The sequence below is a fragment of the Jeotgalibacillus campisalis genome (genome assembly GCF_000829515.1).
GTDB classification, from domain to species: Bacteria; Bacillota; Bacilli; order Bacillales; family Jeotgalibacillaceae; genus Jeotgalibacillus; species Jeotgalibacillus campisalis.
In genome coordinates, this window is the sequence record NZ_JXRR01000001.1 from 114,997 (window position 1) to 345,682 (window position 230,686).

General features: G+C 42.0%; 206 protein-coding genes, 1 pseudogene, 4 riboswitches and 2 other annotated features (2 of these 213 running past the window's edge). Of the genes and pseudogenes, 64 read left to right on the forward strand and 143 right to left on the reverse strand.

Features of this window, described 5'->3' with window-relative positions:
- The 3 genes in view from arsA to KR50_RS00555 are tightly spaced (at most 48 nt apart) and all read left to right on the forward strand, a layout consistent with a single transcriptional unit that may run on beyond the window.
- On the forward strand, positions 1 to 976 hold the 3' portion of the coding sequence (arsA, locus tag KR50_RS00545) for an arsenical pump-driving ATPase (RefSeq protein ID WP_052476616.1). Its footprint begins 743 nt before the window's first position; 976 of the gene's 1,719 nt are visible here — the last part of the coding sequence; the start codon falls outside the window, past its left edge; its stop codon occupies positions 974 to 976.
- 48 nt (positions 977 to 1,024) lie between these two features.
- Positions 1,025 to 1,453: a protein-tyrosine phosphatase family protein gene (locus KR50_RS00550; RefSeq protein ID WP_041053561.1), complete on the forward strand. Its 429-nt coding sequence runs from the start codon at positions 1,025 to 1,027 to the stop codon at positions 1,451 to 1,453.
- Positions 1,454 to 1,467: 14 nt separating this feature from the next.
- Positions 1,468 to 1,755 (forward strand): hypothetical protein, encoded by a 288-nt coding sequence (locus KR50_RS00555; RefSeq protein ID WP_041053563.1) that lies wholly within the window; start codon positions 1,468 to 1,470, stop codon positions 1,753 to 1,755.
- A gap of 654 nt (positions 1,756 to 2,409) precedes the next feature.
- Here KR50_RS00555 and KR50_RS00560 read toward each other — a convergent pair.
- Together KR50_RS00560 and KR50_RS00565 are read right to left on the reverse strand one after the other, a co-directional pair.
- On the reverse strand, positions 2,410 to 3,153 hold the full coding sequence (locus KR50_RS00560; RefSeq protein ID WP_408606135.1) for a permease: 744 nt from the start codon (positions 3,151 to 3,153) through the stop codon (positions 2,410 to 2,412).
- 173 nt (positions 3,154 to 3,326) lie between these two features.
- Positions 3,327 to 3,647 (reverse strand): ArsR/SmtB family transcription factor, encoded by a 321-nt coding sequence (locus KR50_RS00565; RefSeq protein ID WP_052476704.1) that lies wholly within the window; start codon positions 3,645 to 3,647, stop codon positions 3,327 to 3,329.
- Positions 3,648 to 3,831: 184 nt separating this feature from the next.
- On the opposite strand from KR50_RS00565, the gene KR50_RS00570 reads away from it, so the two are divergent.
- Positions 3,832 to 4,638 carry an alpha/beta fold hydrolase gene (locus tag KR50_RS00570; RefSeq protein WP_041053566.1) on the forward strand — a complete coding sequence of 269 codons (807 nt, stop codon included), beginning with the start codon at positions 3,832 to 3,834 and terminating at the stop codon, positions 4,636 to 4,638.
- 47 nt (positions 4,639 to 4,685) lie between these two features.
- Here KR50_RS00570 and KR50_RS00575 read toward each other — a convergent pair whose 3' ends face one another.
- The 3 genes from KR50_RS00575 to KR50_RS00585 form a co-directional block, all read right to left on the reverse strand.
- Entirely contained in the window at positions 4,686 to 5,651 is a 966-nt protein-coding gene (locus tag KR50_RS00575) for an ATP-grasp domain-containing protein (protein ID WP_041053569.1), read from the reverse strand.
- A gap of 22 nt (positions 5,652 to 5,673) precedes the next feature.
- A complete protein-coding gene (locus tag KR50_RS00580; RefSeq protein ID WP_041053572.1) occupies positions 5,674 to 6,735 on the reverse strand; it encodes an LLM class flavin-dependent oxidoreductase in 1,062 nt (353 codons plus the stop codon).
- A 130-nt stretch (positions 6,736 to 6,865) separates the two neighbouring features.
- Positions 6,866 to 6,973: riboswitch (SAM riboswitch) on the reverse strand.
- 155 nt (positions 6,974 to 7,128) lie between these two features.
- A complete protein-coding gene (locus KR50_RS00585; RefSeq protein ID WP_041053573.1) occupies positions 7,129 to 8,388 on the reverse strand; it encodes a hemolysin family protein in 1,260 nt (419 codons plus the stop codon).
- Positions 8,389 to 9,098: 710 nt separating this feature from the next.
- Between KR50_RS00585 and KR50_RS00590 the strand changes: the two genes are divergently transcribed.
- Positions 9,099 to 10,502 carry a dipeptidase gene (locus tag KR50_RS00590; RefSeq protein ID WP_041053574.1) on the forward strand — a complete coding sequence of 468 codons (1,404 nt, stop codon included), beginning with the start codon at positions 9,099 to 9,101 and terminating at the stop codon, positions 10,500 to 10,502.
- A 153-nt stretch (positions 10,503 to 10,655) separates the two neighbouring features.
- Here the strand turns inward: KR50_RS00590 and KR50_RS00595 are convergent, their stop codons facing one another.
- On the reverse strand, positions 10,656 to 10,868 hold the full coding sequence (locus KR50_RS00595) for a hypothetical protein (protein ID WP_041053577.1): 213 nt from the start codon (positions 10,866 to 10,868) through the stop codon (positions 10,656 to 10,658).
- Between the two features lie 437 nt (positions 10,869 to 11,305).
- Here KR50_RS00595 and KR50_RS00600 point away from each other — a divergent pair, with 437 nt between their 5' ends.
- The 3 genes from KR50_RS00600 (at position 11,306) to KR50_RS00610 (ending at position 12,770) form a co-directional block, all read left to right on the forward strand.
- Positions 11,306 to 11,530 (forward strand): YuzF family protein, encoded by a 225-nt coding sequence (locus tag KR50_RS00600; protein ID WP_052476619.1) that lies wholly within the window; start codon positions 11,306 to 11,308, stop codon positions 11,528 to 11,530.
- Between the two features lie 77 nt (positions 11,531 to 11,607).
- Entirely contained in the window at positions 11,608 to 12,498 is an 891-nt protein-coding gene (locus tag KR50_RS00605; RefSeq protein WP_041053578.1) for a manganese catalase family protein, read from the forward strand.
- A gap of 77 nt (positions 12,499 to 12,575) precedes the next feature.
- Positions 12,576 to 12,770, forward strand: coding sequence for a YwbE family protein (locus KR50_RS00610; protein ID WP_041053580.1), 195 nt, complete (start codon positions 12,576 to 12,578; stop codon positions 12,768 to 12,770).
- A gap of 318 nt (positions 12,771 to 13,088) precedes the next feature.
- On the opposite strand, the gene KR50_RS00615 is transcribed toward KR50_RS00610, so the two are convergent.
- From KR50_RS00615 to KR50_RS00625, 3 genes are all read right to left on the reverse strand, one after another.
- The gene (locus KR50_RS00615) at positions 13,089 to 15,353 is read right to left on the reverse strand and encodes a helicase C-terminal domain-containing protein (RefSeq protein WP_041053582.1); all 2,265 of its coding nucleotides are present in this window, start codon (positions 15,351 to 15,353) and stop codon (positions 13,089 to 13,091) included.
- A gap of 461 nt (positions 15,354 to 15,814) precedes the next feature.
- Positions 15,815 to 16,999 carry a class I SAM-dependent rRNA methyltransferase gene (locus KR50_RS00620; RefSeq protein ID WP_041053584.1) on the reverse strand — a complete coding sequence of 395 codons (1,185 nt, stop codon included), beginning with the start codon at positions 16,997 to 16,999 and terminating at the stop codon, positions 15,815 to 15,817.
- 126 nt (positions 17,000 to 17,125) lie between these two features.
- Positions 17,126 to 17,569, reverse strand: coding sequence for an SRPBCC family protein (locus KR50_RS00625; RefSeq protein WP_041053585.1), 444 nt, complete (start codon positions 17,567 to 17,569; stop codon positions 17,126 to 17,128).
- Positions 17,570 to 17,773: 204 nt separating this feature from the next.
- On the opposite strand from KR50_RS00625, the gene KR50_RS00630 reads away from it, so the two are divergent.
- Positions 17,774 to 18,586: an SGNH/GDSL hydrolase family protein gene (locus tag KR50_RS00630; RefSeq protein ID WP_041053587.1), complete on the forward strand. Its 813-nt coding sequence runs from the start codon at positions 17,774 to 17,776 to the stop codon at positions 18,584 to 18,586.
- A 247-nt stretch (positions 18,587 to 18,833) separates the two neighbouring features.
- On the opposite strand, the gene KR50_RS00635 is transcribed toward KR50_RS00630, so the two are convergent.
- From KR50_RS00635 to KR50_RS00665, 7 genes are all read right to left on the reverse strand, one after another.
- On the reverse strand, positions 18,834 to 19,142 hold the full coding sequence (locus KR50_RS00635) for a hypothetical protein (RefSeq protein ID WP_041053589.1): 309 nt from the start codon (positions 19,140 to 19,142) through the stop codon (positions 18,834 to 18,836).
- A gap of 20 nt (positions 19,143 to 19,162) precedes the next feature.
- Positions 19,163 to 20,107, reverse strand: a complete 945-nt coding sequence (msrB, locus tag KR50_RS00640; RefSeq protein ID WP_041053590.1) for a peptide-methionine (R)-S-oxide reductase MsrB — start codon at positions 20,105 to 20,107, stop codon at positions 19,163 to 19,165.
- A gap of 80 nt (positions 20,108 to 20,187) precedes the next feature.
- Positions 20,188 to 21,897 carry an arginine--tRNA ligase gene (gene argS / locus KR50_RS00645; protein WP_041053593.1) on the reverse strand — a complete coding sequence of 570 codons (1,710 nt, stop codon included), beginning with the start codon at positions 21,895 to 21,897 and terminating at the stop codon, positions 20,188 to 20,190.
- A gap of 44 nt (positions 21,898 to 21,941) precedes the next feature.
- Positions 21,942 to 22,167: a binding site (T-box leader), on the reverse strand.
- A 107-nt stretch (positions 22,168 to 22,274) separates the two neighbouring features.
- Positions 22,275 to 22,982 (reverse strand): hypothetical protein, encoded by a 708-nt coding sequence (locus KR50_RS00650; RefSeq protein WP_156969428.1) that lies wholly within the window; start codon positions 22,980 to 22,982, stop codon positions 22,275 to 22,277.
- A gap of 308 nt (positions 22,983 to 23,290) precedes the next feature.
- A complete protein-coding gene (locus tag KR50_RS00655) occupies positions 23,291 to 23,683 on the reverse strand; it encodes a response regulator (protein ID WP_041054416.1) in 393 nt (130 codons plus the stop codon).
- A 250-nt stretch (positions 23,684 to 23,933) separates the two neighbouring features.
- Positions 23,934 to 24,308 (reverse strand): VOC family protein, encoded by a 375-nt coding sequence (locus KR50_RS00660; protein WP_041053600.1) that lies wholly within the window; start codon positions 24,306 to 24,308, stop codon positions 23,934 to 23,936.
- A gap of 313 nt (positions 24,309 to 24,621) precedes the next feature.
- Complete coding sequence (locus tag KR50_RS00665) at positions 24,622 to 25,395, reverse strand: helix-turn-helix transcriptional regulator (protein ID WP_041053602.1); 774 nt, start codon at positions 25,393 to 25,395, stop codon at positions 24,622 to 24,624.
- Positions 25,396 to 25,840: 445 nt separating this feature from the next.
- Between KR50_RS00665 and KR50_RS00670 the strand changes: the two genes are divergently transcribed.
- Entirely contained in the window at positions 25,841 to 27,184 is a 1,344-nt protein-coding gene (locus KR50_RS00670; protein ID WP_041053605.1) for an MFS transporter, read from the forward strand.
- Between the two features lie 472 nt (positions 27,185 to 27,656).
- Here KR50_RS00670 and KR50_RS00675 read toward each other — a convergent pair whose 3' ends face one another.
- From KR50_RS00675 to KR50_RS00685, 3 genes are all read right to left on the reverse strand, one after another.
- Positions 27,657 to 28,184 (reverse strand): DUF2867 domain-containing protein, encoded by a 528-nt coding sequence (locus tag KR50_RS00675; protein WP_052476622.1) that lies wholly within the window; start codon positions 28,182 to 28,184, stop codon positions 27,657 to 27,659.
- A 182-nt stretch (positions 28,185 to 28,366) separates the two neighbouring features.
- Positions 28,367 to 29,233, reverse strand: a complete 867-nt coding sequence (locus KR50_RS00680) for an RNA polymerase sigma-70 factor (protein ID WP_041053607.1) — start codon at positions 29,231 to 29,233, stop codon at positions 28,367 to 28,369.
- 17 nt (positions 29,234 to 29,250) lie between these two features.
- Positions 29,251 to 30,414, reverse strand: a complete 1,164-nt coding sequence (locus KR50_RS00685; protein ID WP_041053608.1) for an NAD(P)/FAD-dependent oxidoreductase — start codon at positions 30,412 to 30,414, stop codon at positions 29,251 to 29,253.
- Between the two features lie 886 nt (positions 30,415 to 31,300).
- On the opposite strand from KR50_RS00685, the gene argC reads away from it, so the two are divergent.
- From argC to argF, 7 genes are all read left to right on the forward strand, one after another.
- Positions 31,301 to 32,332 (forward strand): N-acetyl-gamma-glutamyl-phosphate reductase, encoded by a 1,032-nt coding sequence (argC, locus tag KR50_RS00690; RefSeq protein WP_041053611.1) that lies wholly within the window; start codon positions 31,301 to 31,303, stop codon positions 32,330 to 32,332.
- 17 nt (positions 32,333 to 32,349) lie between these two features.
- Positions 32,350 to 33,576, forward strand: a complete 1,227-nt coding sequence (gene argJ, locus KR50_RS00695) for a bifunctional ornithine acetyltransferase/N-acetylglutamate synthase (RefSeq protein ID WP_041053614.1) — start codon at positions 32,350 to 32,352, stop codon at positions 33,574 to 33,576.
- Complete coding sequence (argB, locus tag KR50_RS00700) at positions 33,539 to 34,321, forward strand: acetylglutamate kinase (RefSeq protein WP_041053617.1); 783 nt, start codon at positions 33,539 to 33,541, stop codon at positions 34,319 to 34,321. The genes argJ and argB overlap by 38 nt, the downstream gene beginning before the upstream one ends.
- Positions 34,318 to 35,472 carry an acetylornithine transaminase gene (locus tag KR50_RS00705; protein ID WP_041053620.1) on the forward strand — a complete coding sequence of 385 codons (1,155 nt, stop codon included), beginning with the start codon at positions 34,318 to 34,320 and terminating at the stop codon, positions 35,470 to 35,472. Before argB ends, KR50_RS00705 begins: the two co-directional genes overlap by 4 nt.
- Before the next feature lie 76 nt (positions 35,473 to 35,548).
- Complete coding sequence (locus KR50_RS00710; RefSeq protein ID WP_041053623.1) at positions 35,549 to 36,610, forward strand: carbamoyl phosphate synthase small subunit; 1,062 nt, start codon at positions 35,549 to 35,551, stop codon at positions 36,608 to 36,610.
- Positions 36,603 to 39,698 carry a carbamoyl phosphate synthase large subunit gene (locus tag KR50_RS00715; RefSeq protein WP_041053625.1) on the forward strand — a complete coding sequence of 1,032 codons (3,096 nt, stop codon included), beginning with the start codon at positions 36,603 to 36,605 and terminating at the stop codon, positions 39,696 to 39,698. The genes KR50_RS00710 and KR50_RS00715 overlap by 8 nt, the downstream gene beginning before the upstream one ends.
- Positions 39,695 to 40,645 (forward strand): ornithine carbamoyltransferase, encoded by a 951-nt coding sequence (gene argF / locus KR50_RS00720; protein WP_052476625.1) that lies wholly within the window; start codon positions 39,695 to 39,697, stop codon positions 40,643 to 40,645. Before KR50_RS00715 ends, argF begins: the two co-directional genes overlap by 4 nt.
- A 173-nt stretch (positions 40,646 to 40,818) precedes the next feature.
- Here argF and KR50_RS00725 read toward each other — a convergent pair whose 3' ends face one another.
- Entirely contained in the window at positions 40,819 to 41,571 is a 753-nt protein-coding gene (locus KR50_RS00725; protein WP_041053626.1) for an SDR family oxidoreductase, read from the reverse strand.
- Between the two features lie 203 nt (positions 41,572 to 41,774).
- On the opposite strand from KR50_RS00725, the gene KR50_RS00730 reads away from it, so the two are divergent.
- The 3 genes from KR50_RS00730 (at position 41,775) to KR50_RS18130 (ending at position 44,167) form a co-directional block, all read left to right on the forward strand.
- On the forward strand, positions 41,775 to 42,164 hold the full coding sequence (locus KR50_RS00730; protein WP_052476627.1) for a DUF2500 domain-containing protein: 390 nt from the start codon (positions 41,775 to 41,777) through the stop codon (positions 42,162 to 42,164).
- Between the two features lie 63 nt (positions 42,165 to 42,227).
- Positions 42,228 to 42,704, forward strand: a complete 477-nt coding sequence (locus KR50_RS00735) for a hypothetical protein (protein ID WP_041053627.1) — start codon at positions 42,228 to 42,230, stop codon at positions 42,702 to 42,704.
- A 129-nt stretch (positions 42,705 to 42,833) separates the two neighbouring features.
- Positions 42,834 to 44,167, forward strand: a protein-coding gene (locus KR50_RS18130) for an IS3 family transposase (RefSeq protein ID WP_232304221.1) whose coding sequence is annotated in 2 segments (ribosomal slippage) — positions 42,834 to 43,224 and positions 43,224 to 44,167 — 1,335 coding nt in all. Because the reading frame shifts where the segments join, the coding sequence is not laid out codon by codon here.
- A 61-nt stretch (positions 44,168 to 44,228) separates the two neighbouring features.
- Here KR50_RS18130 and KR50_RS17890 read toward each other — a convergent pair.
- From KR50_RS17890 to KR50_RS00765, 3 genes are all read right to left on the reverse strand, one after another.
- Positions 44,229 to 45,257: a general stress protein gene (locus KR50_RS17890; RefSeq protein ID WP_052476629.1), complete on the reverse strand. Its 1,029-nt coding sequence runs from the start codon at positions 45,255 to 45,257 to the stop codon at positions 44,229 to 44,231.
- 395 nt (positions 45,258 to 45,652) lie between these two features.
- Complete coding sequence (locus tag KR50_RS00760; protein WP_041053631.1) at positions 45,653 to 46,480, reverse strand: aldo/keto reductase; 828 nt, start codon at positions 46,478 to 46,480, stop codon at positions 45,653 to 45,655.
- A gap of 124 nt (positions 46,481 to 46,604) precedes the next feature.
- Complete coding sequence (locus tag KR50_RS00765; protein ID WP_041053632.1) at positions 46,605 to 47,348, reverse strand: Cof-type HAD-IIB family hydrolase; 744 nt, start codon at positions 47,346 to 47,348, stop codon at positions 46,605 to 46,607.
- Between the two features lie 240 nt (positions 47,349 to 47,588).
- Here KR50_RS00765 and KR50_RS00770 point away from each other — a divergent pair, with 240 nt between their 5' ends.
- From KR50_RS00770 to KR50_RS00810, 9 genes are all read left to right on the forward strand, one after another.
- A complete protein-coding gene (locus tag KR50_RS00770; protein ID WP_041053634.1) occupies positions 47,589 to 48,071 on the forward strand; it encodes a hypothetical protein in 483 nt (160 codons plus the stop codon).
- A 322-nt stretch (positions 48,072 to 48,393) separates the two neighbouring features.
- Positions 48,394 to 49,380 carry a LacI family DNA-binding transcriptional regulator gene (locus tag KR50_RS00775; RefSeq protein ID WP_041053635.1) on the forward strand — a complete coding sequence of 329 codons (987 nt, stop codon included), beginning with the start codon at positions 48,394 to 48,396 and terminating at the stop codon, positions 49,378 to 49,380.
- 19 nt (positions 49,381 to 49,399) lie between these two features.
- Positions 49,400 to 50,713, forward strand: coding sequence for an ABC transporter substrate-binding protein (locus tag KR50_RS00780; RefSeq protein ID WP_041053638.1), 1,314 nt, complete (start codon positions 49,400 to 49,402; stop codon positions 50,711 to 50,713).
- Positions 50,714 to 51,364: 651 nt separating this feature from the next.
- Complete coding sequence (locus tag KR50_RS00785) at positions 51,365 to 52,639, forward strand: carbohydrate ABC transporter permease (RefSeq protein WP_052476706.1); 1,275 nt, start codon at positions 51,365 to 51,367, stop codon at positions 52,637 to 52,639.
- A 12-nt stretch (positions 52,640 to 52,651) separates the two neighbouring features.
- Positions 52,652 to 53,473 carry a carbohydrate ABC transporter permease gene (locus KR50_RS00790; RefSeq protein WP_041053642.1) on the forward strand — a complete coding sequence of 274 codons (822 nt, stop codon included), beginning with the start codon at positions 52,652 to 52,654 and terminating at the stop codon, positions 53,471 to 53,473.
- Positions 53,474 to 53,487: 14 nt separating this feature from the next.
- Positions 53,488 to 54,216 (forward strand): ThuA domain-containing protein, encoded by a 729-nt coding sequence (locus tag KR50_RS00795; RefSeq protein ID WP_041053645.1) that lies wholly within the window; start codon positions 53,488 to 53,490, stop codon positions 54,214 to 54,216.
- 2 nt (positions 54,217 to 54,218) lie between these two features.
- Positions 54,219 to 55,241, forward strand: a complete 1,023-nt coding sequence (locus KR50_RS00800) for a Gfo/Idh/MocA family protein (RefSeq protein WP_041053647.1) — start codon at positions 54,219 to 54,221, stop codon at positions 55,239 to 55,241.
- Between the two features lie 8 nt (positions 55,242 to 55,249).
- The gene (locus tag KR50_RS00805; protein ID WP_041053649.1) at positions 55,250 to 56,290 is read left to right on the forward strand and encodes a Gfo/Idh/MocA family protein; all 1,041 of its coding nucleotides are present in this window, start codon (positions 55,250 to 55,252) and stop codon (positions 56,288 to 56,290) included.
- A 19-nt stretch (positions 56,291 to 56,309) separates the two neighbouring features.
- Positions 56,310 to 57,278 carry a sugar phosphate isomerase/epimerase family protein gene (locus KR50_RS00810; protein ID WP_041053651.1) on the forward strand — a complete coding sequence of 323 codons (969 nt, stop codon included), beginning with the start codon at positions 56,310 to 56,312 and terminating at the stop codon, positions 57,276 to 57,278.
- Positions 57,279 to 58,055: 777 nt separating this feature from the next.
- Here KR50_RS00810 and amyS read toward each other — a convergent pair.
- The 7 genes from amyS to murQ form a co-directional block, all read right to left on the reverse strand.
- Entirely contained in the window at positions 58,056 to 59,600 is a 1,545-nt protein-coding gene (gene amyS / locus KR50_RS00820) for an alpha-amylase (RefSeq protein WP_052476631.1), read from the reverse strand.
- A 212-nt stretch (positions 59,601 to 59,812) separates the two neighbouring features.
- Positions 59,813 to 61,117 carry a (Fe-S)-binding protein gene (locus KR50_RS00825; protein ID WP_041054423.1) on the reverse strand — a complete coding sequence of 435 codons (1,305 nt, stop codon included), beginning with the start codon at positions 61,115 to 61,117 and terminating at the stop codon, positions 59,813 to 59,815.
- Between the two features lie 5 nt (positions 61,118 to 61,122).
- Complete coding sequence (gene glcD, locus KR50_RS00830; protein WP_041053654.1) at positions 61,123 to 62,532, reverse strand: glycolate oxidase subunit GlcD; 1,410 nt, start codon at positions 62,530 to 62,532, stop codon at positions 61,123 to 61,125.
- A gap of 65 nt (positions 62,533 to 62,597) precedes the next feature.
- Positions 62,598 to 63,458, reverse strand: coding sequence for a MurR/RpiR family transcriptional regulator (locus tag KR50_RS00835; protein ID WP_041053656.1), 861 nt, complete (start codon positions 63,456 to 63,458; stop codon positions 62,598 to 62,600).
- 48 nt (positions 63,459 to 63,506) lie between these two features.
- Complete coding sequence (locus tag KR50_RS00840; RefSeq protein ID WP_052476634.1) at positions 63,507 to 64,616, reverse strand: DUF871 domain-containing protein; 1,110 nt, start codon at positions 64,614 to 64,616, stop codon at positions 63,507 to 63,509.
- Positions 64,617 to 64,703: 87 nt separating this feature from the next.
- Positions 64,704 to 66,071: a PTS transporter subunit EIIC gene (locus KR50_RS00845; protein WP_041053658.1), complete on the reverse strand. Its 1,368-nt coding sequence runs from the start codon at positions 66,069 to 66,071 to the stop codon at positions 64,704 to 64,706.
- A gap of 18 nt (positions 66,072 to 66,089) precedes the next feature.
- Complete coding sequence (murQ, locus tag KR50_RS00850; protein ID WP_041053659.1) at positions 66,090 to 66,986, reverse strand: N-acetylmuramic acid 6-phosphate etherase; 897 nt, start codon at positions 66,984 to 66,986, stop codon at positions 66,090 to 66,092.
- 170 nt (positions 66,987 to 67,156) lie between these two features.
- Here murQ and nagA point away from each other — a divergent pair, with 170 nt between their 5' ends.
- Positions 67,157 to 68,338 (forward strand): N-acetylglucosamine-6-phosphate deacetylase, encoded by a 1,182-nt coding sequence (gene nagA / locus KR50_RS00855; protein WP_041053660.1) that lies wholly within the window; start codon positions 67,157 to 67,159, stop codon positions 68,336 to 68,338.
- Positions 68,329 to 69,078: a glucosamine-6-phosphate deaminase gene (gene nagB / locus KR50_RS00860; RefSeq protein WP_041054426.1), complete on the forward strand. Its 750-nt coding sequence runs from the start codon at positions 68,329 to 68,331 to the stop codon at positions 69,076 to 69,078. The genes nagA and nagB overlap by 10 nt, the downstream gene beginning before the upstream one ends.
- A gap of 61 nt (positions 69,079 to 69,139) precedes the next feature.
- Here nagB and KR50_RS00865 read toward each other — a convergent pair whose 3' ends face one another.
- The 15 genes and pseudogenes from KR50_RS00865 to KR50_RS00935 form a co-directional block, all read right to left on the reverse strand.
- Positions 69,140 to 69,583 carry a threonine/serine exporter family protein gene (locus KR50_RS00865; RefSeq protein ID WP_041053661.1) on the reverse strand — a complete coding sequence of 148 codons (444 nt, stop codon included), beginning with the start codon at positions 69,581 to 69,583 and terminating at the stop codon, positions 69,140 to 69,142.
- Positions 69,584 to 69,694: 111 nt separating this feature from the next.
- Positions 69,695 to 70,474 (reverse strand): threonine/serine exporter family protein, encoded by a 780-nt coding sequence (locus KR50_RS00870; RefSeq protein ID WP_052476636.1) that lies wholly within the window; start codon positions 70,472 to 70,474, stop codon positions 69,695 to 69,697.
- A gap of 150 nt (positions 70,475 to 70,624) precedes the next feature.
- A complete protein-coding gene (locus KR50_RS00875; RefSeq protein ID WP_041053666.1) occupies positions 70,625 to 71,164 on the reverse strand; it encodes an isoprenylcysteine carboxyl methyltransferase family protein in 540 nt (179 codons plus the stop codon).
- A gap of 5 nt (positions 71,165 to 71,169) precedes the next feature.
- A complete protein-coding gene (locus KR50_RS00880) occupies positions 71,170 to 72,252 on the reverse strand; it encodes a type III polyketide synthase (RefSeq protein WP_041053672.1) in 1,083 nt (360 codons plus the stop codon).
- 198 nt (positions 72,253 to 72,450) lie between these two features.
- Positions 72,451 to 73,449 carry an acrylyl-CoA reductase family protein gene (locus KR50_RS00885; RefSeq protein WP_041053675.1) on the reverse strand — a complete coding sequence of 333 codons (999 nt, stop codon included), beginning with the start codon at positions 73,447 to 73,449 and terminating at the stop codon, positions 72,451 to 72,453.
- Positions 73,450 to 73,465: 16 nt separating this feature from the next.
- Positions 73,466 to 74,077 carry a DNA-3-methyladenine glycosylase gene (locus KR50_RS00890; RefSeq protein ID WP_041053679.1) on the reverse strand — a complete coding sequence of 204 codons (612 nt, stop codon included), beginning with the start codon at positions 74,075 to 74,077 and terminating at the stop codon, positions 73,466 to 73,468.
- Between the two features lie 287 nt (positions 74,078 to 74,364).
- A complete protein-coding gene (locus KR50_RS00895; RefSeq protein WP_041053681.1) occupies positions 74,365 to 74,565 on the reverse strand; it encodes a cold-shock protein in 201 nt (66 codons plus the stop codon).
- Positions 74,566 to 75,142: 577 nt separating this feature from the next.
- Positions 75,143 to 75,698: pseudogene (locus KR50_RS00900) on the reverse strand (ATP-binding cassette domain-containing protein); the annotation flags it as partial.
- 27 nt (positions 75,699 to 75,725) lie between these two features.
- On the reverse strand, positions 75,726 to 76,655 hold the full coding sequence (locus tag KR50_RS00905; RefSeq protein ID WP_041053682.1) for a C40 family peptidase: 930 nt from the start codon (positions 76,653 to 76,655) through the stop codon (positions 75,726 to 75,728).
- 17 nt (positions 76,656 to 76,672) lie between these two features.
- Positions 76,673 to 77,770, reverse strand: coding sequence for a dipeptide epimerase (locus tag KR50_RS00910; protein ID WP_041053685.1), 1,098 nt, complete (start codon positions 77,768 to 77,770; stop codon positions 76,673 to 76,675).
- A gap of 2 nt (positions 77,771 to 77,772) precedes the next feature.
- Complete coding sequence (locus KR50_RS00915) at positions 77,773 to 78,696, reverse strand: S66 peptidase family protein (protein WP_041053688.1); 924 nt, start codon at positions 78,694 to 78,696, stop codon at positions 77,773 to 77,775.
- A gap of 407 nt (positions 78,697 to 79,103) precedes the next feature.
- On the reverse strand, positions 79,104 to 80,096 hold the full coding sequence (locus KR50_RS00920) for a LacI family DNA-binding transcriptional regulator (RefSeq protein ID WP_041053691.1): 993 nt from the start codon (positions 80,094 to 80,096) through the stop codon (positions 79,104 to 79,106).
- A gap of 102 nt (positions 80,097 to 80,198) precedes the next feature.
- On the reverse strand, positions 80,199 to 81,278 hold the full coding sequence (locus KR50_RS00925) for a Gfo/Idh/MocA family protein (RefSeq protein ID WP_041053695.1): 1,080 nt from the start codon (positions 81,276 to 81,278) through the stop codon (positions 80,199 to 80,201).
- A 4-nt stretch (positions 81,279 to 81,282) separates the two neighbouring features.
- Positions 81,283 to 82,035 carry a sugar phosphate isomerase/epimerase family protein gene (locus KR50_RS00930; protein ID WP_052476640.1) on the reverse strand — a complete coding sequence of 251 codons (753 nt, stop codon included), beginning with the start codon at positions 82,033 to 82,035 and terminating at the stop codon, positions 81,283 to 81,285.
- 14 nt (positions 82,036 to 82,049) lie between these two features.
- Positions 82,050 to 83,078: a Gfo/Idh/MocA family protein gene (locus tag KR50_RS00935; protein WP_041053697.1), complete on the reverse strand. Its 1,029-nt coding sequence runs from the start codon at positions 83,076 to 83,078 to the stop codon at positions 82,050 to 82,052.
- Between the two features lie 269 nt (positions 83,079 to 83,347).
- On the opposite strand from KR50_RS00935, the gene KR50_RS00940 reads away from it, so the two are divergent.
- From KR50_RS00940 to KR50_RS00955, 4 genes are all read left to right on the forward strand, one after another.
- Complete coding sequence (locus tag KR50_RS00940) at positions 83,348 to 85,522, forward strand: beta-propeller domain-containing protein (RefSeq protein ID WP_041053700.1); 2,175 nt, start codon at positions 83,348 to 83,350, stop codon at positions 85,520 to 85,522.
- A gap of 82 nt (positions 85,523 to 85,604) precedes the next feature.
- Positions 85,605 to 85,856: a binding site (T-box leader), on the forward strand.
- Between the two features lie 169 nt (positions 85,857 to 86,025).
- The gene (locus KR50_RS00945) at positions 86,026 to 87,258 is read left to right on the forward strand and encodes an MFS transporter (RefSeq protein ID WP_041053703.1); all 1,233 of its coding nucleotides are present in this window, start codon (positions 86,026 to 86,028) and stop codon (positions 87,256 to 87,258) included.
- Positions 87,259 to 87,361: 103 nt separating this feature from the next.
- Positions 87,362 to 88,168 (forward strand): Cof-type HAD-IIB family hydrolase, encoded by an 807-nt coding sequence (locus KR50_RS00950; RefSeq protein ID WP_041053705.1) that lies wholly within the window; start codon positions 87,362 to 87,364, stop codon positions 88,166 to 88,168.
- Between the two features lie 38 nt (positions 88,169 to 88,206).
- Complete coding sequence (locus tag KR50_RS00955; protein WP_041053708.1) at positions 88,207 to 88,908, forward strand: pseudouridine synthase; 702 nt, start codon at positions 88,207 to 88,209, stop codon at positions 88,906 to 88,908.
- Positions 88,909 to 88,977: 69 nt separating this feature from the next.
- Here the strand turns inward: KR50_RS00955 and KR50_RS00960 are convergent, their stop codons facing one another.
- Positions 88,978 to 89,346, reverse strand: coding sequence for a YidH family protein (locus KR50_RS00960; protein WP_041053710.1), 369 nt, complete (start codon positions 89,344 to 89,346; stop codon positions 88,978 to 88,980).
- Between the two features lie 667 nt (positions 89,347 to 90,013).
- Between KR50_RS00960 and KR50_RS00965 the strand changes: the two genes are divergently transcribed.
- The gene (locus KR50_RS00965; RefSeq protein ID WP_041053713.1) at positions 90,014 to 90,253 is read left to right on the forward strand and encodes a hypothetical protein; all 240 of its coding nucleotides are present in this window, start codon (positions 90,014 to 90,016) and stop codon (positions 90,251 to 90,253) included.
- Positions 90,254 to 90,446: 193 nt separating this feature from the next.
- On the opposite strand, the gene KR50_RS00970 is transcribed toward KR50_RS00965, so the two are convergent.
- The 11 genes from KR50_RS00970 to KR50_RS01020 form a co-directional block, all read right to left on the reverse strand.
- Entirely contained in the window at positions 90,447 to 91,166 is a 720-nt protein-coding gene (locus KR50_RS00970) for a YebC/PmpR family DNA-binding transcriptional regulator (RefSeq protein WP_041053716.1), read from the reverse strand.
- Between the two features lie 388 nt (positions 91,167 to 91,554).
- Positions 91,555 to 93,057, reverse strand: coding sequence for a histidine ammonia-lyase (gene hutH, locus KR50_RS00975; RefSeq protein WP_041053719.1), 1,503 nt, complete (start codon positions 93,055 to 93,057; stop codon positions 91,555 to 91,557).
- Positions 93,058 to 93,060: 3 nt separating this feature from the next.
- Positions 93,061 to 94,065 carry an agmatinase family protein gene (locus tag KR50_RS00980; RefSeq protein ID WP_232304222.1) on the reverse strand — a complete coding sequence of 335 codons (1,005 nt, stop codon included), beginning with the start codon at positions 94,063 to 94,065 and terminating at the stop codon, positions 93,061 to 93,063.
- The gene (gene hutI / locus KR50_RS00985) at positions 94,065 to 95,318 is read right to left on the reverse strand and encodes an imidazolonepropionase (RefSeq protein WP_041053722.1); all 1,254 of its coding nucleotides are present in this window, start codon (positions 95,316 to 95,318) and stop codon (positions 94,065 to 94,067) included. The genes KR50_RS00980 and hutI overlap by 1 nt, the downstream gene beginning before the upstream one ends.
- Positions 95,319 to 95,347: 29 nt before the next feature.
- Positions 95,348 to 97,012, reverse strand: coding sequence for a urocanate hydratase (gene hutU, locus KR50_RS00990; RefSeq protein ID WP_041053725.1), 1,665 nt, complete (start codon positions 97,010 to 97,012; stop codon positions 95,348 to 95,350).
- A 421-nt stretch (positions 97,013 to 97,433) separates the two neighbouring features.
- On the reverse strand, positions 97,434 to 99,251 hold the full coding sequence (locus KR50_RS00995; protein WP_041053728.1) for an LTA synthase family protein: 1,818 nt from the start codon (positions 99,249 to 99,251) through the stop codon (positions 97,434 to 97,436).
- Positions 99,245 to 100,849, reverse strand: a complete 1,605-nt coding sequence (locus KR50_RS01000) for an aminotransferase class V-fold PLP-dependent enzyme (protein ID WP_041053731.1) — start codon at positions 100,847 to 100,849, stop codon at positions 99,245 to 99,247. Before KR50_RS01000 ends, KR50_RS00995 begins: the two co-directional genes overlap by 7 nt.
- A gap of 36 nt (positions 100,850 to 100,885) precedes the next feature.
- Entirely contained in the window at positions 100,886 to 101,443 is a 558-nt protein-coding gene (locus KR50_RS01005) for a glycerol-3-phosphate acyltransferase (RefSeq protein WP_052476643.1), read from the reverse strand.
- Positions 101,444 to 101,807: 364 nt separating this feature from the next.
- The gene (locus tag KR50_RS01010) at positions 101,808 to 102,593 is read right to left on the reverse strand and encodes a glucose-1-dehydrogenase (protein WP_041053734.1); all 786 of its coding nucleotides are present in this window, start codon (positions 102,591 to 102,593) and stop codon (positions 101,808 to 101,810) included.
- A 12-nt stretch (positions 102,594 to 102,605) separates the two neighbouring features.
- A complete protein-coding gene (locus tag KR50_RS01015) occupies positions 102,606 to 103,463 on the reverse strand; it encodes a GRP family sugar transporter (RefSeq protein WP_041053736.1) in 858 nt (285 codons plus the stop codon).
- 286 nt (positions 103,464 to 103,749) lie between these two features.
- The gene (locus KR50_RS01020; RefSeq protein ID WP_041053738.1) at positions 103,750 to 104,520 is read right to left on the reverse strand and encodes a hypothetical protein; all 771 of its coding nucleotides are present in this window, start codon (positions 104,518 to 104,520) and stop codon (positions 103,750 to 103,752) included.
- 247 nt (positions 104,521 to 104,767) lie between these two features.
- Between KR50_RS01020 and KR50_RS01025 the strand changes: the two genes are divergently transcribed.
- Both KR50_RS01025 and KR50_RS01030 read left to right on the forward strand, forming a co-directional pair.
- Positions 104,768 to 105,274, forward strand: a complete 507-nt coding sequence (locus KR50_RS01025; RefSeq protein WP_041053741.1) for a cupin domain-containing protein — start codon at positions 104,768 to 104,770, stop codon at positions 105,272 to 105,274.
- A gap of 217 nt (positions 105,275 to 105,491) precedes the next feature.
- Entirely contained in the window at positions 105,492 to 106,637 is a 1,146-nt protein-coding gene (locus tag KR50_RS01030) for a CAP domain-containing protein (RefSeq protein ID WP_332307470.1), read from the forward strand.
- Positions 106,638 to 107,391: 754 nt separating this feature from the next.
- On the opposite strand, the gene KR50_RS01040 is transcribed toward KR50_RS01030, so the two are convergent.
- The 15 genes from KR50_RS01040 to KR50_RS01110 form a co-directional block, all read right to left on the reverse strand.
- A complete protein-coding gene (locus KR50_RS01040; protein WP_041054434.1) occupies positions 107,392 to 109,815 on the reverse strand; it encodes a beta-galactosidase in 2,424 nt (807 codons plus the stop codon).
- Positions 109,816 to 109,911: 96 nt separating this feature from the next.
- Positions 109,912 to 111,123, reverse strand: coding sequence for a glucoamylase family protein (locus KR50_RS01045; protein ID WP_041053747.1), 1,212 nt, complete (start codon positions 111,121 to 111,123; stop codon positions 109,912 to 109,914).
- Positions 111,124 to 111,142: 19 nt separating this feature from the next.
- On the reverse strand, positions 111,143 to 112,093 hold the full coding sequence (locus KR50_RS01050; RefSeq protein WP_041053749.1) for a carbohydrate ABC transporter permease: 951 nt from the start codon (positions 112,091 to 112,093) through the stop codon (positions 111,143 to 111,145).
- 13 nt (positions 112,094 to 112,106) lie between these two features.
- The gene (locus KR50_RS01055) at positions 112,107 to 112,976 is read right to left on the reverse strand and encodes a carbohydrate ABC transporter permease (RefSeq protein ID WP_041053750.1); all 870 of its coding nucleotides are present in this window, start codon (positions 112,974 to 112,976) and stop codon (positions 112,107 to 112,109) included.
- A 4-nt stretch (positions 112,977 to 112,980) separates the two neighbouring features.
- The gene (locus KR50_RS01060; protein ID WP_041053752.1) at positions 112,981 to 115,227 is read right to left on the reverse strand and encodes a DUF5696 domain-containing protein; all 2,247 of its coding nucleotides are present in this window, start codon (positions 115,225 to 115,227) and stop codon (positions 112,981 to 112,983) included.
- Positions 115,220 to 117,217 carry a YIP1 family protein gene (locus tag KR50_RS01065; RefSeq protein WP_041053753.1) on the reverse strand — a complete coding sequence of 666 codons (1,998 nt, stop codon included), beginning with the start codon at positions 117,215 to 117,217 and terminating at the stop codon, positions 115,220 to 115,222. Before KR50_RS01065 ends, KR50_RS01060 begins: the two co-directional genes overlap by 8 nt.
- Positions 117,218 to 117,238: 21 nt before the next feature.
- Complete coding sequence (locus KR50_RS01070; RefSeq protein ID WP_041053755.1) at positions 117,239 to 118,126, reverse strand: carbohydrate ABC transporter permease; 888 nt, start codon at positions 118,124 to 118,126, stop codon at positions 117,239 to 117,241.
- Between the two features lie 3 nt (positions 118,127 to 118,129).
- On the reverse strand, positions 118,130 to 119,035 hold the full coding sequence (locus KR50_RS01075) for a carbohydrate ABC transporter permease (protein ID WP_041053758.1): 906 nt from the start codon (positions 119,033 to 119,035) through the stop codon (positions 118,130 to 118,132).
- Entirely contained in the window at positions 119,032 to 121,968 is a 2,937-nt protein-coding gene (locus tag KR50_RS01080; protein WP_041053760.1) for an extracellular solute-binding protein, read from the reverse strand. Before KR50_RS01080 ends, KR50_RS01075 begins: the two co-directional genes overlap by 4 nt.
- A 34-nt stretch (positions 121,969 to 122,002) precedes the next feature.
- Positions 122,003 to 123,364 carry an ABC transporter substrate-binding protein gene (locus KR50_RS01085; RefSeq protein ID WP_052476644.1) on the reverse strand — a complete coding sequence of 454 codons (1,362 nt, stop codon included), beginning with the start codon at positions 123,362 to 123,364 and terminating at the stop codon, positions 122,003 to 122,005.
- Between the two features lie 143 nt (positions 123,365 to 123,507).
- Entirely contained in the window at positions 123,508 to 124,479 is a 972-nt protein-coding gene (locus tag KR50_RS01090) for a LacI family DNA-binding transcriptional regulator (protein WP_041053762.1), read from the reverse strand.
- Between the two features lie 306 nt (positions 124,480 to 124,785).
- Complete coding sequence (locus KR50_RS01095) at positions 124,786 to 125,772, reverse strand: LacI family DNA-binding transcriptional regulator (protein WP_041053765.1); 987 nt, start codon at positions 125,770 to 125,772, stop codon at positions 124,786 to 124,788.
- A 93-nt stretch (positions 125,773 to 125,865) separates the two neighbouring features.
- Positions 125,866 to 126,696, reverse strand: coding sequence for a carbohydrate ABC transporter permease (locus KR50_RS01100; protein WP_041053767.1), 831 nt, complete (start codon positions 126,694 to 126,696; stop codon positions 125,866 to 125,868).
- A 37-nt stretch (positions 126,697 to 126,733) separates the two neighbouring features.
- Positions 126,734 to 127,633 (reverse strand): carbohydrate ABC transporter permease, encoded by a 900-nt coding sequence (locus KR50_RS01105; protein ID WP_041053773.1) that lies wholly within the window; start codon positions 127,631 to 127,633, stop codon positions 126,734 to 126,736.
- A 154-nt stretch (positions 127,634 to 127,787) separates the two neighbouring features.
- A complete protein-coding gene (locus KR50_RS01110; RefSeq protein ID WP_041053775.1) occupies positions 127,788 to 129,011 on the reverse strand; it encodes a sugar ABC transporter substrate-binding protein in 1,224 nt (407 codons plus the stop codon).
- A gap of 391 nt (positions 129,012 to 129,402) precedes the next feature.
- Here KR50_RS01110 and bglX point away from each other — a divergent pair, with 391 nt between their 5' ends.
- Complete coding sequence (bglX, locus tag KR50_RS01115) at positions 129,403 to 131,589, forward strand: beta-glucosidase BglX (protein ID WP_041053777.1); 2,187 nt, start codon at positions 129,403 to 129,405, stop codon at positions 131,587 to 131,589.
- A complete protein-coding gene (locus tag KR50_RS01120; RefSeq protein WP_052476646.1) occupies positions 131,586 to 134,897 on the forward strand; it encodes a GH36-type glycosyl hydrolase domain-containing protein in 3,312 nt (1,103 codons plus the stop codon). Before bglX ends, KR50_RS01120 begins: the two co-directional genes overlap by 4 nt.
- Positions 134,898 to 135,263: 366 nt before the next feature.
- Here the strand turns inward: KR50_RS01120 and KR50_RS01125 are convergent, their stop codons facing one another.
- The 3 genes from KR50_RS01125 to KR50_RS01135 all read right to left on the reverse strand — a co-directional run bounded on the left by KR50_RS01125 (position 135,264) and on the right by KR50_RS01135 (position 137,370).
- Positions 135,264 to 135,764 carry a hypothetical protein gene (locus tag KR50_RS01125; protein ID WP_232304223.1) on the reverse strand — a complete coding sequence of 167 codons (501 nt, stop codon included), beginning with the start codon at positions 135,762 to 135,764 and terminating at the stop codon, positions 135,264 to 135,266.
- Between the two features lie 61 nt (positions 135,765 to 135,825).
- On the reverse strand, positions 135,826 to 136,059 hold the full coding sequence (locus KR50_RS01130; protein WP_041053782.1) for a hypothetical protein: 234 nt from the start codon (positions 136,057 to 136,059) through the stop codon (positions 135,826 to 135,828).
- A 798-nt stretch (positions 136,060 to 136,857) separates the two neighbouring features.
- The gene (locus tag KR50_RS01135) at positions 136,858 to 137,370 is read right to left on the reverse strand and encodes a hypothetical protein (RefSeq protein WP_052476648.1); all 513 of its coding nucleotides are present in this window, start codon (positions 137,368 to 137,370) and stop codon (positions 136,858 to 136,860) included.
- Between the two features lie 123 nt (positions 137,371 to 137,493).
- Between KR50_RS01135 and KR50_RS18795 the strand changes: the two genes are divergently transcribed.
- Positions 137,494 to 137,625, forward strand: a complete 132-nt coding sequence (locus KR50_RS18795; RefSeq protein WP_269746036.1) for a hypothetical protein — start codon at positions 137,494 to 137,496, stop codon at positions 137,623 to 137,625.
- 44 nt (positions 137,626 to 137,669) lie between these two features.
- Here the strand turns inward: KR50_RS18795 and KR50_RS01140 are convergent, their stop codons facing one another.
- The 3 genes from KR50_RS01140 to KR50_RS01150 all read right to left on the reverse strand — a co-directional run bounded on the left by KR50_RS01140 (position 137,670) and on the right by KR50_RS01150 (position 140,553).
- On the reverse strand, positions 137,670 to 139,292 hold the full coding sequence (locus tag KR50_RS01140; RefSeq protein WP_041053785.1) for a hypothetical protein: 1,623 nt from the start codon (positions 139,290 to 139,292) through the stop codon (positions 137,670 to 137,672).
- Positions 139,289 to 140,077 (reverse strand): ABC transporter ATP-binding protein, encoded by a 789-nt coding sequence (locus KR50_RS01145; RefSeq protein ID WP_041053787.1) that lies wholly within the window; start codon positions 140,075 to 140,077, stop codon positions 139,289 to 139,291. The genes KR50_RS01140 and KR50_RS01145 overlap by 4 nt, the downstream gene beginning before the upstream one ends.
- Positions 140,078 to 140,169: 92 nt before the next feature.
- Complete coding sequence (locus tag KR50_RS01150) at positions 140,170 to 140,553, reverse strand: PH domain-containing protein (RefSeq protein ID WP_041053791.1); 384 nt, start codon at positions 140,551 to 140,553, stop codon at positions 140,170 to 140,172.
- Positions 140,554 to 140,709: 156 nt separating this feature from the next.
- Here KR50_RS01150 and KR50_RS01155 point away from each other — a divergent pair, with 156 nt between their 5' ends.
- Complete coding sequence (locus tag KR50_RS01155; RefSeq protein WP_041053793.1) at positions 140,710 to 141,480, forward strand: SDR family oxidoreductase; 771 nt, start codon at positions 140,710 to 140,712, stop codon at positions 141,478 to 141,480.
- A 3-nt stretch (positions 141,481 to 141,483) separates the two neighbouring features.
- On the opposite strand, the gene KR50_RS01160 is transcribed toward KR50_RS01155, so the two are convergent.
- Positions 141,484 to 142,743 (reverse strand): M48 family metallopeptidase, encoded by a 1,260-nt coding sequence (locus KR50_RS01160; protein WP_156969429.1) that lies wholly within the window; start codon positions 142,741 to 142,743, stop codon positions 141,484 to 141,486.
- 238 nt (positions 142,744 to 142,981) lie between these two features.
- On the opposite strand from KR50_RS01160, the gene KR50_RS01165 reads away from it, so the two are divergent.
- Genes KR50_RS01165 through KR50_RS01175 form a run of 3 tightly spaced genes read left to right on the forward strand, consistent with a single transcriptional unit; the run spans position 142,982 to position 145,980 of the window.
- Positions 142,982 to 144,718 (forward strand): carbon starvation CstA family protein, encoded by a 1,737-nt coding sequence (locus KR50_RS01165; protein ID WP_041053796.1) that lies wholly within the window; start codon positions 142,982 to 142,984, stop codon positions 144,716 to 144,718.
- Between the two features lie 35 nt (positions 144,719 to 144,753).
- Positions 144,754 to 145,014 (forward strand): cory-CC-star protein, encoded by a 261-nt coding sequence (locus tag KR50_RS01170; protein WP_408606136.1) that lies wholly within the window; start codon positions 144,754 to 144,756, stop codon positions 145,012 to 145,014.
- Positions 145,015 to 145,050: 36 nt separating this feature from the next.
- Positions 145,051 to 145,980 carry an ArsA family ATPase gene (locus KR50_RS01175; RefSeq protein ID WP_041053799.1) on the forward strand — a complete coding sequence of 310 codons (930 nt, stop codon included), beginning with the start codon at positions 145,051 to 145,053 and terminating at the stop codon, positions 145,978 to 145,980.
- Positions 145,981 to 146,257: 277 nt separating this feature from the next.
- Here KR50_RS01175 and KR50_RS01180 read toward each other — a convergent pair whose 3' ends face one another.
- From KR50_RS01180 to pxpB, 8 genes are all read right to left on the reverse strand, one after another.
- The gene (locus tag KR50_RS01180; RefSeq protein ID WP_232304224.1) at positions 146,258 to 147,169 is read right to left on the reverse strand and encodes a glycine betaine ABC transporter substrate-binding protein; all 912 of its coding nucleotides are present in this window, start codon (positions 147,167 to 147,169) and stop codon (positions 146,258 to 146,260) included.
- 22 nt (positions 147,170 to 147,191) lie between these two features.
- The gene (locus KR50_RS01185) at positions 147,192 to 147,929 is read right to left on the reverse strand and encodes an ABC transporter permease (protein WP_041053802.1); all 738 of its coding nucleotides are present in this window, start codon (positions 147,927 to 147,929) and stop codon (positions 147,192 to 147,194) included.
- 4 nt (positions 147,930 to 147,933) lie between these two features.
- Positions 147,934 to 148,926, reverse strand: a complete 993-nt coding sequence (locus tag KR50_RS01190; RefSeq protein WP_041053804.1) for an ABC transporter ATP-binding protein — start codon at positions 148,924 to 148,926, stop codon at positions 147,934 to 147,936.
- Positions 148,927 to 148,944: 18 nt separating this feature from the next.
- Positions 148,945 to 149,598: an ABC transporter permease gene (locus KR50_RS01195; RefSeq protein WP_041053806.1), complete on the reverse strand. Its 654-nt coding sequence runs from the start codon at positions 149,596 to 149,598 to the stop codon at positions 148,945 to 148,947.
- 192 nt (positions 149,599 to 149,790) lie between these two features.
- Positions 149,791 to 150,978 carry an NRAMP family divalent metal transporter gene (locus KR50_RS01200; RefSeq protein ID WP_198134217.1) on the reverse strand — a complete coding sequence of 396 codons (1,188 nt, stop codon included), beginning with the start codon at positions 150,976 to 150,978 and terminating at the stop codon, positions 149,791 to 149,793.
- Between the two features lie 29 nt (positions 150,979 to 151,007).
- Entirely contained in the window at positions 151,008 to 151,769 is a 762-nt protein-coding gene (locus KR50_RS01205; RefSeq protein WP_041053810.1) for a LamB/YcsF family protein, read from the reverse strand.
- A 109-nt stretch (positions 151,770 to 151,878) separates the two neighbouring features.
- Positions 151,879 to 152,880 (reverse strand): 5-oxoprolinase subunit C family protein, encoded by a 1,002-nt coding sequence (locus KR50_RS01210; protein WP_041053811.1) that lies wholly within the window; start codon positions 152,878 to 152,880, stop codon positions 151,879 to 151,881.
- Complete coding sequence (pxpB, locus tag KR50_RS01215) at positions 152,877 to 153,581, reverse strand: 5-oxoprolinase subunit PxpB (protein ID WP_041053812.1); 705 nt, start codon at positions 153,579 to 153,581, stop codon at positions 152,877 to 152,879. Before pxpB ends, KR50_RS01210 begins: the two co-directional genes overlap by 4 nt.
- 231 nt (positions 153,582 to 153,812) lie before the next feature.
- Here pxpB and KR50_RS01220 point away from each other — a divergent pair, with 231 nt between their 5' ends.
- Positions 153,813 to 154,319 (forward strand): hypothetical protein, encoded by a 507-nt coding sequence (locus KR50_RS01220; RefSeq protein WP_041053813.1) that lies wholly within the window; start codon positions 153,813 to 153,815, stop codon positions 154,317 to 154,319.
- A gap of 85 nt (positions 154,320 to 154,404) precedes the next feature.
- Here KR50_RS01220 and KR50_RS18135 read toward each other — a convergent pair whose 3' ends face one another.
- Complete coding sequence (locus KR50_RS18135) at positions 154,405 to 154,965, reverse strand: VanZ family protein (RefSeq protein WP_084215449.1); 561 nt, start codon at positions 154,963 to 154,965, stop codon at positions 154,405 to 154,407.
- A gap of 205 nt (positions 154,966 to 155,170) precedes the next feature.
- Here KR50_RS18135 and KR50_RS18365 point away from each other — a divergent pair, with 205 nt between their 5' ends.
- Entirely contained in the window at positions 155,171 to 155,308 is a 138-nt protein-coding gene (locus KR50_RS18365; RefSeq protein WP_156969430.1) for a hypothetical protein, read from the forward strand.
- 42 nt (positions 155,309 to 155,350) lie between these two features.
- Here the strand turns inward: KR50_RS18365 and KR50_RS01230 are convergent, their stop codons facing one another.
- Entirely contained in the window at positions 155,351 to 156,127 is a 777-nt protein-coding gene (locus KR50_RS01230) for a 3-hydroxybutyrate dehydrogenase (protein ID WP_041053816.1), read from the reverse strand.
- 40 nt (positions 156,128 to 156,167) lie between these two features.
- Positions 156,168 to 157,487 (reverse strand): GntP family permease, encoded by a 1,320-nt coding sequence (locus tag KR50_RS01235; protein WP_041053819.1) that lies wholly within the window; start codon positions 157,485 to 157,487, stop codon positions 156,168 to 156,170.
- A gap of 454 nt (positions 157,488 to 157,941) precedes the next feature.
- On the opposite strand from KR50_RS01235, the gene KR50_RS01240 reads away from it, so the two are divergent.
- Both KR50_RS01240 and KR50_RS01245 read left to right on the forward strand, forming a co-directional pair.
- On the forward strand, positions 157,942 to 158,823 hold the full coding sequence (locus KR50_RS01240; RefSeq protein WP_041053822.1) for a LysR family transcriptional regulator: 882 nt from the start codon (positions 157,942 to 157,944) through the stop codon (positions 158,821 to 158,823).
- A 140-nt stretch (positions 158,824 to 158,963) separates the two neighbouring features.
- The gene (locus KR50_RS01245; protein WP_041053825.1) at positions 158,964 to 159,560 is read left to right on the forward strand and encodes a hypothetical protein; all 597 of its coding nucleotides are present in this window, start codon (positions 158,964 to 158,966) and stop codon (positions 159,558 to 159,560) included.
- Between the two features lie 51 nt (positions 159,561 to 159,611).
- Here the strand turns inward: KR50_RS01245 and KR50_RS01250 are convergent, their stop codons facing one another.
- Positions 159,612 to 159,908 carry a hypothetical protein gene (locus KR50_RS01250; protein WP_041053826.1) on the reverse strand — a complete coding sequence of 99 codons (297 nt, stop codon included), beginning with the start codon at positions 159,906 to 159,908 and terminating at the stop codon, positions 159,612 to 159,614.
- Positions 159,909 to 160,050: 142 nt separating this feature from the next.
- Between KR50_RS01250 and KR50_RS01255 the strand changes: the two genes are divergently transcribed.
- From KR50_RS01255 to KR50_RS01265, 3 genes are all read left to right on the forward strand, one after another.
- Positions 160,051 to 160,332, forward strand: coding sequence for a hypothetical protein (locus KR50_RS01255; RefSeq protein WP_041053831.1), 282 nt, complete (start codon positions 160,051 to 160,053; stop codon positions 160,330 to 160,332).
- Between the two features lie 334 nt (positions 160,333 to 160,666).
- Positions 160,667 to 163,546 carry a type I pullulanase gene (pulA, locus tag KR50_RS01260; protein ID WP_052476713.1) on the forward strand — a complete coding sequence of 960 codons (2,880 nt, stop codon included), beginning with the start codon at positions 160,667 to 160,669 and terminating at the stop codon, positions 163,544 to 163,546.
- Between the two features lie 210 nt (positions 163,547 to 163,756).
- Positions 163,757 to 164,713 carry an L-lactate dehydrogenase gene (locus tag KR50_RS01265; protein WP_041053833.1) on the forward strand — a complete coding sequence of 319 codons (957 nt, stop codon included), beginning with the start codon at positions 163,757 to 163,759 and terminating at the stop codon, positions 164,711 to 164,713.
- Positions 164,714 to 164,941: 228 nt separating this feature from the next.
- On the opposite strand, the gene KR50_RS01270 is transcribed toward KR50_RS01265, so the two are convergent.
- Both KR50_RS01270 and KR50_RS01275 read right to left on the reverse strand, forming a co-directional pair.
- Positions 164,942 to 166,660, reverse strand: coding sequence for an ABC transporter ATP-binding protein (locus KR50_RS01270; protein WP_041053835.1), 1,719 nt, complete (start codon positions 166,658 to 166,660; stop codon positions 164,942 to 164,944).
- A gap of 105 nt (positions 166,661 to 166,765) precedes the next feature.
- Positions 166,766 to 167,704 (reverse strand): arsenic resistance protein, encoded by a 939-nt coding sequence (locus KR50_RS01275; protein ID WP_041053838.1) that lies wholly within the window; start codon positions 167,702 to 167,704, stop codon positions 166,766 to 166,768.
- Positions 167,705 to 167,896: 192 nt separating this feature from the next.
- Between KR50_RS01275 and KR50_RS01280 the strand changes: the two genes are divergently transcribed.
- The gene (locus KR50_RS01280) at positions 167,897 to 169,354 is read left to right on the forward strand and encodes an alpha-amylase (protein ID WP_041053841.1); all 1,458 of its coding nucleotides are present in this window, start codon (positions 167,897 to 167,899) and stop codon (positions 169,352 to 169,354) included.
- A gap of 207 nt (positions 169,355 to 169,561) precedes the next feature.
- On the opposite strand, the gene KR50_RS01285 is transcribed toward KR50_RS01280, so the two are convergent.
- Positions 169,562 to 170,917 (reverse strand): aspartate kinase, encoded by a 1,356-nt coding sequence (locus KR50_RS01285; RefSeq protein ID WP_041053844.1) that lies wholly within the window; start codon positions 170,915 to 170,917, stop codon positions 169,562 to 169,564.
- Positions 170,918 to 171,103: 186 nt separating this feature from the next.
- On the opposite strand from KR50_RS01285, the gene KR50_RS01290 reads away from it, so the two are divergent.
- Positions 171,104 to 171,895, forward strand: coding sequence for an NAD-dependent epimerase/dehydratase family protein (locus KR50_RS01290; protein ID WP_052476650.1), 792 nt, complete (start codon positions 171,104 to 171,106; stop codon positions 171,893 to 171,895).
- Positions 171,896 to 171,954: 59 nt separating this feature from the next.
- On the opposite strand, the gene KR50_RS01295 is transcribed toward KR50_RS01290, so the two are convergent.
- Positions 171,955 to 173,163, reverse strand: coding sequence for a hypothetical protein (locus KR50_RS01295; RefSeq protein WP_041053847.1), 1,209 nt, complete (start codon positions 173,161 to 173,163; stop codon positions 171,955 to 171,957).
- A 39-nt stretch (positions 173,164 to 173,202) separates the two neighbouring features.
- Positions 173,203 to 173,433, reverse strand: a complete 231-nt coding sequence (locus KR50_RS01300; protein WP_041053850.1) for an excisionase family DNA-binding protein — start codon at positions 173,431 to 173,433, stop codon at positions 173,203 to 173,205.
- Between the two features lie 496 nt (positions 173,434 to 173,929).
- On the opposite strand from KR50_RS01300, the gene KR50_RS01305 reads away from it, so the two are divergent.
- From KR50_RS01305 to KR50_RS01315, 3 genes are all read left to right on the forward strand, one after another.
- Positions 173,930 to 174,907, forward strand: a complete 978-nt coding sequence (locus KR50_RS01305; RefSeq protein WP_041053853.1) for a zinc-binding dehydrogenase — start codon at positions 173,930 to 173,932, stop codon at positions 174,905 to 174,907.
- A 154-nt stretch (positions 174,908 to 175,061) separates the two neighbouring features.
- Positions 175,062 to 175,346 (forward strand): hypothetical protein, encoded by a 285-nt coding sequence (locus KR50_RS01310; RefSeq protein WP_041053855.1) that lies wholly within the window; start codon positions 175,062 to 175,064, stop codon positions 175,344 to 175,346.
- Between the two features lie 4 nt (positions 175,347 to 175,350).
- Positions 175,351 to 176,007: an HAD family hydrolase gene (locus tag KR50_RS01315; RefSeq protein WP_041053858.1), complete on the forward strand. Its 657-nt coding sequence runs from the start codon at positions 175,351 to 175,353 to the stop codon at positions 176,005 to 176,007.
- Positions 176,008 to 176,084: 77 nt separating this feature from the next.
- Here KR50_RS01315 and KR50_RS01320 read toward each other — a convergent pair whose 3' ends face one another.
- Positions 176,085 to 177,284 carry an NAD(P)/FAD-dependent oxidoreductase gene (locus tag KR50_RS01320; protein ID WP_041053860.1) on the reverse strand — a complete coding sequence of 400 codons (1,200 nt, stop codon included), beginning with the start codon at positions 177,282 to 177,284 and terminating at the stop codon, positions 176,085 to 176,087.
- 465 nt (positions 177,285 to 177,749) lie between these two features.
- On the opposite strand from KR50_RS01320, the gene KR50_RS01325 reads away from it, so the two are divergent.
- Both KR50_RS01325 and KR50_RS01330 read left to right on the forward strand, forming a co-directional pair.
- Entirely contained in the window at positions 177,750 to 179,381 is a 1,632-nt protein-coding gene (locus KR50_RS01325; protein WP_041053863.1) for a sensor domain-containing diguanylate cyclase, read from the forward strand.
- A gap of 223 nt (positions 179,382 to 179,604) precedes the next feature.
- Positions 179,605 to 180,618, forward strand: a complete 1,014-nt coding sequence (locus tag KR50_RS01330; protein ID WP_041054453.1) for an LLM class flavin-dependent oxidoreductase — start codon at positions 179,605 to 179,607, stop codon at positions 180,616 to 180,618.
- A 59-nt stretch (positions 180,619 to 180,677) separates the two neighbouring features.
- Here the strand turns inward: KR50_RS01330 and tlp are convergent, their stop codons facing one another.
- Positions 180,678 to 180,893 carry a small acid-soluble spore protein Tlp gene (gene tlp / locus KR50_RS01335; protein ID WP_041053866.1) on the reverse strand — a complete coding sequence of 72 codons (216 nt, stop codon included), beginning with the start codon at positions 180,891 to 180,893 and terminating at the stop codon, positions 180,678 to 180,680.
- A 146-nt stretch (positions 180,894 to 181,039) separates the two neighbouring features.
- Here tlp and rluF point away from each other — a divergent pair, with 146 nt between their 5' ends.
- Complete coding sequence (gene rluF, locus KR50_RS01340; RefSeq protein ID WP_041053868.1) at positions 181,040 to 181,747, forward strand: 23S rRNA pseudouridine(2604) synthase RluF; 708 nt, start codon at positions 181,040 to 181,042, stop codon at positions 181,745 to 181,747.
- 299 nt (positions 181,748 to 182,046) lie between these two features.
- Here the strand turns inward: rluF and purU are convergent, their stop codons facing one another.
- From purU to KR50_RS01360, 4 genes are all read right to left on the reverse strand, one after another.
- Complete coding sequence (purU, locus tag KR50_RS01345; RefSeq protein ID WP_041053870.1) at positions 182,047 to 182,946, reverse strand: formyltetrahydrofolate deformylase; 900 nt, start codon at positions 182,944 to 182,946, stop codon at positions 182,047 to 182,049.
- A gap of 178 nt (positions 182,947 to 183,124) precedes the next feature.
- Positions 183,125 to 184,405 (reverse strand): isocitrate lyase, encoded by a 1,281-nt coding sequence (gene aceA, locus KR50_RS01350; RefSeq protein WP_041053874.1) that lies wholly within the window; start codon positions 184,403 to 184,405, stop codon positions 183,125 to 183,127.
- A 76-nt stretch (positions 184,406 to 184,481) separates the two neighbouring features.
- On the reverse strand, positions 184,482 to 184,781 hold the full coding sequence (locus KR50_RS01355; RefSeq protein WP_052476652.1) for a hypothetical protein: 300 nt from the start codon (positions 184,779 to 184,781) through the stop codon (positions 184,482 to 184,484).
- Positions 184,782 to 184,954: 173 nt separating this feature from the next.
- Positions 184,955 to 187,123, reverse strand: coding sequence for a malate synthase G (locus tag KR50_RS01360; protein WP_041053876.1), 2,169 nt, complete (start codon positions 187,121 to 187,123; stop codon positions 184,955 to 184,957).
- Between the two features lie 195 nt (positions 187,124 to 187,318).
- Between KR50_RS01360 and KR50_RS01365 the strand changes: the two genes are divergently transcribed.
- Positions 187,319 to 187,870, forward strand: a complete 552-nt coding sequence (locus tag KR50_RS01365; RefSeq protein ID WP_041053879.1) for a biotin transporter BioY — start codon at positions 187,319 to 187,321, stop codon at positions 187,868 to 187,870.
- 28 nt (positions 187,871 to 187,898) lie between these two features.
- Here KR50_RS01365 and KR50_RS01370 read toward each other — a convergent pair whose 3' ends face one another.
- From KR50_RS01370 to KR50_RS18380, 32 genes are all read right to left on the reverse strand, one after another.
- Positions 187,899 to 188,894 (reverse strand): metallophosphoesterase, encoded by a 996-nt coding sequence (locus KR50_RS01370; protein ID WP_041053882.1) that lies wholly within the window; start codon positions 188,892 to 188,894, stop codon positions 187,899 to 187,901.
- Positions 188,895 to 188,930: 36 nt separating this feature from the next.
- Positions 188,931 to 190,724 carry an ABC transporter ATP-binding protein gene (locus tag KR50_RS01375; protein WP_041053885.1) on the reverse strand — a complete coding sequence of 598 codons (1,794 nt, stop codon included), beginning with the start codon at positions 190,722 to 190,724 and terminating at the stop codon, positions 188,931 to 188,933.
- 10 nt (positions 190,725 to 190,734) lie between these two features.
- Complete coding sequence (locus KR50_RS01380; protein WP_041053887.1) at positions 190,735 to 191,910, reverse strand: nucleotidyltransferase domain-containing protein; 1,176 nt, start codon at positions 191,908 to 191,910, stop codon at positions 190,735 to 190,737.
- The gene (locus tag KR50_RS01385) at positions 191,910 to 192,416 is read right to left on the reverse strand and encodes a lasso peptide biosynthesis B2 protein (RefSeq protein WP_052476654.1); all 507 of its coding nucleotides are present in this window, start codon (positions 192,414 to 192,416) and stop codon (positions 191,910 to 191,912) included. The genes KR50_RS01380 and KR50_RS01385 overlap by 1 nt, the downstream gene beginning before the upstream one ends.
- Positions 192,413 to 192,712 (reverse strand): lasso peptide biosynthesis PqqD family chaperone, encoded by a 300-nt coding sequence (locus KR50_RS01390; RefSeq protein ID WP_041053889.1) that lies wholly within the window; start codon positions 192,710 to 192,712, stop codon positions 192,413 to 192,415. Before KR50_RS01390 ends, KR50_RS01385 begins: the two co-directional genes overlap by 4 nt.
- Entirely contained in the window at positions 192,709 to 193,638 is a 930-nt protein-coding gene (locus KR50_RS01395; protein ID WP_041053892.1) for an ATP-binding cassette domain-containing protein, read from the reverse strand. Before KR50_RS01395 ends, KR50_RS01390 begins: the two co-directional genes overlap by 4 nt.
- A 145-nt stretch (positions 193,639 to 193,783) precedes the next feature.
- A complete protein-coding gene (locus tag KR50_RS18370) occupies positions 193,784 to 193,915 on the reverse strand; it encodes a paeninodin family lasso peptide (RefSeq protein WP_156969431.1) in 132 nt (43 codons plus the stop codon).
- Positions 193,916 to 193,929: 14 nt separating this feature from the next.
- Positions 193,930 to 195,873 (reverse strand): asparagine synthase-related protein, encoded by a 1,944-nt coding sequence (locus KR50_RS01400; RefSeq protein ID WP_041053894.1) that lies wholly within the window; start codon positions 195,871 to 195,873, stop codon positions 193,930 to 193,932.
- 204 nt (positions 195,874 to 196,077) lie between these two features.
- A complete protein-coding gene (locus KR50_RS01405; protein WP_232304227.1) occupies positions 196,078 to 197,847 on the reverse strand; it encodes an ABC transporter ATP-binding protein in 1,770 nt (589 codons plus the stop codon).
- 22 nt (positions 197,848 to 197,869) lie between these two features.
- Positions 197,870 to 199,075 carry a glycoside hydrolase family 88 protein gene (locus KR50_RS01410; protein ID WP_041053902.1) on the reverse strand — a complete coding sequence of 402 codons (1,206 nt, stop codon included), beginning with the start codon at positions 199,073 to 199,075 and terminating at the stop codon, positions 197,870 to 197,872.
- 16 nt (positions 199,076 to 199,091) lie between these two features.
- Positions 199,092 to 200,282, reverse strand: coding sequence for a glycosyltransferase (locus tag KR50_RS01415; RefSeq protein ID WP_041053904.1), 1,191 nt, complete (start codon positions 200,280 to 200,282; stop codon positions 199,092 to 199,094).
- Between the two features lie 11 nt (positions 200,283 to 200,293).
- Positions 200,294 to 201,481, reverse strand: coding sequence for a glycosyltransferase (locus tag KR50_RS01420; protein WP_041053905.1), 1,188 nt, complete (start codon positions 201,479 to 201,481; stop codon positions 200,294 to 200,296).
- Positions 201,482 to 201,489: 8 nt separating this feature from the next.
- Entirely contained in the window at positions 201,490 to 202,650 is a 1,161-nt protein-coding gene (locus KR50_RS01425) for a polysaccharide pyruvyl transferase family protein (RefSeq protein ID WP_041053909.1), read from the reverse strand.
- Positions 202,647 to 203,690 carry a glycosyltransferase gene (locus tag KR50_RS01430; RefSeq protein ID WP_041053910.1) on the reverse strand — a complete coding sequence of 348 codons (1,044 nt, stop codon included), beginning with the start codon at positions 203,688 to 203,690 and terminating at the stop codon, positions 202,647 to 202,649. Before KR50_RS01430 ends, KR50_RS01425 begins: the two co-directional genes overlap by 4 nt.
- The gene (locus KR50_RS01435; protein WP_052476656.1) at positions 203,691 to 204,926 is read right to left on the reverse strand and encodes a glycosyltransferase; all 1,236 of its coding nucleotides are present in this window, start codon (positions 204,924 to 204,926) and stop codon (positions 203,691 to 203,693) included. It abuts the gene before it with no gap.
- Positions 204,923 to 205,666, reverse strand: coding sequence for a glycosyltransferase family 32 protein (locus KR50_RS01440; protein ID WP_041054461.1), 744 nt, complete (start codon positions 205,664 to 205,666; stop codon positions 204,923 to 204,925). Before KR50_RS01440 ends, KR50_RS01435 begins: the two co-directional genes overlap by 4 nt.
- A 53-nt stretch (positions 205,667 to 205,719) precedes the next feature.
- Positions 205,720 to 206,058, reverse strand: coding sequence for a helix-turn-helix domain-containing protein (locus KR50_RS01445; RefSeq protein ID WP_041053913.1), 339 nt, complete (start codon positions 206,056 to 206,058; stop codon positions 205,720 to 205,722).
- Between the two features lie 24 nt (positions 206,059 to 206,082).
- Positions 206,083 to 207,219: a DegT/DnrJ/EryC1/StrS family aminotransferase gene (locus KR50_RS01450; protein WP_052476716.1), complete on the reverse strand. Its 1,137-nt coding sequence runs from the start codon at positions 207,217 to 207,219 to the stop codon at positions 206,083 to 206,085.
- A 51-nt stretch (positions 207,220 to 207,270) separates the two neighbouring features.
- Positions 207,271 to 207,927 (reverse strand): acetyltransferase, encoded by a 657-nt coding sequence (locus tag KR50_RS01455; RefSeq protein WP_041053919.1) that lies wholly within the window; start codon positions 207,925 to 207,927, stop codon positions 207,271 to 207,273.
- Complete coding sequence (locus KR50_RS01460; protein WP_408606137.1) at positions 207,917 to 208,516, reverse strand: sugar transferase; 600 nt, start codon at positions 208,514 to 208,516, stop codon at positions 207,917 to 207,919. The genes KR50_RS01455 and KR50_RS01460 overlap by 11 nt, the downstream gene beginning before the upstream one ends.
- A gap of 18 nt (positions 208,517 to 208,534) precedes the next feature.
- A complete protein-coding gene (locus KR50_RS18375; RefSeq protein WP_156969432.1) occupies positions 208,535 to 208,699 on the reverse strand; it encodes a hypothetical protein in 165 nt (54 codons plus the stop codon).
- A gap of 22 nt (positions 208,700 to 208,721) precedes the next feature.
- Positions 208,722 to 209,771, reverse strand: coding sequence for a UDP-glucose 4-epimerase GalE (galE, locus tag KR50_RS01465; protein ID WP_041053924.1), 1,050 nt, complete (start codon positions 209,769 to 209,771; stop codon positions 208,722 to 208,724).
- Between the two features lie 77 nt (positions 209,772 to 209,848).
- Entirely contained in the window at positions 209,849 to 210,922 is a 1,074-nt protein-coding gene (locus tag KR50_RS01470) for an EpsG family protein (protein WP_041053926.1), read from the reverse strand.
- Between the two features lie 21 nt (positions 210,923 to 210,943).
- Entirely contained in the window at positions 210,944 to 211,831 is an 888-nt protein-coding gene (locus tag KR50_RS01475) for a glycosyltransferase family 2 protein (protein ID WP_041053929.1), read from the reverse strand.
- Positions 211,828 to 212,946 carry a glycosyltransferase family 1 protein gene (locus tag KR50_RS01480; protein ID WP_041053931.1) on the reverse strand — a complete coding sequence of 373 codons (1,119 nt, stop codon included), beginning with the start codon at positions 212,944 to 212,946 and terminating at the stop codon, positions 211,828 to 211,830. Before KR50_RS01480 ends, KR50_RS01475 begins: the two co-directional genes overlap by 4 nt.
- Complete coding sequence (locus KR50_RS01485; RefSeq protein WP_041053932.1) at positions 212,931 to 214,082, reverse strand: glycosyltransferase family 4 protein; 1,152 nt, start codon at positions 214,080 to 214,082, stop codon at positions 212,931 to 212,933. The genes KR50_RS01480 and KR50_RS01485 overlap by 16 nt, the downstream gene beginning before the upstream one ends.
- A gap of 18 nt (positions 214,083 to 214,100) precedes the next feature.
- Entirely contained in the window at positions 214,101 to 214,979 is an 879-nt protein-coding gene (galU, locus tag KR50_RS01490) for a UTP--glucose-1-phosphate uridylyltransferase GalU (protein WP_041053933.1), read from the reverse strand.
- A gap of 14 nt (positions 214,980 to 214,993) precedes the next feature.
- On the reverse strand, positions 214,994 to 216,826 hold the full coding sequence (locus KR50_RS01495; RefSeq protein WP_041053935.1) for a polysaccharide biosynthesis protein: 1,833 nt from the start codon (positions 216,824 to 216,826) through the stop codon (positions 214,994 to 214,996).
- 289 nt (positions 216,827 to 217,115) lie between these two features.
- Complete coding sequence (locus KR50_RS01500; RefSeq protein WP_052476658.1) at positions 217,116 to 217,775, reverse strand: CpsD/CapB family tyrosine-protein kinase; 660 nt, start codon at positions 217,773 to 217,775, stop codon at positions 217,116 to 217,118.
- Positions 217,738 to 218,469 (reverse strand): YveK family protein, encoded by a 732-nt coding sequence (locus KR50_RS01505; RefSeq protein ID WP_041053936.1) that lies wholly within the window; start codon positions 218,467 to 218,469, stop codon positions 217,738 to 217,740. Before KR50_RS01505 ends, KR50_RS01500 begins: the two co-directional genes overlap by 38 nt.
- A gap of 163 nt (positions 218,470 to 218,632) precedes the next feature.
- Positions 218,633 to 219,292, reverse strand: a complete 660-nt coding sequence (locus KR50_RS01510; RefSeq protein WP_041053937.1) for a hypothetical protein — start codon at positions 219,290 to 219,292, stop codon at positions 218,633 to 218,635.
- A 95-nt stretch (positions 219,293 to 219,387) separates the two neighbouring features.
- A complete protein-coding gene (locus KR50_RS18380) occupies positions 219,388 to 219,519 on the reverse strand; it encodes a paeninodin family lasso peptide (protein WP_156969433.1) in 132 nt (43 codons plus the stop codon).
- Between the two features lie 262 nt (positions 219,520 to 219,781).
- Here KR50_RS18380 and KR50_RS01515 point away from each other — a divergent pair, with 262 nt between their 5' ends.
- Positions 219,782 to 220,714 carry an aldo/keto reductase gene (locus tag KR50_RS01515; protein ID WP_041053940.1) on the forward strand — a complete coding sequence of 311 codons (933 nt, stop codon included), beginning with the start codon at positions 219,782 to 219,784 and terminating at the stop codon, positions 220,712 to 220,714.
- Between the two features lie 247 nt (positions 220,715 to 220,961).
- Here KR50_RS01515 and KR50_RS01520 read toward each other — a convergent pair whose 3' ends face one another.
- The 6 genes from KR50_RS01520 to thiW all read right to left on the reverse strand — a co-directional run bounded on the left by KR50_RS01520 (position 220,962) and on the right by thiW (position 226,162).
- Positions 220,962 to 222,452, reverse strand: coding sequence for a BCCT family transporter (locus tag KR50_RS01520; RefSeq protein WP_041053942.1), 1,491 nt, complete (start codon positions 222,450 to 222,452; stop codon positions 220,962 to 220,964).
- Positions 222,453 to 222,642: 190 nt separating this feature from the next.
- Complete coding sequence (thiE, locus tag KR50_RS01525) at positions 222,643 to 223,266, reverse strand: thiamine phosphate synthase (RefSeq protein ID WP_041053945.1); 624 nt, start codon at positions 223,264 to 223,266, stop codon at positions 222,643 to 222,645.
- A complete protein-coding gene (gene thiM, locus KR50_RS01530) occupies positions 223,263 to 224,039 on the reverse strand; it encodes a hydroxyethylthiazole kinase (RefSeq protein ID WP_041053948.1) in 777 nt (258 codons plus the stop codon). The genes thiE and thiM overlap by 4 nt, the downstream gene beginning before the upstream one ends.
- Positions 224,017 to 224,841 carry a bifunctional hydroxymethylpyrimidine kinase/phosphomethylpyrimidine kinase gene (gene thiD, locus KR50_RS01535; protein ID WP_041053951.1) on the reverse strand — a complete coding sequence of 275 codons (825 nt, stop codon included), beginning with the start codon at positions 224,839 to 224,841 and terminating at the stop codon, positions 224,017 to 224,019. The genes thiM and thiD overlap by 23 nt, the downstream gene beginning before the upstream one ends.
- Positions 224,834 to 225,526 carry a thiaminase II gene (gene tenA / locus KR50_RS01540; RefSeq protein WP_041053952.1) on the reverse strand — a complete coding sequence of 231 codons (693 nt, stop codon included), beginning with the start codon at positions 225,524 to 225,526 and terminating at the stop codon, positions 224,834 to 224,836. Before tenA ends, thiD begins: the two co-directional genes overlap by 8 nt.
- 52 nt (positions 225,527 to 225,578) lie before the next feature.
- Positions 225,579 to 225,670, reverse strand: a riboswitch (TPP riboswitch).
- Positions 225,671 to 225,673: 3 nt separating this feature from the next.
- The gene (thiW, locus tag KR50_RS01545) at positions 225,674 to 226,162 is read right to left on the reverse strand and encodes an energy coupling factor transporter S component ThiW (RefSeq protein WP_041053955.1); all 489 of its coding nucleotides are present in this window, start codon (positions 226,160 to 226,162) and stop codon (positions 225,674 to 225,676) included.
- Between the two features lie 82 nt (positions 226,163 to 226,244).
- A riboswitch (TPP riboswitch) is annotated at positions 226,245 to 226,355 on the reverse strand.
- A gap of 228 nt (positions 226,356 to 226,583) precedes the next feature.
- Here thiW and KR50_RS01550 point away from each other — a divergent pair.
- Complete coding sequence (locus KR50_RS01550) at positions 226,584 to 227,240, forward strand: VC0807 family protein (protein ID WP_041053958.1); 657 nt, start codon at positions 226,584 to 226,586, stop codon at positions 227,238 to 227,240.
- A gap of 20 nt (positions 227,241 to 227,260) precedes the next feature.
- Here the strand turns inward: KR50_RS01550 and KR50_RS01555 are convergent, their stop codons facing one another.
- The 3 genes from KR50_RS01555 to KR50_RS01565 are packed head-to-tail and all read right to left on the reverse strand — an operon-like array spanning position 227,261 to position 230,081.
- Complete coding sequence (locus KR50_RS01555; protein ID WP_041053960.1) at positions 227,261 to 227,479, reverse strand: hypothetical protein; 219 nt, start codon at positions 227,477 to 227,479, stop codon at positions 227,261 to 227,263.
- 44 nt (positions 227,480 to 227,523) lie between these two features.
- The gene (locus KR50_RS01560) at positions 227,524 to 228,282 is read right to left on the reverse strand and encodes an AAA family ATPase (protein ID WP_041053962.1); all 759 of its coding nucleotides are present in this window, start codon (positions 228,280 to 228,282) and stop codon (positions 227,524 to 227,526) included.
- 17 nt (positions 228,283 to 228,299) lie between these two features.
- Positions 228,300 to 230,081 carry a S9 family peptidase gene (locus KR50_RS01565; RefSeq protein ID WP_041054464.1) on the reverse strand — a complete coding sequence of 594 codons (1,782 nt, stop codon included), beginning with the start codon at positions 230,079 to 230,081 and terminating at the stop codon, positions 228,300 to 228,302.
- A gap of 170 nt (positions 230,082 to 230,251) precedes the next feature.
- Positions 230,252 to 230,384, forward strand: a riboswitch (FMN riboswitch).
- Between the two features lie 240 nt (positions 230,385 to 230,624).
- Here KR50_RS01565 and KR50_RS01570 point away from each other — a divergent pair.
- On the forward strand, positions 230,625 to 230,686 hold the beginning of the coding sequence (locus KR50_RS01570; protein WP_041053966.1) for an ECF transporter S component. The gene runs 511 nt beyond the window's last position; only the first 62 of its 573 coding nucleotides appear in the window; its start codon is at positions 230,625 to 230,627; the stop codon falls past the right edge of the window.

Consider the following 230,686-nt stretch of genomic DNA (forward strand, 5'->3'; position numbering starts at 1 on the left):
AGATGACGCTGTGGCCAAAGCGTTCTATAATCGGCAGCAGGACGCGGTGAGCAAGATTGATGAAAATTCATCTAAATCCATTTCCATACTCCCTTTTGTTTCCCATTCGTTGACGGGTATTGAATCACTGCGGACATGGTTTTCATTGCAACAGGAAGAACTTGGCTTACAAAATGAAACACCATCTTTACCTGCTCCTGTTCATTCAATTGATGATTATGTTGACTCTTTAATTGCAAAAAATCAACGCGTCATTATGACAATGGGAAAAGGCGGTGTGGGTAAAACATCAATGGCTGCGAGCATTGCAGCAAAACTTTCTGAAAAGGGTCATTCTGTCCATTTAACGACAACAGATCCCGCCGATCATCTTTCTGGCGTAGTAGCAAATGCCGCTAATTTACATGTCAGCAGCATTGATCCTAAAAAAGAAGTGGAGCGCTACACGAACCAGGTGTTGACCGAGGCTGCTGAACTTTCTGATTCAGAGCGTGAGTATTTAGAAGAAGATCTGCGTTCACCTTGTACAGAAGAAATAGCAGTTTTTCAAGCTTTTGCTTCCATCGTTGCTCAATCAGTGCATGACTTTGTCGTAATCGATACCGCTCCTACCGGGCATACCCTGCTCTTGTTAGATGCAGCGCAATCCTATCATAAAGAAGTAGAACGCATGAACGGCCAAAAAACGCCGGACAGTATTAAACAGCTTCTTCCTACCTTACGCGATCCGCTTCAAACGAGCATTGCGATTGTGACATTAGCAGAAGCAACCCCTGTCCTTGAAGCGTCCCGTCTGCAAGAAGATCTAAAACGAGCCAGAATTGTCCCTTCATGGTGGCTGATTAACCAATCTCTATTTGCAGCCGATTCCAAAGAGCCTGTTTTGGCTAACAGGGCAACCGAAGAAATAAAATGGATCGACACTGTTCAAAGAAAATTAGCCAATGAAACCGTTCTGATTCCATGGCATATTTAACAACAAAGCTATAGCCCATTCCATTTTACAAAAGAGAGGATTTTATAAATGACAAAAAACTACCAGCCGCTTTTAGATCAGCACATTTGGATTGGCGGAGCAAATGACGCAGTTGAAGCAAACACAAATGAACAAATTGACATCATCTTTGACCTTCGTTCTGAAAATCAGGAAACCAACACCCCTGCCAACAGAGTGCATTTGCCGATTACGGATGATGCAGCTCACCAGGATGAGTCGGTAAAACAGGCAGTAGAAAAAGTAAAAGAAGCAGTCGATGAAAAGAAAAAAGTCTACTTCCATTGCAGCGGCGGCAAAAACCGAACCGGTACACTTGCAGCTGCCTTACTGTTAGAATATAAAAAAGCCTCTACTGTAGATGACGCGGTAGAAAAAGCAAAGGCCATTCGCCCTGCGATTTCCCCCAAGCCCGAAATGATAGACGTTCTAAGACGTCTCTACCCAACTAACGCATAAAGGAGCGATTTTATATGATCATCACCGATACAGCGCGAGAAGCATTCCAACAACTATTTCAACAGCACGAAGCAGAAAACGTACGTGTTTACTTTGCAGGGCAGGGCTGCGGCGCCCCTCAACTCGGACTCGCACTCGATGCACCTGAAGAAAATGACATCATCCAAAACGTCAACAGCATCTCAGTCGCCATCGACCCCCAAGTCCTTATCCTGGCAGAAAACATCACACTCGACGTCCAAGACACCCCAGAAGGACGCGGAATCGTCATGACCGGTCTGCCGGAAAACGACTGCTGTTAACCAGAAATGCGAAAGCGGGCGCTTTGGGGCGACAAGCACAAGCGAAGTGCTGACAAAAGGCGGCAATTTGCCTTTGGTCAGTGCTGCGCTTGTGACCTCGAGCCCCAGCCCGCTGCAGCTGGACAACCCGAAATGCGGAAGCGGGCGCTTTGGGGCGACAAGCATAAGACGCGGGGAGCGAGTGGACGCCCTTTGTCCACTTGATTCCCGTGACTTATGACCTCGAGCCCCAGCCCGCTGCAGCTAGACAACCCGAAATGCGGAAGGCGCTCGCCCAGCTGCGACAAGCATAAGACGCGGCAAGCGAGTGGACGCCCTTTATCCACTTGATTGCTGTGACTTATGACCTCGAGCAGCTAGCGCCTGGAGCTGGACATCCCGAAATGCGGAAGCGGGCGCTTTGGGGCGACAAGCACAAGCGAAGTGCTGACAAAAGGCGGCAATTTGCCTTTGGTCAGTGCTGCGCTTGTGACCTCGAGCCCCAGCCCGCTGCAGCTAGACATCTCGAAATGCGGAAGGCGCTCGTTCAGCGCCTTCCATTTTTATTTCTTCTCCTCTTCTTTCTCAACAATTTTCACCTGACAGCAATCCTTTTTCTTAGCCGGCTTAAAAAAAGCAAGTAATTTTTTCATCAATGAAATTCACTCCTTTCATCTAAAGTAAGTAAAATACAAAACCTGACACTGTGGACATGGTTAATACAGATGCAATAAAAATTAAAACAAGCTGCATTTTAAAAATCGATTTTAATAAAACAACTTCAGGAAGGCTCGCACCTGCTGAACTGATCATAAGTGCCATAATGGGTCCAAGCGCCATTCCTTTAGCCAGCAGAACTTGAGAGATTGGAATCATGCTCGACAGCCTTATATAAAGGGGAATTCCTACAATTGCAGCGATAGGAATCAGCCACCAGGCATCATGCCCTAAATGAGTGGCAATCATCTCTGTTGGCACGAGCCCATGGATGCCTGCGCCAATGGCAGCACCAATCAACAAAAACGGAAACACCGTTTTCATGACTTTTTTTGTTTCGGTTACAGACCCTTTAAAGTCCCATTTCATCTGCTTTTTCGGTCTGTCCCCCTCCATTACCACTTCCTTCACATATCGTTCAAATTTGAATTTCTCCAGCGCAAATCCAATTCCTATGGAAAATACCGTTGTAACCGCCACATATATGGCGGTAACCTTCCAACCTAAAATAACACCCATTACCGTTAAAATGGTTGGATCTAAAACGGGAGAAGCAAATAAAAAAATCATCGTCAGTCCAAATGGCACTTTGTTTTTAAGCATATTAACCACGACCGGAATTGTTGAACAGGAACAAAAAGGCGTAACAAAAGCAAAAAATACTGCCAAAATCGCTCCTTTTATTTTCGTCCCCTTGCGCAAACTAGTTTCCACCTTCGAATAAGGAATCCACGCCTGTAAAAAATGAATAATGCGGTTAACTCAAGTGCAATCCAAAAAAATGACTTCACTGTTTCTATCCCGCTTCCCCCTTTTAAAACAAAATAATTTGATCTATAGATCAAAAAAAATTGATGTTTAAGCCGGATAAATGCTTAGCATTTATCTTCATTACGGAATAGACAACAAAGTTGATCAGAAAGAACTCCATTTAATTCTTCATCATTAATCGAATAGTAATTCCATGTCCCCTTTTTCTCAACGGTCACAAATTGGGCATCAAGCAACTGTTTAAGATGGTAGGAAAGTTTCGACTGCGGCATGTCAATCATCTCCGCCAGATCACACACACAAACTGAATCATGCTTCTGAACTAAATGGAGAATGTACAGCCGTTTTTCATCTGCGAGGGCCTTGAATTTTTTTTCAAACAACTGAAAGGTTGCTGCATCCGGCTTTAATACACTATCTCTTATCAACTCTTTTCCTCCTTTTAAATCAATTTTATTTGATATATACATTCTATTCTTCGTTTTGGACTCTGTCAATTAATTAATCAAAAAAACTTGTTCTATAAGTGTAATGGTAAAAATGACTATTTTTATTTAAAGTGGGTATATCATAACTATCTCGAAATCAAGGTTTTAAGGAGGAATTTATATGGGACACTTTATTGAAGTGGAAACTGGCGTAAAATTATTTGTTGAAGACATTGGCGAAGGACAGCCTGTTGTTTTTCTTCACGGCTGGCCGGTAAACCATAAAATGTTTGAATACCAGTCTACTGAGCTCGTAAAGCAAGGCTATCGTTTTATCGGGATCGATTTGAGGGGGTATGGTCAATCAGATCGCCCTGCTTCCGGATATGATTATGATCGAAAAGCAGATGATGTTAAAGCTGTAGTTGAACATCTGCAGCTTGAAAACATTGTACTTGCAGGTTTTTCTATGGGTGGTCCAATTGCTGCACGTTACATGAACCGGCACAAGGAGTTTAAGGTCAGCAAATTAATGCTTCTTGCCCCTGCTGCTCCCAGATTCACGAAAACGGATCATTTCCCTTACGGCATCGAAGCATCAGAAATTGACGGCATGATCGCAAGCATCCAGGAGGATCGCCCTGCTTTCCTTGCTGAGTTCGGCAAACAGTTTTTCCATCAGGAGCCTTCAGATCCTTTCAAGCAATGGTTCGGATCATTAGGCCTCGAAGCCTCGGCTCATGGTACGATTCAATCTGCACTAGCTTTGCGTGATGAAGACGGCCTTGAGGATCTTCCAGGCATTACGGTGCCCACACTCTTACTCCATGGCACTGAAGATGAAATCTGTCCACTTGATTTTTCTCTCTATCTTGCAGAGCACCTGGCTGATGCAGAACTGATAAAAATAGAAAACAGCGGTCACGGCTTTGTCTTTGAAGAAAAAGAAAAAACCAACAATGAGATGATCAGGTTTTTAAAAAGATAGCGCAAAAAAGCTCTCCTTGAAGGAGAGCTTTTTTGCGATAGAGGATATTAACTTCTGCTCAGCGCCGGAATATGGCCCAGTTTGTTGAGCTCTTGTTCTAAAAATACTGCAAGCTCAAGCATACCGTATTTGCCGTATTTAGCCTCGGCATCTGCATTGTAGTTTGTATTCGTGTTTATATCGTACGTATAAATAATTCCGTTTTCATCGCGAATAAATTCAATTCCCGCTACAGCGATTTGATTGTCTAAGAGAAATTTTTCATAGGCTGCGATAATTGGGTCCTGGAAATTCTCCACGATCTGAAATTTCGCTTTTTCCTCTTCTTCTCCACCATCTGCAGGGCAGAATTGATCTCCCAGCTGGCAGGCATCTGCAGGACAAAGTTCAAATCCTTCAGAGGTATCGACTTGAACGGCATACACAAATTTCCCTCCTACAAATTCACAACGGGTAATATACGGTTCAGGCGATTGAATGTATTGCTGAATCAACGTAATTCCATCGACGGGCTCTTCAAAGTCATCCCCTTCAATGTACTGCTTTAAGCTGTCGATAGAATGAAACAACTGCACACCCAGCCCTTTGCCAGCACGGTTATGCTTCGTGATGAAGGATTTCTCCCCCATTTTTTCTGCCGCTTCTATAATCTGTTTTTTACCGGCTGCCGCGATTGTTTTAGGTGTTTGAATGCCAACACCGTGAAGTGCTGTGTACTGGTTTACTTTGCTTACTTCAAGCCGCAGGGCACGCGTGCCATTAAATACTTTTCTTCCGTGCCGTTCAAGCCATGCTAAAACGGTTTCGGTGAATTCAGGTGCATAGCGGTTTCCTCTTGTATGAGAAGATGCACTCATCCGGCTGTAAAATACGCCTTCAGGCGGTTCTTCCGTTAAATCAACGAGCCCTTCATTTAAATGCCATACTTCATAAGGCAAATAAAGCTCATCTAAACGTTTCGTTAAGTGAATGGTCCACTCATCATTTTCATGCAATACGTAAATTTTACTCATTTCAAATCCTCCTGACTCATTCTTAGCGCTGTTCTAATTGAGCTAACTTTCTACGTTTTTCTTCTACTAATGGCATAACTTTTTCAGAAAAACGTTCCATTTCTTCAAGTTGCGGCGAAAATTGAAGCAGAAGCAAATCCAGCCCTGCCTGCTCAAATGCCACAATTCGGTCTGCAATTTGTTCAGGTGTACCGATTAAATTGGGACGCAGCCCTCTATTCGATACGGAATAATCCATCAGTTCAATTTGCTGTTCAAGCTGCGATTTACTGACAAAGTCATTATAGCCGGCATAGCCGCTGACGTCCTTCACATCCGTAATCCGTGCCATTTCCTCCTGCACTTCTGCTTCTGTATCGCGGCATACGATATAAGCTGCCATTCCAAAGGATTGAAACGGATTTTTTTCAGCCGCTGCCCTGCGTTGCTTCATATCTGCAATCTTTGTTTCTATTTCTTCCAAAGTCCCCCCATGCATTACATAGGCATCGCAGTGCTCCACAATCGTTTCTTTTCCGCGCGGACTTTCACCGCCGGCATATAAAATAGGATTCGGCCGCTGAACCGGTTTCGGCTCCAGCTTTGTATTTTCAATCTCATAAAATTTCCCTTTATAGCTGAATGTGTCTTCTGTCCATAGACCCTTCATTACTTCGAGAAACTCTTCCGTACGATCATAGCGCTCATCATGCTCGGTAAAGACGCCTCCATATTGCCTAGCTTCTTCTGCCCACCACGCAGAAACAACGTTGAGGGTAAAACGCCCATTGGAAATATGATCAATATTGGCTGCCATTTTCGCTGCAACAGCCGGGTTGTGGAACCCCGGACGGATCGCAGTCATAATTTCCATTTTGTCCGTTACAGCAGCCAGTCCGGCAGCTGTTGACCAAGCTTCAAGAGAATCGCGTTCCGGTCCCTTTATGTCGTTCAAATATAATTCCGCAATTAAGGTTGTATCGAAGCCAAGTTTTTCTCCTGCCTGTACTACTTTTTTTGCGTAATCAAATGTAGGCGGCATCTGTTCTTCTTCCACGTTGCGAAGCCATCCGCCAAAAATCGGCAGCCAAAATCCATATTTCATCCCGTATACACTCCCTTATACATGCTAAACTCGTAAAATCTTTATTTATCACTTTATGGCGGTAATCTGTCTTTAGTGAAATACAAAAAAACTTCATCCGGCAGGAAGAAGTTTTTTAACGTCTGCTTCTATCCTATCTTTCAGGAGATTTCTCCTGCTGGATGTAGCACCTTTCTGACATGACGTCAGCGGTTGCCGGGCTTCATAGGGCCAATCCCTCCGCCTCTCTTGATAAGAGTATATTCACTTTATTACGTTAATCCTATAACATTACTTGGTTATTCGTCAAGTCTTTCGAAACTCTAAATTTGTTTCGAGTCTGAAAAAAGTCAAACAAAAAACGGCTTCATCATTCGCCGTTTTTCATCCGATTCTTCTGGTCTCATACACGGGCTATAAGTCTGTTTTTTCCTCACTGCCTTCAACCATTCGTTTATCAATTTTCACTTTGGTTATCTTGTTTTTTTCCATTTGCATAACGGTGAACCTAAGATGCTGATAATCGAATTCTTCTCCCTCTTCTGGAAGATGGCCAAATTCTTTCAGGACAAATCCTGCCAGTACATCCTGTTCTTCAGGAAGTTTCAGCTTGAATACATCGTTTAAGCGGTGGATTGCCAGTTTTCCGTGGCAGATAATATGTTTGTCTGTCAGTTCATCAATCCAGACCTCTTCTTCATCATCATTTTCATCGGAGATTTCCTGACCAATCATTGCCTCGATAATATCTTCATGTGTAATGATGCCAAGTGTTCCGCCATATTCATCTAATACAATGGCAAAATGCTTCTTCGCTTGAAGCATGCGCTTAAAAATTCGTTCTATAGAGGTTGACTCTACTGTAAATAAAGGATCATCATCTATGAATTCACTAAATGGAAGATCCGGATTCATTGACCATTCGATTACTTGCTTTGAATGAAAAACACCAATGATATTATCCATATTTTCTTTATATACAGGATAGCGTGTATACGGATTATCCACTACATAATTCCTTGCTTCTTCATACGTAAAATCAGACGGCATTCCTACAATATCTACACGCGGTGTCTTCATTGCATCGCCGACATCCTTATGTTGAAAGTCCAGCACACCCTTAATGCGCAGAGATTCATCATTCAAAAAGGTGCCTTCTGTAGAAGCGATATCCACCATAGTCCGCAATTCTTCCTTAGTAATCGTCGCTTCCTTTATATGACCTTTTGAAAGGATGCGGATCACAATATTGGTCAGCTGTGACAGTAAAAACGTGATAGGACTTAGGATCACCATTAAAAAGCGAATCACCGGGCTTACGATGAACGCAATTCGGTCAGCGAACGTTGCGGCAATCGTTTTTGGAATGACCTCAGCAAAAATAATGATGGTAACAGTCAAAATCCCTGTCGCAATACCTATTGAAAAACCATATCTTAATGCCACAATGGTGACTAGCGTTGGCATCATAATGTTTGCAATATTATTTCCTATCAGAATAGTGGTAATCATCTTGTCCGGCTTTGATACAGTATTTAATAATTTCTCAGCAGCTATTTCGCCTTTTTCTGCCCGGGTCTGCACCTTCATTTTATTAACGGCGGTAAGTGCTGTTTCACTGCCTGAAAGAAAGAATGATACAAAGAGCAAAAGAGCTATGGCTATAAATTCCAACGAGATTCCTCCTGATTAACTTCAACAATTTATTATGTAATAGCGTATACTAATCCAGGCATAATTTCCACTCGCAGTTTTTAAAGGGTCAGATTTTTTAAATAGGCAGCACTTTTGATAATGGCATGTGTAAAATAAAGGAAGGTTACTTAAATGGAGAAATTGATTGGAAGAGTCATACAGTGGAGACTGAAAGCTAAGGTTATGTAAATGATTGGTTTTATGAGAGCTACTTTTACATAATACCTAAAACAACGAAAGCCCTACCTCTCTTTCGTCCTTACGGCTCCTCGACCGTGCCAGTGTGAATCAGACATTACTTGGGTATGGATGGATCCATACATAAGTTCATTATCTGGATGTTGGTCTGAAAGGGTTCATGCAACGTGAACCGATAAGAAGTAAAACATGGAATGGTCCTTTGATACGCAGAAAATAGTGGATGCCTGTTCAAGTGCAGGGTTACACTCCGGCATTCTTTGAGGGTTATAATCTATTTTGGTGTCAAACGATTTTTACTGCTCAGTTAGTCCGCTTCATAATACGGATATAGTCAATCAGGCCTTAAAGTCCAGACCTATATAAAAATTCATAGCGAGCAAGCTGGTGAGGACAGCTGCTCATTCTTTTCACTCCCATAAAACAATCATTCTTCATAATATACTATATATCTACTTCTGTCAAGGAAACCTGGATTAAGAGGAACCAACATGGCGAATGATTTATCTGCATACTTCTTAACCAATCACGAACGACATCTAAACGAACTTTCTGAGTGGCTGTCGATCCCAAGCATCAGTTCCTTATCCGCACATAAAAAAGATACTGTCAAGGGAGCGGAATGGATTGTCCGTGAGCTGAAAAGAATCGGAATGGAAAAGGTTGAGGTTTACCCTACTCAAGGCCACCCAGTCGTTTATGCAGAACGGCTGCACGCTAAAGAAAAGCCGACTGTGCTTGTCTACGGACATTATGACGTACAACCCGTTGATCCGCTGCACCTCTGGGAATCCGACCCATTTAAACCTGCTATACGTGATAATAAAATCTACGCCAGAGGAGCTACAGATGATAAAGGACAGACTTTTATGCACTTGAAGGTCGTTGAAGCTTTATTAAAAGAGCATGGAGAGCTCCCTGTTAATATTAAGTTTTTAATCGAAGGCGAAGAAGAAATCGGCAGTATTAATCTTCCTGAATTTGTTGAAAAAAACCAGGAGCTTTTATTTACGGACGTAATCGTCATATCGGATACCGGGATGCAGGAAAAAGGGCAGCCTGCCTTATGCTACGGTCTTCGGGGTCTTGCGGGTTTGCAAATAGATGTAAAAGGGGCAAAAGGGGATCTTCATTCAGGACAATTTGGCGGAGCGGTGCAAAACGCCCTGCACGCCCTCGTTCATTTACTGGATTCATTTCGTAATGAAGATGGTGTGATTCAGGTCGAACGCTTTTACGATAAAGTTAAAGACTTAGAGGATGAAGAAAAAAAAGTCCATGATTCACTTCAATTCAGTGATAAAGAGTTAAAAAAAGAGCTTGAAGTAAACGATTTAGCAGGAGAAAAAGGATTTTCCACCCTTGAGCGGATGTGGGTAAGACCAACCCTCGAAATTAATGGAATGTGGGGCGGTTATCAAGGAGAAGGCCTTAAAACTGTATTGCCTAATGAAGCGCATGCCAAGATCACTTGCCGGCTGGTACCAGACCAGGATCCTGATGAAATCATTCGGCTATTAACCGCTCATATAGAAGCCCATACTCCTGCAGGCGTGACGGTCGCTGTGACTGTATATGATAAGGGTGCTCCTTATGTGGCGCCTTACGATCATCCAGCGATCCAGGCGGCTGGACGTTCATATGAGAAAATTTACGATGTGCCTGTCCAGTATATACGCAGAGGCGGAACGATCCCCATCGTCGCAGAATTTGATCAGATTCTAAAAAAACCGGTTGTCCTTATGGGCTTCGGACTGCCGGGAGAAAACTTCCATGCACCAAATGAACATTTTCATCTTGAAAATTTTGATTACGGTTTAAGAGTCATCACTGATTATTTACAGGAGCTGCCTAAAGCACTTGAAAAAAGCAACGATTTAACTCAAAAATTATAGTGGTCTTACCCTAAAACTAAAACAAAAAGCCGCTCCCCATTCTGCCTTAATAGAACGAGGGGCGGCTATTTGTCATTAAAATCCACTCTATGAAATGTTCAATTCTCATCTGTCCGTCAAAATACAGCGCGGACTCAAGAAATTTTATTCTTATTACGTTCTCATTAGCCTGCTGGTCGCAATTATTCGGTACAGATCACTAACTGGTTTATTTTCCCGTTCCCAGTCCCCGGTTATAATACCTGGTATTTCAAATGTCTTTTCCATTTTAATCATCAGATCTGCGTATAAGTCATCCAACTGGTCACCAGTTTGAGTTTGTGTTTGAAGTGTTTCAAATTCGTTCAATAATGATTCAATAGACATGCTTATTGTTCCTTTCCTTCTTTTCCTGTTTAGCGTGAAGCAGTACTAATTTGCACCTTGTAACTATTCCCCTATAGCATTCCATTCGAAACCACTGGCGGCACATTTACTTTCCCACTATCTTTATCGAGGTGACGAAAGCTCAATGATGTCGCCCCAAGTGTTTTTCCCGCGCTCTTTTATGCGTTCGCCAAGCTCACAAAATAAGTATGCAGCTGTCAAGGCATCTCCTGTCGCTGTATGCCTGTCATACCTGTTCCTTTTCATTTACGACCACAAGGTGGCGGAGATCCGGCTGCTGCTGAAAATCGATTCTATTAAGGAACTTCCATTTATTCCTTAGACTGTTTTATGTGGTAAAATTATTCTTCATTAATGTCACATTCTCATTTTTCATTCATATAGTAGGAGTAATTGCTATGTAAGGGGTGTTTAAAATGAATGGACAGTCACCACAATCAATTCAATTCACTACGCTTTATGATCCATACGTCTATCAAACATTAAGTACGATTATTGGAACAAATATTGTCGTTCAGACCACTCAGAATTCCGTGCAAGGAAAGCTTACGACTGTAATGCCAGACCATATCGTTGTAGAAATTAATCAAACACCTTTCTTTATCCGCACGCAGCAAATCATCTGGGTTTCTCCTTCTTAAAAAAACCCCTCTTTTTCATATCCTCTGCTAGGTGAACATACACATAGCAGGAGGAATATGCAAAGGAGGGTTTTATTGTGTTCAAGCGAGTAAATAAACTGCTGATTGAGCTGCCAGCTCCTGAATACGGAGACGCCAATGCGGCTGCTGCTGTACAGGAATTGCTGGGTGGAAAATTCGGAGAAATGTCTACACTTAATAATTATATGTACCAATCCTTTAACTTCAGACAAAAAGGAAAACTGAAACCCTTTTATGATATTGTGGCGAGCATTACAGCAGAGGAATTTGGCCATGTAGAGCTTGTCAGCAACACGATTAACCTTCTGCAAAAAGGATCCTCCTTCACAGCTGAACCGGATCTGACACCTCTCCAAAACGGCAAAGATATGCGCAATACCTATGCCTTTATTGCCACAGCTCAGACATCTCTGGCAGGAGATTCGATGGGGAATCCATGGAGAGGTGATTATGTTTTTTCAAGCGGAAACCTTGTATTAGACCTAATGCATAACTTTTTTCTTGAAATCGGTGCCCGTACACATAAGATGAGGGTTTACGAAATGACTGATCACCCGACAGCGAGGGAAATGATCGGCTATCTTTTGGTTCGCGGCGGGGTTCACGTCCTTGCTTACGCTAAAGCGCTTGAAATTGCGACAGGCGTGGATTTGACCAAAATGCTTCCAATACCGAGCCTGGATAACCGGGTATTTGATCATGCGAGAAAATACGAAGATCAAGGTGTGGGAAATGTTTTATTTACATGGAGTGATGGGGACTACCAGGATATACGTGCCATATGGAAGGGAACAAACCCAAGCAACGGACAGCCGCTGGTCGTACAGGAAGGCACCCCGGAAGGAGCACCTATTCCAGATCTTGACGATCTGCCAGAAGAATTTGCCCCGGGAATTGGCAAGGATGAATACGAGCAAATCTTAAAAAGACTAAGAGCAAATATGTAGCTGCCTGCCCTTGAAATACCTGCTTCCAATGAACTGTGGTATCATTAAACAAACGTTTAATGGAGAGTGGGAAAGTCATGAATGGACAGCAGCGAAGCACGATTACACCGGGGATTGAAGTTGACATTGTCCTGAAGCAGGATCAGCGTTCGGGAAAGTTAACGAGAGGGATTGTGAAGGATTTACTTACTAAATCTCCCTCTCACCCCCATGGCATAAAAGTTCGTTTAACAGACGGCCAGGTTGGACGAGTTAAAAATATTATTACCTAAGAGCCAACAGAAACATAATTAAAACAAAGCTACATTTTTTTAAGTGGACAGGTCAAAAAGAAGCATGGACAGAACTGTGAAAGATGTTTAATTTGAGTTCTTTTTAATAGTTAATTTGAGGTGAACGGAGCGGAAGGTGGCGACTGCAGGATATGACGGCAAGCTGGGACTTTACAGGGCAAGGCCCTGAAAAGTCTCAAGCTCCCGTCCCTGCGGAATGCGTCCGCCTGAAGCGCAGCGAACCGGTTTGAAGAGGTTGAGACATATTGTCCCGACCCCTTTTTGCTTTTTTACAAGTGAAAACGTAAAGTCCCTGCATCAAGTTGAAATTCTCCATTCAAGCGGTAATAGCTCCTGATATAGAGGGGATTGAAAACGGTCATCAATCAGCAGCAGAATTCCCTCATCTTCCTCAGTCCGTATTAACCGTCCGCCTGCCTGCAAAACTTTGTTTATCCCTGGATAGACATAAGCATAATGATAGCCATTTAAGTCTTGGCTTTGAAAAAAGTTCTTCATTTGATTCCGCTCAGGATTAATTTGAGGAATCCCTGCACCTATGACTGCCACTCCTTTTAACTGGTCTCCAGGAAGGTCCACTCCCTCTGAAAAAACACCTCCCATTACAGCAAAAGCCAATACACGTTTTTCTCCCGCGAAAGCAGCTAGAAACTGCTCCCGTTGCTGTTCATCCATCATTTTTGACTGAACGAGTAAATCAGCTTCATTGTGATTAAATAATGAAGAAAAACGTTCCACAGCCATTTCCATATACTGATAGGATGGGAAATAAGCGATGAAATTCCCTTCTGCATCTTCGAACCCTTTGTGTAATGCCCCTAGAATCGAATCAAGCGTGCGTTCGCGATCACGATACTTTGTAGAAATCGCATAGGTGCGCACCTCAATCTGTTCTTTTTTAAAAGGGCTGGGAATGGCCAATCCATAATCGTTTTCATCTCCCCCAAGCATGCTTTTCACATACTGTGCTGGAGCAAATGTAGCAGAGAAAAACACTGTTCCGCGATAGCTTTTCGTTGATTCTTTCACAAAAAGAGAAGGATCCATGCAGACAATTTTAATCCAGATGTTACTGCCTTTTTTTTCAATCAGAAAATAAAATCGTTCATCCATCGATTCAATGACATGAAGCATTCGTTGAGCGGCAAAATATAAATCAATCGTATCTTTCTCTGTTTCTCCTTCTTGAATCCTTTCCTCCGCTGCTTCATAAAAAGCTAGCAGATCCTCCGTCCATTCACGGGGAGATTCCTTTAGAATATGAAAATTTTGTTCACCGCACAATTTCTTAAGATCAAGGCAGGTCTTATTTATCTTTTTTGCTGCTTTTTTCACTGAAGGAGATCCGTCCATTTTACTTAGCGCAAGAAAAGTGGATTTTTGGATCATGGCAGAATACATCTCACGCGCCCGGTCAACCAAATTATGAGCTTCGTCTACTAATAAAACCGTTGAACGCTTTTGTTCCCCCATCAATCGCTTTCTTGCCACTCTGGGGTCAAAGACGTAATTATAATCACCAATCATTGCATCTGTCAGGTACGAAAGATCCATTGAGAATTCAAATGGGCAGACACGATGCTTTAACGCATAGCGCTCCACAACAGACCGGTTGATCATATATTCATTTCCCAACATGTCCAGTACGGCCTCATTAATCCGGTCAAAATGTCCGTCCGCGAACTCACAGTATTCCTTTTGACATATCGTTTTTTCCTTAAAGCAAATCTTATCTTTTGCGGTTAGGGATACAGCTGACAGCTTCAGTCCTTTTTCATGCATATCAGCCAGCGCTTCTTCTGCAGCAGCCCGAGTAATGGTTTTTGCTGTAGAGTAAATAAGCTGATTCGCCTTGCCTTCCCCTATTGTTTTAATCGCTGGAAACAAGGTTGAGATGGTTTTCCCAATTCCGGTAGGTGCCTGTGCAAACAATTTGCCTTTTTCGCTGATTGTTTGATAAACAGCACCAGCAAACTTCCTTTGCCCCTCACGAAAATGGCTGTAAGGAAAGCTCAACTCCTGGATGGACTCGTTTCGTTTTTCTTGAAGGTCATTGATCAATTCAGCGAACGGAGCATAGACACGCACCATTTGCTCCACTTGTTCTTTTAAGAAAAAGGCTGAGTAATGTTGAAGAAATCGCTTTTCTTCTTTTGTTACGTTTTGCACGTATGTGACCTGAATTCCGATTTCATCAAGTCCTTCTTTCTCAGTAACCATCCATGCATATACCATCCCTTGTGCTAGATGAACGGCAGAAGGTTCTGAAATGGTATGGAGGAGACGGGAGGTCGATTTAATTTCGTCAATCACCGGCTTTTCTTCTAGTAAAAGCAGACCGTCGCATCGTCCTTCAAGCTGGTACGTTTGTCCATCGAGCTCTATTTTACCTTCTAAAGAAACTTCCTTCTGATCCTGTTCCTTGTACTTTTTTTGAACAGCCTGATGGTTTCTTGTCCCTTCTATCATGGCCGTTGAGCTGCCGATTCTGGCATCAATACTCCCGCTTCTATGCACATATTCAGCAAGCCGTCTTGCAGAAATCCTCGTTACTTCCGCCATGGCAACCCTTCCTGTTCTATTTAGCATTCGGTATTGCTTTTGATCCAGCTATGAGCGCTAGGCCCTCGAGGTTGTAAGCACGGTGCAAATCCGCCCAAAACCAGGCGGATTATTCACCGCGTCTTACACTTGTCGGGCCTGGACGAGCGCTTTGCACTTTTTATTGAATCCAGTTCCAAGCGCTAGGCCCTCGAGGTTGTAAGGCACGGTGCAAATCCGCCCAAAACCAGGCGGATTGTTCACCGCGTCTTACACTTGTCCGGCCTGGACGAGCGCTTTGCACTTTTTATTGAATCCAGTTCCAAGCGCTAGGCCCTCGAGGTTGTAAGCACGGTGCAAATCCGCCCAAAACCAGGCGGATTATTCACCGCGTCTTACACTTGTCGGGCCTGGACGAGCGCTTTGCACTTTTTATTTTAAAAAGCTGCTCACTTTGTGATGTGAGCAGCTGTTCGTCGTCCTTACTTTCTTTTTACAACGAGCACCTTCAGGTAATCTCCTTCAGGAAAAGAAGAAGAAACCGTAAAGTCCTCAGGCAGAGTGAAGGTTTCAATGATTTCATACTTTAATCCTTTTTCCTTGAATGCTTCATCAATAAAACGCTGAAATTTCTTCATATTAAATGAAGCTGCATTGGTGGAGGCGACAATGATTCCTTTGTCTTCCGTAATATCAATGGCTTGCTTCATCAGGTTTTTGTAGTCTTTTGCCGCACTGAATATATTTTTCTTCGAGCGTGCGAAGCTTGGCGGGTCCATGACAACAAGATCGAATTTGATTTCATTTTTCACAGCGTAATTAAAATAGCGGAACACATCTCGCACCAAGATATCTTGAGCTTCATAGTCAATGCCGTTCATGCTGAACTGTTCAATTGTCTTAGCTACACTGCGATTAGCTAAATCCACACTGGTTGTTTTTACGGCGCCGCCCAATGAAGCAAATACTGAAAATGCCCCTGTATAGGAAAAGGTGTTTAAAACATTTTTCCCTTCTGAATACTTGTCCCGTATTGCTTTTCTAACATCACGCTGATCAAGAAACACTCCAACCATCGCGCCATCATTTAAATGAACAGCAAATTGAGCACCATTTTCTTTAACGATAAGAGGAAAAGACGGGCGTTCACCTTTTACAAAATCATCATCTTCTACATACTGACCCTTTGTATCAAACCGTTTTTTCTCATAGATGCTCTTGAACGTGACCAATTCTTCAAACGCTTGTAAAATTTCTTCGCGCAGCAAATAAATCCCTTCACTGTACCATGTAAATAAATAATGATTATCGAAATAGTCGATCGTCAGCCCGCCGATTCCGTCGCCTTCGCCATTAAAGACGCGAAACGCGGTTGTTTGGGTTTTATTAAACCATTTTTTCCTTCTTCCAAGCGCTGCGCGGATTCTATTAACAAAAAGACGGTAGCCGATTTCTTCCTCCGCATCCCATGTGATCAACCAGCCGATGCCTTTGTTTTGTTTTCCGATATATCCTCTGGCAATAAATTGATTTCGATCGTCAACTGCTGTGAGAATTTCGCCTTCCTGCCCAACTTGATCTGGACTTTCAAGCATTTCAGCTGTCAGCAGTGGATAGCCGTTTTTTACTTTATCTGCAAATTTATTTTTGATTCTAACTTTCGTCATGTATCTTACTCTCCTCAGTTGCTTCGAATGATCTTTAAAGGATCTTCTGCACTCTCTTCATCATAACGGAGGTGGTTGGCACACACAAATATTCTTTTAACAGATTGAGTTTATCCCACCCCTCTGTTAAACCGTTTCTGCTTCAATAAATTTCTTTAACTTCTGCAAATGAAACAATTCCTCTTTTGAGATCATACGTACAATCATTCCTCTAAACAAACTTCTGGCAAAACCGGATGTTTTCACCTTTCCATCAAAAGTGACAAACGTTCCGTCCCCCTGTTGTGTAAAGGTATAGCGAAATTCAATTTCAACTCCATTTTGACTGCTTGATACTGCATATGAGGCATTTGGCACATGCTCGATTACTTCCAGGACAGATTGTACCCGTCTTCCTCCAAGGTTTCGTATTTCATTATATTTTGTTCCTTTGCCAACTGGACCATCTGTTATTTTTGCCACTTCTTCCACCTGATCCATTATCTGAGGTGATTGCTCCATGTTTGTTGTGATGGTAAAAACCTCTTCAAGCGGGCGTTCTATTAGGATTGTTTGATTTAGTGCCCCCATATAAATTCCCCTCCGTTAACATCTTTTTATTTTATTCTTACCATAGTATCGTTCTTCTCTTTCTTGAAAAAGCTATTAACAGTGATGATAAATGGGCCTGGATTCCAACTCCTGACCTATTGAATATACATTACATTTTCGTTACAATTATAAGTATAATATTTCATTTTAGTTTCTAAAACTGGAAAGGATGTTTCCTCCCAAATGAAGAAAATGTTTCAAATCATACTTGCTTCTGCTATTTTACTTGTCCTAATGGGCATGGTTCGCAGTGAATATCGATATAATCAGGTGCAAATTCAGCAAACGATGGAACGGATTGACCCTTCACACAATGAAGATATCTCCTACCTTGAATTTTTAACGTATCGTGTTATGAAAAATGGTTCAGCACGAGTAGCTACTTTAGGCAGCAGCGTTACTAAAGGTGTAGGTGCAAGCTCTCCCGACTTTTCCTGGCGCGCACTGATGCAGCAGGAAATTCGCGGTGCCAGCCGCCCGCTTCGCCATGTAACTGTTTCAAATCACGGGCATTCCGGCTATACCTCGGTCATGCTGCTAAATCACGACGTTCTATCTAAGGTGTATAGCACCCGCCCTGACTTAATTATCCTGGAAACATCGGTGATTAACAATTACCGGCGTTCTGTTACCCTTGATGATACCAAAAAATCGATTGAGCAGCTGTACCGCACGTTTAAAAAAGAACTGCCCGGTGTAGAAATATTATTCATATCACCAAATCCTATTTTAAAAGAAAATTTGGATCCAAGCGGGTTAAATCAATTGGGCCATACATTTGAAGAATATGTAGATTTTACTCAGGAAATCATTCTCGCCAATGGATGGAATTATTTTGACACCCATGGCCATATGCTTGCTCAGATGGATGCAGGAAACATTAAAAAGGAAGATATTCTTAATGACATGATCCATCCGAATGATCTCGGTTACAGCATTTGGCATCAGGAAATTTATTATAATGCACTTGCGCAGCCAAACTTTGGGCAAAAATAACGAAAAAAAAGACCGGGGTAAAAATAAGGCAGTGTATATGATTAATATGTGGTGATCGGAGCGGATGGTGGCGACTCCTGCAAGAGATAACGGTGCTTGAGCCTTTACAGGGAAAGGCCCTGAAAAGGCTCAAGCAACCGCCCCTGCGGAAAGCATCTACCTAAAGCGAAGTGAACCGTCAAAGGCTTGAGACAGACATTTGTCCCAGGCTTTTTTTGTTCTTATAAGTTATGTTCCAACCTGTAATTCACAGTACATTCGCAACAAGGAACGTAATTAAAATAGGAGCGATCCACAAAATTGGGATCGTATTAATAAGAATCATCTTCTTTAGTTTACGTTTACGGTAAGCAGACCAGCTCAACACGATAACCGCAAGGAGAACAACCGGATAGGCACCAGCAATATATTCTGCTGCAGCTGAAAGAAATGGCGACTGGCTTTGCTCAGACCTGATAACAGTCAGGCCGAAAAACGTGAACCAAATTGGCAAAAACAAGACATAAAATAACTGACTTGCCCAAATCAAAATAATAAGACTGCGATTTTTCATCATTCATTAACCCTCTGTATTTTTTATTTTCTTACAGCAAATAAGAGAAGAAAGTCTCCGTACCCCTCTTTCTCAAGCTCCTTTTTTGGGATAAACCTTAAAGCAGCTGAGTTGATGCAATACCTCAGCCCAGATCCCGGACCATCTTCAAACACATGCCCCAAATGAGAATCAGCTTCACGGCTCCTTATTTCTTTGCGGGTATGACGGGTGGAAACATCCCACACTTCCCTCACCATGGAATCAGTAATAGGTTTTGTAAAGGATGGCCATCCGCATCCCGCATCATATTGATTCCGGGAGCTAAAGAGCGGTTCGCCTGAAACAATATCGACATATATTCCTTCATCCGTATTGTCCCAGTATTCGTTCTCATAGGGAGGCTCTGTGCCGTTTTCCTGTGTCACATAAAACTGCCTGGCTGTAAGTGTTTCTTTTAAGTGAGACCGGTCTTTGGGCCAATACGTGCGGGCAAAATCTTCTCGACCGGATCCTTTATAATATAAGGCATATCGAAAAGGGTTCTTCTGGTCAAAATCCTGATGAAATTCCTCTGCCGGATAAAAAGGGGGTGCCTCTTTTATTTGCGTTACAAGCGGTTTTTGAAAACGCCTGCTTGCCTCTAATTCTTTCAGTGAGGCTTGGGCCATTTTTTTCTGCTCAGCTGTATACGTGAAAATGATAGACTGGTACGCCGTTCCCCTGTCACTAAATTGTCCTTGACCATCTGTTGGATCTGTCAGCGTCCAATAGATACTGAGAAGTTCTTCATAAGAAATAATCGAAGGATCGAACAGCACATGGACCGCTTCGACATGACCAGTTTCTCCCGTTCTAACAGCAGAATAAACTGCCTCTACTTCGCTGCCGCCAGTATATCCAGAGATAATTTTCACAATTCCTTCTCTTTCATCAAAAGGGCGCACCATGCACCAAAAACATCCTCCAGCAAACATGGCCTGTTCCATAGTTTTCCCTCCTGCTGCATACCAATTTCCTTCATCATATAATCTTTTTCACATCCAACCAACTAAACAGCCTGCTGGCACTACATCTCTTCAGGCGCCTGAATTCCCAACAGTCTTAGACTTTCTTTTAACACAATTGTTATGGACTCTAATAGCAGCAGCCGTTGTGCTTTCACTTCTTCATCTAATTCGTTTAATATATGAGTGTGCGCATAGTACTGATTAAAAAGCTGGGCCAGATCGATCGCATATTTTGCGATTTTAGACGGATCCCATTCTGCAAACGCCTCCTCAATGACTTCTTCAAATGCACTGATTTTCATTACAATAGCACGCTCTTCCTCTCCAAACGAAGCAGGAGCAACCTTACTATTACTGAATGAGCTATCTTTTACTGCTGCTTTTCGAAGAATTGAACATGCTCTTGCATGGGCGTATTGCACGTATGGCCCTGTCTCACCCTCAAATCTCAGCATATCCTTCAGTTCAAAGTGAACGTCATTTTGCCGAAACACTTTTAAATCGTGAAACATGATGGCACCAATTCCCACTGCTTCTGCTACCTGCTGTTTTTCCTTCAAATTCGGATTCTTTTCTTCAATTGCTTCAGCTGCAAGTGCGGTGGATTGTTCGAGTACTTTTTCTAGTAAGACAATCTTCCCTTTTCTAGTAGACATTTTTTTGCCGTCCTTTAACATCATGCCAAATGAAATATGCACCAGATCCTCTGCCCACAAAATATTAAGTTTTTTCAAAATCGCTTTCAGCTGTTTAAAATGAAGCGACTGCTCATTTCCAACAACGTACAGGGACTTTTCAAAAGAATATTCTCTTTTCCGATAAAAAGCTGCGGCCAAATCTCTTGTTGCATATAATGTGGCACCGTCTCTTTTTTGAATCAGACAAGGCGGCAGTCCTTCATCATCCAGACGCACGACTCTTGCCCCTTCTGACTCTTCAATCAGGCCTTCGTCTTCGAGCATAGCAATTACATCATTCATTTTATCGTTATAGAAGGCTTCTCCATTGAAAGAATCAAACGAAATATTTAACTTTTCATACACTGCTGAAAACGCCTCAAGTGAAACTTTCCGAAACCATTCCCACAGCCTAACAGCCTCCTCGTCTCCATCCTCAAGCCGCTTAAACCATACACGTGCTTCATCGTCTAATGACGGGTTGAGCTCGGCTTGTTCATGAAAGTATACGTATAATTTGTGCAGCTCTGCGATTGGGGATGTTTTCACTTGCTCTTCGCTTCCCCATTTTTGATACGCTGTAATCAGTTTGCCAAACTGTGTTCCCCAGTCGCCGATATGGTTAATCCGAATCACTTTATAGCCCAATTTTTCTGTCACATTAGCGAGCGCATTTCCAATTACGGTAGAACGCAGATGCCCCATTGAAAAAGGCTTGGCGATATTCGGAGACGATAAATCGATTGAGATGGATTTCCCTTTACCAAGATCTTTTTGCCCATAACCCGCTCTTTTATCAATGACTTCCTTGAGCACTTTCGCTGAATAAAGTGGTAGGTCAAGATAAAAGTTTAAATAGCCTCCAACAGCTTCTGTTCGCTCTACCTCTTTTAACTTAAATGTCTGTGCTATTTCAGCGGCGATTAGATTCGGTGCTTTCTTGAATTCTTTAGCCAGCCGAAAGCATGGAAAGGCAAAATCCCCCATGGTTGAAAATTTAGGCTTCTCGATCCAGCTTTCTATTTCAATTTGTGAAAAATCGACACCTGCTGCTATCTTTATTTGTTCAGCGATTCTTGATTTCATGGTCAATCCTCCTTTTTATTAATCAAAAAAAGCATTCGCCTCCTGCTAATGCAGGAGACGAATGCTGATTATCCGCGGTACCACTCCAATTGAATACTCAAGAATGGAGTATTCCAACTTATGCTGTTAACGGACGCATGGATCCGGTTTTGCCTACTCCATTCAACAAAACATCTCACAGATGCGCTTTCAGGATTCATGACTGCACCGGACTCCCACCTCCTCCGGCTCGCTAAAGCACTGCATGCCCTTACTTCTTCTGCTCATCGACTTCAACCTTATTGTTGACTAATTATACAAAGACGCTTCAAAAAACTCAAGTAGTCTTTTTCCATATTTCAACTGGTCTTCACTTTACCATACTAAAGGGGGACTTCCATCCTTCACTTCATTCCATGTAATTTGTACCCCATCCAATAACAAACCATAGCAGAGAGCAGTGTTTTTTCGTTTAATGTAAGTGATTCATTCACTTTTACCAGTTCGTAGCCTGCACTATTTTGAAACTGAGCTGAAAGGGCATAGTCGAAATATCCGAATCGGTAAGAGGCGATAAAGCGCCCATCTGTATCTACCAGATGGAAATCTCCTGCTATAGAAGACATACTTACCTCCACCCATACACTTCCATCCGGTTTTTTTAAGACTCCCTTGTTTTTCCCAGTCGAATTTACACGCTGTTCTTCATAGAATCCTGCTGGCTCACCATAGCGATTATTTACTTCAAGGGTGACCTTTCCTTTTATGGGTACCTTTTGAATACCTGCGACCGGCTCATCCCGCGAGTCAAAAATACCTTTTGTGGAAGTGAAAAACCCTTCTGCCCAAGCGATGAAAACAGTCACACCTCTTAGCCAGCGAGGCAAATTGACCGATTTATAGACCCCTATGTATTCTCCTCTATTATTGAGGATCATCACTTCAGCGCCACCCGCTCCTTCTTTCATAAAGATCCATTCCGATTCCTTCAGCATGTCTTTTTGCTCCGTTTTTTCGGCTTCTTTTCTGCGCTCATTGTTTTTGTACTGAGAGGAAAAGTAGAAATATGGAGCGAGTAATGCCATCAGAATAGGAAGAGCCGCATTCAACATCAAAGATAACCCCAGGATATAGGAAGCCGCGAAAAGTATTATCCCTCCACCTAATCCACTAATAAGGGAAATCCGTACAAGCCTCTTGCTTATTTCTTTCACTTTAATCACCTCTATTTGTCTCTTCTTGTTTCTACGATCGAGATGATCAATGGTTTCTTCATTTTGAAATACGAATGCGAAAACTATTTTATATTACATGATTTTGAAATATATTTTACCCATGTGTTTAAGAGTTGTATCATGGTGGTATACACGAAATATATGAAAAACCTCCCGCCACAGCCATGACGGAAGGTTAAACTACTTCACTTTTTGTCGATTTTTGGATAAGCACTCGCCAATTGAGTTTGTAATGTAGCTGTCAGTGTTTTTCGAGTAAACGGCTTGGCAGCTGCATTTCTTTTCGAATCTTTTTTAAGGCCTGCAATTTCTAAATTCATAATGAGCTCGTTCTCGGTTTCATCAAGATAAATTACAGGGCATTGTGAATACTCTCTTATTTGCCGGTACCAATAGTATCCATCAAAAAAAGGAAGATTAACATTTAAAAGAACCAAATCCGGTTTTTCTTCGATAAAACGCTCCAGAATCCGTTCAAAATCAGTCACTGGAATCGGTTCGTATCCGATCACTTTTACTTGTTCTGTCAAATCTGTTCGAAGGTCAGCGTTGTCTTCAACAATCATTATCTTTTGCATGAACATTCCTCCTTACCCAATCTTACCCCCATTGAGCACCCTTCAAAGGAACAGGAAACTCTACTACTAGCCTTTTATCTCTCTATTTAATCCTATGCTTCATTTATTGGTCAGTTGTTCCTACTGCACAAATCGATCTATTCATTGTCTCATAGTAGCTTGCTAATGTAAAAAAATAAGCAGCTGCTCCGTTTTCAAAACGTCTATATCCGAAAAAATCCCTATTGATTAAGAGGCTCTTTTTTTGCTATTACAAAGCATGATATTCAAGGAATTCAATTCGATTCCCAAACGGATCTTCAACAAATAAACGGTCCCGTCCAGCGATTGGCTCTTCTTCATCAATCGTATAGGAAGCGCCTTCTAGATGAATACGCAAATCATTAAGCCCCGTCACCACAAGAGCAGGGTGTGCTTTTTTGGGTGCTGAGAAGGGCTCCAATGATCCAATATGGATCTCCTGCGGACCGCATGCAAACCAGCACCCCCCACGACCGCGCAAATTTTCCGGCTTGGGTATTTCCCTAAGACCTAAAACGCCGGAATAAAAATCCCTTGCTTTTTCTTCATGGCCTTCAGGTGCAACTAATTGAACATGGTCGATCCCCTGAAATGAAAAGCTCATCTTCACACCTCATTTTCCATTTATTTTAATTCCAAATATTTTTGAATAAATGAAGCCGGATGTTCTTTTACCTTGTATGGAAACAAGCCTTTTATTGTATGAATATACAACAACCCATAACTCTGAAGGCTGGACTTGTAAGAGACATCTAAAATTTCAGTCAGAAAAAATTGTTTTTCATGGTCACTGATTCGGTTTTCGTACAGTATTAGCTCGTGAGTGTGCTCGGTGATAAGCTGCTCTTCCCATTCAATTTTTCTTGAGATGGTTATATAGCCGTGAGAGGCAATTTTATCGATGAAGGACCCCTCCTTTAGAATGATTCCTGATATGGTTCTTTCACTTCCCGCTGCAGAGATAATCTAAACTGCTTTGGCGTCAACCCCATTTGATCTTTAAACACTTTGGTAAAATAGCTTTGATTGCAAAAAGAAAATTGGTCTGCTATTTCCGCAATCTCTTTAGTAGAGAATTGCAAATAGTACTTTGCTTCCACTACTTTTCGTTGATTGCTGAATTGTTTGACCGTCATGCCTGCTTGCTGCTTGAACAGTTTCGCAAGGTAGCTTGGGCTTATTCTGATTTCTTTTGCAACGGCTTCAACCTCAATGGGTTCTTCAAGATGATGATTAATATATTCTGCTGCCTGACAGACAACTGGATGGCTGAAAAAAGGGTTTACTCTTTCGCTAATCATATCAATAAAGCTTTCAACAAGCCAATGTCCGCCCTCCACCATTTCTTCTTCAGTATGCCAGGAATAAATTAATTCAATGCTTGCTGAACTGAAACAAAAGATCTTCACTGGCGAAATGCCGAATTTTCGTATTTCGTTGGCAAACAATGCTACTTGAGTTAAATAAAAACGCGGCAATGCAGTTTCAATCGCCTCGGGGGCACGCCTGTGCAAAACTTCCTGCAGCCTGGCCATTATTTTTTGAGCTTCATGAAGTTGATTGCTCATAATATGATCCATCAGTTCTTCCTGGAGCTGATAGAAGTATTGGATCCCATCATGGTCCTGGCAATGCTCCATATCACGCATATAGTAACTGGCAAAGCGCTCCTCATATGTACGTTCTTTCATACAGACCCTCCTCTTAGGTCAAGAACTGCAATGAATTATTATCTATTATATTAATTTATTTTACATGTTTTGTAAACTTATTCCACTATTATGTAAAGGCTTTCTATTTGTAGAAGGTTCTGAATATGTTTAAATCTGAGACAGATAGAATAAGGGTTGATATACTAATCTTTTACTCTGCATGTTTATACTTTTTAACCACCCTATGGTTTTGCGATATTTTAATATTCTATATAACTAACGATTGTTGCGTTCTTTCCTAAGCTTTCCTTCTCTTCCTTCCATAGGTTTATTCATTCATACTAATTTATATGAAAATAAAGTGTTGATTGCCACTTCTTCTTTAAGGAAGCGCCTCTTACTTATGTCTTAAACAAAAAGCATTATCAGCAGACTCAATTCATTTCGGGGAACTGGTATGTATACATGAAAGGAGATTTACAGGATGAACCATTCTAAATTGGAATCTCCTGATTACCAAAGAACAATTTTCGTTCTCAGTATTGCCGTCTGGCTCACGGTGATGAACACCACCATGTTTAATGTTGCGCTCCCTGATGTTCTGGCTGAGTTTTCACTTGCACCGTCTCAAGGCGCATGGATTGTTTCCGGTTATTCAATCGTGCTTGCGATCTTTACAATTGCATACACTCGACTCTCAGACTATATTCCGATTCGAATTCTATTAACGATCGGCATCATGATTTTTGGATGCTCTTCCATTTTCGGCTTTTTTGCAGACACCTTTGGATGGCTGTTAGCTGCAAGAGTCGGGCAGGCTGCAGGCGCCGCTGCGATTCCGGGACTTTCCATGGTGTTCGCAGGGCGATTTGTTCCGATTCATCGCAGAGGCCGCGCAATGGCTATGATCGCTTCTGCGTCCTCCCTCGGCTTTGGTTTAGGTCCTGTTGTCGGAGGCACCATAACTGATATTCTAGATTGGAATTTCTTATTTATCGTGACGGTTTTTGTGATGGCTGTCATTCCGTTTTTGTTTATTTTGCTGCCTAAACAGGAAACGAGAAAGGCATCCTTTGATTTACTTGGAGGACTCTTAACCGGAGGCGCTGTTACCTCCTTTTTGCTTTTTGTCTCTACCTTTCAGTTTCTATTTCTAGGTTCATTTGTCATTCTTGCTCTCTTGCTCGCGTGGAGAATTACTCATACAGATATCCCCTTTATCCAACCGGAACTATTATCAAATCGCAGCTACCGTTTAATTGTATACCTAAGTTATATTGGGTTCACGCTGCACTTTGCTTTACTAGTATTGATGCCGCTGATGATCGGCCAGGTGTTTAATCTTTCAGCTACAATGGTAGGACTGATCATCTTTCCGGGTGCCATGCTATCTGCTGTCGCCGCGATTTATGTTGGAAGACTGATTGACGAATATGGAAATATTCGTGTCATGCTGCTCTCACAGATCCTGCTTTTGATCTCTGCGCTGATTTTTACATTCCTTTCTCCTTACAGTGTCTATATGATTATGATTGGGTATATGTTTACGAGTTTCGGTTTTTCAAGTCTATCGTCCAGCACGACCAATGAAATTTCTCGTATACTCCCAAAAGATCAAGTAGCCACTGGCATTGGAATGAAACAGCTCAGTCAATTTGTAGGAAGTGCCTCAGGCGCCGTCCTTGGGACAACCATTCTTGAATGGAGAAATGCTACCTATTCCGTTGCATCGTTTCAGTGGGCTTATGCTTCTTTAATCATTTTAATGACTCTTTCTACTGTTTTGTTTTTCATTTATCGGAAACGTGCGCAGTCACTTATTTCTTAACTGCACATGTCCATTAAGTAAATGATAATGGAAGAAGGTATCTAAAACCTTTGTAAAATGTGACGGGTTCGCTTCTAGGAGGACGCTTTCCGCAGGCAGTCGCCACCTTCCTCTTTGCTCACATCGTACTAATTATAGAATATGCTTTCTTACTTTTTAAATTAGGCTATGTTCAATAGTAATGTTGTTTTATCATGTTAAAAGAGCCTGGGACAAAAAAGTCTCAAGCTCTACGACCGGTTCACTGCGCTTCAGTCGGACGCTTTCCGCAGGGACGGCGCTGAGCCTTTTCAGAGCCTTGCTCTGTAAAGACTCAGCTTGCCGTCATGTCCTGCAGGAGTCGCCGCCTTCCGCTCTGCTCACCTACTACTGTTAATAAATAGATCCTCTTTTTTAACCTTTTTGAGTTTTTCCCAACCTCTTTTCGTTTTATTAACGCCTTGTTAAACTAACAGCACTCGTTAGTTTAAGTTCAAATTTTCACAATATGTCTCTTACGCACAAAATTCTTCAACATTGCAGGTACGATTACTTTGTGAACTTTTCTCACAATAAAAAAGTACAATTTTCCCATCCAATTATGAAAATATACTACCGTCGAAACAGTTAAGTAATTTAATCCATTCACTTCTTCTACTAAAATGGACACACGAAAATTCAAATGGCGATCATCTTCACCTAGTAATATCTCATGTAAACTACAATTCAATATACGCAATAGTCCTATTCTACTTACCTGTTCTAATTTTATATTTTCCACTTCAGACAGACTAGATGTCTTTAACCCAATAAAACTGACTACTCGGTCACGCACTTTCATTAAGTGAGAAACCCAAGAGGGGACAGTAGTCAAAAACTTGCTGGCTATAAATTTTACATCATGAGCTGATTCACCAGGAAGTAAAATTTTATATGCATCTGAATAATGTATATAAGATAAGGATTCGTTTGCTATAGAATTTTTAGGAACTGACACCTTTTCAACAATGTATTTCCCCATATTATCACCCTTCATAAAAAATTTAACGATAAAGGTCGGGTTTTATAACATAAATTTGTTAGTTAAACCAATCTAGCTCTTTAGTTCAACTTGTTTAGTTTTAAATCATGCTCTGTAAATATGAAGGGGAAAAATACTACATAGGAGCAATCTTTCTCTAAATTGCAGCAAACTCAGTGAGCTTATAGGTATACATGTTGTAGTTTTTCTGGATTCCTCACAATATAGATTCCATCAATTTGATCGTTTTTTACATGGAAACAAATAACCGTTTTGACATGATCAACTCCCCTTACCAAGAGTCCAGTTTCCCCATTTACATTAACAATTTTTACAACGGTTTGTTTCTTATCGTTATGTGACAGTAAGTTTCTGATAAAACGGATGACTACATCTTTGGAATATACTGGCTTTAAGGCAGCATATACTTTTCCGCCACCATCAGAATATAACGTAACATCCTGACGCAATAATTCTTCAATCTTCTGTATGTTTCCCTGATCTAATGCTAACACGAATGTTTTTATAATTTTATCTATTTTCGGATCATTCGGTGCTTCCACCTCTTCTTTTATCATTGGAAATTTATTCTTTACCCGGCTGAATACTTTTCTGCAATTAGATTCACTGCGATTCAAAATTTGCGAAATTGTCGAATAATCATAATCTAGCACTTCCCTAAGGATGAAAACAGCTCTCTCTACGGGTTTCAGTTTTTCCAGCAGCAGCAGAATGGCAAATGATATCGCTTCTCCGTTCATCACATCAATAATAGGATCGTTATCGTTTAAAATCAATGGTTCTGGGAGCCAGGGACCAATATAAACCTCACGTTTATGCGCGGCAGATTTTAAATGATCAATACATTTGTTTGTAACCATTTTACAAAGGTAAGCCTTCTTATTTTCCACATGCTCAATCGTTTTTTCTCCTGCCTGCAAGTACACATCATGAACAATATCTTCTGCATCAGAAACAGTGCCGAGCATCCGGTAAGCAATCGAAAATAAAAGTGGCTGAAACTGAGAATAGAGTTTCTGTAGCTCCATACCGTTATCTCCTTCCTTTAGTGAGTAATACTGGCTACATTCCATGTATATTCTCTTATCTTTTCTGCCAATTTACCTGAAAGTACAAAATCAACTCCCCATTTTTGCGCCCATACAAAACCATCGTTCGGACCGAGTCCTATACAAAGAAAATCAGGGTAGGTTTGATGGGAGTTTGCTTGAAATCCCTGAATATGTGCCTTCATAATTTTAGAAAGTCGATGAGCCTGGGAAATAGCTTCTTTGCAGCTCATTGCTGCAGCATGCCCACTTATAGGGTCAATCACATGAACACAGTCTCCAATGGCATAAATATTCTCACTCTCTACTAAGCGATACCATGAATCCACTTTTATTTTTCCTTGTTCTGTAAGAGAGAGACCTAAATCGAAAAGGCTAGGATGAGGCTTTAATCCAACTGTCCAAACACACACATCCGCTTCAAGTTCGGATTTGTCAGAGAAAACAACTTTACCGTCCGAGAATTTTTCCGCCTTTTTATTGTGCAATATATGAATATCCTGTCTCATAAGCCTGTTCTCAAGCCGTTCACTGATTTTCGCTGGAGCTTCCTCTAATAATCTCTGTTTATTATTAATAAGTAATATTTCAATTCTCTTCTGCCTATTCCCTTCTTTCTTAGTTTCATTTTTCAACCATGACCCCACTTCAGCAGCGGTTTCGATTCCTGTAACCCCACTTCCTACTATTGCCAATCGAAGTTTACTCTCTGGTGATTCCATCATCCCCAACAAATGCTGCCGAATACATTGGGCATTTTGTAAATCATTGAGCGTTATTCCTCCACATTCTGAATTCACTTCACGCAGTACACTGCCCATGGCAAGCACCAAACGGTCAAAATCCAGATGGATCAATGTCCCATCCTTCCTGTTAATGTGAACGGTTTGCTCTTTAGGATAAACTGCTGTTAACTCCCCCTGAATAAACTCAATATCAGAGCCGCAATAATGCTTTAGAGGAACATGTAAATTCGACAAATTCTCATTAACAATCCCCTTAAATAATTTAACCTTCTTAAAATGGAAAGTATTAGTATCAACCAAGATAATCCTAATGCTTCTCTTTAGCTCCTCATGAAACTCTTTCTTAAGTGCTTCGATAAGGTTGATTCCAGCATACCCGCCACCTATGACCACGATTGTTTTCTCATTTTTCATTTTAATTCTCCTTTTCATCGTCCTAATCACATGACGATTAAAGAAACCTATTTGTGACAGATGGGACCACCAAAAAGATATCAAATAGCTGTATTCTACTTTTCGTCACTACACCGTTTTGTTCGGGTCAACATATCGATAATTATCTCTGTTGTTTAACTAGTCGAGTAGAAGCAACCGTGCTAAAACAATATCAAGATTTATGTTTTTATTTCTTACCCTGTTTAAAAAGAATAGGTTCATTGCAGTGGAAGGCGGTGACTCCTGCGTGATGCAGCGGGAAGGGTGAGACGGGGCAGATGCAAAAGCATCAAACCGGCTCACCTCCCGCCACGCGGAAAGCATCCGTCTGAAACGGAAATGAACCGGTCCCCCTCTTTACAACACACAAGAGTAACATCGTTTTAAATATTCATTCAAAACGATAGATTAGGTTATTTTCTTTTGATGTTACTGTAAAAGGACAGGTTCATTGCAGTGGAAGGCGGTGACTCCTGCGTGATGCAGCGGGAAGGGTGAGACGGGGAAGATGCAAAAGCATTAAACCGGCTCACCTCCCGCCACGCGGAAAGCATCCGCCTGAAACGGAAATGAACCGGTCCCCCTCTTTACAACACACAAGAGTAACATCGTTTTAAATATTCATTCAAAAGGATAGGTTCATTGCAGTGGAAGGCGGTGACTCCTGCGTGATGCAGCGGGAAGGGTGAGACGGAGCAGATGCGAAGCAGCAAACCGGCTCACCTCCCGCCACGCGGAAAGCATCCGTCTGAAACGGAAATGAACCGGTTCATTTTTTATAATTTTATATTTTTTATAAAAATACTGTTGCATTTATTTTTATACATACTATAATGTGTCTATCTTATTTTTTCGGGGTGATGTTTTGAAGGCAGGAATTATAGGCGCTTCTGGATACGGAGGGCTTGAACTCATTAGACTTTTACACGGGCATAGTGAAGTGGAATCACTTGACCTGTTTACATCGTCTGATGAAGGAATTATATTTTCTCATAAATATGCACATTTGATGAATATTCATGACACACCTCTTCATAGAATTGATCTTGACCATTTAGCCTCCCTTGACGTTGTGTTTACGAGCACGCCAAGCGGTGTATCAAGCAAATTACTGCCTTCCCTGATTGGTAAAGGACCAAGATTGATTGATTTATCAGGGGATTTCCGGCTGCCAGAAAAAGAATATGAGCAGTGGTACAAGAAAGAAGCCGCTCCGGTTGATGCCCTGAAACAGAGCGTTTACGGATTAACGGAGTGGAACCGGGCTCAAATAAAGGAGGCTGCCCTGGTCGCAAATCCAGGCTGTTATCCAACCGCCGTTTTACTTTCTCTGCTGCCCGCTGTTAAGAACAAACTGATTGATGCCAGCAGCCTGATCATTGACGCAAAAAGCGGGGTATCTGGAGCAGGAAATAAACCTTCTCAACTCACTCATTTTAGTGAAACGAATGAAAATCTATCAATCTACAAGGTTAATCAGCATCAGCATATCCCTGAAATCGAACAGGGACTAGAATTTTTTTCCATAAAACAACAACCGATTACCTTCAGCACACATCTTGTTCCCATGACACGGGGCATTTTATCCGCTGCATATGCCCCTTTATCTGAAGGGGTTACCGAAAAACAGCTGATTGAGTGCTATAAAGAAACGTATCAGGACGAACCATTCGTGCGATTTTCTTCTCATGGTGACAAGCTTGGCACAAACCAGGTGTACGGATCAAATTACTGTGACATTCAACTTCACTTAGATCCAAGAACAAACAGGGTGACGATCGTTTCTGTTATTGACAATCTGGTAAAAGGTGCCGCTGGACAGGCGATTCAAAATATGAACCTTCAATTTGGGTTCAATGAAAAAACCGGATTGGACGTAGTACCATTATTTATTTAGCTTAAAGGAGGACTAAGATGACAACTGTTTATCCATCGATCAAACGTATTTCAGGAAACAACATCGCTTCTCCTCTTGGTTACCGCGCAGCAGGACTTCATTGCGGCATCAAGCATAAAAAAAATGATCTTGCTCTTTTAGTAAGTGACGTACCGGCCCATGCAGCCGGTGTGTATACCACGAATGCAGTTCAGGCCGCCCCTTTAATCGTTACTAAAGAAGCCATCGATCAGTCAGGCATGCTTCAGGCAATGATTGTCAACTCAGGAAATGCCAACGCCTGTACAGGCAAACAAGGCTTTGTGGATGCTAAGACCATGCAGCAGATGACTGCCGAAAAATTAGGAATTGCTCCTCATCTGGTTGGAGTGGCTTCTACTGGAGTCATTGGAGAAAAAATGCCAATGAATTGCATTAAAACCGGAATTCCTCGCCTGGAGCCGGCACCAGGATTAAAAGGCTCAATCGAATTTTCTCAATCCATTTTAACGACAGATACAGTTTCTAAAAACACAGCTTATAAAGTGGACATTGACGGGAAGTCCATTACGATTGCAGGAACTGCTAAAGGCTCCGGAATGATTCATCCTAATATGGCTACAATGCTCGGCTTCGTTACAACAGATGCAGCGATTGAATCCTACCACCTTCATCATGCTCTTACTTCTGTCGTAGACCGCACTTTTAACTCAATTACTGTAGATGGAGATACGTCGACAAATGATATGGTCATCGTAATGGCGAACGGGCTGGCCCAAAATGATGCACTTTCCCCCGCTCACCCTGACTGGAAAGTATTTGTTCAAACCCTTCTTTGTGTCTGTGAGGATCTCGGGAAGATGATAGCAAAGGATGGCGAAGGTGCAACAAAATTAATTGAGGTGGAAGTAATGGGCGCCGTCTCTGATGCAGAAGCACGCTCGATCGCCAAAAGCGTCGTTGGATCACCTTTAGTTAAAACGGCTGTTTTCGGCTGCGATGCCAATTGGGGACGGATCCTTGCGGCTGTCGGATACAGCGGCGCCACTCTTGATCCTAATGCAATTATGATTAAAATCGGCGATGCAACAGTAGTTGAAGATGGGGAACCTGTTGCTTTCTCAGAGGAAGAGCTTCTTGAATACTTAAAACAGCCTGAAATTAAATTAAAAGTGGATGTCCACCAGGGAGATGGACATGGACTTGCATGGGGGTGCGATTTAACGTATGACTACGTTCAAATCAATGCCAGTTACCGAACATAAACCTGTTTTAGTCATAAAGCTCGGTGGCAGCCTGCTCCAAAAGCTGACCTCGGCATTTTATAAAGAACTTGCACAAAAAACGCAAAGTGGACAGCGGGTTGTCATTGTTCATGGAGGCGGCCCTGCAATTAATAAGCAGCTTGAAGAAAGAAGCGTTTCAACGACTAGTGTAAATGGGCTGCGCGTCACCTCTCCTCAAGCAATGGAGATCGTTCAGAGCACCCTTGCCGGACTTGTGAACCCTTCCCTTGTTCATGAATTAACATCCGCCGGAATAAGGGCAGTCGGGCTTAACGGCTTTGATGATCAAATGCTTACTTGTACGTATCTGGATCAGGATGTGTATGGATGCGTCGGAGAAATTCAAACTGTGCAAACAGAGCTTATTCAAACTTTAATGCAGGGAGGCTTTGTTCCTGTACTGTCCTGCATCGGCCGAACAAAAGAAGGAATGGCACTGAATGTTAATGCTGACACAGTGGCTGCAAAAACAGCTCTTGCACTGCAAGCTGAAGCACTGCTTTTGGTAACAGACACTGAAGGCATTAAGCTCGACGGGAAAACCCAAAACCTGCTGACACCTGAAGCAATTAAACAAAGCATTTCATCTGGTGATATTTATGGTGGAATGATTCCAAAAGTCCATGCGGCATTCGATTGTCTCGAAGCAGGAGTTGCTTCTGTACATATTGTCGGTGAATCACTGCAAGGTACACAAATCTCACAGGAGGTGAAAGTCCATTGAGCTCTTTATTTCATAATTATGCAAGACGCCCTCTGTCTATTGTAAAAGGACAGGGTACAGTCGTTGAAGATGATTCGGGCAAATCCTATCTTGATTTCACAAGCGGAATAGCGGTAACAAACCTTGGCCATTCCCATCCGGCGATTATCGATGTTCTTCATCGTCAAAGTGAAAAACTTTGGCATATCTCAAATTTATTTGACAGTCCTGAGCAGGAAAAGCTTGCGGACGCGCTCGTATCAGACTCCCCTCTGTCTCATGCGTTTTTTTGCAACAGTGGAACAGAAGCGAATGAAGCTGCCATTAAACTTGCCAGAAAGCATACGAAAAAAAGTGTCATCATCACATGTGAGCAATCCTTTCACGGACGTACATTTGGCGCCATGTCTGCAACGGGACAGGAAAAAATAAAACAAGGCTTCGGCCCCCTTCTTGAATCGTTTCGGCATGTTCCTTTTAACCAACTAGATGCGCTCGAAGAAGCCGTAGACGAAACTGTGGCGGCCATCATGATTGAGGTAATCCAGGGTGAAGGCGGTGTTCACGTTATTAACAAAGCCTTTGCAGAAAAAGTTCAATCGATTTGTCATGACAAGGACATTTTACTAATTATTGATGAAGTTCAAACAGGCATCAGCCGCACCGGAAGCCGCTATGCTTTTGAGCAATTTGAGTTAGAGCCCGATATCGTCACACTTGCAAAGGGACTAGGAAATGGATTCCCTATTGGCGCAATGCTTGGTTCAGCTAAGCTTTTTGACTCTTTTGGTCCTGGTACGCACGGGACGACTTTTGGCGGCAATCCACTTGCTGTCAGTGTAGCGCAAAAAGTAACTGAGTTAGCTTTTGATCCATCATTTATACAACAGGTTAACGACAAAGGGACCCTTCTGAAGGAGCTGGTGTCTCCTCTTTTAAATAATAGCTCTGTAAAAGAAATCAGAGGCACAGGCCTTCTTCTCGGAATCGAATTGACCAGCGAAGTTTCTTCGATTGTAAAGCAGGCTGAGCAAGCGGGATTGCTGCTTGTTCCAGCAGGATCTCACGTGATCCGTCTGCTCCCTCCCCTCACTGTAACGAGGGAAGAGCTAATAAGCGCTTCAACTATTTTAAACGATCTTATTTTATCAAAAGTTTCGATCGACTCCTGAATAAGGAGTACTTTTTTACACTCTAATGAATATTATTACATTTATATCTATATTTATGCAATGGAGGTTAGCGATCATGAAGGGTAATATATCTTTATCAAACGGGCAATCGTTTACAGGTACTTGGAAAGGATCCATAAAAGATATACAAGGAGAAATCGTTTTTTATACAGGGATGACCGGATATGAGGAAGTCCTCACTGACCCTTCATACCACGGACAGATCATCGTGTTTTCCTACCCGCTGCTGGGTCAATATGGAATTCAGTCTGCCAACCTTGAATCTGCTGACATTCAAGTGGCAGGGATCATAGCAGCAGAGGTGTATGAGGGAGAGCTTGAAAAAGGAATGTCTTTACTCGAATTTGCTGCTTTGCAGGGAGTTCCGCTTATGACAGGTGTTGACACCCGTTCGCTTATCCAGGTCATTCGGGAAGACGGTACGATGCAAGCCGTTATGAGCCTTGAAGGCAAGCCCCTTCCAGCCTGGGAGCCGATCAAAACATTCCTGGTGCCGAATGTGACAGCCTCCTCCATTCAAACAATTGGAAACGGTGCGCTTCATATTGGATTAATCGATTTTGGCTATAAAAAATCAATCCTGCAGGCACTCCTGAATCGGGGCTGCAAGGTGACCATTTTTCCTTATACAACATCAACAGCCGATCTTGACTCTTACGGCGTCGAGGCTCTTTTATTTTCCAATGGTCCTGGTGATCCCTCTTCTCTTGAAGCATTTATACCGGTTTACAAGCAATGGGCTGAGCGCTACCCTTCTCTCGGAATCTGCCTTGGACACCAGCTTTTGGCCCTTGCCTTTGGAGCAGAAACGACTAAGCTGCCATTTGGTCATCGAGGTGCAAATCATCCTATCAGAAATACCAAGAACGGCAACGTCAGCATGAGCTCTCAAAATCACAGCTATGTAGTTGAAAGTAGGAATTTGCCTCAAACTCTCGGGATATTGTATCAAAACGTGAACGATTTAAGTATTGAAGGACTCTGCCATCATCAGCTGCCTTTGATGACTGTGCAATTTCATCCGGAAGCATCGCCGGGACCTGCTGAGCACCACGAAGTATTTGAGACGTTTTTCAGCTTGATTCACACAGAAAAGAAGGTGTCATTAAATGCCTAAGCAAGAGTCGATAAAAAAAGTACTCGTCATTGGGTCCGGCGCCATTGTCATCGGCCAAGCAGCAGAATTTGATTATTCGGGAACGCAGGCTTGTACAGCGTTGAAGGAAGAAGGCATATACGTCGTATTAGTAAATAATAACCCAGCAACGATCATGACAGATCGTACAACTGCAGACAAAGTTTACTTTGAACCGCTGACAGCTGACAGCCTTACTTCGATCATTGAACAAGAACGGCCTGATGGACTTCTTGCAACAGTCGGCGGTCAGACGGGGCTAAACCTTGCTATGGAATTGACCGATCAAGGCATCCTATCCAAATTTAACGTGCGGCTTCTTGGGACCGAAATTGAATCCATTAAACAGGCGGAAGATCGTGAAGCGTTTCGTTCTCTTATGAACAAATTGCAGGAGCCGGTTCCTGAGAGTGACATTATTTACACTGTTGAACAGGCACTGCATTTTGCAGGCTCAGTCGGGTATCCCGTCATCGTTCGTCCTGCTTATACACTTGGCGGATTTGGCGGAGGAATCGCTGAAACAAAAGAAGCATTTATTGATCTTGTGACACAAGGATTGAGCGCCAGCCCGATTAAGCAATGTCTTATTGAAAAAAGCATTGGCGGCTACAAGGAAGTGGAATATGAGGTTATGCGAGATGCATCAGGCACCTGCATTACGATCTGCAATATGGAAAATCTAGATCCTGTAGGAATTCATACCGGTGACTCTATTGTAGTCGCACCGAGTCAGACGCTGCATGATAAAGAGTATCATAGCTTAAGAACGGCATCGATAAAAATCATTGATGCACTCGGCATTGTTGGCGGCTGTAATATCCAGTTCGCTCTTCACCCAAAGACGTCTGAGTACTTTTTAATTGAGGTAAATCCTCGTGTAAGCCGTTCGTCTGCTTTAGCATCCAAGGCAACGGGTTATCCCATTGCGCGGCTCGCAGCGAAACTTGCAATTGGTTATCATCTGGATGAGCTCAAAAATCCGGTTACCGGAACGACATTTGCAAGTTTTGAACCGGCACTAGACTATGTCACAGTCAAGATTCCTCGCTGGCCTTTTGATCAGTTTCCTCAAGCAAATCGTACGCTTGGCACACAAATGAAAGCGACTGGTGAAGTCATGGCCATCGAACGGAATATGGAGGCTGCGTTTCAAAAAGCCGTCCGGTCACTTGACATCAAGCTTGAGGGATTTCTAATGCCCTCTCTTGCACTCTGCAGTGATGAAGAACTGGATCACTTGCTTGTGAAAGCAGATGATAGAAGACTGTTTGTCATGCTTGAGCTTTTTGCCCGAGGAGCATCGATTAAAGACCTTCATTCGAAAACGGATATTTCTCCTTACTTTTTAACGGTGTTAAAAAAAATCGTAACTGTGAAAGAAGAATTAAAAGAATTCACCTGGACTGAGATAACGAAAGACCGTCTTCAGTGGGCTAAAAAACACGGATTTAGTGATGCAGATCTTTCCGCGTTATGGCGTGTTCCTGCTTCTTTGATTCGAGGTCAGCGTAAAAAATGGGGGCTAATTCCTTCTTATCGCATGGTAGATACATGCGCAGCTGAATTCGAAGCGAGAACCAATTATTTTTACTCCACCTGGAGCGGCACATCCGATTACCGGAGCAACAAAGGGAAAAAAGTGGCCGTAATTGGCTCAGGTCCTATCCGCATCGGTCAGGGGATTGAGTTTGACTACTGCTGCGTTCATAGCGTTATGGCCCTTCAAAAGCTCGGATATGAAGCAGTAATGATCAATAATAACCCTGAAACCGTCAGCACGGATTACGAGGTGGCAGACGCCCTTTATTTTGAACCGCTGACAACTGAAGACATTTTGAATGTACTGGACTTTGAAGGCATTGACCAGGTAATCGTTCAGTTTGGCGGCCAGACTTCGATTAATGTTGCAGCCTCCCTTGAAGAAGCAGGGATTACAATTTTAGGCTCGAGTTCTGACGTTCTTGATCAAATGGAGGATCGGGACCGTTTTTATTCTTTTTTAGAGTCGATTCACCTCCCTGTTATTCCAGGCTATACGGCCAATCAGCCCGCTGAAATCTGGCAGGCAGTCGCCTCCATCGGCTTTCCGCTTTTATTAAGACCGTCGTATGTGATCGGAGGAAGCGGCATGATCAAGCTCAATAGCGAACAGGAACTCGATGATTATTTAGCTGCTTCTGTAATTGAATACCCGGTATTGGTGGACCGTTTCATTGAAGGAAAAGAAGTAGAGGTAGACGTTCTGTCTGATGGGAATAATGCGTGGATTGCGGCTGTCTTTGAACATATTGAAGGAACGGGGGTTCATTCCGGAGACAGTATTTCCATTACGCCTCCCCTTAACCTACCTGCTAAAATGCTCGATCATGTATGCCATGTTTCCAAACATATTGCGAGAAAGCTTGATTTCAAAGGACTTTTTAACATTCAATTTGTCTGTCAAAAGGACGGTTTATATGTGATTGAAATAAACCCGAGAGCTTCCCGAACCGCTCCAATCAGCAGTAAAGTCACAGATGTGCCGCTTGTTCAACATGCGACTGCATTGATGCTTGGCAAAACGTTTGACGAACTGAATATTTTAGCTGATTTTAACGGTCAGCGTAAATTCACCGTTAAAGCACCTGTTTTTTCACACGTGAAACTGCCGAATCTTTCACCGGCGCTGTCCCCTGTTATGACATCAACTGGTGAAGTGATCGCTTCTCATTCTGATCCTGCTATTGCCCTCCACCAGGCGCTTGTTGGTGCGAGTCAGCAGCTCGCTGATCTTTGGTCAGAAAATGGGAGTTTGTTTGTAGAAGCTTCTTCCTTGCCGCTTATTGATCAAAAAGCTTGGGAACTGCATGGATTCACAGTCTATTCATCTCAATCCCTTTCATTTGAAAAATGGATGAAAAAAGACAATAAAAAGGCTTATATCAATCTATATCCTGATGGTGATGCGCTTCACGCAAAAAAAGCTGCCATTCACCGTCTGCATGCATGGACACGTCTTGAAACCGTCGAAGCGTTTCTCGGAACTCTCGGCCAATCCACCTTCACTCAGAAAGGAGTGCTGACATGAATTACTCAACCCGTCCCTTGATTCCGACGATTGCACAAAAGAACCTGCAATCGCTGAAAGATTATACAGCTAGCGAACTACTCGATCTGCTTCATTTTGCAATAGAATTAAAAAAACCTGAAAATAAGTATCTTCCCCTTCTAGAAGGAAAAGTTCTTGGAATGATTTTCGAAAAATCCTCTACCAGAACCCGCGTCTCTTTTGAAGCCGGGATGCTGCAGCTTGGCGGACATGCCATGTACTTAAGCACTCGTGATATCCAGATGGGAAGAGGCGAAACGGTTGCTGATACAGCTCGCGTTTTGTCAGGGTATCTGGATGGCATTATGATTCGAACCTTTCATCAGACAACAGTAGAAGAACTGGCACAGGCAAGCTTGGTTCCTGTCATTAATGGCTTAACAGATGATTATCATCCCTGTCAGATTTTAGCTGACCTGTTGACGATCTATGAGCACTTCGGGACGTTTAAAGGAAAAAAACTGACCTATATTGGAGACGGCAATAATGTGGCTCATTCCCTTATGATTGGAGCTGCTAAAGTAGGCATGGACTGCACCATCGCGGCTCCGGCAAAATACTTCCCTAAAGCTGCTATGGTTGAACTGGCTCAATCCTTTGCAGCTTTCAGCGGTGCAAAAATAGAAATTACAGAAGATCCCCTAAAAGCTGTTAAAGAGAGCGATATTCTTTACACAGACGTGTGGGCAAGTATGGGGCAGGAAAAAGAGGCATTAGCGCGCATGCAGCACTTCGCTCCTTATCAGGTAAATGAAAAATTGGCCGCCTATGCTAACCCGGACTATCTCTTTATGCATTGTCTTCCTGCTCATCGGGAAGAAGAAGTCACCACCTCTATACTTGAAGGACCTCATTCGGTCGTCTTCCAGCAAGCAGAAAATCGTCTGCATGCCCAAAAAGCATTGCTTGCTGCTCTGATGAAATAAGTATGCTGAAGTACAACTGATTGAATGATTCCTCTCAAAGAGACCGGGACCATCAGCCTTATCATAACTCTTAAAACGAAGAATAGCGGGTACTCTCATCTATCGAGGGTACCCACTATTCTTCGTCTGCTTGATTTTATATTAAATGTGATGATATCAAAACCTTCAAGCCTCTAAATTCCAAATGTATTGCCCCCGTTAACCGAGAGCGATTGTCCTGTAATGAATTTTGAGTCAGAGGACGCGAGAAAAACGACCGCATTCGCAATGTCCTCTCCTTCCCCCGTTTTTCTCAATGGGACGGATGCGGCATAGCCGCTTGGATCGACTCCTTCATGTCTTTCTACTGGAATAAAACCAGGATTAATTAGATTAACCCCAATGCCGTGCGGACCAAGTTCGCTTGCCCAAGAACGGGTCATGCCAAGCTGAGCAGATTTAGCTGTTACATAGCTTGAAAAATCGGGATTGCCAAGCTGGATGACTTCACTGCCTATTAGGATAATCCTTCCTTCCTTTTTCTTTTTCATCTCAGGAAGAACCGCTTTAGTCAGCAGCAGCGGCGCCTTTACGAAGAAATCGAGCTGATCCAGATAATCCTGCCAGCTGCTTTCTTCTATTGAAAGCTCCGGTTGTGGGCCGGTTGCATTATTAACCAGAATATCGATGCTGCCTCCCGCTATTTTCTCTGCCTCCTGAACCAAATTTTGCACCGCTTCTTCATTGGTGATATCCCCCTTAAGTTCAAAGGCAGCTCCTCCCTTTGCTTTAATTTGTTCAACCGTATTTTGAGCGGCTGTTTGGTTATTCGCATAATTGACGATCACCGCAGCGCCTGATAAAGCCAGCGCTTCGCTTATGTATTTACCAAGTCCCCTTGATCCACCCGTAACAAGGGCGATTTTTCCATCTAAACGATTATTCATTTCTTCCTCCCCCTTCGCTTTCTATATCACCGAAAATGTGAAGTCATCTCAGCGCAAAAACTAACTTTAAATTTTTAGTTTTTTATATCTTATCACAGATCATTTAGCATCAATCTTCTTATTTCATTCATTAAATAAAACGATTAAGATTATCCGTTATGTTTTGTATACTGTTTGTAGAATAAAAAAAAGGAGGTCAAGTGATGAATACCATGCTTCAATTTTCTTCTTCCCCATCAAACTTTATGCTTACAGGAGTACCTATATTTATTGCCATTGTATTTATTATTGTGTTTGGGATCATTATATATACTTCAATAAAGGGTGTTTCTGTCTGGTCAAGCAATAATCGAGCGCCCCGCGTACAGGAGGAAGCGCTGGTTCTCTCGAAAAGAACAGAGAACCGCTCAGTTGGAGGTAACCAGCATCCGCGTACGACTTCGTATTACTACATTACTTTTGAGTTCATAAACGGGACGAGAAAAGAGTTCGAGGTTAAAGGAAATGAATTTGGCCTCTTAGCAGAAGGAGATAAAGGCTCTCTCGACTATCAAGGCACCCGTTTTCATAAATTTATGAGAGAATCTTCTTAAAGTAGGACATAGTAAATTATGATATAATAAGTATAGAAAAAAATTGAGTTTACCGGAGGCACTATGCTTACATTTGAAGAAAAAATAGCTATATTTGAATCGTACCCTGAATTGACCCGAAATGATGTATCTCTTGGACGCGTGAACTTTCTTTTTGAGGAAAGCAAAAGAGACAAATCCATTGTCGGCTATCATCTTCATCCCAATGGAAATGGCTTTATTTTTGGAGGTTTTGTAAAGGGATATAAAAAAAATGAAAAAGGCATGATCAATATACGTGAATTTCCTGAAGAAGACATTCGTCTTGTAATTGAAAAATCGATTCATTCCCTTTCTCAAGAACCCCATGAAGATTTGGCTGATTTTGAGCCTGCTGTAGAAGAAAAATGGATGAACCGTAATCTGCAAACGCTGATGTTAACGAAGGAAGAGGATATGTGGAGTGTGTATGCGGGTAAAAACCTGGATGGAATCTTCCCTTCATATAACGAAGCGGCTTCCTATTTAGAAGAAGAGGGTTTTACAAAGAAAATGTATTGATCTTTGAGAAACGCAAAAAAAAGCTTGCAGGGAAATCTAATCTGTAACCTGTGTAGTAGACACTTTAAAAAAAGCGTCTACTACACAGGTTTTTTATGTACAATGAATTAATTAGAACGGGGGGAGTACATGAGTAAGAAGATTTTTTCTTCAAAAGAAATCCAACTATTATCTATAAATCCTTATGTGAAATCAATTAGCCCGAAGGGAATTACTTATAGTGAAGAGTTTAAGGAGCTTTTTATAGCTCAATACGAAAAGGGGAAATTTCCGAGTGATATATTCAGGGAGTATGGATTAGATCCGGAGGTTGTCGGTGAAAGACGGATTAATTCAGCTAGTAAAAGATGGCGAGAAGCATACCGTAAAAACGGCGCTATGGGGCTCCGTGATACAAGACCAGGAAACTCAGGGAGACCAAGTGATAGAGAGCTTTCTATTGAAGAAAAATATAAAAAGTTACAGGCTGAGCTTAATCTTGTGAAAGCAGAAAATGAACTATTAAAAAAGATACGATTAGAAGAAAGGAGGATGAAAAAGAAATAACCCTAACAGCCGAACAGAAATTCACCCTAATTCAATCTGTCATCGATAAATACAACTTAACAAGAATGGTATCTCACCTGTGTAAAATAGCTGGTGTCTCGCGTCAGGGCTATTATAATTACTTTTCACCGAAACAAGTTCAAAGAAGAAGAGATCGGGAGAAAAAAGATAACTCCCTTAGGGAGTTGGTTTTAAAAGCCTATCATTTTAAGAACCGTAAAAAAGGGGCTCGCCAGATTAAGATGGTATTGGCAGGTCAGTTTGGCGTTGTCTTCAACCTTAAGAGAATAAGAAGAATTATGAAGAAATACAGAATCGAGAGTCCTTTTAGGAGAGCAAATCCTTATAAGCGCATCATGAAAGCGACTCAGGAGCACAAGGTCGTTAAAAACATTCTTAACAGGGAGTTTAAACAGGGTATCCCTTACAAGGTCCTCCTTACAGATATCACCTATCTTTATTATGGAAAAGGTAAAAGAGCATATCTCTCCACCATTCTTGATGCATCAACTAATGAAGTCTTAGCTCATCAGGTCTCTGATCGAGTAACCATTGATATTGCGACAGATACACTTAAGAAATTAAAGAAAAACAGGCGCATTAAACTGGTGAAAGGCGCCTATATACATTCTGATCAGGGAAGTCATTATACCAGCCCTATTTTTCAAAAATTAGTGAAGAAATTTAGATTGGATCAATCCATGTCCAGGAGAGGAAACTGTTGGGACAATGCTCCGCAGGAATCGTTCTTTGGGCATTTTAAGGACCTCGCTCATTTTGAGTCATGTGAAACATTAGAAGAACTTAAACAGGAAGTGAAAGCTGCCATCCACTATTATAATCACTATAGATATCAATGGAATATGAAAAAGATGACCCCTGTCCAATACAGAGATCATCTTCTTAAAGTGGCCTAGCTTTTTTAAAATGTCCTTTACAAAGGGTACGGATTAATCCCCTGCAAGCTTTTTTCTTTTCTTATAATCGATCTTTTCCTCTGAATACACGTTCTTCTTCAAGTAAACGACGGTCGTCTACTGAGTTTTCCCGGCTTTTATTTGTTAGCAGCGGGTCTGCTTTATCACGATCTTTATTTCCATTATTATCGTTTGCGTTGACGTCGTGGTTATGCTGATTTCTTTCATCGTCTCCAGCATCTTCTACGTTCTGTCCGCCCCACAGTCGATTTTCATCATCTTCATATTTTTCTGCATTTCTATTGTCTACTTCAGTGTTGCCGACATTGACAGTGTCTTCACCTTTGTTTGAATACGTGCCCGATGTTCCTGGTGAACGGTCTTTCCACTCCCCATTGTCAACGGATTCATTTTGTGCTGTGCATCCTTCCTGATCCGGACGGATATCATTCCTTGGTGTTCCTGAGTCAACAGCATCAGAAGAGGTTTCGTTGTACATAGGATTGCTGCCGTTGTCACTGCCGCTTGTTGTGCCGCCAAATTTTTCTTTATCTCTGCTTGAAGGCTCATAGTTTTTGCCGTTATCGCTGCCCGGCTCAGTATGAGTAGATTCATTTGTAAAATTCGTTCCCTTTACTTTACGGTCTTGTTCAAGCCCAGTAGGCGGAGCGATGTTTTCATCCACGTAGTTGGAATTGTCCGACCCGGTAGACTGAATCCCTTCGCGTTCATCTGAATCTGCATAAGCAGTTGATGATGAATCTCCGTAATGTCTATCTGCATAAAGAAGAATAGAGCCGTTATTTACATCATCGTAGTAGCGCTCAGCATCTTCACGTTCCATGCCCATTCTGTTGAACGCTTCTCTTACAGGAGAATCTCCTGTAACAAATGCTTTAAATTTGTCCATCCAGTTGCCCTCGGATGATTCGAGATCCACGTCTGTACGACCTCTTACTAAGGAAAGTTCATCTTTATCTCTTGCCATTACATACATATCTTCTTCAGAATAACCCTGCACTTTCAATTCTTCAATTTTATCCAATACCTCTTGTTCTGATCTGAATGTTTCAACATAGTTTGCTGACATTTCAATTCCTCCTAGTCATAGTAAAACTTTGTTGCATTTGTTTTCAGTTTTTGAGGTGGTTATCCGGTTAGCCTTTTTAGACCGTACAGCGCACCAATGAATAAATATAGTTAATTGTTGTTTTCGTGCTATAGCATACTTATGATTTACCCGTCTATCTTTTTTTAAAACTGTTTGGAGCAGGCTCTGGAATGAAATCCTTCTAATGGACTATTTTTATTTCTTCCAAATTTGTACATGGCTAAAATGTTATAGGTGTATAAGAAGTTTTTCCAGGAATCGACATGAACTCCTGTTATCCATTCTTGCTGTCTGACAAAGAGGGTAACCCGTTTTTTCTTTTTCATAAATGGAAAAACCCCCAATGAGGTTAAACTCATTGGGGGTTTCATCCGTTATTCTTTATCCATATCGTTTGGGTGAGGACCTTTTCGTTCGTTGCGATCCAGATTATTGATACTCTTCATTTCATCTTCCGTCAATTCAAAGTCAAACACATCGAAGTTTGATTCAATCCGCGAAGGCGTAACAGACTTCGGAATTACAATTGAATTGCTTTGAATATGCCAGCGAATAACTACTTGAGCCGGCTCTTTGCCATACTTTTCAGCAATGTTGCGGATCGTATCGTCTTCTAATACAGCTCCGCCCTGCATGATTGGGCTCCATGATTCTAAAAAGATTTCATTTTTCGCACAAAATTCTTTTAGCTCATGCTGACCAAGGTACGGGTGGCATTCAACTTGATTTACTGCAGGTTTAACCGTGCATTCGTCAAGCAACCGCTGCAAATGGTCAACTTCAAAGTTACAAACACCAATGGCTTTAACTTTTCCGTCTTCATAGAGCTTTTCCATCGCCTTGTATGTATCTACATACCGGTCTTTTCCAGGCATCGGCCAGTGAATTAGATATAAATCAACGTAATCAAGACCCAGTTTTTCAAGGCTTTCATCTAAAGCCTTAATCGTCGTATCGTAGCCTTGATCCGCATTCCATACTTTTGTTGTAACGAAAAGATCTTCACGCGCGATACCAGACGCCTTAATGCCTTCGCCTACTCCAACTTCGTTTTTGTAAATGGCTGCTGTATCGATTGAACGATACCCTACTTCAATTGCTTTTTGCACAGCATCTGCAGCTTCCTTGCCATCTTCCACCTGCCAAACACCAAGTCCGATTTGCGGCATTTCAACACCATTGTTAAGCGTAATTGTATTCACAGTAAAACTCCTTTCGGTAATCGAAATAGTTACTAGCTTAGTATAGTCGTGTCTTTAAACTAAATCTATTATTATGCACTTACTCATTTCAAATACCCTTTAATAGGAACAAAAAACCTATAGATTAAAGAACAAACTTTTTAATAGCTTTCGCGACTCCGTCTTGTTCATTCGTCTCAGTTATCCAGTCCGCTTCCTGTTTGACCTTCTGCTGAGCATTGCCCATCGCCACTCCCACACCTGCTTCTTTGATCATAGCGAGATCGTTTAAGCTGTCACCTACTGTCATAACCTCGTCCATCGTGATATTAAGGAGATCACATACTTTTCGGATCGCAGCGGCTTTATTGATGCCCGCAGCATTTACCTCTATATTGGTTTCACTGGAATTTGTGACTTCCAAAAATTCATTCGTTGCAAGCTCTTCCCGAATACTTTCCCGGACAGCATCATCCTCAATATCAAATCCGAACTTCAGCCACTCATGCTCATCAAGCGTTTGTGGAAACGAAGTCGTTTTATTCCATACTCCGCCAACCGTTGAGGACCAATAATGCGTTTCATGCTGTTGAGCAAGCCTGTACATCTGATCAATATGCTCGACATCAATCATCGTCCGATCAATTAAATTTAAATCCGCATCCCATATTTCGCTTCCATTCACCGTAATTAAGTAGGAGGCAAGCTCAAGCGACTCCACGATTTCCTGGCAATTTATTAAAGGTCGCCCGGTGCTGACCATAACCTTGACTCCTTTTTGCTGAGCTTCTTTAATCGTTTTACGTGTGTAGTCTGACACCGTGTGGTCATTCTTCAATAACGTGCCGTCCATATCCAATGCAATTAGTTTTATATTTTTTGACTCCATTATTCTGTTTCGTCTCCTTCCGGCTTCTCGATTTCCTGATTGTAGTATAGCGCGTGTGACCAGTAAAATCGAATGGTCTACATTATTGGTAATGATGGACAATTGAACGCCCCGCAAACATTCCATTACGTATGAGTTGTGTTGCTATTTAAAGATAAAGCTTATTCAAAGAAGGAAATTTCACTCTTTTTGTCAAATATCTCTATATAGAACTGGCTGCTATAATCTGGAGGAATTCGTATGCGTTTAAAGAAAAAAATAAAATATGTGTTGTATGCCCTTGTTACGGGGGTTCTGATTCTCTTATTTAACTTGTTTTTTCAGGTACCTGACCATCAAACGAGATCGGTAAAAAAATACTTAGAAACGAACGTTGCGTGGAACAATCAGGGCGGAGTCATTACGGATGGCTATAAAATTTACGGCGGCAAAGACGGAGAGCTGTACGTATGGTACACATTTGAAGAATGGAACCGAGAAAAACAGCAAATTGATTCAGGTGCTTCCCTTCCCCTGGTAATCTTACTTGACGAAGAAAACAAAGCTGCAGGTCACAAAAGACCAGCGGACGGAGCTTCTTATGAAGAAAGCGTAAAGGATCTATTCCCTTTTTACGTTCGTGCAAGAATGAATCACGATACTGCTCCCGCCTCTATTCGGCAAATGATTTCCGCCCAGCAGGAAAAACTGCCTCCTGAGGAGGAGGAAAATACGGAAGAATAAATAAATTGGTGGATTTTTATACATGTTTGTTCTCCCATCTTATAGATACTAGAGAAAAATGGTTGTGTCTTGTGCATAATCATTTTTCTTTTTTGTTAAAACGATGGAAATTGAGGCGCATTAATGCCGCTCCCCTCCTGCCACACGAAAACATCTGCTAAATAATGAAATAAACCCTCTCTCTTTACAAGTCTATTAATTAATTAAATTATTAGAATTTTTCAAATAGACTATTGATTTTGTCATCTTCCTGTAATATGCTTTACTTATGAAAACGATTTCACATCATTTATTGGAGGTGTTCCTATAGGAGGGTGAGTACGTGTACACGATTAAAGATGTTGCGTCAAAAGCTGGATTATCACAAGCGACCGTTTCAAGGGTTATCAATAATCATCCCTACGTCAGCGAAGAGAAAAAGCGCGCAGTTCAACAGGCCATGGCTGAACTTGGGTATGTGCCTAATTCATCTGCACAAAGACTCCGAAACCTGAAGACAAAGAAAATTGCTGTTCTTGTATCAAGAATTGTCAACCCATTTTTCAGCCAATTGGTTGATGCAATGGAAAAAAGAGCAGCCATTTCTGGCTTTCAAGTCATTCTTTGCAATACGAGAATTGATAGAGAAAAAGAACTTGAATATTTTCAGCTGCTAAAATCAAAACAAGTAGATGGGATTATCATGGCATCCGTTGAAAATACCTGGGAGGTTATAGAGCCTTTTACCAAGTATGGACCCATTATCTATTGTAATGAATATGATCCTGCAGCGAGGGTTACCAGAGTCCGCCTTGATCAAATTGAAGGCGGTTATATCGGTACAAAGCATCTGCTCGACAAAGGACACCAAAAAATTGCCTACTGTCAGGGGAACGACAGCAGTGTTTCAACCAATCGCCGCATAGGTTTTTTGAAAGCGGTTACAGAAGCTGGAATTACTCCTGAGCCTGCGTGGATGTTTAAAAACATCTTTACAATTGAGGACGGACGAGAGATTTTCAGAAAGCTTCACGCCTTGTCTTGTACACCTACTGCTGTTTTTACAGGCAGTGACGAAGTGGCAGCGGGTATTATTAAAGAAGCCCAGCAGCATTCCTGGAGAGTTCCGGAGGATCTGGCGGTTATAGGCTTTGACGATCAGCCGATTGCTGCATTGCTGGACCCGCAAATTACAACCATTAATCAATTCACTACAGATATTGGGATTACTGCCATGAACGTCATGTTAGAGATAATTCATAACCCGTCAGTTAATAAGCCACAGGACATCCTATTGCCAATACGATTAATAGAAAGACAATCAACATAACCATCAAGGGGGTATTTACATGAAACTTTGGAATAAAAAAATAGCTGGTGTAACCGTTCTGTCTATGAGTTTACTTTTAGCGGCATGCAGCGGGGATGACGATGAAGCAGCAAACGATACACCGGATAATGGATCTGACGGAGATACGGAATCAGGTGAGCAGGTTGAAATCACATACGCAGCCGGAGTTGACGTAACCGGAGCCACTCCAGCAATAATTGAAGCATTTGAAGAGGCGAACCCAAATATTAAAATAAACTTCCGTGAAATGCCTGCTGACACAGGCGCTTCACATGACACGTACGTAACCTCCTTCAGCTCACAGGAAACGGAAATTGATGTGTTTGATGCAGACGTAATTTGGCCGGCAGAATTTGCGCAGGCTCAATATGCTCTTGATCTTGATCGTTTTATTGAGGCAGACGGCATTAACATGGACGACTTCTTCCCTGGTACGGTCGCTTCAGGAAACTTTAACGGCCGCCAGTATGCGATGCCAAAATATACAGATGCCGGGCTGCTATATTACCGCACCGACATTGTTGAAACCCCTCCCGAAACATGGGACGAACTATTTGAGATGGCAGGCGAGCTAAACGGTGAAGGCGGCACGGAATTCGGCTACCTTATGCAGGCAAATCAATATGAGGGCATGATTACAAATGCCATAGAATTTATTGCTGCTTACGGCGGACAAGTAGTAGATGAAAATAATGAAGTCGTAGTAGACAGCCCGGAAACAATTGCAGGAATTACGAAAATGGTTGAGTTCGCTAACGCTGACTTTGTACCAAGCAATATCTTAAGCTTCCAGGAAACAGAAACGAACAATTCATGGGTTGGCGGAGATGCCGTTTTTGCCCGCAACTGGCCTTATATGCAGGCAACTTCAAACGATGAAGAAGCATCTGAAGTAGCCGGAAACGTCGGCTTTGCTGTATTGCCTGCTGGAGATGCCGGTAACGCAGCAACACTCGGCGGCTGGATGAGCATGATCAACCGCTACAGTGAACACCCTAAAGAAGCATGGGAATTTGTAAAATTCATGTCAGGACCTGAAGGACAAAAAATTAGTGCTGTAGAAGGCGGACGTGCCCCTACTTTAGAAGCACTTTACGAAGACCCTGAAGTTCAAGACGCAGCAGCCCTATTCTCAAATGAAGAATTCGTAGCTACTCTTCAAAACGCTGTACCGCGTCCTGTATCACCAATCTACCCGCAGATCACAGACATCATGCAGGTAGAACTATCCAAAGCCCTGACACAAGACATCACACCTGAAGAAGCAGCAGCCAACATGCAAGAAAAAATAGAAGCTGCAATGGCAGAATAAAAGCGGAAGCAGGCGTTTAGGGGCGACAAGCATAAGACGCGGTGGCCAAGCAGACGTGCCCTTTGTCTGCTGGGACAGCGTGACTTATGACCTCGAGCCCCTGCCTGCTGCAGCTGGATAAAATAAAAGCGGAAGGCGCTCGTTCAGCTCCGACAAGCATAAGGCGCGTTGGCCAAGCAGGCATGCCTTTCGCCTGCTGGGACAGCGTGACTTATGACCTCGAGGAGCTAGCGCCTGCAGCTGGATAACACTAAAAGCGGAAACGGGCGTTAAGCTCCGACAGACGTAAGACGCTCCTCCAAACAGGTGCTCTTTACCTGTATGGAGGAGCGGCTTACGATCCGAGGAGCTGCCCGTTGGAGCTAGATACCAATAAAAGCGGAAGCAGGCGTTTAGGGGCGACAAGCATAAGACGACCTGCACAAATAGGCGCCCTTTGCCTATTGGGCAGTGCGGCTTATGACCTCGAGCCACTGCCTGCTGCAGCTAGCTATGAATAAAAGCGGAAGGCGCTCGTTCAGCTCCGACCAAGAAACACACGACAACTTAACAAAGGGGAGGTGAAACTTGTTCACCTCCCCTTTCTATTAAACGAAAAAGCGGGTGATAGATTTGAAATTTCAGTTGAATGAAAAGCAGCTAGGATATGCCATGGTAGCACCTGCCCTTATCCTTGTTATTCTTGTTACTCTGTGGCCGGTTGCCCAATCGTTTTATAATAGTTTATTTGATTACCGTCTTACCGATCCTTCTCGTTCAGAACGATTTACTCAATCAAATATTGACCTTGAAAGATACGCAACTGAATACTTTTATATCTCTCGTGATTTAGAGGATTTATCCGCTCAAGCGCCTGATGAAGAAGCTGCTCAAACTGTCAATGACATTCAGACAGAGATTGAAGCATTTCACAGCGATCTTTTGGCGATGGATGGTTTAGAGGAGCAATATGCAGAAGTGGATGAATTAATCGCTTCTTTTACAGCTATTTCAGACAGAGATTTAAAGTATGCAAGAGTCGATAATGACTGGGCTGAAGAATACAAAGACTTTTTAGCCTCCTCAAATGAAGATCTAGTTGCTTTATCAGAGGATGCTTCTGAAGAAGCATTTTCCAATACTGCCGGAAACGTGGCTGGAACAGTTGATACGATTAACAGTGCGGTGATCGAATCAAACTTCATTGGGTTTAGCAATTACAGCCGCTATCTTCAAGACTCCCGCATGTGGCAGTCCCTGCTAAACACCTTTATTTTTACCATAGCGTCTGTTTCAGTAGAGCTGGTTCTTGGTTTAGCCATTGCCTTGCTGATTAACCGAGTATTTATTGGGCGGGGTGTTGTCAGAGCCTCTGTCTTGATTCCATGGGCCATCCCAACCGCCGTAGCGGCCATGATGTGGGGCTTTTTGTATGATGGACAAACCGGGATTGTTGCTCACTATTTTGAACAATTCGGTTTAATCAATGACGCATCTGTACTTCTTTCTACCGCAAACGGAGGCATGTTTTCCGTCATTTTTGCAGATGTATGGAAAACGACACCTTACATGGCACTTCTACTGCTTGCCGGCCTTCAAACGATTCCCGGTTCATTATATGAAGCAGCAGAAGTAGATGGTGCAGGAAAATGGCAGCAGTTTTGGAAAGTAACACTGCCTCTATTAAAATCAGCTATCTTAGTTGCATTGCTTTTCCGTACACTTGATGCTTTCCGAGTATTTGATCTAATCTATGTTTTAACAGGAGGCGGACCAGCTAACTCTACTGAGTCCATCTCGATCTATGCTTACATCACCCTCTTCTCTCAGCAAAACTTCGGAGCAGGGTCCGTGTTATCAGTTATTGTCTTCTTATGTGTCGCTTTAATTTCAATTCTGTTTATAAAATTCATCGGGTCTGATCTATTTGAAGGAAGATCTCGATAAGGAGGAATCAAGATGAACAAACGTGCTGGTATAGGATTTTACATTTTTCTCGTCGTGTTTGTATTTTTTGTGATGTTCCCTTTCATCTGGGTTTTCCTCACATCGATCAAACCGCCGGGTGAAATTTTCAACAACTTTAATTGGTTTACAGCAAATCCGTCACTTGACTCATATGAAAATGCGATAAGCAGACGTCCTTTGTTCCGGTACATGTTAAACAGCTTTGTTGTATCCACTTTAACGACGATTATTGCAATTGGATTTGCTTCAATCGCAGCTTATGCATTAACTCGCTTGCCAATTAAATTCAAAGGGCTTATCCTCGGTATTATACTCGCAGCTTCTATGTTTCCGCAGATTGCGATTATTTCACCAATCTATAACTTTGTATCTGACATGGGTCTAAGAAACAGCTACATGGGGCTTGTCATCCCTTATATTACAATCAGCTTGCCGCTCTCGATCTGGATTCTAGCAACATTCTTTAAAAAGATTCCGTGGGAGCTCGAAGAATCTGCTAAACTGGATGGAGCAACACCTTTTCAAACATTTCGCAAAATTATCTTTCCTCTTGCAGCACCAGGCGTCTTTACGACTGGCATACTGGTCTTCATCGCTGCCTGGAACGAATATTTGTTTGCGCTTACGATCAATACCGCGGACAGCTGGCGGACGGTTCCCGTTGGAATCTCTTTCTATCAGAGCCAATTTACCATTCCTTGGGGAGATATTTCAGCTGCCACTGTTATTGTGACCATTCCTATTGTTATACTGGTATTGATTTTCCAAAGAAGAATTGTAGCTGGACTTACTTCCGGCTCAGTTAAAGAATAAAAGGAGTGTAAAAAATGAATGTAACGGTTTGGAACGAGTATCGTCATGAAAAAAATAATGAAGAAGTAACAAAAATTTATCCTGATGGGATTCATCAAGTACTTGCTTCTGCACTTACTGAACATGGATATGACGTGAAAACGGCAACATTAGATGAGCCTGAACACGGTTTAACAGAAGAAGTATTAAATAATACAGATGTTCTCCTCTGGTGGGGCCACGTGGCTCACGATGAAGTGGATGATGCGATTGTTGAAAAAGTTCAAAAAAGAGTTTGGGAAGGAATGGGACTTGTGGTCCTCCACTCCGCTCATTTCTCAAAGATTTTCAAAACCTTGATGGGCACAGGCTGCGATCTTAAATGGCGTGAAGCTCAGGAAAAAGAACGTCTTTGGGTTGTAGATCCGAGCCATCCGATTGCAGAAGGCATCGGCGAATATATTGAACTCGAAGAAGAAGAAATGTACGGTGAGCATTTTGATATTCCTGCTCCTGATGAGCTGGTGTTCCTAAGCTGGTTTGAGGGTGGAGAAGTATTCCGAAGCGGCGCAACGTTCAAACGCGGAAACGGCAAAATCTTCTACTTCCGTCCAGGACATGAAACACACCCTACTTATTACAACAAACAAATACAAAAAGTTATCGCGAACGGCGTGAAATGGGCTGCTCCTACTACGCGTGAATATCCTGTTTACGGGAATGCTAAGCCATTAGAAAAGCTCGAAGGCTACAAGGAGGACTAAGAATGACCAAGTTAAAAATTGGAGTTGTTGGCGCAGGAAGCATTGCCAAGAAACGGCATCTTCTGGAATATGCTGACAATGACCAGGTAGAAGTTGTCGCGATCTGCGATATTAATGAAAAACGCGCAAAAGAAATGGCAGAGAAGTTTGGTATTTCAAAGGTGTACACAAATTATCACGAGTTATTAAAAGAAGAACTCGATGCTGTCAGCGTCTGTACACCAAACTATTTGCACGCACCTGTTTCTGTTGCTGCACTAAAAGCAGGAAAGCATGTTCTTTGCGAAAAGCCAATGGCGACGAGTCAGGAAGAAGCAGAACAAATGATTGCTGTAGCTGAAAAAAGCGGAAAAATGCTTATGATCGGCCACAATCAGCGTTTCGTTGAATCTCATAAGCAGGCCAGAGAATGGATTGCTGAAGGAAAGCTTGGAAAAATATTCAGTTTTAGAACTGCATTTGGCCACCCCGGCCCTGAAGCATGGAGTGCGGACGGCGCTTCTAGCTGGTTCTTTAAAAAGGAAGAAGCATTTATTGGGGCAATGGGTGACCTTGGCGTTCACAAAACAGATCTCATTCGCTATATTTTAGGTGAAGAAATGACGGAAGTAGCCGCAATGGTTGAAACCAGCTCAAAAAAAGCGGATGTGGATGACAATGCCGTGCTTTTATTAAAAACAGAAAGCGGGATCATCGGCACACTAGCAGCAAGCTGGTCCTACAAGGGAAAAGAAGATAACTCCACCGTTATTTACGCAGAAAACGGAGTTCTTCGCCTGGAAGATGATGAGACTTATTCGGTTGTATTCCATAAACACGATGGAACGAAAGAACAGCTCAGCCTTGGTCAGATTCAATCGAATGAAGAGGATGCTCAGGTTTCTACCGGCGTAATCGATCATTTTGTTGAATCAATCCTAACCGGTAATGCCCCATTGGTTACAGGATATGAGGGCATGAAATCGCTGCAGGTCATTTTAGCTGCTATTCAATCCAATGAAACAAAACAAATCGTAAAACTATAGGTGATAAGATGGAAAAATTACGAATGGGCTTTATTGGGGCTGGAGGAATTGCCGTTTCACGGCACCTTCCCGCCTTTCAATTGTTAAACGACCATGTTGAAATCACGGCAGTCTGTGATGTAAACGAAGAAAGAGCGCAAACGGTTGCCAACGATCATTCCATATCTTTTTACACGACAAAGTATGAAGAAGTTTTTCAGCATGTTGACGCAGTAACCATTTGCACCCCAAATAAGTTTCACGCTGAAATCTCTATTGCCGCCCTTAATGCAGGGGTTCACGTGCTATGTGAAAAGCCTATGGCTCTCACTTCTCAGGAATGTGAGGAAATGATTGAAGCATCTAAAAAGGCAGATAAGATATTGATGATCGCTTACCATTACCGGTACTCGAAAGAAGCCCGGGCAGCTAAGCGCTTTATTGATGAAGGTGAAATCGGACGCCCTCTTGTTTCTCGTGCTCAAGCTATTCGCCGACGCAAAGTTCCCGGCTGGGGTGTTTTTACAAACAAAGAACTGCAAGGCGGCGGAAGCCTGATTGATTTCGGCTGTCATTTCCTTGACTTAGCCCTTCATTTAATGGAATTTCCAGAAATTGCAGAAGTATCAGGGGCTACATACAATGAACTCAGCAGACAAGCAGATATCGTCAACCAATGGGGTACCTTTGATCCTTCAACATTTGAAGTCGACGATCACGCAACGGCGTTTATTAAATTTAAAGACGGAGCTACCCTTCTTTTTGAAACATCCTGGGCAGCAAACCTGGCAGACGATCAGGAAACCGTCAGTGTATCCGGTACAAACGGCGGACTTGATGTATACCCGTTAAAGCTGTATCAATCAAAATACGGAATGCTTCTTGACCAAAGTGCTTATTGGATTTCCGATGACGAAAACCCAGGCATTCCGCAAGCGGCCAACTTTGTTGAGAGCTGCCGAGGACGCCAGACACCACTTGTAAAGCCTGAAGAAGCAATGATGGTATCCAAAATCATTGAAGCCATTTATAAAAGCAGCGAAACAGGAAAAGCGATTTCGTTCAATTAAATCGAAGGAGGAATAAAACATGAAATTAGGTGTATTTACTGTTCTATTTGCTCAAAAATCATTTGAAGACATGCTTGATTACGTAAAAGATTCCGGGCTGGATGCAGTTGAAATTGGAACGGGCGGCTACCCTGGCACGAATCATTGTCCAATTGACGATTTACTGGAAGATGAAGGAAAACGAAATCAGTATTTAGATGCTGTTATTTCCCGTGGACTAACGATCAGTGCATTCAGCTGCCACGGAAATCCTGTAAGTCCTGATCCTGCTTTTGCGAAAGAAAGCGATGAAGCACTACGAAAAAGCATTAAACTTGCTCAGCTTATGGGCGTACCCGTCGTCAATACGTTTTCCGGAACACCTGGTGCAGACGAACAGTCACGCCACCCTAACTGGCCGGTGGCTCCATGGCCAAATGAATACGGCGACGTTTTAGAATGGCAATGGGAACATAAGCTGATTCCATACTGGAGAGAAATTGGCGAAATCGCCAAAGATGCGGATGTTAAAATTGGCCTTGAACTTCATGGCGGTTTCTCTGTCCACACTCCGCACACGATGCTAAAGCTTCGTGAAGCAACAAATGAGTACATTGGAGCAAACCTTGACCCAAGTCACTTATGGTGGCAAGGAATCGACCCAGTGGGCGCCATCAAAATTCTTGGCCGGGAAAATGCCATCCATCATTTCCATGCCAAAGACACCTACATCGACCAAGACAACGTAAACATGTACGGCTTAACCGACATGCAGCCCTACAGCAACATCCAAACACGCGCATGGAACTTCCGCTCAGTCGGCATGGGACACTCTGCAGAAATCTGGGGCAACATCATCAGCGCCCTGCGCACATACGGCTACGACCACGTCGTCAGCATCGAACACGAAGACCCAATCATGAGCATCGAAGAAGGATTCCAACGCGCCGTCACCACCCTAAAATCAGTCAACATCAAAGAACAACCAGCAGAAATGTGGTGGCTATAACTAAAAGCGGAAGGCGCTCGTTCAGCTCCGACAAGCATAAGACGCGGTGGCCTGGCAGGCATGCACTTCGCCTGCTGGGACAGCGTGACTTATGACTCGAGGAGCTAGCGCCTGGAGCTGGATAACACTAAAAGCGGAAACGGGCGTTTAGCTCCGACAGACGTAAGACGATCTGCCAAGCAGGCGCTTTTTGCCTGCATGGCGGAGCGGCTTACGATCCGAGGAGCTGCCCGTTGGAGCTGGATAACACTAAAAGCGCAAGGCGCTCGTCCAGCTCCGACAAGCATAAGACGCGGTGGCCTGGCAGGCATGCACGTCGCCTGCTGGGACAGCGTGACTTATGACTCGAGGAGCTAGCGCCTGGAGCTGGATACCGAAGTAAAAGCGGAAGCAGGCGTTTAGGGGCGACAAGCATAAGACGACACGCACTAATAGGCGCACTTTGCCTATTGGGCAGGGTGGCTTATGACTCGAGCCCCTGCCTGCTGCAGCTAGATACCAATAAAAGCGGAAGGCGCTCGTTCAGCTCCGACAAGCATAAGACGCGGTGGCTTAGCAGGCATGTACTTCGCCTGCTGGGACAGCGTGACTTATGACTCGAGGAGCTAGCGCCTGCAGCTGGATAACACTAAAAGCGGAAGGCGCTCGTTCAGCTCCATCCATAAAGCATCAGGAAAAGCACTGGTAGAGCCATTCTGCCAGTGCTTTTTTCATGTCTATTAGTCTCCGTTATTTATCTATTCATCTAAGCATTTTCTCTTCTTGCTGAACTTATACTCACTCACCATAAATCGAAACCGAGCCGCCATTTACAAAGAATTGCCCCCACCCGTCGCTATTAATTGTGACAGCGTTTGAAGAATTCCCTGTTTTATCTCTCCAGGTTTCGCCTGCATTCCGCTTTCCAACATACATCCACTTATTTCCCCCTGGACCATCAGACAGAATGGTTGCCAGTCCTGATTTAGAACGGTCCGTTACCCCTTCTCTTGTCCAACCGATTACGTCCTGATGATTTAAGTAGTCATGCTGGGTTCCATAGGCCATGTCCTTCCTTGCTTTCAATATCGGAGTTAATTTAGAAGACAAATTTGGTATTTCACGATTACTTGATCCCTTTGTTCCGTAGAAATCACCATAAAACAAATTAGGGTATCCCTGCTCCCTCGTCATAATCATGGCATAGGCAAGCGGTTTGAACCAAGCATCCACTGTTGATTCCAGGGACTGACCCGGCTGTGAATCATGATTGTCTACAATCGTTACAGCTAAAGTCGGGTGCTGCTGAACGACTGACCCATTAAAGATCGTGCGCATATCAAAATTCCCGCCGCTGTTTGCTGCACGCTGAAAATTATAGTGCAGCGGTACATCAAAAACAGAGTGTGAATAGCCTGTTTTTGCTAAGTAATTGTTAATGGCGCCGAGATCATTTTGCCAGTATTCCGCTACTGTGAAAAGCTCCTTGCCTGTTGTTCTCCTGACATCCGCAAGCCATTCCTGAATATAATCATGTTTGATATGTTTTACTGCATCCAAACGGAAGCCATCCAGATTTAAACTTTGTACATACCACTTGCCCCAGTTTTTCAATTCTGCTTTGACCTCTGGGTGATCAAAGTCGACATCTGCATACATGAGGTAATCGTAATTTCCAAACTCGTTTGATACTTCTGTATCCCATGACTTTCCAGAGCCTCTGAATTTATAAATCCTGTTCAAACTTCTGGATTGATCCCAATCTGTCCCATCAAAATGGTACCATCGCCATTTGAAAGCTGAATGCAGATTATTTCTTCCAGCAAAATTAAAGCCTGTCCATGCCGAGATTGTGTACTCTCCTGATGTTTCCTGTGAACGATTATTAGGATTCACTTCCACAGCCTGGACAGACTCCGTAAAATCAGCGCCGCCCTTATGGTTCATCACGACATCACCATAGGTTCCTATGCCTTGATTTTTCAGTGTGTTAATGGCTGTCTGAAGCTGTCCGCGTGTGCCATATTTAGTTCTGACTGTCCCTTTTTGATTAAACTCTCCTAAGTCATATAAATCATATGCTCCGTACCCAACATCGTTTTGCGACGTCCCCTTATAGGCAGGAGGAATCCAAACTGTTGTGACTCCAAGGTTTTTTAGATTTGATGCATCATTCGTAAGTCGATTCCAATGAAGTCCATCATTTGGCAGATACCATTCAAAATATTGCATCATGGTCCCGTTCTGTGGTGTTGCAGCATTGCCAGTCAGCTGGCTGGGAAAAATCGTACATGCAAGTAGTACAGCTATCAGCCATCTGGTCACCCTTTGCCATCCCTTCATCTTTTCATCCCCTTGTTCAATTGTTGCACGCTAATGAAAACGCTTGCACAAGTTGATTATCTAACATACTTTTCCAAAAAGAAAGCAGTCAATTTAAAAAGGCTATTTGGACCTACTGATTTTAGAATATACTAGTCTAATAGATTGGTTTTACTATTTTTTCAGAAAAAAATCCGGCTCTCTTTATCTCAAGAAGAGCCGGGTGAAGTGAGTTATGAGAGTGCCTCCAAAAGAAAATCTGCTAAATGTACTGCTTCTACTTTACCTGCTAATCCGCTCCGCTCAATACCCACCTTCATCTGCAGCAGGCAGCCGGGATTTGCCGTCACGATAACACCGGGATTGGTCGTTATGGCTTTTTCCATTTTGTCATCAACTATTTTTAGGGACATGTCCGGCTGAACGATGGTATAAATACCGGCTGAACCACAGCACCCTGAAGCATCTGGCATTTCGCGATACTCCACTCCCTCAACCTGCCTGAGCAGCTGTCTTGGTTCATGGAAAACATTCATGCCATTTCGCAGGTGACAGGAATCCTGATACGTAACCACGGTTGAGGGATAGACTAAATTTACTTTGTCCTCTAATCCCTTTTCAATTAAAACTGTGGAAAAATCACGCACGCGAGAAGCAAAGTAATGAGCTCGAGTCTGCCAGCCACCCCTATCTTTTAATAAATGGTCATAGCCGGCCAAATAAGCTCCGCAGCCCCCTGCATTTAAAACAATATAATCCGCTTCCATAGATTCGAAGGCTGAGATATTCCGTTTTGCCATTTCGATTGCTTGATCTTTCTCCCCTGCATGCCCGTGAAGCGCTCCGCAGCAGCCCTGATCGCTCGGAATATGGACTTCACAGCCTGCCATTTGAAGAAGTTTGATTGTTGCCCGGTTGGTTTCATTAAACATCGTGTCCATCAGGCATCCAGCAAAAAATGCGACCGTTGCTGTTTTGTTACCGACTGCTTCAAAAACTTTCTGCTCGTATTGGCGCTTTTTCTCTTTTTGAACAGGTGGGAGAACTCGTTCCATTTCCTGCATTCCTTTTGGAAACAGCTTTAAAAACCCGACCTTTCGCACACCTTTTTGCAATCCGGATCGCTGATAAAAGCCAACAAGGTTAACGACCCGGTTCATTTGCTTATTTTTAGGAAACAGCTCGTGAAAGACCGTGTGACGTACTGCTTTTTGCGTTGCGGAATAAGCGGTATGCTCCTGCAAAATTGCCCGTGATTCTTCAAGTAAATGACCATATTGCACGCCTGCTGGGCAGACAGGTTCGCAAGCTCTGCAGCCAAGGCAAACATCAAGGGAGTTTCGCATTTCTTCGTCTGCTTCGATCATCCCGTCACGCACCGCCTTCATCATAGCAATCCTTCCTCTTGGGGAATGAATTTCCTGCTCTCCGGATTGAATATAAGTCGGGCAGCTCGGCAGACAAAATCCGCAGCGCATGCAGTTCATTAATTCGTTTTCATCCACGCGCTCGACAAAAGCTTTTTTGATTTCCTGCATCACAGTCACGATTTCACCACCAATCGTTTGCGTGTATCTTTTCCAAAAATTTTATTGGGGTTCATTATATTGTTTGAATCAAACGTTTGTTTAACGGCTCTCATTATTTCAATTCCCGCTGAACCAACCTTCCATTCTAAATAAGGAGCCTTCATCTCGCCGACGCCGTGTTCTCCGGTAATGGTCCCCCCAAGTGACACTGCCTTTTCAAAAATAGCTTCAAACGCAAGCTCGACTCTTTCCATTTCTTCCTTGTCTCTTGCATCCGTTAAACAGGTCGGGTGAAGATTGCCATCACCTGCATGACCAAATGTACAAATGGTCAAGTTGAAACGTAGGGCTGTCTCATTAATGGCATGGACCATCTCCGCTACTTTGGATCGGGGGACCGTTGCATCTTCCAATATCGTTGTCGGCTTTAAGCGTGCCAAAGCAGAAAGAGCGGTTCTCCTTGCTGTGCGCAAGTTCTCGGCTTGTAGTGGCGTTTTAGCCGCTTCAACTGAAATTGCTCCTCTTTCCTGGCAGATGACTTGCATCTTTTTCATATCTTTTGAGACCGCTGCTTCTTCGCCGTCCTGTTCAATTAACAGCACAGCTTCCGCGTTTAAAGGAAGCCCTACCTTAGCAAAATTTTCGACTGCTTTAATCGTCGGTTTATCCATGAATTCGAGCGTAGCGGGAATAATATGATGCGCAATGATTGATGAAACGGCTTCTGCTGCACGCTCCATTGAGTCAAATACAGCCAGCATCGTCTGCTTTGATTCCGGAATAGGGATAAGCTTGAGCGTAGCTTCCGTGACAATGCCAAGTGTTCCTTCTGAACCCACCATCAGCTTGGTCAGGTCATAGCCCGCCACATCCTTTGCCAGCTTTCCTCCCGTTTTTATAATGGATCCGTTTGGCAGAACCACTTCAAGACCGAGTACATAATCTTTGGTTACACCATATTTTAAGCCCCGCAGACCGCCTGAATTTTCATTAATATTTCCCCCTATTGTGGAAATTTTCATGGAAGAGGGATCGGGCGGGTAAAACAGCCCCCGCTCCTCCACTGCATCGATCAGGGATTTGGTAATCACACCCGGCTGCACGGTTGCGGTCAGGTTTTCTTCATCGATTTCGAGTATGCTTTTCATGCGGGTAAAAAGCAGTACCAGCCCGCCTGAAGTGGGACAGGTTCCGCCGCATAAATTTGTTCCGGAACCTCTTGGAATAATAGGAACTCTGTTTTCATTGCACATTTTCACAATCGCTGCCACTTCTTCTGTTGAACCCGGAACGGCAATCGCATCCGGCATAGACTGATAGCCAGGCGTCGCATCATACGAATACACTAATCGGGAGGCAGACGAGGACTGGACATGCTCTTTGCCAATCAACTGCTTAAGCTGCTCCAAAATTTCAGGTTTCATGGTTCTCCGCCTTTCATTGAAAGAGCTTTAATTTTATCTAACTGTTTATGAACTGTTTTTTTAATCTACTTTTTTAAATGCTGAACGGCTTCATGTGTGTCCACAATTCTCTCAAACACCTCTTGACCCCGTTTTGAGCATAGACCAATGTATAGAGCATCAATAACGGCCATTTGAGCAATCCGCGCTGTCATCGTTCCAATGCGCAAGTTGTGTTCTTCCTCCGACATCGTCAAAACAAGATCAGCGAGCCTGCGTGCAGGGGATGCACCGTTTTGAGTCAGTAAAATGCATGTAACACCGCGTTTTTTAGCGATGGTCAATAGATCCACTACCTCTTTTGTTTTCCCTGATGTTGAAACGACAAAGACTACATCTTTATTTGTGGCATTGGCGGTCATGGTCATTTGCAAATGGCTGTCATCAGACCTGAAGACATTGACATTGATTCGCAGCAGCTTTTGAGTAAAATCCCTCACTACGACAGACGATCCCCCTACTCCATAAGCAAAAATCCGCTCTGCCTGATCCAATTGATCAATTGCCTTTGATACTGATTTTACTGAAAGCATTTTTTCTGTATTTTGAAGTGCCTGGATTGTATTAAACATGACCTTTTGAATAATAAGCTTCGGGTCATCTTCAAGCTGAAACGGTGAATCCACGATTTCCGGAATTCCGTCTCCTTTGGTGTGAAGCTCTTTTGCCAATTCAAGCTTCATGACTTTGAAGCTTTGAATGCCGATTCGTTTACAAAACCGCATAACGGCGGCTTCACTGCTTTGACTTGCAGCAGCTAATTCTTTTGTCGTCATTTCCATCACCTGCGCCGGATTTCCTAGCACATAGTTTGCGACCGACTTTTCAGCTTTTGTGAACGATTCAAGGTTTCGTTCAATTTGTTTTAACACCGAAAAAATTGACATCTCTTCCTCCTGTGTGAACCAACTGCGTTCATCCCGTAGTACCTATCATTATATAGAGGAAAAGGAACTTTCTCCATTTCCCGGGTTATCACCAACAGGGATCAGCTTAAACTCCTGGCCGGGGCCAATAAACGGGATTAGCGGGATATCTTTGGCTATGATCTGACCAGCTGTATTTACCCCTTCATGACTTGGCAATGAGGTTCTCGCGATTTGCAGTTCGCCCTGATAGCGGCCGTAGTGTTCATTATCGATCGTAATGGCCCCGATCGTTCGTTCATTCGGCTGATCAGCTTTAATCCTGTCATTTTGGATCTGGAAAAAAGGTCTGGCACCTTCAGAACGGATCACGTCTCTCGCAGGGTCAAACCGATTTCTATGCTCAAGTGCAAGAAGACGTTGAGATAGAACATCATTCGTATATGGCTTGTAGCGCAGGCGAATCACACCTTGCTGATACGCTGTCAGTTGCTCAAACGTTTGTGTGCTAATTTCCGGATCTCCTATGAGAATTTCATCTACTGGATGCTGATGCTTTAAAGATAAATAGGCGGCAAAAGAAGACATTCTCCTATGTTTTTCAAGAGTGGGCAACCCTTTGTGAAGAGGGCCTCTCAAGCGTTTATCCCCCGGAATAAAGGCGGCTGTTTTGAAGCCGTTTTGCTTAAACCACTGATTCTGCTGATCAAACCAAGTTGAACACAGTCCCGTTTCTGGACGAGGGTAATAATTATGCCATACCTCTGATTGTTCTTTGTTGAGTCCCAGTGCTGTAAGCTCGTCCATCCAAATCTGCGTGATCGTACTGGCATTTAACGCTACAGTCATCACATTTGAGATCGCTGCAATCGTTTGAGAATCGATGCCGTAATCTACCCGTATCCCCTCTACACCCCAGTCTTTTAAAACCCCAGCCTCTTTCCACGTTAAACCAAGGGCCTCCATGGAATGACCGGACATATCAACATATAGTCTCATCCCTCTTTCCTGCACTTGATCGGCCAGGGTTTTTAACGCATTCTTATATAACGCCGCGTCATCTTCGGGAATATGCAGAGACGTGAAGATTGTTTTTCCTCCTGCTTTTTGAATAAGATCCAGATACGTTTGCTGTTCCCTTTCCGTTTGCTGTCCGAGAAAAACAGATGCGCCAATCATGTTCACTCCTCCTTTTGATAAAACATTTTCAAGCCTAACAATGAACGGGCAAGAGTCTCCTCTTACCCGCACCAGTTTTAAAAAAGTTTAGTTATCCAAATTGTCAGCCATCGATTCTTTAAATCCAAATAGATAGGTAAAGATGAAACCAAACGTATAGGCAATAACCAGACCTAAGAAATAAAGCAGAAATTTATTATCGTCAATTAAAGGAATTAAAGATAAACCAGACACTCCAATGCCGCGGGCTGCCGTATCCATTAGAGCTTGAAATGCTCCTCCGACAGCTGCTCCCATGCAGGCTGTGATGAATGGACGCCCCAGAGGAAGAGTGACCCCGTATAACAATGGCTCACCAATTCCTAAAAACCCTACAGGTAAAGCACCTTTAATCGTCGTTCGAAGTCTAGTATTTTTCGTTTTCACAAAAACAGCGATGGCAGCACCAACCTGCCCGGCTCCTCCCATTGCGAGAATGGTTAAAATCGGCGTGATTCCGATGCTATTGATAAATTCCATGTGAATCGGTGTAAGACCATGATGCAGTCCCACCATTACAAGCGGCAGGAAGAACCCTGCTAAAACAGCTCCTGCGACGACGCCTCCAATATCAAGGATGAAATTAATTCCATCTGTAATGCCTACCGAGAGCCATCCTCCTACCGGCTGGATGACTAACAGCGTTGTAAAACCAACGACAAGGACAGCAATTAGCGGTGTTAAAATAATATCGATTGAATTTGGTACAAATCTTCTAGCAAATCTTTCGACAACCGCCATAAACCATGCCGCTAAAATGACGGCGATCAGTCCACCCCGTCCAGGCACCAGTTCTTCACCAAAGAGGGTGATAGTGGCTAAAGCTGGGTTGATAATAATAATCCCTGCAATTGCACCAAGAGCTGGTGTTCCGCCAAATTCCTTCGCTGTATTCCAACCGACTAAAATGCCTAAGAATGCAAAGACTCCTCCGCCTAATAAAAGCAAAATGGCGATGATCGTATTAGTCGGATCAACTCCTGCGTTAACCGCAAAGTTAGCACCTCCATTAATAATCCCGGAGGCAACTAGGGCAGGAATCAGCGGGATGAAAATATTCCCGATTCTTCTTAGTCCATTTTTTATCGGCGTACTGTTTTTCTTTTTTAATGCCGCCTGCCGATCCTTTGCTGTTAAACCTGGATCTGCTGAAACCTCTCCAACTTTTAAGCCGGTTTCTTTGCTGATTTCATCGGCTACTTTATTTACCGTTCCTGGCCCTACGACTATTTGAAGCGTATCATCTTCAACTACGCCCATGACCCCTGGAACCTGTTTAAGTTCTTTTATATTAACAAGTGATTCATCCTTCATATTTAACCTGATTCTCGTCATACAGTGGTTAAGCTGAATGATATTATCTCTTCCCCCGACTTTCTCCATGATCGAATGTGCAAGCTGCTGTTCCTTCTTCACCCAAAGTCCCCCTTTTTATCAACTCAATTTAATCGCTTTACGAACAAATCCTTCTGCTTCTTTTAAACGCCGTGCCGCTTCTTCAACTGTTACTTCTGCAAGAATCATCACAATGGCTGTTTTGACATTCTGATGAGATTTCCCATAGAAGGCAGCGGCTGTTTCTTCGTCCACCCCTGTGGCCTGTACAATCATATTTTTGGCTCTGTGTTCTAATTTCCTGTTTGTTGCTTTCACATCCACCATCAGGTTTTGATAGACTTTGCCAAGACCGATCATCACAGATGTCGAAATCATATTCAGCACCAGCTTTTGAGCCGTCCCTGCTTTAAGTCTAGTAGAACCCGTTAAAATTTCAGGCCCGGTTTGAATTTCTATTGGGATACCAGCTTTTTGACTAATCTCAGCGTTCGTATTACACGAAATACTGGCTGTAGCTGCTCCTTTAGAAGAAGCATAGACAAGCCCGGCTTTTACATATGGCGTTCGTCCGCTTGCCGCAATGCCAATCACTACATCCTTGTCTGAAAGATCAATCGCGTCAAGATCTTTTGCCGCAAGTGTTTCTGAATCCTCGGCTCCTTCAACCGCTTCAAGCAGCGCCTCTTCTCCTCCTGCAATAATGCCAACCACAAGAGAGGAATCCACCCCGAAAGTCGGCGGACATTCCGCTGCATCAAGAACCCCTAAACGTCCGCTGGTCCCTGCACCCAAATAAATCATTCTTCCTCCAGCTTTTATTTGTTCAATTGTTTTTAAAACCAGTTGTTCAATGGAAGGAATGACTTCTTTTACAGCTTCCGGAACGGTTTTGTCTTCTTCATTCATCGCACGTAAAATGTCATGGATACTCATGGCATCTAATTGTTCGGTCTGCTTGTTTCTCTGTTCAGTAGATAATTTATTTAATTTCATCTCAATCTCACCTTCTAATTGTTTGAATTATGTATCAGTATGCGCTTACAGAAACAAAAAATCAATATAAATTTAAAATAAAATGAAATTTAATTTCAAAAACTATTTGTATTCTTCTTCAGTACCCGCTACACTACAACTATCGAATAAGAGAAACAGGAGGCGAAGCAATGTCTCAATCCACGATCATTAAGAATGTTGAAATTTTTCAGGGTGAGGGCCGTTCTTTCCGGGGTGATATTGGGATCACAGATGGAAAAATCCAAGCTGTTGCATCCCACATAGAGGATCAGGAAGCAAAGGTAATCGATTGTTTGGAGCAAGCATGGACTGCTATCCCCGGCTTTATTGATCTTCATCTTCACGGAGCAGTTGGTTTTGATTTCATGGACGCTGAGCAAAAAGCAATTGAGTCCATTTCAAAAGCGCTTCCAAAAGAAGGAACGACCAGTTATTTAGGAACGACCATGACCCAGTCCCCTTCGGCCATTTCAAAAGCGCTTATTTCAGCACGTCAATATATGAACACCCCTAATATGTACGGCCAGGCTGAGATGCTCGGTATTCATTTAGAAGGACCTTTTATCGCTTCATCAAAAGCAGGAGCTCAGCCGTCCGAGTGGATAACGGCTCCTGATATCAGGCAATTTGACCAGTGGCAAAAAGAAAGCGGGCATTCCATACGGGTAACGACAGTGGCACCTGAGACGCCACATGGACAAGCGTTTATTGAGCATGTAACCGGGCAGGGAACGGTTGCTTCAATCGGGCATTCTGACGCGACTTTCGAGGATGTGCGGGAGGCTGTGCAAAACGGAGCCCGGCATGTAACTCATCTCTATAACCAGATGAGCCCCCTCCACCATAGAAAACCAGGTGTCGTTGGGGCAGCCTTGCTGCTTGATAATCTATCAGTCGAACTAATCGTCGATTTTATTCATACTGCACCCGAAGCGATTGAGTTGGCATACCGGCAGAAAGGCCCTGAAAAAACCATTTTGATTACAGATTCGATGAGAGCAAAGGGGCTTCAGGATGGTAAGTACGATTTAGGCGGACAAGAGGTTTTTGTGAAAGAAAAGGAAGCACGTTTAGTGGACGGTACGCTTGCTGGAAGCATTTTGACGATGCAGGATGCGGTGTTGAATATGAAGAAACTTACCAATCTAACTATCGGGGAACTAGCGGCCATTACTTCTCAAAATGCCGCGAAACAAATTGGGGTATGGGATCGAAAAGGCAGTATTGAAATCGGCAAGGATGCTGATATCGTGCTAATTAATGAACAGTATGAGGTTATGATCACTCTCTGCCGCGGGGAGGTTTGTTTCCAAAAGGAGGAATCGCTTTGAATCTGATCGTTGTCAACCACTATGAAGAATTAAGTCAAAAAGCAGCTGAGATAATTGAACAGCTGATACAGTCTCATCCTGCCTCCATTTTGGGCCTCGCAACAGGAAGTACGCCGATTGGACTTTATCAGGAGCTGATCAAGCGATATCAGCAAGGGGCAATTTCTTTTGAGAAAGTCCGGACCATTAATCTCGATGAATATATCGGCCTTGCAGAAGATCACCCTCAAAGCTATCATGCTTTCATGAAAAAGCATTTATTTGATGAAATTGCGATTCCAAAGGAGCAGACGCATCTGCCAAATGGCAATGCATCGTTTCTGGATGAAGAGTGTCTGCGATACGAAAGATTAATTGAAAAGATTGGTCCTGCTGATGTGCAGCTTCTTGGGATTGGATCAAATGGTCATATCGGTTTTAACGAACCGGGAAGCTCCTTTTCTAGCGAAACACATGTCATCAAATTAGCCCAGTCCACCAGAGAAGCGAATGCCCGTTTCTTTCATTCGGTTGATGAGGTTCCCTCCCATGCTATAACGATGGGTATTGCTTCGATCTTAAAAAGCAAGAAAATACTTCTTCTCGCATCCGGCCCTTCAAAGACAGCAGCTTTAAGGAGATTGCTGCAACAAAAAAAGGAAGAAGCTTTTCCGGCATCCGTGCTATGCAGCCATCCTCATGTTACCTTGATTGCTGACCGGGAAGCATGGGCAGATCTGCCTCAACCTGAAACTATTTAAAACAAAAAACAGCTCAATGCACAGCAATTCCTGCATTGAGCTGTTTTATTTAATCAAACATTCATCCTATTCTTTTTAATCGGCTTTGACGCAGCAGTTGATTAATGACCTCTGACAGCACAATGCCCATTGCAATTGAGCCGGATACCATAAAGGCTTTAGCTGCCAAAGAAACGGCCATATTATAGTCATTTGTCACAAAATACCGCATCGAATCGTACGCCATCCCCCCTGGTACAAGAGGGATGATTCCCGCAACGATATAAATAATAACCGGCGCTTTATACATCTTTGCGTAGACCTGACTCACTACTGCAATTAAAAAAGCAGCTGCAACGGTTGCAGGAACGATGTCAATTCCCTCGGTACTCAGGATAAAATAAACGATCCACCCAAGCATCCCGACAAAGCCGCATTTGATTAATGATTCTTTTGGGGCATTAAAAATCACCGCAAATGCCGCAGCCGCAATAAAACTCGTAATAAGCTGGACAACAATGGTCATGTGCCTTCTTCCTTTCTATCAGGCTAATAAAGCCAGTGTTGATCGCTGGACACTTCTTACGGGAGGAACCTTAACCTACACCCCTCACCAAAAGCCGTTTTGACAGCTCTTTTATAAAAAAGTCACCACTACAGCAATACCCGACCCAATTGCAAAAGCGGTTAAAAATGCTTCTGCCCCTTTTGCTAAACCGGATATGAGATGACCTGCAATTAAGTCGCGAACAGCATTCGTAATAAGAAGACCCGGCACGAGCGGCATAACCGATCCAATAATGATTTTATCCGGCTGCAGCCCAAAACCAAGTTGAACAAAAAGCAATGCCAGGACACCGATGATAAGAGAAGCCATGAACTCTGCGAAAAATTTAATCGAGATCAGTTCTTGAAAATATCCAACGCTCGCAAAGCCAATGCCGCCTGCAATCACCGCAGGAAGGAAATCGACCCAGCCACCTTGAAACATCATTAAAAAACAGCCGCTGGAAATGGAGGCAGCCGCAATTCTTGTTTTAAGTGAATACGTTTCATCTGATGCATAAATTCTTTTTAAAATGCGGTAAGCCTGCGGAACATCCAGTTCTCCTTTCGCAATTCTCCTCGATGTGCTATTAACCAGCATGACCTTTTTTAAATCGGTTGTCCGATTGGAAATCCTCATGAGCTTTGTTTTTGTCGGTTCATCTGTTTCAATTGAAAACATGATGCCAGTCGGTGTCACATAGCTATGAGATTCCTTTATGCCATAGGAGGCTGCTATCCGCATCATTGTGTCTTCAACCCGATAGGTTTCCGCTCCGCTTTCAAGCATAATTTTACCAGCCAGTAAGCTGACGTCCATGATGTCATATTGCTCTTCTAAGTATTGTTCAATGTCCAATTCGTGGTCCATTTGATCGCTCCGAACGTTATATTTGCCCATCACAAGTGCGAGCGCATGAATTTGGTTTAAGTGTATCATGAGTGTTCATCGTTCAGAAAGCTTAACCTCACTCTCACAAAAAAAACTGAGTCTGCATACGACTCAGTTTACCCGGCGGAATTACCCTGGATCCGACTGCTCTTCAAACACTTCCCTGTAATTGGTTGAGCCTTTAAGCGCCCTTTCTTCTGTTGGTATTCGAACCGCAAGCATCAAACCATTCAGCAGACTGAATAACACAGCTGTCACAAAAGCCTGAAACAACAGCGGAAGAATGAGCAGTTCAATCGTCACAACCACATAGTTAGGATGCTTTAACCATTTGTAAGGTCCTTTTCTGACCACATTGGCTCCAGGAAGAATCAGTATTTTGGTGTTCCAATATTTCCCCAGAGACACTAAACACCAGATCCGAAAACCCTGAGCGACTAAAAACAGCGTCAGCAATAAAGGCCAAAATGGAGAAAGGGAACGATCAAATAGAATGGTTTCAACAAGCAGGCTTAGGAAAAAACCTATGTGCAGCGCCAGCATAAATGGATAGTGGGATGCACCTGCCTCAAAAGCTCCCTGGCTCTTCATCCACCGTTCATTTCTTTTTGCTGCCACTAATTCAACCAGCCGCTGCACCACAACGAGTATGAAAATAAAATAGATCATCTTAATCACTTCCATTTCAGCAGCAGCAGTTCGCCGCTGAAGCCTGGTCCTAATGCCGTCAGCAAGCCTGTATCACCTGCATCGCATTCCCCTTGTTCCATAAATCGCTCCAGCACATAAAGTACTGTAGGTGAAGACATATTTCCGTTATTCCTCAATACTTCTCTTGAAATACGCGTTTTTTCTTCACTGTATTGGAGCGTTTTTTCATAAGCCTTCAACACTTTTTTTCCACCGGGATGAGCAACAAAATAATCAATCTGTTCAGGAGTCATCCCGCGCTGCTCCAGAAAATCCCGGACAAAAGGCCCCAGCCAGCTAGTGATAATTGCTGGAATATCTTTAGAAAACACAACATGCAATCCGTTATTTTTCACTTCCCAGCCCATTACATCTTCAGAGTCTGGCATCCATTTAGAAGCCGTGGCCTCAATTGAAGGGACTGGTTTTTTAGTCGTTATGTTAACGTCATCACCCGAAACAAGTGCACAGGCTACGCCGTCAGCAAAAAGTGATGCCCCGATTAAATTACTTTTTGAACGGTCACCATGCTGAAAGGTCAAGCTGCATAGCTCAACACACAGCAATAGAACTTTTGCTGAAGGATGTGCCAAACAATAATCATACGCACGGCTTAAACCAGAAGCACCGCCCGCACAGCCGAGCCCCCAGATCGGGATCCGTTTCATGTTCTCTGAAAAAGAAAGCTTATTCATTATCCTTGCATCCACACTTGGCGTTGAAATGCCTGAGCTCGATACAAATAAAATGGCATCAATGTCCATAGAAGAAATCTCTTCTTCAAGAAAAAATTTATTTTTCAAGCATGCTTGAATTGCTTCCACACCATATTGTGTTGCCAGTTCAATATACAATTGATTTCGCTCTTCAAAACTATGCGGTTTTTCAAACCAATCCAGAGGCACACATAAGTGTCTAGTCTTAATATCTCCATTTTGAAAAACGTTCAGCAACCGTTCAATCTCTTTAAAATCCTCTTGAAACAACCTTTTGGTCAAGTTAGCCGTTTTTTCCTGCTCTACTTTATAAGGCGGCTGAAATGAACTCACGGAAAGAATTCTTGGCATTGTGTCTCCTCCTTGTATCATCACCTTCCCCATTATTTCCCACAAAGATTCATTTTACACAAACACAAAAAAACCGAACCAAAAAGATTCGGTTCGATTTCTTCAAGTTATTCATTTCACGGTAATAAAACAATAACAGCAAGTGCTCTCCGTGTCAGTTTGAGCATTTGCGAATGCGAGCGTTCGTCACCTTTTTATCTAACATTCTATTTTTACTAAGACTCTTCCCCGAACCTTGCCCTCTAAAATATCGCGCATCGCAGCAGGCGCCTCCTCAAGAGAAACCTCACGATCAATAAGAGAGTCTGCATTTTCAATCTGCAAATCACTTGCCAGACGCGTCCAAATCTCTTGACGAAGCGTCATTGGGCAGTATGCAGAGTCTACTCCAAGCAAGCTCACTCCGCGAAGAATGAATGGATGAACGGTTGTCGGTACGTCACTTCCGCCTGTCAAGCCGCTAACTGCTACAGCACCGCCCCGCTTAATTCTGCTTAGGACTGATGCCAGACTTTTTCCGCCCACCGGATCAACAGCAGCCTGCCACTCGCCTTTTTGCAGCGGCTTCAGGTTGCCATCATAAACATCTTGTCGTGAAATTACACGATTAGCACCCAGTTTCTTCAGGTAGTCAGTCTCTTCTTGCTTTCCTGTGCTCGCAACTACCTGATAGCCGCGTTTTGAAAGCATAGCTACAGCCATGCTTCCAACTCCCCCGGAAGCGCCTGTAACAAGCACCTCTCCTTGATCGGGTGAGACTCCGTTGGCTTCCAGGCGATGAATAGACAAGGCAGCGGTAAATCCGGCGGTACCATAAATCATCGCTTCTTTTAGGGTCATATTCTGCGGCACTGGTAAAGCCCAGTCTGCTGGAATGCTGGCAAATTCACTATATCCGCCAAAATGGGAGACGCCGATGTCATAGCTTGTGGCAATAACTTGATCTCCTTCATTAAAACGGCTGTCTTTAGATGAAACAACAGTCCCGGCCAAATCAATGCCTGGCACCATCGGATAGGATTTCACTATATTTCCGTCCGGAAGACCGGCAAGGCCGTCCTTAAAATTTACACTTGAATAGGCGACCCTGATTAAAAGTTCACCTTCCGGAAGCTTTTCTTTCCCAATTGATTTAACTTCTACTGAAACATTCTCTTCTTTTTTATCTACAATGACTGCGCGAAATTCTGATGACATCATGTTCATCCCCTTTTTAAGTAGTTGGTGATCGCATTTTGGATAGATAGCTGTTTCCCTCTACCCAATAACGCCATGGATAGTCTCTTGCTTCACCTGTATTCTCAATTCCAATACGAGGTCCTGATGAGATATGGAATGAATCCTGCTCCCACCCCTCACAAATCGTTAAAGGAGACGCAGTAAAATGATGTCCATAGTCATTCATTTGGATGCCGAGTGCTTTTGTTAGTTTTCCTGGGCCATTGGTCCATTCTTTTCTGGATCGTCCAGGTCTTCGATTTTCCATCAATGATGTTCCTTCAAATGGCTCTACAGCTCTAATCAGGATAGCTTCAGGGCTTCCGACATCACTGCTCACCACATTGACGAGTATATGAGTGTGCATGGTATACGTGTAAACAGAGCCTGCCTTGCCAAACATAATTTCCGTTCTTTTGGTTCTTCGGTTACCGAAACTGTGGGCAGCACGGTCAGCTGGTCCCATATACGCTTCCGTTTCAACAATATAGCCTGATGCCACCCCTTCTTCTGTTTCCTTAACTAGCAAACACCCTAAAAGAGCTTGTGCCAGCTGAAGCGTAGGCTGTTCATAAAATGATTGCGGCATCGGTACATAGTGATTCATGGGTTAATTCTCCAATCTATTTATTGCTTGTCCGTTTTACATTTCCCTGACTAGCTGTGTTTTGAAACGTCAAATGTAAAATTAGAAATAAGTATGTAGTATTTGCAGATAAAGTAATGATTAGATCTTTCAATGCTAAAACCCCTGCTAAACCCTTTACTGGAGTGAATCTTGTGTACTTGTTTATGTAAAGAAGCGTTTTCAAATAGGCTGGATTGCAGCCAGTAAATATTTTAGACAAAAAAAAACGACTGACACAGATGTGTCAGTCGTTCTGATTGTAAAAATTATAATTTTACAACGTTAGCAGCTTGGTCGCCACGGTTGCCTTGAGTGATATCAAAGCTAACTTTTTGACCTTCTTCAAGTGATTTGAAACCTTCGCCAGTGATAGCTGAGAAATGTACGAATACATCTTCGCCGCCTTCAACTTCGATAAAGCCAAATCCTTTTTCTGCATTAAACCATTTTACTGTACCTTCATTCATGGTAAAACCTCCAACATTTTGTTAAATTTTACTTAACGATGTAAAAATAGACAATTCACATGTTACCACAGATTACGCAGTTACAAGAAATATAATCCCTGGTAACATGTGAATTAAAAGATTGTTACTCTTTAAGCATGTGTTTATATTATCACGTCTAAATTCAAATAGCAACCCTTTAACGAATAACTTATTTAAAGTTTGCTGTCAATGGGTTTCAAACCGTCTTTTCGACAAAATTTTAACTTTTTCGCTAATTTCTCCTCCTCCTGCTAGGTTGCGTCTTAAATAGGGTTCATTCAAAGCGCCTGCTATGGTTCCAGAAATCCAAGGTTTCAACAGAAAAAGGCCCGCAAGATGCGGGTCCTATCTCATTAATACTTCTTTGCTTTACGTTTATTCATGAATTTTTTAATAAACGGATAAACGATCGGTCCAAATTTAATAATTCTGCCTATAAGTCTTCCCATAAGAGTCGATCCCTCCTGTTTTGTTAAGAATATTCCCCTCAGAACGGATCTGCAAACATAAAAATATCTACTTACACAAAGTGGCATGAAACAAAATGATCTGTTTCCTTCGCTTGAACAGATACATCTAAAGCAGATATAGGCTCGTCTGCAATAATATAGTCCGGTTCTAATGCCATAGCTCTAGTGATACCAATTCTCTGTCGTTGGCATTCATGCGGATAGCGGTTAGCATGATCACAATTTAATCCTACAGTTTCAACAAACTGGTATAGTTTTTTTCATTTCACCCTTATTCTTATGTAAATTATGAATCCCCATTAGCTCAGAGATAAGTTCAAGAACGGTAGAACGGGGATTCAGCGATGCATAGGGGTCCTGAAAAATCATTTGCATATTTCGCAAAAAGGAGAAACGTTCTTTTTCTGTCATTTGTTGAACATTTTTCCCTTCATAATGAACATCGCCATCCGTGTTATTATACATCCCCATAACCGTACGTCCTGTCGTGGATTTGCCGCAGCCCGATTCTCCTACCAGCCCAAGTGTTTCTCCTTTATATATTTCAAAGCTTACACCGTCTACCGCTTTCAGCAGTCCGTTTTTCCCCAGATCAAAATGCTTTTTCAGCTCTTTTACTTTCAACAGTGCCTCAGTTGCCATTCTTATTTCCCCCATTACTCCATCGCTTTACTTTTCACTAATCCAATAACGACGTGTTGCACACCATTCCTTTTCGTAAAAACTTCCTTTAATGGTTTGAATCATTATATTTTTTCCGGGTGTTGGCGAGTGAATGATTTTGCCATCACCGTAATAAATCGCTACGTGATGAATCGCGCCCTTCCCTTCTTTATAAGCAAAAAACAGAAGATCACCCGGCTGCACTTCTTCTGGCTGAACAGCGATGCCTGCTGCGGCCTGGTCTGAAGCATCCCGCGGAATGTCATAGCCATTTGCTTTTAGCATGTTATAAGAAAAGCCTGAACAATCATATCCATAAGCACTCATTCCACCCCATAAGTATTGCAGTCCCTCAAAGTGTTCCGCTGCATTTACAATGGCCTTTCCGTCTTTTTTCGGAATTTCCTCAGAGGATTGGTACATGTTCACAGCAGATTTTCCCACTCGTGTTAAACCATGAGGAGTATCAACCTCATAATAAAAAGAATGCGCCTTTTTTACCGGCAATGTGGTGTTAAAGCTAAGCGGCAAAATTTCCGTTCCTTCTATAGTAAGCAGCGACGTTTGTTTATCTTTTACTCTGACAAGCGGCAATTGCGCCCAGTCTTCTTCCTCCGCAGTCTCCACTGTGAGTTGAACGGTAGGAATCCATCCGGGATAACCCCTGTCATCTTTTTTGGTCGGCTGACTTGGTAGGACGACATGGGTCCATTCAGCCTGCTTATCGATTATTTGAACGATTTCTCCATATAAGACCTGAGATTGAATCCGATTTTCATCCAGAAGCGCTCTTCGTTCTTTTTCTGTCATCCCGCTCAGCCAGTTGTGAATAGCAACAGGATTGCCTGCTGCTTCGGCATCGATCTCCCTTACAGATGACGGGTCCGTCCAGAGTGTTGAGACCGTTACGTTAATCCGGGCTGTCTTATTCTTCATGGTACCCCTCCTTTTCGTCAGTCGTGCATTCCCTCAAGTCCCTCAACACCGGTAATCCCAAGCCCTGGCACTAAAGGAATAGACATGACTTCTCCCGTGTACTGAACCCCTCCTGAAACAGGGTCTTTGGCAAGAAGCAGCGGGGCGTCAAAATCAAAGCGCGTTACATTCCGCTGACTTGCTGCGAAATGAGCTGCTGCTGTGATCCCGACTTTCGTCTCGATCATACTGCCGACCATACATGAAACACCATAAGCCTCCGCCAGCTTATTAATGGCAAGAGCTCCATGAATGCCCCCCGCTTTCATGAGTTTAATATTGATCAAATCAGCGCTTCTTGTTTGAAGCACGCGGATCGCATCGTTTGTACTGAACACACTTTCATCTGCCATGATTGGTGTCGCAGTATGGTCTGTAACCTGTTTTAAACCTTCAATGTCATGTGCTTTGACAGGCTGTTCCACAAGTTCAATCCCGAATCCAGCGTCCTCCATTTTGCGTATCGCATGAACGGCTTCTTTTGCCGTCCATCCCTGATTAGCATCCAGCCTTAGTTTGCAGGCTGAACCTGCCTTTTCCCGGATGGCCTGAATTCGCCTGAAATCCTGTTCAATCGTTCCAGTTCCCACTTTAATTTTAAGTGTCGTAAATCCATGCTGAATAAATTGAACTGCATCTTCGGCCATTTCCTCCGGCTCATTTACACTTACCGTATAATCAGTAATGAATGAGGTACGATACCCTCCTAAAAACTGAACGAGCGGAAGATTGGCATGCTGAGCAAGTAAATCATGAATCGCACAATCAAGCGCGGCCTTCGCACTCGTGTTATGAACCATCGACTGATCAAGGTCATACAGCATTTTCTCTCTATCTAGAACACTGCCTGTTAAAAGAATGGGTGCCATAACATCTTTAATCGCTGACTCCATGCTCCGAAGAGAATCCCCTGTAATGACGTGAGTGGGCGGAGCTTCCCCATACCCCGTTTTTCCATCGTCCGATGTGACTTTAACGATCAGGGACTGCGTTTCCGTCAGTGTTCGCAGGGCGGTTTTAAAAGGTTTTTTTAATGGAACGGATAATTTGAACGTTTCGACTGATTTAATCTTCATTTTTACGATTGAACCCCCGGCATAATGGTGAGCGTTTTTGTTTTGGAAGACAGTTTTGCTTTTGCTCCAAGGGGAACAGAAAAGTGTGGTTCACAATGACCCATTTTAAATCCTTTTAGTACAGGGGTTTCAAGATTTCCTAAATAGCTTTCGAGTACTTCCTCAAGAGATAGCGAGAGCTTATCATTGGTTGGCACGGCATTTTTAAAATCTCCAACGACAATTCCGCATGCATTTTGCAGCTTGCCTGCCATACACAGCTGGTTTAGCATACTGTCAATCCGGTATGGCTCTTCATCTATATCTTCAATAAACAAAATTTTCCCTTCTGTATCCAGCTCAAAAGGTGTGCCAAGCGAACTTTGAATAAGCGAAAGATTGCCTCCTACAATTTCCCCGACACGCTCTCCTTCAGCAAGTACTTCAAGTGGAGAGATGTCTTCTGAGTAATGAAGCTCCATTGGTTCAAAAAGCTGTAAGAACATTTTTTTGGATAAAGCGTGAAATTCTTCCTTTCCGACATCTGAAGCAAGCATCGGTCCATGAAAAGTAACAAGGCCGGTTTGCTGCCGGATCGCTGTATGCAAAAAGGTAATATCACTGTATCCCCAGAATATCTTCGGATTGCGCTTAATCAAGTCATAATCGATTGAATGAGCAATCCTCGCGCTGCCATACCCTCCACCTGCACAAATGATCGCTTGAACGGAAGGATCCTTAAACATCGCATGCAGATCTGCTAACCGCTCTTCGTCACTTCCTGCTAAATAACCATTCACTTCATTCACGTATTTCCCCATTTTCACATTAACCCCAAGCTCCTTTAAAAAAGAAAGGGATTTTTCTAAATTCTGCTGATTAGGCGGACTGGCAGGCGCAATGACTCCAACCGTATCTCCTCTTTTAAGCTTTTTAGGTAAGATCATGTTGATTCTCCTTTCTTCATTCTGAAAAAGGAACCTTGAAGATTCCCCTTTCACAATAAAGAAATGCTGCCTTCTTTCTATTAGTGTTAAATGAGGTATATAGTTCATCGATCGTCCTCACCGTTATATTTATACCAAGTTCGTACACACTCAACAACCATCCGTTCTTTAAAAACTTTTAAGATGCTTATGGATTATAATCAATTTGGATCAAGACATTCTTATTTCTACTATAGATCGCACTGATTCTTTATTAATCCCTCAGTTCTATATAAAGTATCATAATTTTCAAACTAATATAACTCTGGAGTTTTGAAATGAAGTAAGACAGTTATTTTAAAAAAGAACCTCCACTTTTGCGGAGGTTCTTTGCTAATATGCTTATTTTAACAGTTTTCTCAATCTGCTTAATCCAGCTTTGCTGTTGACTGCCGCTGAATTACTTCTGTGGTTAGCATCGTGTGTTCTTTTGAAGGACTGCCTTGTAAGTGCTGAATGATCTGGTGTGCTGCAGTGGCGCCCATTTCATACTTTGGCTGCTTGACGGTCGTTAGTGAAGGGCGGATATACCTGGCGAGCTCAATGTCATCAAATCCAATGAGGCTGACCTGATCCGGAACGCTGACCCCCGCCTCCGCAAATGCTTCAAGGACCCCAATGGCCATCTGGTCATTAGAAACGAACAATCCAGATGGGAGCTGTTCTTGCTGCAGCAATAGTCTTGCTGCTTGATAACCGCCCCGCTGTGAATAATCGCCTTTGATGTGCCATTTAGAAGGGACAGAGAGACCATTTTGACTAAGGCATTCTGTGAATCCTTTTGAGCGTAGCTGGCTGTCCCAATTATTCGAAGGTCCGGAAATATAACCAATCGACGTATGACCGTGATTGATCAGGTGCTCCGCCGCAAGAACTCCCCCTTGAAGGTTATCTACTGTAACGGAATAAAGATTTGCATGTGAAATTTCCCTGTCCAATACCACCAGCGGAAAATGTGCACGGCATACGTCAAAAAGCGTTTCATTTTTTATATCAGCTGAAAAAACGATAACACCATCCACCCGCCGTTCTCTCAGAAACCTTTCTGCAGTCCCAAGATTTTCTCCTGCTGTGCTGCAGGCAATAAGGCCATAGCCATAGGAATGAAGCGTCTCTTCGATGCCTTTTATAATAGGCGCGTAAAATGAGCCTGATAGATCATGAAGAACTACCCCAATGATTTGTGTTTTTTTCATTTTAAGATCTCTTGCCCATCCGTTTTTCTGATAGTGGAGCTCTGCTGCAGCATCGAGTACTTTCTTTGCCGTTTCTTTTGAAACACGGCTGCTGTGGTTGATTGCAAGGGAAGCGGTCGATACAGCGACCCCTGCTTTTTTTGCTACATCTTTTATTGTGGTCATATATCTGCCTCTTTCACACTGTTAAATCTAAAAGGTTAGAGAAAGCGTCACGATGATTTCACCGTGACGCTTTTTTCATTTTATCATGGAGACGGAAGTGTCTTACGCTGAGTTGCTTGAATCCCCGATTGAAAAGGTTGTTTCAAGCGGCAGAAAGGTTCGCTGCACAGATGATTCCAATAGCTTTTCCATGGATTCCAGTACATGCAGACCAAGTTCACCATGGCAGTAATGCTGTTCATTTGTATAAATGGACGCAATCATATTAGACAGCCCGGCTCCTCTTTCATTCCCTGTAAGGTCTGAAACGAGCTCAGCTTCCTGCCATCCTTCATGACCAGTCGTTAAATAAGTCACAGGACCGCCAAAAAAGTTAGGGTCCGGAACATGAATCGTTCCTTTAGAGCCATATACTTCAATAAATGGCAGCTTCGATTGATGGATATCAAATGTCGCTGTAATAGACGCTGTTACGTTGCTTTTAAAATGCATAAGTCCTTCCACATGAGTAGGCGTTGTCACAGGAAAAGTTTCCCCCGCGCGCTCAGCACTTTTGATCGTCCGTTCACGATAAGTAGTTTGTGCAATTCCCGTTACACAATCAATTGGTCCAAGCAGCACCAGCAGGGAGGATAAATAATAAGGTCCCATGTCAAAAAGAGGTCCTGCACCAGATTCATAGAAGAATGCAGGATTCGGATGCCAGCTTTCTGGTCCGCTGCCCATCATAAAGGCTTTCGCACCGACGATCGAACCGATTTCACCATCTTCAATCAGCTTCAATGCCGTTTGGATCCCTGCTCCTAGAATTGTATCCGGCGCAACGCCGATCCGGAGATTCAATCGCTTTGCCTTTGAAATGATTTCTTTTCCATCTTCAAAACTCGTAGCAAGCGGCTTCTCCGAATACACATGCTTGCCGTGATCAAGTGCCATGAGGGTGATCTCCGCATGGGCGCTTGGAATAGTCAAATTCAGGATCACTTCAATAGATGGGTCCTCAAGCAGCGATGCCACATCCGGATAGTGAGGAACACCGTATTTCTCTGCTTTTTCCTCCGCTTTGCTGGATAAAAGATCGGCAATTCCTGCGATTTCGATGTTATCGAATTTGGAGGGCGACAATAAATAAATATCACTGATGTTCCCTGCCCCGATGATTCCTACACGCATCTTTTTCATTCTCTTACTCTCCCAGCCATTTCTTGACAACTGCTGCACTCGGCCCTACTTCCTCCAAAGGCTCGTAATCAAAATGCTCCTGTTCAACCACAACCCAGTCCGTTGAAGAGTGACGAACCATTTCCTCCAGATTTAAAACTCCAGCGCCAACCTGTCCGCTCTTTTTCTCTGTTCCATCCACAATCATGTCTTTTAGATGAATTGAAAAAGCTTTATCTTGAAGTCTCTTCAGCATGTCGATTGTGTTAACACCTGAAAATTCTGTCCAGTAAACATCGATTTCAAAATGGACGGGGTGAGAAGCCGTTTCACGCTCTAAAATATCCCAGCCTGTTTCCCCATTTTCCAAAGGAGTAAATTCAAAATCGTGGTGGTGATAACCTAATAGTAAACCGGCCTCTTGTACCTTGATACTCGCTTGATTTAAAAGCTGTGCGAGTTCCTCATATTTTTCTTTCGAACGCCAGGACTCATCTACAAAAGGAACAATCAGTTTATCGTTTCCGATGGTCTTGCTGAAATCAATCTGCTTCTCAAGCGTTTGTTCGTCTTGAAGAAGCTCTACTGGCGTATGCATCCCTGCCGGCTTTAGTCCATATTCGTCAAGCATCGCTTTCCATTCAGCCCCGTCTTTGCCGTAATCGCCGGCAAGCTGAACGCCTTCATACCCATGCTCACTTACCGTTTTTAATGTACCTGCTACGTCTTTTTCCATCGATTCCTTTACTGAATACAATTGAAGTGCAACTTTTCTCACTGTAATCCCTCCATTTATGATAGTGTCAATATTTTTTTGGTTTCACTTGATTCCAAGGCTGCAAGAACAATTTCCAATGCTTTTTTTCCTTCCAGTCCTGTTACCGCAGGAGCCCGGTTTTCCAGAATGCTTTCAATAAACTCATCAATTACACCGGTTTTAGACTGGCCACCCTCTTCATTCGTCTGGATTTTACCAAGGTTCAGTTTTTCCGGTTCGCCTTCTAGCGGATAGAAAATAAACGAATAATCTCCATCATCTTCCAGGCGTAGAACCCCTTTTTCTCCATAAATGATGGTGGAGTTGTCCCCGAATTTAGTATGAGACCAGCTTGCAGTCAGCGTTCCCATCGTTCCGTCTTTTAGTTTAATGATACAAACTGCGTTATCGTCGACCTTCGTCTCTTCTTTAGCGAGTGTATCCACGAAGCCGCCGACCTCCACTACGTCCTGATCAAATAGATAGCGGACAAGATCACTTTTGTGAACGCCAAGGTCACCCATTGCGCCGAGAAATGCTTTCTCTTTGTCGAAAAACCAACTGTCTCTTCCGTCAACACTCCAGCCTTCAGGTCCACCGTGGCCAAATGCAGTACGGAAGCTGTATACTCTGCCTAATCTTCCTTCTTGAATGTATTCTCTGCCCTTTTCATGCGATGCGACAAAGCGCTGGTTATGGCCGATCATTAACGTCTTGCCCGCCTCATCCGCTGCCTGAATCATGTCTTCTGCTTCCTGAACGGATGTTGCCATCGGTTTTTCACAAAGCACATGCTTTCCTGCCTGCAGTGCTTTTATTGTGACAGGCGCATGCAGTGCATTTGGAAGATTCACAGAGACTGCATCGACTGACGGATCCTCCAGTAAATCCTCAAACGATGAATAAACGTTTGCTCCAACCTCGTCTGCATAGACTTTTGCACGTTCTTCCACCAAGTCGCATAGGGCTGTAATTTCTACATGCTCATTTGCTTTGTATTCAGGGAAATGACGTTTCCCAGTAATGCTTCCACAGCCGATAATTCCCACTCTTACTTTTTTCATTCTTCCATCTCCATTTCTACTTAAATCGAAACGTTATGATTTTAATATCCTTCTGCGAATGCCTTCTATCTATTCATGAAATCCTTTTAACCTATGACTTATGTATAAATCTTCACTTATAAACTATTTAAAATCGAAACGTATCGATTTATATTTTATCATCGTACACTTTAAATGAAAACCCTTTCTTTTATATTTTTTTCCTTTTGTAACTTCCTCTCTATACTCACGTCTACTTAATAAAGAATGCTATTTAAGGAGGAACTTCTATGAATAGGAAAAGATGGTTGTTACTTTCTTTATTTGTTATTCTGTCCGCCGGTCTCTGGGCAGGTGTTTATTTTATGCAGCCCGCTGTTTCAGGTCTTGCCGGGTCATCTGCTCCCGCTTATGTTTTTAAGGACAAAGTGTGGAACTTGAATTTCACAAAACCGATGGACGCCTCTACGATTACCGAGGATTCGGTCTTTGTTCAAAATGAAGAAAGTGAACGAGTCCCTGTTACCGTTTCTCTAGATGATGCCGGGACTGTTCTCACTGTAACTGCTCCAGAGGATGGCTACACAAACCTTCAGAAATACACCCTGCACCTGTCAGATGACCTTAAGTCAAAATTAGGCTTAGGCATAAGGGATGAACAGGTTGTTGCTTTTGAAGTCGTTGATGAGCTTCCAGCTGCAGATTCAACGGATTATTTGAAGCAATACTTTACCGCCATTCTAGATAAGCAGAAGACGCAGGACCTTGACTACAATGCTTTTAGTGAAGAATCTGAAAGCGCTGCGGACACAGCAGAATCCTCTTCTGACGCAATGGGCGGCGATGACGGATATTCCGAGACGAATAACCAGGTAGATGGGGTAAATGAAGCAGATGTCGTCCAAACAGATGGGGAATTCATTTACCATATCACCGGCAATCAGCTGGTTCACATCGTTGAAGTGGGAGCGCGGGAATCAATGGAACCAGTCAGCGCCATAAACTTTGAAGATGAATTCTACCCGTCACAGCTTTTCCTGAAGGAGGATACCCTGATCGTAATCGGGGATAAGTGGATGACAAGAGCATATCCGGACCAGGAAAAGCCACGGGAATCACGGGAATCCCAGCCTGCAGCGGATATGAGTGTAACGATCGCAAAAATCTATTCTGTGAGCGATCCTGCTAAGCCTGAGTTGATTCGAGAGGCAGGAGCTGAAGGATACTTTAACAGCGCGAGAATGATTGACTCTCACCTTTATTTTGTCACCACCTTCTCTCCAAATTTCTGGCTGTTGGAAGAAGACCCGGATGTTGAACTGCGTCCTCATACCTGGGACAGTAAAGGCGGCGAGTCTTTTGAACCGGTAGCGGCAGCAGACATTTCGATTATCCCGGAGAATGAACAGGGAGAGTACGCGCTGATTACGGCCGTTGATGTAAGCACTCCTGATTCAGAGGTAACAACTGAAACGTATCTGGGCACAGGCGGCCAGCTGTATATGTCAGAAAAAAGTTTATACTTAGCCACTTCCAACGGTCCTTATACGATCATGCCGATCGATATTATGCCTGCAGGCCAGGGGGCGTCTGAAACGACTATTTATAAGTTTGATATCGACGGCAGTTCCGTTGATTTCTCTTCCCAAGGCACCGTAAAAGGCGGAGTATTAAACCAATTTTCAATGGATGAGCACGATGGACACTTCCGCATTGCTACGAGTGAGGGCAATACATTTGGAAACAACCGCAACTCTCTTAACCATCTATTTATTTTAAATGACCGCATGGAACAGGTAGGCTCCGTTGAAGGTCTTGCAAAGGGAGAGCGCATCTATTCAGCCCGTTTTATGGGAGACAAAGCCTATATGGTGACGTTCAGAGAAACAGACCCTCTTTTTGTCATCGATACCGCTAATCCGGAAGCACCGGAAGTACTGGGTGAGCTTAAGATCCCCGGGTTCAGCACCTACCTGCATCCACTCGATGAAAATCATTTAATCGGGTTCGGAGTGGATACAGAAGTAATGAAAAGTGAAAGCGCCGGAGACCCTCCGCAGGTCAGACAAACCGGCATGAAGATCTCTTTATTTGATATAACCGACTTTTCAAACCCGAAAGAAAAGGACACTGAAATCATTGGAGGGCCAGGAACCTTTTCCACGCTCATGCATGACCATAAAGCTCTTTTTCACCATAAGGAACGAAACTTATTCGGATTCCCCATCGTCATGTATGACGAGAAAACAGACACAAATGAAATGAATTTTGTCAGCCAGGGAGCACTGCTCTACACGATCACTAAGAATAACGGCATTCAGTTGGCCAGTGAAATCATGGATGAGAAGCAGTCAGGACAGCAGTATGAAGACTGGGACTCCCAAATCCAGCGTCTCCTCTATATTGGCGATACACTTTACTCAGTAAGGGCAAACAAAGTTGAAAGCCATGACCTGCCTGAATAACCAGAGCAACTGAAGACTTCAAAGAAATATTTTTCAAAATTCCATTTACACCCTGTTCGGTGAATGCTAAGATAGAAAAAATTTAAACGCAATGATGAGAAGAGTAGGTGCGTGACTTCCTAATAAGAGAGCTCTTGGTGGTGGGAAAGAGCAGGAAGAATGCAGTGAAGCAAATCTCTGAGCAGCACAAAGGAACCTTTTTTGAGGGGATGGTGTGACGGGAGCTCCCGTTATAGAGCTTAGAGTATCGCTTTTTAGCCGTACCTGACGAGGCTGGTATGGCAACATATCAACAAACCTGGAGTGGCACCGCGAATTCAATCTCGCCTCCAAGATGAAAATCTTGGAGGTGGGATTTTTTTATTTAAAAAAGATGCTTAAAGATGGCCCGTTAAGAGGAAGAAGTCGGCTCCCGCTATGAAAGCGTTCGTCTTTCCTTGAATCAACGGCGGTCTTTAAAAGAATCTTTCAAAAATACGGTTGTCACAACAGGAGGAATAAGTTTGGATACGTTATCTCGAAAAGATTATTTTTCGTATTGGACGATTTTACTTATCGGTGTCGGGGTTTCGAATATTGGAGCATGGGTGTATTTACTGTCCCTGAATCTCCTTTTATTTGATCGAACCGGATCCGCTTTTTCAATTATTTTTCTTTATCTTCTTGCACCGATCGCTGCACTTTTTACCAATAGCTGGTCCGGCAGTGTCATTGACCGTAAAAATAAGCGAAAGCTCATGATTGCTTTAGACTTGGTGCGGGCTATTTTGATATGCACACTTCCTTTTATCTCTTCCCTATTATTAATTTACAGTCTCGCGTTTTTCATGAATATGGCTAATACGATCTTCAAGCCCGCATCAATGGTATACGTCACTAAATTAATTCCAGCTGAAAAAAGACGCCACTTTAATTCACTTTATTCGGTTGTTACTTCCGGCGCCTTTTTTCTCGGCCCGGCAATAGCCGGTCTGTTTTATCTTCACTATTCATCTGAGACAGTCCTTTTTATAACGGCCGCCGCCTTCGCGTTATCTGCAGTTGCAACGCTCTTTATGCCAGACATAGAAAAAAACGCTCTATCTGGTGCCCCTGCATCTTTTACCCTCAGGCTCCGTGAAACACAGGAGGATTGGCGCAGAGTGAGATCTTTCAGTAAAAAGTCTCCTCAAGTGATGATTATTTATTTATTAATCAGCTGGGTGATGGTGGTCATGGCAACAGCGGTGGATTCCTTAGAGGTTGTTTTTTCTAAGGAGGTATTAGAGCTGACAAACAGTGAATATGGGTTTTTGGTAAGTGTTGCTGGAGCCGGGATCGTGGTTGGTTCTGTTATTCAGCTGCTTCTTTTGAAATGGATTCCTTTAATTGCTTTAATCCGATGGGCGCCGCTTCTTATCTCTGCCGGTTATGTGCTTTTCAGTTTTTCTGAGGATTTTATTCAAGCTGCAGCTGGGTTCTTTCTCCTCGCTTTTTTCATTTCATTCGGCAGCACGGGGTTTCTTACTTTTTACCAAAGCTATATTCCTGTCGAAATGATGGGTAGAATCGGAAGCATTTATGGCTTACTGGAAGCGGTGCTGATTATTGCCGCAACGCTGGTGCTGGGCTTACTGACCTTTCTATTGTCCGTAAAGCTGGTCGTCATAATAGGCACGCTAAGCATGATGGTCGGAGGACTTTTTTTATGGGGGTACGCACACAGACAATCCTCATCTCTTAAGCCGGTTTCGTAGCGTTTAAGAAGATCTCTTTTTTCTGTATCGAACTGGAAATTAGCTTACTGTCCTGAAAGTGTAGTAAAATAAGGACATGTTTATACAAGAAGGAGATAATAAAATGACCTATAAAATGATTGTACTAGATATGGATGATACCCTATTACGCGACGACCACAGTATATCCGAGCGCACTAAAAAAGCACTCATGGAAGCTCAGAAAAACGGTGTGAAAGTCGTTCTTGCTTCTGGCAGACCCACCTACGCCATGCATGATTTTTCAAAAGAACTGAAATTGCACGACTATGGCAGCTATATTTTATCTTTCAATGGCGCTAAAATTATTAATGCCAAAACGAATGAAGAGTTTTTCTCAAGCACCCTTAGCCCTGAAACTGCTCATAAACTCTATGACATCAGCAAGCGTGAAAATATTGGCATTCATACGTACGTTGGGGATTCGATTATAACGGAAAATCAAAATCCTTTTTCAGATATTGAATCAGACATTACAGGTCTTCCGGTAAAAATTGTTGATGATTTTAAAGCGTCTGTTACGGAACCAGTCGTTAAAATGCTTATGCTTGCAGATGAGGAAGTACTCGTTCATAAGGAAGAAAAACTTCAGGCAGAAATGGCCGGCCAATTCAGCATCATGCGTTCAAAACCTTACTTCCTTGAATTTACAGAAGAAGGCGTAACAAAAGGCACCTCTATTAAGCAGCTTGCTGAAAAGCTTGATATCGGACAGGATGAAATTATTGCCGTCGGTGACAGCTACAATGATCTTTCCATGATTGAATACGCAGGACTTGGCATCGCTATGGGAAATGCTCCTCAGGACATTAAAGATGCTGCAGACTATGTAGCCGATACCAACATGAATGACGGTGTCGCTAAAGTAGTTGAAGAGTTTTTATTGAAGTAAAGCAGTAAAGGGGTTTGCCCCCTTTAGGAGGATAAAGCATGCATATTGATTCTTTTGTCAGCAGGTCCGGGCGGTGGTCACGAAGAGAGATTGCGCGCATGATTGATGCGGGCAGAGTCACGTTAAATGGCAAAGCTTGCTCGCAGAAGTGTTGGGTGGACGATGACGACCTGGTGTTAGTTGACGGAATGCCTTTACCTGCCCGTCCCCCATTTGTTTATCTGGCTTTTAACAAGCCAAGAGGCATTACCTGTACTGCCCATCCAGCGGTTGATGGAAACATTATTAGCTTCATTGGGTATCCGGAGCGAATTTTCCCAATTGGCCGTTTGGATAAGGATTCTGAAGGGCTGATTTTGCTGACAAATGACGGAAGCATAGTGAACCCTCTTATGAAAATGGAGTTTAAAAAGGAAAAGGAATACACCGTTACCGTGAACCGCGCTGTATCTCCGCTCCTTTTAGCAGGTATTCAAAAAGGCGGCATCAACATACGCGGAAAAACCACTTCCCCGTGCAAGGCCGTCCAAACAGCTGACCAAACCATATCCATTATTTTAACGCAGGGACTAAACCGGCAGATCAGACGTATGTGCAGCGCCTATGATTACCGGGTACAATCGCTCAAACGCACACGGATTGGTCCGATCTGCCTGCATGACCTGCCAATCGGAAAGTATAGACCGTTAACCAGTGATGAAATTCAACTATTAAAAATAGGCTCATCAGAAAGTCAGTGAAAGCTGCCTTCTGAGAGCCCTTTTTGTATGCTCAAAAATAACTGAAAGTCCCCTATTTCCTTCTCAAACTCAGATCACATCAAGCAGGAGAAAATAAACAAGAAATGTGCCTAGCATGAGGAAAATACAGGTCGATAAAATCCATACTTTAATGGAGGATGGCCTGATTTGACCATTAACTATATCACGATTTTTCCGATAGTAATCCACGGTACTGACGATCACCATTAAAACCCCTGATAACACAGAAACCAAACCGATGACCATAATGAAAACATCCAATTCGTCCGTGTTTACATCTCCCATGACAAAGTGCAGGTTTGTTACGAGAAATCCTATTCCTGCGATGGCTACAGATGTCCGGATCCAGGCAAGATAAGTTCGTTCATTTGCTAAAAGTTGCTGCGTATAGTGGGACGAAACCTTTTTATCCTTCATGTCGTCTCTCTCCTTCTCTATCCCCTACTTTACCCGAAAAAATTTCACACCATAAGTAACTATTTCTGTCTCAAAGAGCTTTGATCACACCAGGTGTTACGAGGGGGCGTAAGCTGGGCATTGCCTATGTTTCATTAATGCTACAGTCCTGCACAAATGCAGCCCGCCGATACCATGCAGGTGAAAATCCTAAAGTCCATATCGAGGAGAAGATACATGCTTTATACTAGACTAAAAAATGAATCAAAACATTGGATTTAGTAAAGCACACCACGATGGAGGTGTTTATAATATCTGACGAAAATACCCAATCTAATCCCTATAATAAATATACTATTTATGCATTTTTATTTTTATCGTTTCTTGCAGTGCCTTTTGGCTGGAATAATACTATACATGGTATTTCGTTGATTTTCCTTTCCCTTACTTTCTTTCTTATTGGAAAAAAGATTCAAGTGATGGAAAAGCTTTAAGACAGTATGTGGGTGATTATGTAGTTTCAATCGTTATCTTTCTAATTTCTATGCATTTCATCTTTTTTATGTAGAACGAACATGCGGAATATAGTTGCTTATATTGTAAAGCTCCGATTTTGACGCAAGACTAAATTCATTTTACTACTTCATGCTATAATTAAAGCAGACCCAATTAGAAAGGAATGACTGCAATGGCACGATCGAATGCACAAAAGCATCGTTTAAAGCTTCTTCGTGAGGGAAAAATGGATCCAAGAGTGAAGCGCAGCCCATTTGCTCAAATCGACCTTGATTTGTGTACGAAGACGACAAAAACGAAAAAAGAAAAAGTAAATCAACAAAAACACAGGAACCAGTTAACCCGGGATGAATGGGATGGTTCCTTTTTATATGCAAAAAAGCTTGGGACAAATGTGTCTCAAGCTCCTTGACCGGTTCACTGCGCTTCAGGTGGACGCTTTCCGCAGGGACGGGAGCTTGAGCCTTCCAGGGCCTTGCCCTGTATAGTCTCAGCTTGCCGTCATATCCTGCAGGAGTCCCCACCTTCCGCTCCGCTCACCTCATACTAATAATATAAATTGCCTCATTTTTAACCTTTTTTCAGTTTTGTCCCAACCTCTTTTTCTATTCGCCAAAGTCTACGTTGTGATATACCTGCTGGACATCTTCAAGTTCTTCGAGCGCGTCGATTAATTTTTCAAATTGTGCAAGATCCTCCGCCTCAAGTGCTACTTCATTCTGTGCAATCATGGTCAGTTCTGCTACGGTAAAATCGGTTACGCCTGCATTTTTGCATGCTTCCTGCACAGCGTGGAACTGGTCGGGCTCTGCATAAACAATGACAGTATCCTCTTCTTCAATGATGTCCCGGACCTCAATCTCTTCCTCCATTAAAAACTCAAGTACGTCATCGGCAGATTTTCCTTCGATTCCAAAAACAGCTGTTGCATCGAACATGTAAGCGACTGAGCCGCTGACACCCATATTTCCGGAATTTTTCCCAAATGCGGTGCGGACTTCCGGTGCAGTGCGATTAACATTGTTCGTCAAAGCATCCACGATAATCATAGCGCCGCTTGGTCCAAATCCTTCATAGCGAAGCTCATCGAAGTTTTCTTCTGATCCGCCTTTCGCTTTCTCAATCGCTCTTTCAATAATCGTTTTCGGTACGTTATAGGTTTTTGCCCGTTCGAGTACGACTCTGAGTGCCTGATTCGATTCAGGATCCGGCTCGCCCTGTTTGGCTACTACATAAATTTCGCGCGCGAATTTATTATAAACATTACTTGTACTTGCATCCTTTGACGCCTTTTTTTCCTTAATATTATTCCATTTACGTCCCATGTTTTTCACTCTCTTTCTATCGATAACCTACTTTAAGTTTAAATGATAAAGGTCTGTTCTTTCAATTTATCAAGCTGTTTTGCGGGAATGTTTCACGCCATCACCCTTTTATTATATCGCACTTTCATCTGGATTCACTTTTTTTACCACAAAAAGGCCGGGACAAAATTCTCTCAGCCTCATTGAGCGTTTCACTGCGCTTCAGGTGGACGCTTTCCGCAGGGACGGGAGCTTGAGACTTTTCAGGGCCTTGCCCTGTAAAGTCTCAGCTTGCCGTCATATCCTTCAGGAGTCGCCACCTTCCGCTCCGTTCACCTCATAATAAAACTACCTTATTATTAAACTTTTTTCAGTTATGTCTTAGGCTCAATTTATGGGCTATTGCACATTACGTGATGCTTTCTTTTGCTTTGTGATCGTATAAATGCAAGCTGAGCTTTTCTATATCGATGGAAAAAGACCGGTCTTCAATTATACTCGGGACAATGCGGCGCCACTCCTCATAATTTAACCTGGTTGCAGTACTCATTTTGATAACTCCGCGGTATTCAACTGCCTGCATCGCACAAATCGCTTCAATTGCGAGGACTCTTCGTGCATTCTGGATAATCAAGTAGGCATGCCTTGCGCCAATTGTCCCCATGCTGACATGGTCTTCCTGATTGGCTGAGGAAGGAATAGAATCAACGCTCGCGGGGTGAGCAAGTGTCTTGTTTTCAGATACTAGACTTGCTGCTGCATATTGCATGATCATCGCACCTGATTGAAGACCAGGCTGCGGGCTTAAAAAAGCAGGCAAGCCGTCACTTAATTGAGGATTCACCAGCCGTTCAATACGCCTTTCGGAAATACTGGCAAGCTCAGCAACCGCTACTTTTAAAAAATCCATGGCAAAAGCGATGGGCTGGCCATGAAAATTCCCTCCTGATATGACGGTTTCGCCTTCATCGAAAATTAACGGGTTATCTGTTGCAGCATTTAATTCGATTTCAAGCTTTTCTTTTACATAATCAAGCACCTGCCAGCTTGCACCGTGAACTTGCGGAATGCATCGAAGGGAATAGGCATCCTGAACACGCCGCTCTCCCTGTCTGGTTGTTAATTTGCTATCATGAAGAATGTTGCGCATTCTTTCCGCCACTGCCATTTGCTGCGGATATCCTCTTGCTTCATGTATGGCTGGATGAAATGCATCCATTACTCCGTGCAGTCCTTCTATGGTCATGGCAGCAATTTCCTCGCTTTGAAGCGCAAGCTTTTCAGCTTCAAGCCAGTTGATGACCCCCAGCGCTGTCATCGCCTGTGTACCGTTAATTAATGCAAGCCCTTCTTTTGCCTTGAGCTTTATCGGGGTTAACCCTTTTGATCTCCAGCTATCGAGAGCAGGAATCCGTTTCCCATCCTGCCACACTTCTCCCTCTCCAATTAAAGCCAGAGCAAGATGAGAAAGAGGCGCCAAATCACCAGAAGCACCAAGGGAGCCTTGCTGGGGGATAACGGGGTGAATAGTTTCGTTTACCATGTACTGCAATCTTTCAACTAATAGAGGCCGGACGCCAGAATACCCTTTTAATAAAGCATTCAGACGCAGCACAATCATCGTTTTAGATACAAGTTCAGGAAAAGGTTCACCGATCCCGCATGCATGTGAACGAATCAAATGAAGCTGCAGTGCGTGTACATCCTTTTTATCAATCTCTACATCGCTGAATTTTCCAAAGCCAGTATTAATGCCATAGGTAATTTTATGAGTGGAAACAATTTTTTCAACAGCGAAACGGCTTTTGATCACTTTTTCCATGCTTTTTTGTGCAATTTGAATTTTTTCTCCATCCATTACGATTCGCCTGACTTTATCAAGTGTTAAGGAGTTTCCATCCAGCACAATCATTCCTTATTCCTCCTTTCTGCTGCGGGCAAGAGCCATTCCACTCACTACTTGCAGAAAACCATAAACACCCGCCTTAACGGTTGGAGATGCAGCGGGATCTTTGGTCGGATCCAGGCAGACAAAATCGATATATTTAAAGGATGGATGACGGCCAATTTCAAGCAGGGCTTCAAACAGTTCCTGCGTTGACATCCCGCCTGGTGTAGATGCTGGTACGCCGGGGGCAAAACCAATATCAAGCACGTCCATATCAATCGTGATGTAGGTTCGGTCGGTTTTCTGATCCAGCTCATGTAAAGCAGCACGAAAGGTTTGGGCAATCCCTTTTTGCCTGGCTTTTTTTAAAGAGATCATATTGACTTCATGTTTTTTGCCATACGCTACAAGGTCAGGTGCGTTAAAATAACCGTGCAGCCCAATCGTGTAAATGTGATTCCCTTTAACCGTTTCTCCTTCAATCAGCTGGCGCATTGGGGTTCCATTTGACGGACCATTTTCAGCTGGATCCCGTAAATCCAAGTGCGTATCAAGCTGAAGAATTCCGATTGTTTCATTCGGGTGCAGCTTTTTTAAGCCCCGCACTGTGCACGCTGTCACGGAATGGTCTCCTCCGATTCCAACGAAAACCGATGACTTAAACTGGCCTAGAATGGCCTCTGCTGCCCTCTCGATCCTGCGATGGCTTTCCTGTATATCCGTTCCATGCATTTTTACATTTCCTGTGTCTACAACGCTCAAAAAAGATAAATCGATCTCTTCATCCATGTTATATGTTGAAAAGCCCTTCCAGCCCCTCCTGAATGCTTCGGTATACTCTGATGCTCCGGAAACACTGATGGAAGAACGTGACAACGGCATCCCGAGTATAACAACATCAGGATCTTCACCCTGCCACTCATCCATGCCTTTTATCCACTGGTGGAGCCGTCCATCTGAAGAGTCCTCTTTGTGCCATCTCCATTCCGGCTGCTGAATTCCTGCCTGCATGAATTTTTGCTTAGCATTCATCACACAACCCGGACCCCCTTCTTCCATACCGCCTGCACATGATTGACGCCAAAAGCGTATTGAAGCATTTGATAGCTCGGTACATCCCACATCACAAGATCTGCCTTTTTTCCTTCTTCAATCTTGCCCGCCTGCTCTCCTTCTCCTATCGCATACGCGGCGTTGACAGTTGCCGCACACAAGGCCTCTGCCGGGGTCATGCGCATTAAAATGCAGGCCAGGTTCATCACAAGCGGCATGCTTGTTGTAGGGGAAGAACCCGGATTGCAGTCGGTTGAAATCGCCACCGCTGTCCCTTGGTCAATCATCTTCCTGGCATTTGCTGCTTCCTCTCTTAAGTAGAGCGCTGTTGCAGGAAGAAGACACGCAATCGTTCCTTTTTTGGCCATTGCCCTTATTCCCTCATCTGAAGCTTTCAGTAAATGCTCAGCAGAGATTGCTCCCACCTTTGCTGCAAGTTCAGCGCCGCCAAATGGTTCAATTTCATCCGCATGGATTTTCGGAATAAGACCGAAGCGTTTTCCCGCTTCTAAAATCCGTTCAGACTGATTTGGCGTGAAGACATTTTTTTCACAAAATACATCATTAAAACGGGCAAGATCATCTTTTGCCACCATAGGAATCATGGTGTCGATCAACAGACTGACATAGGCTTCTTCCTGTCCTTTATATTCATTTGGAACAGCATGTGCCCCCATAAAAGTAGAAATCAGGTCGATTGGATGGACAGAATTTAACTTTTTCATTACCCTCAGCTGCTTCAGCTCTGTCTCTAAATTTAAGCCGTAGCCACTTTTCCCCTCGAGTGTCGTGACCCCGTGCTTTAAAAAGGAGTCAAGGCGGGTATATGCCTGCTCAAAAAGCGCTTCTTCTGACGCTTCCCTCGTCATCCTTGAAGTGGCATGAATGCCTCCTCCTGCATTCATAATTTCCATGTAGCTTGCTCCTTCAAGACGTCTTTCAAATTCTGCTTCTCTCGTCCCTCCAAAAACTACATGCGTATGGGGATCAACCAGTCCCGGTGTAACGAGCTTTCCTGCCCCGTCCACTACTTCTGCCTCTTGTTCACGGTCCTCAAATTCAAGCTCAAGCTCACGGGTAGTTCCTGCCCGGATTACTTTTCCAGATTCCATCCATACGCTTCCGTCTTCTATGATACCGAGCTCACTCATTGCGTTTCCTATTCTCGGCCCTTTTAATTCAGGTTCCATCGTAACAAGCTGTGACGCATGCTTTATCCAGATTGGTTTCATAGCTGAACTCCCCCTTTTACGAAACTGATTTAGTCTTGATCGAGCATTGGAATCGATATATTTTTATCACGGGCTGTTTTTTTAGCCAGCTCATATCCCGCATCGGCATGTCTGACAATCCCCATGCCCGGATCTGTCGTTAGCACCCGTTCCAATCTTTTCTCAGCTTCATCTGTTCCATCCGCTACGATGACCATTCCGGCATGAATCGAGTAGCCCATCCCGACCCCGCCGCCATGATGAACGGACACCCATGTGGCACCGCCTACAGCATTGATCATGGCATTTAAAATTGGCCAATCTGCTACCGCATCAGAACCGTCTTTCATCGACTCAGTTTCACGATTTGGTGAAGCGACAGAACCGCTGTCCAGATGGTCCCGTCCAATGACAACAGGCGCTTTCAGCTCACCACTTTTCACCATGTCGTTAATAATTTTGCCAAAACGGGCGCGTTCCCCGTAACCCAGCCAGCAAATACGGGATGGCAGTCCTTGAAATTGAATTTTCTCTCTCGCCATTTGAATCCAGTTACATAGATGACGATTCTCAGCAAACTCCTTTAAAATCACTTCGTCTGTTTTGTAAATATCCTCCGGGTCTCCTGATAAAGCTACCCAGCGAAAAGGTCCTTTCCCTTCACAAAACTGCGGGCGAATATAAGCAGGAACAAAGCCTGGAAAGTCAAAAGCATTTTTAACGCCTTCATCTTTAGCCACCTGGCGAATGTTATTGCCGTAATCAAATGTCACAGCCCCCATCTCTTGAAGCTTCAACATGGCCTTAACATGCGCTGCCATGGAGGCTTTTGCTTTGGTTATGAGCGCTTCCGGATCTTTTTCACGCATTTCTTTTCCTGCCTGAAGGCTCATTCCTTTTGGAAGATAGCCATTCAGCGGGTCATGGGCGGACGTTTGATCGGTTAAAACATCCGGTACAAATGATTGCTCAGCCATGAGCTGCAGCAGTTCTGCTGCATTGCCAATTAACCCGATAGACAGCGCTCTCTTTTCTTCTTTTGCCTGCTTCGCCTGATTAATCGCATCTGGAAGAGAATGAGTTTTCGTATCGAGGTAACCGGTGGCAAGCCGCCTGTCTGCACGTGTTTCATCGACCTCAATGGTGATGCAGACGCCGCCGCACATCGTAACAGCAAGCGGCTGCGCTCCGCCCATTCCGCCGAGCCCCGCGGTCACCGTTATCGTTCCTGCAAGTGAGCCGTTGAAATGCTGTCTGCCCACTTCCGCAAATGTTTCATATGTTCCTTGCACAATGCCTTGAGAACCAATATAAATCCAGCTTCCTGCCGTCATTTGCCCGTACATCATAAGCCCCTTTTGGTCCAGCTCATGAAAGGTTTTCCAATTCGCATAAGCCGGTACAAGATTAGAGTTTGCGAGCAGCACACGCGGTGCATTTTCATGAGATTTAAAGACTGCCACCGGTTTGCCGGACTGCACAAGAAGCGTTTCATCATTCTCAAGGTTTTTCAGCGATTCAACGATGGCATAATAAGCCGGCCAATTTCTTGCGGCCTTTCCGATCCCCCCATATACCACAAGATCTTCCGGACGCTCTGCCACATCAGGGTCGAGATTATTCATCAGCATGCGAAGCGCTGCCTCCTGCTGCCACCCCTTTGTTTGAAGCTTAGTGCCATGAGCGGCTCTAATACTTTTTGTATGCGCTTTCATTTACATCCTCCTTTATCGCTATGAATCTGCTTTTATTCAATTATACACAAAATAAAGCTTAATATTTTAATAAATAGTAAAAATATTCCTTTAGTCCTCTGCTATAGAAGTTTGGCAGTATGGTAAAGGATTAGATGACTAATGGATCTAGTAGTTGTGATTTAAGTACCGCTGATGGTATAGACAAGAGAGCTTCTAACAAAAATAAAAAAGAATGCCTTCACGAACAACTTTTCGTGAAAACATTCTATTTAGGCAGAGATCTATTTTCTGCTTTGATGACACCGTGAACAGGTTCATTGTAGTGGAAGGCGCAGACTCCTGATGCAGCGACTCACCTCCCGCCCCGCTAAAAAGCGTGCACTTGCAGCGGAAATGAACCGGTCCCTTTTAAATAAGCATGTCCCCTGCTTCATCAAATTTATTCTATAAATCGCAGCAAATCCCCATAAATGATTTCGTCGGACATCTCGAGCTCTTCCCGCACAATTTCCTCTGTTGGTTCACAGTGATGGGCATCTGTCAGCTCTTCTTTTTCCAAGCTGTAGCACCGTTTATCTTTTAACAAATATTTGTCAGTGACAAAGTCACCATTGCGAAAAATAACCGGATGATCATTGCTTCTGGCAAATAAGTTTTTTCCGAGTGAGGGTTCTTCTGAATGTATGCCCATCAAATGAAGAAGGGTTGGGCGAATATCAATTTCTCCTCCATTTCGAGTGAAGGTTTTTCCTTCCTGCCCCGGGACATGAATGATCAGCGGAACTTGTTTTAGCTTCATACGATTAAGAGCGCTGGTCTTCATATTAAGTAAATCCATTACGCCATGGTCATATTTTTCAGATATCCCGTAATGATCTCCATATAAAACAAAGATCGTATTTTCATAGAGACCTTTTTCTTTCAGCTGCTCAAAGAAAAGTCTAATAGCCTCATCCTGATAGCGAATGGTTGTAATATAACGGTTGACGACTCCTTCTTCGGTCTCTGCTTCATCAATGAACTGATCCTCTTGCTCAAGCAAAAATGGGAAATGATTGGTTAACGTAATAAATCGTGCATAATAGGGCTGAGGCAATTCTTCCATAATGGAGACAGACTGTTCAAAGAACGGCACATCTTTAATGCCATAGTTTACTGAATTTTCTTCTGTTACCTTATAAGACTCTTTAGCGTAAAAGTGATCGTAGCCTAGAGATTCATACATATTCTCACGATTCCAAAATGTTGGATCGTTGCCATGAAACACAGCCGAATAATAGTCCCCTTCCTGCTTTAAAATGTGAGGGAGACCAATGAATGTGTTTTCTGTTTTTCTCACAAAAACAGCGCCGCTTTCCATTGGGTAAAGCCCTGTGTCGATCATAAATTCTGAATCGGATGTTTTGCCCTGAGCCGTTTGATCATAAATCGAAGAAAAATAATAGCTTTCGTCAATTAAACTATTTAGAAAAGGTGTTAATTCTTCTCCGTTTACTTTTTGATTGATCACAAATCCTTGAGTGGATTCCATGCTGATCAGTATTACATTCTTTCCTTCAGCAATTCCGAATGAATCAGAATCGGTATCTGACGCCTGGGTGTTTTCAATAATTTTTGCTGCATCCTTTGACTCTGCGAAAATATAATAAAGTGAAGAATTAGCTGCAACGCCAATATCAAATGCATGATACTGAAAAGGACCAATATTTTTAACCATTTGCTCACGATTATAGGATTCTGCAAAAAGATGCGGAGCATTCACTAGACCAAGTCCAACTGTCAGCCCCATTAGTGCAATGCTTGCAATGAGATAATTGCGTTTAGCTTTTCTTTCAGGTTTGAGGGACGTCATCTTTTTACGGGCAATCAGCCAGCCAACAAGCAGCAGATCAGCAAACAACAGCAGATCCCACCAGCTTAACAGCTCGAGTGTGCTCGGTCCCAGGCCTCCGACATTGCTGAATTGAAACAGGATCGGAACGGTGACGAAGTCCGTGTAAAACCGGTAGTAAAGTAAATCCCCGTACAGTAATCCAGTAATAAGAAACATTATTACAAATAATGGGTACAACTTAATTTTTTTATTCCAGTAAAAACTTAAACCAACAAGCAGCATAAGCGGACCTAAGGGATTAATGATAATAAGAATGACGTCCAGAAAGGTTTGCACTCTTAAATTAAAGCCGACGAAAGAAAGTGCCAGCGTTTTAATCCATAGACAGCTCACTGCAATCCAAATATACGAATTTTTCAGCATAAACTCAGCCCATTTTCTTTTAAGGTTGAAGAGTATGTTTCCTTCACTACTTCCGCTGCTTTTATGCACGCTGCTTCCGGATGATCCCCCATTAGAGCCAGTTGAACCCAATTCCGTTCCAGCAGGTAATTACTTTCGTAGCTTAGCAAAACACCCCTCATTTTACACGCATCACCAAACCGTTTGCTTGAAATTCCTTCAGGCAGAGCGAGCGTGATGATGCCTGGTGAATACGAATGATCTCCAAGTGTCCGCATCGTGCTTTCTTTAAATAAAGTGCGTATGCGGTAAGAGAGCTCTTGTGTTTGACGATAATCAACGGTGTTTACTGCCTCTTTTAAAGCAAGGATCAGATTAGAAGAATGAGTAAAGGCAATCCCGCTGTTCTCTGCATAAAGCCCGAGATCCAGATACCTTGGAATAACGGGATTAGGCAAAACAGCTTCACGGTGAAAAATGATCGCTAAACCGGGATAAGATCCAAACCCTTTTCCACTTACTGATGATGCAAAAAGAACCTCTTTTAAATTCAAAGGGACGAGTCCTGCTGAACTGCAGGCATCCAGGCATAGCTCTACATCATATTTTTTACACAATGTCTGCAAATTCTTCAGATCGTATAAATATCCGGTAGAAGTTTCACAATGAACCGTCCACAGCCACTTAATCTCAGCGTCAGCGTCTAAATAATTCTTAATATCTTTAAGATCCAGTGCTTCGTTCCATTCTTTCTTCAACGTTTTAAATGACAGACCCAAACGGGAGGCGTGGTCGATTAGACGCTCTCCGAATTCTCCATTTGATAAAATCAGCCCTTTTCCCTTCAAACCTATTAATTGAGCAGCTACTACATCGTTTGCAAGTGTACCGGTGCCCACGAGAATTTGAACGTGTGCGGCTTTCGTCAAAGTAGTCAATTCATCCTGCAGCTGCTGAAAATGAAACCTGAAATCTGAAGCACGATGTGATAGGGCTGGCTGCGTAAATGCCTTCTTTACATCTGCAGAAAGTTGAACGGGTCCCGGGAGAAAAGAGTGTACTGGCGGCTGTTTTCGCACCATGAGCCGCTGAAACGCTTTCGTAGAAGAGGCAAAGCTTTCCCTGGTTAAATACATCGGCTGAAACTGAGCGTCTTCCTTACCAACGAGCGTGCCAAATGGGATAAAACCAATTCTCTTGTACAGCTTCAACTGACGGACTGTACCGGATATTAGCGCAACAGTATACTGCTTTTCCAGACAATAGCTGACAAGCCTGTCCACTAATTTATAAAAAGTCTGCGTACTGCGCCACTTTTTTTTAACTGACAACAGCCTGATTTCACAGGGTACTGCGCCTTCAGGTAAATAGTCATCCAGCTTTTCCAGCTTTTGATCCAATGAAAATGGACGCCTGCCTCGCACTGCGATCATGCCTACGACTTCCATTCCTTGCTTGGCAATAACATATGTATTTTCTTCATGAAATTTATCTACCAGCTCATGGATCGCGTTTTTTTCATGCTGGGGAATTTCTTCAACGAAGGTTTGATAATTTAATTGATGAATCTGCTGAAGCTCTTCTTTTTCCGTTGCCATTTTATACGTTAACGAATTCATTTCTAAACCTCCAGACCGTCTGACAATTAAGCACCCTTATTTATTGTGAATGGCTGCGATAAATGCGAAAAACATGGCAAAACTTACAGGGTACACTAGTGATTGCTCCAGAACATAAAGCGTCACAGGAATCGTTGAAATGGCTAGGAAACCTGCGATTGTATAACGGCGAAGGCTGATATAGAGCACGCCCATAACAACCCCCATGACCACGATTGTGAAGGGGTTTATGAATAAAGCGGCTGCAAGATAAACGACGATTCCTTTGCCGCCCCGAAAGCCTAATTGGACCGGATACAAATGACCCAGAATTAAAAAGAACGTGGACAAAGAAAGTACAGCCTCACTACCATCTGACAACATCGTCGTGATGCCCAGTGCAATCCACACCTTGATGGCATCTATCGCGATCGTTAAAACAAACCCCTTTTCCCCAAGTACTCTTCCTGCATTTGTTGCCCCTGCATTTCCGCTTTCCATTTGCCGGATATCTTTTCCCTGATAAAATTTCACGAGATAATAAGCACCCGTTATTCCGCCAATTAAATAGGAATACAAAACAACGGCAATGAGCAGCATGGCTTCTGTCTGCATGATCCACCTCTATATGTTTGAAGATGAAAATATCTATTTCGTTTAAAGCAAAACGTTTCCTACGCGACTGTTTTTCATCACTGCTAATTGTACACAGAGTTTCAACCCTGCTGGTAAAAAGGGCATAGGATTATAGACAACTAGTTTAACCTTATCATATTATTCCATTTAATTGGATTTATTCAATGAATATTTCCCACACAACGAGTATATGCATTCGTTAAAGTAGTATGGACACTGAGTTAAAATCGTGAAGAATAGACAATTGTGTCCGCACTAAAAAAGCAGACGGCTGTATTTCATCCGTCTGCTCTCTTCTAAAACTTCCTGATCCTTCATTTCTTTTTCTATCCTATAATTCTTCTTACCCTTTACCTGCTGCAAAAGAGGGATAGAGCTTCATGCCGCCATCCACAAATAAGGTTGTTCCGGTTACATAGCTTGCTTGATCAGAAGCAAGAAAAGCAGCGACAGACGCGACTTGTTCCGGTTCGCCTATTTTTTTCATCGGAATCATCGAAAGCACCTCATCCCGCTGCTCCTCGTTGTCAAATTTCTCCTTATTAATCGGGGTATTAATCGCACCAGGGGCAATGTTATTTACCCTTATTCCTTGTCCTGCATATTCGAGTGCTAACGTCTGAGATAACATATTCATCCCGCCCTTGCTCGCTGCATAATGGACGAAATGAGGCCAGGGGACGATCTCATGAACACTGGACATATTGATTACGGAGCCCTGAATTCGGTGCTCGAGCATATAAGCAATCGCTTTTGTCGAGCCTAAAAATGTGCCGGTCAAATTCACCGAAATGACTTTATTCCATTCTTCAAGTGTCATCTCATGAGATGGTACTTCATTTTGTATTCCTGCATTGTTCATCATGACATGCAGAGAGCCAAAGTGTTCATGCGCGGATTGAATCAGCCGGTCGATATCCTCTTCTACAGATACATCCCCTTGAACAGCAATTGCTTTTCCGCCGGCTTTTTCAATATCTCCTGCTACCTGCTGGGCTTCTTCCTTCTTGTTTAAATAATTCACAATGACATTCATCTTTTCTTCGCCAAATCGAAGCGCAATTGCTTTGCCCAAGCCTGATGATGCTCCTGTGACAATCGCTGTTTTACCTTTTAACTCATTATACATTCGCACTGCCTCCTATTCTTTAGTAAATCCAAGCATGACTCCACCGATAATAATTAAAATACAGCCAATCACAACGAACACCAATTGCTTTTTTGTTTTCTTTTCTCCTAATAGGAATATACCGCCAAGGGTTGAAATAATAATGCCTGTTTGAGATAAAGAAAAACTTGTGGCCGTGCCTACTTTAGGGATCGACAGAAGTAAGGCAAGGTTACCAGTCGCCCACATCAATCCCGGGATGATATTACGAACAGTGTATTTAGTAAATGGTTTATGCTTAAGACTTAAAAGAATTGCCCCCGTCACCATTCCTGCTGATTGCGGCAAGATAGCAGTCCACCCGTCAATGTTGAACCAGCGGATGATTACGACATACCCAACATATCCGACAGTAGAAATCAAAAGTAACGGAATCCCTTTTTTCAGCGGGCTCCCCTCTTTACTTTCTTGTCCGTCTTTTTCCTGATAAGACGTTAACACCACGCCAAGACAAATGAGCAGCAGCGCAGAGATACCGATAATCAACTTCATCGTTGTAGACCATTCACCGAAGGCAAGCACTCCAAATAGAGAGGTTCCAACAAGCTGAAGCCCGGTTGATATAGGCAAAGTTTTCGATACACCTAAATGCGTAACCGTTCTAAACTGATTCATTTGACCGAGCGCCCACAGCAGACCAGAGATAAAACTGACGATAATGGCGGTCAGCGTAAACTCAGGAGAAATAAAAAAGATCGCAACAATAGAAAAAATCAAGGCGCCAAATGTAGTCCCTACGACTTGACTGTAAGGACCTCCGCCTAACTTTGTACTCACAAGCAAAATACTTCCCCACATTACAGCGGGAATTAAAGCAACTAAAATATCCACGTTCATACCGCCTTTCATCCACTATAATTGCCCTTAAGCAATCCGATTAAAACATGGTTCTATACAGGTTTTAAATAAAAGAGGAAAAAACTATATTCCGGGAATAGAAAAGAGAATGCTTCACATCAGATAAGATTCTTATCTTGAAGGCATTCTCTTTAAATTTCACCCTATACTAATTCATGGTAGACAGTAAGGTTTCCCCCGTTAAATCAACATGTAATGGATAGGAGCCGGTTTCTTTATTCAACCTTTTTTGAAATTTGACCATAGCTAAACACTGAACTTATAGAAGGCTTGAAGGCACTGTTTTAAATTCCCTCAATACCTGACCTGCTACTTCCTTATTGTACCCTGTTTTCTCATTTATCCTGATCGCCCACTCTTCTATAGAGGCGGCTGGAGGTTCGGGATGCAGACCTTCTGCTGAACTTATGAAACTTTTCCATTCGTCAAATTCCCAGTGAGCCGTTTCTTTTTTATAGGGAATTCTGCACTCAACTAACGGATGCGGGTTAAGATGGTTCTGCGACCGTTCTGCCGCTTTTTCAAAGTCACTCCCATCGACAGGCTGCAGATCATAGGCTTGCACAGAAAAGCGGCCGTTTGGTCTGTGATAATAGACCTCCAGTTTTGAGTGAGAAGGCTTTAGCTGGATATCTGCCCCCGGAAAAAAGCCGCTGAGCTTTTCTCCGCTAAAATCCTCATCATTTGCATCCACTAAAATTGGCAGCAGCCACTGATCTCCAAGATCGCATAAGAAACGGCGGCCATTTTCATCTAGCGCGATCACGGCAGCATGGGCATCTTCTGACTGAATTTCATGACCAATTGGATAGGCTTCAATTCCATCGTTTTTAAATTCATCCAATAACCAAATCGCTAAATCAAAGCAATTTCCCGAAACGCCAAAGCGCTCTCTTTGTTCTTTCATCTGAGAAACAGATCTTTGCTGAAACGGTTTGTCCGAGTTATAATTCCACCGTTTCGTTAACGTTTCCATTGCAAACTGATCGAACTTCTTCCACGTTTTTAAAATAGGGGCTTGAGGAAACATTTTTTCATCTCCCTGGTTAGTTGTCTCATCATCAATAGCTTGTCTTACTACTTTGAATCAGCTGCTGCAGTTTTGCCTTGATCGTTCCATTAAAGATAGAATACCATACTGTTTATTACGTCTTCCCAGTTAACCTAAAACCAAGAGATATCTCTTTGCAATCAAACTTTAATAAAGCGCACCACGTTTAAAGTGTGTAGTTTTTTACAAAAAGGGTATATATGGTTGTATACAGGAGGGATTTACTATGACTGAGAATATACAACTATATCCGTTTGAAGACGATGGATCCATACCAAATAATCAGCAGCTGTCGGTCATTGTATACGAGGGCGTTTTTAAAGATAATCCTGACGAAATTGAGAAAACATTTAACGAGCATAACTGGAAAAACAGCTGGGTAGGCGGTGTGCATGATTATCACCACTATCACAGCAATACCCATGAGGTTCTTGGCGTTCAATCCGGGTCAGCAATGATTCAGATTGGCGGTGAAAAAGGAAAAATGATTGAAGTGCAGACAGGCGATGTAATGGTGCTGCCTGCTGGAACCGGTCACCGAAACATGAAGGCGAGCGAAGATTTCCGTATTGTCGGTGCTTATCCTGACGGCGCTGATTATAATTTCCGGACTGGAGAACCTGGTGAACGTCCTGATGTGCTGGAAGAAATTTGGCATGTAGCAATACCGGATACAGATCCGGTCTTCGGAAAAGAAGGACCTCTTCTTAAAAATTGGCATGTAGGAAAATAAATACAACTCAAAAACCCTGATGAATGTTTGTTCATCAGGGTTTTTGATGCTTTAATATTCGTTTTATTAACAAAGCGATTGAATTTCATCATCTATATCCACACAAAACAGTCATCCATTTCACAATTTGTCTACTTTCTTACACACTCAGTCAAGCTTGTTTCTTTATACATCATTCCTATTTAGGTTAAAATATAGATAGAACAGGAGTGAACCAATGATTAGAAAAATAATGCTTGTTGTGGTCCTGGTTGCAGCTGTGTTTCTGTCGAAGCCTTTATGGGAAGAAAAAGTTTCCCCTTATGTCGATGTGTCGTTTATGGACACAGTTTCTGACAAAGTAATGTCGGTCATCTATACGCCAGCCATTTCAGATGCAGTAGATTCATTTCAAGATACGATTACGTCAATGATTATTGATATAGATGATGCGATTCAGCAAGCTCCAAGCCTCGAATCCACTCAATCCATGGAAACAGTTGAGAAACCGGATCTTACCGCTCCAACTGAGCAAATGTTCTCCGTTTACAACGTGAAAATTGGAGATGCAAGACAGGAAGTGGAACAGGAAATCGGCGAACCTCAGCGACAGTCCTCAAATGAATATGGAACAGATTGGTTTACCTATCATGAGAACTTCGGAAACTTTCTCATGGTGTCTTATAATGAGGAAGAACTTGTCAATGGGCTGTTTACAAATCAGGATCTGCTCGCCTCTTCTTCTGATATTACACTTGAAAGCTCACGGGAAGAGGTCACAGCAGAACTCGGTGAACCCCTTACTTCACTGAGAAAAGGAATGGTCCGCTACCAGATCCAAAATAATGGAGAGTATGATGTGTTTGAAGTGGATGATTCCTATGCGACTGTTTTTTACGATAAGCATGAAGAACAGACCGTAACGGCCATTCAAGTCATTCATCAAAGTCTGGAAGAAAGCAGAAAAGAGATTTATTCTTCTCCTTCTGATCCCTTGAAAGAAGGGTTTGAATACCAGCTTTTTGATTTAACCAACTCAGCGCGTGTTCACCACGGCCTTATGCCTTTAGTCTGGGATGATCAAGCCAGGGAAACTGCCCGCAAGCATAGCGCGGACATGGCGGATAATGCTTATTTTGACCACACAAATTTAGATGGCCAATCCCCTTTTGACAGGATGGAGGAAGATGGAATCCGCTATACAACGGCCGGAGAAAATCTTGCCTATGGTCAGTTCAGTTCCGTTTTTGCTCATGAAGGGCTAATGAATTCTCTCGGTCACCGTGAAAACATCTTAAAACCTGATTTCGGCTACCTTGGAATTGGTGTAGCTTTTAATGATGAAAAGCAGCCTTATTTTACGCAAACCTACTTTAACCAGTAAGATTTTAAATACATCGGCGCGTGAATGGAGCCTGCTAGAAACCACATTCTGTGCCTTTTCGATAACAATCAAACAAATGAAGAATGAGGTTGGGGCATAACTGAACAAAATGAATAAAAATGAGGCCGAATATATCATTAGTATGAGGTGATCGGAGCGGAAGGTGGCGACTCCTGCAGGATATGACGGTTGCTTGAGCCTTTTCAGGGCAGGCCCTGGAAAGGCTCAAGCAACCGTCCCTGCGGAAAGCGTCCGCCTGAAGCGAAGTGAACCGGTCAAGGAGCTTGAGACACATTTGTCCCAGGCTTATTCTAATTTTTAAAATTTCCTTGCCTAACGATTGATCTAAAATGCTTTCTTTTTCGTTTTCTTTAAATAGTGAACGTTTTGCCTGCAAGGAGTGAATAAAATGACTGATTATGGCAGAAAAAAGGAAGCTTTAGAAGCTATGTATGACAAGTATAACCTGACAATATGGAAAATAATCTATGGAAATCTTCAGGAAGAATTGTATGCGGAACAAATTATTACTCTGATATACAAAGACATCTGGGAATGTGACCAGGTTCTCTTTTCTAAAGAGAGACAACTGATTATGATCCTCAGGTTTTGCAGGAACCGGCTCGATCAACTTTAAATCGATAATGAGTGTTGAACGAAACGCGGCGGGAGGGATGCCGCTTTAATGCTGTTGCATCTGCTTCACCCAACCCGCCTTATTCCCTATACAGTGAAATTTCTTAATAACGCATTATTAACTTTCATTAAATCGGATCGTTACGTCTTCTCCCCGACAATCATACAGGTTCGCAGTAATGGAGTACATATTTCCTTTTTTGACAGCTTTCAATGATGACGGTTCAATCGTAATTTCATGCTCTGTATCAATGACAATAATCTGCTCTTCAGCCTGGATTGCAAAGGTTACATGGTCACAAGCTCGTTCTTTTATTTCTGCTGTTGCATAACGAATGATTGCTTTTTCCAATTTAACATTTACAGGAAGCATAAGCCCTCTCTTTGCCGGCAGTGCAACCTTGTGACCTTCGAATAATTTCACTTCGTTTTCAAAAAGGTGAAACTCTTTTTCCAGGCCATCCAGATTCAAAATATGAATAAATCTCTCTCGATCTTCATTTCCAACGGATGTCATGAAAATTCCGTGATGCTGATAATCATGGGCCAGAGATCTCTTCATTTCCAGCCTGTCAAAAATTTCTCCAAAAAAGGTGAGATCACAGCTATAATGCGTAAGAAGACCTATTAATTTCCCACGGCCAATCTTTGATTCAAACCCGCTTATTTCCTTCGTATCGTATGTTCTGAGCAGCGGTGTAAGACTGTCTCCCCCCTCAACCGTGTGAGCGATATGTGTCCGCACTTCAGGATATCGCCTGCTTAAATTTTCCGATTCCAATGAAAGATAATATTCTGAAGAATCACGATAGGTATTTTTGTACCTCACACCCGCTTCGTCAGCAAGCACTGAACATGGATTGCCTTCCATATCAAACTGCGGCAATTCTCCATATAACAGGACATTCCCGCCATTATTCATAAATTGAATCAGCTTTTCCTGTATATGCTTATGTAAGTATCGTGCAGATGGAACGACGAGTGTTTTGATTTTTGCCAGGTTAATCGGCTGGTTTTGAAGATCAACCGAGCCAAATTTAAAACCTTTTAACAGCATAGCGCGGGCAACTACTTCCCAGGAACTGCCGTTTCGATTTTGTTCAATATTTTCAAGGATTTCTTTCATTTTCCCGCTTTTTGGATAACGAGATTCTGTCATGTAGTAATCTGGTATAAACGCAAAGGCCACCGCATCTTTTTCTTCATTCATTCCAGCTAACTTATCTGACACCGCCATGACGCGACTGATAGACTCAGCCATACGTGGAAAGGTGAAATTCAACTCACCTTCAGGACTGATCGGCGCAGCAAATCCATGTCTCTCTCCTGTAAAGGCGATTCTGTCATTGCCATCATTGAGCTTTTGGTCCATGCGATAATTGTAGCCGCCTGTTAACAGATAATAGTTGATCAGACGATTTCCCTGAGCCACGCACATCCGCATTTTCAGATCCACTGAAGAGGGATCCTTTCGTCCGCCAAATGTACTGCCGAAGTTGCCGTCTCCACAATTAAACTCAACGGATGTCAGTGGCTGATCAGGTAAATGAACGGCGTCCATAAAGCCATTAATTAAATAGAGATCTTGAAACATGTCCATATTAAAATCTCCAAAATAAATATCTGAGCCGGATAGATACCCCTCATCCTGTGTATAGCTTTCATACAGCTGACTGATGCCAATTGGGAAAGTAAAACCACGTCCGCCACCTGTACCGTGAATGTTTACAACAAAAGGAATGTCTAAAATCCCCTCTTCTTCACAGTAAGTTCTGAGAATATGAATATAGCGGGCAAACCGGTCACGCATGTAATAACCAAGATCTTTTAAAAACTGAGGTGCATAATCCTCTGTTGGCGACCGCAGCTGAGTATTTCTAATTTTTTCTCCTCTATTAAAAACACCCGGGTAACGCTCATCAAGTTTAGTATCGTAGTAAGATAAAAGCCATGAAGATAAGTCATCCAGCAGATGGTCAGTCAAGTCTGGTGTATTGCTCACCCAAGAGAGCATTCCTACTTCATTATCCAGCTGTATGGCGATGACGTTACCGCCATTTGAATAGAGCCTTTCTTTAATAGGCGGAAGAATAATCTTATACCATGCTCTAGTCGCCTCTAAAAATCCAGGATTTAAGTAATCAAGTGTTTTCGTTGTCGGATCCTGTCCGTCCCACCCAACCGGAATGGCCTCTAGGCACCCTGAGTAAACCCAATGCGGGATGCCTTCATTTTTCATTTCAGCCATAATAAAAGGTCCCGGACGGACAAATATGTACAAATCATTTTTCTGGCACAGGTCTAAGAATCCAATGATATCAAGCTCTGGTCGTGTAGAACCATCAATGTCAATGATGTGTTGTTCGGGCTGGTGACATAGCCATGGAATATACGTAGCGACGGCATTACACCCTGACAACTTTAACTGATCAATGCGTGCTTGCCAGTCGTTTTTATCCAGCCTGTAATAATGAACCTCACCGCACATGAGGATGACAGGCTTGCCCTCAATCAAGATTTTCTTTTCTTTCAGTTCAATCATTGGAGAGTCCCCCTTTTTTTCTTTGCTGAATTCAAAAGTTGAATGAACTTTTCGCACCGCCCGGCTTTTAAAAATATCCATTCAACCCTCACTGATTTAACCCTTCTTCGTAAATTTCAAAATATCTGTCGCCCGTTGGATGGATTCATTCTGATGGTAAAGCTTCCAAATCAATCCTGACTCTTCGTTTTCAATCATCAGCAAGGTCACACCTTTATTAATGCCGATGACTTTATCGGAGTACCAGGGCTCTTCTTTTTCAAGGTTATAACTGTCCTGCAGCCCATATGGTCCCCACAGCTCATCGATCTCTGCAAAGTACTCAAGTGACTCCTGGACTTCTTTTTTCGCAAATACAATGGAACCGGCAGGACCACTCGGGGCAACAGTTCCGTCGTTTTTCACCTCAACTGAAGGATAATATGGCGGAGAGCCTGCAAGTGTATACCCAGACGGCCCATCACATGCTGTCAGTCCCCAGGATTCACTGCTGTACGTTTTGTATTGGTCCTGCTGATCAATGCAATACTGACGATTAACGAGCGTTGCTTTTACAGAGTTTTCAAACCAGTCAATGCCGTCCGGATCAAGCTTGTCACGGAAATCAAACCATCCGTGGCTGTACTGATGAGTAAACAATTGACCACCTGGAGACGGGTAAAAGGTTACATCCCCATATGTTCCTTCAAAACGTTTAAAATCATGATACATGCTTGGTGATACTGGGTAAGTTTTTGAACCCACAGCAAGGAAATACAGCATCAGCTGTTCGGCATACATATCCCATGCGCCAAAGCCTTTTCCGTCCTCTCCTAAACCCATATAAAACTGATTCGTTTCTTTATTTACATAAACGTTCCAGTTCACTCGATCATAAATTTTATCTGCCAATACCCCAATTTCACCGCCAAAATATTCACGGGCAATAATCGCTCCATTCAGCAGGATGGCCGTGTCGATAATCGAGGGGCAGTCATAAAAGGCTTCATTCTTTTGAGCTGTTTCCATGTTTAGGAAGTGATAAAAGAAACCATCACGGTGCTCGACATTATTCCAATACGTCTTTAACGTCCCAAGGGCTCTTTCTTTTCCTTCTTCAAAAGAGATCCAGCCTCGTTCAATGCCAATTGGAATCGCAGACAGTCCGAATCCATTTGACGCAATGCTCGCGACCCCTTCCCCGCCTGATCCAGAATGGTCACGAATCAGTCCGTACCCTTTGCTTTCTGGATTATCGTTTACTTCTTTCCAAAAGAAATCAAATGACCCCTTCGCTTCTCTTTGCAATACATTTTCGGTTTTTACCATAGCAATCACATTCCTTTCCTTATTCTCCTGTAATTCCTGAACGGTCAACGCCTTCTACAAACCATTTTTGAGTAATGAAATACACAATAAGTAAAGGCAGGATGCTTAAAACGGTTCCTGCTAATCGAATTCCCTCATTCAACTGACTGGCTGACTCCTCCATGCCGGCTGGGAACATACGCTGATAACTGGCTGCGAATTTCTGGAGTTCTAATGGCAATGTTGTGAGCTGGTCGCCGAAGAAAATCGCAGCAAGATAGGTTTCATTCCAATACCATACAAACGAAAACAAGAAAGAAATAATAATCGCAGGAACAGCCATTGGAATCGCAATGGTGAAAAAGATTCGAAAATGGCCAGCTCCATCGAGTAGTGCAGCTTCTTCAAGTGTCTTTGGAATCGAACGAAAGAATTGGTAGAAGATCAGGATAAAGATGGCGCTGTTTAACCCTTGTCCAAACGTTGCCGGAAGCAGGAACGCTTGAATATTTCCCAAAAGATTTAATTCACTATACACAAGATACCTTGGAATTAACGTCACTTGAGGTGGAATGATAAACGTCACCATCACTAAAACAAACAAGAAGTTTTTTAAGCGAAATGAAAATCTTGCAAACCCATACCCTACTAAAGCTGCTACAGCCGTTTGTGCGAGGGCAGGCAAAATGGTGACGTACAGCGTTTGAAAAAGTGTTGGGAAAAAATCCAGCACCTGATAAGCCTGCTTAAAATTCTCAAGATGCAATGTACTTGGAATCCAGTTTACAAGAGGGTTTAACAAGTCTTCTAAACTCTTAAAACTAAACGACACCATATAGATAACAGGGAATAAATAGACAAATCCTATACCGATCAATAAGCCGTATATGAGCGTACGAATCAGTAAGCCATCATTCCCTTTCACTCCGATAAACCACCGTTTCATCCTTGCTGTTTCGATATTTTTACGCTTGGTCATCAGTTTATTCATGCTTTCCACCTCCTCATGATGCGTATCGTTTCTTGCTTTGACTGTTCATTATGACAAACACCAGGATTAAGATCAGACCAATAATCACGAAGTATACCCAGCTCAGCGCAGAGGCATAACCAAAGCCTGTGTCCAATTCGAACATCTGAACTTTTATGTGTTCAATAATTGGATTAAGAGAAAAAATTGAATAGGCAACGATGGTGTAGATCGTATTGACAACAATCATTGGAAAAATGCTCGGCAGTGTAACCTTCCAGAAGATTTCCCAGGTTGAAGCACCATCGATCATCGCTGCTTCGTAAATTTGACGGTCAATTTTCTGCAAAACTGCCAGGAAGATTAAAATCTGAACCCCTGAATACCACAAAATCATGATGATATTATCAAGCACATACAAAAGAATCCCAAATATGAACTGGTCTGCATTATCACTGGCCAAACTGTAAATAAATACTTCTTCAATGGATGGAATCGTCGTCACACCCATATCCTGCAATTCTTTCAATACAGGACCGCTGGCAATAATCACCGGCAGAAAAAAGATGGTTCTAAACAGTCCTCTCAATCGAATCTTCTGATTTAAAAGCAGCGCAATAATAAGAGAAAATACAATTATAATTGGCACAGAGATGAGCAGTTCCCTGAAAAAGACAATAAGGTAATTCATGAATACTCCATCAACAGTAAATGCATATTGAAAGTTTTCAAAGGAAACATAGTTTGTTTTTATTCCTTCTGTTGTTAAACTCACTTTATGAAAGCTGAGATAAAGAGAGTATAGAAGCGGAAATGCGGTAAAGGCGATAAATCCAATGATCCATGGAGCGATAAAGAGGTACGCTATGGATGGTTTAGGACGCTTTTTCAATACTTTAGCCATCTCCTTATGCTCCTTCCCATTGCTCGATCAGCTTGAAATCCGCTGGTTCAACTTGAGCATTTCCTTGTTCGAATCGTTCCATCGTATAATTCACGACAATCGTTTTTCCGTTTGAATACGTCACAGCTACAACTCCAGGTTCTATCACCTCGTGCTGGTCAATCGTTTCATTTTCTACTTCTTTTAATACAGTTGCCAAACGTTCATTTTTCTGTAAAATATCTTCTTTCCAAATACTGAATTGAGAGGTAAAAACATCAGATGATGCTGTATTGGCGAGTTTACTGGACGATTCTCCCGTGACAAAATAGGAAGGATACATGCCATACTCCGCCATTCGCAGAAGATCCTGCTGCTCATTCACTTGAAAGTTCACGTAGTTGGAGTAATAAGGAATGAACCCCTTTAGCACCATCTGCAGAAAAGGAATTGTGTCCGTTGCCATCATATAATTAGATGAATACATCGGCATATTTAGGTAATGGTGTGTTCCTGACCATACATAAGGGTTCGGCTTGTATACAGCAGGTTCTATTGTTTTGTCTGCGAGTGATTCAAACAGACTTTTGTAGGTCGCTTCTGCATCCTCCCGCGTTTTTTCTTTTCCTTCTTCATAATCGGAATACAGCATATAGCCGGTGGTGTCGACAGCCATATGGTTCAGGCCCCGCTCGTTAAATTCCAGCGCACTTTCTTCCGCCAAATCTTCAGAGACACTTGATTTCATAAAGTACATTTCATTGAAATATTTAGTAGCATTCCACGATAGCAGCTGAGAATTTGCTTGTCTGGCAACGTCATTGCTACCATCAAAGCCTGAAGCACCTTTATAAGCACTTGAAAATTCGTTGTATAAGTATAAGGGAATATCTTCGTCTGCCAGTTCGTCATGAAGCTGGACGAGCGCATCCTCTCCACCGATTTCTTTTTCAACCGGAAACGTTGCAGGTAGAGTGTTCGTGCGTCCCCCATTTGTCCACCCTTGGTATACAAGGAGCAAATCCTCCAAACCGTTCGCCTTAAGCTGATCTACATGCGAACGTACTTGATCAGCAGTCGTCATCGGTACGATCGAATCCCAGATCAGACCCGGTTTCGATTCTGCTCCAAGGTACTCGAGTCTCATGCTGTATTCATCTTCTCGATCCACCAGATCTCCTGCGGCAAGCATTTTTTCCTGATAGGTTTTCGCCATTCCCGCATAATCCGCTTTTTCGTTTTCAAGCACATGTATGTTCATTTCGATGTCAAAATCATTACGATCTTGCTGGTAAACATTTGTTCCGCTCATATCACGGCTCGTTGGCTGAAAATAGGTGTACCGATAATGGAACGTTGGAGAAATCCAGTAAAAATCGGTCGAGATCCCAGGTGTATAAGCACTAAGTTCAGCGTAATGTTCACCGCTTTCAATCACATTCAGCAAGCCGTTTTGATTGGTTCCATGAACAATTCCGTACAGCGGAAGGGTAAGAACATTCCCTATTCGTCTGCTTGTACTCATGTCATTGCCATAGATAGAAGCGGTAAAAGGGGCCGTGGCAAACTGGCTGTTATCACCGTAACGGATCAATGCCCCCGATCCATCAGGAATCATCATATACCCTTCCCGGTCATCATCAAATGAAGATCCTAAGAATGGATAGATCTCCATAGAGGTAAGACGGTTTCGTTTCCCTTCATCGATTTGATCAGATGGGACTCGTATGCTCAGTCCCTCCTCTGTCAAATCAACTTCAAGCTTCATTTCAACATTTGCTCCCAAAAAAAGAATAAACGCACTGAAGCCGTTTTCGGTTTGCGTTATCATCGTTTGTGAACTGTTCGTTTGAATGCTTTCCGTTTTACTATTTCCGCGCTGATCAATATAATCGATCGTTATAGCAGACTGCACAAATTGCTGCCATGTGTTATTTAATCGATAATCATCAGGATGATCCAGCCCTGAACTCCATACATAACCGGTTTCTTTGTTAACCGCCTTTATCGCAAGAGTCGCGGGTTCAACATACAGCGCAAGCCGTTCATTTTCAGCCATCAGCTCATACGGCTCGGAAACTTCCTCTTGAGAAGGCTGATCGGTTTGTTCAGGAGAAGCTTGCGTGAATTGATTCGATTGATAAAAAATGGATTGGGGAACATCGGCTGCAATCTCTTCAACCGTTTTTTCAATGGTGCTGTCATTTGCTCCAGCTACGGAACTTGAAAGGACGAAAGGAATCAACAATAAACCGAACCATCTTCTATACACGAATTATCACCTCACTCACTACTGAGAATAAAAAGTCAATTACTTGATTTAATAAAATGTAAAGAATAAACCCTATCAGGACGAGCATAATCATGCCAAATATCGTTAAGAAAATATTTCTGAAAGTCTCTGAGATCATATAGTTGTGAATCTCTTTGATCATGAAATATAAAATTATCACGCACCAACCGTAAATTAAGACGACCGAGTACTCAAAAATAAACGATTCATTTAATGTAATGACGTTTGACAGGAGTGTAACGGGAACCATAAATATTAAATATGGCGCCAGTGCATAGATGGTTCCGATGTATATGTCTTTAAATCTCCCTTGCCCGTCATTAATCGTACTAACCAAATAGTTTGAAATAATGAAAAGCAGGACAGGTCCGATGACAATTAACAGCTCTCTCACTAAAACAAAATTGGATTCATTCACTGTAGAAAAAATAAAGCCTGTTTGCAGTCGTGAATACAAATAAATGAGAATTAACGCTGCATATAAAAGGCTTGCCGAAAGCACAGAACCTTTTTGCTGCTTTCGTATGTAATAGAATCCATCAATCGGATGTTTAAGAAAATAACCAACAAAGGCCAGATCACTGACCAATCGGGATGCAGGACGTTTTTCCCAGGCATTTGAGATAATTCCCGTTTTTCTATCAGTGTATTTCAATGCTGACCAGCCAATCATTAAGGCAATCAGCACGATAATTGCAATGCCAAGATACTTTTGAAGCCATGTATGTCTCAGCTCCCAAAAGGCGTCAGAATAACCTGCGCGATCTTGTGCCAATTCATATTGCTCGAGTGCTTCATCATATCGCTGCTCTTTAAAATAGGCTCGTCCCATTGTAGTATGTGCAAGGCCAAACGATGAATTTAAATTCAGAACATTTTCCCAATACTCTCTGCTTTCGATATAAAGCCCTTCTTTAAATAAAGCAATTCCAGCATGAACTTCATTCATAAAAGCAGTAGGTCCAAACCGCTGAATCAGTCCTCTTTCACGGTCTGCTACATATAAAAACCCATTTGAATCAACCGCTATGCTGCTTGCCTGCTGGGATAATCCCCAGCGGTTATCTCCGTCATCAGGCCCCGAAAACATAAACAGCAAATTCCCAAAACTATCAAACTCGAAAATCGTGCCTTCATTATCAATCACAAACATATTGCCATTTTTATCTACCGTAATATCAACAAATGTTCCTTCCTCTACGATGTCGATTGGCAGCATATTATCCCCGGCCACATTCAGTTTTTTAATACGCTCAATCTCTGCACCTTGCGTGATCGAATAAATCAGCCCTTTCTCATCAATCGCAATGTTTTGTGGTGCGGGAGGGTTTCTCATGAACAGTCCGGAATCAATCGACAGCATGTCACGAAGCACAGAAGTTACAGCATTTTGTGTGCGGTTTACTCCGTAGTAGCCTAAGAATTCTCCATCCTGACTTAATTGAATGATCCCATTCGTTGAGCCTTCACTAATCACGTACAAATTTCCCCGGCGATCAATCACAACATTCGTTGGTTTAAAGGCTGATCGTTCACCGAATAATGGAGAATCCGGTTTTCCCAGTTCATTGACAACCTCATTTTCCTGATTAAATTGGATGATTTTAGAAGCACCATAATCAGCTACAAAGATCTCATCTTCTGGAGTAACAAAAACACCGGTTGGCTGCTGTAAAACGCCTGCACCAAATTCTTCAACTTTTTCCCCTTGCTGATTAAACTTGAAAACGGATTTTGTTCCGGAATCGACGACATATACGTGATTGCTGTGATCGATAAATAGATCTTCAGGATTTATCAAGCTGCTGTCTTGCTGAAATTGTCCTAACGGCAGAAAAGTTGTCTGGGTCTGAACCTCAGTTCCATCCACGTTTTCAGTCAGCGTAGGGTAAGGGATCGAGACTGCTGCATAGGTTTGAAGCGGAAACACAAACAAACAAAACGCTATTATCAAAAGTGTCTTTTTCATAACCTCCCTCCCTCTTTTCTTCTATTTGATTCCTGAGTGCGCCATCGTATTCATTACTTGTCGCTGCAGGAAAATGAAAATAATTAAATTCGGCAAAAACATGATTAGTGAAGCCGCTGCTGCCATTCCTTGACCGGCTACTGTATTGCCTTCAACCTGCGAAGCAAGTGTAGACATATAGAAAGCGAATGTTTTAAGCCCTTCATCATTAACGTACAAAGTTGAAGTTTCTATATTGTTCCATACAAGCTGGAACGACAAAATCGCAATCGTGGCAATTGCCGGCTTTACAAGAGGGACAATAATTTTCATGAAAATGAAATAGTCATTCGCTCCATCCAGCCTTGCCGCCTCAAGCAGTTCATCTGGTATTTGGTCGATAAACTGCTTCACCAGGAATAATCCAATCGGCATCGCGAGCAAAGGAAAGATATGAACAAAAAACGAATCAATCAAACCTACGTTTTCAATTAATAGATACCGCGGAATCCCTACTGCTGCAGGAACAAACATTAGCGCTACGGTGTTAATTTCAAAGATATATTTTTTACTGCGAAACTTCTTTTTTGATAACGCATAGCCAGCCATCGTACTGATCAAAACGGTAAATAACATCACAACAACTGTCGTGATAATACTGTTGAAAAAATAACGCGCCATCGGAACACCGGTTTCTGATGATGCAGAAAAGAGATCCGAGAAATTTTGCATCGTCGGCTTTTCAACAAAAAACCTTGGAGGAAAGGCAAATAGTTCATCGATCGGCTTAAACGCATGGAAGAAGATATAGACGATCGGCAGGGCCATAAAAATGGCAAGAGGAATCAGAAACAAGTAAAACTTCATCTGGCTCCAGTGAAACTTCGTTGGATTAATCTTTGTACCATGAAAATGAGATGTCTTAGCCATTTTTTACGCCTCCTCTTTGTCGCCAAATAATCTCCACGCTACCTTCGAGAATAAATACACAATAAATAGCAAAATAACTGATACCGCTGCTGCGTAGCCCATCTCATATCGGATAAACCCATAGTCTTCTAAGTGATTGACCATTAACTGACCTGCATATTGCGGTGTCGGATTCGAACCGGATAACGCCACACCGATAGCACCAGCTTGAAATGTTCCAACTACCGCCATAACCGCCCCAAATAGCATTTGAGGACGCATGGATGGGATCGTGATGTAAATAATCTCCTGAAATCGATTGCGAATACCATCGATGTAACCCGCTTCATAGATTTCACTGTCAATATTCAATACACCAGAGAGCATCGCTAGAAATCCAACGCCCATACTCCCCCAAAGAGTGACGACGATCATAATAGTCATTAAATACTCTGGCGACTGCAGGAATTGTATGGGTTCAAAAATCATCCCAAAAGTAATGAGGAGGCTATTTAAGTAACCCGTCTCATCCCCGCTGAAAATGATGGTCCACACAACAGACATCGCAATTCCAGCAGTCATGGATGGTGAATAAATGATCAAAGCCAGCACGGTACGCGGTCCTTTGGAAATCTGCGCAAGCATCCAGGCAAGAACAAAGGATAAAATATACCCGCCCGGCCCTACAATTAAAGCAAAGGTCAGCGTATTCGGCAGAACATACTGCATGAATACTTCATCCTGCGTGAGCAGGCCAATATAGTTTGCAAACCCGACAAAGCTTGGAAATTCTATCGCGTTAAAATAAGTGAATGATAGAATAATAGCCGCCAAAAAAGGAATGACGATAAACATCGTAAACAAGATGATATAAGGGCTTAAGAAAAACCACTGACTGCGATCACGATTTCCCGTACGTTTCTTATTCATTCTTCCTCGCCCCAGCTTTCTACCATTTCAATAGTTGGAACACGATACGGTTTCACTGTTTCACCGTTTTCAACGTAATCGAATTCCTCCATTTTGCGTGTAATTTCTCGATCAATGGCAATGATTGAATCATCAATTGCTGACCGCGGATTTTCTCCATCAAATACGATTCGATTCCAAATATTACTCAGCTCACGCTCGACCAGATAAGCACCTGGAATTTTAGGCACTTCTTTCAAATACTCCCATTGCTCCAAGATGATTTCTTTATGCTCTTCAGGCCAAGGCAGGTCTTTGAAAGCGTCTAAGTTGGCGGTATTCCACATGTATTCCGGTCCATAGAGAATCTGCAAAGTACTCGCAAATTCTGTCTGCGTCTCTGTCGACATCCACCACTTCAATAATTCCCACGATTCGTCCGGCTGGTCCGTCCCCTTAAAAATCATATCGGACTGTCCTGAACCCGTTGCCCAGCGCTCCACTTCGCCTTCTTCATTCTCCACACCCGGATGCAGTCCAATGTCCCACCATCCGGCAATTTCAGGAGCAGCAGATGTTAATTGCACATACGTTGTAAAAGAAGAAATTCCAATTGGCAGCGTTGAATAACGGAAGTGATTATAAAAATTCGGAACCTGTAAAGGCATACTGTAAATCGTATTTAAATCTGTCATAAAAGTTACCGCGTTTAAAGCCTCTTCCTCATCGATTGCTGTTGACATTCCGTCTTCTGCATAAACATCACCCTGAAACTGATAAATATATGGTGCTGTCGTTTGAAATGGTTTGAAGCCGATCGCACCCGATATCGGGGTATAGTAATTCATTCCATAGCGCTGAAGCTCAGGCAGTATCTCTACGACATCATCCCAAGTATCAGGAACCGGGGTATTCAATTCATTTAAGATATCTTTACGATAAAACTGAACAAAGAAGTCCTGGGTCTCAGGAAGTCCGTATACAGCATCATCAATCATCATCGGCAGAAAAGCTCCAGGTGAAAATTGATCCGAGTATTCTGCAAAGTCATCAAATTGACGAAGATCTTCTACTGCTCCCCGAATTCCCATTTCATACGGCAGCCAGTTACTCACGCCTAAAGCCAAATCCGGCTGCGTTCCAGCTGAACTGGCAAGAATGAGCTTTTGTTCATCCGGCATAAGAGAAAACTTCACCTTGATTCCAGTTTCTTCTGTGAACGTTTCATCAACCATTGTCTGCATCAATTCCACATACTGCCGTGGACGATTTACCCAAACATTCAGTGTCTCTTCATCTGTCTCAGAGGTTGCCAGTGTTTCCTGGGTAAAAGAAGCAAAAAAGCTTTTCACCCCTTCACGCATCGACCCCCACCAGCTCAACTTGGCATCTGGCAAAGACTCTCCTTCTCCGTGAACGTATAATCGGTCTACAGAAAGCGGAGTAGCTGTCATATCAATCATTAAATTGGCAAGTAATTGAGATACAGAGTTTGAGCCCTCTGATAGCTCAGTCATTCGATTTGGAACTTCATTCGGATCTGCCGCCAGTCCTCTAAGCTTCTCTTCTGACAGAGATAATGACGCATATTCTTTTGATTCTGATTGTCCATTTGTCATCGATTGAACATTCTCACCCAGTTCACTCAGGCGATCAGCCCAGCCGGTCAGCTGCTCTTCTACTTCGGGTAAATATTCAGTGATTTCCCACGAACGCGAACGGTCCTGCTGGTTCCCTGTCAATTTACGAACAGAAAGAGCAAGTTCATCAATCTCAGACATAATGTTTGAGATCTCATGAACAGTTGGCTGATAAGGAGCTGAACTTGCTTCTAAAGTAAGCTCATTTACTCCTTCATTTAAATAAAATAGATAGGGTTCATCTTCTTCAGACTGAAACGCTACATTTTGCCAATCCGACGAGTGCGGAATGCGATAAGAGCGCACTTCTTCAAATGGAACTTCGCCATTAATTTTCAGGGTCCTAAATACCGGTCCGCCTGTTCCTTTGTTTTGTTTAACTTTCAAAGAAACGGCATATAACCCGGCTTTAGGCGCGGTCATTTCCCATGTCATCTCTTGCCCGCTTTCAGACCAGGAATCAGCATTTATCACATTTAACAACCGATTTCCTAATTCATACGGCACAACATTTGCATCGTTTAGGGCCTCAGGACGAATATAAGAGCTGTTAAGATGGGTAAAATCTTCTGCTTCAATCGTTTCTAATCCCGTCCCTGAAGTTGAATCTTCTACTCCTGTTATGTAATCCGAGTAAGCAGGAAGCTTCTCTGGAGAACGCAGCGTTATATCTCCAAGGAGCACTTCTCCTCTTAACCCACTAATGGTAATCGTATTGGTTCCTTCTTCTAAAAGGTAAAGTAAGGGCTCATCATATAAATGACTTGCATCTTCTGCAAATACGTTGGACCATTGCGGGATTGCCACTTTCTTTGGAATCCGTTCATCCCCGTTTTCATCAGGACCTGGGTGGTCAGGGTCATTCATCCATTTTGACAAGAATGAAACACGGCGGCTTTCGTAATACGGATATTCTCCATTCACTTCTACTGCAACTTCAACAGGCAAAATAGGGTCACTCATTATGTAATAATCAAACTGAATCTGGTAAAGACCGCTTTCTTCTGCCTCAACCTCCACTGTCATTTGCTGATCCCGTTCCAACTTAACGGTCTCCCCGTCGTAGCCGTTACTATTGTTGGCATCAGCCAATTCTGCCCCTTGCAAAGTCCAATCAGCTGCAGCCAGAGGGATTTCTACTCCCTCTGTCCGCTGCTGACCTTCCTGCTGCCACTGGAGGAGGACATCTTGATAGGAATCTTCAATTAACTGGTCTGCCAATCCTTCCCCTTGACCCTCTTCTCCGCTGACAACAGCCGAATGACTGGTCAATAGTAAAAGGATCGCCAACCCAACAAACCACTTTCTTTTCATCGCTGTACCTCCTCCAGTTCATATTTTTATAGGTCTACTCTAAGTTACTAGCCGCTTCTTCATACGATTGTTCAGCCAGCGTATCAAGCTGTTGAGCATAATCTTCCAATTTCAACGTTCCTCTAGTAAACGCATCTACTAATTCAGATACATTAGCATTTGGAATATCCCCTACTTCCACGCCAGTTGGTGCTTCCCACCTTGACTGAGCGAATCCAGGAACAATTTTAACAGGCTCCGTGATGCCATTTTCAAGATTTTCATAAGCTAAACGGACGCCTGGCACTTCAAGAATGTCAAAGTACGCATCAAGCATTGCTTCATTTGTTGTAACAGGCAGTGAATTTAGTGCCTTTCCTTCCGCTTCAGCAAGTTCAACCCGCTTCATGTATCCTTCTTCACCAAAAGACATAAACTTAATAAACTCATAAGCTGCTTCTGCATTTTCAGTAGATTTCGAGATTCCCATATAGTCATTAACAATTACTGTTCTGCCACCAGGAATCCCGATGAAATCCCATTCATAATCAAGATTTTCAAGCATTGAAGCCGTTCCCCACGTACCGTCCCACTTCAACGCTACGCCGCCTTGCTGCCATACTTGTTCCGGATCTTCACCTTGGAAATTTGCTTTCTCTTCATCCGTTAACGTCTCATAGCCATATTTATTTGAAATGATGTCACTTGCAAGTGCGACTGCATCTCTAAATTCCTGTCCATCCAGCTCATAAGAACCTTCATTAAATGTGAACCAGCCGAGCTGATCATTTGCGGCAGACGGGTACCAGTCAGGAATGGCGAATGGATGATTCGTTCCTGCTACACCATTTGAAATATTGGTTACATCTGCAATGGCATCCGTAAACGTTTGAATATCCGGACCGTATTGTGGAACGTCTAAATTTGCTTCGTTGAATAGATCCTTATTTACGAAATAACCCAAGAAGTGCTGTGCAACAGGCAAAGCGACTACCTGGTCGTTATGCATCGTTGTCTCTTTTACCACTTCCGGAATCGCTGCAAAGTCATCATCTTCTGCCGTAAGATCTGTCAAATCCATTACCCATTCATTCGCTATTGCCGTTGGAACTTGCGGAATGGCAAACACATCCGGCATTGCTCCGCTTGACGCTGCTGCAGAAAGCGTTCCGTTCCAATCGTCAGCTGAAATCGTCTCATCGATTTCAACAGTAATATTTGGATGAGCTTCTTCAAATGCATCAAGCATCATACGATCTAAGTTCATTTCTTCTTCCGTACCAAATGTCCAGCTTGCTACTTTAATCGTTACTTCTTCCTCTGAACCCTCCTCTGTAGAACTGCTTTCTTCATCAGAACAGGCAATTAGCGCAAACGAAAGTGTTCCTACCCCTAAAATTGACCAAAACTTTTTCATCTTGTTTCCTCCCCAATTGTTGTTTTTATCCAAGCACTGCCTTTAAAGCAGCGCATTTGACCTCAATGCTTATATTAAAGCGCTTTCATTATTACTCTTAAATTAAATATCCGCATGACTGAAATAAAGATACGAACGATCAATTAACCTGAATCTCTCGAAACCAATTTCAGATTAATAACATGAGAAACCTCTTCACCCTGGTTTTCCAACATACCAAACAATTTACGAGCAGCCTGCACACCCCATTCTTTTCGCGGTACATGAACCGTCGTGAGGGCGGGCTGAATATATTTGGCTAACTGAATATCATCAAAACCTACAACAGCTGCATCATCGGGTACTTTTATCCCCGCCTCCGATAGAGCTCGTATGGTGCCTATCGCCATTTCATCATTTGCTGCGACAAAGCCTTCTGGAACTTCAGATGATTGAGACAAGTATTCAGTCATCGCTATGTAGCCGCTCTCTTCTGTAAAATCAGCCCGAATCAGCTGCTCCTTTTCACAAAATGACAGGTTGTACGCTGATAGACCCTGCTTAAATCCCTGTAAACGCCGTTCACCATCAAAAGAATCTTTTGATCCCGCAATAAAAGCTAAAGATGATGCCCCTTTTTCAAGCAAGTGTTTCGTACCAAGCAAAGCGCCTTCTTCATTTGGCAGCAGTACAGGCGTGATATTGGGATGCTCAATCATCCGATCCATGACTACTAGAGGAAACTTTTCATTCGCGACTTTTGTCAGCAGTTCATTTTCCATGTGGTAGTTTAATATAATTGCGCCGTCCACATAACGTTCAACTAAGAGACGATGCTGTTCAACTGATGAAGACACAACGAGTTCAAATCCTTTTTCCAGCACTACATCATGGATGCCTTCCATCATATCTGTGAAAAAGGGACCGGAAAATCCGCTTAAAAATAACCCAATGATATTCGTTTTTTGTTTCTTAAGGTTCTTGGCATTTCCATTCGGACGATAGCCCATATCATTGGCAATCATTTTGACACGATTTCTGGTTTCTTCAGGAATAAGCGGATTGTCGTTTACTGAATAAGAAACCGTGGATACGCTTACATTTGCTTTCCTGGCTACGTCCTTTAACGTCGGCAATGATCCTCCCCCTGCCCTATTAAATGGTAGAAACGATTCTATTGAAACGTTTCAATAGAAAATAAAAAAAAGGGGAATCCTCATCAGATTCTCGTTGAAACGTTTCAATAGACTAAGTATACAAAATGTATTAAAGATATTCAATGGTTTTTTTCCTTTTCTGACAATTTACCTATTTTCTTTCGACCTGCTTACTATCCAACCCATTTAACGGGCTAAAAAGACCAGTAAACAAAAAAAGGCGACCATTTTATGATGCAGTCGTAAAAAACCGGCATACATCATATAAAGATCGCTCTCTTTAATTTACTTCACTGATTTCCTCACAATCAGCTCAGTTGACAATTTATAGTACTGATTCACTTCTTCATCAGCCAGCTGCTGCAGGATTAAATGCATGGCTAATGCACCTGCTTCATATTTCGGCTGTTTAATCGTCGTTAAAGGCGGGGACATGAATTCTGACAGCTGAATGTCATCAAAGCCGATAATCGAGATGTCTTCTGGAATGCGGATCTTATTTTCTTTGAAAGCCTGCATTCCCCCGATGGCCATTTCATCATTGGCAAAGAAAACAGCTTCCGGCAAGCTTCCTTGAGCCATCAGCATTTTGGTCGCCCGGTATCCGCCTTCCCGGGTAAAATCTCCGTGCATCCGCCATTTAGGCTTCGGTTCTAAGTGATGCTCGTTTAACGCCGTAATATAGCCACTGTAGCGTCTATCACTATCGTGAGAGCCAGGCGGTCCGCTGATAAAAGCGATTTCCTTGGACCCTTGCTGAATTAAATGTTCAGTCGCCACATATCCTCCATGAAAATTGTCCACTTCCACCTGAACGACATAATCATTGTTTAAGTGACGATCCAGGATGATAATCGGAAAACCCTTCCTGGCTGATTCAGCAATGACTTCATCTGATATATTATGAGCTAAAATAATTGCGGCATCGACCCGCTTTTCTTTTAGAAATTTAACAGCAGTGGATTGCGGTCCCCCCTGTGAACTGCAGGCAATCAAGTCATAGCCGTGCGCTGTGGTCACTTCCTGAACACCTTTTGTCAGCTCTGAATAATAAGGTCCAGCTAAATCACTGAGAATCAAGGCAATCGTATTGGTCTTTGTTCGTTTTAAATCTGATGCAAATCCATTTTTTTGATAGCTTAATTCTCTTGCAGCTTCCATTACCTTCGTTCTCGTGGCCTGGCTTATTTTCGGGCTGTTATTTAAAGCATATGAGACAGTAGAAATTGCTACTCCTGCGAGCTTGGCCACATCTTTAATCGTTGCTGCCACAGCTTAATCCTCCATTCGTTTCTCTTCTTCAATGGTAGAGTCATTTCATTAAGCGTATCATTCCCCTTTGAAAATGTCTTTCTTTGGTCTTCATTATTTTAAGCCCGAAGTGGTAAACCCTTCGACAATATATTTTTGAAAAAATGAAAAGATGATAATGATCGGAAGAACCATAAAGGCTGCCCCTGCCATTTGAAGAGCGAAATTGCTGGCATATTGCCCTTTTAATAGAGATAAACCGACAGATAAAGTATATAGCGATTCATCATTTGCGATGATTAACGGCCATAAGAAGCTGTTCCACGCTGCGATAAAGGTTAAAATCCCCTGCACAGCGAAAATCGGTTTTGAGATCGGCATGATTAAACGGAAGAAGATATAGAATTCACCTGCTCCGTCCAGACGGGCTGCCTCGATAAGATCGGTCGGAATCGTTGCCATAAACATTCTAAATAAAAAGATACTGAATGCAGCCGCAAGACCCGGAAGGACAATCCCTGCCATCGTATTAATTAGTCCCATTTCATTTAACAATAGGTAAACCGGAATCATCGTTACCTGGCCGGGAATCATCATCGTTGCCAGAACTAGATAAAATACTTTTTCTTTATTCTTAAAATGGTATTTTGCAAATCCGTAGCCAGCCATTGCATTTAAAAATAATCCGATAAACGATAATAGAACAATAATAAGCGTATTTCTTAAGTAAACCCCAAAATTCATATTGGTAAATAGATTAATATAATTTTGAATCGTTGGGTTTTCAGCAAATAACGTAGGCGGCATTTGCAAAATTTCACTTTCGGGCTTGAATGAACTTGTAATCATCCAAATGAATGGAAGTGAAATAATGAAACCGCCAATAATGAGCAAAATTGTTGCGATCCATCTTTCTGTATTGCCTTTTGATTTTCCAGAAGCCATTAATTTTCACCCCGATACGATTTGATATCTTTCATTTTTAAATGTCATCATCCGCTTTTCTTAATTTAAATTGCAGAAGCGTTACAATAATGATCACGATAAACAGGACAAATGAACCTGCAGCTGCATAGCCAAATTCACTAAACTGGAATCCTCGCTGATAAATAAATAGCGCCATTGATACGGTGCCATCGAGCGGACCGCCCTGTGTCATAATAAATGGCTCTTCGAAGAATTGAAGCCAGCCGATGAGCGTTGTAACGGTAACAAAGAAAATAGCATAGCGCAAAAGCGGAATGGTAATGAAAAGAAGAATCTGCCAGCGTTTTGCTCCATCAATTTTCGCTGCTTCATAATAGGAATTCGGAATTCCTTGAAGAGCAGCTAAGAAAATGATCATATTAATGCCGATGCCTTTCCAGACAGCGAGCAAAATAAGTGAAAGCTTCGCAATAACAGGATGTTCGAGCCAAGGCACTTTATCTACATCAGCTAATGACAGCAGGTAATTGAACAAGCCGTATTCTGTATTGTAAAGAAAACCCCAGACAACAGCGATCGCAATAATATTTGTAATGGCAGGCATAAAATAAACTGCACGGAACACCGTAAAAACAAGGTTTTTCCCATAATTGAGCAGTAATGCAATTCCTAATGAAAAGAAAATCACAAGTGGTACTCCTATTACTACATAAAAAAATGTATTGAATACTGCTTTATGAAACACTGTATCTGCTAATAGATTGGTATAATTTTCAACGCCGATAAAGCTGATATTAGACCAGTCAGCAAGCCCTTTAAGATCCATATCAGTAAAGCTGATAACAAACGCAATGATAATCGGAATTAGACTAAATAAAATTAAAATAAGCAACGCTGGTGCGATAAATATAAACGGGTGCCGATTGCGCACCGTCCCCTTAACAAGCTGGTTCATCAAAGTTCTCCACCTACTTTCAATCTCTTCATTCATACGGGTCAGCATTTTACAGTGCGGATTTCATTCGATCTCGCCATGTAAGTAAGCAAGGTAAGTGAACGCCGACTAAGCACCACTTACCTCACAATTAAGTCACCATTTAATTAATTCACTACTCAATCATGGAATTTGCTTTTTCGTTGAAGCTTTCAAGCTCTTCATCCAAATCAGCGCCACCAATATTAATTCGTTCGATTGAACTAAGTAATTCCTGAGCGACTTTTTCCCATTCTTTAATTGGTGGAGCACCTTTTGTATTTTCAAGCTGCTCGCCAAATACTGAGTACATTTCATCATCAGCTAGCTTAGGATCTTCCCATGCTTCTAAGCGAGATGGAAGCGTGTTTGATTTTTCCATCCATTCAATCTGAGTATCCACTTCATTCATATAGGAAATGAAGTCCAATGCTTCGTCAACTTTTTCGGAATTATGGAATACAGAGAAATTCGCTCCCCCAATACTTGAAAGATTGTTTTCTTTAGCAGGCATTGTTGCTACAGCCCATTGTCCTTCAAGGTCAGGTGCCTGGTCATTCAGAATATTAATCATCCATGGTCCGCTAAAGAAGATTGGTTTTTGACCATCTTTAAAGGCTTGAATAATGTCAATGCCTTCTGATGTCGTACTGATTCCTTCTTCAAAGTAGCTTGTATAATACTCAAGCGCTTCTGTAAATTCCGGGGACGTAAAGTCAGGATTTTCTGTATCAAATTCAAATCCATTCTGCCAAGCAAAGATAAACGGTGTAATTTGGTCATTTAAATCAATATCCAGCCCATACACATCTTCTCCTGATTCAGATAGTTTGGTTGCTGCATCTTTAAGCTCGTCCCATGTTGCCGGTGCTTCTGAATAGCCCACTTCCTCCAGAAGGTCTGTACGATAATACATGGTGCGGGTTTCTACATACCATGGAATGCCTACAATTTGATCATCATACTTCATAGATGTCTGAGCACCTTCAAAATAGTTATCAAGGTTAAAGTCTGGATAGTCTTCCATATGTTCTGTCAGGTCAAGAAGAGCGCCGGCATCTGCAAACTCTGCTACCCAGGTTGTTCCTAGCTGCAATACATCCGGACCATTGCCAGAAGCTACTGCAGTTAAAAGCTTGTCATAAGCCTGATCCCAAGGGATTGCTTGGACATCTACCGTTACATCTGGATTTTCTTCTTCATAAGCCTCTGTCATTTCATCTAACAGCTTGCCTTCCTCTCCCATTGCCCATACTGATAAGGTATTTTCACTATCTCCGCTGCCGCCTCCGCAGCCTGCCAATGCCGTTGATAATCCCATCGCTAATACAGCCGGAACCACTAAACCTTTTTTCTTCATCCTTTTTCATCCCCTTAAATGTAGTTTTTCTTTCGTACTTGTAAAGATGCACCGCTGATGATCGAATGACGTATATAATTTTTTCATAAAGATCTGAATTTTTTATTGAAACGTTTCGATAAATTGATTATAATCAAATATGAATCCGCTTTCAATAGTTTTCTTTTATTTTCTTTTGGAAAGTACAAAAAAACAGATTAGAAATTCATTTGAACGCTGGTTCTTTCTATACAAACCCTCTTTAAAACTTATCATCATTAGAACCATAGCGGACAGCAATTGTTTTTCTGCCTCCCGCTCGTTTTGTTTCTGCTCTTTAAAATCGAAACAAACGATCCTTTTACATAAAAATTGAAACGTTTCACTATTCTAGCTGTTTGGAGGACAAGAAATGACTACATCAACCATTCATCACTTACTGAATCAAATGACAGTAAAAGAAAAGATCGCTCAGCTACTTCAACTCGCTGGTCCCTTCTATAAAGGATCTAATCAGCAGGGACAAATTACAGGACCCATGGCCGATATGCCGATAACAAAGGATCATATCTTAAATTCAGGTTCTGTTCTTGGTGTATCCGGTGCGGCTGAAGTGATTTCCATTCAGCAGAAGCATCTGGAAGAAAATCGTTTAGGAATCCCCCTATTATTTATGGCCGATATTGTTCATGGATACAAAACGATTTTCCCTGTACCCCTTGCAATCGGCTGCAGCTGGGATCTTGATTTAGCTAAGCAGAGTGCTGAGATTGCAGCAAAGGAAGCAGCTGTCTCAGGCGTTCATGTCTCCTTTGCCCCAATGGTCGATTTAGTGCGTGATCCAAGATGGGGTCGTGTGATGGAATCGACTGGAGAAGATCCATATTTAAACAGCCTTTTTGGACAAGCGTTCGTTAAAGGTTTTCAAAAAGAAGATCTCACACGTGATTTCGAATCAGTAGCCTCTTGTGTAAAACATTTTGCTGCATATGGCGCTGCAGAAGGCGGCCGTGATTACAACACGGTTGATATTTCGGAAAGGCAGCTGCGTGAAAGCTATCTTCCTGCCTACAAAGCTGCGCTTGATGCGGGATGTGAAATGGTGATGACAGCTTTTAATACGGTAGATGGTATTCCAGCCACAGGAAACAAAGAATTAATGAGAGACTTGCTCAGAGATGAATGGGGATTTGATGGCGTTTTAATTTCTGATTGGGGCGCTGTAAAGGAAATGATTCCTCATGGAGTGGCGGAAGATGAAAAAGAAGCTGCTAAAAAAGCCATTTTAGCCGGTCTGGATATTGAAATGATGACAGCTTGTTACGCTCAACATCTAGAGGAATTGGTGGAACAAGGAGAGGTTGACTTAAAGCTGCTTGACGAAGCGGTTATTCGCATCCTGACACTTAAAGAAAAACTCGATTTATTCAACCACCCTTACCGCGGTGCAAGCATTGAAGCTGAAAAAGAAATCGTTGGACATGCTGATCACAGAAAAATATCCCGTGAGCTGGCAGCTAAATCCACCGTGCTTTTGCAAAATCAAAATCAGACACTGCCTTTAGACCAAAATCAAAAGATTGCACTGATTGGACCTTTTGCTGACAGCTTTGACCTTCTTGGTCCCTGGGCAGGAGTGGGCGTAAAGGAAGAAGCGGTGACGTTGGAAAAAGCACTAAAAGATCATCTTTCTGAAGACAATCTTATTCGTTCACAAGGATGCTCGATTGAGAAAATAACACAAAGTCAACTCGATGAGGCACTTCATGCTGCTTCTGAAGCTGATGTTGTCGTTCTCGCTGTAGGCGAAAGCAGTTCAATGAGTGGTGAGGCAAACAGCAGAACAAACATTCAGCTTCCACAAGCTCAGCTTGAGTTGATTGAGGCTGTTGCAAAAACGGGCAAGCCGGTTGTCACGATTCTTTTTAATGGCCGTCCTCTTGATCTTCACGGAGTTGTTGAGCATAGTGACGCCCTGCTGGAAGCATGGTTTCCAGGCAGTGAAGGAGGAAATGCGATAGCTGATCTTCTTTATGGAAAGATTAATCCCTCAGCTAAGCTGTCTATGTCATTTCCTTATAACGTTGGGCAGGTACCTGTTTATTACAACCACTTTAATACAGGCAGGCCTAAAGGAGCTCCTGATGCACAGGAACATTATGTTTCTGATTATATGGATTCTCCAAACGCCCCCCTCTTCCCGTTTGGATTTGGACTAAGCTATACACAGTTTGCCTATGATCAATTTGAGCTGTCCGCTGAAGAGCTCACACTTGATGCGGAAATCAAAGCATCCATAAGAGTTATGAATACAGGAAGCTATTCAGGTGATGAGATCGTTCAGCTTTATATAAGAGATATTTCCGGTGAGATTGTTCGTCCAATGAAGGAATTAAAAGATTTTGTCCGTATTTCTTTAGAGCCTGGAGAATCAAAAACAGTTCATTTCTCTATAAAAGAAGAACAGCTGCGTTATCACCATAAGGACTTATCGTTTAGCAGTGATGCAGGAAAATTTGAAGTATTTGTTGGAACGAATAGTCAAGAAAACCATTCACAATTCTTCACTCTAACTAAGAAGGGCGGACAAAAATTATGATCATACAATCAAAAAACCATCCACATATCAACAAAGGCGAGACTAAACTGCAATATTTATCCACAGGAGATGTGTATAACTTTTCATTCAAACATCTTATGATTAATCAGCTCACAGGTAACTCAATCGACGGTTCTCTAAATAATATTTACTTACGCGTTTATGATGGGGGTTCCATTCAATACTACCCTTTGCTTGGTAAAGGATCGCAAAGCAGCTTTTCTTCATCTGAATCGAAACTAAAATGGACTGGAGATGTCCACGGAATTCAGTATGAGGTTACGTTCCATTTAGCATCTGAACAAATGTGGTTCTGGGAAGTAAATGTGGAAGCTGAGCAAGTTGAAATAGATCTAATTTACGGACAGGACGTTGGTTTAGCGGATAAAAACGCTCTACGCTCGAATGAAGCGTATGTTGCTCAGTATGTGGATCATGCAGTATTCGAAGACGATCAGCAAGGCTATGTTGTCTGTTCAAGACAAAACCAGCATCAAGGAGCAGGATATCCCTATTTACAACAGGGATCTCTAGGCAAAAATATCGGATACAGCACAGATGGATTTCAATTTTTCGGTCTGAGTTATAAAGAGACAAATATCCCAGAAGCGCTTGGTAAAGAAACGCTCGCAAATGAAACGTACCAATATGAATTTGCCTACACCGCCCTACAAAGTGAGAAAATCAATGTAAGCGGAAAAGCTTCTTTTGTTTTTTACGGCTGTGTACATGAGGATCATGCTGAAGCTGTAAGGAAACCTTTCTTTAAAGAGGAAATTGAGCAGGCATGGAATGAGACAATTCAAATTCAGGAAGCATTTGATTTGGTGAAAGCTGAAAAAATCGAGACGTTGTCAAATGCTTCTACGCTGACGTCAGCGCCAGCCACAATAGAAGATATTCAGACCCTGTATCCTGAGCGTTTGTTAGAAGAATGGGACGGTGCTACCCTGCTGTCATTTTTCACCCCAACATATGAACATGTTGTTTTAAGAGAAAAAGAGCTTCAGGTAGAACGTTCTCATGGCCATATATTAATGAGCGGGGGAAATCATCAACTGAGCGGTCAGCCAACGATGACCTCAACATCGTATATCACAGGCGTGTTTAATGCTCAGGTTGTCATTGGAAACACCTCGATGAACAAATTATTGTCAAACGTAAGAAATCCATTAAACATCTTTAAAACTTCCGGGCAAAGAATTTATGTGAAAACAGATGACACGTATCAATTGCTTACCATGCCAGCTGTCTATGAGATTGGATTCAACTATGCCCGCTGGATTTATAAGCTTCCTAATGATGTGCTGACAATTACAAGCTATTCCGTAGTCGATGATAAATCGATCACCTTAAATGTGTCATCTGCGCATAATCAAAAATATGATTTCATCGTAACCAATCAACTAACCATGAACAACCATGAGTACGATGCTCCTTTCCATTTACAAGTGAACGAGGACTCTTTCACGGTTAAAGGGGATGCTTCTTCTGATAACGCAGGTGTTCATCCTGATCTTGCCTACCGTTATACGATAAAAGACAGCGACATAAACGTTGTTGATCATAAACAAGATTCCATCGTGTCTATTGAAATACATCAATCAAGTGAATGGACACTGACGATGGAAGGGTCATTGACAGGCACTTTCCCTGAACACAAAACACTTGATTTTACTTCTGAAACAGTTCGTTATCGATCGTACTTTAAGGATTTGATGAATGACTTCTCCCTTTCTCATTCAGATCAATCTTCTGTTGAAAAAGTAAATGCAATTGCCTGGTGGTACACACACAATATGCTTGTGCATTACTCTGTCCCGCATGGCCTTGAGCAATACGGAGGAGCTGCCTGGGGAACGCGTGATGTATGTCAGGGGCCGACAGAATACTTTCTTGCAACACAGCAGTATGACAGCGTGAAAGAAATCATTAAAACGGTTTATTCACATCAATACGAAGACAAAGGCGACTGGCCGCAATGGTTTATGTTTGATGAATATAAGCATATTCAGCACGATCACAGCCACGGAGATGTGATTGTCTGGCCCCTTAAAGTTGTGGCCGATTATCTTGTAACCACGGGGGACTACGACATTCTTGATATGCCGATTCCCTATACAAAACGAAGTGACTTCCAATTTACAGAAACGACTTCCCCTTTAATGGACCATATTAAAAAACAGATTGCGACCATTAAAGAAAACTTCCTGCACGATACGCATCTGTCTTCCTATGGAGATGGGGATTGGGATGACACACTGCAGCCGGCAAATCAGCAGCTTCGTCAATATATGGTCAGCAGCTGGACTGTTTCGCTTACGTACCAAACGATTCGAACGCTGGCAAAAAGTTTGCAGAACATTAATCAAGAGGAAGCGGACCGTCTAACTGCGCTTGGGGATGGAATTGAGAAGGATTTTAAGACATATATGCTGAACACGGACGTAATCCCTGGGTTCCTTTATTTTGAAGATGCTGATCATCCGGAGAATATGGTTCATCCGACAGATCAGAAAACAGGCATAAACTATCGTCTGCTTCCAATGACCAGAAGTATGATCAGTGAGCTGTTAACACCTGAAGAAGTTGCGAACCATGAAGCGCTAATTCATGAACAGTTCTACTGCCCTGATGGCGTTCGCTTAATGAATCGGCCTGCAAATTACGATGGCGGTGTGACGAAGCATTTTAAACGTGCAGAACAAGCATCTAATTTCGGCAGAGAAATTGGCCTTCAATATGTTCATGCGCATATCCGTTTCGTTGAAGCAATGGCTAAAATCGGCCGAACGGAAGAGGTATGGAAGGGACTTGAAACGATCAACCCAATTGGCATTACCTCTGTTGTACCCAATGCAGAAATGCGCCAGAGCAATTCCTATTTCAGTTCTTCAGATGGTAAATTCCAAACACGCTACGCGGCTCAGGAGCGTTTTGAAGAGCTGCGCAATGGAGACGTGCCGGTTAAAGGCGGCTGGAGGATTTATTCAAGCGGACCTGGAATCTATATGAACCAGCTCATCTCGAATGCGCTTGGTCTGCGCCACCAGGGAGATTCTCTGCTGATCGATCCCGTCCTCCCCTCTTCACTCGACGGGCTGGAATTTACTTATAAACTATATGAAAAGCCCGTAACGATTCACTATCATCTTTCTAAGGAAAAGTCCGGAATAACGGTCAATGGAACCCCAGTTCACTATGAAGCGCCATCAAACCGCTACAGACAAAATGGATTTAAACTGAACAAAGAAGAGATAAAAGAATTACTAACTTCAGACCTTAATCTCATTGAAATTTGGGCATAGATTCATTTAATAGAAAACTCCTGCTTCGCTCCTTTGAAGCAGGAGTTTTCACGCAATGATAAAAACGAGCAAGAGGAATCCCCTTGTAACGGGTTCTGTTAACAAGTACTTACAAAAAATTCTTATATAAAAAAGACCTACAAACTGCAAACTATTTGTAGGTCTCTTTTTGTTGGTATAAATGCTTTTCTATTGGTTCTATACGCAAATTTGTACTATAAATTGTATAAGGATTTGTAATGGAACAACGGCCATTGTGATCCCTCAATGACAAATTCCGCTACAGTTTTTTGAAAAAAGGTGTGTTCTACCCCAATTTATTTGAATTCTTTAACTAAAGCACTCCGTTACTTTAAGTACAATAATTCACAATTTAGATAATGTCGAAAAAATAATGTCACCTAAACCATTAGGTTCTTCATTCGTAATTTTTATTTCTATAACAGGTCCTGTTTTAACAAAAATGAACACTTCATCAAGTTCTAGAACAATTGAAGTTAAGGTTTCACTATTACTATCCTTAAAACCGTATCCAACTACTTTTTTTATTAAATTATGTTGCAGAAATGAAAAACTAGATCCCATAATAATGTGTTTCTGATTAGGATCATCAATTAGCTCGTATTCAATTGGCTCTGGGGTTTCTTGTTCTTTAAGTAGCAGAATGTCTTCTCCTGTGTTCTCTTCGGCCCAGTCCATCTTCCAATATTTTATGTCGGCTGCATTACTTTTTCTAATGTATATTAACGGTTCAACAGAGTGAAGGATGATGTCCTTATTTACTTGGTATGTATCAAGTTTGCTCGCAAAAATCCCTTCTAATAAGTAACCTTCAACTCTCATAAATCTTTCCCATACTTGTTCCACATTACACTACTCCCTTCTTTTACTTAACTGCGCCATTACTTGAAAAATGACAACTGCATATTCAGCAATCTTCACCGTCAATGTTAGTTGGGCATTTCTCTTCGTCTATGACTACACTAAATGAAATATTAAGTTTATCCCAAACCCAAGCCTGAAAAACCTTATCAATTTTCATCTTTAATGCTTTATCATCTATGTTTGCATCAATACCTAACTCTTCAAGAGTAAACGCTTCTGTCGCCTCTGTACCTTCATAACTTGAACTATTAAAATTAAAAGTGACTCTTTTCCCCAATTGTATCCCCCATTATTAAGTCGCTGTATTACTCAAACTAATCATTTATATTTTTCTCTCTTACTCCACTAACCTGCACCTACAGTTTAACATTAATTACCTTTTCGTTGACATAGAAAAAAGCATTCCTTATTGAAGGAAAGCTCCTATTAGTTGAATTAATTTATTCTTTCATTTCTATCAATACAAGCTTTGACATAACAAAATGTATTACCGCAATTGTAAGCAACATATCGGTGTATGCGTTATCTGTTTTAAGCCATGACGCAACTATAATAAAAAAAGCCATTGAAATTATTATTAAAATTCCAACGTATATTCCAGGCTTGAGTTTCATCTAACCACCCCTTTCCCAATGAATTCTCTTTTCAAGAGGAATAGTAATTGTTCAACTAACCTGCTTCGTTAGTTTAAGTGTAACTCTTCACATTCTCTATATTTAGTTTGACACAAATATACCCATTTCTTTGTAACATAGACAAAAAGAGGCTGGGACAGAGGTCTTTTTAATAGTAAATATGAGGTGATCGGAGCGGAAGGTGGCGACTCCTGCAGGATATGACGGCAAGCCGAGACCCCGCAAGGCATAGCCTGAGGAGGGCTCGGCGCCGTCCCTGCGGAAAGCGTCCACCTGAAGCGCAGAGAACCGGTTTGAAGAGGTCGAGACATATTTCGTCCCCGCCTCTTTTTCATCCAATTTAACACACTTTTTAACTGCGAATTCGCAAAAAGTACTCGTCAACAGAACCTTTTAGATTCCTTTGCTCGTTTTTCGGCCTTGTTTCAAAATACCCAAGGCTAATGCTGCATGCTGAATGCAGTGTGCAGATTTGTATGAATCACTTCCTCAAGGGGAATGCCGAAATATTTATACTTAATCGTTACTATTTTAATTTCGTCCTTATGAATGACGCTGAGGCCATAACTTATATCATCCGTTGTGGCCGTTCCGTTATCCATATTTGCATATTGTGAAGAAGGCGAGGTATAAGGTTCAATTTCAACAAGGGCAAGATCTGTCATTCCGTACTCTTCCTCATACTCACTGAAATCCTCTGTGATGACAAAGCCTTTATATGGATTGGTCACCTGCATTTTCACTTCTGACGGACTTTCCTTTTTATTTACAAGAATTTCATCCACTTTAATCGTCCCGAAGCTCTCATTTCCCACTGATAGGATGATCGATTTATTGTTATCGGATGCTCCTATTCCACCGGTGCTTAGAGGAGGGTTAAAATAAAAATACAATACAAATACACCTGCTAAAACAACACTGGCAAAAGTCAATGAAATCAACCACTTCTTCATCTCGCCATTCCTCCATTTCTCCCTATCCTATACTGCTTGCATCGTTTTTATATCATGCTTTTTAACTCTTCCTTCTTACCTCCTAAGACGCGGCATATACATCCAAAAAGGGGGCTTTGCCTAATGGTCTATTGGGGTGTTGTGACAACTGGATTTCTAATGGTTTTAGGAATGGTAGGCGGTACACTTGTTTATTATTTAAGAACACTTGCGCTCGATCCAAAGGATTCAACTAGAATCGATCCCAAAGAATAAGGACAAGCTGCTGCTCTAAACTGATCCTGGCTGATTGGACAGGATCAGTTCCTGAAAGCCAGTTTCCACGTCAGGATGGCAACAGCGAGCATCACAAGTCCGTAAATCTCTGTTCCAAATGGCACAAGAGACGATAAAGCATGCAGCCCGACCAGAGGCAGGATGATTAAAAATAATAGGAATACCTTTACCCCTTCCTGATGTTGGCCGAGGGAAAAGGATGCGGTAAATGGCAATTGATTATTGCTTAATAGCTTAATGCAGATAACAGAATACAAAACAGCACTTATCAGGCAGATGACTAAATCAAGCAGGACTGAAGAAGAAAACAGCCAGAGAAAAATGGCACTTTGAACTACATAAACAGGTACAAAAAGCTTTACTAATGCAGCTTTTACTGTTCCGCTGTAAAGAATGGATTTTCGCTCGAGCGGCGTCACCTGGTAGACCCAGGATCCTTTATAGCTGCTTGAATACTTCACCATCGAAAAAATATTGGGAATCAGTAAAAGAGTAAAGTAAACCAAATAAAAGGAACTGCCTTCTCTGAACTCTTCAAAGGAGCTTGTTTGCAGTGTGGTAAACATAAAGATGAACGGAATAACGAGTGTAAAGCCAATCGATGGATAGACTTTTAATTTAAAATCCCGCTCATTTTTCATAATGGAACCTGCAAAGTGAAACATGCTTCTTTCTACACGATTCGGAGAAATCCATCTTGCCAGTTGTTTTTTCCATTTCGCTTTCTGCTTTTGAGCTCCTCCCTCCGTTTGAGAGAGTTTTCGAAGCTGATGCTCAAATACAGGCATCAACTTTATATAAATCACGATTGAAATAACAGGGACAACGATCGCAAGACCTGCAAGCACGAGCAGGAAATTCGAGCGAGTTCCGGCTAATACCGCTTCGTGCAGCGCTCCAAACCACACGGGCGGCACAAATACCTGCCACCATGCTGGAGAAAACTCAAATGTAATTTCCACCAGCTCAAACGATCGGACAACAACCTGAGAGCCAATCAATATGCCGATTGTCAGCGCAATTTGCATATAGTTAATCATATTTTTTAATCGCTCACCGTCAAAAAAATGTAAAATCACAACATAGATGCCAGCTGTTAAAACCAAAATCAGCATGACAAGCAAAACAATCTCTAACAAGAACAATAAAGAAAACAGCGGCCCATTAATAAATAGTGAAAGCACCAGAGGAACAGTCGTTGTCGCAAATGTGAGCAAGAACATATAAATGAGAACGTGAAACGATTTTGCAGCACTAAGCGTGCGTTTATGTATAGGCTTTGGACCAATAATCGAACGATCCCTTATATCTAACAGGACGGATGAAAAATCCGAAATCATGGACGTCATTAAAACAAACATGAGGATACTGAAAATTATGCTGATTTGAAAAAAGTATTGATCGATGAAAAACAGCACCGGGACAATGGATAAACCATATAGGGCATAGATCCAGAGCGACCGGACAAAGTAGTTTTTCTCTTTTTGTTCATTCACTTTTGCGTTGCTCATGACGGTAGGAATTCTTCTTGCATCCATTGTCAGCTTCATTTTCAAAATGAGGCGGAATACGGCATAATCGACCCCTGCTTTTTGAAAAAGCGTTTGAAAACGATCAAGAAACAGCAGAATCTTCATATCCTTCATACCGTTTCTCCCTGAACAATTTTCACAAAGGCCGATGCAATGTCCTTATGCTGATGAAAACCTGTTAAATCATTAAAGATATCTTCAAGTGTTCCCTGCTTGTTTTTTTCTTTTAACTCCTCAAATGTACCGTCAGCCACGATTGAACCACCAGAAAGCAGGACAATGCGGTGACTGATTTTCTCCACAATATCCATAATATGCGAGGAGTAAAATATGGTCTTCCCTTGCTCAGCCAGCAGTGCGAGTATTTCTTTGACCACCATCATGCTGTTGGCATCAAGTCCGCTTAACGGCTCATCAAGAAACAGCACATCAGGATTATGAATAAGACTGGAGATGATTAACACCTTTTGCTTCATTCCTTTAGAAAAAGAAGATAACCTTGCATGAAGAACGTGTTCAATATTGAACTGTTCCATCAGATTTCCGGCTTTTTCAAGCGCTTCTTCTTCTTCAATCCCATAAAGCCCTGCAATAAAAATAAGATACTCAGCGGCTGTAAGACTATCGTAAATTTCTGCATTCTCAGGCACGTAACCGATTCTTCTTTTATATGAATGATCCAGCTTCTGCAGGTTTTCACCAAATAAATGAATCTCACCATAATACTCTTCAATTAATCCGAGCATGAGCTTCACTGTGGTGCTTTTGCCAGCTCCATTTGGACCAATATAGCCTACAATTTGACCTTCATATACTGTTAAATTTATTTCATCCAGCACGTTCTCCCCGCCGTAGCTTTTTGTAAGACCTGCGAGTTTAATTACTTCCTTGCGTTCCATGTGATAAACCACCCTGCTATAAAATTAGCCGCCAGCTTATTCAATGACAGCGGCGGCTTATGTGCACGAATCATGCTCCATTTGTTCCTCCCTTACTTTGACGCTAAAATATATCCTGCTAAAACGGCATGAACGTCATAAATATTAAGAGACTTATTAAACGTTTTTGTCAGCGGCAGATCCATTCCGGAGATCCATATTTTTAATTCCGCATCGAGATCAAACGTACCGGCCGTTTCGATTGCAAAATGTGTGATGCTTGTATATGGAATAGAATGATACTCTACCTTTTTCCCTGACATTCCCTGCTTATCTATGAGAATTAAGCGTTTATTTGTAAACAAAAACAGGTCACGGATCAGCTTATATGATTTTTCGATCCGTTCCCCTTGAATAAGCAGATTCCCAAATTCTTTTTGTGCGTCTTCATTCTTTATTTCTGAAGCATTGCCCATCAATCCATCAAAAAAGCCCATTTTATCCCTCCATTATTTTGAGTTCATTTTAGCCTGTTACTTTCCTCTTTTTTCTTAAGTATACAGATTATTTCCATTCAAAAACAGTCTGAATAAAGAGAATACTAAAATGGTATAATGGGAAAAGGATTGTATCTGAGCTTGGGAGAGATGTAAATGAAAAGAAAAGTCGCCTTTATAACCGGTACCGGCCGTTCTCAGGGGATTGGTGCAGGTATTTGCAAAGAGCTTGCTAAAGAAGGACACGATATCTTATTCACCTATTGGACGAAATATGATAATGAAGTTTCTTTTCATTCTGAAAAAAATGAGTTAGGCACATTACAGGAGGAAATTGCTTCTTATGGCGTGCGCTGTGAAAAAATTGAATTAGATTTGCAGGATACGTCTTCCTTTAGTGAAGGATATCGCTATTGCAAAGAAATATTTGGCCAATACCCTGATGTTCTTGTTAACAATGCAGCGGTTTCCATCAATGATACGATTTATACGATTACACCAGAGAGCCTGGATGAGCATTACAGGGTGAATGTTCGTGCTGCTGCTTTTCTTACATCGGAATTTGTTAAACGATTCGAAGGAGAATATGGGCGGATCATTAATATAACAACAGGCTGGTCACAGGGACCTATGCCTGACGAACTTTCTTACGTGCTGACTAAATCTGCTGTAGAAACGCTGACATATACATTGGCACCGGTGCTTGCTGAAAAAAACATCACCATAAATGCCATCAATCCCGGTCCCACTGACACCGGCTGGATGACAGATGGTATCAAGCAGGATATCTTAAAGCGGTCTCCTTCAGGAAGACTCGGTGAACCAAAGGATTGTGCGAATCTTGCGGCTTTTCTTGCCAGTGAACGGGCCGAGTGGGTGACAGGACAAGTCATCCATTCAGAAGGAGGCTTTCGAAACAGTATTTAGCCTCTACGAATGGTAATACCAATACTCGTCAGCGATCGCATTCTGAATGGTTGTTTCATAGCAAAACAATTCAAGCTGAATTCGTTCAAAATGACGTACATCCACATCTGCTTTTTCTGGCAGATGTTTTTTGGATTGCAGATAGTTCACACGAAAGTGAGTAGGAGGATGCGTGTCGTCTACTTTTGACCTCTCAAGCTCCGCAATTTTTTTATAGCGTGTTTTTTCTCTTTTAGGCAGATGCTGAATTTCCTCATTCAGACACTCAAAGAAATTCATCTTTTGGGAAGAAAGGACGGTTTTTCTGATGGAATACTCATATAACCTGCTGTACTCAATTTTTTCCAAAAGAGAGATAGCAGGTTCTGCTCCCGCAATTCTTGCTCCTGTATAGTCTGCGAAATACTCAGCTTCCTGTTTATTAAAATAAAGAAAATACAGCAGCAAATCATAGTAGGTTTTCGGGAAAAACGCCAGCCCCTTCATCATCAATGAAGAAATAATTTTGAGTATGTCTCCGCTTTCTTCTTCATCTCTACCATCAGGGTCTATTAATTCATACCAGACTCCAAGGGTGTTCAGAGCTGTTCCGATGTAAAAACCTCTTGCGAGATCACCATTCGCTAAATGACCTATTTCATGCGCGATAAGCGCTGTTTTTTCTTCTTCGCTTAAAATTGAATAAAGAGGGAGTCCCACTCTTAAAATTACCCGCTTCTTCCAGCCATAACGGCCGATCGAAGCATTAAATTCTCCATCCAGCACGACACCCTCTATTTTTCGAACCCCAAGCTCATCCGTTATAGAATCTATTAACCGGAAAAATTCCGGAAGATCCTCACGGGTAAGAATGGAATCATTTTTGTCCAGTTGATCCACCTTTGGCCTCACCAGCCAGGAAATACCCAGCAGAAGAACAGCGGTGAACACCAAAAAAATCTCGTCATTTCGAAACCACAGCAAAACGAAAGATGCTGCGATCAGGCTCAGGCTGACTCCGTGAACAAGAGCAGCGAGAAGATACGCAATGGCCCCTTTTACTGTTAGAAATGGTTTTTGGGCTGAGCTTTTCATCAATTTATAGAGCAATTGTTCACCATTTTTCCTTCCAAGCGTTTCGTATACCTTTCCCATCATGCTGGTCTTTTTCGAATCATTAGCAGGATTAAGATTAAAATGGCATTGATCACACCACGAACTGTATCCTGAAATAACCGGAATCCTGCTGCCGCATACCGGACAGCCCATCCATTTTTCACTCAAGCGCACACTCCCCCTCCTGATTTCGAAAAAATCAAAAAACTTACTGTCATTTAAATATAAAGGGTTATATGAAAATAATATAGGGCTATTCTTCTCCTTTTTCCTTCAAATAGGTTCCTATTCTATCTGCATGCCGCGACAAATTTTTTAGAATATTTACATAACTTGTGTTTTCCTCTATGCTGGAATAGAGGTATGAAATCGCTTACATTGTTATTACTTATAAGGGGGACTATTGATGAACGCGATTGCAATTGCAGTAATTGGAATTTTTATCTTTCTATTAGGCTATCGTTTCTACTCGAAATTTGTTGCAGAAAAGATTTTTAAACTGGATCCGAATTATGTAACACCCGCACACCGTTTCAAAGATGGAGTGGATTTCGTCCCTACAAATAAATTTGTGCTTTGGGGGCATCATTTTACCTCAGTAGCCGGCGCCGCTCCCATTCTTGGTCCTGCGATTGCCGTGTACTGGGGATGGCTCCCCGCTGTTTTATGGGTCGTATTCGGTACCGTATTTGCTGCAGGTGTGCATGATTTTGGCACGCTTGTCCTGTCGGTTCGCAACAAAGGCCAATCGATTGGAACGCTGGCGGATAAATTAGTCGGACAGCGCGCTAAGATCCTGTTTTTATTTATTATTCTTATCCTTGTGCTAATGGTTAATGCCGTTTTCGCCTGGGTCATTGCGAATCTCTTTATCACTTTTCCATCCAGTGTTCTGCCCGTTTTTATTCAGATTCCGCTGGCGATTTGGATCGGACACGCCGTTTATAAGAAAAATGTTAAAATGCTTGTCCCCTCTCTCGTAGCTCTCGCTGTCATGTACGCGGTAGCGATCCTCGCTGCGCAAGTTGATATTCTTCAAATTGATTTAGTTGGATATATGGGCGGGGAAGAAGGGGCTGGCCTCTTTGGATTGGGTGCTGTATCAACTGCATTCTTTATCTGGATCCTGATCTTAATGGGATACGTGTATATTGCGTCCACGCTGCCTGTCTGGAAGCTGCTGCAGCCACGTGATTTTATTAATTCACATCAGCTGATCGTCGGACTCGCCATTTTGTATCTGGGCCTGTTGTTTACAAATCCCGAAATTACAGCTCCTATTACAAATCCAAATGCTGATGATGTCTCATGGTTCCCTCTGCTCTTTATTACGATTGCGTGTGGAGCGATCTCCGGGTTTCACGGTCTCGTATCGTCCGGCACCTCCTCAAAACAGCTTAATAAAGAAACCGATGCGCGTTTTGTCGGCTATTTAGGGGCTGTGGGTGAGGGGATTCTCGCGTTAGTATCCATCATTGCAGTCATCACTTTATTTCCAAGTAAAGAAGATTTCCTTGCCACCTACAGCAGTTTTCAAGCAGCAAGTTCTGGAGGTTTGGGATCTTTCGTACAGGGAGCCAGCCAGCTTGCTACTGGACTTGGAATCCCTGCTGAAGTAGCAGCTACCATTGTTTCCATTATTGTCGTAAGCTTTGCAGCTACTACACTCGATACATCCGTTCGCCTGATGCGCTACATCATTGCAGAACTAGGATCAGAGTACAACGTTCCTGCACTCACAAAAACACATGTGGCCACCACGATTGCTGTCGTATCAAGTGCGGCACTTGTCCTGATTCCTGAAGGACCTCAAGGGTTTGGTTCCGGCGGATATCTGCTGTGGCCTTTATTTGGAACTTCCAATCAGCTGCTTGCCGGAATCAGTTTATTGCTCGTTTCAGTCTGGCTGAAGAAACTCGGCAGAAATTACCTGATTACACTAATTCCAATGATTTTTCTTTTGTTTATGACACTCTGGGCAATGGTTCAGCAGGTTCTTTTTCAATGGGCATGGTGGGGCAATCAACCAAGCTCACTGCTATTTATTTTCGGGGCGATTATCATGGGATTTGCCATATGGATCGTCATTACCGCTCTTTCTGCCCTTGCCAGTACGAAGCAGACCATTGACCCGGCAGAGTAATTGATCCTGATTTTAAAAATTGGAGGTGGCTGTACATGATGATTGATAAAGTAAAGGCACTCATTGCTTATTACGAGGAAGTACTAAGCATGCCTCATCGTCAGGAAATTGCCCGTGAGCTTCGGGATGAAGATGATCTGTTTCTGTTACTGCTTTACTCCGAGATGATCGGGATTCCGAATCCAGTCTATTACTATACGCTTGAACTTTATCCTTACATGATCGAAAAATTCCATGACTGGCATTTGAGAATGGGAATGGAAAAATCCCCACTGACGGGAATTCGCTGTTGTTAACATGACAGTCATCTTTAACAAGAGGAGCATTTTAATATGGACGTATTAACGAAGCGGATTATCTTTGTAGGAGGTAAAGGCGGTGTAGGAAAATCTACATCGGCGGCTGCGATTGCGCTAAAGTCCGCTCAAAAGGGGCATCGTACGCTGTTAATTTCAACGGATCCCGCCCATAATGTAGGCGATATCTTTGACCGGGAAATTGGAGGCAGAAATACAAAAGTATCCGAAAACCTTTTTGCACTTGAAATTGACCCCGAAATTGAAACGGCAAACTATATTAAAGGGGTAAAAGAAAATATTAAAGGGATGGTCCAGACAAGCATGATGGAAGAAGTTCACAGGCAGCTTGATACAGCAAAAGCCTCGCCTGGAGCAGATGAGGCTGCTCTTTTTGACAAACTGGTTTCGATCATATTAGAAGAGCTCTCACAATTTGATAAGCTGATTTTTGATACGGCTCCAACCGGTCATACCATCCGTCTCCTCACTCTTCCTGATTTAATGGGTGTCTGGATTGAAGGACTTCTTGAAAAAAGAAAAAAAACAAACGAGAATTACGCAGCTCTGCTAAATGACGGCGAACCTGTGGAGGATCCTATTTATTCTGTCCTGAAAAACAGGCAGGAGCGATTTTCCAAAGCGCGCGACCTTTTACTGAATGAAAAAGAAACCGGTTTTATTTTTGTGCTGAATGCGGAACGGCTGCCTATACTGGAAACGAAGAAAGCCGTTGATCTGCTTGTTAAATATGACTTGCATGTTCGTACTCTTATTGTAAACAAGGTTTTGCCTGAAGAAGCAGACGGGCAATTTATAATGGACCGGAAAAAGCATGAACAACCTTATATTGCTAAAATAAAGGATACATTTGGTGATAAACAATTAATCTGGGTTCCGCTGAATTCTCATGATATCGTCACCAGGAACAACCTGGAGTGGTTCAGTAATCACTTTTCTACATGATTCGTTAATTGCATAAAGAAAAGAGGTTGGGACAAAATATGTCTCAACCTCTTCAAACCGGTTCTCTGCGCTTCATGCGGACGCTTTCCGCAGGGACGGGAGCTTGAGCCTTTGCAGGGCCCTGCCCTGTATAGTCTCAGCTTGCCGTCATATCCTGCAGGAGTCGCCACATTACGCTCCGATCACCTCATATATACGATTAAAAAAACTCAATCTAAACACTTTTTACAGTTGTGTCCCAGCCTTTTCTTTATTTTTTTGGGTAGTTGACCAGGTATTAGGACTCTTCTTCTATCAGTCCATTTTCAACAAGCCAATCGTAGGCTACAACGGACACGCTTTCCCCTTCAATATCCACGCGGTAATTCAACTCCCGCATAATGGTACTGTCCAGGTTTTCTGCAAGGATCGCCGTGATTTCCTCTATTTCAGGATATTCTTCATAAACATCCTCATTTATAGATACGGCTGCACGATAAGGCGGGAAAAATTGTTCATCATCTTCAAGAACGACTAAATCATAGTTCTTGATTGTGGCATCTGTTTCATACGCTACAGACACGTCCACCTGCTCATTGTCAAGAGCGCGTTGAGTCAGCCCGATATCCATCTGGCTGATTTGAGCAGATCCAAATTCAAATCCATATGTTTCTTCTACACCAGGCAGTCCGTCGGGACGGTTCGCAAACTCTGCATCAGAAGCCATAGTGAGCTCACCGGGATTCTCATTAATGTACGCAGCTAAATCACTAATGGATTCAATACCCAGCTCTGCTGCCTGTTCACTTCTCATTGCAAGTGCATACGTGTTATTTACATCTGACATATTGATCCACTTAATATTCTGCTCGCTGTCCACTTCTTTGACTTTATTAAACGCCGCTTCCGGGTCTGCTATCGGCTCTTCTCCCATATACGTAATAAGAGCTGTTCCTGTGTATTCCCACATTAGGTCAACCTGGCCATTTTCAAGGGCGGATCGAACGACGGTACTGCCGAGGTTATTCATTTGATTTACTTTAAAACCTTCTTCAGTCAGCAAAAAAGCGGTCATTTCGGATAATAGGTACTGCTCAGTAAAATTTTTACCTCCTACAGTGACCTCTTTTCCCGCAATGCCTAAGCTTGAGCAAGCTGTCAGCACTACCATGATCAACGTAAGAGGGATAAGCGTTAGTATTTTTTTCACAAATGTACTGCCTCCCTTTTCGTTAAGTATTGGATACTGCTCTTGCACCCTTTGGAACTAGGACATTTTCCAGTTTTCTGAGCAAGTAGTCAGCTAAAATGGCCATGATCGTCACAGGTATCGCACCTGAAATCAAGAAGCCATTATCGAATAGCTGTATGCCGGTAAAGATCCATACACCAAGTCCGCCGCCGCCAACTACATATGCCAAAGCAGCTGTCCCAATATTTAAGACAACAGCCGTACGGATTCCGGCAAGAATGGAATACACAGCGTTTGGCAATTCGATGCGGAAAAGAATTTGGCTGGGCTTCATTCCCATTCCTTTTGCAGCATCAATTAAGTTAGGGTCGATCGTATCGAGCCCTGCTACAGTGTTTCTGAAGATCGGCAATATGGAGTAGATAAACAAAGCAAATACAGCCGTGTTAAAACCGATTCCAAGTACACTGATCATAAGGGCCAAAACAGCCAGACTCGGAATCGTTTGTCCAAAGTTCACGATATTTGTTATCAGCCATTCAGCTTTCCTGAATTTAGGTCTCGTGATGAGAACTCCGGCAGGAACTGCAATAAGGATCGCAAGCACTGAAGACACCAGAACCAGCACAAAATGCTGCCGCAGCAAGACTAAAAATGTACTCGATTGACTAAAAATATAAGAAAAATATTGATTATAAATGGCCCATGCAAAAAAAGCGATGACCAAACCATAAATGAAAAATCTAAAGCCGTTGCCGATTAGTTTCTTATTATTCACCGAATCACCCTTCCTGGGAGACGGACATCTTCCCTTTTATTTCATAATGAAGATATTTTTGAACCAGATCAATCGTAATTGAACCGATTTTTTCATCTTGATCATTCGTGACAATTACCTGATCGGCTTCCTGATTTAACAGCATGGAAAGCGTATTTCGCAAATCCTGATTTACATTAATGGTTTTTGTGTCATAAATGGACTCATCCATTTCGGCTAACCCAATCACTTCTTGTAAATTTCGGACTGTATGAAGACTTAAACTTTTAATGGCGCGGTCCTTGCCAAAAAATTGATTAACAAACTCATTTTCGGGGTGGGAAAGCATCTTAGATGGTGTATCGTACTGCATAATTTCCCCATCGCGAAGAAGCATGATTTTATCAGCCATTTTAATCGCTTCGTCAATATCGTGGCTGACAAAAAGAATGGTCTTTTTGACTTCTCTTTGAATTTGGAGAAATTCATCCTGTATTTTTTCACGAATGATTGGATCAAGCGCACCAAACGGCTCATCCATCAGCATTACTGGAGGATCTGCTGCAAGTGCCCGCACAACCCCGATCCGCTGCTGCTGACCACCTGATAATTCATGAGGATATCGCTTGCCGTATATTTTTGGATCCAGGCCAATCAGCTTCATAAGATAATTGAAGCGCTCTTTTTTCTTCTTTTTATTCCAGCCCAGAAGGTCGGTTACAATCATGACGTTCTCTTCAATGGTCATATTTGGAAAAAGACCATTACTTTGAATAACGTAGCCGATTTTTCTTCTTAACTCGATCGCATCTAAATCCATGGAATTTTCATTATCAATAACAATTGATCCTTCAGTGATGGACTCCAACCGGTTGACCATTCGCAAAAGAGTGGTTTTCCCGCAGCCTGATGGTCCGAGAAGAACAACGATTTTTCCTTCGTCTACGGTAAAGTCAACATCCTTTACCGCTGTTTTTTCACTTGAATATTTTTTGGTTACCTGATTAAACGTAATCATTTGTTCACCTCTTAACAGTTATTCGACAACAGCTTTTGTCGTAAAACGTTTCTGAATCAGCAGCAGCAATCCATCTGCAATGATCGCAAGCAAAGCAACGGCTAATGAACCGGAAATAATTAAGTAATTATCTCCCCTGCTGATTCCCTGCGTAATTAAAACACCAAGCCCCCCTGCACCAATATAAGCAGCAATGACGGCAATTCCGATATTCAAGACAACCGCAGTACGGATTCCCGCCATAATTACCGGCATAGCATTCGGAATCTCCACACGAAGCAGGCGCTGGTGGGTTTTCATGCCCATTCCGATTGCCGCGTCTCTCATTTCAGGATTAACATTTTTTATAGCGGTGTACGTATTCCGAATAATTGGCAATTGCGAATAAAGCACCAGTGCTACAAAAGCGGGTAGAAAGCCGATTCCTTTATTGATCAGCGAGAAAATAGGAATCATAATACCAAATAGTGCTAGACTTGGAATAGTCAGTGTAACGGAAGCAACTTGAAGAACAGTTCCTGCGAGGTATTCATTTGTGGTCAAGTAAATGCCTAAAGGCACACCAATCAATAAAGCTACGACAATAGCCAGGGAAACGAGCAGTGCATGGTCCAGGGTCAGCTCTAATATTCGCGGTGCGTTTATTTCAAGAAATCTAGCCCATTGTTCCATTGTGTTAACCTCCCTTCTTTATAAAGAGTATTCTCTACTCTTTTGATTTTTAAAAAAACTTAATAAAAAAGAGCTAGTCAGATCAACTTAATCTGATAACTCTTCTTTAGTGTAACATAGTAATTAAGGAAAATTGGCGAATAAGTGCAAAGAATGTCATAAATGCTCGAAAACCTGGTCTATTTTACTTAGTCAGGAAAATAGCTTAGGCATTTCATTAATAAGGGTATAGCCTCCCATATAAGCCATAACAACAACAATTAGTGCACCGAATACTGTCATCCAAATCGGATGTTTATAATCACCAATAATTTTTGTTTTGTGAGCAGCAATAAGCATAATGCCCAGAGACAATGGGAGAATCAGCCCGTTCAGCGCACCTACAAAAATTAAGATTGCAACCGGATTTCCTATCAGTACAAAAACAGTAGTGGAAATGACGATAAAACTGACAATCAAGGCTTTCTCATATTTTTGCAGGACAGGACTTAAGGTTTTAATAAAAGATACTGACGTATAGGCAGCACCCACTACTGAGGTGACTGCGGCAGCCCACATAACCACGCCAAACATTTTGTATCCCACGTTACCTGCTGCAAGCTGGAATACAGAAGCAGGAGGATTTCCAGGATCGATCTGAAGTCCTTGAGCGACAATGCCGAATGTAGCCAGGAAAAGGAAGATTCTCATAATCGACGCAATCCCTATAGCAGAAATAGAACTTTTCGTTACCTCACCCAGGTTCTCTTTTCCTTTTAAACCGGCATCAAGAAGGCGATGGCCGCCAGCAAACGTAATATAACCGCCTACCGTGCCTCCAACGAGTGTGACGATGGCTAGAGGATCAATCGTTTCAGGCATAAATGTCCTTGTCACAGCTTCCCCGATTGGCGGCTGAGACTGAAACATGACATAGATGGTCAAACCAATCATTAAAAAGCCCAGAATTTGTGTGAATCGATCCATCAAACGCCCAGCTTCTTTTACTAAGAAGATTCCAACGGCAACAAGCCCGCTGAAAAGAGCGCCCGCTTCTGGAGAAACACCAAAAAGAACGTTCGTTCCAAGTCCCGCTCCCCCAATGTTTCCAATATTAAAGGCAAGACCTCCCATTACGATGAGAACAGCGAGAACATACCCCAATCCAGGCAGCACGTCATTGGCAATATCCTGCGCTCTTTTTTCAGAAACCGCAATAATACGCCAGATATTCATTTGTGCACCTATATCAATAATAATCGAGATTAAAATGACAAATCCAAAACTCGCAGCAAGGGTTTGTGTGAAGGTCGTAGTTTGTGTTAGAAATCCTGGCCCAATGGCCGACGTTGCCATTAAAAAGGCGGCGCCAAGCAAGACACTGCGGTTGGATTTTTTCATTATGCTTTCCTCATTTCACTTAAAATTTGCTACTTGCTGATTTTCAACAGTTTAATTTTTTCAGCAGTCAACGCCTCATGGATCTTTTTTGCAAACGACAAGGCATAAGGGCCATCTCCGTGGATGCAAACCGTATCCGCCTGCAGATCGACGTCGATCCCTGATACTGATTTTACTTTCTGTTCTTTAATCATGCGGACCACTTGAGCTACAGCTTTGTCATCTTCATGAATCAGCGCATTTTTCTCTTTTCGGGAGGTAAGTTCACCTGTGCGCTGGTATGTTCTGTCAGCAAATACCTCACTCGCTGTTTTCAGGCCTCTTTTCAACCCCGCATGGATTAATTCTGAACCAGACAAACCATACAATACCAGGTCAGGGTCAACGTCGTATACAGCTTTAGCGATCGCTTCTGCAAGTTGAGGATCACCCGCAGCCATATTATATAATGCCCCGTGCGGCTTCACATGCTGCATCCGTTCTCCTGCGGCTCTCACAAACCCGTTTAATGCACCTATTTGATACACTACGAGGTCATACGCCTCATCAGGTGTAACAGCAATATTTCTCCTGCCAAAACCTGTGACATCATTAAAACCGGGATGAGCACCTATCCCGACATTTTTCTCCAAAGCCATATGTACTGTTTTTTTCATTATGGCAGGGTCTCCCGCATGAAAGCCGCAAGCAATATTAGCAGACGTCACATAATCCAGAAGATCTTCATCATTTCCCATTTTGTAGGCCCCGAAGCCTTCTCCCATGTCACAATTCAAATCAACTCGCAGCATCCTTATTCCCCTTTTCATGATCTATTTTAGGCATTTTAAAAGCTGCTGTTCATTGCAATTGTGTGATTCCTTTCACCCCAAGAACAGAGCATTGTATTCATCACCTTATTTACCCTCGTCTTACTTTTAGCTCAATGCTCCATTTTAATTCTCTAATCGCTCTTTCTCGTTTTAAAATGGATTCTTGAGCTTCCGTGTGAGAAATTTTTTCAAAACGAAGCGATTCACCCGGTTTTTTTTGCGCTAAGACAGGAAGGTCAATTGAAGCCACCTGTCCAATTTTCGGATACCCTCCAATGGTCTGCCGGTCTGCAAGCAGGATAATCGGTTCTCCATCAGAAGGAACCTGAATGGTACCAAACGATACAGCTTCAGAAAGCAATTCTTCAGAAACCGTTCTTTCAAGCACCGGTCCGTTTAAGCGAAATCCCATCCTGTCTGATTGTGGAGAAAGCTTGTAGGTTTCCTCCCAAAATTCATTCCTGCTGCTTTCAGAGAATTCATCATATTGTCTTCCTTTCATCACCCGTATCGTTTCCCGTTCATATAAATCATTAAGATAGGCGGCAGATATGGACCAATCTGAAGTCATATAGGTTTTGCCCTTTTTTGTTAGTGAGTGAATAATCTGTTTTGTCTGCTCTGATAACGGACCGATTTGCAGCACGTCTTCTTTTTCAAGCGCTCTTCCTTTGAAGCCGCCAATCCCTGCTCTGACATAGGTCGATTTGCTGTTCATTACAGCAGGGATATCCAGTCCTCCTCCAACTGCAATGACCGCTCTGCAGCCTTTTTTACTGAATTTCATGTGGAGCGTGCTGCCCTTTTGAACAAGCACTGGACGCCATAAAGGCATCGGTTCATTATCAATTAAAGCTGAATAGTCTGCCCCGCAAACAGCAATCAGCATAGACTCTTCAAACTGTATGGTTGGACCTGTAAGAGTCACTTCAATCCCGGCTTCATCTTTCTCATTTCCTACTATATAATTAGCTATTCGCAGAGCAAAAGGATCCATCACTCCGTTTGTGATGATTCCATACTGCTGAAAGCCGTGCCTTCCCTCGTCCTGAATGGTTGAAAGAAGACCTGGTTCAATTATACGAATCATTTATTTCTCTCCTGACGTTGATAGAATTCCTCTTCTGAAATCGCATAAAACCGTATCTTATCACCAGCCTGCAGCAGAGTTGGCTCTTCTTCGTTCATTGGACGGAATAGTGCTTCCGGTGTTTGGCCGATTAATTGCCATCCGCCCGGCGTTTCAATTGGATACACCCCTGTTTGCTGCCCGGCAATTCCTACCGATCCCACTGGTATTTGAAGTCTCGGTTTTGATTTTCTGGGAGTCGCTAATTTTTCATTTAAACCGCCTATGTATGGAAAACCCGGAGCAAAACCAAGCATATAAACGGTATATTCAGCTTTTGTATGCAGCTCTATCACTTCTTCGGCAGTGATTGCATTGTGCTTGGCCACCTGCTCCAGGTCCGGACCGCTTTTTCCTCCATAGAAAACAGGAATGTTAATTTCCCGTGAAGTTCTCTTAGCAAAAGATTTTTTCGAATCAAGCAGCACAGAGAGTTCTTTTTCCACTAAATTATAAGGATCTGAAAAGGCAAGAAGCTTGCGTATATCGTAATGAACGGCGATTGAAGCAAAAGCAGGAACGATTTCAACGACCCAATCATACTTTTTCTCTGCTATTCTGTCTTTTACACCTTGTACCTGTTCATGAATGACTTCATTAACCTCCTGTGTAAATTCAATTAAGATGGCCTGATCGCCAAGAGAATGGAGGGAATAGTTCATCAAAAACAGCTCCTTTCCTATACAATCTTCTGAATATTTATTATTTCTGCATTGTACCTTAAAAGAGAGAATTCAATCAACCAAAGGACATGGATTAGATAGATTTGGCACTTTAGACATTAGGAATATGAAACATTATTCTCGTTAAAACGTAACGTTATTGAAGGAAAAAACGATTGAGAATGATTGAAAAATAACTAACAAGAACGCATTATTTTAAGGAGGAATTCAGTGAAAAATAGATGGTTTATTTTACAATTATTCACTTTTTTATTCATAACAGGGCTATTTGGAGTACTCCACTCTTTTGCAATACCCCTGCACACATTTTTTCAAGCGGAAGTGCTGGGTTTACCCGGGAGTTTTGTTTCCTCTGCTCTTTTTGTGGGCTTTATACTGCTTGGAGGACATGTAATCGACTATTTTCAGCATAGAAAAAAGGCCACATTCTTAAAGCATCCATTGTGGAGTAAAGTGCCTTTTATTCTTTTAGCGGTTCTTTTGCTGTCTGCTGTAATCCTGACTGTCCTCTTTACATCTATCAGTCTACCCTCAGATGCCGGGCTCAGCTATCGATGGGTGGTTGACCTGTTTGCTGCTTATTTTACCCTTCTTTTCTACTTACTCGTCCTATCCATAATGATTCGCTTTGGAGAAGAGGTTTCTGCTGAAAAAACCTTGCACCGGGCTTATTTTTCTTCATTAGCTGCGTACATACTTTTGGTTTTCTTCGTCTAGATCCTCAAACAATCGTAAAAAGGCGGAATTCAACGTTGATTTACACAACGATTGGATTCCGCCTTTTTTGCCGATTGCCAGGAAATTAAGCCGCTGAGTCCTGCATCTTCTTTGCTTTCCATTTTTTAATACTGCTGAGAACAAGATAAACTATAAATCCTCCTGATGTATTCATGATCAGATCGTCCACATTAAACACCCGCATCCAAATGACCCCTGTAAACGAGAGAAAAAGCTGCAAAGATTCGATCAGCAGACTTGTCCCTAAAATCAGAAGAAACGCTTTCCATGCATGGCGAATGTGAAATAAAGCGGATAAATAAAAACCTAAAGGCATCAGCATAAGAAAATTAAAAAAGGTTAAACGGGCATTATTAAAAAATGGGTATCCGTCAAATCTTTCATAGGTGCTCCATTCCTGAATAAAATAAAAAGGCTCAAGCTGCATGCGGACCGGGGCCTCATGTATAGGCGGAATATGAATCCATCCAATCGTAAGCTGCGAAAGTACCGCACAATACCCTATAAAACTGTAAAACAACACGCGATTAAACCCTTTCTTTCTCTTAACCTTCCCATCCCTCCAGATTAAAACAATAAAAATGAGGGCTCCTATCAAAATCGCAGGAATTGTTACTTGTCCCATTGCTTGTCACACTCTCCATCTTAAAAAGCATTTGATCATTTCTTTTATGTTCATCATTTAAAAAAAGGACCGCTTTTTCATAAATATGATTTCTATATTGTATAGTATATTTTCGCTAATTAAAAAAAATAATTAAAAATGGGAACTTTTTTCTTCCAAAAACGTCTAATTACCTAATATGGTTTTTATTGGAGGTTTGAATAGGATGACTCATACTCTCGGAAAAACCCTTCTATTCATAATCGGAATAGGTGTTGTGGTACTGCTCTCCGTCTTGATTTTCGCATTTTGGGTTGGCGGCGATGTCATGGATATGGTAATGGCCTGGTTTAAAAAGGAGTAAGCAAAAACCACAACCTGAATGGAGGCTGTGGTTTGCTTGCCTTTATTGTGCTGTATACCCTCCGTCAAGAATCGCTGCCTGACCCGTAACACCTCCAGCTTTTTCACTTGCAAGAAACAATGTGTAATCCGCTACCTCTTTTACACTAAGAAGCCGCTTTTGCGGGACCAGTGGATAAATAACTTCTTCAAGTACCTTTTCAAGGGAGACCCCTCTGTTTGCCGCTAAATCTCCAAGCTGATTTCTTACTAAAGGGGTGTCGACATATCCCGGACAAAGCGCATTCACTGTGATCCCATGGTCAGCCCCTTCCAGCGCTGCCACTTTTGTTAAGCCGATAACTCCATGCTTTGCACTGTTGTAAGCGGCTTTTCCTGCAAAACCAACAAGTCCGTTTATCGAAGACATATTAATAATCCTGCCATACCCCTGTCTCTTCATAAGAGGGAACACTTTTTTTGTTGCTATAAAAGGCGCAGTGAGCATGATTTTTAGTAAAAGCTCAAACTTTTCTGTGGGAAACTCCTCTATCGCCGCAACATACTGCATTCCTGCATTATTGATTAGTACATCGAGGCTTCCATAATAGGCTGCTGCCTCATCGATTGATTGTTCAATTTCCTCTTCTTTTGTCACATCGCACCGCAGTCCAATACAATTGTATCCTTTCTCAGCCAGTGATTGAGCAGCCTGCTTGACCATTTCTTCATCAATGTCCGTCAGCACAACTCTGGCTCCTTCTTTGGCAAACTCACGGCCTATTTCAAAGCCGATCCCGCTGGCTGCTCCCGTTATAAATACTGCCTTATTTTCAACCATACTCATCCCTCCTGTGTGAAAGCTCCATTTTTATAGAACATTAGATTCCCAGCCCAAGAGAAAATAGGGCGATGGCTATTCCCAGACCGATTAACGGTACAATTACCGTGACAATGCCCACCGGCCCGTAAGCATCTTTATGAGTTTCACCACATACCCCTCTGATTGTGGTTACGACATATCCGTTATGAGGCAAAGAATCGAGTGCCCCTGAGGAAATCGCCACCGTCCGATGGAGTGCCTCTGTATTAACACCCATCTCCATGTAATGAGGCGCGAGAAGCGGCAGAGCAATCACCTGACCGCCCGACGCAGATCCTGTAAGTCCTGCTATTACGCTGACTGCAATGGCGCCTCCAAGCAGCGGACTTCCTGGAATGCTTGTCATCGCATCAACTGCTACATTAAAGGCAGGAACCGCTTTTGCGACACCGCCAAATCCGACTACAGCAGCTGTATTGCCTATCGCAATCAGCGCACCGATTGTTCCTTCTGACATGGCCTTCCCAAAGTTAATAAAGTATTTTCTATTTAGGACATAGGTAGCAATAATCCCCCCAAGCAAAGCGATGATAAGGGCAGACGTTAAAAGTTCATCATGGAAAATAAACGAAATAGCCAGCACAACGATAAGAGGAATAGCACTTAAAGCGGGATTCGGAAGTTTTCTATTTTCCACAACAGGATCCGTTTCTCTCGCTTCAAATCGCTCTCCCCGCCCTACTGCTTTATTAATCATTCTTTTCAGCCACCAATAACCAAAAATCATCATAAATACCGCCACAATCAAACTGACTTCCCACCCTGCATATGCCGTTGTATTTAAATAATCAATCGGGATCCAGTTTTGAATTTCAGGAGACCCCGCAGAAGTCATGGTAAACGTCACTGAACCAAACGCCAGTGCCGAGGGAATAAATCTTCTTGGAAGATCAGCTTGCTTAAATAAGCTAAGTGCCATTGGAAAAACAGAAAAAGCGACAACAAACAAGCTGACTCCCCCGTAGGTTAGTACGGCACAGGAAAGCACGATGGCGAACACCGCTTTTTTAATTCCGAATTTTTCAACCAGCCATTTTGACACACTGTCTGCTGCTCCACTGTCTTCCATTACTTTTCCAAAAATGGCCCCTAATAAAAACATGGGAAACCATGAAGTAATGAAGCCTGAAAATCCTCCCATATAATTTGTCAGAAAGTTGGATTCTCCTTCTCCAACCAGCTGTGGAAACAAAGGCATACCGCTAAAAACTGCTACAACCAGCGCACAAAGCGGACCAGCAACAAGAAGATTCATGCCTCTCATCGTTAACACAATAAGTAAAATAAGTCCTCCAACCAAACCGATCATACTGAACATATTTCTTCCTCCCTCGCCCTCTTATTTTCCATTCTTCTTTAACGTTATGTAGAAATATGAATCCCAAAGCGCTTTACTCATTCCAAATGATCTTAAATACCGTAATGTAATCGCTTACAATTATCACTAGTTTAAAGTTTCAATTTCTGAATTAACTAGTACTCATTTGCCTGATCATCTTCGAGCGGCTCCCCGTCCCCCCTTAATCGCTGCTCTTCAAACCAATAAAATAAAACCAACTCTTCCTTTTTTTAAGTTAAACTTTTTAAATATTTAGACTTATTTCGTTTTTCAGTGTACCTTTTCTTGTAAGATAGGTAAAATGAATAATTATTATATTACATATAACAAAAAGTTATAGGTGTTCAAAAAACGCACTCGATCGTTAAGCTATGAAAATTTTAAAAATGCTCTAAATCAAAGTCAGGCATTTTCAATAAAGGGAGTTGATCCATTGGATATCCGGCAGCTTAGTTATTTTATAGAAGTCGCAAAACATAAAAGCTTTACGAAAGCTTCGCGAACGCTCCATGTTACCCAGCCGACTTTAAGTAAGATGGTAAAAGGGCTTGAGCAGGAGCTTGAGGTTACATTAATTGATCGTTCAGCCAAACAGATCAAGTTAACGGATGCAGGTGAAATTGTCCTTACTCAGGCTCAAAAAGTCGTAAATGGTCTCGACGACCTCTCCGCTTCCCTTTACGATGTGATGAATTTAAAGAAAGGCAAAATTAAAATCGGACTGCCTCCTGTGATCAGCACTCTTTTTTTCCCGACCATTATTGCAGAATTTCAAAAAGAATACCCCGATGTAATGGTGATGCTTGCTGAAGACGGTGCAAAAAAAGTGGAACAAAAAGTCCTCGATGGGGAAGTTGATCTGGGGTTTGTCCTTCTTCCTGTTAATGAGGAGCTATTTGACGTCGTTCCTTTTGTTCAACAGGAAATTAAATTGCTTGTCCATGAATCACATCCATTAGCAGACCGGCAAGTCGTTGATTTGAATGAGTTAAAAGAGGATATGTTCCTGCTGTTGAGTAAAGAATTTACTCTGAATAGCAGAACAATTGAAGTATGTATCAGTGAAGGATTTACACCCAAGATTGCTTACGAAAGCTCCCAATGGGATTTTATAGTCGGAATGGTCGAGAAAAATCTTGGTGTGACCCTTATGCCAAAACTAATTTGCGACCGTGTAAAGAACGGACCTTTCAAAATGATCTCACTGACAAAACCATTCCCATGGCATTTAGGCATGATTTTAGCAAAAAACAGATATGTTCCCTATACATCAAGAGAATTTATCACTCTTGTAAAATCGCTGCCTCATGCTTAGGGTAGGCGTTCACACACACAGATCAAATGAAGTGAAATACACTAATTAACAAGTGGCAGATAAGGGCGGCGGTTGCGGTTGATCCAACGAGTCTTTATTTGCTCAGGAAAATTGGTTTATTTCAGAAAGGAAAATGTGTGATGAACGAATATTACTATATGAATTCCTATCCCTATTACGATCAGGAACCTGCCTATGATCAAAGAATTCTGTCGCCAATCAGCTGGTTCCCTCTTCCCGGGAGTGGACAGGGCGGCGGACAAGGGTTTCCTTTTCCAGGCGGAGGCCAGAGCGGCGGTCAGGGATTTCCTTTTCCAGGCGGAGGTCAGAGCGGCGGTCAAGGATTTCCTTTCCCAGGCGGCAATCAAGGCGGAGGCCAGGGATTTCCTTTTCCGAACGGTGGCCAGGGCGGAAATCCATTTCCGGGCGGCGGTCAGGGCGGTGGCAGCTCACAACAGAGTATGAGCGCACCGACTTCCCCGCCCCCATCTCAAATTCCACCTAAACCCTTTACTGCTCAAGGAGGCCCATCTGTTTTCCTTGTTGATCCCAATGTCATTCGTCCGTGTCTGTTTCGCTTTACCTATGTATGGCTAACGAGCGGTGCCTCCTTCTGGTTTTATCCGGTGGTACTAGGAAGCAATTCGGTTGGCGGGTTTTATTGGAATAGCAGCCGGTTCCGGTGGATGTACATCGGACTCGATACCAGGAATATCGAAGTTGTCAGCTGTTCTTAACTAAAAACAGGAGCTTTAGTGGTCAGATCCTAAACCGCTTAAGCTCCTGTTTCATGTGGATTTTTTTCTCTGTACCTTATTTAAGTATGAAACGATAGAAGTTTTAATTGAAGCATATACGCCTACCGCAGCATTCCCATAAAAAAACCCCATAAATATACCCGCAGCTAAGTGACCGCTGTGACTGATGAAAATCGAAAGTAACAAACCCAGTGCATTGGCTAACGTTGGAATAATAAACTTGGGAATTGAAAATTTTAGTTTCAGCAGCTGGATGATCACAACAATTGCCGGAACAGCAATCACAGCATCCCAAAAAGTTGTATGAATCACTGGAAAACCACTCATTACCGTCACCCTTTTTTCTATTAGCTTTCCTCTATAAAAGGATCATCATTCAAAAAAATTTAAAAATCAGGGATAATCATCCAAGAACCTAAACCGGGTTAGGCATAAGCTTTAAGGAATGAACTTTTAGGAGGGTACGCTTATGAACAACGGCATGTATTCTTTACATGATGGATATTCGTATGACAATCAATCGTATGAGACAGATCAAAGACAATTTGGAAGACCCTTTGGAAGACCTTTTGGATATGGGCGGCCATTTGGTTACGGCCGGCCATTTGGTTACGGACGGCCGTTTGGTTACGGCAGACCTTTTGGATTTGGCTTTCCAGGCGGATTTGCAGGAGGCCTTTTGACAGGAGCGCTTTTATCTCCGGGATTTGGCTATGGATATCAGCCATATCCTTACCCTTATTACTATTAAAACGAACTGAAAAAGCTTTGATCAATTTATTTATTCAAGACGGGGCTGGGACAAATGTGTCTCAGCCTTTTCTACCTGCGCTTTTAAGCACCCGTCCCATACTGCAGAAACCACCATGTGCTGGCGTTATGCCTTCTTTAAATAGAAAAACCAGTGAATCGTGAAAATAGTCCTTGTTATGAATCTAGTTAATAAGGTTCATTTTGTGCAACTATTGTGCAACCGCTTACATAAATAAGCTGCTTCCTTTATACTTCTAAATAATACCACTATTCTATTTTAGGAGGGAAATACGTACGTGAAAAATCGAAAATGGCTGTCCTGCTTACTGGCAATGGTGTTGCTTCTATCCTTTATTCCGGTTGTGCAACCGATTGCATCTGTTCAAGCAGAAGATTCTACTACTTACACTTCTTTAATTGTCCATTACCAGGAAGATCCTGAAACAACACAGGATTGGAACTTATGGGTATGGGCAGACGGAGCTGAAGGACAGGTACATAATTTTACCGAGGAAGATGCATTTGGAAAAATTGCAAAGGTGGACCTGGATGGCTCTCATGAACGTTTTGGATTTATCGTTCGAACAGATGCATGGGAGAAAGACGGCGGTGACCGCTGGGCTGATGTGAAGGCTGGTGTGGCCGAAGTATGGATCAAATCAGGCGACGAAACTGTTTATACTGAACCGCCTGACGGAGAATATCGTGACTTCCCTTCCTTTAACGAAGTGGATTTAACGGTGCACTATTATCGTTATGATAATGATTATGAGGGCTGGGATTTATGGGTGTGGCCAGGCGATGGAGATGGACAAGCTGTAGAATACACTTCAGAGGATGACTACGGAAAAACAGCAGAAGTCACACTGACCGATGAAGAAGCATTTGACAAAATCGGACTGATCGTTCGAAAAAATGAAGGGGATAACGATTGGGCTGACCGTGAGTTCGGCGATCGCATTGTTCGTCAGATTCAAGACGACGGCACCGCGGAAATCTGGCTTGTACAAGGGGAAGAAGGCATCTATTATGATCCGAATCACATTGACCGCGATCCGAGGATTTTAAGCGCAGCCATAGATGGGTTAAACGAGATTACATTGACAACCAATTTCCCAATTGACACGTCGCTCGAAGATACGGGAATCAGTTTAAGCGGCGGACTTGATATAGAGTCGATTCTGCCTGTAAAAGAAGGTGAAACGCTGACAACGAAAGTGAAGATTACGACAAAACAGGAAATCGATTTAACGAAGACCTATAAAGTCATCACGGATGTATTCGGCGAAGCGACCGTACAGGTGGGCAAAGTCGTCCGTTCAGAAGAATTTGATGAGGAATATTTTTACGACGGAGATGACTTAGGAAATACGTATACAGAAGAGCAGACAGACTTTAAAGTATGGGCACCTACGGCAAGTGAAGCGAAACTCGTGACGTATGAAGCGTGGGATGATACAGCCGGAACTGAAACGGATATGGAAAAAGATGAAAAAGGAACATGGAAAGCTTCTTTAACTGGAGATCAAGACGGTCTTCTTTATACGTATAAGGTGAAAATTGGAGACGAATGGCGTGAAGCCGTTGATCCTTATATACGCTCTACTTCCGTTAACGGAGACAAAGGAGCAGTCATTGATTTAGAGGAAACAGATCCTGAAGGCTGGGATGAAGAGCAAGGGTTTGAGGCGTCACCTAACCCTGAGGACGCGATCATTTATGAGCTGCATGTCCGTGATTTGTCGATTCAGCCTGAAAGCGGCATTGAGCAAAAAGGAAAATACCTCGGTGTAACCGAATTAGAAACAACTGGACCCGAGGGAGTCAGAACCGGCTTAAACCATATTAAAGATCTTGGTGTCAGCCATGTTCAATTCTTGCCAATCTATGATTATCGGACTGTTGATGAAACAAACCTCGACACACCTCAATTTAATTGGGGATATGATCCGAAAAATTATAATGTTCCAGAAGGTTCTTATGCAACCGATCCTTACGACCCTGATGTTCGGGTAAAAGAATTGAAACAAATGATCCATTCCCTGCACGAGGAAAATCTCGGAGTAGTTATGGATGTTGTTTATAACCATATGTACGCAGTGAATGAATCAAACTTTAACCAGCTTGTTCCAGGGTACTATTTCCGCTACAATGAGGACGGTACACTGGCTAATGGTACAGGAGTAGGAAATGACACCGCTTCTGAACGCAACATGATGGAGAAATTTATTGTGGATTCAGTTTCTTATTGGGCTGAGGAATATAATATGAACGGCTTCCGTTTCGATCTCATGGGGATCCATGATACAGATACAATGAATGCTGTTCGAGAGGCGCTTGATGAAATTGATCCATCTATTATTGTTCTTGGAGAAGGATGGGATCTTAACACCCCTCTTGACCCTGAACGAAAAGCCAATCAGAAAAATGCCGAGGACATGCCTCGCATCGCCCACTTTAATGACACATTGCGTGATGGCGCAAAAGGCAGCGTATGGGAAGATGCAGACCCGGGCTTTATAAACGGCAAACAGGGCATGGAAGAGATCATGAAACAAAGTGTGGCAGGCGGATTCGATTATGCGGACAGCACAGCCACCTACCGTGATCCTGATCAAGTCGTTCAATATGTAGAAGCCCATGACAACCTTACATTATGGGACAAGCTGGAGAAAACGAATCCTGATGCCTCTGAAATGGATAAAAAAGCGATGCACAAGCTTGGATCTTCTATTGTGCTAACTTCCCAGGGGATTTCGTTTATCCACGCCGGCCAGGAGTTTATGCGAACTAAAGGCGGAGATCATAACAGCTATCAATCACCTGATTCCGTTAATCAGCTTGACTGGGAAAGACGGGCTGAATTTGATGAAGAAGTAGAGTACATGAAAGGCTTAATTGATCTGCGCCAGCGATTTGAAGCTTTTCGTTTAACGGATGCAGATGAGATCGAAGAACGTCTCCACTTTACAAAAGCACCAAGAAATGTAGTCGCGTACACACTTGAGGAGAAAAAGAATCGAAATCTTTTCGTTATTCACAATGCCAATAAAGGGGCTAAAGTCGTCAAGCTCCCTGGTAAAGGACCATGGAAAGTATTAGTAGACAGTGATAACGCTGGAACCAAAATCTTAAACATTCGACACGGAAATAGTATGAAGGTAAAAGGACTAAGTTCGATGGTATTGCTTAAGGATGGAAAATTAAAATAGTCCTTTAATCAATTGAAATTGAGCTAATGAACTATCTGGTAGATTGAGTGTGAGTTCGTTTTTAAAAAAGGGGTATCGAGCAAGTCAGGTTTCACCTGCTTTCTTGATACTCTTTTTTAATTAATCCGCAAGTAGGTCCATTGACAGACGAATTTTTCCACTCTTATAATGGTGTCAGCACGACCTTACAGTTGAAAGGATGAGTGACGAATGAGTAAACCTAAAGGAAACCGAATTGCTTTGATTGGAACTGGTTTTGTTGGATCAAGTTATGCTTTCGCTCTTTTAAATCAAGGGGTCGCAGATGAATTGGTTATGATTGACGTGAACGAGGAAAAAGCAAAAGGTGATGTACTGGATTTAAATCATGGAAAGGTTTTTGCTGCCAATCCTCTAGCGATTCGGTTCGGCACTTATGAAGATTGCCGTGACGCGGACATTGTTGTCATTTGCGCAGGGGCGAATCAGAAGCCTGGTGAAACCAGACTTCAGTTAGTTGAAAAAAACCTCAAAATTTTTCACTCAATTGTTACCCAGGTCGTCTCAAACGGATTTGACGGCATCTTTCTCGTCGCCACCAATCCGGTTGATGTGTTAACGTATGCAACTTGGAAATACAGCGGCTTCCCTAAAGAAAGAGTAATCGGGTCTGGAACGATCCTGGATACTGCCCGATTCCGCTTTTTACTTGGAGAATACTTTCAAGTCGCTCCTCAAAATGTTCATGGCTACATAATAGGTGAGCACGGGGATAGTGAGTTGCCGGTTTACAGCTCTGTTGATGTCGGCGGGGTTTCAGTTATGAAGATGATTGAACAAAATAATAAGTATTCGCAGCAGGATCTTGATGATATTTTTGTGAATGTGCGCGATGCTGCCTATCAGATTATAAACAGTAAAGGCGCTACATATTACGGAATTGCTATGGGTCTGGTTCGCATAACAAAAGCACTGCTTCATAATGAAAATAGCATTTTGACCGTTTCTGCCCTGCTTGAAGGAGAATATGGCGAGGATGATGTGTACATTGGTGTACCTGCTATATTAAACCGCAATGGCATACGGGAAGTGATCGAGCTTGATCTCAGTACGCATGAAAAAGAGTTATTCCACAAAAGTGCTAATACCTTAAAAGAGACGCTGGCCCCTCACTTTATGGAAAAATAGTAAATTTAGGAACAACAAAAAGCTGAGACAGATTTGTCTCAGCCTTTTTGTAACCGGTAAACCGCCCTTTAAATGGACGCTTTTAGAAGAAAAACAGTTGAGTCTTCCAGCGCTTCTCCACCCGGAAATTCAGCCTGCCGAAAACCTTGAAATTCCAATCATTAAACCTCTCATTTACGGCCTACCTGGAAGTTAAAAAACCTTGTAATGAGTTAGTCCTGCTCTCTTTTATCCCCGCTCATACTGAACACGGTGAAGGTTCGCGAATATTCCTTCCTGATCGAGCAGCTCCTCATGTGTACCATCTTCTGCAATTCCATCTTCTGTTACGACAACCACCCGGTCTGCTTTTCTGATCGTGGCCAAACGATGGGCAATAACAAGTGTTGTTCGCCCTTTAGACAACTCCGCAATGGCTTCTTGAATAATGGATTCTGTTTCCGTATCAAGCGCTGAAGTCGCTTCATCTAAAATGAGGATCGGCGGATTTTTGAGGAACATGCGTGCTAGCGCTATTCGCTGCTTTTGTCCCCCGGACAGTTTAAGTCCCCTCTCCCCTATTTGCGTATTGTAGCCAAGAGGGAGCGAATGAATGACAGATTCCAAATTGGCTCGCTTCGCCGCTTCTACTATTTCTTCATCTGTTGCTCCGAGCTTCCCGTACGCGATATTTTCTTTTAGCGTACCTGTAAATAAAAACACGTCCTGCTGAACAATTCCAATCTGACTGCGAAGCGATTCCTTTGTCATTTTACGAATATCCATGTGATCAATCATAATCGCCCCTTTTGTCACATCGTAAAAGCGTGGAATTAGAGAACAGATCGTTGTTTTCCCTGCTCCGGAAGGACCAACAAAGGCAACAGTCTCCCCCTGTTTCAGTGACAAAGAAATATTTTTCAGCACAGGCTTATAGTCATCATAGCTGAAAGAGACGTCCTGAAAGTCGATTTGCCCTTTGAGTTCCTTAATGTCCTTAGCATCCGGATGGTTGAGAATATCCGGCGATTGATCGAGCATATCAGTAAACCGCTTAAACCCAGCCATTCCTTTCGGATACATTTCAAGCAGCGCACTGATTTTATCAATCGGCTTAAACAACACATTAATGTAAAGAACAAAACCGACCAGTTCACCATATGTAATCTCACCGACATAGCTTAACCAGGCCCCATATACAAGAACAGCCAGGACAATTAACCGAGTCATGATGTAAATGCCGGATGAACTAAAGGACATGACCTTATACGCGCTTATTTTTGATTGGCGGTAGGTTTTATTATCTGTTTTAAATCGATTAATTTCATGCTTTTCATTTGTGAAGGACTGGACAACCCGAACACCTGAGACACTGTCCTCGACTCTGGCATTTACTTCTGCAATATCACCGTACATTTTCTTCCATGCTTTATTCATTTGTATATTACAATAAGTAATCAGCCAAATTAAAAATGGAACGACAATGATGGCTACGAATGCGAGCTTTACATTAATCGTCAGCATGATCCAAAAAGCACCGAAAAAGGTCATAAACGCAATAAATATATCCTCAGGGCCATGATGGGCAAGCTCACCAATATCAAATAAATCATTCGTAATCCTGCTCATCACATGACCGGTCTTAGTATTATCAAAGAAGCGGAAGGATTGCTTTTGAACATGTTCAAACAGCTCCTGGCGCATATCGGTTTCAATATTAATCCCAAGCTTATGTCCCCAATAATTCACTACGTATTGAAGCGATGTGCTCATCAAATAAAGAACCAGAAGCAAAAAACTCACCCAGGTGATGGCCTGCCAATTTCCCTCAGGCAGCAATTCATCGATAAACCAGGCGACAGCAAGTGGAAACCCCAGTTCTAAGAGACCCACCAGCACCGCACAGCTAAAATCAGCAGCAAAAAGCTTTTTATGTGGCTTATAATAGTGAAAAAAACGTTTTAGCATTGACCTAATCTCCTCTTAGCACCATCTTATGTATAAATGAATACAATCATTTTACAGGATAAATTCCTATTTTACACCTTCTTTTTTTAGGGAGACGAAATATCTTTACTGATCAAGCTTCAATATGAGATAGGCAGCAGCAGCTAAAGCTGGAAGTTCAATTAACGGCGCGGCAATCAAAGCAAGCGCAACGAGCGGCTCTTCCGGAAACGCAGCAATCGCGATCGCCAAACCAACGGGCGAATTTCTGGCAAGGGTCGTCATATGAAAGCTGGCTAAATCTCTTTTTGAAAAACCCAGCCACCTTCCCGCCACCCTCGCAATAACGAAAATAAGAAGAAAAAAGAGAAGGATTGCCGACAGCAGACGAATAAGCAGCCATGGATTTTCTGTAAGCAGGCTGCCATGAGCTGCGAAGATGGATAGTATAGCTATACACAACAGAAGGATCGGCGCATTTTGCACGGTTGCCAGCCACTTGTCCTTTTTATCGGAACGGTCCATCCATTTTCTGATGAGCCATGCAAAGAAAAAAGGAAGCAGCAGGATCGTTAAGGTACTTGTAATTAATGAAGAAAAATGAACTGCCCCTGTCATTCCTGTAAAAAGATAAAGGTACACTGGCAGCAGTAAAAGCTGAAGCAATAAGTTTACTGGCAGGATACTGGTAGAAAGAGCTGTATTCCCTTTCGCCATTTGAGTAAATATAATATACCAGTCTGTACAGGGCGTTACCATAAGCAAAATAAACCCAATCCAGACTGCGGGCTCGTCCGGGAGTAAAACCGAAGCAATTCCCCATGCCAAAAGTGGAGTGAAAATAAAGTTGATTCCCACACTCGACAAAATAAATGTACGGTGTGAAAACGCCTCTCCAATTTCCCTTAATGAAATTTGCAAAAAGGAAAAAAAGAGCATGGCTGCAAGAAGCGGCATGAGCATTTCTGCCATGCTATGTCGTAAAAGGGGAATTTCTCCTGCTCCCAGTCCCAGGACTATGGAAAGAAGAATCCAAATAGGATAAAGTTTTTCTATTTTACTCATACCTCTCTCCCCCTCCATTATTCATTAGTTTCACGTCTCTCTATTGTACACAGGTTTCAAAATTCCGGGTACGGGTAGATACAATTCATCTACACTATTCATTTCATTAACATATTTATACATCTTTCAATTTCTAAAGGACTACTTATTTTTATATTTACTTTTTCACTACACCTAGGAGGAATGAACAAAATGGAACGTAATCATACCATGTTACAATTTTTCGAATGGCATGTTGAATCAGATGGTGACCACTGGAAAAGGCTTCGTGATGCTGCAGCAGATTTAAAAGCAAACGGCATTGATGGTGTGTGGATTCCTCCAGTTACGAAGGGTCAATCAGTAGATGACCCCGGCTACAGTGTTTATGATCTATACGACCTAGGAGAATTCGACCAAAAAGACACAGTCCGAACAAAATATGGCACAAAAGATGAGCTGCATGAAGCGATCGCAGCCTGTCATGAGAACGGCATTTGTGTCTATGTTGATATTGTGATGAATCACAAAGCAGGAGCGGACGAAACAGAAACGTTTCAGGTCATCGAAGTAGATGCTGAAAACCGCTTGAAAGAGATATCAGAACCCTTTGACATCGAAGGCTGGACAAAATTCACCTTCCCGGGACGAGAAGACAAATATTCAGACTTTAAATGGAATTTCGATCATTTTAACGGCACAGACTGGGACGAAAAAGAAGGAAGAACAGGTTTCTTTCGTATTTTAGGAGAAAATAAGAGCTGGAACGATAATGTCGATGAGGAATTTGGAAATTATGATTATTTAATGTTCGCTAATATTGATTATCAGCATCCTGATGTCAGAGAAGAAATGATCAGTTGGGGAAAATGGCTGCCTGACACCTTATCATGTGACGGATTCCGATTAGATGCGATTAAGCATATCAGTCATGAGTTTATAGATGAATTTATCCGTGAGGTAAAAGACCATGTTGATGGAAACTTTTATATGGTCGGAGAATACTGGAATAATGATGTAGAAGCCTGCGGCAACTTTTTGGAAGAAACAAATTATCAGCTTGATCTATTTGATGTCATGCTGCACTACAACCTGCACGAAGCATCATTAAAAGGAAATGACTTTGATTTAACGACAATTTTTCATGGCACCCTGGTAGAAAAATACCCGCTAAATGCCGTTACTTTTGTTGATAATCATGATTCTCAGCCTGGAGAATCTCTTGAATCATGGATTGATGACTGGTTTAAACCGAGTGCCTATGCATTGGTGCTTCTACGAAAAGACGGCTACCCATGCATGTTTTACGGTGATTATTTTGGAATTGGCGGAGAAAATTCATTGGAGGGGAAAAAAGAAGCACTTGACCCTCTTGTGTATGTTCGTGCGCATAAGGCCTATGGTCAGCAGGATGATTACTTTGACCACCCGAATACCATCGGCTGGGTAAGACGCGGGGAAAAAGAATTCCCTCATTCAGGCTGCGCAGTTGTCATTACAAACGGAGAAGCCGGCAACAAGAAAATGTTTGTAGGCGAACAGCGTGCAGGAGAAGAGTGGGTAGACTACACCCGTTCGCATGTTGACCGCGTGAAAATTGATGAAGAAGGCTTCGGTGACTTCCCTGTTCAAGCAGGCAGCGTTGCCGTTTGGTCCTTTCCTGGATTCTAAGGAGCAACTACTTTTTAAAGCCCATTCAAAGAACTAATTTTCAACTATTCTATAAAATAGACATTGCTTCTGTAAGAAACACTTGGACGAAGCTCAGACAAAATTAAAAAGAATGTTTTCATGAACTTTATTCATGAAAACATTCTTTTTATATGCAGATTTATTACACTTATATGATTCTACCCGTTAAATGGTATCATTGCAGGGTCATTTCTCCGGGAAATACGCTCTGTACAGATGATTTACTGCATTTACAACAGAAGCACCGTCCACACCGAACATCATGCTGACTTCAGATGAGCCCTGGTTAATCATTTTAATATTCGACCCGGAATCTGCCAGAGCCTGGGCAGCCTTTGAAGCAACGCCTACCGCATGCTTCATGCCTTCCCCTACTACCATGATCATGGCAAGATTCCGCTCAATATTAATGTCATCAACATCAAGCTCTTTTTTTATTCGGTCGAGCACCCGCTCTTCTTTGCCATTTTCAAGCTGATGTGACCTTAAAATAACCGATAGATTATCAATTCCTGATGGAGTATGCTCATAGGAAATCCCTTCATCCTCTAAAATCGCAAGCAAACGTCTGCCGAATCCAAGCTCCCTGTTCATCAGATATTTTGTTATATTCACACTGCAAAAATCGGTGTCGCTGGCAATTCCGATGACAGGCTGCCCATTTAATTCTCTTTCTAAAACAATTCGGGTTCCGGCAGCTTCAGGACGATTCGTGTTTTTTACTCTTACCGGTATTCCCTTTTGGAATACCGGCTGAAGTGCTTCATCATGAAAAACAGAAAAACCGGAGTATGCCAGTTCCCGCATTTCTCGATAAGTGATTTCCTTCAGCTCACAAGGTTTGTCGACCATCTTTGGGCTTACACAATAAACAGAGTCCACATCGGTGAAATTTTCATATTCCTCTGCATCCATCCCGGCAGCGATAATCGAACCCGTAATATCAGACCCTCCTCTTGGGAACGTGACAATATTCCCCTGATAGGAATACCCAAAAAATCCGGGTATGACTAAGATCTCTTCTCTTGTGCGCAGCTGGGCTATCCGTTCATAGGCTTCAGGCAGGATTTGTGCATTGCCGGGCTCATCTGTCACGATCATACCCGCTTCCTTTGGTGACACATATGAGGCTTTGTGGCCAAGTGACTGAAGATAGGAGGTCATCAACCTCGCATTCATATCTTCTCCACTGGACTTTAACGCATCTAAAAGTCTGTCTTTATCCTCACCATATAGTGATATAAGTTCCCTTAAGTTCCCTTCAAGCTGTCCCTTTAAATGCTCATCCAGTCCTAACTCTTCTATGATTTCATTGTATCGTTCCAGCACTGCTTTAAATAACTTCTCATTATAACTTCCATTTTGTACGGTCTGAGCCAATTTTATAAGAAGATCCGTTGTTTTTTCGTCTCCATCAAACCGTTTGCCGGGAGCAGAAACGACGATGACTTTTCGTGCATGGTCTGACAGAATGATGCTGCCAGCCTTTTTATATTGCTCTGCACTCGCTACAGAACTGCCGCCAAACTTAACTACTTTCATAGAGACAAAACTCCTTTATTTTTGTCCACCCTTAAAATACATTTGTTCTTATTTGGTGGAATTTTATAGTTTAGTATACTAAATTGTCTGCTGGTTGTCAGCAAAATAAAAACATTTTAAGAAAAGATGGTTGCAACTAGAAAATACGGGTAAAGATTTTTATGAGAAAGAAAGGTGGAGATGAACATGGGTAAAGTATTGCTTACAGGAGCAGCAGGCGGTCTTGGCACAGTGCTGACAAAAGCGTTGAAGGATGAATTTGATTTGGTGCTGACCAATCGTTCTGAACCGGAAGAGCCAGTAGAAGGCGTTCCATTTATTAAAGCTGACTTAAATGATTACGAGGCAATTGAAGCCATTTTTAAAGAGCATGATATTGAAACAGTACTGCATTTTGGCGGGCTTCCGGTTGAAAATGAATTTGAAGCAATACTCGATGCTAATTTAAGAGGAACCTACCATGTATATGAAGCAGCAAGACTGCACGGGGTAAAACGGGTCGTATACGCAAGCAGCATCCACGCTGTAGGATTTTTAGATGCGCGCAATGCTCCATACGATATTCATACAGAAACCCGTCCTGACACCTTTTACGGGCTAAGCAAAGTTTATAACGAAGATATGGGTAAGCTGTATCACGATAAATTCGGTTTAGAAGTTGTAAATCTCCGCATTTGCGGCTGTGTAGAAGAACCGGATTCAAAAGAGCATCTGATGATTTGGCTCAGCTATAATGATTTAATTCAGCTTGTGAAAAAATCTATTACAGCTGAAATCAACAACGTCGTCACGATCTACGGCATCTCAGCCAATACCAGAAGCTTCTTCCATGTTGATCCTGAAAATCCGCTTGGTTATAAGCCGCAGGACAACGCCGAGGACTACGTTCATAAGCTGCCTGCGTCATTTGGACATGAAGATGATCGAAAATTTGTCGGCGGACATCATTTTGTAAGAGAAGACGCAGTAGATAATTAAACAGCAAGATCAACAAAATTGAAACCTGCAGCTCCAATCGGGATGCAGGTTTTTTCTTTTTACCCCACTGTTAAATGAAGGGAACGCCCATCTTCTTTATAAGATCCGGGTATGGACCCGATCCCCTCAATGCTGATAAACCCATTCATTAAAACCGGCTTTTGCGTCAAATTTAACTGCAGACGATTAAAATGCAGAATATTATCGCTGTAATAAATGAGTGCTGGCTGGTTAATTAAATAATCCTTCTGGTTTATCTGGAGCTTAACAAAATAACGATGAAGAAGTTTGTTGCCAACGTTCACCATATTAATGGGATCAAAAAAAGTTGCCCTCATATCGCCCTCGATTGTAAGCTTATAACCGCTTGAGTTCGAAAATTCCTGGATTTTTTTGTTTTTTTGCTGATAAACATACTCATAGGCCTGACAAGCCTCCTCAGAAGCTCTTCGTTCTTTTGCATTCACTTGCAGCGGGGAATCAATATAAAGTGAAAAAAATTCATACAGCGTCAAATCTGAATCTACAAAGATGTCTTTCCACTTTTCATCTAGTTGGTCCATAAGCAAACAGATAAAAAGACCTGAAATGCAGCAGCTTTTTCTTAAATGGAGATTTGTTTTCTGCGGATCCAATAACATCTGCCGATAAAACTGCAGGCACTTTTCAGCAGATGTATCATCCATATGATTCGCTGCCTGAAATTTGACGTAATATGCAGGTCCCTCTACAGATTCCATTAAGTACTCGTACTCGATGTCCTGTTTTAAAATTGCTTCTCTCCTCGTTCGAAAAAATCGGAATGCTTGTAGACACTGCATTTTTTTCACAGGGTTCTTTTCCTTATATGCCTCGTTTAAAAGCTTTCTTTCCTTCATTCGAAGATCGATATTTTCAACCAGGAGCGGGTAACATACTCCCGTCAGTTCATCGGGGAACCATTTTTCATCGATAATCGTCTGATAGCCGTGAAAAATCTCATGAACCAAAACTTGATATAAATCATTCACAAATGTGTTCTGGTCCCATCGTACAATCGCAGTTGGATAATCCTTATATAAAATCAGGGTGTCCCCCACAAACTGCTCCTCCCAATCAAAAACAACCGCTTGGCCATCAAGGTTTTGAAAGGCAGGATGATTAAATAAGTATACTTTTTCTTGATTATAAATACAGTATGCGACGGGTTTAAAACCGGGCCAAAGTCTTGACCAATTTGTTTCTATTACTTTTTTTCTGATTTCAGCACAAACTTGTTCCATTTCCATTTGAATCACTCACCGCCTTTCGTTTGAAATTTAATTTTATTAATCTTCGTCTTTTACATCTACGCTGTCTGGAATTGGTTCATTGCGCCATTCCTCAAAAATCTTTTTCGCTTTTTCAAGCTGGTTCAAATGATGATTAAATTGATCTTTATTTACCAGATATTGTGTGCCATCGTGAACTGCTCGTATTTTATTTTCATGAATTAATCTCGTAATAACGGCTTCGGATAACGAAAGATAATCAGAAGCTTCTTTTATTATGATATACACGGAACAAACACCCTTCTTTAGTCCTGTTTATCTTAAGTAGATTACATGGGTAATTATACACGTAATCGAAAAAATAAACACGGATGAACTTTTTACCCAATTTAGAAATCTTACTACTATTTCACCATTTTCCCAAGAACATTTCATTTTTTAGTCATTCTGACCGCAAAACGAGAGAACGTCCTCCCCGAATGATCGTAAGCAATCATTTAATATTAAAGAAGACAATCATAAAACCAGCCTTGAGGCGCTTTATCTTTCTACCTAGCCTCCATTATTCTTATTGTTTACCAGGAGAGGAAAAGGGTAAAAACTGAACAAGCCTTCAAATTTTGCAGGCTGCTTTAGACTCTCGTATCTTTCATACCTGTAAATGCCAGAATCAACAAGAGAGTATTTTCCCAATCTATACTCACTCTTGTCAAAATTTCATTCTACCTGCTCTAATGTAAAATTGAATGATGAGCAGTCATATAGGGAAAGAGGAGGAACAAAAATGAAAGCATTATTGTTAAATGATAAAGGACAGTGGAAAAACATGAAGGTCGAAGAAATTGAAAAACCTTCTCCTGCCAGCGATGAAATTGTTGTTCAGGTAAAGGCTGCCAGCTTAAATCCGGTTGATTATAAAACAGGTGAAAACGGATTTCCCGGCTGGTCCTATCCACACATTCTGGGTCTTGACGTAGCTGGTATAGTCGATGAAGTAGGCTCAGAAGTAACGACTATAAAAAAAGGGGACCGTGTCGTTTATTTGAGCGATATGGCGGCAAAGGGCGGTTTTGCTGAGTATGCTGTCAGTAAAGCGCACACGGTATCAAAGCTGCATGATTCAGTTTCATTTGAAGATGCTGCTGCTCTTCCAGTTGCAGCCTATACGGCTTACCAGGCACTTTTCTTTAAACTGCACGCTCAAAAAGGCAAGACCATTTTAATTCATGCAGGCGCAGGCGGTGTAGGCGGATTTGCTATTCAGCTTGCAAAATATGCGGGATTAACGGTGATTACAACAGCATCCCAAAAAAAGCATAGCTATGTAAAAGATCTCGGTGCTGACTATGCCATTGATTATAAAACGGAAGACTTTGTTGAAAGAACAAAAGAAATCACAAACGGTCTAGGTGTAGATTATGTGCTTGATACAGTAGGCAGAGAAAACGCAACAAAGTCTCTTGAAACACTTGCTTTCAATGGACAGATCGCATTTATTGCCGGACAGCCGGAAATGAATGAATCCATTTCTCCTGCCCGCCCTATTTCTTTTCATCATGTTTTTCTTGGAACAGTCTATCAATCAGGAAATAAAAATGAAGAAAAAACCTTAAAGCAAATCGGGGACCATCTGGTAGAGCTTTTGGCGGAAGAAAAAATTTACTCAACTGTCGAAAAGGTCATTACGCTTGAAGAAGTTCCAGCAGGACTGCAAGAGCTTGAATCACGAAGCTTTACAGGTAAAATGGTTGCGAAAATCTAGTATGACAAACCTGCTCTATCTTAGAGCAGGTTTTTTGGGCATCATGCTTTTCCACCGCTGGCTACATTTCGACAATTTATTTCCCGGGTGATAATTCAGTAATAAGCGGGTCGTTCATGTTATTCATTTACTTATAAAGAAATGAGGGCTGGAATTGAACAAGCAATCTGTCATAATATTGGCTTTAATGGCTTTCCTCGGAAGCATTGCTGGACTATTTTATCATCAAATGTTTAACCTCCTGGATTCCGAAATGCACATCCTGATCTCTATTATTTTATTTATTGGAGGACTCATGCTGCTTAATCTCCTAATCAATAAAATTATGCCTCTTGAGGATTATCCAATCACTCATCCGATTAGGATTGTTGGCTATTTATTGTTTATCCTGTTCTTACTTTCAACGGTCACTGCCTTATCAAGTTTAGGAGGGGGATAAAAGAATGGAAGCCATCCTGTTTGACCTGGACGGTACTCTCCTTGACCGCAAATCCAGCGTTCAAGTATTTTTGGATAAACAATATGACCGCCTTTACCCCTGGCTTAAAAGCATGGAAAAAGAAGCGTATATCAGTCGATTTACTGAACTTGAACGCAACGGCTATGTCTGGAAGGACAAAGTATACCAGCAGTTAATCGAGGAGAATGAATTTTCACGCTGTTCAAGCGAGATGCTGCTAGATGATTATATTGAGCATTTTCAAGAAAGCTGTATTCCGTTTGAGGGTTTGCATACCCTTCTTTATGCCCTTCGTTCTAAAGGCTATAAGCTTGCTTTAATCACCAACGGACGGGAAAAAATGCAGATGCGGTCGATCCAGGGGCTTGGAATTGAACTCTTTTTTGATCAGATTCTGATTTCAGCAAAAGAAGGGTGTGCGAAGCCTGATGCAGAAATATTCCATAGAGCGTTGAACCGGCTGAATGTGTTACCCCAAAATGCGGTATACGTTGGAGATCATATAGATAATGATATTAAAGCCGCCAAACGGGCAGGCCTAAAGACCATCTGGAAAAAGCAGCCTCCCATAGATGATTCTCACGCTGATGCAGAAATTGACCAGTTATCGGAGCTAATTGACCTCATTGAAAGCTGGTGAATAACAGGTCAACAGAATAAAGGATTTTAAGATCAAATAGAAAAAGTGCGCTGAAAAATCCAGCGCACTTTTTCATATCAACGATCCAGTTTTACAATGTCAGCCCCTTCAGAGGGTTTGCCATGAATTAATTCACACAGCATCTTTGCTCCGAGCTTGCTGTAAACCGTTCCGTTGCCTCCGTATCCAAGACAGAAATAAATATTATCTTTTTCAGAATGTTCACCGATATAAGGCAGACCGTCCTTCGATTCGCCGAAACTTGCTGCCCATGCATGAGAAACATCAATGTCTAAATCAGGAAAATGTTCCTTGATTCTCTTGAGTAACTTCGCCGCACGATCTTGAATAACATCTTCATCCAACGTACCTGTCAGTTCTTCCTGATCAAGACCGCCTGCAATAATCCGGTTATCTGCGGTTGTTCTCATATAAAAATAAGGCCGTTTTGTTTCCCAGATCAGTGCTTGATAGGACCACCTTTCAAGGCTTTCGACCGGTGTTGTTGCGATAGCAAACGTGCGATTAAGCTCAGCTCCAAGTGATTTCGCAAACGAAATGGTTTCATATCCGGTTGAATAAATGACATGCATCGCCTTAATTCTTCCATCCGGCGATGCAAAACACCAGTATTCCCCTTCTTTCCCTTCTTCTGTAAGATGTGTATTTTCGAATACATCCACGTCCCGTCCATTTGCGGTGTTAATAAGAGCCTTCACAAGCTTTAAAGGATTTACCTCAGCATCTCCATGAGTCATAAGAGCAGCAGGTTTCTCAAATCCAAATCGCTCTTTTATAAGCTCTTTATCATAGAACTCTACTTCAAATCCATGTTTATTCAGCATTTCATATTCTTTTTGCAGTTTTGAAACGTCACTTTCGTCACTTGCATAATACAAACTCGGTCTTCTAATGAAATCCACAGGAGGTGTTAAGGGTCCTGATACCTGCTGTAGTTCATCTACAGCTTCTAAGCATAATTTATAAAAATGGACAGCTTGATCTTCACCGATTTCTTCTGCCATCTCATGAAGCATTTTATCATTAGAATATTGAAGCAGGCCCGTGTTTGCGGAAGAACTTCCTGAACCGATTCTCCCCTTCTCTGCAAGGACTGTCTTAAAAGGCGTGTGAGACAGCTCTTCGGCACAAAGCGCACCAGCCATCCCTCCACCTATGATCAGCACATCACATGTAACCTCTGTATTTAGGGGCGGATAGTCAATTTGTTTTTCCACGGTCTCAGGCCAAAACAGCTCTCCGTTATGTAATTTCATACTATTTTCCTCCTTACACGACTCTTCTTCCTTCTGAGACCCGATTCACCATTTACCCGGGTGCAGCATTGCCTATAAGTTGATTTCGTCATGAATATATTTTTTATAGTTTTATTTACCCGACTATCTTCAATTATAATCTTCCTAATAAGAAACATACTTAGATGAACCTGCATAAAAATAAATTGCTACTTTTATTCGTTCCAGCTTATCATTTACCCCCGGGATGTTAGGGAACACCTCTTGATAAATATGACATCTTTAAAGGCTGACCCTCAACACTTTTTCCAAAACAGATGCTCCCTGCTCCTCTATCAAAGTACCTTGCGTTCAATAAACAATTAATTTGATTAGAGACATTTCAAAATTATTCATACTTTTGGCATGTTTTTTAAGAATTCCACCCCTCTTATTCAGGACTTTTGGTATAATAAACGAAATAGATAAGAATGAAGGAGTAATTTTGTGTCTTTAACATTACGCGTTTACTGGGGAATGGTCTTTGCCGTTTTTCTTTTATTATTCGCTTTATTTTCAAGTTTTATTGTTTCCCAAATTGCAACAGATTATCTAAAGAAAGAAAAAGGCGAATCATTATCAAATATTGCGTTTCAAATGACGGACAAACTGGATCAATACATGTGGTCAAGATATAGTGAAGTATCTATTTTAAGCAGTCTTGAAGCTTTTCAGGCCGATGCTTCAAACGAAGAGAAAAGACAGCTGCTTAATAACGTGCAGCAGCAGATTCCATCTTTTTCATGGATGGGTGTTTCGGATAACAATGGAGTGATTACAGCATCCACAAACGGCCTACTGGAAGGTCAGGATATTTCAAAAAGGCCCGTATTTTATGAAGCACGTGAGCATGCTTTTGTCGGAGATGTCCATGAAGCACTTCTTTTAGCCGAGCTCCTCCCAAATCCTGCAGGACGAAAACTGGAATTTGTCGATATCAGCATGCCTCTGCATAATGAAAATGGTGACTTTGAAGGCGTGTTAGCCACTCACCTAAGCTGGGAATGGGCTGAGGAAGTTCAGTCGTCGATTATTGACCCTCTAACAAGCAACGAGGACGATGTGGAGGTATTTGTGATTAGTTCAGAGGATAACCGTGTTGTATTAGGTCCCGACTCGTTTGTTGGCCGCCCTCTGCCGCTTAATAGCATTACAAAAGCAAAACAATACGGTACCGGCTGGATGGTTGAAGAGTGGCAAACTGATCAATCCTATCTTACAGGTTATTCCGAGGCTGCAGGTTATCGGGACTATCCAGGTATTCAATGGACTGTCCTTGTTCGTGAGCCTGAAGAAACCGCTTTTGAGACTGCCCAGAGCTTAAGTTTCGTGATCTTGATCAGTGGAATCCTGAGTGCTGCTATATTCGCTTTGATTGGCTGGATTATTGCGGGGAAGATTGCGAAACCGCTTAATGAAATTTCAAACCAAGCCCAGCTTTTTTCAACAGGCAGAGATATGCATTTCCCTGCCTACACAGGCATTAAAGAAATTGAAGAGTTGTCTTCTTCTTTACAACTGATGATCAAAACAATGAGTACAACTGAATCCAATCTGTTAAAGATGGAAGGTATGGCTTACCGCGATTCTTTAACGGGGCTTCCAAATAGAATTTTACTGGAGCTGTCGGCCTCCCAAATGATCGGAGAAGCACAGTTGGACGGAGACAAACTTGCATTCTTTTACATGGATTTAGACGGATTTAAACAAGTGAATGATACACTGGGACACCATGCAGGAGACCGCACGCTTCAGTATGTGGCAGATATTATAAGAAGACAGGTTCCTGATTCTGCCTTTGTTTCCCGCGTTGGAGGAGATGAATTTATTATCCTTCTTCCTTACAGTGAAAAAGGAGACAAGGTGGCTTTGAATCTGGCTCATCAGATCATACAGGAAATTAGTAAACCAATCCCACTAGACGGATCTTCAGCCCAAATTGGCTGCAGTATTGGAATCTCACTTTTCCCTCAGGATGAAAGTGATTTTCACACGCTGATCTCTTACGCTGATCAGGCCCTTTATGCTTCAAAAAATAAAGGGAAAGGCCAAGTAACCTTTTATCAAACTCTCCTATAACGAGATTTAAAGCCCGTTTGCTGATAATCGGCTGGCGGGGTTTTTTGCTTGTTTAAAAAACTGTAAAAAGATTAAGAAGAGACTGAATCGTTAAACGTAAGACTCCTTTAAGCATTTTAATGTTCCAATTAGCCTAAACTTGCTACACTAGTGAAAGATTCAAACGAAATGGATTATGTTTACAAATCCTGTTGGATCAATTTTAGCGAAAGCAGATGGTTTTATGAAAAATAAACTAAGTGATATTCCATATTCCGTACTGGATTTGTCACCAATCGTAGCAGGCGCCACAGCAGCTGATGCCTTTAAAAACACACTTTCTCTTGCTCAGCACACTGAAAAGCTGGGTTTTAACCGCTTCTGGCTTGCTGAGCATCACAATATGCCCTTTATCGCAAGCTCTTCCACCGCCCTTTTAATCGGGCATGTGGCGGCAGGAACGAGTACGATCCGGGTTGGATCCGGCGGAATTATGCTTCCAAATCACGCGCCACTAATTATTGCTGAGCAGTTTGGTACACTTGAGTCCCTTTACCCTGGAAGGATAGATCTTGGACTTGGACGTGCGCCTGGGACAGATCAGCGTACAGCCCATGCCCTAAGAAGAAACCGGAATAATGGACAGGAGTTTCCTGAACTTCTTGAGGAACTTCTCTCATACTTTAATCCTGACCTTCTTGATCATAAGCCTGTAGTTCGTGCAATTCCCGGTGAAGGGCTCTCTGTTCCTGTCTGGCTGCTTGGTTCTAGTGGTTTTAGTGCACAGCTCGCAGGTCAACTGGGTCTTCCTTTTTCTTTTGCGAGTCATTTCTCACCAGACAATACATTACCGGCACTCGACTTATACAGACGGAACTTCAAACCTTCCGACACATTGGAAAAACCGCATGCGATGGTTGGAGTCAATGTCATAGCAGCCGAAACCGATGAAAAGGCACAGTATCTCGCCACCACTCTCCAACAGGCATTCTTAAATTTAATACGCAGTACAGAATCACCGCTGCCGCCGCCTGTCGAAAATATGGATGAGATCTGGTCGCCATACGAAAAAGCTGCACTTGAGCAGCAGCTTGGCTCTTCTATCATTGGCAGCAAGGAAACAGTAAAAGCAAAGTTACAGAAATTTTTAGATGATACGAATGCCGATGAAATGATGATCGTCTCACAAATTTATGATCACCAAGACCGTCTGCGTTCCTATGAAATTGTTGCAGAAATCATTGAGGAAAGTAAATAAGTACAAAAAGGGTGCGTTTCCTCAATAGAGGAGCTGCACCCTTTTTTTGCTATTTTCAATTATTCGCGTGACTCGTCTTTAATTTCGTTTCGCATTGCATCTATGCTGTCCTGACGGCGTTTATTTTTCTCTTCAATCGCTTTTTTATCCTTGCCATCTGCAAAAGCCATCGTTTCTTCAGCTGCTTCCATATTGCCAATGGTGTTTTGTACCATTTCTTTCAGTTTGTCTGCGTTGTCAGTGCGGTTATCCGGATTCGGCGTGCTTTGTTTCATTTTGTTTCCTCCTCATTTTTATTTAGGGGCACATGGTAGGCTCCCCCTCTAAACGATATTTATGCAAAAATTAAGGTGAATGTTGCACTTATAAGGGGAAGTAAGGTATCTTTGAAACACATATGAAGACAAAGGTGTGTTACAACGTGCGTATTAATAAGTATTTAAGCGAGGCAGGAATTTCTTCACGCCGCGGTGCAGATAAATGGATCGAAGAAGGCCGTGTTAAATTAAATGGCCAATTAGCTGAGCTTGGCAGCCGTGTTGAGCAGGGCGATGTCGTCACAGTAGATGGCAAGCCGGTTGAGCTCGAAAAAAACAATGTCTACATTGCATTAAATAAGCCCCCAGGCATTACCTCCACAACAGAGCGCCATATCGAGGGGAATATTATTGATTTTGTCAACCATCCACAGCGTATTTTTCATATTGGACGGCTTGATAAAGATTCAGAAGGATTGATTTTGTTAACCAATGACGGGGATATCGTGAATGAGATTTTGCGTGCTGAAAATCAGCATGAAAAAGAATACATTGTCACGGTGGACCAGCCTGTATCCGATTACTTCTTAAAGCAAATGGAACATGGTGTATCCATTCTTGATACTAAAACGCTCCCTTGTAAGGTTGATAAACTATCCAGTCATGTGTTTAAAATCACTCTTACTCAAGGGTTAAACCGTCAGATCAGAAGAATGTGTACTGCTTTGGGCTATACCGTGCGAAGACTTACCCGAATTCGCATTATGAATATTCATCTTGACGGACTCGAAAAAGGGCAATGGCGTGATTTAACCAAAGACGAACGCACAAAGCTGTTTAAAAAGTTAAATTATACGCCTAAAGACCATTAAAAAGAGGTCGGCAAAGCAGCTGCACAAGGAGACCGGTTTATTTCCGCTGCAGGCGGAGGCTTTCCGCGTGGCGGGAGGTGAGCCACTTTGATGCTGTCGCATCTGCAGTGTCTCACCCTTCCCGCTGCATCACGCAGGAGTCCCCGCCTTCCGCTCCAATAAACCTATTCTTTGGATGGTTTACGCGCAGTTAAATGAAATTAGTATCATCATAAAAAAGGTACCTTCACGAGTAAATTTTTTCGTGAAGGTACCCTTTTTTTATTACCTAATTTAGCTAAACTTTTTTAGTGTATATTCTAAAAAACAATTGTTTTATTTCCATCTACAATAATCCGGTCTTCAATGTGCCATTTAACAGAGCGGGCCAGCACACTTCGTTCGATGGAACGGCCAATTTTTTTCATGTCTTCAATATTATCCGTGTGATCTACACGATTAATATCCTGCTCGATAATCGGTCCTTCATCTAAATCATTCGTGACATAATGACCCGTCGCACCAATCAGCTTTACTCCACGCTGATACGCTCGGTCATATGGGCGTGCCCCGACAAAAGCCGGTAAAAATGAATGATGAATATTAATAATTTTTTTCGGATGCGCTTCAACAAAGACCGGTGTCAGGATCTGCATATAACGGGCAAGAACAATCAAATCTACTTGGTATTCCTCCAGCCATTTCAGCTGCTGTGTTTCCACTTCACGACGATTTTCCTTGCTCGCAGGCAGATGCAAGAAAGGGATCCCAAAGCCTTCTACCAGCTCTTTCGCTTCTTGATGATTGCTGATGACTACAACGATCTCTGTCATTAAATCGCCGCTTTGCCATTCAAAGAGAAGCTCACGAATACAATGAAGCTCTTTAGAAACAAAAATAGCTGTCCGCTTTACCTCTGAAGGAAAGGTCATTTTCCAATCCATCGAGAAATTTTCCGCGATCGCTTCAAAGGATTTCTTTATTTCATTTCGATTTTCGTGAAGAGAAGGGCTTGCAAATTCAATTCGTATAAAAAAGTCGCCTCCCTCAGGATTTGTTGAATACTGATTAGACGTGATGATATTTGCATTGTATTGAAATAAAAAACGTGAAATGGATGCAACGATTCCCGGCCGATCCGGGCAGCGAACCAAAAGACATCCTTTGTTTTTCTGTTTTTCCTTATATTCTTGCAACTGTTTATCGACCTGACGTGACATATGCTCCTCCTTCAATTGCTTTTTTCAGTTTTACATATGAATTACTTTGATCGTAAGGGAAGTGAAGGGAAAATGAAAGGAAAGAGAGCTTTTCGGGGATAAAATACTATGAGTTTAAGAAAAACAAAAACCGGAGAAACACCCTTTTAGAGGGAATTTCTCCGGCTGTCAACGTTAACTAAGCTTTTTGAAATTGCTCGCTTTCTGTAGATCCACTCAACGCGGTAGTGGATGACGTGCCACCTGAGATCACCAGAGATACAGCGTCAAAATACCCAGTTCCTACTTCCCGCTGATGGCGTGTTGCAGTATATCCACTTTCTTCAGCGTCAAATTCAGCCTGCTGAAGCTCTGAATAAGCAGCCATCCCCCGCTCTTTATAGCCTCTTGCAAGCTCAAACATTCCATAATTAAGTGAATGAAAGCCTGCAAGCGTGACAAACTGAAATTTGTAGCCCATTTTACCAAGTTCTTGTTGGAAGCTCGCAATCGTTTCTTCATCCAATTTCTTTTTCCAGTTGAAAGAAGGCGAGCAGTTATAGGCAAGAATTTTACCTGGGAACTTCTCGTGGATCGCACTGGCAAACTTTCTCGCTTCTTCAATATTCGGTTCAGACGTTTCACACCAGATTAAATCAGCATAGGGTGCATAGGCAAGGCCGCGTGAGATCGCCTGATCGATCCCCTCTTTCGTATGATAAAAGCCTTCAGGAGTACGTTCTCCTTTAATAAATGGCTGATCGTATGGATCGACGTCACTTGTGATAAGATTCGCTGCATTTGCGTCTGTTCTCGCAATAATGACGGTCGGCACTCCCATCACATCCGCTGCAAGACGGGCTGCAATTAAATTCCGTACGGCTGTCTGCGTAGGCAGCAGCACTTTACCGCCAAGATGTCCGCATTTCTTTTCTGAAGATAACTGATCTTCTAAATGAACCCCGCCGGCACCTGCTTCGATCATCGCTTTTGTCAGTTCAAACACATTCAGCGTTCCCCCAAAACCAGCTTCCATATCGGCTACAATCGGGGCGTACCAGTATGTATCGCCCTCTCCTTCTGATTGCTGTATCTGGTCTGCCCGCTGCAGCGTCTGATTAATCTTTTTGACTACCTGAGGAACGCTGTTGGCCGGGTAAAGACTTTGGTCTGGATACATATGTCCGGATAGATTGGCATCCGCTGCTACCTGCCAGCCGCTCAAATAAATCGCTTTTAATCCCGCTTTAACCTGCTGCATCGCCTGGTTTCCTGTCAGCGCTCCAAGTGCATTTACATACTCTTCTGTATGAACAAGCTCCCATAGCCGCTCTGCCCCCATTTTTGCCAGCGTCTGCTCCACTACTACTGATCCTCTAAGCTTGATTACATCCGCTGCAGTATAGGGCCGTTCTACTCCATTCCAACGATCCTGCTTCCAACTCTCAATCAGCTGATCCATTTGCTTTTCATTATTCATTTCTCTCCATCTCCCTTTGTTATAATACATAAATTAATATTTAAACATTGTTATATAACAGTAGACTCAAAAAAATTTAATCTACATCTGCACAGCACTCAATAGCTTCTTTAAAGCTTGAGTAATCAAGCCCGCAAGCACGGCACACATTTGCTGGATCCGCCTCTTCCTTTTTACGGAAAACCACAACATTTGATACGGGGTATTCTATTATGGAAAGAGCGCCCTGTGAGGTTTGCTCCAATGTGTAAGCCTCATTGCCATAAACAAACATGGTTCCCTCGAGTTCTGAATTAGACCGTCCTTCCAAGACATGCTGGACAATCCAGCGTTCAATTAGGTCTCTGCTTGTTGATTGTGTTTGTTGAATTTGCATATGCTCATCCTCCTAAATGTTTGTGTAAAACTAATATATAACAGTAGTTAATTATATGCAACTGTTTTATAACAGTTGCATATAAATTTTTTAGCAGCTTGATAAACTCGCTCTCTGACAGGTGAATTCATCTTATAAATAATTTAATGCTTCTGTGCTATAACACAGATCTTTCATGTTCTAGCTGCGTAGGTTCGTGCTTTAAACTCTTGCCGGCGTCGGTGTAAAATCGGTTCGGTATATCCGCCCGGCTGATCTTTTCCATCAAAAATCAGGTCACACGCTGCCTGAAATGCGATTGAACGCTCGAAATCATTTGCCATAGGCTGATAAAGCGGATCGCTGCTGTTTTGATGGTCCACAACCTCGGCCATTCGTTTTAAGGTTTCCATAATCTGTTCTTTTGTACATAAGCCATGCTCAAGCCAGTTGGCAAGATGCTGACTTGAAATCCGCAGTGTGGCCCTGTCCTCCATTAAGCCGACATGGTGAATATCCGGTACCTTTGAGCAGCCCGTTCCATGCTCTACCCATCTCACCACATATCCAAGCAGACCCTGCACATTATTGTCGAGCTCCTGCTGAATGTCAGCTTTAGTGTAACTACCTTCGAAAAGAGGCAGTGTCAACATTTCCTGCTGCCTGTCTTTTACACGCTGCAGGAGCTCTTTTTGAACGTCTTTGACACGCAGCTGGTGGTAATGCAGCGCGTGCAGTGTTGCTGCGGTTGGCGATGGAACCCATGCCGTATTGCCGCCAGCTTCAAGATGCGTGCGCTTTTGTTCCATCATCTCTTTCATTTGATCAGGCATGGCCCACATTCCCTTGCCAATTTGAGCACGCCCGGGCAACGCACATTTCAGCCCAGTATCCACATTCGATTTTTCATAGCCTTGAAGCCAGACCGTGCCTTTCATTTCATTTTTCCGCACCATTGCCCCTGCAAGCATCGACGTATGAATTTCGTCTCCCGTACGGTCTAAAAATCCTGTATTTATAAATACGATTCGTTCCTTTACTTCAAAAATACAGTTTGCAAGATTGAGGGACGTACGCCTTTCTTCATCCATGACCCCTATTTTCAAGGTGAATCGCTTAAGACCTAGAAGATCTTCCACCCGATTAAAGCATGTATTCGCAAACGCCGCTTCTCTTGAGCCGTGCATCTTCGGCTTTACAATATAAACAGAGCCTTCAGCAGAATTTTTCGTTCTACCTTTACGAAGCAGATCATGTTTTGCAAGTAAACTTGTGACCACTGTATCGATGATCCCTTCAGGAACCTCTCTGTCCTCTTGATCAAGCACCATAGATGATGTCATTAAATGGCCTACGTTCCGCACAAGAAGCAGAGAACGACCAGGCAGAATCAGCTCACTGCCGTCTGGTGAGAGGTAGCTTCTGTCCTCATTCAGATTTCTCGTTACCTCTTTTTCCCCTTTTTGAAAAACAGAAGAAAGTGATCCCTTCATTAACCCGAGCCAATTCCGATACACAAGCACCTTATCCTCTGCATCCACAGCCGCAACAGAATCCTCGCAATCCATAATGGTCGTAATGGCAGACTCCATCACAACATCCTTCACACCGGCAGCATCGGTTTTTCCAACAGGATGGGTTTTGTCCATTTGAATTTCAATATAAAGATCATGATTGATCAGCAAAATAGAGGATGGATTTTCCCTTTCTCCCTGCCAGCCTGCAAATTGCTGTTCATCTTTAAGGCGTGTTGTTTCATTGATTACGCTGGCAACTAGTTTACCGTCCTTTACTGAATACTGCGTTACCTCTTTGTGTGAACCGTTTTGCAGAGGGATAATTTCATCTAGGAAGCTCTTGGCATAGTCCACGACTTTACGTCCTCTGATTGGATTATAGGCGCTTCCTTTTTCTGCTCCCTCAGCTTCATCAATGACATTTGTTCCGTACAGCGCATCGTATAAGCTGCCCCAGCGTGCATTTGCAGCATTGATGGCATAACGGGCATTGTTAACCGGCACGACAAGCTGTGGACCTGCTTGTGAAGCAATTTCACGATCTACCTGCTCAGTCCCAATCGAGAATGGTTCTTTTTCTCTTTCAATGTAGCCAATTTCCTTTAAAAAGTTTTCATACTCTTCACGCTTTTGCTTCCAATCCCATTGACTGTGCCACTGATTAATCTGCTCCTGCATCCTGTTTCTTACGGCAAGCAGTTCTCCATTTTCAGGTGATAAATCATGAATAATCTCACTAAACCCCTGCCAAAATGCTTCGCTGTCCACCTCTGAACCCGGCAGTGCTTCCTTTTCAATAAACGTATAAAATAAGGGGTCAATCTTTAAACCGTCGATGTGAATCATCTTTATCCTCCTTTTGTTATATAACAGTTATATTTATTAATATGTATTATATAACAACTTGTTGCTGATTGGAAATGGTTTTTTTATTTTTTAAATTCATTTACCTTTAAATTTGAAAAATTTAAATTAGAGATAGTGAGAGAAGATGATTTGTGTTAACTTATTATTATATTGGTTTACAAAAAGGAGGATTTTATGGAAAATCATCGATTAAGGATGCTGATCAACTGCGGAATTTTCGCTGCGATTACGGCTATATTAGCTCAAGTTGAAATTCCTCTGCCGTTAATCCCTATTAGCGGTCAGACACTGGCAGTAGGGCTTGCTGCCACTATATTAGGAAGCCGTTACGGCGCGATTACGATGGTGGTTTATATGCTGATTGGCATGGCAGGACTGCCGGTATTTGCAGGATTCAGCGGCGGTGCTCACGTTATGGTGGGGCCAACTGCAGGGTATATTGTAGGATTTATTGCTGCGGCATATGCAACAGGACTTATTCTAGAAAAAACTTCTTTCACCCTGCCTATGGCGATTGCGGCTAATTTGGCCGGCATGGTCGTTACCCTTGCATGCGGAACCATCTGGCTCAAAATCTTATTTGATCTGAACTGGACGGCCGCTCTAGCTGCAGGCGTGTACCCGTTTTTAGTCGTTGGTGTTATAAAAGCACTTTTAGCAGCATGGATTGGCATCACTGTACGCCAAAGACTGATGCAGGCTAAGCTGCTGCAGCCGGCTATCTAAAAAACGCAGCACAAAAAAGAGCGGCGACTCAATGGTCACCGCTCTCTTCCCGGTTTTTTAACATGATTACGTTTAATTGTGGAGGATTAAACAGCCTGAAGTTTAAAAAAGATAGCGCATCACTGCTTCCAAGTCCGGTACTTACATATTGCTTGGTCCCCTCATACTCCCAAAGCCCGCTTACTCTGTCTGATGGAGGCAAAATCCCCCCATCGTCATACCAGGCTTCGGGTACAAATAGAGCACCTAAAAGGGGCAGGCGGATTTGCCCGCCATGGTAATGACCAGCGAAAATTAAGCTAAATTCCCTGAAATTCTTCTGCTCTTTCAGATAATCTATTTGCACATCGACAATAGGGTAATGACTGAGTGCAACGATGGCTTCCTTTTCCTGTCCTTCTAACCTTTCAAACTGTTTTAGCTGCTCATTTTGATAGGCGGTATAAGCAGGCTCTCTTTCAATGGTTCTACCAACTCTTCCGTTCAGCGGCTTAAAGTCTTCATCCGGATTCATGACCGCTGCATCAAACTGAACAAAATGCAGGTTCTCCTGTCCTCTTTCAATTGTTTCAATGGATTCAAGCAATAACACTCCTCGCTCTTCCATCCCCTCTATAAAAAGGCTTTTTTCAATCCTGCCTTCTTTATTCATTGTATAGCTTTCCGGATCTGTATTTCCTGGCACATAAAAGGCATGCTCTTTATTTTGAATCCCTTCAAGCAGGTCATAAAAAGCAGTCCAGTTCTTTTGTTCCGGATCATCCAGCATATCCCCTGTGAAAATGATCACATCATACTCAATGGCATTAACTTTTTTAATCAGCCTTGATTGATTATTTCCGAACGTTTTCTCATGAAGGTCACTGATTTGAAGAATTCGAAAGTGATTAAACTCATTTGAGAGACCCGTTACGAGAACCTCCTGCTCTTCTACGGTAATCCGGTTGTTGTCCCAATAAATGAGTAACGCGATCCCCGCAATAAATAAAATGATCAATAAAGTCCATCCAGTCTTTTTTTTCACGAAACCTGCCTCATTTAGTAATGAATTTAATCGTTTTTAAGGAGCCACTTCCATTTGTCTTTTCAGCAGATGGCTAAATACCTTGCTTTTTTCCTGAGAAAGCTGATTGAAGCCTCCCTGCTGAATCACTTTCCCGTCTTCTAGCACGACGACCTGATCCGAATTACGAATGGTAGACAAGCGATGTGCAATGACTAAGATCGTCATTTTCCCTTTTAACCGCTCAAGCGCTTCTTGAATGCGGGCCTCGCTTTCGCTGTCAAGTGCGCTGGTGGCTTCATCCAATACTAGAATAGAAGGCTTTCGCAAAATCGCTCTCGCAATAACAAGTCGCTGTCTTTCTCCCCCTGAAAGTTTGATTCCTCTGTCGCCAATCAGGGTATCAAGCCCATCTGGCAGTCTTTGAACAAATTGATCTGCACACGCAAACGCCAAAGCTTCCCAAAGGTCTTCATCAGAAGCATTCTGTTTCACAAGCAGCAGGTTTTCTCTGATCGTTGTATTAAACAAAAATGGATCCTGTGGAACATAGGAGATGGCTTGTCTTAGCGATAACAAATTATCCCTCGTTAACTCTACTCCATCAATGAGCAGTTGACCGGACTCCGGCTTATTCAGCCCCATAATTAAATCGATGAGCGTGCTTTTTCCTGCTCCTGATCTTCCCACAAAAGCAGTCATTTTAAAGGAAGGCAGAATAAGATTTATATTTTCTAATGTGTTCTTGGGCTCCTGTTGGTTATAGCGAAAAAACACATTGCGGCATTCAATTTGATGAGCAAAAGAAATGGGCTCGGCATCGTTCTTGTGTAAGGTGAATTCCTGCGCGTTCTTACATTCATGCTGTAATGCTTTCACAGCTTTAAAGGACGGAAGGACGGTAGCAATTTGTTCAAGCGAAGCCTGAATGCCCGCAACCCGAGGCCATAACCGTGAAAAGATGATTACAATCAGCCCTAATTGAGCCGCCTGGGCATTAAATAATTGAATTGATAAGTAAACAAATAAAGCAATTAGAACAGCTGATGCCATTTTGTAATAAAGCTGTGAAGTTGTTTTTAATTTCATATACTCGATCTGTTCATTCTGCATTCCTTTCGTGATTCCTGTATACCAATCCATTCGGGAATGTTCGAGCGTATTGCTTTTAATATCCTTTATTCCATTCATCTGATCTGTAATTCCGCCTATATATTCTTTTGTTAATAAAAAGTTTCGTTTTCCAAGCGCAAGAGACCGTTTTAAAAATCGTCGATTAAAATAAATCAGGATAAGTCCGCAAAGCATCACAAAGATTGTAATTGAAGGTGCCAGAAGAAAGGCCAGTACAATTTGAATAGCTGTTGTAATGATCGAGGACATAAATTGCAGGACTGAATGCGTTCCGCCATTCGCTTTTGATATTTCTGTCGTAAGAATATTAATGATATCTGACTTTCTTTTTTGAATAAAAAAGCTCCAATTGGAGAATAGAAGATTCCGATACGTTTCCATGCGCAAATGCCGCAAAAATCCGTGCTGAATCGTTGCATTTCGAATTGTGATCGTCCGGTGCAATAAATTTTGACCAACAGCTAATAGAACAAAAACACCCAGCACCAGCGGAAGACCAATGGACGGCGGAATATCACTTAAAAAAGAAAATAGCCCAATTAAGGGGATCCCTTCTATATTCAAATCAATAATACCACTTAACGAAATCATGGGAATGAGCAATAAAATCGCCAGACCCTCCAATAATCCGATGACAATCATCGCCATGAGGTTTAAATAGAGCACGCTTCCTGAATAAGAATGAATCTGCTTTAAAAAAAAGAGAATATCCTTCATTTAAATCCTCCTAAGGCATTGCATGTTTACTTCTTTTTCTCCACATGATTAACAGCGGCCGAAGAGGAAAATAGAGAAAATGCAGCTGTTGGGGCAGTGGCAGTGTTTTGGCATCTTCTGCATATGGATGCAGCGTACTCAAAAGATATAAGCTTTTTTGATGAGGGGACATGAGAGAAAATAAATGCTTTTTATGATAGTTTGAAACGTCTTCCGGAACCGGCTCTGTATGAAGGTTAATCATGGACTCCAGATAATATACCGCTTCCTGTGCAAGCTTTTGAGAACGCTGAGTGGAAGCCAGTCTCAAAGCAGCAGGGTTACATTCTGCATGTAAAAGCTGTTTGGCCAATACGATACTTTGTCCTGCTATGTGCTCGATATAATTCTTCTTTAACAAGGTGGAAAGGAGCTGCCAGTCCAGTTCTTGTTTCATTAGCTGTTTGATGTCCATCAGCCAGCGCAACCTTGACCATCCGTGACGTGCGCCATGTGACGCAAGAAACAAAAAGAGGTCTTCGTTCCCAAGCATATCAACAGAAGAATGAGGAAGCGCTGACTTGACTCTGCGGTTCCATAGCTCATCAAATCTCGGCTCTTTGCCAGGACCTGGACTGAGTCTCCAGTGAACTTCTACTTTTGTTTTTTTCACAGGATGAACATACATCATATGGTGATGGCGCCATCGCCAGTCATTCAGGACTGATTGAATGTAATCATCTTTCTGATAGCCCTCTTTTACCAGCAATGCCTCTGCTCTTTCAATATCCTTCATGGGAATGAGAATATCAAGATCATTGCAGGTGCGCAAAGATAAATCACCATATAGCTTATGAGCCAAAACTGGCCCTTTCAGGCAAAGAGTGGGAATGGATTCCTTGGAAAACAACTGATTAACCTTTTCCATTTCAGCGCTCAGATACAGCATCTTCAGGGTATTTCGCTTAAACTCAGAATTGAGCACAGTCTTTACATGTTCAGGAATCTCGTTTGACTGACTAATTCTTGAGAGTAGAGCTGGGTACACACGATGGTGTAAGGCTTGAGTAATAAAAAGATTCCAATCTACTTTCCCAACTAAATCTTTATTGATTTGAATAGATTGCGGTTCCTGTTTAATCAGTTCAAGGATTAAGAGAACTTCATTTGATAGAGTAGACTGATTGAGTTTAAATGTGTGTTTCATTATTTATTCTCCCCATCTTTTCCGGGAATCTTTTTGGCAAACTTCCCGACGACTGTGTATTTCTCCATTCCTTCAGATCCTGTAATATAATAGGGACCGCTCCTTAGCCAGGCGTGTGCGGCAAGCTTACCGTGTTCGTCCCTTCCCGTCCCCAAATAAAGCGTGCTTTCTATGTTGCGCTTTTCAAGCATCCTCATTGCCGCGATCGCCTTTACCAGACACTGGCTTTCCCAGAAGGTATATTTGCTCATTAGATTCACAGACTGCGATACACTAGCCAGCACACGCTTGTTACCTGGTTCAGGCTCATAAGTGGTTTCCATCATATGCTCACCAAGTGAAGGAGCAATTTGAGAAAATGGTTTTGATTTGGCGACTCTGGCTTTAGCCAGTTGAATATATGTTTCTACGAGCAGCCCTTTCATTTCTTTACTTAACGAGAAAAAAGCCTTAACTTTATTTATAAGACTTGCTCCCTTTTTAAGTTCGTGCGTCCAGACACTCATTGAGCGTCAGTAATGGCAATCAGATTTTCTTTCCCTAACTGATCCAGAAAACTCATGACCTGTTGTTCGCATTCCGAAGCATCCACCTCATACTCAGAAATCAACTCATGAATGAGAGTTGAAATAGCTACAGGTTTTTCGATTTTCCCCCAGATCGCTCCGCCAATGTCACCTAAATTATAATATTTCCCATTTTCAATACTCAGCATGACAATTTCTCCATCCATATTGCTGACTACATTCCCCGGCTGCTGTGCAACAGTCTGCTCTTTGCTCAACACTTGTGTATACGTCATACGTGAACCGACTCCTTTTGAATAGTAGTTATGATCAAATCGGCCAATTCATTGGCCGTAAACGACTGAACAGGTCTTTTAAGCTGATAAAGAGAAAGCTGATTAAGCATTTTCGCTGAAAGTGTAAAATGCCATTGCACGAGTCCAAGCCGTTCAATAAAAGATTTGCGATACGTATGGGCAAATAAAAGCTGAAAACGCTCAAGATTATGAATCGGCTTCATGTCAATAGTGTCTTCATCCGTTTTTACGAGTTCAATAACACCCGCAAGAGGCAATTTCTCGTTTAAAAACTGTTCAGTTACAGGAACAGCGAATTTCGTTTCCCGCTGAATAATCGGACGAAGACGAGCTGAATCCATCCCAAACTGATGCAGACTTTCAATCCATAGCTTTTGCTGCGGATAGGCAGGCGTTACCATCGGAATCCCTTGTTCTGTTACAGTGACTGGAATAACGTCATCGCTTAGCAGCTTATATCCTTTTTGCAGAAGAGCAGAAGCAAGCGTCGATTTCCCAGCTCCCGAATCTCCTACAATCGCATATACTTTCCCCTTGATTGCCACTGCACTTCCGTGAAGAGGAAGAATTTTTCGCTGCATTAAAATCGAGCCCATACAGGTTCCCAAAAGAAAGAGACATATTTGGTCATGCTTGGAATCATGAAAAGCATCTACGTAAATATGCGTCCCATTTTCAATAAGAAAAATTGCCGTATCTTCAATTTCAAACATGACAAAATCGTCTTTAATATAAAAATATTTTTGATTGATCGGGCGGTTTTCCCAAATAAACTTTAGTGCCTTTCTCGCAATAAAAACATCTGTGTTAAGCATCGTTGCAGCAGGCAGTTCCTGAATCTCCATCTCGCTTGAAATAGACAACCCAAACGCCTCATAACAATAAGAAGCGGTACACTCTTTCATAATGTGTTCCTCCAGTATGCAAAGAATAAAATTACGGCCATACAAGGAATAAAGAACTAGTTCACCCGTAATACAAGGCCCCTGTAAGATTCCCTACAGAGGCTATGTATATTAAATATAAACTTATCAATCTACGAGTTCGGGATTAGCTGAAAGTAAGATCGCCACGAGGTGTGCCGTCTTCAAAATCGTTATCCAAATCGTCTCCATTATGTCCAAGCATCGTCATTTGAACTGTCAGCAATTCAACTTCTGGTGTTTTCCATTCCTTTTTCATTGTTTCACCCCCTTTCAATTGAATGTTTTAAGAAAGCGGTATAGAATCAGGCTGCGCATGATTAAACGATAGTCTGAATCGAGTCCTGCTTTACCATCCGGACCTTGCTGTAGAGTCTTCAAAGCTGATTGTAATCTTGTTGTGTTAACGTATTGTGTAAAAAATTTGTCGTGAATCATCTTTGTTGATTCTTCCATTATTTGGTTCCAATATGGAGCAACCCGATGAACCCAATCAAGTCCCTGTGCGCCCCTGACACGCTGATTCAGCCTTATCTCGTCCGGCAGATATCCTTTCATTGATCTTCTAATCAACGCTCGATCCATTCCTTTTTTAACAAATTGATGATCGGGAACAGATAAGCAGAATCGAACAACACGACTGTCATTCGTTGGATCTCTTTTCCACAAACCATGCTTTATAGACAATTTAGCCGTGAGGGCATTGCCGTAGTTCCATGGATAAAGATCATTCAGCAGTTTTTTTCTGGATCTTGTTGGTGTTCCAGGCGGCAGCCATCCAGTTTGAGCAAATTGATGCGTCTTCAACTTCTCCTGAATATGCGTCCTTCCTGCAAATTCATTGTTGATTACAATATGGTTAGTTGGTTTATTTCTATTTTCCAGATAAAAATTCATCTTCGGATAAGCAAGTTTTGAAATCAATGGCAGCAAACCTAATCTTTTCCCCTGCATGATGGAGCTGTATTGATTAAGCTCTTGATAGAGGCGCGGCCATTGAAGCGTTCGCAAAAGCTTTCCGTAGTAATCTAGCGCTGAACCCCAGGAGATGGTAAAATTCCCGCGATCACCATTTAACAAAATGCCAACATCATACTTTTCTGCTTCCTCGAACATTCCCTTAAGCCAAAAGGAGTTTTCAAAAAACTTATACGGCAGCTCCATATCTCCCAACATTTCAGCAATGATTGAAAAGGAGTCTTTGCCTTCGAAGTCTAGAAAATGGTGCTTCTTTCCTCCAATGTAGGACAGAGTAGCATTGATGGCAGGACTTTCATTTGGCTGCATATGACCTTTTGTATAGTCCTCAAAATCTTTTGGAGGAATATAGCTAAACGTATAAAGATCTTTATTGGAATGGCGTAAGCTTTTGGCAGCTAAACTCGCCACCGATCCAGAATCAAGTCCCCCGCTAAGCTGTGATCCAACATTGCGATGGGTCCTCAAACGATCATTGACAGCTCGTGTAAACACTTCTGTAAAGGCTTCAATATATTCTCCATCTGACTTTAGGTTCAATTTTTCTGTACTATACAGACTGCCATATCGTTGAATGGACACTGCACCATTTTTAATTTCTATTGAATGCGACGGCGGCACTTGTTTAATTGATTCATAAGGAGTGTCAACCGCATCCAATGAATCAATCATTCCTGTAATGGACAGGTATTCAGCCAGCCAGGATTCGTTTAGTTTTTTTTCAATGAAAGGAAGCAAGAACATAGGTTTAATGAGAGTCGAAAACACTACACATGATTGATCTTTCATGTAATACAGGGTTCGATAACCGGATAAATCCCTCGCACCGAAGGCCTTTTGCTTTTTTTCATCCCAAATCATAAAAGCAAAGTCACCAATTAAATTTTTCGGACATTCATTTCCCCACTTATCATACGCAAGGAGAATGAGCTGGCTGTCAGACATTAAATTGCGGTCGTATTTCTTCACTCCAAGACTATCAAAGAGCTCCTTACGATTATCAAGAATTGCATCTGCTGTTATGACCATTTGTAAATCGTAATCATAAAAGGGCTGTTTCTCCCCTATTGACTCAGGCGTGATCCACTGTGCGTGACATCCAAGAAAAGCATTATCTTTTATAAAAACCTGCCGATCGTCAGAAGGAAAATGAGCCATGGCTGCCATCATCGCTTTCCCATATTCAGGATTGACCAGTTCTTGCCTGTCAAAATTAATCACTCCAGCAATCGCGCTCATATAACTCCTCCAGACTCTATCGTTCTTTTTAAAGAACGATAAGCGTAAAAAAATAGACTTTTTTAGTGGGTAAATAATAGAATCTATTCGTTCTTTATAAAGAACTTTATGCTTTAATTCTACACGGATTGTAATAAATGTCAAGAATACATTTCAATAACATTCTGAATTTCAGAAAAATGATACAACATATAATAAATATTACTAAATAACTAATTTACAGTCCCTTTTATCGGTATTGACCAAACGACCATTTTCAATTTTAAATACAATGTCACAATTTTCAATTGTACTTAGTCTATGAGCAATTATTATTAACGTTTTCTCACCTTTTAATCTATCTATTGCACTCATTATATCTTTTTCGGTCTCAGTATCTAAAGCCGATGTTGCCTCATCCATGAAAAGTATTTCGGGATTATGGTATAAGGCTCGGGCTATACCAAGTCTCTGTCTTTGACCTCCTGAAAGTTTAATCCCTCTCTCTCCTACAGAAGTATAAATATTTTCCGGTAAAGAAGTAGCAAATTCCATTAACTGCGCTTGTTCTAATGCTCTCCAAACTCTAGTATCATCAATATCTTCGGCTTCAACTCCAAATGCAATGTTACTTCTAATCGTGTCATCGGAAAGAAATATTGATTGAGGAATATAGCCAATTCGACTTTGCCATAAAGGCAAATTTTCTTCTATTTTCTTGCTATCAACTAATAAAGATCCACTATGGGGTTCTAATATCCCCAGTATAATATCAACTAATGTTGTTTTTCCAGCGCCTGAAGGTCCTACAAAAGCAACAGACTGTCCGATGGGAATTGTTAAACTCACATCTTTAATTGCTAAACCCTCCTGATTTGGATACCTAAAGGAAATTCCACTTAATTCAATGGCGTTTTCGTAGATTTTATTATTAGCTGCGTTTAACTGACTGTTTTTGTCTTTTTCTTTATTTTGTTTAAGATACTCTTTGGTGCTAACTAAATCATCGTGAACGATATCTAGAGCCGGCTGACTGTAACGAATCGTTGCTAACATTGCAACAACTCTTGTTATGGAGGGCATTAGCCTGAAAGCAGCCATTGAGAACAGGGCCATAGTAGTAATAAATTCAGATGTATCTTTTCCTTGAAGAACAAAAATTAACATAGCCATGAGAACAATTGCGACTAACAAAGTCTCAATAAACAGCCTAGGTACATGTTCAAGTAACTTTAAGTATCGTATTATACCGGAATTGATTTTGCCGTTTTCAGTATAACTTTTTATAAAAAATTCTTCTTTTCCTGATACTTTTACTTCTTTACTTGCCCCAAGCCCTTGATTAACAGATTTAATCATCGCCCCGCCAATTCTTTGGTGTTCCGTTCCTAGATTACCAAGCTTACCTTTTAGTATGGCAAAAAAAGCATACACACTTATACCGAGGAGAATTGAAGCTGACAAAGTTGCCATTGGAGCTGTCCAAACTAATAGTCCTAATATACAAAGTATTACCAATACCTCAGTAAATAGCTGAAACCCCGACATAACAATTCCTTGAAATAATTTAGGTACTTCTGCGTTTACATTTCTTAACAAATCGGCTGAATTACGCTGCATATGAAATGTGTAAGGTTGAATCAAATAAGACCTGAAAAGTTGACTTGATAATTTAACCTGCTGATTTAAAATTACTCGAGCTTGCGCATATTGGAAAATTAATAGATACAAATTTTTTATAAGAAATACTGAAAGTAAAAAAAGGACGGAAAAGATGACAAACGCATTAAATGATTTGAAATTAAGGCCTTCATATATTGACCTAAATATAACTTGATCCTGGACGCTTTCCGGATTGGTAATGATCGTAACTAGAGGTATAATCAGTCCTATTCCAATGGTCTCTAATATTGCGGCAAAGATCATCATTACAAACAAAATGAGGAATTTTTTCTTTTCTTTACTTGTAAAGAGAACTAACAGTTTTGAAAACATTTCTTTCAAATGAATCACCCCCTTAACCTATTTCTTTTAATTTCTCCCTACCGTAATTTTCATACAGTTGTGTCGTCCGTATCGCAAAACCCTGAGTAAATGGAAGTTTACTGAATAGTACAGAGTACACTCCAATATCTTTTGTATCTCCCTGCGAAAAATCAACTTCTCCATTTCTTCTAGTTACACTTTTTAGAAAGTTCAAAGCCTTTTCTCCCCTCACTAAACAAACATCTTCTATTTCGGTGACTGAAGCAGCATTAATTAGGAACCAAGCCAATGTAGCCGTGGCAGAAGAATCTGACCGTGTTTCCGGACGTGTTACTGTCCAATTCCAGCTCCCATTCTCGTTTTGAAAATCAATAATAGTCTTTGCGTACTTCTCGACAAGTTTTGTAAGAGCCATTTTATGTGGATTACTAAAAGGCAACTCATTCCATGAGTCAATTAACCCTATTGCAAACCAACCCAGCCCTCTACCCCATCCGTATAACCCTAAAGGAATTTCCTGGTTTACATTATAAGCATGACAGGGGATGAAATAATGTTTGTGCATGCCGTGTTTCTCGTACTTAATTATCTGACTGATTGCCAGATCGATACATTCATTTTTTTCATATTTAATTCCATAAACAATTAAAAAAGGACATATAAAACCAATCGTGTCTACATACCTGTAGTCATCCATAGCTTTTCTATATCTTACCGTTCCATCTTTTCCAATATGAAGTTTAATGAGGTTCCATATGTGATCCAAAGCTGGTTTGTACTTATCACTCTCAACAAAGTTTATTTTCATTATCGAATATGCAAGTATTGCACTGTCTATTTCTGTAGGCTTTTTCAACCATTGACCATCAGAATCGAAATGAGTATTCAGATACAGTTTCACTTTTTCTTTTGCTTTTGTATCATTAGAATACTTAACTAATTCTAACAGCCCCAGCATTAAGCTTGCCTCCTGCCAATATTGAATTGTGCGTTTCGAATAGTTTCCCCTGATCATATCAATAGCGACAAACCGAGTATTATCTGTAATTTTTGCTTTCGGTGTTTGAATAAGCCACTTGATCCCTCTGTTTGTAATCGCAGTGTTCCATGATTTGAGATCATCGTACCTTCCAATATGAATTCTGCCTAGCCAGTCACTAATTATAGGGAGTAGATCAATAATTATAATTACTGCAACGATGAATAGTGTAATGAGAGCCACTATTTGGATCAACATCTAATTCCACCTCTCTTCAAACTGCATCATTTACCATACTGTATAGCTTTAAGATTTCATGCTCGGTTCCTAAATCTTCATGGCTTAAATTACTGACTAATGTTTCTTTTAGTATTTCGTCCTGATACATTTTTAAGATTTTTTCAGCAATTGATTTTGCATCCATACTAGCTACAAGACCATTGATCCCATCTTGTATTTGATCAGTCACTGTAGAGAAATTCGTTACTATAATTGGTTTCAATAATATTTTCGCTTCATCAATTGCTATAGATTTACCCTCGAACCTAGAAGATTGCACATATATATCAGCATTGTAGATATAAGGATAGGGATTTTCTTTCAGTCCTAGCAGTTTAAAGTTAGCTTCAAGACCAAAATTTTTAATTAGATCCTCCAGTTTATTACGGTCTTCACCTTCACCGATAACATACCATTTTATATTTAACCCATAGTCAGTTAAAATCTTACATGCTTCAATAGCCATGTCATACCCTTTTTGATAGGAAAGCCTTCCGATAGAGACAATTTTCAACCCCTCTTCCTCTAAGAGTTTACTTTCTAAAGACAACTGATTAATAAGTTTTGGGGACACGATATTGTGCATCACAGAAATCTTTTTTTGCATACTAGGGAACGTCATATTTAGAACATTGGCACATTCTTGAGAAACGGTTACAATTTTATTTAATTGAGTTAGATATTTTTTATCAAGCTTTGGGTCCATTCCAAGCTTGTTATAGTCATTGTGTATAAACCCTATCTTAATTTCAGCTTCGACTTTATCTACGCAAAAATAAATTGGGTTTTTTTCTAAATAACCAATAGCGGAATGATATTTTTTAGTTATCTTTCCAATGGAACTAGATATATACTTCCATCTTCTCTGTTCACTACGTGCTTTGTTCTTCTCTGTTCTTATGACAATGCCAAATAATATTCTATATAAAATAGCGTCAGGCCTTTTCATCTCCACACACTTTAATAGTGCTTTTCTAATAGGCATATCAAAAATAGAGTACTCAAGAGGCTCATTAAGTAAATTGACTTCAGGTGGAAGCTTAGTTAAAAATATTCCTTCATGTTTAAATAAATATAAATCTACGTTAAATTTTGAATAGTCTATTGTCTCCAATAAGGAAATAATGGCCTTTTCTGCTCCACCACAATTTAAGTTATTCATAACAAACAATAAATTCCTTTTCATACCATCACTCCTTATAGAAGCTGATAAAGCTTATTAATTTCTTTTTCAGTGCCCAAATTTTCAATAGACAAATTACTTATTAAACTATCTTTTAGTATTGGGTTATGAATTAGTTGATAAATTCCTGCAGCAATTGACGAGGGATCCATTTCTACAATCAATCCATTTATGTTGTTTTTAATTTGATCTTTAGCAGTAGAATAATTTGTAATTATTATCGGTTTGCATAGTATTTTTGCTTCATCAAGAGCAATAGACTTCCCTTCGAACTTTGAAGTTTGAACATAAATATCACATTGTTTGATGTAAGGATATGGATTAGCTTTTAATCCCAACAAGATAAAATGATTTTGCAATTTTTTTTGTGCAATTAATTTCTCTAAATTCGATCGCTCTTCTCCTTCACCGATCACAAACCATTTTAAGTTATTACCTTTTTTAACCAATTCTTCACATGCATTAATTGCCATCTCAAAACCTTTTTGATGGTGCAGACGACCTACTGATAAGATAATCTTTTGACCCTGATTTCTTATAAAAACATCATTCATTTGATTGGATAGTTTATTTATTACACTTGGAGAAACGATATTATAAATTACATTAATTTTATTCCTTTGATCTGGAAACCTACTCTTCAGCACAGTAGCACATTCCTCTGAAACGGTTAATATTTCATGAAGTTTTTTAAAATACTTTTCATCAAAAGCAATATTTGATTCTAATTTATCGTAGTCATTGTGAATCCACCCAATTTTTTTATGGGCAGTTACCCTATCTACACAGAAGTAAATAGAAGTCTTTTCTAAAAACCCAATTGATACATCATAGACCTTGGCCAAATCAGCAAGAGATCTGGAAAGGTATTTCCAACCGTACTGTTCGTTGGTTCCTACGCTCTTATTTAAACGAATACAGATTGTATATAATATTCTGTTTATAGCTAACTTATAGTTTTTACTTCCCAAAAACTTGTATATTGATTTTAAAAGCGACAATGAAAACAACTTGTAGTTATCTGGTAAAGGCAAAACGTTTACTTGAGGCGGAATAAATTCCATAAACAGCCCATTGTGATTGAGCAAGAAAATATCCACGTTGTATAAATCGTAGTCAATTTGAGAAAGTAAGTTTATAAGGCTTTTTTCACCTCCACCAGCGGATAGGCTAGGAATAATGAATAATAGATTTTTTTTCATAATTCACCTCATCTTATGACGTCGTTCAAATGATCTACGGCTCCATAGGCCAGCTTTTTCATTAAGGGCACAGATTTTTTTAAACATCTTTGAATATCTTTTTCCTCAGCCATCATTTCTTCAAATCCATTAATTAGTTTCGTATCATCAGACAGTTCATCTATTCCAAAAACTAATCTTTCTTCTTCAAAGAGGTCTTTTGCAATTCCCTTAGACTTAACGCTGTATCCCAAAACCATAGTAGGTACTAACGAAGAGTAAGCAGCTATGGTGGCATGAGTTCTTGCTCCAATAAAGAATCTCATACGGGCAATGTATCCCTTATATTGTGTAGCAGTAAGATTATCTGGTAAAAGCAACACTCTTTGTGAGTCCTTGAATTCCTCAAATAGTAACGACAGAATCTCATAGTCATTATTGCCATCAATAATGACATGAGGAGTTAATGCAATTGTTAAATCTGAGTTTTTAAGTATATGACGAATTAATTCACGCATAGCATCTAAAGATTTTGGATTTTTATTAAGTACAAGTGGACTGAAATTTATTCCTATTGTTTTACCAACTACCCACCCGTCAGGAAGAGCCAGCTCATTCTTTTCCATGGTAAAAGCAGGGTCAGCAGTAAGTCTCACTTTAGATAAACCTTGTTTTCTCAAAACATTATAAGTAATGGACTCTCTTGCTAGAATTAGATCAAATTGTTTTAAATCAAGCAGCTTTTGTTCTGATAAATCTTCTTCACCAATAGAACAACCCCACAAAACTAACTTTTTACCGTGTGCTTTTACTCTTCTATCAATTTCATACCAGCCTGGTTGCTCCCCATAACAATAATTGTCACCACCTATGGATAAATAAATATCCATATTATTAATATGCTTGATAATATTTTGATGAACCTTGCCTAATGCGTATGATTCATCATTAAACAGTTTCACTTTTATAGATGAAACGTACCAATGAAACGAGTATTTTTTTAAAGGACTTAACGAACCGTCATAAACCTTATCCAATTTAGTTATAACTTTATCCGTCTCAGGCTTCCCGGATGCTAGATAAATTTCTGCTCCATCTATCCTATCTTTAATCATAGTAGTTGTTGATCGTACAATAGCTTCACAGCCTCTATTGGAGCTTCCATCGTGAGCAAACATCAACATTTTCATCTATTTACTCCTCCGTGTCTATTTCTAAATCTGCTATAAGCAGTAATACAATATAACCCTGGTACTAACCTTAGTTTTATTAATATTAAGATTGTTTTTTCGTAACGATTAGACTGATGATACTTATTATGGAGATATACAGTTAATGACTCACGTACGTCATGATGATTAATCATAGATTTAACAAACAAGTAACGATAATATAAGGAGAATTGTCTTGTTGGTTTAAAATAAATATGAATATAGGAAAAAACGTTTTTTATAAGTTTGGTTGATTTTAACTCTTTTAACTTTTTTTCATTTACTTTTAAATTTGCTGGTAACTGTCCTTTGTAAACTTCTAATGCTCTCTTAAAATAATTCTGATCAATTATATTTCTAGTTGCACTTCCACTTACTTCTCGATAGAAGTATCCTGCATAATCAAGATAAAATAACGTACCAATGCAGTTCATTACTTGAAGATTAAAATACCCATCTTCACCTAATGAAATATCAGTAGTAAAAGCTATTTTATTGTTTTTAATAATATTGTTTCTATAAACCTTGTTACATACGCTGTTAAAGGAATCTTCTTCTATAATGTAAGGAATAATGACTGTTTCAATGTAAGACTTATCTAACACTTTCCCTTTGATAAAAGGATAACCAGTCTTAAGATTACAACCATCTAGTTCACTTATAAGGTCAGAAAAAACTACATCCGCTTTATACTTTTCTCCGTTTTCATGAAATATTTCAAACATATCCTTTTGAACATGATCATCAGCGTCCACAAACCCAATATACTTACCTACGGCCTTTTCAATACCTGCATTTCTTGCTGCACTTACACCATTATTTTTTTGGTTAATCAACTTAATTCTATTATCACTTTTAATGTATCTCGATATAATCTCTTCACTTCCATCAGTTGAACCATCATTCACAAATATGAACTCACATTCAGCAAGTGTCTGGTCAATTAAAGACTTTATGCAGATTTCCAAGTATTTTTCAGCATTGTATACTGGCACTATGACACTTACTTTTACATCCATTTAATTCACCTCTTGAAGTACATCTTTCAACACTTCTCTACTGGAAACTTGCTTTATCAGCCTATATAGTTTTTCTAATTCCTTCTCATTATTAAAGTTAAGTTCTTTACAATTGGTCACTATTTTTTTTATTATCTCAGGATGATTCGTCAAATACTCAACCCCATCCGCAATCCCCTCAACTGACAACTCACAAATATAGCCATCTATTTCGTTACAAACCTGGCTAGAGGCAGTAGAATAGTTCGTAATCATAACCGGCTTTCCAAGAATTTGAGCTTCTGAAACAGTGACTGCTTTACCTTCATAGCGGGAAGGCTGTACATACAGGTCTGCTGATTTCATGAAAGGATAAGGATTGGTTTTTTTTCCAAGTAAAATGAAGTGATTCTCAAGCTTATTTTTTGAGATCAAGTTTTTTAGTGCATCCTCATCTCCGCCGTACCCAACGACGTACCAAACTATATTGGTTATGCCTCTTTCGATTAGAATTTTTAAAGCATGAACTGCGTTATCAATTCCCTTTGCTTGAGAAAGTCTAGCAACCGTTACCAGTTTGAATCTGTTGTCGTTTACCAGTGGATTGTCTATTTCTTTTTCACCCATTTCTCTAATAAACTTTGGAGAGGTTATATTCTCTACCACTACGACCTTGTCTATTAAAGTAGGATATTTTTGTAGAAATGAACTTTGGCACGCTTCTGATACAGCGATGATGTGGTCAAACTTTCCCCACATTTCCAAATCCAATTGGATATCCGTTTCAATCATTGAATAATCAGTATGAATCCAAGCAACTTTCTTCTTCGCTTTTACTTTGTCAGCTACAAAATAGTGTGGCCAAAGATAGCTAATCGCAATTTCATATTCTTTATCTATTGTAGGCAAAAATGGAAGTGCATACTTCCACATTAATTGCATTTGATAGTAACCAGGTTCCGAAATTTTCGTTTGTTTTGCATTTGCATGCAGTTTCGATAGTACTCTGGAGATTCCAATTTTTATATGCTTATCCTGAAAAATTTCTTTAACTGATTTTCTGAAAGTTGAGTACTGTTCGATTTCTTTAAGTAATGTTACTTGAGCAGGAATCAGAGGCAGTAATTCTCCTTGGTGTTTATATAACATTAGATCCACTGAGTAATTGTTGTAATCAAAATGTTCAAGCATATTAATTAAACTTCTTTCTACTCCTCCAATTTCCATATCAAAAGAGGCTATTAAAAGATTTTTCATGGCTGTCTCCTTGAAGAACCTAAAGCCATTCTAATTCTGTATATATTCTCTCCTCCTATAACCTTCGAAGAAATTCCTTTAATCACCGCTTTGAACCGAGTTTTTGGAGGTAGCCAGCTTTTATAAAAATGGTGAAGTGTGTACGTATAATCCGTTTTAAAATTTCTGCAATTTATATAGTCATAAGGTGAAAAATAAGTTTGAGGATAAAAGCTTCCTATTCCTTTAATTTCTTGATAATACCCGTTCATTTCAACGCCTAAATCTTTGATGATTTTAGTTACAATTGCTACATTCGTTAAGTTATCAATAGTCCCATCTTCTTTTATGAAATGTTTATCCTTGTATGAATCAAGAAATAGCTTTATTAATTTATTTCCTTTTGCTGCTCCTATTGTGCTGGTCGCGATATAATTTTCCTGTTCAAAGCCCCAAAAAGACTCCTGATAGAGCAATTCATCAAAAGGCTTAAACACCTCAACGTCCGTATCGAGATAGACCCCTCCTAACGAATAGAGACTATGGACACGTACATAATCGCTAACAAATGCATAATTTCCATTGTCATACGCTTCTTTTACAAATGGATGTTGGTTTACATTGAAATTTTCTTCGTTCCATTCCACTATTTCATAATCGTGTAAATGCTTCTTCCAGCTTTCCATACATTTTTTAACCATCTTGGGTTTCTCTTTTTTTCCAAACCAGCAGTAATGAATGCGTTTCGGTATAGTCGTCATGTCGAATGAGTAAACCTCCTTTTCAAATGGAGTGTCAGGATGAAAGAAGATATTTACAGTTCCTTCTGTTTTCTTCTCCATTTCATAAACTCCAGCACCAATTGATATTCCCTGAGTTCATCTTCTGTCGTCACATTTTCCTTTAATTCATTCCAAAACTGATTGAATTTATAATTTTCCGATAGCCTGTCACTGGATGATTCGTCTAATAAAAATTTCAATTCCACTCCTAGTACAAAAGATATTTTCTCCATAACATGAATGGATGGATTATGTTTTAGATTTCGTTCAATATTGCTTAGATATGATTTTGATACCCCTGCTTTTTCAGCCAGTTCCGATAAGGTTAACCCTTTTTGTTTTCGTAGTTGTATAATGTTTTTCCCGATCATCTTAAGTACCCCATTGTTTCTTTTTTATAGGACAACCTGGTTTACCACTGCTTTTTGCAGCGCTTCTTTAAATTGCTCAATGACTCTTGTCTGATCGTCCTCTGTCAGGTTCGAGCCGGATGGCAGGCAAATCCCGGTATTAAACAGATGTTCTGATACGCTTTCCTCACGATCATCATGGGGGAAGTACCTATTTCCTTCAAAAAGCGGCTGCAGGTGAAGCGGCTTCCATACTTGTCTTGCTTCAATATTCTTTTCCCCCATGTGTTCAAGGATTTGCTTGACGGACACGCTGGTAATATCCTCGTCAACAGTGACCGCAGAAAGCCATCGGTTGGTTTTGGTTTGTTGCAGCTCTTCAATGAACGAAATTCCTGGCAGTGCTCCCAATTCCTTTAGATAGCGATTAAAAATCTTTCTGCGCGCACCTACTCGAAGTTCGAGTACTTGCAGCTGTGCAATGCCCAGCCCGGCTAAAATATTGCTCATACGGTAGTTGTAGCCCATCTGGCTGTGCTGGTAATGAGAAGCCGGATCTCTTGCCTGTGTTGCTAAGAAGCGTGCCCGCTCTATCGCTTCCACGTCGTCTGAAACCAGCATTCCTCCACCTGATGTTGTAATAATTTTATTGCCATTGAAGGAGAAGACGCCATACTTTCCAAAACTCCCGCTTGGCTTTCCCTTATAGGTGGATCCAAATGATTCTGCTGCATCCTCTACAATCGGAACCTCAAATCGATCACATATTTCGATAATTTCATCCATCTTTGCACTTTGCCCATAAAGATTAACGACAATGACGGCTTTGGGAAGATCGTTTTGTAAGTAATACTCTTCCATCGCCTTTTCCAGCGCGTGTGGTGACATATTCCAGGTATCAGGTTCTGAATCAATAAAAACAGGTTCAGCTCCCTGATAAAGAATCGGGTTGGCGCTTGCTACAAAAGTTAGGGAGGAACAGAAGACCTTGTCTCCTGATTTAATGTCCAGAAGAGCCAATGATAAATGAATGGCGGCCGTTCCGGAAACCACTGCCAACGCTGCTTTTTTACCTACAATTGAAGCCACTTCCTGTTCAAATGCATCTACGTGTGGTCCAAGTGGTGCAATCCAATTTGTCTCAAATGCTTCTTTAATCAAATCCTGTTCGTTCCCGCTCATATGCGGCGGTGAAAGATATATTTTTGAATTCTTCAAATTTCATGCCCCTTTCTACAAAATCCGCTCTCTGCTGCCGATTCTTTTTATTATTTTGGCCGGACAACCTGCTGCCATCCTGAAAGCAGGTACGGATTTTGTCACGACAGCTCCTGCTGCAATAACCGACCACTCTCCAATGCTGATTCCCGGAACGAGCGTCGCTCCCGCTGAAATCTGTGTCCCTTCTCCTACAGAAACAGCACCTGTCAGCGTGGAACCAGGACATACATGTACGTATGGAGCCAGGCTGCAGTCGTGTTCGACAATGCTTCCTGAATTAATAATGGTATGTGCGCCAATGACAGCACCCGCATTAATCACTGCATTTGGCATCACGACCGTGCCATTATCCAATAGAGCCTTTTTGCTTACAAAAGCAGAAGGATGAATGATCGTCGCGTACAAATCAGCAGGCATTCCGATTCGTTGCACCATGTTTTTTCTTGTGTCATTGCTGCCAATCGCAATGACCAGTTTAGTACCCTTCTGAATGACTGCAGCCAGTTCATCGATCGGTCCGAAAAATATCCCACTATGAATAAAGCGGGATGAATAACGGTCGTCTAAAATCGCCAGTATGGAATAACCTCTGCTTGAGGAAATCAGATCCTGGATGACACTGCTGTGTCCACCGTCGCCAATTACGATCAGTTTTCGTTCATCCTGCATCTTTTGAGCCCGTGAATCTTTCAGCGGTAGCGTGATGACGTTGTGTTACGCCTTCTTTTTTAAATACCTTTTTCACTGTGACCAGCAGGATCTTTAAATCCAGCCATAGGGACTGATTTTTGACATACCATAGATCCATAGAGAATTTCTCCTCCCACTCAATGACGTTTCTTCCATTGATTTGTGCCCACCCCGTCACTCCTGGCCGAACATGGTGGCGGGCATGCTGTTCTTTTGAATAAAGCGGCAGATAATCCATTAGCAGTGGTCTTGGACCAACAAGACTCATAGATCCCCCTAGAACATTCAGCAGCTGCGGCAACTCATCCAGGCTGTATTTCCGAATCCATTTTCCAGTAGAAGTAAGTCTCACTTCATCAGATAGCAGTTGTCCTTGTTGATCAACCTCATTTAACATGGTTCTGAATTTGATGACTTCAAATGGTTTTCCATGCAACCCTGGACGGAGCTGGGTAAATAAAACCGGCCGTCCCATCTTAACGGCTATGACGCCTGCTACGGCTCCCATGACCGGAGAAAAAACGACCAGCAAAACCAGGGATAATACGATATCCAGTAAACGCTTCATATTCATCCTGTCCTTACGTTAATTAGTCTGTTTCAATTGAGTGGCTCCATTGATCAGCATCCGGTATTCTATTTCTTTCACCATAGATTGTAATGAAAGAGAGGTCTCATGATTTCCTTTTTGCAGGCACGTAACCAGCAGCTCCAAAAATTGCTGTTGAGTCAGTATAGAATTCGTTGACATTTGTAACGTCCTTTCGTGTGTTCTACGCTCCTGTTGCCTCTTTAATAGCAGTCGATGTACTGCTTTCGTAACCTTCAGGGTTTTGCTGCTGCCATCTCCATATGTCCTCGCACATTTCGTCCATTTCAATTGTGGATTGCCAATCGAGTTCAGTTTTTGCTTTTGTTACATCTGCGTAGCAAATACTCAAGTCCCCAGACCGCCTGCTTCCAATTGTGTAGGGAATCGGTCTGCCTGATGCCCTTTGAAATGCGGCGACTACCTCCAGCACACTGTAGCCTTTTCCTGTTCCCAGATTATAGGTTTCATACGTGCACTGAAGTGATATCTTCTCGAGCGCTTTTAAATGCCCCTTCGCTAAATCCACTACATGAATGTAGTCTCTGATTCCTGTACCATCCTTTGTTTCATAATCATCCCCATGTATAATGAGCTGATCACGTCTTCCGATCGCGACCTGGGCGATGTAGGGCAGCAAATTGTTTGGTATGCCTGATGGATCTTCTCCGATACGTCCGCTTTTATGTGCACCGATTGGATTGAAGTAGCGCAGTACAGCCATGCTCCACGCAGGGTCAGATTTATAAAGATCTATTAACATCTCTTCAATCATCTGTTTTGTACGTCCGTAGGGATTAACTGCACCGGTATGTTCAATTTCTGATATTGGCATACGAGCTTCTTTTCCATAAACTGTTGCAGAAGAACTGAATACAAGTTTTTTAATGTTAAAATTGTTCATCGTTTCAAGCAAAACCATCGTTCCCGCGAGATTGTTCTGATAGTATTTAAGCGGATTTTCCACTGACTCGCCTACTGCTTTAAAAGCTGCAAAATGAATGACAGCCTCGATCTCGTTATGAGAAAACAGATCTTCTACCTGCTCACGATCCTGAAGATCCAACTTGACGACACTGAACAATCTTCCTGTGAGTTCAGCTACTCTCTTAAGTGATTCCGGATGACTGTTGCTGAAATTATCTGCAACGATAATGTCGTATCCTTCGTTTAAAAGTTCAACACATGTATGACTGCCGATGTAGCCCGCGCCACCTGTTACTAATATGGTCAACAGCAACTCCTCCTTCAGAAACCATCTTTTTCACATAAAAAATAACCTTGGCTTGGCCAAAGTCAGTTTACATTGCGTTATAAGTACAAAAAATTGCTTTTGTATAAAATGTTCAGACTGACAACATTTTCGTAATAGTAAAAGGCAAGATATAAAACAAGAATCATAAAATAAACAAATTTTTCATCCTTTTCTCTAAATAGTTTCACGATCCAGGAAATAAGAATCAGCTGATATAAATTAAAATAGATCGAGAAACGTGCAAAGATCCAGCTCTGTGTGGAGACAATCATGAACACCACGCTCAGCAGCGCCATATTCACAATAACGTCACTTTGAGGAAAAATGGACTTAAGTTTCTCTCTCCCTAAATAAGCGATTAAGAGCGGCACCCCACTGACAAGTACACGCAGGGCATTTGCTCCTCCTTCATCAAAATCCTTGTATGCTGCATATTGAGTGTCTTCAAGTGCTGTAAACAGAATGGACGTAAATTGTTCAAACCCGATGACAGCAGCGACTGACAAGAGTATGACCCCCATTGTTGCTTTTGACCACGGTTTGATTCGGACAATAAAGTAAATAGGCAGCAGGATCAAAGCACTTTGATGGATAAATGAAGCAAGAACGACGATAGCGGCATAACCTGCAAAGTTCCCGCTGATTAAAAACTTTGTTGCACAAAATGCGAGCGCAGCGGCCAGCGTCTGCCTGATTCCGTTCATCGAAATGAGAAACAACCCGCCGGTGATATAGACAAAGAGACTTAATTCAATCATTCTTGAATAGCGAAACAAAACCATTACAATCAACACGTTCGTCAGTAAAGCTGTTGTAAAAATCATGATCTGAGGATCTCTTGAGATCTGCTGTAAAACCATTTGCAGGAGACCAAAACCTATGTCTTTATTTTCCATTACGAAGTCTAATGTAAATTGATTATCTGTATAGATATTTACATAATTAAATGTATCTCCAATGTTTGATCGTAAACCTGATACTAAGATCAGTGTTAGAGCTGCCAACATGACAAGTGTCTTATTCGCATTAATTGGAAGTACTGCATTTGAATGTCCTGCCGGAACGGCTGCATACCGTGAAAAGAAAGCAAACATGAAAACGAGTAGAAGATTTATCCAAAGAATGGTCATTATTTACCCTTCCTTTAACCATCACATAGCTGCTGTGGATTTTGCCGAGATGTATAGATATAGCAGGGCACCTAAAGGCATTGCTAAAAATGTTAATACCGGTGAAGGTGACTCTTTTAGAAAACCTTTATTCTTGCTCATCATGCTGCTTGATACATAATGAATGGCTTGCCTGAACTTAAAAGCTGCACTAACAAAAGGCAGTTTCATTAATTCTTTACGATAAAAAGCAAATCCATGAGGATTTTTAACATATTGGTTTAGCATATTTCTAGAAGAACCATCTTCCAGGTACTCTACCGTGCAGATCACCTCGTTTAAGATCAAAAGCTCAAATTCCTGATCTAGAAGATAATATTTATAGGCAAGTCCTACATATTTTTCTCCCTTAAAAAGAGGATAAGGATACCGCTTCGTAAGCTCTGAACGGTACACTAGTTTTTTATCTCCTTTTACGCCATGCCGGGCATATAAATCAAATAATGTAGATTGAGTCAGATGAGAGGGCAGCGGAGTTCCAATTACTGTTCCGTCTTTGAACGCATCCAGCCCCACCAGACCGCTCACTTTATTGCTTCCGTATCTTTTCCAAAAACGAAGGATTTTTTCTACTGCATCAAAAGGCATCCAATCATCGGAGTCAATGCAGACGTTTAACTCTGTAGTAATTAAGTTATAAGCTGTATTATGGGCTCCATGCATGCCTTGATTTTCCTGAAAATAATACTGTATTTCTACTTTCCCTTCTTTTATCCAATCATCTACTAAAGCTTTTGTATGATCAGTAGATCCATCATCAATAATCAGCCAAATAAAGTCATAATTTGATTGATTTGTTAAGCTTTCATAGCATTGATTAAGACAATAAGCTCGATTATAGGAAGGAGTAAAAATCGTTAGGGTTTTCATCCGCTCAACCCTCCCAGTTTCAAATATGATTGCTCTGTAAGGCTTGCGGTGTCTCGAATATTGTAGCCATGTTTACGAATCAGCTTTCCCTGTGACTTTCGATTTCGCTGAGACTGACTGACGGACAGCAAAACGTTTGACCATTCGGCTGGATGCTCAATAGCGTGTCTTGTGATTAATCCGCAGCCCAAGTCAACTTCCTCTGTGATAGCATTTGAAATTACACATGGTACACCAGCACACTGAGCCTCAATTAGTGTGACAGGTAACCCTTCATGCAGAGAAGGAAAAGCAAAGACATCCATGGCTTGCAGCAACTGAGGGATATCATTCCGGACACCCAGCAAATGAACCCTGTCTTCTAGTCCCATCACTTTAATTTTTTGCTCAATCTTACTTTTTAACGTTCCGGTCCCAACTAATAAAAGTTGTGCATCCGGAAGGTTTTTTAGTGTTTCCTGGAAAGCATCCAATAAAAAAAGATGGTTCTTTTGCTTGTTGAATCTACCAATATGGCCAATCACGAAAGAATTTTCTTTGAGTTGAAGGGAGTTTCTAATCATTTTTCTTTTTTCCTGTGAAAACTCAAAACGATCACTTTCTATTCCATTTTTTATAATCGAAGGCGTACCTGACTGATTTGGAAATAGCCAGTCGGCAGCTTTAGATGAACAGGCATAAAAATTAGTTGCATATTTTGGAATGTTTCTGCCCGCTAGCCATTTATACATCCTAATTAGCGAATTCCCTTCACTGCTTGTATTATGGCTGTGCGCAATTCTAACAGGAATGTCAGCCTCCGCTGCTGCTTTAAGAATAAATCCACTCATCTTGTCCATATGTGAATGGACTATTTTATAGTGCTTATGATGATGAAAGAAGTGATTTAATTTTTTTATATACGCAAAATGGCCTGCTTGCGTGACGTACGGAATGCGATAAATGTTGCCCCCCATTTGACGGATTTCCTCATCAAATGCCCCTTCATAGCAGGTTAGAAAGTCAAATTGAATTTTGGAGCGATCCACATTTCGATATAAGTTCATGATGAAGGTTTCTGCACCGCCGCGGTTCATATTCACTACTGCATGCAGGACTCTTAATGGGCTATCCATTTTGTGTCCTCCTCTTTTTCCATAAACATTTCATAAATCAATCTTTTTTCTCCCAGAACTTTTTCCGTACTATACGTGCTCACCATTATTTGTCTTCCGTTAGTTCCAAGTTCTTCTCTTACATTTATTTGCGTTATAAGAAGTTTGAGCTTGCTGCAGAATGTTTGAATATCACCGGGAGCCACTGTCCACCCGTTTTTATCATTGTGAACAAGCTCCCTGTGGCCTCGGTTTTCTACTGCTATAACCGGGAGTCCGCATGCCATTGATTCCATAACATTCACCGGCAGACCTTCTCTGAAACTTGAAGCCACAGCTGCGTCACTTACCTGTGTCCATGTCAGGATGTGTTCCTGAAATCCTAAAAAGCGAACATGTTCGCGAATGCCCAATTTCTCAGCCAGGACTTTACATGAATCAAGCAGGGGGCCTTCTCCTGCAAGCAGCAGCTTAACATTTCCATTGTTCTGGTTTAAAGCACTTAACGCGTGAAGGAGAAATTGCTGGTTCTTATTCCGATTGAATTCGGCTGCGTAAAATAATAAAAAATCATCAGGCTGATAGCCCAGTGATTTTTTCAGCTTTACTTTTTCATTTTTTTCAATAGAGGTAAATTTAGTAGTATCTACTCCCACTCCGTGAACATGCTTAATCGGAATTACGTTAAACCGTTTTTTTGCCAGTTGATAGTCTTCCTGATTAATAGTTATTAAACAATCTGTGTGCCGTAACATGGCTTTTTCTATTGGATAATAGATCAGCCAATTTATAAAAGGAGCACCTTTATAAAAGTGAAATCCATGTGCGGTATAGATAATTTTTGTTCCTTTAGTTCGGGATTGCTTTGCTGCAAGCCTTGTCAGCAGCCCTCCCACCGGCGTATGACAATGGATGATATCGTATCTCTCCTCTTCCATAATCCGCTTGAGCTTTACATAGGCTTCAATATTTTTCGGAGAAAAGGGGGAGCGCTGGATCGGAATCGTGTACTTCCGGTCAGCAGCAGGCAAGTTAATTTGGCCGTTCGCTGCTACGTGAACCTCCCAGCCCTGATCCTTAAACCACTGCATGTAAGGAAGGTGAAATGCTTTAAAATGATAATCAACTGTTGCTGTGAAAAGTATTTTTCCACCCAAATCGGTTCCCCCTTTCACTTATTTGGTTTTTTCTTTATCCATAATATCGGATAAATACGCTAGCAAATCATAGCGCAATTCCTCTCTTTTCAAAGCAAATTCAATCGTTGTCTGAATAAAACCCATTTTTTCTCCAACATCATAGCGGTCGCCTTCAAACTCATAAGCGTATACTGCTTCTTTTTTGTTTAATTCTGCAATGGCATCTGTTAATTGAATTTCATTTCCTGTTCCAGGCTTCTGACTGCTTAGAATCTCCATGATGCTGGGGCTTAGAATATATCTGCCAAGGATGGCAAGATTGGACGGAGCGTCTTTTTTGTTTGGCTTTTCAACAAGCTCCCGTACGTTGTATAGGCCCTCATCCATCAGGCTGCCATCCACAATCCCGTATCTGGATACATCTTCTTCCCGAACAGGCTGTACACCTATAATCGATGCGTTGTAGCGATCATATTGTTCCATTAATTGTTTTAAGCACGGTTTCTCTGCCTGAACAATGTCATCACCCAACAATACTGCAAAAGGCTCGTTGCCGATAAATTTGCGTGCACACCAGATTGCATGCCCCAGTCCTTTCGGCTCCTTTTGACGTATGTAATGGATGTCCACGAGACGGGAGGATTTTTGAACTTCATCTAAAAGATCAAATTTTCCTTTTTCATAGAGAGTTTGCTCAAGCTCAAAAGAATGATCAAAATGATCTTCTATCGCTCTTTTTCCTTTACCGGTGACAATGATAATGTCTTCAATGCCTGATTCAATTGCTTCTTCCACAATGTATTGAATGGTTGGTTTGTCTACGATCGGAAGCATTTCTTTCGGCATGGCCTTAGTGGCCGGTAAAAATCGTGTACCCAGTCCGGCAGCTGGTATAATGGCTTTTCTTACTTTCATTATCAGGTCTCCTTTTAACTTGATATAGGCAGCATTTCTTTGTGGCTTGGTGAAGGTTTGCGATTAGCCAGTTCCAGCAACGTTTCTCTCAGCTCTTCTCTGCTTAAGGCGGAGTATGAAGTGAGGATCTCTTCGATCTCATCCATAAACAATTCAGTGCTTTTACCAACGTAAATTTTAGGATAAATTTGCTCGTCCTGCACTTCTTCCTCTTTGAGCAGTTCTTCATACAATTTTTCACCTGGACGGATACCGGTAAACGTGATCGGAATCTCATCTAGCGAATTTCCGGATAGTTTTATCAGGTTTTTAGCCAGATCCACTATTTTTACAGGTTCCCCCATATCTAGAACGAAAATTTCGCCCCCCTTAGCAAGCGCACCTGCCTGAATTACAAGCCTTGATGCTTCCGGGATGGTCATAAAATATCGAATCATATCAGGATGAGTAACGGTAACAGGTCCTCCGCGTTCGATTTGCTTTTTAAAATGGGGAATCACACTTCCCCGGCTTCCAAGAACATTGCCAAATCGTACAGCTACAAATTTTGTGTTGCTGACCTGACCCATGTGCTGAACAATCATTTCTGCCAGTTTTTTGGAGGCTCCCATAACGGACGTTGGATTGACTGCTTTGTCTGTGGATACCATGACGAAAGTCTTCACACCATGCCAGTCCGCTGCCTGTGCAATATTTTTTGTACCTATAATATTATTTTTTACTGCCTCTTCAGGATTTCGTTCCATTAACGGCACGTGTTTATGAGCCGCGGCATGATACACTACATCCGGCTGATAGTCTCTCATAACCTCCATCATTTTTTCTTCGTCCTGCAAATCTGCTATCTCTGTAATGAATTCGATAGAGGAACCCTTGAACGTTTCCTTTAACTCCATCTCAATGGTATAGATGCTGTTTTCTCCATGGCCCAGCAATATCAGCTGTTTCGGATAAAACGCTGAGATCTGACGGGATATTTCAGATCCGATCGATCCTCCTGCACCAGATACTAAAATGACTTTATTTTTAATCGAATCTGACAACAGCGCAAGGTCCATTTCAACCGGGCTTCTGCCAAGCAAATCCTCCACCCGAACATCCCTGACCTGGTTTACTGATACTTTCCCTGTAACCAGATCTTCGAGCATTGGAAGGATCTTTGTATCCGCTGGTGTTTTTATACATTCTGAAAAGATCGTATTAAGCTCTTTTTTATTCAGCGAGGGAATGGCGATGACGATATTATCAATCTGCCATTTTTCTACAGCAGCTGCAATGGAATCAACCCCTCCGAGCACCGGGATTCCCATTATATCCAGATGATGCTTTGAGCGGTTATCGTCGATAAAGCCCACTGGCAGCAAATCGCAATCCTTATTTTGAATCAATTGTCTTGCCACCATCGTTCCTGCCGACCCCGCGCCGATAATCAGCGTTCGTTTTCTATGCGGAAAGGAATTAATTAGTTGATCTCTGTACATTCTCCACACGAATCTGGACCCACCTATAAATAAAAGATGCAATAGCCAGGTAACAGCCAGAAGTCTGAAGGATATTTCCTGCAAAACGATTTGTTGAAGAATAAGTGCAGAGAGCAGAGAGTACGAAACAATTTTAAGTACGATAACCAATTCGCCTATACTGGCGTATTCCCAAGCTTTCTTGTACAAATTATATTTCCACGAAAATAGCAAATGTCCGGTCAACAGGACAATTGAACTCAGCAGGATTGGTTCTGTTAAGACATAAACGTCACCGTTCACAAGAAACCCGCTGATAAAAATAGCGGTTACGACAATAATTGAATCAATGACAACGAATAATGAAAGTCTTTGCCTGTATGACATATTGTTCCTCCTTTCAATAGACTGTCCACTTCTTTTAAGCCTGGATAAAAATAAAGTAATGATGTACAAGGTCCTCTCATAACCGCATACGTCATTACTTTATTAAAATATGGGCATTCAACCCACCCTCACCCCACACCAGCGACGACTCGCGTCTAAGGTCTTTCAACCCACGGCATGAACGAGTACCTCCATTGATAACAGTAAGGAGATATCACCACATTTACTATGTAGTTGCGAGAATACAATATTCTTAATAGAGAACGTCTTGATTAAAAAATAAGGTGCACTACTTATCATTGATAATGGCACCAATAATGTTTGAATGGGCTAGTTCCAATACTCTCAAGGCTTCTGAAGCTTTTTCCAGCTCTGTCTTGGCCCGTTTAAATAGCAGGATTACTCCATCGCAATAGTTAGCCAGTACTCTCGTTTCAGTGAACTCCAGCACACTTGGCGCGTCTACTAAAATCATGTCGTAGTCCTTGGAGGCGTTTTTCAGCAATTCCTGCATTAACTCAGAACCAATAATTTCAGCTGGATTGAAGGATATTGGCCCGCTTGTTAACACGTCCAGCTTTCCGATTTCTGTTCGGCTTACCGCTTCTTTCAGCGGCATCCGGTGCTTTAATATGTTTGTAATTCCCGTATTATTGGACAGTTTAAAAATGGTATGAAGTACTGGGCTTCTAAGATTCGCATCGATCAGCAGAATCTTTTCTTTTTGCTGAGCCATTGAAGCAGCGAGATTTGCAATGGTAATTGATTTTCCTTCACCTGAGCCGGGGGAGGCTATTAAGAAAACTTTTTTATCACTTGACTCGGTAATAAACCTTATATTGGTTCTAATCGTTCTAAACTGATCGGAAATAAAAGAATCCGGATACAAAAAGGTTACGAGGTTTCCTCTTTTAGCGGTCGCTGCCTGCTGCTTTTTGTTTAATATCAACGATCTCCCCCCCTGTCTTTGTGAAAGTAACCTGTTTTTTCTGAAGGAGCAATTTCTTTTTATTTAAATTCGGCACGCTGCCAATGACCGGTATTCCAAGCAGTTCTTCCACTTCTTTTTCTCTGCGGATCGTTCCATCGAGACTTTCGAGGAAAAAAGCGAGTCCTACTCCTGCAAGCAAACCGATAGCCGCTGCCATGACGACACTTCTGTTTTGTGATTCATTTACGGGTGCAGTATTAAGAGTAGCTTCAGATAGCAGCTGCACCTCTTTGAATGCCAAAATTGATCTGGCACTGCTTTTAAAGTTTTGAGCTGTAGCGTTGGCAATATTAGCAGCCTGGTGCGGATCAGTATCCGTTACAAGAATTTGAATGACCTGAGACTCATCAATTCTTGAAACACTGATTTTGCCGCTAAGACCCTGAGGCGACGTCTGGAGCTCAAGCTCTTCTATGACCTGAGCCATAATGATGGGATCTTTAATCATGACCATTAAGGTTTTCATGTACTCGCTGTCACTTGAGATGATTACGCGGGTCGAGCTTTGATACAAAGGAACATTATTGGATTGACTGTAGTAATAGCCGGCAGAAGTCGTTGCAAGTACAATCAAAACAATGATCCATAACCTTTTTTTTATTACATCCAAATACTCAAGAAGATTTATATCCCTTACCAGAGATTTACGCATACCGCCTTCCCCCACATAACTCACCTGCACTTTTGTCTAGTATATGAATCCTTTTTTTATTCTTAATAAAGAACACTCGTGGTAAATTTTTTTTGATTTCTTCAAGTTCATTTAATAGATTCAGTGTAGTTCTTTATAAAGAACATGTCAACAATTTTATTGCTTATTCTTTAATTTTTGCCAGATGGAATCGGAACATTTTCATGAGCTTTTTTCCGTTAAATACATTGAATGCAAGCTTCTTCTTAGGGGTGGGCTGAGGATCAGGAATTTGAGATAAAAGCCTGGATACAAGAGAAGTATTGTTTTTAATGTCTTCAATATAAATCATAACTGGCACTAGGGAAGTCGTCGGACCATCCAAAGGGTCACCCACTTGAACAGCCATGGGTCCCAGCAGAATTTTCAACATACGGTAAAGTTTTTTTTCGACAATCGCCACATAGTATTTTGGATTATGCTCTTTGACATGATGATCGAATATTTGAAAAAATAAAGAAAAATATCCAAGTCGGTGAAAGTCTTTATGCAAACAGAATTTATCAATTTCCCAAACCCTGTCCTGATTCTCTTTAATTTCAATTAGTTCAGAGAATTTGAATCGCCCCTCTACTGTACTGTTTACATTAATAGGATCATATGGAATAAATTCAATTGTACCGAGGATTGAATTTTTTTCTTTAATTTCTTTTGGACGAAGCAGCATGTAACGGATGCCGTTTTCAGCATAGGGATCATTGACCCATTTATACTTTCTGCAAAAGTATTCCCACGTTTCTTCAAATTGTTTTTGCTGCTTTTGCGTTTTCACTACCTGAAACATGCGCTCACCTTTTTCAAATAAAGTATGACAAAGACGTTTTTCACTCTTTAGAGTGTAAAAGTCTCTGTCATCTCTTGTAAAAATAATTTAAAAGATCAGCTGTCTAATACATCACCAGGGTTACCCGGCTCTTCACCAGGCGGGCAGTAAGGATCATGGTTCCACCCTTTCAACGTCTGAGATACAGTTAACACTTCTAGCACCGGCGCTTTCCATTCAGTTTTCATTTGTTCCCTCCATACTCATATTTTTTTGTTCCTAATATAGAACACCAGAGGTCAGGGTATCCGATAGATCATGCTGAATCTCTTTCGTTCTTTATAAAGAACACATCGAAATCGTATCATTTTCACCTTTCACTGTCAACAGATTACCTATTAAAATCAGCCTCTATTATCTGAATCAAATTAACTACTTAAATCAGATCATTTCCATCCCTTTCCTCCTTCTGGTACGATATGACAAACTTGAGAGGAGATGAATTTCCGCATGGTGAATCAAAGTAAATTAGGTAATTCAAATTTGATCGTTAATCCAATCGGACTTGGAACAAATGCAGTCGGTGGTCATAATATTTACCCGGATTTAAGTGATGAGACAGGAAAGGAAATAATACGAACAGCCATTAAGCACGGCATTAATTTTTTTGACACTGCTTTTATTTATGGACCTGAACGGTCTGAAGAATTGATCGGTGAGGTATTAAAAGAAGAAGGCCGCCGGGAAAGCGTGGTACTTGCTACGAAAGGCGCACATAAATTTGTCGATGACAAAATTGAGATCGACAATTCTCCCGCGTTTTTGACAGAGACTGTTGAGCGTTCGTTAAAACGTCTTCAGACGGATTATATTGATTTGTTTTATATTCACTTCCCTGACGAAGATACTCCTAAAGACGAAGCAGTAGGGGCTCTTAAAGATTTAAAAGATCAAGGCAAGATAAAGAGCATCGGTGTGTCCAATTTCACGCTTGACCAGTTAAAGGAAGCAAACAAAGACGGCTATGTTGATGTACTTCAATCGGAATACAATTTATTTAAAAGAGAAGCAGAAAAAGAGCTTCTCCCCTACACAACCCAGCATAACATTACATTCGTTCCTTACTTTCCTTTAGCAGCCGGACTTCTCGCCGGGAAATATACAAAAGATACAACCTTTGAGGACGGCCGAGCGAGCAACCCCATGTTTCAGGGAGATGAATTTCTCAGCAATTTAGAGAAGGTGGAACAGGTGCGTAAAATTGCAGACGCTAAAGGTGTTGAGGTCGCTCATCTTGTTCTGTCTTGGTACCTTACACGAAGTTCAATCAATGCCTTGATTCCGGGAGCTAAGACGCCAGAACAGGTTAAAAACAACTTAAAAACACTTGATGTCGAACTGACTCCACTTGAAATTGTTATGATTGATGAAATATTTCAATAAAATGACTGGTTCATTTCCGTTTCAGGCGGACGCTTACCCAATCGGCGAATACTTGAGCCCACTTGAGTCGTCTCCTTCAATTGCGATAAACCTACTTATTATAAAATCATATAAGAAAAGAAAATGACTTTGCACAATGCTAAAGTCATTTTCTTTTGTTTAAAATTAGGATGGTATAGAACAACCAGACAAATATCATTCTTGCAAAAAATTTCTTACGATAGTCTGGATATCATTTAGCCCAGCCTTACCTCTTTTTAGCAGCCGGATCTTTTCTGATGGTTTTGTAGAAAGATGCACCCATCAGAAGTATAACAACAGAGAAGGGAAGCGCCGCGATAATCAGGATGTTCTGCAATCCGTCTGTACCGCCAAAATAAACGACTATCGCTGCAACAGCTGATTGAACCAGACCCCAGGTGATTTTCACCGAATTAGAAGGGTTGATCGAGCCGTCGGTTGTCTGCATGCCCAGCACAAATGTCGCTGAATCAGCGGAAGTAATAAAGAAGATTGCGATAACAAAGATGGTAATAATCGACATTAGCGTTCCTAGAGGATATTGCTCCAGCATTCCAAAGGTTGCGGTTTCCAGTGAGAAATCAGAAATCGCTGTAATTCCTTTTTGCTCAAGATCTAGAGCTGATACACCGAAAACTGCAAAAAAGATAAAGCAAACAATAGATGGAACGAATAATACGCCAAGGATAAATTCCTTGATTGAGCGCCCCTTTGAAATTCTGGCAATGAAGATTCCTACAAACGGGGACCAGGAAATCCACCAAGCCCAGTAAAAAATCGTCCAGTTATTGATCCATGTACGATTATCCTGATTCAGCGGCTCTAAATGGAAGCTCATATCGAAGAAATTTGAAATATAGCCTCCCAGAGTGGTGGTAAACATATTAAAAATATACAGCGTTGGACCCACAATCGTCAGCATCGATAACAGAATAAAGGCCAGTCCCATATTAATATTACTGAGATACTTGATTCCTCTTCCGATCCCGGTCCAAGCTGAGCCGATAAATAAAAATGTAGCAACGGCGAGGACGATTAACTGAAAGGTGAACGTTTCAGGCGTTCCAAATAAATAAGATAAACCACCGTTGATTTGAGCTGAGCCAAATCCTAACGTTGAAGCTACTCCTACAATGGTTGCAAAAACAGCCAGCGTATCAATTAATTTACCAGGAAGACCTTCCATCGCTTTTTTACCAAAAAGCGGAATCAAGGTGGCACTGATTAATCCCTTAGAGCCTTTATGAAATTTAAAATACGCCAAAACCAGGGCTACGATTGCATACACTGCCCATGCATGAATCCCCCAATGAAAAAATGAGTACTGAAGTGCTTCTTGCACAGCTCGATCAGATCCAGCTTCTGCTCCAGGTGTGGCGATAAACGCATGGGAAATCGGTTCGGCAGTGGTCCAAAACACCAGCCCCATTCCCATTCCGGCACTGAACAGCATCGCAAACCAGGAAAGGAGTGAAAACTCCGGTTTCTCTCCTTGTTGGCCAAGTTGAATTTGACCAAATCGAGAAAAAGCAATATAAGCACAAAAAATAAGCATCAGCATGACGATTACAAGATAATACCAGCCGAAAATCTTTGATATTTCTCCAGTCAGGGTTCCAGTTAAACTCTCCAGCTGAGCAGGGGCGATGACTCCCCAGATAACCAGCCCTGCACAGATTGCCAGTGATATCCAAAATACAAGCGTTACATTTTTCACCAAAACACCTCTTTGTTGTTTTCTCACGTTATGTACTAGCATTTCCTCTTCCCTTATTTTCCTCCTGATAAACGCATTTCATACGAATTGATAGTCTTCCCACAATAAAAGCCCCATCTGCAGCGAAAACATTTGCTGAGAATGAGACTTTTATATAGCTTCTATCGTTTGGCAATATAGCATTATCCAGCTATAAACTTTTCACCACTTTTTTAATATTTTCACATGTTGTGATGGCAGATATCACAGCCACCCCCTGAGCGCCAGCTCGAAGGACAGCATCTGCATTCTCCGGATTTATGCCGCCGATTCCAACAATAGGAAGATCAATTTTTTGATCACGCAGCCTTTTAATCCACTCTATTCCTGCTACGGGCTTTGCATCCGCCTTTGAGGAAGTAGGAAACATCGGACCAGCTCCCAGATAATCTACACTTTTCAGATCGCTTCTCTTAACTTCCTCGTCATTTGAGACAGACAAACCGATCATTTTATCGGGATACTTCCTTCTCAGTTTATCTGCCGGCATATCATCCTGCCCCACATGAATTCCGTCAACGTCCAGCTGGTCGACTAGCTGAATATCGTCATTAATAAAAAATGGAACATGATGTTCTTTGCAAATTGCACGAAGCCTCAGCCCCAGCTGCAGTTTTTCTTCATCGCCCAAACAGCCGATCCCTTTTTCCCGAAATTGAAATGCTGTAATTCCTGCATCAATCGCTTCCAAAAGAATTTCTTCAGGAACTCTCTCACAGTTTTGACTTCCCATAATCAGATATTTACGTAGAATCCGGTTTATATCCCAATTCATCCTTCTCCTCCTTCCAGTTGTTCTGGTGAAAAGGACAAAGCATCTAAAAATACAGGAATAAACGTGCCGGTCCCCTTCACTCCGTTCTGCTTTTCGGTGTATTCAGCAGCCATTCCGTAAAAGGAAGCTGCTGCGAGCGTGCTGTCTATCGCTGAATGATTCGCAGTTAAACAGGCCGTTAAAATGGATCCTAATAAACATCCTGTTCCCGTGACACTGCTTAGAATGGCACTTCCTGTTTGATTGTAAACGAGCTCTTTCCCATTACTGATATAATCTGTTGCTCCAGTGACAAAGGCAATTGTTTTGTACTTCTCAGCAACTTTTCGAGCAATTTCGTCAGAATTACCGCTCCCAACGGAGTCCACCCCTTTTATTTCCCAGGGAATATCAACGAGCTGAGCCATTTCCCCGGCATTTCCTTTAATGACTGTCGGCGTTATTTCCTCCAGAATTTGTCGAATGGCTTCTTTTCTGAACGTCGTGGCTCCTACTCCAACAGGATCAAGTACAACAGGAATGCCTTTTTTATTTGCGGCTTTTCCCGCATCAATCATAGCTTCAAGATCATTTCTCATAATGGTGCCAATATTAATCAGCACTCCATCTGCATTAGATGCCATTTCCCCTGACTCTTCCACCGCTTTAGCCATAATCGGGACTCCCCCAAAAGACAGCAGGCCATTTGCAGTAAAATTCATCACCACCTGATTGGTTAAATGGTGAATGAGCGGTCTTTTATCTCTTACCTCATGAATGATCGTGGAAGTCATAGATACTTTCCTCCTTCCGGATCCCCCAATGATTAGTGGGTCCGTTGCCTTGTCCAAGTGAAAAAGAATGACGTATGGCTGCAGTAACAAATGTTTTTGATTTTTCAACAGCCTCAGGCAGTTCCATTCCTCTGCTCAGGAATGCCGTAATGGCTGCTGAATACGTACAGCCTGTTCCGTGGATATTTTTTGTCTCGATTCTCTCAGATGTATAGGTATACATGAATTCACCATCATACAAATAATCCACTGCCTGTCCTTCCATATGCCCTCCTTTAACCAGAGCAGCACCTGCACCAAGGGTATGAACAATCTTTCTGGCTGCATTTTTCATGTCTTCGTGCGAGCGAATTCGTTCTCCGACCATATCTTCTGCTTCAGAAATATTAGGTGTAACAAGAGCAGCCAACGGAACTAAGTGTTCACGCAAGAAGTCTCTTGCATTTTCATTAATCAAGGCGTCTCCACTTGTCGCGATCATGACTGGGTCCATTACATAAGGCACATGTATTTCCTTTATCCAATCCCTGATGATCTCCATCATGCCAATATCCGCGATCATGCCGGTTTTAAAAGCATGGACAGGCATATCGCTGCTGACTGCTTCAAGCTGCTGAGAGAGCATATCAAGCGGCAGATGGTGGACGCTTTTTACACCGGTCGTATTTTGGGCTACGACCGAGGTGATGACCGACATCCCATAGACCTGCAGCTCCTGAAATGTTTTCAGATCCGCCTGTATTCCTGCACCTCCGCTTGGATCCGTTCCTGCTATTGTAAGTGCACATGCCGGGTTATTCATGTACGGCCGCCTCCTTTTCAGTAATCCACTCTTCACACGTGAAAGCCATTTCCCAGAAAGCCCATTCCAATTGACAGCTTTTGCGGAAAGCTTCCTTCATTCGCTGCTTTTCCTGAACAGATGCTGATTCAGCAAGAGCATCGAGCCGTGTTTTCATTACAAGCACCACATCTTCCACCCGCTGCTCCGCGTAAAAAGTGATCCATGGATAAAACGGGTGATCCTCATTCGGACTGTATTGCCTGATTAATTCCCTGCCAATCTCAAAGTATGTCCATGGACAAGGAAGAAGTGCTGCAATTATTTCACCAAGCGTCCCAAGCTGAGCATGCGCCATCATATGCTTAATATAATGATCAGCAGTAGGAGGCAGTGGATATCCCTGCAGTTCTTCATAAGAGACGCCAATCACCTCGCAAAAATTATTATGCGGGTGAATTTCACTATGAAGCACAAAATCAATCTGTTTAGTAAAATAGGCAATATCTTCACGTGTAGAAGATTTTGAGATCGCAATCCCATAGATTTTCATAAAGGCATTTAAATATTCATAGTCCGCTTTAATATAATGTGCGAGTGCCTCCTCTGGCACATCGCCTTTTCCAATCCCCTGAACAAATGGATGGTTAAAAATAAGTGAAAAAATGTCTTCGTTTTCTTTTCTAAGCTCTTCTGTAAATGTCATGATTAGTGCCTCCTTTTTTTAAGGAAGCTGCCGGAATTCCAATTAGAGCCCTGAGCATATTCGGCTGCTTCCCTACGCTGGCATGATCCAGATCAGGTCCATCAGGGTATGATCTCAGCTTAACTAGCACCCCCAGCAGTTCCGTTTCTACTGTAATCTCATTAGTCTTTCCTGCTTAACTCTTGCTAGGACAAGCCATCCAAGTGCAGCTCCAGTTGCACTGCTGATGAGAAACGGAGGCACGAAAAACCATGCAGCAAACGTCGATCCCATAAGTACATTTGCAAAAGGAACCGCGAACCAGGCACCTATAAAGCCCGTGCCAATGACTTCCCCTGCTGCCGCCCACCCCTTGCTTCCAAACTTTTTGTAGAGGAGGCCGGCAAAAAGAGCACCAATCATTCCTCCTGGAAAAGCAAGAAGTGACCCTAATCCAAGCAGGTTTCTGACTAAGCCGATTAAAAAAGCAATGACTACTGCGGGAATAGGGCCCAGAATGATCGCAGCAATTACATTTACAGTGTGTTGGACCGGATAAGCCCGTGCAACACCAGCAGGAAACCAAATAAACTGTGCGCCTACTACGCCAATCGCCACAAACATGGCCATCACCGTCAGACGTTTTGTGTTGGTCATCTTCTCCCTCCAATCATTCAGCAGCACAAAAAAGCCAGATCCACAGTAGGACCTGACTTGAAGTAGTAGATGAATTGGACAATAGGTCGTCCGACTACTTCCCTACGCTGGTACTAACCAGATCAGGTCCATAAGAGTCGGAAAATACGTTTTCCTCTCAGCCCGCGATATTCGGGCCCCCCTAGTAGTGATTGAATCTATGCACTTATATGAGCTTAATTTATCATAACAAAAAATTAGAAAATTGGCAATAAAACCAAAGTCAGGCAGTTCTTTTAACTGTAAAAAGTTCCTTGAATATGAAATAGAAGGGTTTATACTTATGTAGTAGTAAATCTGTTTACGTTCCAAACGTTTGTCCGAACAAACAAACTTAAATCTAGAGCAGTTCCGGATTATAAAATAATAAGGAGAAGAGACGATGAAAAAGAATATCATTCTGCTTGACCTTTTATGCTACGCCGTCATTCCATTTCTTATTTGGAACCAGGGGCGTGACGCGCTCGGAGATTACTGGGCCATTATCCTTTCAACCGTTCCTGCAATCATTTACACCGTAATCCGTTTTTTTGTTGAAAGGCAATTTAATATTGCAGGGATCTTTATCGTTACATCCCTGCTGATCAGTACTACTGTGAACTTAATGTCAGAGAATGCTCTTTCAATGCTATGGAACCAGGTTTACCTAGGCTTTGCATTCGCCGGGCTTTACGTACTGTCCATTCTTTTCAGAAAACCACTTGCGCTGTATTTCATGGTTGATATCGCCTTTCTACAGGGATACCCGCGAAAGGGAAGCAAAGCGCTTTTTAACGAAGAAGGATTGTTTATCTGGTTTCAGCTTTTAACGGCTCTCTTTGTTATTCGAGGAATCGCACAGAATTCTTTGAAGGCATGGTTAGTCGATACACATGGTGCAGATGGGTACGGCCAGGTCATAATCTACATGAATGTTTCCGGATGGATTTTCAGCGCCTTGATTGCAGCGGGCTATTATTTCATCGGATCAAGGATCACCCGGCATATCGCAGAAAAAAACGAAGAGGAGATTTCTCCCCCCAATAGTGAAACAGTTTAGGCTGTTTAAGTACCGTGATATTATTTTTCAGATGAGCGATAGACAATGGCTGCCGCGATCCCAATCAACCCAGTCAGAATCGCCAGCGGCAAGGATCTAGCGATAAATTCTTCAGCAATATAATTGGTTTGATAGAGCATAAGGAATGAAAAAGCTGCCACGACAAACACGATCAAAATGGATCCTTTTATCGCTAAATTTAGTACGAATAATTTCTCCAGCTGCCTCAGATTGTCCACCCTGCTTTCGATTAATTGAAGGACGTATTATTCCGTAATCAAGTTCATTTAAATAAATGATGCAAGAGCCTTCCCTTGTCTTCAAAAAACTGTTTCATAATCGTATAGTGCTCTGTCTCCTCAAGCACCTGCTCCTTTAACCCTTCAGATGACAGCTGGTAAATGCAAGAATCCGGGTGAGCCATTAATAAGGGCGAGTGTGTGGCAATCACCAACTGAGATCCCTGCTCTACAAGCTCATTGATACGGCTTAGCATTGATAGTTGCCTCAATGGAGAAAGTGCGGCCTCGGGCTCATCAAGAATATATAGGCCCTCTCCCCGAAAACGATGCAAGAATGCGGCAAAGAACGATTCACCATGAGACTGTTCGTGAAGTGAAACCCCTCCAAAGCTATCAATAATTTTACCGCCAGCCATAGGCTCACGATCCATTTCCTCAATATTGGTCGCCACATTGTAAAAGGTTTCCGCCCGGAAAAAGAAGCTGTCCTGCGGCCTGATCACTCCTTTTCCTACCCGCAGATAGTCATGCAGCGGAGAGTGGGAGGCATAGCTCGAAAAATTAAAATTGAGCGAACCACCCTCTGCATTAAAACCAAGAGCTACTGCCAGCCCTTCAAGCAGCGTCGATTTCCCCATGCCGTTCTCACCTATGATATACGTTATATTAGGATGAAACTCGAGTGTATCAAGCAACCGCACCGCCGGAAGGCTGAATGGAAACTCCTCAAACGACGGAACCTCGTCTTTTTTTACATAAAGGTTTTTTAAAAATTGATCCTCTCTTGTTAATTTAGCCACCTTGATCCTCCCGGTACTTAAATAAATTGATCAAAAAACGTTAATACTCTACGGTACACTTTTATTTCATTTTCCTTTTTAGAAAAACCGTGTCCTTCATCATCAAGGACGAGATATTCCACTTCTCTGCCTTTATCTTTAAGTGCCTGAACAATTTGATCGGATTCCGCTTTTACTACACGGGGATCTTTTGCCCCCTGAATGACGAGCATCGGCTTGGTCATCTCTTCAAGGTATTGAATCGGTGAGTCCTCTGTTAATTTTTCTTTATCTTCAATAGGATCTCCCACCCATTGTTTCATCAGCGGCTTCCAGTGCTCAGGTACTGATTCAACAAAGCTGAATAAATTACAGGGTCCAAAAATGTCTACTACTGCTTTAAAATATTCAGGGTGTCTGCCGTGAAGTAAAAGAGCCATATAACCGCCATAGCTGCCTCCCATTAATAGAATACGGTCGCGATGAGCGATACCCTGTTCAATGAGATACTCAAGCCCTTGTATATTATCTAAACGCGGACCGTGACCCCAGTCTCCTTCAACCATTTTAGTAAAAGCAAGTCCATAACCTGTGGACCCTCTAAAGTTAGGAGCAAAAATACTGTAGCCTCGGTGAACCAGGAATTGAAACAGGGAACGGAATGTAGCCCGTTCAGCAGCCTGAGGTCCCCCGTGAGGCCAGAGAATAACGTGGCCATTGCTAACCTCTTCTTTTGCTCTAAAGAACTGAGCTTCTATTTGCAGGCCGTCATACGAAGGATAGGTGAGCACATCCGGCTCTATTAACTCTTCTTCTTTTACGCCCGGGACTCCATACTGAGTAAGTGATTGCCATCTGCCATCCTTACGCTGATAAAGATTCGAAGGGCGAGTAGCTGTTCTTGCATTCATATAAAGATTGCCTGCATCGGATATAGAGAACCCTTCAATCACACTTGCAGGAAAATCCACTTCTTTGATCGACTCATCTTCTAAAAGCACCTGAAACAGGTGATCGCGGACACCCTGTTCAGATACGATATAAAGAGACTGTGAGGATTTATCGTAGTGAATATCTGTAAAGTCCTGCTCTTGGATTTCAACTACCTTTGTAAATTGTTTCGTTAGCAAATTAAACTTAGCAAGATAAGAAAAATCAGCTTCATAATTGGTTATCATATAAAGTTCTGTGTCTGACACAAAAACAACTCCGGAAACAGTATGCTGCTTGTTAGTTTCAGGCGTCAACAGCACGTCTTCCCCTTCATACCTGGCCCATGCAAGTGTATAAGTATTGGCAAAATGCTTAGAATATGTAAAGTTTTTTTCATTGGGGCTATTTGATCCAAAATAAGTGGCACTGTCCGCTCCGTGAAGAATAATCTCCTCTTTCTCTGTTTCAAGATCATAGCAATAGGCTTTCAAGAAGGTCTTATCATCTTTATTAGATGTGTAATAAACTCTTTTTCCATCATCAGAGAGATTGAGCATCATATGTTGAGCTCCTTCATGTGTACGGATCGGCATTAGGTCACCGCCTGCAGGGTGCAGAGCATAAACTTGTCCATTTTCATCTCCGTCCTGATCAATTACGGCCAAAAGATAATGGCCTTTTTTATCATATTTAATTTCAAAACAACTTTGGTTATGAAAGCTTAAAGGATATGGAAATGTATTTGGCAGATCCATTGCCCACAAATTATATTTCCCATTTAAATTTGTGCTGAAAACAAGCTGAGATTCGTCCGGATTTACTGCAAAGGATTGAATCCCAAACGTCTGAAAGAAATTCTCTACATCAGGCTTCGGAAAAGATATCATCATTTATTTGTCCCCCTAAAATTAATTTCGCTCTCCTAATTAAGTTCTCTATTTTCGATAAAAACCCTTCTTCTTTAAAGACTTTCTTTTAAAGCAGTGAGTGCAGACTAAACAAATAGATTGAACTTTTCCCCTTGTCACTGTATAAATAAAGAGAAAATAAATTATCGTTCCATCTTCAGGGCAGGGTGAAATTCCCGACCGGCGGTAAAAGTAGATTGAGCCCGCGAGCGAGTAGAGTTTACTTGCTGACTCCGTGAGAACCGGAGGCCGACAGTACAGTCTGGATGGGAGAAGATGGAGGCATATTGGCGGGGGTTTATTCACGGAAGTAACCCTCTGTTTCGTGCTGACTTCTCCCCTTCTATCTTTATTTGGAAGGGGAGTTTGTATATGGCGTATGTTTAGTGACAAGTTCTCATAAACTAATTAATCAGATGCCCGGCATTTCAAACAAAACACAGATCACTATTCCAGTAAATAGAGCCTCTTGCCATGAGCTAAAACTTCTTAGAGTGGAACGAAAGAATAGGAGATATTCGAATGAAAAACACTCAGATGTTAGTGAAGTTATCGATGTTTAGTTCCATTGCTTTTATTTTAAT

Excerpts from the sequence above, each read along its gene's own strand:
- thiW (WP_041053955.1), bottom strand. The coding sequence starts at position 226,162 with ATGACCAACACAAAACGTCTGACGGTGATGGCCATGTTTGTGGCGATT.
- KR50_RS01150 (WP_041053791.1), bottom strand. The coding sequence starts at position 140,553 with ATGGGCTTTTTTGATGGATTGATGGGCAATGCTTCAGAAATAAAGAAT.
- KR50_RS00735 (WP_041053627.1), top strand. The coding sequence starts at position 42,228 with ATGCTTACATTTGAAGAAAAAATAGCTATATTTGAATCGTACCCTGAA.
- KR50_RS01055 (WP_041053750.1), bottom strand. The coding sequence starts at position 112,976 with ATGGCTAAAGTATTGAAAAAGCGTCCTAAACCATCCATAGCGTACCTC.
- KR50_RS01285 (WP_041053844.1), bottom strand. The coding sequence starts at position 170,917 with ATGAAAGTAGTTAAGTTTGGCGGCAGTTCTGTAGCGAGTGCAGAGCAA.
- KR50_RS00550 (WP_041053561.1), top strand. The coding sequence starts at position 1,025 with ATGACAAAAAACTACCAGCCGCTTTTAGATCAGCACATTTGGATTGGC.
- tenA (WP_041053952.1), bottom strand. The coding sequence starts at position 225,526 with ATGACATTTACAGAAGAGCTTAGAAAAGAAAACGAAGACATTTTTTCA.
- KR50_RS01005 (WP_052476643.1), bottom strand. The coding sequence starts at position 101,443 with ATGCAGACAGAAGCCATGCTGCTCATTGCCGTTGTTTTGTATTCCTAT.
- KR50_RS00785 (WP_052476706.1), top strand. The coding sequence starts at position 51,365 with ATGGTAGCACCTGCCCTTATCCTTGTTATTCTTGTTACTCTGTGGCCG.
- KR50_RS00650 (WP_156969428.1), bottom strand. The coding sequence starts at position 22,982 with ATGTTGAATGCGGCTCTTCCTATTCTGATGGCATTACTCGCTCCATAT.
- KR50_RS01000 (WP_041053731.1), bottom strand. The coding sequence starts at position 100,849 with ATGAATTCGTTAACGTATAAAATGGCAACGGAAAAAGAAGAGCTTCAG.
- KR50_RS01025 (WP_041053741.1), top strand. The coding sequence starts at position 104,768 with ATGACTGAGAATATACAACTATATCCGTTTGAAGACGATGGATCCATA.
- KR50_RS00625 (WP_041053585.1), bottom strand. The coding sequence starts at position 17,569 with ATGGGGGCACTAAATCAAACAATCCTAATAGAACGCCCGCTTGAAGAG.
- nagA (WP_041053660.1), top strand. The coding sequence starts at position 67,157 with ATGTCTCAATCCACGATCATTAAGAATGTTGAAATTTTTCAGGGTGAG.
- KR50_RS00835 (WP_041053656.1), bottom strand. The coding sequence starts at position 63,458 with ATGTCAATTTTTTCGGTGTTAAAACAAATTGAACGAAACCTTGAATCG.
- KR50_RS00675 (WP_052476622.1), bottom strand. The coding sequence starts at position 28,184 with ATGGGGAAATACATTGTTGAAAAGGTGTCAGTTCCTAAAAATTCTATA.
- KR50_RS00905 (WP_041053682.1), bottom strand. The coding sequence starts at position 76,655 with ATGAAGAATAAGACAGCCCGGATTAACGTAACGGTCTCAACACTCTGG.
- KR50_RS18795 (WP_269746036.1), top strand. The coding sequence starts at position 137,494 with ATGGTCTATTGGGGTGTTGTGACAACTGGATTTCTAATGGTTTTAGGA.
- KR50_RS01320 (WP_041053860.1), bottom strand. The coding sequence starts at position 177,284 with ATGAAATTACATAACGGAGAGCTGTTTTGGCCTGAGACCGTGGAAAAA.
- KR50_RS01445 (WP_041053913.1), bottom strand. The coding sequence starts at position 206,058 with ATGATCGGGAAAAACATTATACAACTACGAAAACAAAAAGGGTTAACC.
- KR50_RS17890 (WP_052476629.1), bottom strand. The coding sequence starts at position 45,257 with ATGTCAGCAAACTATGTTGAAACATTCAGATCAGAACAAGAGGTATTG.
- KR50_RS01265 (WP_041053833.1), top strand. The coding sequence starts at position 163,757 with ATGAGTAAACCTAAAGGAAACCGAATTGCTTTGATTGGAACTGGTTTT.
- pulA (WP_052476713.1), top strand. The coding sequence starts at position 160,667 with ATGGTGTTGCTTCTATCCTTTATTCCGGTTGTGCAACCGATTGCATCT.
- KR50_RS00865 (WP_041053661.1), bottom strand. The coding sequence starts at position 69,583 with ATGACCATTGTTGTCCAGCTTATTACGAGTTTTATTGCGGCTGCGGCA.
- KR50_RS01020 (WP_041053738.1), bottom strand. The coding sequence starts at position 104,520 with ATGTTTCCTCAAGCCCCTATTTTAAAAACGTGGAAGAAGTTCGATCAG.
- KR50_RS00670 (WP_041053605.1), top strand. The coding sequence starts at position 25,841 with ATGAACCATTCTAAATTGGAATCTCCTGATTACCAAAGAACAATTTTC.
- KR50_RS00950 (WP_041053705.1), top strand. The coding sequence starts at position 87,362 with ATGACCTATAAAATGATTGTACTAGATATGGATGATACCCTATTACGC.
- KR50_RS00880 (WP_041053672.1), bottom strand. The coding sequence starts at position 72,252 with ATGCCAAGAATTCTTTCCGTGAGTTCATTTCAGCCGCCTTATAAAGTA.
- KR50_RS01140 (WP_041053785.1), bottom strand. The coding sequence starts at position 139,292 with ATGAAGGATATGAAGATTCTGCTGTTTCTTGATCGTTTTCAAACGCTT.
- KR50_RS01045 (WP_041053747.1), bottom strand. The coding sequence starts at position 111,123 with ATGGTAAAAACCGAAAATGTATTGCAAAGAGAAGCGAAGGGGTCATTT.
- KR50_RS01100 (WP_041053767.1), bottom strand. The coding sequence starts at position 126,696 with ATGGCTTCTGGAAAATCAAAAGGCAATACAGAAAGATGGATCGCAACA.
- KR50_RS01330 (WP_041054453.1), top strand. The coding sequence starts at position 179,605 with ATGAAAAATAAACTAAGTGATATTCCATATTCCGTACTGGATTTGTCA.
- KR50_RS00575 (WP_041053569.1), bottom strand. The coding sequence starts at position 5,651 with ATGAGTAAAATTTACGTATTGCATGAAAATGATGAGTGGACCATTCAC.
- KR50_RS01255 (WP_041053831.1), top strand. The coding sequence starts at position 160,051 with ATGAACAACGGCATGTATTCTTTACATGATGGATATTCGTATGACAAT.
- KR50_RS01375 (WP_041053885.1), bottom strand. The coding sequence starts at position 190,724 with ATGAAGGATATTCTCTTTTTTTTAAAGCAGATTCATTCTTATTCAGGA.
- KR50_RS01360 (WP_041053876.1), bottom strand. The coding sequence starts at position 187,123 with ATGATTCACATCGACGGTTTAAAGATTGACCCCTTATTTTATACGTTT.
- KR50_RS18375 (WP_156969432.1), bottom strand. The coding sequence starts at position 208,699 with ATGTCAACGAATTCTATACTGACTCAACAGCAATTTTTGGAGCTGCTG.
- hutI (WP_041053722.1), bottom strand. The coding sequence starts at position 95,318 with ATGAAACCAATCTGGATAAAGCATGCGTCACAGCTTGTTACGATGGAA.
- KR50_RS01065 (WP_041053753.1), bottom strand. The coding sequence starts at position 117,217 with ATGAAAAAGACACTTTTGATAATAGCGTTTTGTTTGTTTGTGTTTCCG.
- KR50_RS00715 (WP_041053625.1), top strand. The coding sequence starts at position 36,603 with ATGCCTAAGCAAGAGTCGATAAAAAAAGTACTCGTCATTGGGTCCGGC.
- KR50_RS00630 (WP_041053587.1), top strand. The coding sequence starts at position 17,774 with ATGAAGAAAATGTTTCAAATCATACTTGCTTCTGCTATTTTACTTGTC.
- KR50_RS01435 (WP_052476656.1), bottom strand. The coding sequence starts at position 204,926 with ATGAAAAATCTTTTAATAGCCTCTTTTGATATGGAAATTGGAGGAGTA.
- galU (WP_041053933.1), bottom strand. The coding sequence starts at position 214,979 with ATGAAAGTAAGAAAAGCCATTATACCAGCTGCCGGACTGGGTACACGA.
- amyS (WP_052476631.1), bottom strand. The coding sequence starts at position 59,600 with ATGAAGGGATGGCAAAGGGTGACCAGATGGCTGATAGCTGTACTACTT.
- KR50_RS00570 (WP_041053566.1), top strand. The coding sequence starts at position 3,832 with ATGGGACACTTTATTGAAGTGGAAACTGGCGTAAAATTATTTGTTGAA.
- KR50_RS01205 (WP_041053810.1), bottom strand. The coding sequence starts at position 151,769 with ATGCTGCGAGTTGATTTGAATTGTGACATGGGAGAAGGCTTCGGGGCC.
- KR50_RS01155 (WP_041053793.1), top strand. The coding sequence starts at position 140,710 with ATGAAAAGAAAAGTCGCCTTTATAACCGGTACCGGCCGTTCTCAGGGG.
- KR50_RS01195 (WP_041053806.1), bottom strand. The coding sequence starts at position 149,598 with ATGGAACAATGGGCTAGATTTCTTGAAATAAACGCACCGCGAATATTA.
- KR50_RS01565 (WP_041054464.1), bottom strand. The coding sequence starts at position 230,081 with ATGATATCTTTTCCGAAGCCTGATGTAGAGAATTTCTTTCAGACGTTT.
- KR50_RS01200 (WP_198134217.1), bottom strand. The coding sequence starts at position 150,978 with ATGAAAAAATCCAACCGCAGTGTCTTGCTTGGCGCCGCCTTTTTAATG.
- KR50_RS00665 (WP_041053602.1), bottom strand. The coding sequence starts at position 25,395 with ATGAAAGAACGTACATATGAGGAGCGCTTTGCCAGTTACTATATGCGT.
- KR50_RS00955 (WP_041053708.1), top strand. The coding sequence starts at position 88,207 with ATGCATATTGATTCTTTTGTCAGCAGGTCCGGGCGGTGGTCACGAAGA.
- KR50_RS00840 (WP_052476634.1), bottom strand. The coding sequence starts at position 64,616 with ATGATTGGCGCATCTGTTTTTCTCGGACAGCAAACGGAAAGGGAACAG.
- KR50_RS01455 (WP_041053919.1), bottom strand. The coding sequence starts at position 207,927 with ATGCAGGATGAACGAAAACTGATCGTAATTGGCGACGGTGGACACAGC.
- KR50_RS01070 (WP_041053755.1), bottom strand. The coding sequence starts at position 118,126 with ATGGCTAAGACATCTCATTTTCATGGTACAAAGATTAATCCAACGAAG.
- KR50_RS01175 (WP_041053799.1), top strand. The coding sequence starts at position 145,051 with ATGGACGTATTAACGAAGCGGATTATCTTTGTAGGAGGTAAAGGCGGT.
- KR50_RS00970 (WP_041053716.1), bottom strand. The coding sequence starts at position 91,166 with ATGGGACGTAAATGGAATAATATTAAGGAAAAAAAGGCGTCAAAGGAT.
- glcD (WP_041053654.1), bottom strand. The coding sequence starts at position 62,532 with ATGAAACCTGAAATTTTGGAGCAGCTTAAGCAGTTGATTGGCAAAGAG.
- murQ (WP_041053659.1), bottom strand. The coding sequence starts at position 66,986 with ATGAAATTAAATAAATTATCTACTGAACAGAGAAACAAGCAGACCGAA.
- KR50_RS00790 (WP_041053642.1), top strand. The coding sequence starts at position 52,652 with ATGAACAAACGTGCTGGTATAGGATTTTACATTTTTCTCGTCGTGTTT.
- hutU (WP_041053725.1), bottom strand. The coding sequence starts at position 97,012 with ATGAAAGCGCATACAAAAAGTATTAGAGCCGCTCATGGCACTAAGCTT.
- KR50_RS01410 (WP_041053902.1), bottom strand. The coding sequence starts at position 199,075 with ATGTTGATCCAAATAGTGGCTCTCATTACACTATTCATCGTTGCAGTA.
- KR50_RS01085 (WP_052476644.1), bottom strand. The coding sequence starts at position 123,364 with ATGAAAAAGTTTTGGTCAATTTTAGGGGTAGGAACACTTTCGTTTGCG.
- KR50_RS00725 (WP_041053626.1), bottom strand. The coding sequence starts at position 41,571 with ATGAATAATCGTTTAGATGGAAAAATCGCCCTTGTTACGGGTGGATCA.
- KR50_RS00875 (WP_041053666.1), bottom strand. The coding sequence starts at position 71,164 with ATGATCTATTTTATTTTCATACTCGTTGTGGTGCAGCGGCTGGTTGAA.
- KR50_RS01440 (WP_041054461.1), bottom strand. The coding sequence starts at position 205,666 with ATGACGACTATACCGAAACGCATTCATTACTGCTGGTTTGGAAAAAAA.
- pxpB (WP_041053812.1), bottom strand. The coding sequence starts at position 153,581 with ATGAACTATTCCCTCCATTCTCTTGGCGATCAGGCCATCTTAATTGAA.
- bglX (WP_041053777.1), top strand. The coding sequence starts at position 129,403 with ATGACTACATCAACCATTCATCACTTACTGAATCAAATGACAGTAAAA.
- KR50_RS00590 (WP_041053574.1), top strand. The coding sequence starts at position 9,099 with ATGGCGAATGATTTATCTGCATACTTCTTAACCAATCACGAACGACAT.
- KR50_RS00935 (WP_041053697.1), bottom strand. The coding sequence starts at position 83,078 with ATGAAAAAAGTAAGAGTGGGAATTATCGGCTGTGGAAGCATTACTGGG.
- KR50_RS01355 (WP_052476652.1), bottom strand. The coding sequence starts at position 184,781 with ATGCAAATTCAACAAACACAATCAACAAGCAGAGACCTAATTGAACGC.
- KR50_RS01505 (WP_041053936.1), bottom strand. The coding sequence starts at position 218,469 with ATGCGTAAATCTCTGGTAAGGGATATAAATCTTCTTGAGTATTTGGAT.
- KR50_RS18135 (WP_084215449.1), bottom strand. The coding sequence starts at position 154,965 with ATGGGACAAGTAACAATTCCTGCGATTTTGATAGGAGCCCTCATTTTT.
- KR50_RS01030 (WP_332307470.1), top strand. The coding sequence starts at position 105,492 with ATGATTAGAAAAATAATGCTTGTTGTGGTCCTGGTTGCAGCTGTGTTT.
- KR50_RS01365 (WP_041053879.1), top strand. The coding sequence starts at position 187,319 with ATGGAAAATCATCGATTAAGGATGCTGATCAACTGCGGAATTTTCGCT.
- KR50_RS01415 (WP_041053904.1), bottom strand. The coding sequence starts at position 200,282 with ATGAAAAGGAATTTATTGTTTGTTATGAATAACTTAAATTGTGGTGGA.
- KR50_RS01275 (WP_041053838.1), bottom strand. The coding sequence starts at position 167,704 with ATGAGTAAAATAGAAAAACTTTATCCTATTTGGATTCTTCTTTCCATA.
- KR50_RS01495 (WP_041053935.1), bottom strand. The coding sequence starts at position 216,826 with ATGTCATACAGGCAAAGACTTTCATTATTCGTTGTCATTGATTCAATT.
- KR50_RS01430 (WP_041053910.1), bottom strand. The coding sequence starts at position 203,690 with ATGGATGTAAAAGTAAGTGTCATAGTGCCAGTATACAATGCTGAAAAA.
- KR50_RS01315 (WP_041053858.1), top strand. The coding sequence starts at position 175,351 with ATGGAAGCCATCCTGTTTGACCTGGACGGTACTCTCCTTGACCGCAAA.
- KR50_RS00610 (WP_041053580.1), top strand. The coding sequence starts at position 12,576 with ATGAATGGACAGCAGCGAAGCACGATTACACCGGGGATTGAAGTTGAC.
- KR50_RS01165 (WP_041053796.1), top strand. The coding sequence starts at position 142,982 with ATGAACGCGATTGCAATTGCAGTAATTGGAATTTTTATCTTTCTATTA.
- KR50_RS01305 (WP_041053853.1), top strand. The coding sequence starts at position 173,930 with ATGAAAGCATTATTGTTAAATGATAAAGGACAGTGGAAAAACATGAAG.
- KR50_RS01170 (WP_408606136.1), top strand. The coding sequence starts at position 144,754 with ATGATGATTGATAAAGTAAAGGCACTCATTGCTTATTACGAGGAAGTA.
- purU (WP_041053870.1), bottom strand. The coding sequence starts at position 182,946 with ATGTCACGTCAGGTCGATAAACAGTTGCAAGAATATAAGGAAAAACAG.
- KR50_RS00895 (WP_041053681.1), bottom strand. The coding sequence starts at position 74,565 with ATGAATGAAGGTACAGTAAAATGGTTTAATGCAGAAAAAGGATTTGGC.
- KR50_RS00555 (WP_041053563.1), top strand. The coding sequence starts at position 1,468 with ATGATCATCACCGATACAGCGCGAGAAGCATTCCAACAACTATTTCAA.
- KR50_RS01550 (WP_041053958.1), top strand. The coding sequence starts at position 226,584 with ATGAAAAAGAATATCATTCTGCTTGACCTTTTATGCTACGCCGTCATT.
- KR50_RS00780 (WP_041053638.1), top strand. The coding sequence starts at position 49,400 with ATGAAACTTTGGAATAAAAAAATAGCTGGTGTAACCGTTCTGTCTATG.
- KR50_RS01105 (WP_041053773.1), bottom strand. The coding sequence starts at position 127,633 with ATGAACCAGCTTGTTAAGGGGACGGTGCGCAATCGGCACCCGTTTATA.
- KR50_RS01230 (WP_041053816.1), bottom strand. The coding sequence starts at position 156,127 with ATGGTTGAAAATAAGGCAGTATTTATAACGGGAGCAGCCAGCGGGATC.
- KR50_RS01385 (WP_052476654.1), bottom strand. The coding sequence starts at position 192,416 with ATGAGTGTCTGGACGCACGAACTTAAAAAGGGAGCAAGTCTTATAAAT.
- KR50_RS01380 (WP_041053887.1), bottom strand. The coding sequence starts at position 191,910 with ATGAAACACACATTTAAACTCAATCAGTCTACTCTATCAAATGAAGTT.
- KR50_RS01080 (WP_041053760.1), bottom strand. The coding sequence starts at position 121,968 with ATGAAAAGAAAGTGGTTTGTTGGGTTGGCGATCCTTTTACTATTGACC.
- hutH (WP_041053719.1), bottom strand. The coding sequence starts at position 93,057 with ATGATTGTGCTGGATGGAAACTCCTTAACACTTGATAAAGTCAGGCGA.
- KR50_RS01395 (WP_041053892.1), bottom strand. The coding sequence starts at position 193,638 with ATGAAAGAGTGTACCGCTTCTTATTGTTATGAGGCGTTTGGGTTGTCT.
- KR50_RS01460 (WP_408606137.1), bottom strand. The coding sequence starts at position 208,516 with ATGAAGCGTTTACTGGATATCGTATTATCCCTGGTTTTGCTGGTCGTT.
- KR50_RS01075 (WP_041053758.1), bottom strand. The coding sequence starts at position 119,035 with ATGAATAAGAAACGTACGGGAAATCGTGATCGCAGTCAGTGGTTTTTC.
- KR50_RS00995 (WP_041053728.1), bottom strand. The coding sequence starts at position 99,251 with ATGCTGAAAAATTCGTATATTTGGATTGCAGTGAGCTGTCTATGGATT.
- KR50_RS00885 (WP_041053675.1), bottom strand. The coding sequence starts at position 73,449 with ATGTCATCAGAATTTCGCGCAGTCATTGTAGATAAAAAAGAAGAGAAT.
- KR50_RS01270 (WP_041053835.1), bottom strand. The coding sequence starts at position 166,660 with ATGCTAAAACGTTTTTTTCACTATTATAAGCCACATAAAAAGCTTTTT.
- KR50_RS01010 (WP_041053734.1), bottom strand. The coding sequence starts at position 102,593 with ATGTATAATGAGTTAAAAGGTAAAACAGCGATTGTCACAGGAGCATCA.
- KR50_RS01120 (WP_052476646.1), top strand. The coding sequence starts at position 131,586 with ATGATCATACAATCAAAAAACCATCCACATATCAACAAAGGCGAGACT.
- KR50_RS00795 (WP_041053645.1), top strand. The coding sequence starts at position 53,488 with ATGAATGTAACGGTTTGGAACGAGTATCGTCATGAAAAAAATAATGAA.
- KR50_RS00800 (WP_041053647.1), top strand. The coding sequence starts at position 54,219 with ATGACCAAGTTAAAAATTGGAGTTGTTGGCGCAGGAAGCATTGCCAAG.
- KR50_RS01190 (WP_041053804.1), bottom strand. The coding sequence starts at position 148,926 with ATGATTACGTTTAATCAGGTAACCAAAAAATATTCAAGTGAAAAAACA.
- aceA (WP_041053874.1), bottom strand. The coding sequence starts at position 184,405 with ATGAATAATGAAAAGCAAATGGATCAGCTGATTGAGAGTTGGAAGCAG.
- KR50_RS00960 (WP_041053710.1), bottom strand. The coding sequence starts at position 89,346 with ATGAAGGATAAAAAGGTTTCGTCCCACTATACGCAGCAACTTTTAGCA.
- KR50_RS18365 (WP_156969430.1), top strand. The coding sequence starts at position 155,171 with ATGACTCATACTCTCGGAAAAACCCTTCTATTCATAATCGGAATAGGT.
- KR50_RS01510 (WP_041053937.1), bottom strand. The coding sequence starts at position 219,292 with ATGTTTCAGGTAGTGAAAACGCAAAAGCAGCAAAAACAATTTGAAGAA.
- KR50_RS00655 (WP_041054416.1), bottom strand. The coding sequence starts at position 23,683 with ATGCAAAAGATAATGATTGTTGAAGACAACGCTGACCTTCGAACAGAT.
- KR50_RS18370 (WP_156969431.1), bottom strand. The coding sequence starts at position 193,915 with ATGAAAAAGGAATGGAAAACACCAGAAGTTGAATTGCTGACAGTTCAA.
- KR50_RS01050 (WP_041053749.1), bottom strand. The coding sequence starts at position 112,093 with ATGAATAAACTGATGACCAAGCGTAAAAATATCGAAACAGCAAGGATG.
- KR50_RS01405 (WP_232304227.1), bottom strand. The coding sequence starts at position 197,847 with ATGTTTTCAAAACTGTTAGTTCTCTTTACAAGTAAAGAAAAGAAAAAA.
- KR50_RS00765 (WP_041053632.1), bottom strand. The coding sequence starts at position 47,348 with ATGGAGTCAAAAAATATAAAACTAATTGCATTGGATATGGACGGCACG.
- KR50_RS00600 (WP_052476619.1), top strand. The coding sequence starts at position 11,306 with ATGAATGGACAGTCACCACAATCAATTCAATTCACTACGCTTTATGAT.
- KR50_RS00685 (WP_041053608.1), bottom strand. The coding sequence starts at position 30,414 with ATGAAAAATGAGAAAACAATCGTGGTCATAGGTGGCGGGTATGCTGGA.
- KR50_RS01210 (WP_041053811.1), bottom strand. The coding sequence starts at position 152,880 with ATGATTCGTATAATTGAACCAGGTCTTCTTTCAACCATTCAGGACGAG.
- KR50_RS00810 (WP_041053651.1), top strand. The coding sequence starts at position 56,310 with ATGAAATTAGGTGTATTTACTGTTCTATTTGCTCAAAAATCATTTGAA.
- KR50_RS00770 (WP_041053634.1), top strand. The coding sequence starts at position 47,589 with ATGCGTTTAAAGAAAAAAATAAAATATGTGTTGTATGCCCTTGTTACG.
- KR50_RS00635 (WP_041053589.1), bottom strand. The coding sequence starts at position 19,142 with ATGATGAAAAATCGCAGTCTTATTATTTTGATTTGGGCAAGTCAGTTA.
- KR50_RS00870 (WP_052476636.1), bottom strand. The coding sequence starts at position 70,474 with ATGGACCACGAATTGGACATTGAACAATACTTAGAAGAGCAATATGAC.
- KR50_RS00940 (WP_041053700.1), top strand. The coding sequence starts at position 83,348 with ATGAATAGGAAAAGATGGTTGTTACTTTCTTTATTTGTTATTCTGTCC.
- KR50_RS01400 (WP_041053894.1), bottom strand. The coding sequence starts at position 195,873 with ATGAGCGCGATTGCTGGAGTGATTAATTTTGACAGGCAAGAACTGGTC.
- KR50_RS18380 (WP_156969433.1), bottom strand. The coding sequence starts at position 219,519 with ATGAAAACTGAATGGAAAGCGCCGGTGCTAGAAGTGTTAACTGTATCT.
- KR50_RS01135 (WP_052476648.1), bottom strand. The coding sequence starts at position 137,370 with ATGAAGAAGTGGTTGATTTCATTGACTTTTGCCAGTGTTGTTTTAGCA.
- KR50_RS01470 (WP_041053926.1), bottom strand. The coding sequence starts at position 210,922 with ATGACCATTCTTTGGATAAATCTTCTACTCGTTTTCATGTTTGCTTTC.
- argB (WP_041053617.1), top strand. The coding sequence starts at position 33,539 with ATGACTACGTTCAAATCAATGCCAGTTACCGAACATAAACCTGTTTTA.
- tlp (WP_041053866.1), bottom strand. The coding sequence starts at position 180,893 with ATGAAACAAAGCACGCCGAATCCGGATAACCGCACTGACAACGCAGAC.
- KR50_RS01110 (WP_041053775.1), bottom strand. The coding sequence starts at position 129,011 with ATGAAGAAAAAAGGTTTAGTGGTTCCGGCTGTATTAGCGATGGGATTA.
- KR50_RS00910 (WP_041053685.1), bottom strand. The coding sequence starts at position 77,770 with ATGAAGATTAAATCAGTCGAAACGTTCAAATTATCCGTTCCATTAAAA.
- KR50_RS00710 (WP_041053623.1), top strand. The coding sequence starts at position 35,549 with ATGAAGGGTAATATATCTTTATCAAACGGGCAATCGTTTACAGGTACT.
- KR50_RS01235 (WP_041053819.1), bottom strand. The coding sequence starts at position 157,487 with ATGTTCAGTATGATCGGTTTGGTTGGAGGACTTATTTTACTTATTGTG.
- KR50_RS00920 (WP_041053691.1), bottom strand. The coding sequence starts at position 80,096 with ATGACCACAATAAAAGATGTAGCAAAAAAAGCAGGGGTCGCTGTATCG.
- KR50_RS00595 (WP_041053577.1), bottom strand. The coding sequence starts at position 10,868 with ATGTCTATTGAATCATTATTGAACGAATTTGAAACACTTCAAACACAA.
- KR50_RS00620 (WP_041053584.1), bottom strand. The coding sequence starts at position 16,999 with ATGACGAAAGTTAGAATCAAAAATAAATTTGCAGATAAAGTAAAAAAC.
- KR50_RS00965 (WP_041053713.1), top strand. The coding sequence starts at position 90,014 with ATGGCACGATCGAATGCACAAAAGCATCGTTTAAAGCTTCTTCGTGAG.
- KR50_RS00730 (WP_052476627.1), top strand. The coding sequence starts at position 41,775 with ATGAATACCATGCTTCAATTTTCTTCTTCCCCATCAAACTTTATGCTT.
- thiD (WP_041053951.1), bottom strand. The coding sequence starts at position 224,841 with ATGAATAACCCGGCATGTGCACTTACAATAGCAGGAACGGATCCAAGC.
- KR50_RS00890 (WP_041053679.1), bottom strand. The coding sequence starts at position 74,077 with ATGAATCACTATGTACCGATGCCGCAATCATTTTATGAACAGCCTACG.
- KR50_RS01420 (WP_041053905.1), bottom strand. The coding sequence starts at position 201,481 with ATGAAAAAAAATCTATTATTCATTATTCCTAGCCTATCCGCTGGTGGA.
- KR50_RS01515 (WP_041053940.1), top strand. The coding sequence starts at position 219,782 with ATGGTGAATCAAAGTAAATTAGGTAATTCAAATTTGATCGTTAATCCA.
- KR50_RS01145 (WP_041053787.1), bottom strand. The coding sequence starts at position 140,077 with ATGGAACGCAAGGAAGTAATTAAACTCGCAGGTCTTACAAAAAGCTAC.
- KR50_RS00805 (WP_041053649.1), top strand. The coding sequence starts at position 55,250 with ATGGAAAAATTACGAATGGGCTTTATTGGGGCTGGAGGAATTGCCGTT.
- KR50_RS00980 (WP_232304222.1), bottom strand. The coding sequence starts at position 94,065 with ATGAATGCTAAGCAAAAATTCATGCAGGCAGGAATTCAGCAGCCGGAA.
- KR50_RS01475 (WP_041053929.1), bottom strand. The coding sequence starts at position 211,831 with ATGAAAACCCTAACGATTTTTACTCCTTCCTATAATCGAGCTTATTGT.
- thiE (WP_041053945.1), bottom strand. The coding sequence starts at position 223,266 with ATGAATTGGGATATAAACCGGATTCTACGTAAATATCTGATTATGGGA.
- thiM (WP_041053948.1), bottom strand. The coding sequence starts at position 224,039 with ATGACTTCCACGATCATTCATGAGGTAAGAGATAAAAGACCGCTCATT.
- KR50_RS00680 (WP_041053607.1), bottom strand. The coding sequence starts at position 29,233 with ATGGAGCTACAGAAACTCTATTCTCAGTTTCAGCCACTTTTATTTTCG.
- KR50_RS01280 (WP_041053841.1), top strand. The coding sequence starts at position 167,897 with ATGGAACGTAATCATACCATGTTACAATTTTTCGAATGGCATGTTGAA.
- KR50_RS00825 (WP_041054423.1), bottom strand. The coding sequence starts at position 61,117 with ATGCAGGAAATCAAAAAAGCTTTTGTCGAGCGCGTGGATGAAAACGAA.
- KR50_RS01450 (WP_052476716.1), bottom strand. The coding sequence starts at position 207,219 with ATGAGCGGGAACGAACAGGATTTGATTAAAGAAGCATTTGAGACAAAT.
- KR50_RS01390 (WP_041053889.1), bottom strand. The coding sequence starts at position 192,712 with ATGACGTATACACAAGTGTTGAGCAAAGAGCAGACTGTTGCACAGCAG.
- KR50_RS01245 (WP_041053825.1), top strand. The coding sequence starts at position 158,964 with ATGAACGAATATTACTATATGAATTCCTATCCCTATTACGATCAGGAA.
- KR50_RS01295 (WP_041053847.1), bottom strand. The coding sequence starts at position 173,163 with ATGGAAATGGAACAAGTTTGTGCTGAAATCAGAAAAAAAGTAATAGAA.
- KR50_RS00915 (WP_041053688.1), bottom strand. The coding sequence starts at position 78,696 with ATGATCTTACCTAAAAAGCTTAAAAGAGGAGATACGGTTGGAGTCATT.
- KR50_RS01425 (WP_041053909.1), bottom strand. The coding sequence starts at position 202,650 with ATGAAAATGTTGATGTTTGCTCACGATGGAAGCTCCAATAGAGGCTGT.
- KR50_RS00580 (WP_041053572.1), bottom strand. The coding sequence starts at position 6,735 with ATGAAATATGGATTTTGGCTGCCGATTTTTGGCGGATGGCTTCGCAAC.
- KR50_RS00615 (WP_041053582.1), bottom strand. The coding sequence starts at position 15,353 with ATGGCGGAAGTAACGAGGATTTCTGCAAGACGGCTTGCTGAATATGTG.
- KR50_RS01480 (WP_041053931.1), bottom strand. The coding sequence starts at position 212,946 with ATGGATAGCCCATTAAGAGTCCTGCATGCAGTAGTGAATATGAACCGC.
- msrB (WP_041053590.1), bottom strand. The coding sequence starts at position 20,107 with ATGGAACAGGCCATGTTTGCTGGAGGATGTTTTTGGTGCATGGTGCGC.
- argJ (WP_041053614.1), top strand. The coding sequence starts at position 32,350 with ATGACAACTGTTTATCCATCGATCAAACGTATTTCAGGAAACAACATC.
- KR50_RS01040 (WP_041054434.1), bottom strand. The coding sequence starts at position 109,815 with ATGATTGAACTGAAAGAAAAGAAAATCTTGATTGAGGGCAAGCCTGTC.
- KR50_RS01290 (WP_052476650.1), top strand. The coding sequence starts at position 171,104 with ATGGGTAAAGTATTGCTTACAGGAGCAGCAGGCGGTCTTGGCACAGTG.
- KR50_RS00660 (WP_041053600.1), bottom strand. The coding sequence starts at position 24,308 with ATGAGCTTTTCATTTCAGGGGATCGACCATGTTCAATTAGTTGCACCT.
- argF (WP_052476625.1), top strand. The coding sequence starts at position 39,695 with ATGAATTACTCAACCCGTCCCTTGATTCCGACGATTGCACAAAAGAAC.
- KR50_RS01250 (WP_041053826.1), bottom strand. The coding sequence starts at position 159,908 with ATGAGTGGTTTTCCAGTGATTCATACAACTTTTTGGGATGCTGTGATT.
- KR50_RS00925 (WP_041053695.1), bottom strand. The coding sequence starts at position 81,278 with ATGAAAAAGATGCGTGTAGGAATCATCGGGGCAGGGAACATCAGTGAT.